Source organism: Haladaptatus sp. AB618, assembly GCF_024136965.1.
GTDB lineage: Archaea > Halobacteriota > Halobacteria > Halobacteriales > Haladaptataceae > Haladaptatus.
In genome coordinates this window covers 277,410-498,370 of sequence record NZ_JAMYJX010000003.1, presented here as the reverse complement: position 1 = coordinate 498,370, position 220,961 = coordinate 277,410, and the positions used below count along the sequence as shown (strand labels likewise).

At 59.6% G+C, this 220,961-nt stretch carries 242 protein-coding genes, 7 tRNA genes and 1 pseudogene (2 of these 250 cut by a window edge); 121 read left to right on the top strand and 129 right to left on the bottom strand.

What is annotated here, in order from left to right; genetic code table 11:
- On the bottom strand, window positions 1-156 hold the 5' portion of the coding sequence (locus NKF26_RS13050; protein WP_253228536.1) for a hypothetical protein. 258 nt of this gene lie to the left of the window's left edge; the window shows 156 of its 414 coding nt (coding positions 1-156); the start codon lies at window positions 154-156; its stop codon lies off the left edge, out of view.
- 177 nt (window positions 157-333) lie between these two features.
- Between NKF26_RS13050 and NKF26_RS13045 the strand changes: the two genes are divergently transcribed.
- The gene (locus tag NKF26_RS13045) at window positions 334-1,983 is read left to right on the top strand and encodes an acyl-CoA synthetase (protein WP_253228535.1); all 1,650 of its coding nucleotides are present in this window, start codon (window positions 334-336) and stop codon (window positions 1,981-1,983) included.
- Here the strand turns inward: NKF26_RS13045 and NKF26_RS13040 are convergent.
- Complete coding sequence (locus NKF26_RS13040; RefSeq protein ID WP_253228534.1) at window positions 1,980-3,188, bottom strand: PQQ-binding-like beta-propeller repeat protein; 1,209 nt, start codon at window positions 3,186-3,188, stop codon at window positions 1,980-1,982. The genes NKF26_RS13045 and NKF26_RS13040 overlap by 4 nt on opposite strands.
- Window positions 3,185-4,522, bottom strand: a complete 1,338-nt coding sequence (locus NKF26_RS13035) for a PQQ-binding-like beta-propeller repeat protein (RefSeq protein WP_253234418.1) — start codon at window positions 4,520-4,522, stop codon at window positions 3,185-3,187. Before NKF26_RS13035 ends, NKF26_RS13040 begins: the two co-directional genes overlap by 4 nt.
- Window positions 4,523-4,647: 125 nt before the next feature.
- Here NKF26_RS13035 and NKF26_RS13030 point away from each other — a divergent pair, with 125 nt between their 5' ends.
- Window positions 4,648-5,061, top strand: coding sequence for a hypothetical protein (locus NKF26_RS13030; protein ID WP_253228532.1), 414 nt, complete (start codon window positions 4,648-4,650; stop codon window positions 5,059-5,061).
- Window positions 5,062-5,173: 112 nt separating this feature from the next.
- A complete protein-coding gene (locus NKF26_RS13025; protein ID WP_253228531.1) occupies window positions 5,174-6,322 on the top strand; it encodes a mechanosensitive ion channel family protein in 1,149 nt (382 codons plus the stop codon).
- Window positions 6,323-6,325: 3 nt separating this feature from the next.
- Here NKF26_RS13025 and NKF26_RS13020 read toward each other — a convergent pair whose 3' ends face one another.
- Window positions 6,326-7,729, bottom strand: a complete 1,404-nt coding sequence (locus NKF26_RS13020) for a carotenoid oxygenase family protein (protein ID WP_253228530.1) — start codon at window positions 7,727-7,729, stop codon at window positions 6,326-6,328.
- 43 nt (window positions 7,730-7,772) lie between these two features.
- On the bottom strand, window positions 7,773-8,084 hold the full coding sequence (locus NKF26_RS13015; protein WP_253228529.1) for a hypothetical protein: 312 nt from the start codon (window positions 8,082-8,084) through the stop codon (window positions 7,773-7,775).
- A 125-nt stretch (window positions 8,085-8,209) separates the two neighbouring features.
- Between NKF26_RS13015 and NKF26_RS13010 the strand changes: the two are divergent.
- A pseudogene (locus NKF26_RS13010) lies at window positions 8,210-9,112 on the top strand (MFS transporter); the annotation flags it as partial.
- 100 nt (window positions 9,113-9,212) lie between these two features.
- Window positions 9,213-9,449 carry a hypothetical protein gene (locus tag NKF26_RS13005; RefSeq protein WP_253234437.1) on the top strand — a complete coding sequence of 79 codons (237 nt, stop codon included), beginning with the start codon at window positions 9,213-9,215 and terminating at the stop codon, window positions 9,447-9,449.
- A gap of 1 nt (window position 9,450) precedes the next feature.
- Here NKF26_RS13005 and NKF26_RS13000 read toward each other — a convergent pair whose 3' ends face one another.
- The 3 genes from NKF26_RS13000 to NKF26_RS12990 form a co-directional block, all read right to left on the bottom strand.
- Complete coding sequence (locus tag NKF26_RS13000; protein ID WP_253234417.1) at window positions 9,451-10,746, bottom strand: hypothetical protein; 1,296 nt, start codon at window positions 10,744-10,746, stop codon at window positions 9,451-9,453.
- A gap of 46 nt (window positions 10,747-10,792) precedes the next feature.
- The gene (locus NKF26_RS12995) at window positions 10,793-11,455 is read right to left on the bottom strand and encodes a hypothetical protein (RefSeq protein ID WP_253234416.1); all 663 of its coding nucleotides are present in this window, start codon (window positions 11,453-11,455) and stop codon (window positions 10,793-10,795) included.
- Window positions 11,456-11,590: 135 nt separating this feature from the next.
- Window positions 11,591-11,944, bottom strand: a complete 354-nt coding sequence (locus NKF26_RS12990; protein ID WP_253228525.1) for a hypothetical protein — start codon at window positions 11,942-11,944, stop codon at window positions 11,591-11,593.
- Window positions 11,945-12,248: 304 nt separating this feature from the next.
- Between NKF26_RS12990 and NKF26_RS12985 the strand changes: the two genes are divergently transcribed.
- From NKF26_RS12985 to NKF26_RS12955, 7 genes are all read left to right on the top strand, one after another.
- A complete protein-coding gene (locus NKF26_RS12985; RefSeq protein ID WP_253228524.1) occupies window positions 12,249-12,473 on the top strand; it encodes a hypothetical protein in 225 nt (74 codons plus the stop codon).
- Window positions 12,470-13,528 (top strand): isocitrate lyase, encoded by a 1,059-nt coding sequence (aceA, locus tag NKF26_RS12980; protein WP_253234415.1) that lies wholly within the window; start codon window positions 12,470-12,472, stop codon window positions 13,526-13,528. Before NKF26_RS12985 ends, aceA begins: the two co-directional genes overlap by 4 nt.
- A gap of 1 nt (window position 13,529) precedes the next feature.
- Window positions 13,530-14,831 (top strand): malate synthase AceB, encoded by a 1,302-nt coding sequence (aceB, locus tag NKF26_RS12975; protein WP_253228522.1) that lies wholly within the window; start codon window positions 13,530-13,532, stop codon window positions 14,829-14,831.
- Between the two features lie 220 nt (window positions 14,832-15,051).
- Window positions 15,052-15,657: a DUF6230 family protein gene (locus NKF26_RS12970; RefSeq protein ID WP_253228521.1), complete on the top strand. Its 606-nt coding sequence runs from the start codon at window positions 15,052-15,054 to the stop codon at window positions 15,655-15,657.
- A 24-nt stretch (window positions 15,658-15,681) separates the two neighbouring features.
- A complete protein-coding gene (locus NKF26_RS12965) occupies window positions 15,682-16,095 on the top strand; it encodes a DUF6114 domain-containing protein (RefSeq protein WP_253228520.1) in 414 nt (137 codons plus the stop codon).
- A gap of 88 nt (window positions 16,096-16,183) precedes the next feature.
- Window positions 16,184-16,864: a helix-turn-helix domain-containing protein gene (locus NKF26_RS12960; RefSeq protein ID WP_253228519.1), complete on the top strand. Its 681-nt coding sequence runs from the start codon at window positions 16,184-16,186 to the stop codon at window positions 16,862-16,864.
- Between the two features lie 245 nt (window positions 16,865-17,109).
- Window positions 17,110-18,618: a hypothetical protein gene (locus NKF26_RS12955; RefSeq protein WP_253234414.1), complete on the top strand. Its 1,509-nt coding sequence runs from the start codon at window positions 17,110-17,112 to the stop codon at window positions 18,616-18,618.
- A 21-nt stretch (window positions 18,619-18,639) separates the two neighbouring features.
- On the opposite strand, the gene NKF26_RS12950 is transcribed toward NKF26_RS12955, so the two are convergent.
- Window positions 18,640-19,629, bottom strand: a complete 990-nt coding sequence (locus tag NKF26_RS12950; protein WP_253228517.1) for a hypothetical protein — start codon at window positions 19,627-19,629, stop codon at window positions 18,640-18,642.
- Between the two features lie 205 nt (window positions 19,630-19,834).
- Here NKF26_RS12950 and NKF26_RS12945 point away from each other — a divergent pair, with 205 nt between their 5' ends.
- From NKF26_RS12945 to NKF26_RS12875, 15 genes are all read left to right on the top strand, one after another.
- Window positions 19,835-20,095, top strand: a complete 261-nt coding sequence (locus NKF26_RS12945; protein ID WP_253228516.1) for a hypothetical protein — start codon at window positions 19,835-19,837, stop codon at window positions 20,093-20,095.
- The gene (locus NKF26_RS12940) at window positions 20,092-20,310 is read left to right on the top strand and encodes a hypothetical protein (protein WP_253234413.1); all 219 of its coding nucleotides are present in this window, start codon (window positions 20,092-20,094) and stop codon (window positions 20,308-20,310) included. The genes NKF26_RS12945 and NKF26_RS12940 overlap by 4 nt, the downstream gene beginning before the upstream one ends.
- Window positions 20,310-20,561 (top strand): hypothetical protein, encoded by a 252-nt coding sequence (locus NKF26_RS12935; protein WP_253234412.1) that lies wholly within the window; start codon window positions 20,310-20,312, stop codon window positions 20,559-20,561. The genes NKF26_RS12940 and NKF26_RS12935 overlap by 1 nt, the downstream gene beginning before the upstream one ends.
- A gap of 103 nt (window positions 20,562-20,664) precedes the next feature.
- Window positions 20,665-22,083 carry an ATPase domain-containing protein gene (locus NKF26_RS12930; RefSeq protein ID WP_253234411.1) on the top strand — a complete coding sequence of 473 codons (1,419 nt, stop codon included), beginning with the start codon at window positions 20,665-20,667 and terminating at the stop codon, window positions 22,081-22,083.
- Between the two features lie 75 nt (window positions 22,084-22,158).
- Entirely contained in the window at window positions 22,159-22,362 is a 204-nt protein-coding gene (locus NKF26_RS12925) for a hypothetical protein (protein ID WP_253228512.1), read from the top strand.
- A gap of 88 nt (window positions 22,363-22,450) precedes the next feature.
- Window positions 22,451-22,633: a hypothetical protein gene (locus tag NKF26_RS12920; RefSeq protein WP_253234410.1), complete on the top strand. Its 183-nt coding sequence runs from the start codon at window positions 22,451-22,453 to the stop codon at window positions 22,631-22,633.
- A gap of 167 nt (window positions 22,634-22,800) precedes the next feature.
- Window positions 22,801-24,180 carry an APC family permease gene (locus NKF26_RS12915; protein ID WP_253234409.1) on the top strand — a complete coding sequence of 460 codons (1,380 nt, stop codon included), beginning with the start codon at window positions 22,801-22,803 and terminating at the stop codon, window positions 24,178-24,180.
- 305 nt (window positions 24,181-24,485) lie between these two features.
- Entirely contained in the window at window positions 24,486-25,754 is a 1,269-nt protein-coding gene (locus NKF26_RS12910; protein WP_253228509.1) for an ABC transporter substrate-binding protein, read from the top strand.
- Between the two features lie 12 nt (window positions 25,755-25,766).
- Complete coding sequence (locus NKF26_RS12905) at window positions 25,767-26,696, top strand: carbohydrate ABC transporter permease (RefSeq protein ID WP_253228508.1); 930 nt, start codon at window positions 25,767-25,769, stop codon at window positions 26,694-26,696.
- Complete coding sequence (locus tag NKF26_RS12900) at window positions 26,693-27,613, top strand: carbohydrate ABC transporter permease (protein ID WP_253228507.1); 921 nt, start codon at window positions 26,693-26,695, stop codon at window positions 27,611-27,613. The genes NKF26_RS12905 and NKF26_RS12900 overlap by 4 nt, the downstream gene beginning before the upstream one ends.
- Window positions 27,614-27,661: 48 nt before the next feature.
- Window positions 27,662-28,783 carry an ABC transporter ATP-binding protein gene (locus NKF26_RS12895; RefSeq protein ID WP_253228506.1) on the top strand — a complete coding sequence of 374 codons (1,122 nt, stop codon included), beginning with the start codon at window positions 27,662-27,664 and terminating at the stop codon, window positions 28,781-28,783.
- Window positions 28,784-28,786: 3 nt separating this feature from the next.
- Entirely contained in the window at window positions 28,787-28,960 is a 174-nt protein-coding gene (locus tag NKF26_RS12890) for a hypothetical protein (RefSeq protein WP_253228505.1), read from the top strand.
- Window positions 28,961-29,100: 140 nt separating this feature from the next.
- The gene (gene glpR / locus NKF26_RS12885) at window positions 29,101-29,868 is read left to right on the top strand and encodes an HTH-type transcriptional regulator GlpR (protein ID WP_253234408.1); all 768 of its coding nucleotides are present in this window, start codon (window positions 29,101-29,103) and stop codon (window positions 29,866-29,868) included.
- Complete coding sequence (pfkB, locus tag NKF26_RS12880; protein WP_253228503.1) at window positions 29,865-30,773, top strand: 1-phosphofructokinase; 909 nt, start codon at window positions 29,865-29,867, stop codon at window positions 30,771-30,773. Before glpR ends, pfkB begins: the two co-directional genes overlap by 4 nt.
- 190 nt (window positions 30,774-30,963) lie before the next feature.
- Window positions 30,964-31,200, top strand: coding sequence for a hypothetical protein (locus NKF26_RS12875; RefSeq protein ID WP_253228502.1), 237 nt, complete (start codon window positions 30,964-30,966; stop codon window positions 31,198-31,200).
- 73 nt (window positions 31,201-31,273) lie between these two features.
- Here NKF26_RS12875 and NKF26_RS12870 read toward each other — a convergent pair whose 3' ends face one another.
- Window positions 31,274-31,957 (bottom strand): DUF4352 domain-containing protein, encoded by a 684-nt coding sequence (locus tag NKF26_RS12870; RefSeq protein WP_253228501.1) that lies wholly within the window; start codon window positions 31,955-31,957, stop codon window positions 31,274-31,276.
- Window positions 31,958-32,076: 119 nt separating this feature from the next.
- Entirely contained in the window at window positions 32,077-33,225 is a 1,149-nt protein-coding gene (locus tag NKF26_RS12865; RefSeq protein ID WP_253228500.1) for a PKD domain-containing protein, read from the bottom strand.
- A 255-nt stretch (window positions 33,226-33,480) separates the two neighbouring features.
- On the opposite strand from NKF26_RS12865, the gene NKF26_RS12860 reads away from it, so the two are divergent.
- Window positions 33,481-34,548, top strand: coding sequence for a M42 family metallopeptidase (locus NKF26_RS12860; RefSeq protein WP_253234407.1), 1,068 nt, complete (start codon window positions 33,481-33,483; stop codon window positions 34,546-34,548).
- A 65-nt stretch (window positions 34,549-34,613) separates the two neighbouring features.
- Window positions 34,614-34,856 (top strand): hypothetical protein, encoded by a 243-nt coding sequence (locus NKF26_RS12855; RefSeq protein ID WP_253228498.1) that lies wholly within the window; start codon window positions 34,614-34,616, stop codon window positions 34,854-34,856.
- On the opposite strand, the gene NKF26_RS12850 is transcribed toward NKF26_RS12855, so the two are convergent.
- The 7 genes from NKF26_RS12850 to NKF26_RS12820 form a co-directional block, all read right to left on the bottom strand.
- Entirely contained in the window at window positions 34,857-35,321 is a 465-nt protein-coding gene (locus tag NKF26_RS12850; protein ID WP_253234406.1) for a hypothetical protein, read from the bottom strand. It lies immediately after the preceding gene.
- 95 nt (window positions 35,322-35,416) lie between these two features.
- Window positions 35,417-36,511 (bottom strand): ABC transporter ATP-binding protein, encoded by a 1,095-nt coding sequence (locus NKF26_RS12845; RefSeq protein ID WP_253234405.1) that lies wholly within the window; start codon window positions 36,509-36,511, stop codon window positions 35,417-35,419.
- Window positions 36,504-37,538, bottom strand: coding sequence for an ABC transporter ATP-binding protein (locus NKF26_RS12840; protein ID WP_253228496.1), 1,035 nt, complete (start codon window positions 37,536-37,538; stop codon window positions 36,504-36,506). The genes NKF26_RS12845 and NKF26_RS12840 overlap by 8 nt, the downstream gene beginning before the upstream one ends.
- 77 nt (window positions 37,539-37,615) lie before the next feature.
- Window positions 37,616-38,599 (bottom strand): ABC transporter permease, encoded by a 984-nt coding sequence (locus NKF26_RS12835; RefSeq protein WP_253234404.1) that lies wholly within the window; start codon window positions 38,597-38,599, stop codon window positions 37,616-37,618.
- Entirely contained in the window at window positions 38,592-39,569 is a 978-nt protein-coding gene (locus NKF26_RS12830) for an ABC transporter permease (RefSeq protein WP_253234403.1), read from the bottom strand. Before NKF26_RS12830 ends, NKF26_RS12835 begins: the two co-directional genes overlap by 8 nt.
- A gap of 33 nt (window positions 39,570-39,602) precedes the next feature.
- Window positions 39,603-41,261 carry an ABC transporter substrate-binding protein gene (locus NKF26_RS12825; protein ID WP_256487110.1) on the bottom strand — a complete coding sequence of 553 codons (1,659 nt, stop codon included), beginning with the start codon at window positions 41,259-41,261 and terminating at the stop codon, window positions 39,603-39,605.
- A gap of 141 nt (window positions 41,262-41,402) precedes the next feature.
- Window positions 41,403-42,905, bottom strand: a complete 1,503-nt coding sequence (locus NKF26_RS12820) for a metallopeptidase TldD-related protein (protein ID WP_253234402.1) — start codon at window positions 42,903-42,905, stop codon at window positions 41,403-41,405.
- A gap of 109 nt (window positions 42,906-43,014) precedes the next feature.
- Here NKF26_RS12820 and NKF26_RS12815 point away from each other — a divergent pair, with 109 nt between their 5' ends.
- A complete protein-coding gene (locus tag NKF26_RS12815) occupies window positions 43,015-44,394 on the top strand; it encodes a M28 family metallopeptidase (RefSeq protein WP_253228491.1) in 1,380 nt (459 codons plus the stop codon).
- Window positions 44,391-45,143 carry a creatininase family protein gene (locus NKF26_RS12810; protein WP_253228490.1) on the top strand — a complete coding sequence of 251 codons (753 nt, stop codon included), beginning with the start codon at window positions 44,391-44,393 and terminating at the stop codon, window positions 45,141-45,143. The genes NKF26_RS12815 and NKF26_RS12810 overlap by 4 nt, the downstream gene beginning before the upstream one ends.
- A gap of 89 nt (window positions 45,144-45,232) precedes the next feature.
- Here the strand turns inward: NKF26_RS12810 and NKF26_RS12805 are convergent, their stop codons facing one another.
- Together NKF26_RS12805 and NKF26_RS12800 are read right to left on the bottom strand one after the other, a co-directional pair.
- Window positions 45,233-45,775: a hypothetical protein gene (locus NKF26_RS12805; RefSeq protein ID WP_253234401.1), complete on the bottom strand. Its 543-nt coding sequence runs from the start codon at window positions 45,773-45,775 to the stop codon at window positions 45,233-45,235.
- A complete protein-coding gene (locus tag NKF26_RS12800) occupies window positions 45,772-46,545 on the bottom strand; it encodes an AAA family ATPase (protein ID WP_253228488.1) in 774 nt (257 codons plus the stop codon). Before NKF26_RS12800 ends, NKF26_RS12805 begins: the two co-directional genes overlap by 4 nt.
- Before the next feature lie 440 nt (window positions 46,546-46,985).
- On the opposite strand from NKF26_RS12800, the gene NKF26_RS12795 reads away from it, so the two are divergent.
- Both NKF26_RS12795 and NKF26_RS24120 read left to right on the top strand, forming a co-directional pair.
- The gene (locus NKF26_RS12795; protein ID WP_253228487.1) at window positions 46,986-47,336 is read left to right on the top strand and encodes a helix-turn-helix transcriptional regulator; all 351 of its coding nucleotides are present in this window, start codon (window positions 46,986-46,988) and stop codon (window positions 47,334-47,336) included.
- A gap of 108 nt (window positions 47,337-47,444) precedes the next feature.
- Complete coding sequence (locus NKF26_RS24120) at window positions 47,445-47,579, top strand: hypothetical protein (RefSeq protein ID WP_256487061.1); 135 nt, start codon at window positions 47,445-47,447, stop codon at window positions 47,577-47,579.
- Here NKF26_RS24120 and NKF26_RS12790 read toward each other — a convergent pair whose 3' ends face one another.
- Together NKF26_RS12790 and NKF26_RS12785 are read right to left on the bottom strand one after the other, a co-directional pair.
- Window positions 47,580-49,661 carry a hypothetical protein gene (locus NKF26_RS12790; protein ID WP_253234400.1) on the bottom strand — a complete coding sequence of 694 codons (2,082 nt, stop codon included), beginning with the start codon at window positions 49,659-49,661 and terminating at the stop codon, window positions 47,580-47,582. It lies immediately after the preceding gene.
- Between the two features lie 21 nt (window positions 49,662-49,682).
- Entirely contained in the window at window positions 49,683-50,372 is a 690-nt protein-coding gene (locus tag NKF26_RS12785) for a hypothetical protein (protein ID WP_253234399.1), read from the bottom strand.
- A gap of 65 nt (window positions 50,373-50,437) precedes the next feature.
- Here NKF26_RS12785 and NKF26_RS12780 point away from each other — a divergent pair, with 65 nt between their 5' ends.
- Both NKF26_RS12780 and NKF26_RS12775 read left to right on the top strand, forming a co-directional pair.
- On the top strand, window positions 50,438-51,394 hold the full coding sequence (locus NKF26_RS12780; RefSeq protein WP_253234398.1) for an ABC transporter ATP-binding protein: 957 nt from the start codon (window positions 50,438-50,440) through the stop codon (window positions 51,392-51,394).
- A 12-nt stretch (window positions 51,395-51,406) separates the two neighbouring features.
- Complete coding sequence (locus tag NKF26_RS12775) at window positions 51,407-52,201, top strand: ABC transporter permease subunit (protein ID WP_253228483.1); 795 nt, start codon at window positions 51,407-51,409, stop codon at window positions 52,199-52,201.
- Window positions 52,202-52,641: 440 nt separating this feature from the next.
- On the opposite strand, the gene NKF26_RS12770 is transcribed toward NKF26_RS12775, so the two are convergent.
- The 4 genes from NKF26_RS12770 to NKF26_RS12755 all read right to left on the bottom strand — a co-directional run bounded on the left by NKF26_RS12770 (window position 52,642) and on the right by NKF26_RS12755 (window position 55,582).
- Window positions 52,642-53,874, bottom strand: a complete 1,233-nt coding sequence (locus NKF26_RS12770) for a COG1361 S-layer family protein (RefSeq protein WP_253228482.1) — start codon at window positions 53,872-53,874, stop codon at window positions 52,642-52,644.
- Complete coding sequence (locus tag NKF26_RS12765) at window positions 53,831-54,166, bottom strand: hypothetical protein (RefSeq protein WP_253228481.1); 336 nt, start codon at window positions 54,164-54,166, stop codon at window positions 53,831-53,833. Before NKF26_RS12765 ends, NKF26_RS12770 begins: the two co-directional genes overlap by 44 nt.
- A gap of 156 nt (window positions 54,167-54,322) precedes the next feature.
- Window positions 54,323-55,270: a zinc-dependent metalloprotease gene (locus NKF26_RS12760; protein ID WP_253228480.1), complete on the bottom strand. Its 948-nt coding sequence runs from the start codon at window positions 55,268-55,270 to the stop codon at window positions 54,323-54,325.
- Window positions 55,271-55,312: 42 nt separating this feature from the next.
- Complete coding sequence (locus NKF26_RS12755; protein WP_253228479.1) at window positions 55,313-55,582, bottom strand: hypothetical protein; 270 nt, start codon at window positions 55,580-55,582, stop codon at window positions 55,313-55,315.
- A 111-nt stretch (window positions 55,583-55,693) separates the two neighbouring features.
- On the opposite strand from NKF26_RS12755, the gene NKF26_RS12750 reads away from it, so the two are divergent.
- The 5 genes from NKF26_RS12750 (at window position 55,694) to NKF26_RS12730 (ending at window position 59,413) form a co-directional block, all read left to right on the top strand.
- Window positions 55,694-56,761 carry a M20/M25/M40 family metallo-hydrolase gene (locus NKF26_RS12750; protein ID WP_253228478.1) on the top strand — a complete coding sequence of 356 codons (1,068 nt, stop codon included), beginning with the start codon at window positions 55,694-55,696 and terminating at the stop codon, window positions 56,759-56,761.
- Between the two features lie 60 nt (window positions 56,762-56,821).
- On the top strand, window positions 56,822-57,004 hold the full coding sequence (locus NKF26_RS12745) for an LSM domain-containing protein (protein WP_007977665.1): 183 nt from the start codon (window positions 56,822-56,824) through the stop codon (window positions 57,002-57,004).
- Complete coding sequence (locus tag NKF26_RS12740; protein ID WP_082837985.1) at window positions 57,001-57,177, top strand: 50S ribosomal protein L37e; 177 nt, start codon at window positions 57,001-57,003, stop codon at window positions 57,175-57,177. Before NKF26_RS12745 ends, NKF26_RS12740 begins: the two co-directional genes overlap by 4 nt.
- A 161-nt stretch (window positions 57,178-57,338) precedes the next feature.
- A complete protein-coding gene (gene purF, locus NKF26_RS12735; protein WP_253228477.1) occupies window positions 57,339-58,802 on the top strand; it encodes an amidophosphoribosyltransferase in 1,464 nt (487 codons plus the stop codon).
- 59 nt (window positions 58,803-58,861) lie between these two features.
- Window positions 58,862-59,413 carry a hypothetical protein gene (locus NKF26_RS12730; RefSeq protein ID WP_253228476.1) on the top strand — a complete coding sequence of 184 codons (552 nt, stop codon included), beginning with the start codon at window positions 58,862-58,864 and terminating at the stop codon, window positions 59,411-59,413.
- Between the two features lie 10 nt (window positions 59,414-59,423).
- On the opposite strand, the gene NKF26_RS12725 is transcribed toward NKF26_RS12730, so the two are convergent.
- The 3 genes from NKF26_RS12725 to NKF26_RS12715 form a co-directional block, all read right to left on the bottom strand.
- Complete coding sequence (locus NKF26_RS12725) at window positions 59,424-59,597, bottom strand: hypothetical protein (RefSeq protein WP_253228475.1); 174 nt, start codon at window positions 59,595-59,597, stop codon at window positions 59,424-59,426.
- 101 nt (window positions 59,598-59,698) lie between these two features.
- The gene (locus NKF26_RS12720) at window positions 59,699-60,286 is read right to left on the bottom strand and encodes a DUF420 domain-containing protein (RefSeq protein WP_253228474.1); all 588 of its coding nucleotides are present in this window, start codon (window positions 60,284-60,286) and stop codon (window positions 59,699-59,701) included.
- A gap of 82 nt (window positions 60,287-60,368) precedes the next feature.
- On the bottom strand, window positions 60,369-62,090 hold the full coding sequence (locus NKF26_RS12715; protein ID WP_253228473.1) for a hypothetical protein: 1,722 nt from the start codon (window positions 62,088-62,090) through the stop codon (window positions 60,369-60,371).
- A gap of 429 nt (window positions 62,091-62,519) precedes the next feature.
- Here NKF26_RS12715 and NKF26_RS12710 point away from each other — a divergent pair.
- Window positions 62,520-62,604: transfer RNA gene (locus NKF26_RS12710), tRNA-Leu, on the top strand.
- Between the two features lie 212 nt (window positions 62,605-62,816).
- On the opposite strand, the gene NKF26_RS12705 is transcribed toward NKF26_RS12710, so the two are convergent.
- From NKF26_RS12705 to fni, 3 genes are read right to left on the bottom strand one after another with little or no spacing between them, the layout of a single operon-like run.
- Complete coding sequence (locus NKF26_RS12705; RefSeq protein WP_253228472.1) at window positions 62,817-63,218, bottom strand: thioesterase family protein; 402 nt, start codon at window positions 63,216-63,218, stop codon at window positions 62,817-62,819.
- A gap of 51 nt (window positions 63,219-63,269) precedes the next feature.
- On the bottom strand, window positions 63,270-63,464 hold the full coding sequence (locus NKF26_RS12700) for an SH3 domain-containing protein (RefSeq protein ID WP_253228471.1): 195 nt from the start codon (window positions 63,462-63,464) through the stop codon (window positions 63,270-63,272).
- Between the two features lie 4 nt (window positions 63,465-63,468).
- The gene (gene fni, locus NKF26_RS12695) at window positions 63,469-64,545 is read right to left on the bottom strand and encodes a type 2 isopentenyl-diphosphate Delta-isomerase (RefSeq protein WP_253228470.1); all 1,077 of its coding nucleotides are present in this window, start codon (window positions 64,543-64,545) and stop codon (window positions 63,469-63,471) included.
- 157 nt (window positions 64,546-64,702) lie between these two features.
- On the opposite strand from fni, the gene NKF26_RS12690 reads away from it, so the two are divergent.
- Window positions 64,703-64,897: a hypothetical protein gene (locus tag NKF26_RS12690; RefSeq protein ID WP_253228469.1), complete on the top strand. Its 195-nt coding sequence runs from the start codon at window positions 64,703-64,705 to the stop codon at window positions 64,895-64,897.
- A 3-nt stretch (window positions 64,898-64,900) separates the two neighbouring features.
- Here NKF26_RS12690 and NKF26_RS12685 read toward each other — a convergent pair whose 3' ends face one another.
- A complete protein-coding gene (locus tag NKF26_RS12685; RefSeq protein ID WP_253228468.1) occupies window positions 64,901-65,104 on the bottom strand; it encodes a molybdopterin-binding protein in 204 nt (67 codons plus the stop codon).
- A gap of 108 nt (window positions 65,105-65,212) precedes the next feature.
- On the opposite strand from NKF26_RS12685, the gene NKF26_RS12680 reads away from it, so the two are divergent.
- Window positions 65,213-65,731 carry a multiprotein-bridging factor 1 family protein gene (locus NKF26_RS12680; protein WP_253228467.1) on the top strand — a complete coding sequence of 173 codons (519 nt, stop codon included), beginning with the start codon at window positions 65,213-65,215 and terminating at the stop codon, window positions 65,729-65,731.
- Window positions 65,732-65,763: 32 nt separating this feature from the next.
- Complete coding sequence (locus NKF26_RS12675) at window positions 65,764-66,954, top strand: DHHA1 domain-containing protein (protein ID WP_253228466.1); 1,191 nt, start codon at window positions 65,764-65,766, stop codon at window positions 66,952-66,954.
- 151 nt (window positions 66,955-67,105) lie between these two features.
- On the opposite strand, the gene rpl12p is transcribed toward NKF26_RS12675, so the two are convergent.
- From rpl12p to NKF26_RS12660, 3 genes are read right to left on the bottom strand one after another with little or no spacing between them, the layout of a single operon-like run.
- Window positions 67,106-67,432 (bottom strand): 50S ribosomal protein P1, encoded by a 327-nt coding sequence (rpl12p, locus tag NKF26_RS12670; RefSeq protein WP_253228465.1) that lies wholly within the window; start codon window positions 67,430-67,432, stop codon window positions 67,106-67,108.
- Window positions 67,433-67,441: 9 nt separating this feature from the next.
- Entirely contained in the window at window positions 67,442-68,476 is a 1,035-nt protein-coding gene (locus NKF26_RS12665) for a 50S ribosomal protein L10 (protein ID WP_253228464.1), read from the bottom strand.
- 1 nt (window position 68,477) lies between these two features.
- Window positions 68,478-69,116 carry a 50S ribosomal protein L1 gene (locus NKF26_RS12660; RefSeq protein ID WP_253228463.1) on the bottom strand — a complete coding sequence of 213 codons (639 nt, stop codon included), beginning with the start codon at window positions 69,114-69,116 and terminating at the stop codon, window positions 68,478-68,480.
- 172 nt (window positions 69,117-69,288) lie between these two features.
- On the opposite strand from NKF26_RS12660, the gene NKF26_RS12655 reads away from it, so the two are divergent.
- Entirely contained in the window at window positions 69,289-70,035 is a 747-nt protein-coding gene (locus tag NKF26_RS12655; RefSeq protein WP_253228462.1) for a hypothetical protein, read from the top strand.
- A gap of 13 nt (window positions 70,036-70,048) precedes the next feature.
- Here the strand turns inward: NKF26_RS12655 and NKF26_RS12650 are convergent, their stop codons facing one another.
- Both NKF26_RS12650 and NKF26_RS12645 read right to left on the bottom strand, forming a co-directional pair.
- A complete protein-coding gene (locus tag NKF26_RS12650) occupies window positions 70,049-70,525 on the bottom strand; it encodes a 50S ribosomal protein L11 (protein ID WP_253228461.1) in 477 nt (158 codons plus the stop codon).
- Window positions 70,526-70,655: 130 nt separating this feature from the next.
- Entirely contained in the window at window positions 70,656-70,868 is a 213-nt protein-coding gene (locus NKF26_RS12645; RefSeq protein WP_253228460.1) for a hypothetical protein, read from the bottom strand.
- A 113-nt stretch (window positions 70,869-70,981) separates the two neighbouring features.
- On the opposite strand from NKF26_RS12645, the gene NKF26_RS12640 reads away from it, so the two are divergent.
- Complete coding sequence (locus tag NKF26_RS12640; RefSeq protein ID WP_253228459.1) at window positions 70,982-72,091, top strand: GTP-binding protein; 1,110 nt, start codon at window positions 70,982-70,984, stop codon at window positions 72,089-72,091.
- Between the two features lie 284 nt (window positions 72,092-72,375).
- Here NKF26_RS12640 and sugE read toward each other — a convergent pair whose 3' ends face one another.
- A complete protein-coding gene (gene sugE / locus NKF26_RS12635; RefSeq protein WP_253228458.1) occupies window positions 72,376-72,693 on the bottom strand; it encodes a quaternary ammonium compound efflux SMR transporter SugE in 318 nt (105 codons plus the stop codon).
- A 96-nt stretch (window positions 72,694-72,789) separates the two neighbouring features.
- On the opposite strand from sugE, the gene NKF26_RS12630 reads away from it, so the two are divergent.
- Together NKF26_RS12630 and coaBC are read left to right on the top strand one after the other, a co-directional pair.
- Window positions 72,790-74,718 carry an ABC transporter ATP-binding protein gene (locus NKF26_RS12630; RefSeq protein ID WP_253234397.1) on the top strand — a complete coding sequence of 643 codons (1,929 nt, stop codon included), beginning with the start codon at window positions 72,790-72,792 and terminating at the stop codon, window positions 74,716-74,718.
- Between the two features lie 927 nt (window positions 74,719-75,645).
- Complete coding sequence (gene coaBC, locus NKF26_RS12625; RefSeq protein ID WP_253228995.1) at window positions 75,646-76,812, top strand: bifunctional phosphopantothenoylcysteine decarboxylase/phosphopantothenate--cysteine ligase CoaBC; 1,167 nt, start codon at window positions 75,646-75,648, stop codon at window positions 76,810-76,812.
- A 121-nt stretch (window positions 76,813-76,933) separates the two neighbouring features.
- On the opposite strand, the gene NKF26_RS12620 is transcribed toward coaBC, so the two are convergent.
- Entirely contained in the window at window positions 76,934-77,212 is a 279-nt protein-coding gene (locus tag NKF26_RS12620; RefSeq protein ID WP_253228996.1) for a helix-turn-helix transcriptional regulator, read from the bottom strand.
- A gap of 83 nt (window positions 77,213-77,295) precedes the next feature.
- Between NKF26_RS12620 and NKF26_RS12615 the strand changes: the two genes are divergently transcribed.
- The 5 genes from NKF26_RS12615 to NKF26_RS12595 all read left to right on the top strand — a co-directional run bounded on the left by NKF26_RS12615 (window position 77,296) and on the right by NKF26_RS12595 (window position 81,465).
- Complete coding sequence (locus NKF26_RS12615) at window positions 77,296-77,565, top strand: hypothetical protein (protein ID WP_253228997.1); 270 nt, start codon at window positions 77,296-77,298, stop codon at window positions 77,563-77,565.
- Between the two features lie 134 nt (window positions 77,566-77,699).
- On the top strand, window positions 77,700-78,512 hold the full coding sequence (gene dacZ, locus NKF26_RS12610) for a diadenylate cyclase DacZ (RefSeq protein ID WP_253228998.1): 813 nt from the start codon (window positions 77,700-77,702) through the stop codon (window positions 78,510-78,512).
- The gene (locus NKF26_RS12605) at window positions 78,513-79,289 is read left to right on the top strand and encodes a mechanosensitive ion channel family protein (RefSeq protein WP_253228999.1); all 777 of its coding nucleotides are present in this window, start codon (window positions 78,513-78,515) and stop codon (window positions 79,287-79,289) included.
- A gap of 125 nt (window positions 79,290-79,414) precedes the next feature.
- Window positions 79,415-79,861 (top strand): universal stress protein, encoded by a 447-nt coding sequence (locus NKF26_RS12600; protein WP_253229000.1) that lies wholly within the window; start codon window positions 79,415-79,417, stop codon window positions 79,859-79,861.
- A 287-nt stretch (window positions 79,862-80,148) separates the two neighbouring features.
- Complete coding sequence (locus NKF26_RS12595; protein WP_253229001.1) at window positions 80,149-81,465, top strand: ArsB/NhaD family transporter; 1,317 nt, start codon at window positions 80,149-80,151, stop codon at window positions 81,463-81,465.
- A 36-nt stretch (window positions 81,466-81,501) separates the two neighbouring features.
- On the opposite strand, the gene mnhG is transcribed toward NKF26_RS12595, so the two are convergent.
- From mnhG to mbhE, 7 genes are read right to left on the bottom strand one after another with little or no spacing between them, the layout of a single operon-like run.
- Entirely contained in the window at window positions 81,502-81,855 is a 354-nt protein-coding gene (gene mnhG, locus NKF26_RS12590) for a monovalent cation/H(+) antiporter subunit G (RefSeq protein WP_253229002.1), read from the bottom strand.
- Window positions 81,852-82,148 (bottom strand): monovalent cation/H+ antiporter complex subunit F, encoded by a 297-nt coding sequence (locus NKF26_RS12585; protein WP_066147959.1) that lies wholly within the window; start codon window positions 82,146-82,148, stop codon window positions 81,852-81,854. Before NKF26_RS12585 ends, mnhG begins: the two co-directional genes overlap by 4 nt.
- Window positions 82,141-82,698, bottom strand: coding sequence for a Na+/H+ antiporter subunit E (locus NKF26_RS12580; protein WP_253229003.1), 558 nt, complete (start codon window positions 82,696-82,698; stop codon window positions 82,141-82,143). The genes NKF26_RS12585 and NKF26_RS12580 overlap by 8 nt, the downstream gene beginning before the upstream one ends.
- The gene (locus NKF26_RS12575) at window positions 82,695-84,308 is read right to left on the bottom strand and encodes a complex I subunit 5 family protein (RefSeq protein ID WP_253229004.1); all 1,614 of its coding nucleotides are present in this window, start codon (window positions 84,306-84,308) and stop codon (window positions 82,695-82,697) included. The genes NKF26_RS12580 and NKF26_RS12575 overlap by 4 nt, the downstream gene beginning before the upstream one ends.
- Window positions 84,301-84,681 carry a sodium:proton antiporter gene (locus NKF26_RS12570; RefSeq protein ID WP_253229005.1) on the bottom strand — a complete coding sequence of 127 codons (381 nt, stop codon included), beginning with the start codon at window positions 84,679-84,681 and terminating at the stop codon, window positions 84,301-84,303. Before NKF26_RS12570 ends, NKF26_RS12575 begins: the two co-directional genes overlap by 8 nt.
- Entirely contained in the window at window positions 84,678-85,163 is a 486-nt protein-coding gene (locus tag NKF26_RS12565) for an MnhB domain-containing protein (protein WP_253234396.1), read from the bottom strand. The genes NKF26_RS12570 and NKF26_RS12565 overlap by 4 nt, the downstream gene beginning before the upstream one ends.
- Window positions 85,160-87,556 (bottom strand): hydrogen gas-evolving membrane-bound hydrogenase subunit E, encoded by a 2,397-nt coding sequence (gene mbhE / locus NKF26_RS12560; RefSeq protein WP_253234436.1) that lies wholly within the window; start codon window positions 87,554-87,556, stop codon window positions 85,160-85,162. The genes NKF26_RS12565 and mbhE overlap by 4 nt, the downstream gene beginning before the upstream one ends.
- 481 nt (window positions 87,557-88,037) lie before the next feature.
- On the opposite strand from mbhE, the gene NKF26_RS12555 reads away from it, so the two are divergent.
- From NKF26_RS12555 to NKF26_RS12530, 6 genes are all read left to right on the top strand, one after another.
- Window positions 88,038-88,442 carry a type IV pilin gene (locus tag NKF26_RS12555; protein ID WP_253234395.1) on the top strand — a complete coding sequence of 135 codons (405 nt, stop codon included), beginning with the start codon at window positions 88,038-88,040 and terminating at the stop codon, window positions 88,440-88,442.
- 403 nt (window positions 88,443-88,845) lie between these two features.
- Window positions 88,846-89,412, top strand: coding sequence for a hypoxanthine/guanine phosphoribosyltransferase (gene hpt, locus NKF26_RS12550; RefSeq protein WP_066147938.1), 567 nt, complete (start codon window positions 88,846-88,848; stop codon window positions 89,410-89,412).
- A complete protein-coding gene (locus tag NKF26_RS12545) occupies window positions 89,372-89,752 on the top strand; it encodes a hypothetical protein (protein WP_253229008.1) in 381 nt (126 codons plus the stop codon). The genes hpt and NKF26_RS12545 overlap by 41 nt, the downstream gene beginning before the upstream one ends.
- Before the next feature lie 44 nt (window positions 89,753-89,796).
- On the top strand, window positions 89,797-90,048 hold the full coding sequence (locus NKF26_RS12540) for a tetratricopeptide repeat protein (RefSeq protein WP_253229009.1): 252 nt from the start codon (window positions 89,797-89,799) through the stop codon (window positions 90,046-90,048).
- Window positions 90,049-90,051: 3 nt separating this feature from the next.
- On the top strand, window positions 90,052-90,579 hold the full coding sequence (locus NKF26_RS12535; RefSeq protein WP_253229010.1) for a hypothetical protein: 528 nt from the start codon (window positions 90,052-90,054) through the stop codon (window positions 90,577-90,579).
- A 6-nt stretch (window positions 90,580-90,585) separates the two neighbouring features.
- On the top strand, window positions 90,586-90,798 hold the full coding sequence (locus NKF26_RS12530) for a hypothetical protein (protein ID WP_253229011.1): 213 nt from the start codon (window positions 90,586-90,588) through the stop codon (window positions 90,796-90,798).
- Window positions 90,799-90,824: 26 nt separating this feature from the next.
- On the opposite strand, the gene NKF26_RS12525 is transcribed toward NKF26_RS12530, so the two are convergent.
- The 11 genes from NKF26_RS12525 to NKF26_RS12475 form a co-directional block, all read right to left on the bottom strand.
- Complete coding sequence (locus NKF26_RS12525; protein WP_253229012.1) at window positions 90,825-91,082, bottom strand: hypothetical protein; 258 nt, start codon at window positions 91,080-91,082, stop codon at window positions 90,825-90,827.
- A gap of 40 nt (window positions 91,083-91,122) precedes the next feature.
- Window positions 91,123-91,602: a hypothetical protein gene (locus NKF26_RS12520; protein WP_253229013.1), complete on the bottom strand. Its 480-nt coding sequence runs from the start codon at window positions 91,600-91,602 to the stop codon at window positions 91,123-91,125.
- A 3-nt stretch (window positions 91,603-91,605) separates the two neighbouring features.
- Entirely contained in the window at window positions 91,606-92,091 is a 486-nt protein-coding gene (locus tag NKF26_RS12515; RefSeq protein ID WP_253229014.1) for a hypothetical protein, read from the bottom strand.
- Window positions 92,092-92,163: 72 nt separating this feature from the next.
- A complete protein-coding gene (locus NKF26_RS12510; protein ID WP_253229015.1) occupies window positions 92,164-93,564 on the bottom strand; it encodes an ABC transporter ATP-binding protein in 1,401 nt (466 codons plus the stop codon).
- Window positions 93,534-94,685 (bottom strand): ABC transporter ATP-binding protein, encoded by a 1,152-nt coding sequence (locus tag NKF26_RS12505; protein WP_253229016.1) that lies wholly within the window; start codon window positions 94,683-94,685, stop codon window positions 93,534-93,536. The genes NKF26_RS12510 and NKF26_RS12505 overlap by 31 nt, the downstream gene beginning before the upstream one ends.
- A gap of 3 nt (window positions 94,686-94,688) precedes the next feature.
- A complete protein-coding gene (locus NKF26_RS12500) occupies window positions 94,689-95,645 on the bottom strand; it encodes an ABC transporter permease (RefSeq protein WP_253229017.1) in 957 nt (318 codons plus the stop codon).
- Between the two features lie 3 nt (window positions 95,646-95,648).
- Entirely contained in the window at window positions 95,649-96,635 is a 987-nt protein-coding gene (locus tag NKF26_RS12495) for an ABC transporter permease (protein ID WP_253229018.1), read from the bottom strand.
- Between the two features lie 183 nt (window positions 96,636-96,818).
- Window positions 96,819-98,876, bottom strand: a complete 2,058-nt coding sequence (locus tag NKF26_RS12490; RefSeq protein ID WP_253229019.1) for an ABC transporter substrate-binding protein — start codon at window positions 98,874-98,876, stop codon at window positions 96,819-96,821.
- Between the two features lie 460 nt (window positions 98,877-99,336).
- Entirely contained in the window at window positions 99,337-100,020 is a 684-nt protein-coding gene (locus NKF26_RS12485) for a type 1 glutamine amidotransferase domain-containing protein (RefSeq protein ID WP_253229020.1), read from the bottom strand.
- 233 nt (window positions 100,021-100,253) lie between these two features.
- Window positions 100,254-100,328 (bottom strand) — tRNA-Met (locus NKF26_RS12480).
- A 208-nt stretch (window positions 100,329-100,536) separates the two neighbouring features.
- Window positions 100,537-100,611: transfer RNA gene (locus tag NKF26_RS12475), tRNA-Met, on the bottom strand.
- Window positions 100,612-100,699: 88 nt separating this feature from the next.
- On the opposite strand from NKF26_RS12475, the gene NKF26_RS12470 reads away from it, so the two are divergent.
- Window positions 100,700-103,051, top strand: a complete 2,352-nt coding sequence (locus NKF26_RS12470; RefSeq protein ID WP_253229021.1) for a DUF2298 domain-containing protein — start codon at window positions 100,700-100,702, stop codon at window positions 103,049-103,051.
- On the opposite strand, the gene NKF26_RS12465 is transcribed toward NKF26_RS12470, so the two are convergent.
- From NKF26_RS12465 to NKF26_RS12435, 7 genes are all read right to left on the bottom strand, one after another.
- Window positions 103,048-103,866, bottom strand: coding sequence for a nucleoside phosphorylase (locus NKF26_RS12465; RefSeq protein ID WP_253229022.1), 819 nt, complete (start codon window positions 103,864-103,866; stop codon window positions 103,048-103,050). The two genes, NKF26_RS12470 and NKF26_RS12465, sit on opposite strands and share 4 nt — an antisense overlap.
- Before the next feature lie 59 nt (window positions 103,867-103,925).
- Window positions 103,926-104,453, bottom strand: coding sequence for a cytidine deaminase (gene cdd / locus NKF26_RS12460; RefSeq protein ID WP_342766360.1), 528 nt, complete (start codon window positions 104,451-104,453; stop codon window positions 103,926-103,928).
- Between the two features lie 196 nt (window positions 104,454-104,649).
- A complete protein-coding gene (locus tag NKF26_RS12455) occupies window positions 104,650-105,702 on the bottom strand; it encodes an ABC transporter permease (protein WP_253229024.1) in 1,053 nt (350 codons plus the stop codon).
- A complete protein-coding gene (locus tag NKF26_RS12450) occupies window positions 105,695-107,008 on the bottom strand; it encodes an ABC transporter permease (protein WP_253229025.1) in 1,314 nt (437 codons plus the stop codon). The genes NKF26_RS12455 and NKF26_RS12450 overlap by 8 nt, the downstream gene beginning before the upstream one ends.
- The gene (locus NKF26_RS12445; RefSeq protein ID WP_253229026.1) at window positions 107,005-108,552 is read right to left on the bottom strand and encodes an ABC transporter ATP-binding protein; all 1,548 of its coding nucleotides are present in this window, start codon (window positions 108,550-108,552) and stop codon (window positions 107,005-107,007) included. Before NKF26_RS12445 ends, NKF26_RS12450 begins: the two co-directional genes overlap by 4 nt.
- A 48-nt stretch (window positions 108,553-108,600) precedes the next feature.
- Window positions 108,601-109,779 (bottom strand): BMP family protein, encoded by a 1,179-nt coding sequence (locus NKF26_RS12440; protein ID WP_253229027.1) that lies wholly within the window; start codon window positions 109,777-109,779, stop codon window positions 108,601-108,603.
- Between the two features lie 87 nt (window positions 109,780-109,866).
- Window positions 109,867-111,228 (bottom strand): phosphomannomutase, encoded by a 1,362-nt coding sequence (locus NKF26_RS12435; RefSeq protein WP_253229028.1) that lies wholly within the window; start codon window positions 111,226-111,228, stop codon window positions 109,867-109,869.
- Between the two features lie 82 nt (window positions 111,229-111,310).
- Here NKF26_RS12435 and NKF26_RS24115 point away from each other — a divergent pair, with 82 nt between their 5' ends.
- Window positions 111,311-111,442 carry a hypothetical protein gene (locus tag NKF26_RS24115; RefSeq protein WP_255359158.1) on the top strand — a complete coding sequence of 44 codons (132 nt, stop codon included), beginning with the start codon at window positions 111,311-111,313 and terminating at the stop codon, window positions 111,440-111,442.
- Between the two features lie 18 nt (window positions 111,443-111,460).
- On the opposite strand, the gene NKF26_RS12430 is transcribed toward NKF26_RS24115, so the two are convergent.
- Complete coding sequence (locus NKF26_RS12430; RefSeq protein ID WP_253229029.1) at window positions 111,461-111,934, bottom strand: DUF5793 family protein; 474 nt, start codon at window positions 111,932-111,934, stop codon at window positions 111,461-111,463.
- A gap of 241 nt (window positions 111,935-112,175) precedes the next feature.
- Here NKF26_RS12430 and NKF26_RS12425 point away from each other — a divergent pair, with 241 nt between their 5' ends.
- The 5 genes from NKF26_RS12425 to NKF26_RS12405 all read left to right on the top strand — a co-directional run bounded on the left by NKF26_RS12425 (window position 112,176) and on the right by NKF26_RS12405 (window position 117,437).
- Entirely contained in the window at window positions 112,176-113,810 is a 1,635-nt protein-coding gene (locus NKF26_RS12425) for a type II/IV secretion system ATPase subunit (RefSeq protein ID WP_253229030.1), read from the top strand.
- Window positions 113,810-115,909 carry a type II secretion system F family protein gene (locus NKF26_RS12420; protein WP_253229031.1) on the top strand — a complete coding sequence of 700 codons (2,100 nt, stop codon included), beginning with the start codon at window positions 113,810-113,812 and terminating at the stop codon, window positions 115,907-115,909. The genes NKF26_RS12425 and NKF26_RS12420 overlap by 1 nt, the downstream gene beginning before the upstream one ends.
- A 31-nt stretch (window positions 115,910-115,940) precedes the next feature.
- A complete protein-coding gene (locus tag NKF26_RS12415) occupies window positions 115,941-116,582 on the top strand; it encodes a class I SAM-dependent methyltransferase (RefSeq protein ID WP_253229032.1) in 642 nt (213 codons plus the stop codon).
- Window positions 116,583-116,653: 71 nt separating this feature from the next.
- Window positions 116,654-116,724 (top strand) — tRNA-Gly (locus NKF26_RS12410).
- Window positions 116,725-116,831: 107 nt separating this feature from the next.
- Window positions 116,832-117,437 carry a class I SAM-dependent methyltransferase gene (locus NKF26_RS12405; protein WP_253229033.1) on the top strand — a complete coding sequence of 202 codons (606 nt, stop codon included), beginning with the start codon at window positions 116,832-116,834 and terminating at the stop codon, window positions 117,435-117,437.
- 15 nt (window positions 117,438-117,452) lie between these two features.
- Here NKF26_RS12405 and NKF26_RS12400 read toward each other — a convergent pair whose 3' ends face one another.
- The 4 genes from NKF26_RS12400 to NKF26_RS12385 all read right to left on the bottom strand — a co-directional run bounded on the left by NKF26_RS12400 (window position 117,453) and on the right by NKF26_RS12385 (window position 121,976).
- Window positions 117,453-117,782, bottom strand: coding sequence for a hypothetical protein (locus tag NKF26_RS12400; RefSeq protein ID WP_253229034.1), 330 nt, complete (start codon window positions 117,780-117,782; stop codon window positions 117,453-117,455).
- Entirely contained in the window at window positions 117,779-120,154 is a 2,376-nt protein-coding gene (locus NKF26_RS12395; protein WP_253234394.1) for a penicillin acylase family protein, read from the bottom strand. Before NKF26_RS12395 ends, NKF26_RS12400 begins: the two co-directional genes overlap by 4 nt.
- A 95-nt stretch (window positions 120,155-120,249) precedes the next feature.
- Complete coding sequence (locus tag NKF26_RS12390) at window positions 120,250-120,522, bottom strand: 2Fe-2S iron-sulfur cluster-binding protein (RefSeq protein WP_253229062.1); 273 nt, start codon at window positions 120,520-120,522, stop codon at window positions 120,250-120,252.
- A gap of 50 nt (window positions 120,523-120,572) precedes the next feature.
- Window positions 120,573-121,976, bottom strand: a complete 1,404-nt coding sequence (locus NKF26_RS12385) for a selenium-binding family protein (RefSeq protein ID WP_253234393.1) — start codon at window positions 121,974-121,976, stop codon at window positions 120,573-120,575.
- A gap of 326 nt (window positions 121,977-122,302) precedes the next feature.
- Here NKF26_RS12385 and NKF26_RS12380 point away from each other — a divergent pair, with 326 nt between their 5' ends.
- A complete protein-coding gene (locus NKF26_RS12380; protein ID WP_253229036.1) occupies window positions 122,303-123,004 on the top strand; it encodes a ZIP family metal transporter in 702 nt (233 codons plus the stop codon).
- Window positions 123,005-123,077: 73 nt separating this feature from the next.
- Here the strand turns inward: NKF26_RS12380 and ndk are convergent, their stop codons facing one another.
- The 5 genes from ndk to NKF26_RS12355 all read right to left on the bottom strand — a co-directional run bounded on the left by ndk (window position 123,078) and on the right by NKF26_RS12355 (window position 125,057).
- Entirely contained in the window at window positions 123,078-123,536 is a 459-nt protein-coding gene (ndk, locus tag NKF26_RS12375) for a nucleoside-diphosphate kinase (protein ID WP_066147870.1), read from the bottom strand.
- Window positions 123,533-123,724, bottom strand: coding sequence for a 50S ribosomal protein L24e (locus NKF26_RS12370; RefSeq protein ID WP_066147867.1), 192 nt, complete (start codon window positions 123,722-123,724; stop codon window positions 123,533-123,535). The genes ndk and NKF26_RS12370 overlap by 4 nt, the downstream gene beginning before the upstream one ends.
- Window positions 123,724-123,951, bottom strand: a complete 228-nt coding sequence (locus NKF26_RS12365) for a 30S ribosomal protein S28e (protein WP_007978744.1) — start codon at window positions 123,949-123,951, stop codon at window positions 123,724-123,726. Before NKF26_RS12365 ends, NKF26_RS12370 begins: the two co-directional genes overlap by 1 nt.
- 11 nt (window positions 123,952-123,962) lie before the next feature.
- Window positions 123,963-124,325, bottom strand: a complete 363-nt coding sequence (gene rpl7ae, locus NKF26_RS12360) for a 50S ribosomal protein L7Ae (protein WP_066147863.1) — start codon at window positions 124,323-124,325, stop codon at window positions 123,963-123,965.
- 186 nt (window positions 124,326-124,511) lie between these two features.
- Window positions 124,512-125,057 (bottom strand): GNAT family N-acetyltransferase, encoded by a 546-nt coding sequence (locus NKF26_RS12355; RefSeq protein WP_253234392.1) that lies wholly within the window; start codon window positions 125,055-125,057, stop codon window positions 124,512-124,514.
- 143 nt (window positions 125,058-125,200) lie between these two features.
- On the opposite strand from NKF26_RS12355, the gene NKF26_RS12350 reads away from it, so the two are divergent.
- Entirely contained in the window at window positions 125,201-126,052 is an 852-nt protein-coding gene (locus tag NKF26_RS12350; protein WP_253229038.1) for a heme-copper oxidase subunit III, read from the top strand.
- Between the two features lie 194 nt (window positions 126,053-126,246).
- Window positions 126,247-128,496, top strand: coding sequence for a tRNA(Met) cytidine acetyltransferase TmcA (tmcA, locus tag NKF26_RS12345; protein WP_253234391.1), 2,250 nt, complete (start codon window positions 126,247-126,249; stop codon window positions 128,494-128,496).
- Here the strand turns inward: tmcA and NKF26_RS12340 are convergent.
- On the bottom strand, window positions 128,493-129,170 hold the full coding sequence (locus tag NKF26_RS12340) for a helix-turn-helix domain-containing protein (RefSeq protein ID WP_253229040.1): 678 nt from the start codon (window positions 129,168-129,170) through the stop codon (window positions 128,493-128,495). The genes tmcA and NKF26_RS12340 overlap by 4 nt on opposite strands.
- 31 nt (window positions 129,171-129,201) lie before the next feature.
- A complete protein-coding gene (locus NKF26_RS12335; RefSeq protein WP_253229041.1) occupies window positions 129,202-129,489 on the bottom strand; it encodes a HalOD1 output domain-containing protein in 288 nt (95 codons plus the stop codon).
- Between the two features lie 128 nt (window positions 129,490-129,617).
- On the opposite strand from NKF26_RS12335, the gene NKF26_RS12330 reads away from it, so the two are divergent.
- Window positions 129,618-129,773: a hypothetical protein gene (locus tag NKF26_RS12330; RefSeq protein WP_253229042.1), complete on the top strand. Its 156-nt coding sequence runs from the start codon at window positions 129,618-129,620 to the stop codon at window positions 129,771-129,773.
- 31 nt (window positions 129,774-129,804) lie between these two features.
- Here the strand turns inward: NKF26_RS12330 and NKF26_RS12325 are convergent, their stop codons facing one another.
- Both NKF26_RS12325 and NKF26_RS12320 read right to left on the bottom strand, forming a co-directional pair.
- Window positions 129,805-130,164 (bottom strand): hypothetical protein, encoded by a 360-nt coding sequence (locus NKF26_RS12325; protein WP_253229043.1) that lies wholly within the window; start codon window positions 130,162-130,164, stop codon window positions 129,805-129,807.
- A gap of 123 nt (window positions 130,165-130,287) precedes the next feature.
- On the bottom strand, window positions 130,288-132,054 hold the full coding sequence (locus NKF26_RS12320; protein ID WP_253229044.1) for a glutamate--tRNA ligase: 1,767 nt from the start codon (window positions 132,052-132,054) through the stop codon (window positions 130,288-130,290).
- A 633-nt stretch (window positions 132,055-132,687) separates the two neighbouring features.
- Between NKF26_RS12320 and NKF26_RS12315 the strand changes: the two genes are divergently transcribed.
- Complete coding sequence (locus tag NKF26_RS12315; protein WP_066147844.1) at window positions 132,688-132,876, top strand: hypothetical protein; 189 nt, start codon at window positions 132,688-132,690, stop codon at window positions 132,874-132,876.
- A 123-nt stretch (window positions 132,877-132,999) separates the two neighbouring features.
- Here NKF26_RS12315 and NKF26_RS12310 read toward each other — a convergent pair whose 3' ends face one another.
- From NKF26_RS12310 to NKF26_RS12295, 4 genes are all read right to left on the bottom strand, one after another.
- The gene (locus tag NKF26_RS12310; protein ID WP_253229045.1) at window positions 133,000-134,055 is read right to left on the bottom strand and encodes a geranylfarnesyl diphosphate synthase; all 1,056 of its coding nucleotides are present in this window, start codon (window positions 134,053-134,055) and stop codon (window positions 133,000-133,002) included.
- 1 nt (window position 134,056) lies between these two features.
- Window positions 134,057-135,403 (bottom strand): ribonuclease J, encoded by a 1,347-nt coding sequence (locus NKF26_RS12305; RefSeq protein WP_253229046.1) that lies wholly within the window; start codon window positions 135,401-135,403, stop codon window positions 134,057-134,059.
- Between the two features lie 637 nt (window positions 135,404-136,040).
- Window positions 136,041-136,574 carry a peptide-methionine (S)-S-oxide reductase MsrA gene (msrA, locus tag NKF26_RS12300; RefSeq protein WP_253229047.1) on the bottom strand — a complete coding sequence of 178 codons (534 nt, stop codon included), beginning with the start codon at window positions 136,572-136,574 and terminating at the stop codon, window positions 136,041-136,043.
- A gap of 135 nt (window positions 136,575-136,709) precedes the next feature.
- The gene (locus NKF26_RS12295) at window positions 136,710-137,942 is read right to left on the bottom strand and encodes a polysaccharide deacetylase family protein (RefSeq protein WP_253229048.1); all 1,233 of its coding nucleotides are present in this window, start codon (window positions 137,940-137,942) and stop codon (window positions 136,710-136,712) included.
- A gap of 221 nt (window positions 137,943-138,163) precedes the next feature.
- On the opposite strand from NKF26_RS12295, the gene NKF26_RS12290 reads away from it, so the two are divergent.
- Complete coding sequence (locus NKF26_RS12290; protein WP_253229049.1) at window positions 138,164-139,216, top strand: transcription initiation factor IIB family protein; 1,053 nt, start codon at window positions 138,164-138,166, stop codon at window positions 139,214-139,216.
- A gap of 112 nt (window positions 139,217-139,328) precedes the next feature.
- Here NKF26_RS12290 and NKF26_RS12285 read toward each other — a convergent pair whose 3' ends face one another.
- Entirely contained in the window at window positions 139,329-140,801 is a 1,473-nt protein-coding gene (locus NKF26_RS12285) for an Hvo_1808 family surface protein (protein ID WP_253229050.1), read from the bottom strand.
- Window positions 140,802-140,903: 102 nt separating this feature from the next.
- Window positions 140,904-141,038 carry a hypothetical protein gene (locus NKF26_RS24110; protein WP_256487025.1) on the bottom strand — a complete coding sequence of 45 codons (135 nt, stop codon included), beginning with the start codon at window positions 141,036-141,038 and terminating at the stop codon, window positions 140,904-140,906.
- A gap of 127 nt (window positions 141,039-141,165) precedes the next feature.
- On the opposite strand from NKF26_RS24110, the gene NKF26_RS24375 reads away from it, so the two are divergent.
- The 4 genes from NKF26_RS24375 to NKF26_RS12265 are packed head-to-tail and all read left to right on the top strand — an operon-like array spanning window position 141,166 to window position 144,453.
- Window positions 141,166-142,107 (top strand): DUF4129 domain-containing protein, encoded by a 942-nt coding sequence (locus NKF26_RS24375; RefSeq protein ID WP_253229051.1) that lies wholly within the window; start codon window positions 141,166-141,168, stop codon window positions 142,105-142,107.
- Entirely contained in the window at window positions 142,104-142,673 is a 570-nt protein-coding gene (locus NKF26_RS12275; protein ID WP_253229052.1) for a hypothetical protein, read from the top strand. The genes NKF26_RS24375 and NKF26_RS12275 overlap by 4 nt, the downstream gene beginning before the upstream one ends.
- Entirely contained in the window at window positions 142,670-143,944 is a 1,275-nt protein-coding gene (locus tag NKF26_RS12270; RefSeq protein WP_253229053.1) for a DUF58 domain-containing protein, read from the top strand. The genes NKF26_RS12275 and NKF26_RS12270 overlap by 4 nt, the downstream gene beginning before the upstream one ends.
- Window positions 143,941-144,453, top strand: coding sequence for a hypothetical protein (locus NKF26_RS12265; RefSeq protein WP_253229054.1), 513 nt, complete (start codon window positions 143,941-143,943; stop codon window positions 144,451-144,453). Before NKF26_RS12270 ends, NKF26_RS12265 begins: the two co-directional genes overlap by 4 nt.
- A 19-nt stretch (window positions 144,454-144,472) precedes the next feature.
- On the opposite strand, the gene NKF26_RS12260 is transcribed toward NKF26_RS12265, so the two are convergent.
- On the bottom strand, window positions 144,473-145,423 hold the full coding sequence (locus tag NKF26_RS12260; protein ID WP_066147803.1) for a MoxR family ATPase: 951 nt from the start codon (window positions 145,421-145,423) through the stop codon (window positions 144,473-144,475).
- Window positions 145,424-145,525: 102 nt separating this feature from the next.
- On the opposite strand from NKF26_RS12260, the gene NKF26_RS12255 reads away from it, so the two are divergent.
- From NKF26_RS12255 to NKF26_RS12245, 3 genes are all read left to right on the top strand, one after another.
- Window positions 145,526-145,610 (top strand) — tRNA-Ser (locus tag NKF26_RS12255).
- Between the two features lie 223 nt (window positions 145,611-145,833).
- On the top strand, window positions 145,834-146,526 hold the full coding sequence (locus tag NKF26_RS12250; RefSeq protein ID WP_253229055.1) for an SDR family NAD(P)-dependent oxidoreductase: 693 nt from the start codon (window positions 145,834-145,836) through the stop codon (window positions 146,524-146,526).
- Between the two features lie 774 nt (window positions 146,527-147,300).
- Window positions 147,301-147,600: a hypothetical protein gene (locus NKF26_RS12245; protein ID WP_082837773.1), complete on the top strand. Its 300-nt coding sequence runs from the start codon at window positions 147,301-147,303 to the stop codon at window positions 147,598-147,600.
- A gap of 3 nt (window positions 147,601-147,603) precedes the next feature.
- On the opposite strand, the gene NKF26_RS12240 is transcribed toward NKF26_RS12245, so the two are convergent.
- On the bottom strand, window positions 147,604-147,906 hold the full coding sequence (locus NKF26_RS12240) for a HalOD1 output domain-containing protein (RefSeq protein WP_253229056.1): 303 nt from the start codon (window positions 147,904-147,906) through the stop codon (window positions 147,604-147,606).
- Window positions 147,907-148,080: 174 nt separating this feature from the next.
- Between NKF26_RS12240 and NKF26_RS12235 the strand changes: the two genes are divergently transcribed.
- On the top strand, window positions 148,081-148,221 hold the full coding sequence (locus tag NKF26_RS12235) for a hypothetical protein (RefSeq protein WP_190303734.1): 141 nt from the start codon (window positions 148,081-148,083) through the stop codon (window positions 148,219-148,221).
- 37 nt (window positions 148,222-148,258) lie between these two features.
- On the opposite strand, the gene NKF26_RS12230 is transcribed toward NKF26_RS12235, so the two are convergent.
- Window positions 148,259-149,149 (bottom strand): sulfurtransferase, encoded by an 891-nt coding sequence (locus NKF26_RS12230; RefSeq protein WP_253229057.1) that lies wholly within the window; start codon window positions 149,147-149,149, stop codon window positions 148,259-148,261.
- A 132-nt stretch (window positions 149,150-149,281) separates the two neighbouring features.
- Here NKF26_RS12230 and NKF26_RS12225 point away from each other — a divergent pair, with 132 nt between their 5' ends.
- The 3 genes from NKF26_RS12225 to NKF26_RS12215 all read left to right on the top strand — a co-directional run bounded on the left by NKF26_RS12225 (window position 149,282) and on the right by NKF26_RS12215 (window position 151,382).
- Window positions 149,282-149,716 carry a DUF393 domain-containing protein gene (locus NKF26_RS12225; protein WP_253229058.1) on the top strand — a complete coding sequence of 145 codons (435 nt, stop codon included), beginning with the start codon at window positions 149,282-149,284 and terminating at the stop codon, window positions 149,714-149,716.
- Window positions 149,717-149,782: 66 nt separating this feature from the next.
- Entirely contained in the window at window positions 149,783-150,904 is a 1,122-nt protein-coding gene (locus NKF26_RS12220; protein WP_253229059.1) for a pyridoxal phosphate-dependent aminotransferase, read from the top strand.
- Between the two features lie 181 nt (window positions 150,905-151,085).
- The gene (locus NKF26_RS12215; protein WP_253229063.1) at window positions 151,086-151,382 is read left to right on the top strand and encodes a PRC-barrel domain-containing protein; all 297 of its coding nucleotides are present in this window, start codon (window positions 151,086-151,088) and stop codon (window positions 151,380-151,382) included.
- A gap of 1 nt (window position 151,383) precedes the next feature.
- On the opposite strand, the gene NKF26_RS12210 is transcribed toward NKF26_RS12215, so the two are convergent.
- A complete protein-coding gene (locus tag NKF26_RS12210) occupies window positions 151,384-152,829 on the bottom strand; it encodes a DHH family phosphoesterase (RefSeq protein WP_253229060.1) in 1,446 nt (481 codons plus the stop codon).
- A gap of 468 nt (window positions 152,830-153,297) precedes the next feature.
- Here NKF26_RS12210 and NKF26_RS12205 point away from each other — a divergent pair.
- Window positions 153,298-153,371 (top strand) — tRNA-Lys (locus tag NKF26_RS12205).
- 427 nt (window positions 153,372-153,798) lie between these two features.
- On the opposite strand, the gene NKF26_RS12200 is transcribed toward NKF26_RS12205, so the two are convergent.
- Window positions 153,799-156,021, bottom strand: a complete 2,223-nt coding sequence (locus NKF26_RS12200) for a succinylglutamate desuccinylase/aspartoacylase family protein (protein ID WP_253234390.1) — start codon at window positions 156,019-156,021, stop codon at window positions 153,799-153,801.
- Between the two features lie 389 nt (window positions 156,022-156,410).
- Between NKF26_RS12200 and NKF26_RS12195 the strand changes: the two genes are divergently transcribed.
- Window positions 156,411-157,037 carry a LysE family translocator gene (locus NKF26_RS12195; protein ID WP_253227952.1) on the top strand — a complete coding sequence of 209 codons (627 nt, stop codon included), beginning with the start codon at window positions 156,411-156,413 and terminating at the stop codon, window positions 157,035-157,037.
- 3 nt (window positions 157,038-157,040) lie between these two features.
- Here the strand turns inward: NKF26_RS12195 and NKF26_RS12190 are convergent, their stop codons facing one another.
- Window positions 157,041-157,709, bottom strand: a complete 669-nt coding sequence (locus NKF26_RS12190; protein WP_253227953.1) for a DNA methyltransferase — start codon at window positions 157,707-157,709, stop codon at window positions 157,041-157,043.
- Window positions 157,710-157,765: 56 nt separating this feature from the next.
- On the bottom strand, window positions 157,766-159,259 hold the full coding sequence (gene guaB / locus NKF26_RS12185; RefSeq protein WP_253227954.1) for an IMP dehydrogenase: 1,494 nt from the start codon (window positions 159,257-159,259) through the stop codon (window positions 157,766-157,768).
- Between the two features lie 464 nt (window positions 159,260-159,723).
- On the opposite strand from guaB, the gene NKF26_RS12180 reads away from it, so the two are divergent.
- From NKF26_RS12180 to NKF26_RS12150, 7 genes are all read left to right on the top strand, one after another.
- Window positions 159,724-160,716, top strand: coding sequence for a DUF5794 domain-containing protein (locus NKF26_RS12180; RefSeq protein ID WP_253227955.1), 993 nt, complete (start codon window positions 159,724-159,726; stop codon window positions 160,714-160,716).
- Between the two features lie 82 nt (window positions 160,717-160,798).
- Window positions 160,799-161,023, top strand: a complete 225-nt coding sequence (locus NKF26_RS12175) for a DUF5795 family protein (RefSeq protein WP_066142630.1) — start codon at window positions 160,799-160,801, stop codon at window positions 161,021-161,023.
- Between the two features lie 42 nt (window positions 161,024-161,065).
- Window positions 161,066-161,240: transfer RNA gene (locus tag NKF26_RS12170), tRNA-Trp, on the top strand.
- Window positions 161,241-161,598: 358 nt separating this feature from the next.
- Window positions 161,599-162,354, top strand: a complete 756-nt coding sequence (locus NKF26_RS12165; RefSeq protein WP_253234389.1) for a DUF4326 domain-containing protein — start codon at window positions 161,599-161,601, stop codon at window positions 162,352-162,354.
- Window positions 162,351-164,015 (top strand): winged helix-turn-helix domain-containing protein, encoded by a 1,665-nt coding sequence (locus tag NKF26_RS12160; RefSeq protein ID WP_253234388.1) that lies wholly within the window; start codon window positions 162,351-162,353, stop codon window positions 164,013-164,015. Before NKF26_RS12165 ends, NKF26_RS12160 begins: the two co-directional genes overlap by 4 nt.
- Window positions 164,016-164,623: 608 nt before the next feature.
- Window positions 164,624-164,908, top strand: coding sequence for a DUF6516 family protein (locus NKF26_RS12155; RefSeq protein ID WP_231183485.1), 285 nt, complete (start codon window positions 164,624-164,626; stop codon window positions 164,906-164,908).
- A 24-nt stretch (window positions 164,909-164,932) separates the two neighbouring features.
- Window positions 164,933-165,301: a hypothetical protein gene (locus tag NKF26_RS12150; RefSeq protein WP_253234387.1), complete on the top strand. Its 369-nt coding sequence runs from the start codon at window positions 164,933-164,935 to the stop codon at window positions 165,299-165,301.
- A gap of 99 nt (window positions 165,302-165,400) precedes the next feature.
- Here the strand turns inward: NKF26_RS12150 and NKF26_RS12145 are convergent, their stop codons facing one another.
- The 13 genes from NKF26_RS12145 to NKF26_RS12085 form a co-directional block, all read right to left on the bottom strand.
- Window positions 165,401-165,691 (bottom strand): hypothetical protein, encoded by a 291-nt coding sequence (locus NKF26_RS12145; protein ID WP_253234386.1) that lies wholly within the window; start codon window positions 165,689-165,691, stop codon window positions 165,401-165,403.
- Window positions 165,688-167,091 carry a hypothetical protein gene (locus NKF26_RS12140; RefSeq protein ID WP_253234385.1) on the bottom strand — a complete coding sequence of 468 codons (1,404 nt, stop codon included), beginning with the start codon at window positions 167,089-167,091 and terminating at the stop codon, window positions 165,688-165,690. Before NKF26_RS12140 ends, NKF26_RS12145 begins: the two co-directional genes overlap by 4 nt.
- Window positions 167,092-168,235: 1,144 nt before the next feature.
- Window positions 168,236-168,457 (bottom strand): hypothetical protein, encoded by a 222-nt coding sequence (locus tag NKF26_RS12135; RefSeq protein ID WP_253234384.1) that lies wholly within the window; start codon window positions 168,455-168,457, stop codon window positions 168,236-168,238.
- Between the two features lie 54 nt (window positions 168,458-168,511).
- A complete protein-coding gene (locus NKF26_RS12130; protein ID WP_253234383.1) occupies window positions 168,512-169,675 on the bottom strand; it encodes an ATP-binding protein in 1,164 nt (387 codons plus the stop codon).
- Complete coding sequence (locus NKF26_RS12125) at window positions 169,672-170,577, bottom strand: hypothetical protein (RefSeq protein WP_253234382.1); 906 nt, start codon at window positions 170,575-170,577, stop codon at window positions 169,672-169,674. Before NKF26_RS12125 ends, NKF26_RS12130 begins: the two co-directional genes overlap by 4 nt.
- Window positions 170,570-172,231 (bottom strand): hypothetical protein, encoded by a 1,662-nt coding sequence (locus NKF26_RS12120; protein ID WP_253234381.1) that lies wholly within the window; start codon window positions 172,229-172,231, stop codon window positions 170,570-170,572. The genes NKF26_RS12125 and NKF26_RS12120 overlap by 8 nt, the downstream gene beginning before the upstream one ends.
- Window positions 172,232-172,651, bottom strand: a complete 420-nt coding sequence (locus tag NKF26_RS12115) for a DUF3575 domain-containing protein (RefSeq protein ID WP_253234380.1) — start codon at window positions 172,649-172,651, stop codon at window positions 172,232-172,234.
- Complete coding sequence (locus tag NKF26_RS12110) at window positions 172,648-173,085, bottom strand: hypothetical protein (protein WP_253234379.1); 438 nt, start codon at window positions 173,083-173,085, stop codon at window positions 172,648-172,650. The genes NKF26_RS12115 and NKF26_RS12110 overlap by 4 nt, the downstream gene beginning before the upstream one ends.
- A 100-nt stretch (window positions 173,086-173,185) precedes the next feature.
- Window positions 173,186-173,485 (bottom strand): hypothetical protein, encoded by a 300-nt coding sequence (locus NKF26_RS12105; protein ID WP_253234378.1) that lies wholly within the window; start codon window positions 173,483-173,485, stop codon window positions 173,186-173,188.
- Window positions 173,485-173,892: a hypothetical protein gene (locus NKF26_RS12100; RefSeq protein ID WP_253234377.1), complete on the bottom strand. Its 408-nt coding sequence runs from the start codon at window positions 173,890-173,892 to the stop codon at window positions 173,485-173,487. Before NKF26_RS12100 ends, NKF26_RS12105 begins: the two co-directional genes overlap by 1 nt.
- The gene (locus NKF26_RS12095; protein ID WP_253234376.1) at window positions 173,885-174,265 is read right to left on the bottom strand and encodes a hypothetical protein; all 381 of its coding nucleotides are present in this window, start codon (window positions 174,263-174,265) and stop codon (window positions 173,885-173,887) included. The genes NKF26_RS12100 and NKF26_RS12095 overlap by 8 nt, the downstream gene beginning before the upstream one ends.
- 60 nt (window positions 174,266-174,325) lie before the next feature.
- Window positions 174,326-174,754: a hypothetical protein gene (locus NKF26_RS12090; protein ID WP_253234375.1), complete on the bottom strand. Its 429-nt coding sequence runs from the start codon at window positions 174,752-174,754 to the stop codon at window positions 174,326-174,328.
- Window position 174,755: 1 nt separating this feature from the next.
- The gene (locus NKF26_RS12085) at window positions 174,756-176,147 is read right to left on the bottom strand and encodes a hypothetical protein (RefSeq protein ID WP_253234374.1); all 1,392 of its coding nucleotides are present in this window, start codon (window positions 176,145-176,147) and stop codon (window positions 174,756-174,758) included.
- A 299-nt stretch (window positions 176,148-176,446) separates the two neighbouring features.
- Between NKF26_RS12085 and NKF26_RS12080 the strand changes: the two genes are divergently transcribed.
- From NKF26_RS12080 to NKF26_RS12070, 3 genes are all read left to right on the top strand, one after another.
- The gene (locus tag NKF26_RS12080) at window positions 176,447-176,626 is read left to right on the top strand and encodes an AbrB/MazE/SpoVT family DNA-binding domain-containing protein (protein WP_253234373.1); all 180 of its coding nucleotides are present in this window, start codon (window positions 176,447-176,449) and stop codon (window positions 176,624-176,626) included.
- A gap of 222 nt (window positions 176,627-176,848) precedes the next feature.
- Window positions 176,849-179,137: a pentapeptide repeat-containing protein gene (locus tag NKF26_RS12075; protein WP_253234372.1), complete on the top strand. Its 2,289-nt coding sequence runs from the start codon at window positions 176,849-176,851 to the stop codon at window positions 179,135-179,137.
- A gap of 226 nt (window positions 179,138-179,363) precedes the next feature.
- The gene (locus NKF26_RS12070) at window positions 179,364-179,627 is read left to right on the top strand and encodes a hypothetical protein (RefSeq protein WP_253234371.1); all 264 of its coding nucleotides are present in this window, start codon (window positions 179,364-179,366) and stop codon (window positions 179,625-179,627) included.
- Here the strand turns inward: NKF26_RS12070 and NKF26_RS12065 are convergent.
- Window positions 179,619-180,953, bottom strand: coding sequence for a hypothetical protein (locus tag NKF26_RS12065; protein WP_253234370.1), 1,335 nt, complete (start codon window positions 180,951-180,953; stop codon window positions 179,619-179,621). The genes NKF26_RS12070 and NKF26_RS12065 overlap by 9 nt on opposite strands.
- Before the next feature lie 5 nt (window positions 180,954-180,958).
- On the bottom strand, window positions 180,959-182,989 hold the full coding sequence (locus NKF26_RS12060) for an AAA family ATPase (RefSeq protein WP_253234369.1): 2,031 nt from the start codon (window positions 182,987-182,989) through the stop codon (window positions 180,959-180,961).
- Between the two features lie 364 nt (window positions 182,990-183,353).
- Between NKF26_RS12060 and NKF26_RS12055 the strand changes: the two genes are divergently transcribed.
- From NKF26_RS12055 to NKF26_RS12035, 5 genes are all read left to right on the top strand, one after another.
- Window positions 183,354-183,563, top strand: a complete 210-nt coding sequence (locus NKF26_RS12055; RefSeq protein WP_253234368.1) for a hypothetical protein — start codon at window positions 183,354-183,356, stop codon at window positions 183,561-183,563.
- 155 nt (window positions 183,564-183,718) lie between these two features.
- Window positions 183,719-184,213 carry a DNA adenine methylase gene (locus tag NKF26_RS12050; RefSeq protein WP_253234367.1) on the top strand — a complete coding sequence of 165 codons (495 nt, stop codon included), beginning with the start codon at window positions 183,719-183,721 and terminating at the stop codon, window positions 184,211-184,213.
- A 40-nt stretch (window positions 184,214-184,253) separates the two neighbouring features.
- Window positions 184,254-184,499: a hypothetical protein gene (locus tag NKF26_RS12045; protein ID WP_253234366.1), complete on the top strand. Its 246-nt coding sequence runs from the start codon at window positions 184,254-184,256 to the stop codon at window positions 184,497-184,499.
- Window positions 184,500-184,836: 337 nt separating this feature from the next.
- Window positions 184,837-185,319, top strand: coding sequence for an ester cyclase (locus NKF26_RS12040; protein ID WP_253234365.1), 483 nt, complete (start codon window positions 184,837-184,839; stop codon window positions 185,317-185,319).
- 2 nt (window positions 185,320-185,321) lie between these two features.
- Complete coding sequence (locus NKF26_RS12035) at window positions 185,322-185,969, top strand: hypothetical protein (protein WP_253234364.1); 648 nt, start codon at window positions 185,322-185,324, stop codon at window positions 185,967-185,969.
- Window positions 185,970-186,023: 54 nt separating this feature from the next.
- On the opposite strand, the gene NKF26_RS12030 is transcribed toward NKF26_RS12035, so the two are convergent.
- Window positions 186,024-187,112, bottom strand: coding sequence for a hypothetical protein (locus tag NKF26_RS12030; protein ID WP_253234363.1), 1,089 nt, complete (start codon window positions 187,110-187,112; stop codon window positions 186,024-186,026).
- Between the two features lie 1,322 nt (window positions 187,113-188,434).
- On the opposite strand from NKF26_RS12030, the gene NKF26_RS12025 reads away from it, so the two are divergent.
- Window positions 188,435-189,205 carry a hypothetical protein gene (locus NKF26_RS12025; RefSeq protein ID WP_253234362.1) on the top strand — a complete coding sequence of 257 codons (771 nt, stop codon included), beginning with the start codon at window positions 188,435-188,437 and terminating at the stop codon, window positions 189,203-189,205.
- 3 nt (window positions 189,206-189,208) lie between these two features.
- On the opposite strand, the gene NKF26_RS12020 is transcribed toward NKF26_RS12025, so the two are convergent.
- Entirely contained in the window at window positions 189,209-190,882 is a 1,674-nt protein-coding gene (locus NKF26_RS12020) for a DUF87 domain-containing protein (protein WP_253234435.1), read from the bottom strand.
- Between the two features lie 171 nt (window positions 190,883-191,053).
- Here NKF26_RS12020 and NKF26_RS12015 point away from each other — a divergent pair, with 171 nt between their 5' ends.
- The 5 genes from NKF26_RS12015 to NKF26_RS11995 all read left to right on the top strand — a co-directional run bounded on the left by NKF26_RS12015 (window position 191,054) and on the right by NKF26_RS11995 (window position 193,619).
- The gene (locus NKF26_RS12015; RefSeq protein WP_253234361.1) at window positions 191,054-191,467 is read left to right on the top strand and encodes a hypothetical protein; all 414 of its coding nucleotides are present in this window, start codon (window positions 191,054-191,056) and stop codon (window positions 191,465-191,467) included.
- A 164-nt stretch (window positions 191,468-191,631) separates the two neighbouring features.
- Window positions 191,632-192,030, top strand: coding sequence for a hypothetical protein (locus NKF26_RS12010; protein ID WP_253234360.1), 399 nt, complete (start codon window positions 191,632-191,634; stop codon window positions 192,028-192,030).
- Complete coding sequence (locus NKF26_RS12005; protein ID WP_253234359.1) at window positions 192,027-192,425, top strand: hypothetical protein; 399 nt, start codon at window positions 192,027-192,029, stop codon at window positions 192,423-192,425. The genes NKF26_RS12010 and NKF26_RS12005 overlap by 4 nt, the downstream gene beginning before the upstream one ends.
- On the top strand, window positions 192,415-192,810 hold the full coding sequence (locus NKF26_RS12000) for a hypothetical protein (RefSeq protein ID WP_253234358.1): 396 nt from the start codon (window positions 192,415-192,417) through the stop codon (window positions 192,808-192,810). Before NKF26_RS12005 ends, NKF26_RS12000 begins: the two co-directional genes overlap by 11 nt.
- Window positions 192,807-193,619: a hypothetical protein gene (locus NKF26_RS11995; protein WP_253234357.1), complete on the top strand. Its 813-nt coding sequence runs from the start codon at window positions 192,807-192,809 to the stop codon at window positions 193,617-193,619. Before NKF26_RS12000 ends, NKF26_RS11995 begins: the two co-directional genes overlap by 4 nt.
- Before the next feature lie 12 nt (window positions 193,620-193,631).
- On the opposite strand, the gene NKF26_RS11990 is transcribed toward NKF26_RS11995, so the two are convergent.
- The 4 genes from NKF26_RS11990 to NKF26_RS11975 form a co-directional block, all read right to left on the bottom strand.
- Entirely contained in the window at window positions 193,632-194,528 is an 897-nt protein-coding gene (locus NKF26_RS11990; protein WP_253234356.1) for a hypothetical protein, read from the bottom strand.
- Window positions 194,525-194,932, bottom strand: a complete 408-nt coding sequence (locus NKF26_RS11985; protein WP_253234355.1) for a hypothetical protein — start codon at window positions 194,930-194,932, stop codon at window positions 194,525-194,527. Before NKF26_RS11985 ends, NKF26_RS11990 begins: the two co-directional genes overlap by 4 nt.
- A gap of 88 nt (window positions 194,933-195,020) precedes the next feature.
- On the bottom strand, window positions 195,021-195,416 hold the full coding sequence (locus tag NKF26_RS11980) for a hypothetical protein (RefSeq protein WP_253234354.1): 396 nt from the start codon (window positions 195,414-195,416) through the stop codon (window positions 195,021-195,023).
- Window positions 195,417-195,469: 53 nt separating this feature from the next.
- Window positions 195,470-196,222, bottom strand: coding sequence for a hypothetical protein (locus NKF26_RS11975; protein WP_253234353.1), 753 nt, complete (start codon window positions 196,220-196,222; stop codon window positions 195,470-195,472).
- A 519-nt stretch (window positions 196,223-196,741) separates the two neighbouring features.
- On the opposite strand from NKF26_RS11975, the gene NKF26_RS11970 reads away from it, so the two are divergent.
- On the top strand, window positions 196,742-197,251 hold the full coding sequence (locus tag NKF26_RS11970; RefSeq protein ID WP_253234352.1) for a hypothetical protein: 510 nt from the start codon (window positions 196,742-196,744) through the stop codon (window positions 197,249-197,251).
- A 303-nt stretch (window positions 197,252-197,554) separates the two neighbouring features.
- Here the strand turns inward: NKF26_RS11970 and NKF26_RS11965 are convergent, their stop codons facing one another.
- Entirely contained in the window at window positions 197,555-198,220 is a 666-nt protein-coding gene (locus NKF26_RS11965; RefSeq protein WP_253234351.1) for a hypothetical protein, read from the bottom strand.
- 987 nt (window positions 198,221-199,207) lie between these two features.
- On the opposite strand from NKF26_RS11965, the gene NKF26_RS11955 reads away from it, so the two are divergent.
- The gene (locus NKF26_RS11955) at window positions 199,208-199,894 is read left to right on the top strand and encodes a helix-turn-helix transcriptional regulator (RefSeq protein ID WP_253234349.1); all 687 of its coding nucleotides are present in this window, start codon (window positions 199,208-199,210) and stop codon (window positions 199,892-199,894) included.
- Window positions 199,895-200,126: 232 nt separating this feature from the next.
- Here NKF26_RS11955 and NKF26_RS11950 read toward each other — a convergent pair whose 3' ends face one another.
- Window positions 200,127-200,309, bottom strand: a complete 183-nt coding sequence (locus NKF26_RS11950; protein WP_253234348.1) for a hypothetical protein — start codon at window positions 200,307-200,309, stop codon at window positions 200,127-200,129.
- 41 nt (window positions 200,310-200,350) lie between these two features.
- On the opposite strand from NKF26_RS11950, the gene NKF26_RS11945 reads away from it, so the two are divergent.
- Together NKF26_RS11945 and NKF26_RS11940 are read left to right on the top strand one after the other, a co-directional pair.
- Window positions 200,351-200,947 carry a J domain-containing protein gene (locus tag NKF26_RS11945; protein ID WP_253234347.1) on the top strand — a complete coding sequence of 199 codons (597 nt, stop codon included), beginning with the start codon at window positions 200,351-200,353 and terminating at the stop codon, window positions 200,945-200,947.
- Entirely contained in the window at window positions 200,940-201,977 is a 1,038-nt protein-coding gene (locus NKF26_RS11940; protein ID WP_253234346.1) for a phage integrase SAM-like domain-containing protein, read from the top strand. The genes NKF26_RS11945 and NKF26_RS11940 overlap by 8 nt, the downstream gene beginning before the upstream one ends.
- 1,279 nt (window positions 201,978-203,256) lie before the next feature.
- On the opposite strand, the gene NKF26_RS11935 is transcribed toward NKF26_RS11940, so the two are convergent.
- The 4 genes from NKF26_RS11935 to NKF26_RS11920 all read right to left on the bottom strand — a co-directional run bounded on the left by NKF26_RS11935 (window position 203,257) and on the right by NKF26_RS11920 (window position 205,303).
- Window positions 203,257-203,463, bottom strand: a complete 207-nt coding sequence (locus NKF26_RS11935) for a hypothetical protein (RefSeq protein ID WP_253227956.1) — start codon at window positions 203,461-203,463, stop codon at window positions 203,257-203,259.
- A gap of 244 nt (window positions 203,464-203,707) precedes the next feature.
- The gene (locus NKF26_RS11930) at window positions 203,708-204,280 is read right to left on the bottom strand and encodes a metal-dependent hydrolase (protein ID WP_066142641.1); all 573 of its coding nucleotides are present in this window, start codon (window positions 204,278-204,280) and stop codon (window positions 203,708-203,710) included.
- Window positions 204,281-204,503: 223 nt separating this feature from the next.
- Entirely contained in the window at window positions 204,504-204,815 is a 312-nt protein-coding gene (locus tag NKF26_RS11925; RefSeq protein WP_253234345.1) for a HalOD1 output domain-containing protein, read from the bottom strand.
- A gap of 173 nt (window positions 204,816-204,988) precedes the next feature.
- Complete coding sequence (locus tag NKF26_RS11920; protein WP_253227958.1) at window positions 204,989-205,303, bottom strand: HalOD1 output domain-containing protein; 315 nt, start codon at window positions 205,301-205,303, stop codon at window positions 204,989-204,991.
- 181 nt (window positions 205,304-205,484) lie between these two features.
- Between NKF26_RS11920 and NKF26_RS11915 the strand changes: the two genes are divergently transcribed.
- Window positions 205,485-206,996 (top strand): helix-hairpin-helix domain-containing protein, encoded by a 1,512-nt coding sequence (locus NKF26_RS11915; protein ID WP_253227959.1) that lies wholly within the window; start codon window positions 205,485-205,487, stop codon window positions 206,994-206,996.
- A gap of 50 nt (window positions 206,997-207,046) precedes the next feature.
- Entirely contained in the window at window positions 207,047-207,322 is a 276-nt protein-coding gene (locus NKF26_RS11910; protein ID WP_253227960.1) for a hypothetical protein, read from the top strand.
- A 5-nt stretch (window positions 207,323-207,327) separates the two neighbouring features.
- Here the strand turns inward: NKF26_RS11910 and tpiA are convergent, their stop codons facing one another.
- Window positions 207,328-207,972, bottom strand: a complete 645-nt coding sequence (gene tpiA, locus NKF26_RS11905) for a triose-phosphate isomerase (protein WP_253227961.1) — start codon at window positions 207,970-207,972, stop codon at window positions 207,328-207,330.
- Window positions 207,973-208,099: 127 nt separating this feature from the next.
- Between tpiA and NKF26_RS11900 the strand changes: the two genes are divergently transcribed.
- Window positions 208,100-208,978 (top strand): DUF4349 domain-containing protein, encoded by an 879-nt coding sequence (locus tag NKF26_RS11900; protein ID WP_253227962.1) that lies wholly within the window; start codon window positions 208,100-208,102, stop codon window positions 208,976-208,978.
- Window positions 208,979-209,223: 245 nt separating this feature from the next.
- Here the strand turns inward: NKF26_RS11900 and NKF26_RS11895 are convergent, their stop codons facing one another.
- The 3 genes from NKF26_RS11895 to NKF26_RS11885 all read right to left on the bottom strand — a co-directional run bounded on the left by NKF26_RS11895 (window position 209,224) and on the right by NKF26_RS11885 (window position 210,752).
- On the bottom strand, window positions 209,224-210,177 hold the full coding sequence (locus tag NKF26_RS11895) for a TIGR03557 family F420-dependent LLM class oxidoreductase (RefSeq protein ID WP_253227963.1): 954 nt from the start codon (window positions 210,175-210,177) through the stop codon (window positions 209,224-209,226).
- A gap of 96 nt (window positions 210,178-210,273) precedes the next feature.
- Window positions 210,274-210,519 (bottom strand): hypothetical protein, encoded by a 246-nt coding sequence (locus NKF26_RS11890; RefSeq protein ID WP_253227964.1) that lies wholly within the window; start codon window positions 210,517-210,519, stop codon window positions 210,274-210,276.
- 5 nt (window positions 210,520-210,524) lie between these two features.
- Window positions 210,525-210,752, bottom strand: a complete 228-nt coding sequence (locus tag NKF26_RS11885; protein ID WP_253227965.1) for a hypothetical protein — start codon at window positions 210,750-210,752, stop codon at window positions 210,525-210,527.
- Between the two features lie 156 nt (window positions 210,753-210,908).
- On the opposite strand from NKF26_RS11885, the gene hisC reads away from it, so the two are divergent.
- Genes hisC through NKF26_RS11865 form a run of 4 tightly spaced genes read left to right on the top strand, consistent with a single transcriptional unit; the run spans window position 210,909 to window position 213,714 of the window.
- Entirely contained in the window at window positions 210,909-212,036 is a 1,128-nt protein-coding gene (gene hisC, locus NKF26_RS11880) for a histidinol-phosphate transaminase (RefSeq protein ID WP_253227966.1), read from the top strand.
- Window positions 212,033-212,542 (top strand): AAA family ATPase, encoded by a 510-nt coding sequence (locus NKF26_RS11875; protein ID WP_253227967.1) that lies wholly within the window; start codon window positions 212,033-212,035, stop codon window positions 212,540-212,542. Before hisC ends, NKF26_RS11875 begins: the two co-directional genes overlap by 4 nt.
- Window positions 212,542-213,144: a CDP-alcohol phosphatidyltransferase family protein gene (locus NKF26_RS11870; RefSeq protein WP_253227968.1), complete on the top strand. Its 603-nt coding sequence runs from the start codon at window positions 212,542-212,544 to the stop codon at window positions 213,142-213,144. Before NKF26_RS11875 ends, NKF26_RS11870 begins: the two co-directional genes overlap by 1 nt.
- 42 nt (window positions 213,145-213,186) lie before the next feature.
- Window positions 213,187-213,714: a multiprotein bridging factor aMBF1 gene (locus NKF26_RS11865; RefSeq protein WP_253227969.1), complete on the top strand. Its 528-nt coding sequence runs from the start codon at window positions 213,187-213,189 to the stop codon at window positions 213,712-213,714.
- Window positions 213,715-213,870: 156 nt separating this feature from the next.
- Here the strand turns inward: NKF26_RS11865 and NKF26_RS11860 are convergent, their stop codons facing one another.
- Window positions 213,871-214,608, bottom strand: coding sequence for an ATP-NAD kinase (locus tag NKF26_RS11860; RefSeq protein ID WP_253234344.1), 738 nt, complete (start codon window positions 214,606-214,608; stop codon window positions 213,871-213,873).
- A gap of 130 nt (window positions 214,609-214,738) precedes the next feature.
- Window positions 214,739-216,049, bottom strand: a complete 1,311-nt coding sequence (locus NKF26_RS11855) for a M20/M25/M40 family metallo-hydrolase (RefSeq protein ID WP_253227971.1) — start codon at window positions 216,047-216,049, stop codon at window positions 214,739-214,741.
- Window positions 216,050-216,260: 211 nt separating this feature from the next.
- Here NKF26_RS11855 and pdhA point away from each other — a divergent pair, with 211 nt between their 5' ends.
- Both pdhA and NKF26_RS11845 read left to right on the top strand, forming a co-directional pair.
- Window positions 216,261-217,322, top strand: a complete 1,062-nt coding sequence (gene pdhA / locus NKF26_RS11850; protein ID WP_253234343.1) for a pyruvate dehydrogenase (acetyl-transferring) E1 component subunit alpha — start codon at window positions 216,261-216,263, stop codon at window positions 217,320-217,322.
- Between the two features lie 76 nt (window positions 217,323-217,398).
- On the top strand, window positions 217,399-217,629 hold the full coding sequence (locus tag NKF26_RS11845) for a hypothetical protein (RefSeq protein ID WP_066142688.1): 231 nt from the start codon (window positions 217,399-217,401) through the stop codon (window positions 217,627-217,629).
- Here the strand turns inward: NKF26_RS11845 and NKF26_RS11840 are convergent, their stop codons facing one another.
- Entirely contained in the window at window positions 217,630-217,887 is a 258-nt protein-coding gene (locus tag NKF26_RS11840) for an MTH865 family protein (protein WP_253227973.1), read from the bottom strand.
- A gap of 112 nt (window positions 217,888-217,999) precedes the next feature.
- Here NKF26_RS11840 and NKF26_RS11835 point away from each other — a divergent pair, with 112 nt between their 5' ends.
- Entirely contained in the window at window positions 218,000-219,049 is a 1,050-nt protein-coding gene (locus NKF26_RS11835; protein WP_253227974.1) for a M42 family metallopeptidase, read from the top strand.
- 30 nt (window positions 219,050-219,079) lie between these two features.
- Here the strand turns inward: NKF26_RS11835 and NKF26_RS11830 are convergent, their stop codons facing one another.
- Together NKF26_RS11830 and NKF26_RS11825 are read right to left on the bottom strand one after the other, a co-directional pair.
- Window positions 219,080-219,637 (bottom strand): FAD-dependent oxidoreductase, encoded by a 558-nt coding sequence (locus NKF26_RS11830; RefSeq protein WP_253227975.1) that lies wholly within the window; start codon window positions 219,635-219,637, stop codon window positions 219,080-219,082.
- A 34-nt stretch (window positions 219,638-219,671) separates the two neighbouring features.
- Window positions 219,672-220,151 (bottom strand): SRPBCC family protein, encoded by a 480-nt coding sequence (locus tag NKF26_RS11825; protein ID WP_253227976.1) that lies wholly within the window; start codon window positions 220,149-220,151, stop codon window positions 219,672-219,674.
- Between the two features lie 105 nt (window positions 220,152-220,256).
- Between NKF26_RS11825 and NKF26_RS11820 the strand changes: the two genes are divergently transcribed.
- Window positions 220,257-220,862, top strand: a complete 606-nt coding sequence (locus NKF26_RS11820) for an arsinothricin resistance N-acetyltransferase ArsN1 family B (protein WP_253227977.1) — start codon at window positions 220,257-220,259, stop codon at window positions 220,860-220,862.
- Between the two features lie 15 nt (window positions 220,863-220,877).
- Here NKF26_RS11820 and lrpA1 read toward each other — a convergent pair whose 3' ends face one another.
- Window positions 220,878-220,961, bottom strand: partial view of an HTH-type transcriptional regulator LrpA1 gene (gene lrpA1 / locus NKF26_RS11815; RefSeq protein ID WP_066142702.1) — the final stretch only. The gene runs 345 nt beyond the window's last position; the window shows 84 of its 429 coding nt (coding positions 346-429); its start codon lies off the right edge, out of view — the gene reads right to left on this strand; it ends in the stop codon at window positions 220,878-220,880.

The following is a 220,961-nucleotide window of genomic DNA, read 5'->3' as shown; positions in this document are numbered from 1 at the left end:
GTAGATGATGAGACGCGATTCTTCGTTCGCGAGAACCGAAAAAAGCCGAGTGACGGAGTCCGTGGTATCGATGACGAGCGAGGAGGTTCGGTAGGACTCGTCGTCCTCGGTGGGTGGCGGTTCAGATGACAGGGGTGACGACTCGGAGGGATCCATTCACACGGATTACTATCAGTATCGGCATTCTTTCTCTGGTTTCGTTTTCACCCTCTTTTAGAGGGGGCGGCTCTCAACACACAACCCTCGGTGCGACGGGTGCCGAAAGGAAGCCGCCGCCGAAATGATTGCAAATGTGAATAACGATTATACGTGCAGTCTACGACATACGTCGTGATGACTGGTCACAATCTGCATGATTATGACAGCGAGCGGGAGACGTTCGAGTGGGACGACATCTATGCGGACGCCGACTGGAACGCGCCCGAACGGTTGAACATCGCGCACGAGGTTTGTGACCGCCACGCGAACGACCGGGGGAAGGTAGCACTGTACTATGCGGGCAAGAACGGCGAGCGCGAGACGCTCACGTTCTGGCAACTCGCGGAGCGATCGAACCGTTTCGCAAACGTCCTCTCGGAGCACATCGATTCGGGCGACCGCGTGTTCTCCTACTTGCCGCGGATTCCCGAGCACTACGTCGCGCTCATCGGGACGCTCAAGGCGGGCGGCGTCTGGGGCGGCATCAACGAACGGTTCGGTCCGGATGGCATCGCCTATCGACTGGACGACTGCGATGCGAAGGTGGTCATCACCACGCCGGAAAACAGGGAGACGATGGACAAGGCGCTCGAAGACGCCCCATCGGTCGAACACGTCATCGTCATCGGGGAGCAGCGAACCGGGACACAACGGGACGACATCGACTACCACTCCGAGATGGCGAACGCGAGCAAGGAGTTCGAGATGGCCGAGACGGGTGGCGAGGATAACGCGCTGCTCTACTACACGAGCGGCACGACGGGACTGGCGAAGGGCGTCCTCCACAAACACCGCTGGGTCGCGGGCGTCGCCGCGACCCAGAAGTTCGCCGTCGATTTGCAACCAGGGGACTGCTACTGGTCCACGGGCGATTTGGGGTGGTTGACCGGGCCCATCAACACACTCGGCGCGTGGTTCTGGGGGGCGACCCAGTTCACCTACGAGGGCGAGTTCGACCCCGAAACGTGGGCGGACCTGCTGGACGAGTTCCCCATCTCGGTGCTGTTCAGCGTCCCGACGGCCTACCGCATGCTCCGCGAGAACGAGTCCGTGCTGGAGGGCGTGGACCTCGACCTCCGTCACGCGCTCTCCATCGGCGAACCGCTGTCGGCGGGCGTGGTCGCGTGGGGCGAGGACACGCTCGGCGTCACCATCCACGACACCTACGGCCAGACCGAGACGGGCAACATGATCATCAACAACTACCCGACGATGGAGGTGCGGCCGGGAAGCATGGGTAAGCCGCTGCCGGGCATCGAGGCCGCCGTCGTGGACCCGGAGACCGGCGAACCGCTGGAACCCGGCGAGACGGGCGAAATCGCCGAACGCGGGAACTATCCGTGTTTCTTCGCTGAGTACTGGAACAAGCCCGAGAAGACCGCGGATTGCTTCGTGAACGACTGGTACCTCTCCGGCGACCTCGGTCATCTGGACGAGGACGGCTACTTCTGGTTCGAGGGGCGTGCCGACGACGTCATCCTGAGCGCGGGCTACCGCATCGGTCCCTTCGAGGTCGAGAGTTCGCTGGGCGAACACCCCGCCGTCGCGGAGGCCGCCGTGGTGCCGAAACCCCACCGCGAACGCGGCAACATCGTCAAGGCCTACGTCGTCCCGAGCGCGAGCGCGGACCCGTCGGACGAACTCGTCGAGGACATTCAGAACCACGTCAAACAGGAATTGTCCGCCCACGAGTATCCCAGGGAGGTCGAGTTCGTGGACGAACTGCCGAAAACGGTGACCGGAAAGATTCGCCGGACGGAACTGCGCGACCAAACCGAGGATTAGTTCTTCGGGACGAATCGGGCGACGACCAACACGTTGTCGTCGTCCCAACCGCCGATATACACTGCACCGTCGTCGACGGCCAGGCCGCCTTGGAACTTCATGCCGGATTCCTCGTCTCGCCACACGCATTCGCCCGTCTGCGGGTTCAGCACGCCGAGTGTCTCCCCGCCGCTGAAAAACTCGACCGGAAGATAGATCCTGTCGGAACTCGCGGCGATGACGCCCGTGTATCCCAATTTGTCCTCGTCCGAGGACCAGCACGCAGTCCCCTCTTCCGCTGTAAACGCGTGCAGTGTCGAGGTGTCACCCCGTCCTCCACCCGCGTACACGTGGCCACCGTCCACAGCGATGATTTCGACGTTTTTAGCCCGGCGTTTCCAGCGTTTCTCCCCCGTTTTCGCGTCGAGGGCGTGCACGTGCCCGTCTTCCGACCCGGCGTAGACGGTACCGGCAGCGACCGCGATGTCACAGGAAACGCGACCATCTGTTTTGTAGCGCCACCTCCGCTGCCCGGTCTTCGCATTCAGCGCGTAGACGTAGGTGTCGTCGCTCCCGACGTACACGACACCGTCGGAGATTGCCGGTGTGCTCTCGGTTTGGAGGCCGCTTGTGAACCGCCATCGTCGTTCCCCCGTCTTCGTGTCGAATGCGGAGAGGAACAGGCGTCCGAAGATGAACACCGTGTCCTCGGTCACCTGTATCCTTCCCGAGATTCTGCTGGATTCGGCGGTCAGTTCGGTCGTCCACACGCCATCGCCGGTTTCCGTGTCGAGCGCACGAAGCGACTCGTCGCTCACCATGAACAGCCGATTTCCGGCGACCGCCACCCGCGAATTCACCGGAATGGTTACTCGCCAGCGATGCTCCCCCGTCTCCGCGTCCACGGCGTGCACTTCGTCGTCGTAGTTGGTCGCGTAGACGGTTCCGTTCGCGACGATGGGGTCCGGGGCGGCCGCGTGCCCGCCCGTCGTAAACGTCCAGTCGAGTTGCAACGGCGGCCTCGGACCATCTGCGGACGGCACCGAGCGCGTGTTCTTCGAGCCACCCGACGCACTCGGCCATCCCGGTGTTCCGGGGGTTACGTCCGAATCGATGGCGCACTCCGCGGGTGGTTTCGGAGTCTTCTGCTTCGAGTGGCCCATCAGACCGGAGCACCCGGCACCGAGGGCGATTCCGCCCGTAACGAGGAACGCGCGGCGGTTCATGCGTCCCCATCCGCGAACCGGATGATGCTCCCGTACTCCGTCGCCACGAACACCGCGTCTCCCGCGATTGCGGGGCCTTCGAGCGTGGCGTTTTCGTTGGTATCGGAGAGGAAGAATTGACTGTCGTCCTGATTCCCGAGGTCGCCCCACAACTTTTCGCCGGACGACGAGTCGAGCGCGCCAGCACCGATGTACACCGTTTCGTCGGTGACGACTGGCGCGCTCTCCATCGGGACACGATGTTCCATCGTGGCCATTGAGGCCCGGTTCACGAACCGCCACTGTTCGGTACCATCCTCGGCGGAGATTGAGTAGACGTTTTTCGCGCCGATGTAGACGCTTCCGTCGTGGACTGCAGGCGCACTTACCGGTCGGCGGTAGCCGAACGCGAACTGCCACCGTTTCGTTCCATCTGACGGATCGACTGCGTGGAGCGAGGTATCGGAGACGAAGACGGTTCCGTCCGCGACGACCGGCGCGCGCGGCGGTTCGTAACTAAACCTGTCCTGTGAAAATTCGTACCGCCAGCGTTCTCCCCCGTCGTCGCGGGAGAGCGCGAGAAGGTTGCTGCTGGTCGTACGGCCGTTCTGTCCGATGCCGGTCGAGACGTACACCGCGTCGTCCGTAACGGCCGGTTTCGACCGAATCCACCACGTTTTCTCGGAAAAGAACGACCCGAGCGTTCGTTGTCCGTACCGCCATTCGAGCTTTCCGTCCGTCCGCCGAAACGCGTGAACCGACCCGTGTCGGTCGCCGACGTAAACGTTGCCTCCCGCGACGGTCGGGGTTCCCACGGGTGCGCTCGTCGTTGTTCTCCATCGAACCGCACCCGACGCGGCGTCGAACGCCGTCAGCGCGCGGTCGGCCGACCCCGCAAATACGAGTCCGTCGGCGACCGCTGGCGTTCCGGTTCCTCCCTTCGGAAGCGTTGCCGACCACTTCGTTTTTCCAGTCGTTGCGTCGAGGGCGTACAGTTTGCCGTCGGCATCGATGGTGAATCCGCTGGGAAGTCCAGTCGCGACGAATACCGTTCCGTTCGAAACGATGGGACTAGAGGTCGTCCCATGGAGTATGTTCTTTTTCTCGTCCTCCGATTCGACGCGTTCCCACAGTTTCCACACGTGCATCGGTGGGTTCGTTCGCGGTGCGCTCTTGGAGCGGGTGTAGCCCGTGTTCGTCGGCGTCCCGTGGGCGACCGGCCACTCGTCCGATGGCCAATCGAGCGCCGCGGTCGCGGGTGTCGAGCGGGAGGAAGCACACCCGGAAACGGCGGTCACGCCACCGGCACCGAGACCGGCGAGGAACCGCCGCCGAGTGGGACGCTGGAAGGGCATGTCAGTTGTGCCGATTATTACGGCCCCTATATGAGCTTTCTGTGCGCCACCTCGTCCCTCTGATAAATTGATCGCCGCCAGTAGCTTGATACTCCTATCAACCGATGACCCTTTTCATCCGACCCATGTCACAGAACAGACGCCCGATTTACATCGGCACGGAACCGGACGACGCGACGTGTGAACGCCACGGACAGATGGAACAACAAGCGCCGGTCGTCACCTTCGACGGCCACATTCACGCCCTCACGAAACCCGTCTCCGTCTGTAACTGTCCGGAGTGCTGTCTCGAAATCGCCCGCGAGAGCGGCGGTCCCAGCCAAACCGAACAGGACGCCTTCGAGTCGTGCTGGCGACAGTTGGTGGACGCGGAGTGGCGAAACGGTCTCCAACGGCTCTTCATCGACCTCGGACGCGGCGCGGTCGAGGACGACACCATCCACATCCACGAGAAACTGGACGCCGAGGAGATTCCGAACTACCTGCGCGATTCCGAGGAGTGGACCGTCCAGACGATGGGAAATTCGAGCGCGGAGTGAACGTCGCGGCGAAATCACCGATTCCACCCGATACACTGAAGCAGAGAGCGATTGTCCGGATTCTGTGGTTCGTTTTCGTGGTACGGAGAAAGCGACCACTCGGAGATTCGCCATGACACCGCTGTCCCTCGACTCGTTCCGACCCGTTCCGTTGCTTCCCATCCCGGGAGCCAGGGTCCTGCAATCGACGTTTCTACTGGTGGTTCTCGTCTTCGCCGTGTGGTTTCTCTGGCGGATCGCCCCCAGATTGAAGCGTCGAACCGACCCACGCGCGGTGGACGTCTTTCTCCTCGTCGTGAGCGGCATCGTCGCGCTCCTCATCGGCCAGTATGCGTTGTCGCTCTGGCCGAGCGCACAACCGAACGCGCCGAACGTCGACCTACGGTCCACCGGTATCCGCGTCCTCATCACGGTCGGCGTCGTCGCGGCGGCCTACATCGGATCGGGCATGCTCGTCCGGGCCGTGGATCGATTTACCACGGAAACCGGCCAACTCACGGGACATCAGGGTGAGGTGTTCTCCCGCCTCACCGAGGTCGGCGTGTACCTCCTCGCTGCGCTGTTGTTGCTGAGCGTCTGGCAGGTGGACATCCGTGCGTTCCTCATCGGCGCGGGATTCCTCGGCATCATCATCGGTCTCGCCGCGAACGAAACATTGAGTGCTCTCATCGCCGGGTTCACGCTCATGTTCTCGCGGCCGTTCGAGATCGGGGACTGGATTCAGGTGCCGCTGGAAGACGGGACGAGAACCGACGGCATCGTCACCGACATTACGCTGTTTTCCACGCGAATCGAGACGTTTTCGGGGAAGTACGTGATCCTCCCGAACGACCTCGTCGGGTCGAACACGCTCGTCAACTACAACCGAAAGGGACGGCTCAGGTTGGAGGTCGAAGTCGGCATCGACTACGGTTCGGACCCGAATCGCGCCATCGACATCGCGAAGGAGACGATGGAAAACTCCCGGGTGGTGTTGAACGTCCCGCAACCGGACGCCGTGCTGACGGGGTTCGGGGAGTCGGCGGTTCTGCTCGAACTCCGGTTCTGGATCGACCGACCCAGCAGTCGCCGCCGATGGCGCGCGACGACCGACGTCATCGCGTCGGTGAAGACGGCGTTCGACCGTGAAGGGATCAAAATCCCCGTCCCACAGCGGGAAATCGCCGGAAGAGAGGACACCGACGGGTTTCGAATCGCGAGCGAACGGCGCGACCGACGCGGCCGGTCGGAACGCTCGGAGCGCTCCGAGCGTTCCGAGTGACCGTTAGCCGGTCAGTTCGGGGAAAAATCGACCGTGGAAGTCGAACGGAATCGGGTGTGGGACCTCGGCCCGTGCGAGTTCGGCGAGCGACTCGCCGTCCACGACGATCAGCGACGACCGTTCGGTTGCGGGGTCGAGCGAGAGCGTCAGGATGACGCCGTCGTCCACACGCTCGCCGTCCGGGTTGGGAACGAAAATCGGTTCGCCCAGATAGTTGCCCTCGTCCGCGAACTCCACCGCCCGGTGCGTCTCGGTGTCTATCTTCGCAATCGCCTCGGGCCACGTCGTCATCTGTGGGTCGGGCGATTGCGCGTAGACGTATCGGTGCTTTCGACACCAGCGGTCGGGCGACGTCGTCGGGAGCGCCGTCCCGTCGTACATCCGCTCGCGCTCGACGGTTTCCGATTCGGGATCGACACGAAAGCGCTCCAATCGGCCGCTCAGCCCGCCGAAATTACCGTCTCGAAGGTTGTCAAGGTACAACACCTCGATGGCGGTCGCATCCGGCACGGTTTCGAGGTCGAGGACGATTTCGCCGTCGTCCTCGTAGGCGTTGGCGTGGTGGAAGCCGAAAAACGCCTCCGTCCGCAGTGCCGCGACGACGGTCCCGCGTCGGCGGTCGATGACGAAAAAGCGCGTCCCGCGTTCCGGTTTCCACGTGAAGTTCTCGATGAACGGGCCCTGTGAACCCGGTTTGATGAAGTCGAGCGGGTTCACCACGAACGGGAACTCGGTGAGGACGACGTAGTTCGGCGTCAGCGCGAAACTGTGCATGTACGCGGGTTCGTCCACGGGAATCGAGCAGATGTGTTCGCGGTCGGTCGCCGAGGGTATCGAGTGGACGTGATAGTGGCAGTTCCGCCCGAACGAGGTCTCGAAGTTCACGAGTTCGTCCGTCACCGGGTCGCGTTTCAGGTGGGCACAGGCGAGGTTTCCGGCGGGTTCCGGCCCGTCGTACTGGACGTGACCGAGCGTTTCGAGCGTGTCCGGGTCGAACGCGACCCAGCGCGGCAGTTCCGTCAATGCGAGATAGTCGTCGCCGATCCGTTCGGCGATGATGTTCGCGTTGTCGTACGGTTTCTCGAAGAAGAACGCCTTCAGGCGGTCGCGGAGCGTCGTGTTCCCCGTCGCGAACCCGCTCTCGAAGTTCCCCTCTCGGGCGGATCGGTAGGCGTCGCTGTGAACGAATCGGTTTCGGTAGGTGACGCCGTCGCCGAAGGTGAACGCGTGGAGCATCGCCAACCCGTCGAACCAGTGGTCCACCGACGAACCGGCCATCTCGAACGCGCCGGGACCGTTTCGAATCAGCGTGCCCGAGAGCCAGTCCGGCAGGGTTCCGGTGACGGAACAATCGTGGTCGATCTCGTCGGTCAACGAGCGAAAACCGATGGAGGACCGGGCAGTCATTTCGTGAGATGAGGCACCGACGAATCGTAACTGTTAGGCCCGATCACTTCAGTTCGTCCAGACAGTTTCCGCAGTAGTCGGCGTACTCGGGATTCACCGCACCGCACTGTCCACATCGTACTTGTCCTCCGGCCGTCGAACTGGTCGTTCGGGACCGTTGTACGCCACCGTATCCGAACATGGCGGCCGTTATCGGCGATTCGGGTATCGGTCCGAAATCGCCGTTCATCGTCCGGTTGACGAGGTCGCCGTCGCGGAGTGCCATCATCCCCCGCCACAGACCGAGAAACAGTACCGTCGGCGCGACGACGAGAACGCCAGCCACGAACACTCGGAACAGGGTTTCGAGGCTCATGAGACCTACTGGCACCGCATCGACTTAGCTCTGTATTCGACGATGTGCCGGGGACAGGACCCAGCGGAGACAGTTCAACCGCCGAGTATATTTTGTGTGGTGACGTATCGAGTAGCTACTCTGGGATGGTGGGTGGCCGTTTCCGCTCCGCACGGTGGTGGTACATCGTCGCCGCAGTCCTCGCCGTCGGAACCGCCGGAACGTATCAGTTCTCGTGGCCAGCGATTCGCGGCGCGTTAGGAGCACACGCCTCGGCCTCCGGAACGGAACTCGGGGCGATATTCTCGGTGTTGGTGGTCGCGGAGACGCTCACCGCGTTCCCCGCCGGATGGATCCGTGACCGCTACGGCCCCCGTCTCCCGTTTTTCGTGGCCGCGGCCCTGCTGTTCGGCGGGTTCGTCGGTGCCAGTTTCGTCCCGTCGCTCCCAGCGCTCTACCTCTGGTTCGCGCTCGGCGGGGCAGGTATGGGCATCGCCTACGACGTCGCGATAAACACCCCCTCGCGTTGGTTCGTCTCGCGCCGCGGGATGGCGACCGGTGCGGTGAGCATGGCGTTCAGCGGAACGAGCTTTCTGCTCATCCCGTTCATCAAGAGCGCCGTCGAAACCTCCTTCTCCCCGACCCTGTTCGTTTTGGGCGTCGCCGCGGGCGTCGCGGGTGTGGTCGCCGGTCTCATCATTCACGATCCCGAGGAAGAGTGGGACGACGAATCGGAAGACGACGGGTCTGACACGACCCCCGGTTCGAAAGACGATGATCCGGCGGCCGCCGATTCGACGGCCGCCGGATCGAACGTCACGTGGCGGACGATGATTCGGACGCGTCGGTTTTGGCTGTTGTACGTCCTCTTCGCCGTCGTCAACGGCGTCGGTCTCGTGCTCATCGAGAAGGTCATCGTGTATGCGACTCACCTCGGCCTCTCCGTGACGGCCGCGACGGCGGCGGCGTCCATGGTCGCTTTGGGGCAGGCAACCGGCGTCATCGTCATCGGAACCGCGTCCGACCGCTTGGGACGGGAACGGGCCCTCGCCGGTTCGGTGGTCTGTTGTGGTATCGCGCTCACGGCGCTGGTCGTCTCGGGGGGGGATGGGATTACAGTGGGTGTTCGTCGCGCTCGCGTGGCTGACGATGTTCTTCAGAGCCCCCTCGTTTTCCATCCTTCCGGGACTCGTCGGCGAGTACTATGGCGAGGAGTACTCCTCGGAAAACTATGCCGTGATGCTCACGGCGAAGTTGTGGGGCGGCATCTACGGCGGGGTGGTTGCCAGCCTCCTCGTGATTCGGATCGGTTGGTCACCGACCTTCCTGTTGAGCGCGGGATTGGCGTTCGTCGCGGGGGTCGCCGCGCTCGTGTTCCTCCGGTGAACTATCGCCGACTTCGCTCGACGACGGTTCCCTCCGAACCGACCGCGACGGCACGGGTCGACCCGACCCCGACACCGAGAAGGTCCCCGTCCGCTGGGACGACGGTACGCTCCCACTCGGTTCCGTTCCGCCGCTCGAAGACGACGCTCGCACCGCAGACGACTGCCAATTCGTCCGTCATCGAAATCGCCCGAAGTTCCGCATCCCCGAGACGGTTCGGCGTCCACGTCCCGTCGGCGTATCGACAGCAGACGCCGTCGTCGGCCGTCACGTACGGCCCGTCGGCGTCCTCGACCGCCGCCACGTCGGTCAGGGTGCCGTCCACGTTCTCGATGCCGATTCGACGGAAACTCCCGCCGCCGTCCGTCGTCTCGAACACGCCGTCGTTCGTGTCGCAGAGGTAGCCGACGGACGAATCGACCATCGTCGCGGCGCACAGACTCGACCCGCTTCCGGGTTTCGTGGGCGCATCCCACGCGAGGTTGCCGTCTCGGTATCGCCCGCGGAGCACCTGCCCGGAACCGTTGGCGAGCAGAATCGTCTCGTCGCCCGCCGTTCCGGCGGCCGCGACGGCCGTCCAATTGTCCGTGACTCCGTTCGGTGCCGAGTAGTCGGTGTGTCGGTCGGTTTCCGTCTCGATCCGACCGAGTGCGCCGCCATCCCCTGCGATCCAGACCGTAGCACCGTCGCTCGTCGAATCGATGCCGCGGAGGTCGGCCCTGTTCGCACCCGGTCCGTCTTCGAGTACGAAATCCCAGTCGTTCTTCGCGGTCGTACCGCGGAGAACGACGCCGCCTTCACCGGCGGCGTACGCGCCGTCTTCGGTAACGACGGCGTCGAACAACGTTCCGGTATCCGGCGTGGACGCGCGCGTCCACGCCGGGGAGTTCGAGGGGTCGGACCCTTTCAGTGGTCCGGATCCTCCCGTCGGTTCGGATTCCTTCGAAGAGTTGGATTCCCGCGGTTCGCGCTCGCGTTCGTCCTTCCCGTCATCCTCCCCCCTTTTGCCATCCACTTCCCCCTCGTCATCCTCGTCCGGGTCGATTTTCGTGGTCTCCCCGTCGCCGCGTTCCGGGGAAACGACGCCGCCTTCGACGCCGGGATTCGCGCCGCGAAGGTAGAGCACGACCGGCGGGAGGACGTAGATGGCGACGGCGACGAGCGCGAAGGCCTGGTCCACGAAGGTCAACGTGCCGAACGCGGTCAGTCCCGCTGTCGCCACCGCGTGAACCCACGTCTTCGTGTAGCGCCTGAAGAACGGGAGAAATCGACGCTCCGAAGCGGGAGAATTGGCCATCGCTTGCGTATCGAACTCGATGGATTTCAGGCTTTTCGCCGTTTTCCTACTTCACGCTGTGCATCAGTCGGATGAGTTCCGTCCGGTACGCGTTCGGATCGCGGTGGAACACGTCACGAAGCATTCGATTCGTCGGGCGAACACCCGACGTTATCAGGAGCGTCTCGCCCGGTTTCAACACCTCCAGATACAGGACCGTCTTCACGCGCCCGTCGGACGTGACGGACGGGAGGGCGTAGACGGGCGAGTTCGGTCGCGTGATGTATTTGCTCGCGTCGTAGTAGGCTTCGTACTCCGCGATGGCCTGTTCGTTCGTCGTCTCGCGTTCCGACGCGGAACGCTCGCGGATGTCGGAAAAACCGAGGCTACTCAACGTCTCCTCGAATCGCCGTTTTGCGATTCCGGCGACCAGCGATGGCTGGGCGAAGATTGCCACCGGGGAGTCGAACGTGACGCGTGTCGCCATGAACGCGCCAACGATACCGTCGAAATTCCCGCTGACGTACTTGTCGAGCACCGATGCGAGTTCCGCGTCTCTGTAAATGAGCGTGCTCGTGTAGGCATCACCGAGTGACGTACCCGCCTGCTGAATCGGCGTTTTGTCCGTCCGCTCGTCTTCGAGCGTCCATTCACGAATCAGCGATGACGTGATGACCGGTTTCCGGTACACGTCCGATTGCGCGCCGTCGGCCACCCCCCCCAACGACACCGATTCCGGCCACTACTCCCCCCAATCGTTCGAGAAACTGTCGTCTCTCCATGAGAATAGTGTATCGGGAGGGACGCGCATAATCCCAACGGCCCAACAACTCTCCGGCCGTTCGTATCCCTCCCAAAAATCCGGTTACCAGTCCTCGTTACCGACCGGGTCACGCGTTTCGCAGTAGGGACACCGGTTGCGGTACCGCTCCAAGTTCCGCCCGCAGTATCGACAGTTGTACCCGTCCTCCGGCGCGTCCGTTTCGGTTTCGGATGCCGAAGACGTTCCCGGCAGCGCTCCCGCTCGATACGCGAGGACGCCGCCGATGAGGACGACAGCGCCGACGAGCGCAACGAGCACGAGCGTGTTGTTCGTCCCGGGGACGTACGGCACGTCCTGCAGTTTTTTGCCGCCGAGAACTCCTCGACCCCCGGCGAGGAACGCGAACAGCAACAGCATCCGAAGGAGCCACCATCGGCGGGGAACCCTATTCCGCACGCTCCCACCTTCGTTTCATACGATAACTCGGGGACGAACGGAGATAAGCGCACGGGAAGCCGAAATCAGGGAGCAGGACGTCATGTGGTACCACGCGTCACTAATACGTCCTTGAACGGCCTTGGGGCGTTAAACCTCATTAATGAATATTATCATTATAAATCATAATGTTTATTGTCGGTACTGTCCTCGCCAGAACTGCAGTGAAACACATGTTCGTACACGCAGCACGCTCATCGGCACGCGACGGAACCGCTCGCAGAACGACTCGCCCCACGAAATTCAACCGAACGACACGACGTATATGACCGACCGAACACGCTACGACCGCACCGAAGAGGAAGCACCGCTCGTTCCGCTCATCCCCGAAACCGAGCGCCGACCAACCCCGTACCGACCGACGACCGGACGACGAACGGGCTATCGCACCGCCGAGCGAACGGAGACGCTGCCGGAACTCACGCGTGAACTCCGAACGCTCCGAGCACAACTCGACCGAATCGAAGCCACCCTACAGGACGACAGATGAAACCCGAAACACCGACAAGAGACATCGAGAACCGCGCCGGAAAGAAATTCCGAGAGATGCTGAACGACCAGAACTACGTCTTCGCACCCGGGCTCTATCACGCCCTCGACGCCCGACTGGCGGAGATGGCCGGACTCGACGCCGCGTACATGAGCGGCTATTCGACCGTGCTCGGCCAGTTTGGCTTCCCGGATTTGGAGATGGTGACGATGACCGAGATGGTCGAGAACGCGAAACGCATCGCGGAAGCCACCAACCTCCCCGTCATCGCCGACTGTGACACGGGCTACGGCGGCATCCACAACGTCCGGCGGGCCGTGCGCGAGTACGAGAAGGCCGGTGTCGCCGCCATCCACATCGAGGACCAGACGACGCCGAAACGCTGTGGCCACATCGCGGGCAAGCAAATCGTCTCCCGCGAGAAAGCCCGCGCCCGCTTCGAGGCCGCCGTCGATGCGAAGCAGTCCGAGGACACCGTCATCATCGCCCGAACCGACGCCTACGGGTCAGCGAACGGCGACTGGGAGGAACACCTCGAACGCGGCCGTATCTACGCCGACGCGGGCGTCGATATAGTCTGGCCCGAGATGCCCGACCCGAGTCGGGAGGACGCGGTCGAGTACGCCGAAACCATCCACGAGACCCATCCCGATCTGAAACTCGCGTTCAACTACTCCTCGTCGTTCGCGTGGTCGGAGGAGGACGACCCGCTCACCTTCGAGGAACTGGGAGACCTCGGCTACAAGTACATCTTCATCACGTTGTTCGCGCTCCACTCGGGTGCACACAGCGTCTACGAGGACTTCGAACGACTCGCTGAGGACGACGAGCAGGCGCAGTTCGACCTCGAAGGCAGATACCTCGACCACCCCACGGAATCGCACCACGAACTCTCGTTCGTCAGTCGGTATCAGGACATCGAGACGCAGTTCGACCCGGAGGCTCGCGAGCGAATCGAGGGATCCGAAGGGTTCAGCGAGGACGAATCGACCCCCATTACCTCTAACTCGGAGGATGACGAAGAGGTGGTCGCTTCCGAGCAGGGAGACGACTGATATGACCACGGAACGACGACACGAACGAGCGTTCGTGCGGACGTTCTTTACCTCGCCGACGGCGGTCGAGGGGGAGGACGACTCCGCCAAGATGCTACGGAGCGCGGCACAACTACGCGGGATGCAGGCCCCCGACGTTTGGGTCCCGGACAACGAGGACGCGACGGCCCCGTCGATGCGCGACGAGGGTGCCGAGAACATCGTCGAAGTGGTGGCCGAGCACGGGGAGGAGTTCCCGGGCGAAATCCACCCGCGCATCGTCTGGCACCGGGACGCCCCCGGAACCCGTTATCAGGGATTCCAGCACATCCTGCGAATCGCCGACCCCGAGCGGGGAGCTATCGAGCACATCGACGGGTTCGTGGTTCCCGAAGTCGGCGGCATCGACGACTGGAAGAAGGCTGACGAGTTCATAACCCTCGTCGAGAACGAACACGGCCTCGAAGAGGGGAGCCTCGCCATGTCCGTCATCATCGAGAGCGGAGCGGCGGAATTGGCGATGGGCGACCTCCGCGAGGAGATGGGAAAGCCGGACAACAACCTCGAACGCCTGTTCATGCTCGTGGACGGCGAAGTCGATTACACCAAGGACATGCGTGCGATGACGCCCACCGGTGGCCTCCCGGAGTGGGAGGAACTGCGCCACAACACGTCGCGCGGTGCGAGCGCCGCCGGACTCATCGCGGTCGACGGTCCGTACGACGACATCCGGGACGTGGACGGCTACCGAGAGCGCATGACCGCCAACCGGGCCAAGGGAATGATCGGCATCTGGTCGCTGACCCCCGGCCAAGTCGTGACGGCGAACGAGGCACCCTTGCCGCCGGAAACCGGCAGATGGCTGCTCGACGTTGACGGTCAACGAACCGACCTCGAACGGGAGGACGACACGCAGTTTTACGACGGAAATCGAGTCGGACTGTCGGAGACCGGCGACGGCTATCGCCTTCGGGTCGGCGACGACGAGCGGGAACTCGACGAGGACGAACTCCGCGAGGAACTGCTGGACATGACCGAATACGTCCCGAGCATGGACGACATCGTCGATTCGATGGAGGAGTTCGAAGCCGCGAAGGAAGCGGGGAGGGGTGCCATCGCCATGACGCAGGCGACGACCGTCGTCATCGACGGCGTCGAGGTCGACATCGAGAACGACCGAATGTGGGACGAAGCCACGTACCAAGCCGCGATGACGCCGATCGCCGTGTTCCAAGACGTGTACGAGAACCGGCCCGACCAACACGAGGCGTTGGCGGAACTGTACGGCGAGAACGTGGTCGAACGAGCGATGCAGGTCGGCTGACGAACGGTTCACCGGCACTCGTCGGCGACCGTTCGCCCATCGATTTGCAGTTCGATTTTCCCGTGCCACGACGAAGTCGATCGACCGGGGAGTAGTATCGATATATTTTTAATATCATATCTATTTCATAATAATATTTTTGAATTAAAATCCACCCCCTTGTATATCACCGTGTAAAACCGCGCCAATCCTTAATGTATTAAATTATCTTTGTACGGGTATGGCAATCAATACCAAAAAGTTCGCGATCGTGATCGGTGCAGCGTTGGTGCTACAAGCCGCCACTGTCGGCGCAATCGCGACTGGAGGAACAGCCATCGCAGTGCCCACGGCAGGTGTGGGTGGATTCACCGTCACTTTCGACCAACTAGAGGGTCAAGGGTTCACGCAGTACGCATCGCTCGAGAATTCGAGCGAGTGCGGAACGTACCCATCGGCGGTTGCAAAAATCAACCAAGGATCGATCAAGGGGTTAAAAATGTACAAGGACGTTGAAATTCCGAAGGGAATGCCCGGCGGTGGTACCACCGTCCGTCTCATGATCTCCTCTGATAAGACGGTGAAATTCAGGGGAATGACACAGAAGTTCACCTATCTCCAAGGGAACCTCAAGATGGAGAACCAAAAGACGCTGTCCGATCCCAACAGCATGAAGAGTTCGTTCTCGCTCTCGGCACCGACCATCGTCATCGATGACGGGAGGATCAAGGCACAAAGCCAATTCCTACAGAGCATCACGCTCTCCGGAGCACACGTGAAGACGGTCGTGAACCCGAAAAACACCACTAGCTTCCCGAAGAGCCAGTGTGCAGCGGGAGGAAACTGATCCGAGCGAACGGAGGATCACAATATGAGTTCAATTCACATAACGCAGTTCGCATCGTACCGGACGAGGTTCGCGTCGTGGCGCCACGACCGGCCGTTCTGGGGTGCACTCCTCGTCATCCTCGCCGGACTCGTCATCGGTATCATCCCCGCACAGCTGGCGATAACCTTCGCGCTCGTTCCGAGTACGTTCATGTTTGCGGGGTTGGTGTTCGCAGTCTTCGTCTTCTTGAGCGGTGTCTTCGCTCTACTGCGCCCGGAATTCGCCGAGTTCTTCGGTGCCGCTGGCATCCTGCTTTCGATCGCCTCGATCTTCGGGGCGCTCGGAGGGTTCGGCGTGGGGATGATACTCGGCACGCTCGGCGGTGCGCTCTGTGTCGCATGGGAACCATCTGAGACCACCGAGACCGACACCGAAGAAACAACACCGGCAGTGTGATCGTCGGAGGGTTCCATTTTGGGCGAATCGTATTGTCGAGTCTTCAGTTTAGACAACAAATAATTATGTACGTTTCGAGAATGAGTGCGTGATAGGATCGAAGATGATGAGATATCTAACCCTCAAATTAGTCCTGGACGGGAAGGGAATCCATCCAGTCGGCGACATTATCGCTGCACGACCCGACGTCCAACGGGATCAACTCCTCCACGTCAACTCCCTCTTCAGCGGTGGTGGTGTACTTCTCTATCGACTGCGTGGGAACTCGAACGGACTCGTCGAGGAGTTGGATGCACACGAGTCGGTCTTGGCTTACGATATACTCGACGTCCAAGACGATCTGTTTCACATCTACATACACGTCGAAGCGGGTGAGCCGGCGGGAACGCTCATGTACGTCGTCGAGAAGTATGCACTCATAATCAATACGCCGCTCACGTACACCGACTCCAACGACATTCTCGCCACCGTCGTCGGCAAGCAGGAGATGATACAACGGGCGTTCCGCGAGCTACCGAAACAAATCGATATCCGCGTGGAACAGACGGGGGAGTACGCACCGGATTCCGACCACCTCTTCTCGGGGCTGACCGATCGGCAACACGAGGTGCTCGAAACCGCCGTCAAACAAGGTCACTATCAGAGCCCACGAGGAGCGACACATGCGGACATCGCGGAACGACTCGGCTGTGCGCCGAGCACCGTGGACGAACACCTCCGAAAGGCGGAGTACCACCTCTTTTCGACCCTTTTCGGACACCAGGAGTGACGTCCAACGAAGATTCGACGGGATATAAATAACCGTGAATGAATGCGGGAATAAATATTCCTCTGCGGTCGTATGGTAGGAACAATCATAGAAGATAGTGATATTCGATGAAACACCGAACCATCCTCGTGGTTATCCTTTGTCTCGTGATCGCTTCGGTATCTCCGGCGGCGGGCACACACCGTGAAACGTCGGGTGCATCCGCCCAGCAGTCGTTATCGGACTCGAAACGCTGCTTCCAGAACGTGACGCTCCGGACCATGAACTTCCCTGCCTACCGGCAGAACGCCCACAGTCTCGACGTCGAGGGGGCGATGTCCGGAAATATCGGTGATGGTCCGCGGACGAACGATACAGCGCTCAGCGTTCAGGTCGAACGGATACACGCGGAGTCGGTCTGTCTAGAGGTGAAGCCGACTGGAGACGATGCGGGCATCAGAATGACGTTTCACGACGCGGTGTTGAAGAAGACGAAACTTCGGGGGGCGAACATGCGGTTCGAACGGGCGACGGCCGACGCGATAACGTTCGACGTCCCGAAGGGGATCGGCCGCCAATTCCGTTCCCTACTGATAGGGGGAGACCGAGCGAATGACGGGAACGACGACGCGGGCACTGGATCGAACTCGGGTGTAAACGAGAATCGAACGGTTGCACCCGGCGACACGACTCACCGAGTGGGGACCATCGTGAACGACTCCACTGAGGGAAGCGGTGAGGACAACAACCCAGCAAACGGGGTCAACGATACGAAGAAGAAAGTCGGAAACGGAGTCGACAACGTCACGGACGGGGTGAACGATACTCGCACCGATGTCGCTGACCGTGTACACGACACCACCGGGAACGTCACAGACGGCGTGGACGATACGACGAAAAAGGTCTCAGACGGCGTGAATAACACGACGGACGAGGTGGACGATACGACTGATAAAATCACGGACGGCGCGAACAATACGACGGACACGGTGGATGATACGGTGAACGAAGTCACGGACGGCGCGGACAACACGACTGATACAATAAGCGATACGACTGACAATGTCACGGACCGTGTCGATAACACCACGGACAGGGTTGACGACACGACGAAAAAAGTCTTAGACGGCGTGAATAACACGACGGACTCGGTCGACGATACGACGAAAAAAGTCACGGACGGCGTCGATGAGACGGCGGATGGGGTCGATAATACCACGAACGGACTCACTGGTGAGGTGGACGACACCACAAACAAAATCACGGACCGTGTGGACAAGACGGCGGACAAAGCGGACGGGAGTGCCGATACGATCACGGACGGGGTGGACAATACGACGGATACGGTCGATAAAACGACCGACAAGGCCACGGATGAAGTGGACGATACCACAGGGAAAGTCACGAACGGCGTCGATACGACGACGAACACGGTGGACGACACCACGAGTAAAACCACTGGGACGGTAGACGAGACGACCGAGACGGTCGGCGACGGTATCGAGAACACATCAGATGGGGTCGCAGATGGTGTCGAGAACACGTCGGATGAAGTCTCAGGTGGCGTGGGAAAGACGGTGGATGGTCTCACGACGACCGCTGACAGCACGACGGATGCCGTCCAAAATACGTCGACTGCCGGTGGGAACGCCAGCACCGGTACTGACGCGGGCGGTAACTCCACGATAGGAACGGCGGTGAAGAACGGAACCGGCGGAACGGACGACGGATCGCTGTTGGAACGGACAGCTAGTTCGTCGTTGACGAAATTCTGACTTCCCGTTGTCGACGACGGTTTAGCTGTTCTGCGGTTTGAAGATGTCGGCGAGACGGCCGACGAACGAGTTGTTCGGATGCGTCCCTTCTACGACCTCGTACTCGCGTTCCAGCGTCCCTTCCCTCGTCAACCGAAGGATCGTCAGGTCGCCGTCCGTGAGGAGCGTTCCGGCGTCGTTCCCGACGATGGTCCCGGACGTGGTGACGAGCGTCGCGCGTGCGCCAGCACCCGATGCGAGGCTTCTGAGGGCCGAAATGTCGTCCTTGTCGGGACGTTCGTAAACCGCGCCGATGACGTGGTCGTTCAGCAGGTCATCGCGTGCGTAGACGTGGACTGGGACCTCCTCGTCCGACGCGTCGGTGACGGTACTGTCGATCTCCGTTCGGAGTTTCCTGTCCTCGAACGCTTCGGCGAGGGCCTGCCGCGCGACGAGTTGCTCGTCTACCCATGTGGCTCCGTCTTCGCTCAAGAAGTACCGGTACAGCACCCGCTCGATGGTTTGGAGCGGATCGGCGACGTGATGGCAGTCACGGCATCGAAGGCGGTTGACGGGGTTTTCGAAGACGTCGCCACAGTCCTCACAGACGTGTGCCGCATCCGATTCGAGGTGTTTCAGCGAGTCGAGTTCGGTCTCGCAGTTCGGACAGACGACGGCGTTCTCGCCGACGAACTGCTCCCGCATCCCCTCGTAGCCACACTCGGGATGGCGATAGCTGTCCGTTCGGATCGTGTTCGGCGATTCACAGGACGGACACGCCGTCGTGTACTGCATTCCCTTCGCTTCACAGCGAGGACAGATGTACTGTTTCTCCTGAAACTCGCGGTGAAGGAGGTCGCGTTCGGACAGCGTTTCGAGCACCTCGAAGGTGTCCCCGTCGTAGTCGTCGAGATACTCGTCCGCGTCGGGGTAGGTGACCGTCCCCGTCTCGATGTCCAGTACCGGTCGAATTTCGTCGAGCGTCCCCTCTCGAAGGGCGCTCAGTAGTCGGACTGTACCCGGTGAACCCATGATCGATTACAACATGCCCATCTATTTAATCATCTCCCAAACTATAATTATTGTTTTGTAATTCTCGGTATGTTTCTCGGACGATATCGTGACCGACGTTTTGAGAAAGTGGTCAGAACCTCCTTTTCTATCCCGCACGCTGGTACGAAATAGGTCAGCGAATCGCACCCACGACCACAGACGGTCCAAACGGAGTCGAAAACAAATGAAATCTACAGTCCGGAACGACACGACCGAGAGGAGAACCCCCTCCATCGAGGAGACGCTCTACGGGCCGCCACAGCATTCGACGCGAAGGACCGACCCGGAGTTGACGTTCTATGGAGTCCCACAACACGAAACCGACGTCGTAGTCGACGCGGAACCGCGGGAATCGCCCGCGTACCGATATCGCTGGGAGATGGAAAGCCGTCGGGACCGCTTCCAGTTCGGCCCCGGGCCGGCGACGGGGGTGATTTTCCCATGACCGCGACGAAGTCCGATGACGGGTTCGTGACCGATATCGTCGAATCCTGTCCCGACTGTGGCCGGGACACGGTACATGAGGTCGAGATAGAGATTCGAACCGAGAACGAACACAGCGACAACGCGGCGTTCTCGCGCGAACCGTACCGAGTCAGTACGTGTACGGGATGTGGGAGAACGACCGCGGTTCGCATGAACAACGTGCGAGGGCTCTGATGGCGAACTTGGCCAGCAGCGAGAACGGAATCCGCGTCCGACCGCCGGACCGCAGGTCGTCATCGAGACGGTGCCTGAACTGCGGGGGGTTCGTGACGGCGCGCTTCGCCCGCGTGTTCGGGGACAACACCGACGAAGTCCACGGTTGCATCGCCTGTCTCGACAGGAGTGCTGTCCGTGCGGGGAACGCCTGTGCGACCGAGGACGACGAACTCCCTCGAAACGAAATCGTCCAGACGACACCCGACTGACCGCTCGTCAGTCGAATCGAGCGTGGAGTCGCGTGTCGATGTGCTGTTTCTGGTACTACCAGGATTCATAATTGTTTTCCGATAGCGCTTCAGGAGTACGATAATGGCTGTCGAACGACAATCGACCGGCGTTCGCGGATTCGACATCGTGTTGAACGGTGGACTGATTCCGAACCGGTCGTACGTCCTCCACGGTGAAGCAGGCACGGGAAAGACCGTGCTCGGATTGCGTTTTCTCGAAGCGGGAACCGAGCGGGACCAAACGGGGCTGTTCGTCCATTGCTCCGAGACGGCGGACGAGCTCCGCGAGAAGGCGAACGCAGTCGATATCGACGCGGACGCCCTTTCGTTTCTCGATTTACGCGCCGAACAGGCCGAAAGCGGCGGGGAACGAAACACGTTCGCTGGGAACGCCGACGACGACGAACTCGTCGGTCGCCTCGCCGACCGAATCGACTCGCTCTCGCCCGACAGAGTCGTCATCGATTCTTCGACTCGGCTTCGGGACCTCCTTTCGAGTCGGGAACGGTTTCGGGAGGAAGTCATCGGTCTCGCGCGATATCTAAAAGAGGACGGTACGACGGTGCTGTTTACCGGCCGTACCGCACTCAACGACGACCTGTCCGTCGTGGACGACGGTCGAATCGAACTCCAGCGCACCGACCGAACACGAACACTCCTCGTGCCGAAGTTCCCGAAAAACGTGCGAAAGGGGCGACACGGGATGCGAATTTCGGACGACGGCATCGCCGTGTTCCCCGCGCTCGACCCCACGGTTCACGACCGCGATTTCAACCCCGTTCAACTCTCGTCCGGGATCCCACAAGTGGATCAGCTCCTCGACGGTGGTATCGAGCGGGGGACGGTCACGGTCCTCAGCGGCCCGACCGGCGTCGGAAAGACGACGTTCGGGACGCAGTTCATGAAGGAAGCGGCGGGCCGCGGCAAGCGGTCGGTCATCTACATGTTCGAGGAGTCGACCGAAACGTTTCGTGAACGGAGCAGGGCCATCAACGTTCCCGTCGCCGAGATGCAAGACGAAGGGCGGCTTCATCTCGTGGAGGTCGAACCGGTCAAGCGCTCGGCCGTCGAGTTCGTCGATATGGTCCGCCGCGAGGTCGAAACCAACGAGACCGACATCGTGATGATCGACGGCATCGAGGGGTACACCCTCTCCCTGCGTGACGAGCGACAGAACCTCGTCGAGCGGTTACAAGCGCTCTGTCGATATCTCAAGAACAACGGTATCACAGTCATCCTCGTCTCGGAACACGACTCGATGACGGGTCAAGTCAAGGCGACCGGGAAGGGGATCAGCTACCTCGCGGACAACATTGTTCTCCTCCAACACCTCGAAGTCTCCGGCGAGATGCGAAAATCCATCAGCGTGTTGAAAAAGCGGACCAGCGACTACGAGCATCTCCTCCGCGAGTTCGAGATAACGGAAAACGGTGTCAGAGTCGGCGAACCGATGGAGGACCTTCAAGGGGTATTGACCGGTATGCCGCGACTCGACGACTGAATCCCGAATCACTATTTTGGATTAAAAATCGGTATCATTATACCATAGCAGTGTGAGCTATCAAGCGAGCGACGTATGGGAACAATACTCACGGTGTTGGGATTCTGGGAGGGAGTTCGATGGCTCGGTACGACCGTTCCATTTTTTACCGTCCTCCCCGCTTTCGTTGGCATGCTCGTCTTGATTTGGATGTTCATGCCTGACCTGCCGATGCAACCGAGGCCGACGGTACCCGACGGCGAGTATCGGTTCGATCCGGACGATTTCGAACCGCGGTGATTCGAGAGACCGGTCAGAACGCCTTTTTAACCCCCTCTCGAACGTCCGGATGAGGAGAATCGCCGAACGAGCGACCAAACCAACGACCATGACTAACGCAGTACCTGACGGACGGCACGTGGAACCGGATACGCCCGAAATCGTCTTCGCGATCGACGAGACCGCGGACGAGCGGTGTCCGAACCGGGCGATCATTGCCGACATCACGCGGGACGACGCGTGGGTCGCGGTAGACGAGATGGACACGATGCCGTTGGACGAGTGGCGATAGGTCCTCGAACGGATGACCTTTTCGCGAGTAGATTCGACGGAGAGCGGTCGCTCTCGATCCTTCGGACTGTGAGCGGCCATCCCCATCACAAATTCGTTACGCTAACCTGTTTTGAGAATGGTTAAATAGGATCTCTCTGTAGCATCGAACGACATGGTGCTATCACGATGAGCGAACGCGGCGAGGCGAGTTCGGGGGACGGCGGACTCACCCGCGAGTTGGGGTTGCTCGATTGCGTGCTGTTGAGCGTCGGCGGGATGGTCGGGTCCGCGATTTTCGTCTTCCCCGGTTCGACCGGACGGTTGGCCGGTCCCGCCTCGACGCTCGCGTGGTTGGTCGCTGGGCTGTTGATGATGGTAATCGCACTCTGCTACACGGAACTCGCGCTTGCGTTCCCGAAGGCTGGCGGTCCCGCCGTCTTTCCCGCCGAAACGTTCGGCCAGAACCCGTTCGTCCGTCTCTTCGCCAGTTACATCGAAGGGGTGTCCTACTGCATCGGGATGGTGTTCAGTATCACGATTTCGGCGCTCGCAATCGCCCAGTATTTGGGGATCGCGTTTCCCAGCATGAAGGGGTACGTCGTTCCGATAGCGCTCGTCGCGATCGTCTCGAGTTTCCTCGTCAACCTCGTCGGCGTGACGAGTACGAGTCGGACGAACCTCGTTCTATCTTCGCTACTGCTCACGGTTCTCCTCGTCTTCGTCGCCGCCGGACTGACGCAGTTCGAACCGACGAACTACGAGCCATTTTTCACGGGCGGACCGACGAAGTTCTTCGCGGCCGTTCAACTGGCGCTCACGGGATACGGCGCGTGGACGGCGATTCCGTCCGTCGCGGAGGAGGTGAAACGACCGGCCAAAACCGTCCCGCGGGCTATTTTACTCTCGCTTCTCGTGACGACGGGAGGCTACACGCTCGTCGTCGTCGTGCTCCACGGCGTCGTCCCGACGTCGGCGTTCCAAAGCGGTAACGCCGTGATCGAAGTTCCCCTCGGGGTTGCGGCGGCGAAACTCGGACTACCGGTGGTTCAACGATATCTCCTCCCGCTCGGCGCGATCGTCGCCATCTTCACGACCATGCTGGTCGGGACCATGAGCGCCAGTCGCATCGTCCTCGCACTGGGGCGGAACGACACGCTCCCCTCGTTCTTCGCGGCGGTCGATTCGCGCTTTCAGGTTCCGTGGGTCGGACTCGTGACGGTGTCCCTCGTCGCCGCCGCGCTGACGGCCTTTCCGGAATATTTCTACGAACTGCTCGTCATCGCGTCCGTGGTCGGAACGGGACTTCCGTACGCGCTCAACATCGTCTCGTTCGTCGGACTGCGCTACTACCGCCCCGACGTAACGCCGCCGTTTCGCGCCCCCGGCGGGTACGCGCTCCCCGTCGTCGCACTCGTCGCACTTAGTGTTGCGATGGTCGGACTGGGTTCGACCGAAGTGCTCTGGTCGCTGGTCACCGTCGTCCTCATCGCTGGTTCCTTCCTCGTCCGGTATCTCATTTGGCCCGAACTGTTCCGCCAGCACGACTTCGTAATATCGCGCAAATGAATAATCTCGCCGTGACGTTTCCAGTCGAAACGAACGATCGAAGCAATCCGTGCAGATTTGAACACGACTGGTCAGTCGTACGCACGGCATCGTGAATTACCACTCAATACGGTCTAATTCCGGCGGTTTCCCCGAATTCTCGCGGGGTGTTTCGTTCCGCAACTGTTCATTTTTGCGTATTCGACCGCTGAATGAGTGAACGAGTTTGAACGAGTTTGAACGTTTTTGCAGAACATTTATTATGGTCGTTTGTTTTGGTTATGGATGTCATGGGTGATGAACACAACCATACACGGCGTCGATTTATGCAAACGACAGGGGCACTCGGTATCGCAGGGTCCACTGCGCTCGCCGGTTGTACCTCTTCGAGTAAGAGCGACAACGGAGGCAAAAACGGAGGCAGCGGCGAGATGGCCGATAAGATCAAATTCTTCAACGCGGGGAGTCTCAAGGACGACCCCGGAACCAAGAAGAACATCGACCGGTTCGAGAAGAAAACCGGCATCGAAGTCGAGGTCAACGAGGTTCCATGGAGCAACCTGAAGACGACGCTCATTACGCAGTGGCGAAACGAGAGCAGCAAAGTGGACGCCTTCAACGGGCCGACGTGGTGGCTCGCCGACTTCGTCGCGGCCGATTGGGTAGAACCGCTTCCGCTCACGAAGAAACACCTGAACAAGTTCCCCGACAATCTCAAGGAACTCGTCATGTTCGACGGGAAGCCGTACATGGCCCCGCAACTGGGCAAATGGGGCAACTTCCTCTACGACAAGCAGTACTTCGAGAAGCAGGGAATCTCCTCGCCGCCGGACACGTGGGATGACGTTCTCAAACTCGGCGACAAGGTCGGCAACGACCGGTCGGCGTTCGGGTTCACGTGGGCGAACAAGGACGTTTTCATGTTCAAACAGTTCCTCTGGCAGGCGGGCGGCCAGGTGTTCAACGACAAACACGAACCCGTCTTCGCGGACAAAGGCGTGAAGGTCTTCGACGAGTTCCTGACGCCGCTTCGAAAGAAGGGGCTCCTCCCGAGCGGCGTCCAGAGCATGAACGAGGGGAACGTCGGCGACGCCTTCATCGGCGGCAAGTTCGCCACCGTCGAGGGATGGACGCCACTCGGTTCCCGTGCGCTCGACGAGGACTGGAAGAAGGACCGTCTCGGCATCGCCAAACCGCCGAAAGGGCCCGCGTCGCGTGCGACGTTCCAGGATTCGAACGCTGTCGGCGTCTCGGCGTTCTCGAAGCGCAAGAAGGCCGCGAAGAAGTTCGCGGAGTTCATGAGCGAGGAGGAATCGTGCAAGACCGACATGGTGGTCGAGGGGAACCCGGCGGTCATGCCGTCGGTGTACGACTCCGACGAGGTGAAAAAGAAGTATCCGAAGGAGTTGCGCGACAACATGAAGTACAACCTCAAGCACGCGACGAGCGAGATTTACCGCCTGCAACCGCAGGTCGACGACATCCTCTCGTCCAACATCACGCCCGTCTTCCTCGGCAAGAAGGACGCTCACGACGCGCTCACCTCTGCCCAACAGGACATCAAGTCGCTGTACAAGAAGAACAAGATTCTGTAGAGTCACGCATATATGGCAGAGAATACACGCTCGCTTCGGCGACGGCTCGATAGGCTGTTCATCCCGCTCACGGTGGGACCGACGGTCATCTGGATAGCCGGCATCATCCTCTATCCGACGCTCCAACTCCTGTGGTCGAGTCTGTTCTATACGAACCCGATCACACAGCAAAAACAGTTCGTCGGACTGGACAACTTCGCCTCGCTTCTGTTCGAGCACGGCCACTGGTTCGGGACGGTCAACCCCGACATCGTCCGGTTCACGAAACACACCGTCATCTACGTCGGCTTCAGCGTCACCATCTCGTTCCTGTTGGGACTCGGCATCGCGATGCTGCTCAACAAGGATCTGAAGGGACGTGGCTGGATCCGGACGGCAGTCATCGTGCCGTGGATCCTGCCGTACGTGATGAGCGGTCTGATGTGGCGTTGGATGTTCCAGACGCAGTACGGTGCGATTAACGGCGTCCTCGTCGGCGGCGGCGTCATATCGAAACAGATCCCGTTCCTCTCGGACGGAACCCTCGCGATGATCGCACTCATCATCGCCGACGTGTGGGTGTTCACGCCCTTCATCATCATCATCCTCCTCGCGGGACTCCAGAACGTTCCCGAGCAGTTGTACGATGCGGCCGAGGTGGACGGCGCGAGTCGATGGTCGCGGTTCCGGAACGTCACCTACCCGTTCCTCAAACCGTCGATCCTGGTCGCGCTCACCATCCGGATCATCTTCGACATCCGGGCGCTCGACCTCGTCTGGGTGATGACCCACGGCGGTCCCGGGAAGTCAACCGAAGTGTGGGCTTCGTGGCTCTACCGCACCGCGATGGTGTTCGGTGACACCGGCGAAGGTGCCGCCCTCGGCGTCGTCATGCTCGCTACGACGTTCGCCATCGTTGCGGTTCTCTATCAGGTCTTCGGAGGGACCCCCTACGAAACATGAGTACGAAAACAGACACGATGAGCCGACTGCGGCGCGGATTGAACTTGAACGCGGAAGACGAGTGGCCAAGCGTGATCCGCGAGCGACTGGTCGCCTACGGACTGCTCGGTCTCTACGTCGTGGTGGTGTGGTTCCCGATCTACTACATCCTCATCACGAGTTTGAAGGCACCGTCCGAGACGCTGTCGTTCCCCATCACGTTCTACCCGCACCACCCGACGATTTCGAACTACGTCGAAATCTTCCAGAACCGCCCGTTCGGCACGTACACGCTGAACAGCCTCATCGTCGCCGGAACAACGACGATAATCTGTGTCACGCTGGGAACGCTATCGGGATACACGTTCTCCCGATACGACTTCCTCGGCAACAAGGCGCTGTTGCTGTCCATCATCGCCGCGCGGATGATCCCGCCCATCGCGCTCATCGTTCCGTTCTTCGAGATCATGTCGCACCCGCCGCTCATCGGCGCGGTCACGGGAAGCCTGTACGACACGAAGATCGCGCTCATCCTGACGTACACGTTCTTCAACCTGCCCTTTGCGGTGTGGATCATGAAGAACTACTTCGACGGCGTCCCGAACTCGTTGGACGAGCAGGCTCAAGTCGACGGCTGTTCGACGTGGGAGGGCTTCTTCAAAATCATCCTCCCGGTGGCGAAACCGGGCATCGCGGCGACGGCCATTCTGGCCTTCATCTTCTCGTGGAACGAGTTCGTCTTCGCGCTCGTTCTCACGTCCTCGAACGTCGCACAGACGCTGCCAATCGGCGTCTCCCTGTTCGTCGCCGACGACTTCATCGACTGGGCACACCTCGCTGCCGGTGGCATGATTGCGGCTCTGCCGGGCATCCTGTTCGGCCTGTTCTTCCAGCGCTACATCGTCAGCGGTCTCACGCAAGGAGCAGTGAAAGAATGACGAAAACAGATCTACAAATGCGATTCAATCCAAACGACGGTGGTATCGATGGCTGAAGTAACGCTCGACACGCTCGAAAAACGGTTCGGCGAAGTGGTCGCGGTCGACGGAATCTCGCTCGACATCCCCGACGAGTCCTTCACGGTATTCGTCGGTCCGTCCGGGTGTGGGAAGACAACGACCCTTCGGCTCATCGCCGGACTCGAACGCGCGACCGACGGCGAGATTCACATCGGCGACACGATGGTCAACGACCACCGCGCCTACGAGCGGGACATCGCGATGGTGTTCCAGAACTACGCGCTCTACCCGCACAAGACGGTCGGCGAGAACATGCGATTCGGGCTGGAACAGCACGGCGTGGACGACGACATCATCGAAGAACGCGTGTCCGACGCCGCGGACCTCCTCCAGATCGACGACCTGCTCGACCGACGTCCGGCGGAGCTCTCCGGCGGGCAACAACAGCGCGTCGCGCTCGGCCGCGCCATCGTCCGGGAACCCGACGTGTTCCTGATGGACGAACCGCTGTCGAACCTGGACGCCAAACTGCGGGTGCAGATGCGCGCCGAACTCAACAAGCTGCACGAGCAGTTGTCCACGACGACGGTGTACGTCACCCACGACCAGATCGAGGCGATGACGCTCGCCGACCAGATCGCCGTGATGAACGACGGCGAGATTCAACAGGTGGGCGACCCGACGTACGTCTACACGCATCCACGGAACCAGTTCGTCGCCGACTTCCTCGGAAGCCCGTCGATGAACTTCGTGGAGGGGACGCTGACCAACCGCGACGGAACGCCCGTCGTGGACGTCGGACCGTTCCAACACGAGGTGCCCGAATCCTATCGAGACGCGCTCGACGACAAGTTCGGCGAGGAAATCGTCGTCGGTGTCCGCCCGGAGAACGTCACGCTCCGACCGGACGGCCTTCCCGCACTCGTGGAAGTCGTCGAACCGCAGGGTGAGAAGACCGTCCTCGAACTCGACCTCGGCGACGACATCACCATCAAGGCGTCCGTGGAACCGAGCGTTCCGGTCGAACTCAACGACCGCGTCAACGTCGAATTCGACCGACGGTCGCTCCACTACTTCGACGCCAGCAGCGGTGAATCACTGACGTACTCCCCGTCCAAGGAATCGAAGCGGGTGGAGGCGACGCACTGACCGATGGCACAAACGATCACGTCGTGGGTGCCCGAGCGGGACATCCTGCTGGTGTCCGCTTGCTGTCTGTTGGCCCTCATCGCGGCGTACAACTATCTCGTCGGCTCGTACGGCGGGACCATCGTCGCGACCGTGGGGGCGGGTATCGCGTTGCTGTTTCTCGTCTTCACCGGCTGAGATGATGCCGAACCGCCCCACTCCCCGCATTCGAACCGACCTCGCCCTCCCACACCAGAGACGTTATTGGGTAGAATTGCCTACAGGAGAGACGAACGAGACGCTCCCGGCTCACGGTCGAGTCGGTATGATACGAACATATGTTGCCTGACGAACGGAAACGAGAGATAGCCGAGATAGTCACCGAAGAGAACGGCAGTACCGTCGCCGACCTCGCGGGTCGGCTCGACGTTTCGGAGGCGACCATCCGACGAGACCTCCGCGACCTGGAGGACGACGGGCGCGTCGAGCGGTCACACGGCGGCGCGCTCCCCGTCAAAACCGTCGGCGAGGAGCGAACCTACGGACAGAAGCAGGTCCAAGGGCGGGACGCGAAACGGATCATCGGAGAACGCGCCGCCGAAACCCTCCAAGACGGGCAGGTCGTCTTCTTCGATTCGGGAACGACGACCATCGAAGTCGCCAAACACGTCCCCGACGACGTGACCATCACCGCCGCGACCAACTCGCCACTCGTGTCGATGCAACTCGCCGAGGCGGGTATCGAGGTGAAGGTCACCGGCGGGACGCTTCGGCGCTCCACGTGGTCGCTCGTCGGACCGACCGGCGAGAGCTTTCTCGACCGGACCAACTTCGACGTGCTGTTTCTGGGAACGAACGGGATTCACCCGGATGCCGGGTTGACGACGCCGAACGAGGACGAAGCGCGCATTAAATCCCGAATGTGTGAGAAGGCGAGTCGCGTCGTGCTCGTCGCGGACAACAGCAAGTTCGGCCGCCGAAGCTTCTTCCGCTTCGCCTCGTTCGAGGACGTGGATACGCTCGTCACCGACGCCCCCGTTCCGGCGGAGTACCGCGAACCGTTCGAGACGATGGGCGTCGAAATCATCGAGGAGGTGGGGGAATGATCCTGACCGTCACGCTCAACCCGGCCGTCGATTACACCGTTTCCGTCGATTCGGACGTCGAACCGGGTGGCGTCATGCGGTCGAGCATGACCCAGTACGACCCCGGCGGCAAGGGCATCAACGTCTCGAAATACCTCTCCAGGTTGGAGGTCGACACGCTCGCAACGGGCTTCGTCGGCGGCTTCCTCGGTCGCTACATCGAGGAGCAACTCACCCGTGGAAAGGTGCCGAACGACTTCGTGGAGATGGACGTGTGCACCCGGCTTAACACCACGATTCTGGGCGAGGACGGCGAGTACAAACTCAATCAGTCCGGCCAGGGAGTCAAGGACGAAACCGTCCGCGAACTTATCGCCAAGGTGCGCGAGTACGAACCCGAAATCGTCGTCATCGCCGGGAGCCTCCCGCCGAACCTCGGTCCGGCGACCATCGACCGTATCGCAGGGGCAGGGCCGTGGGAGACCGTCGTGGACGTGCAGGGCGACCTCCTGACCGGCGTTGCGGGCGACTACGCGCTCTGCAAACCTAACCGGAGCGAACTGGCGAGCGCGACCGGTATGCCGGTCCACAGTATCGAGGAGTGCGCCGAAGCCTCCCACGCGCTTCGGGAGAAGGGATTCGACCGCGTCATCACCTCGCTCGGGGACGACGGTGCGCTTCTCACCTCCGACGAGGGCGTCTTCCACGCGAAGCCACTCGACGTGGACGTGGTCGATTCGGTCGGTGCCGGGGACGGTCTGCTCGCTGGCGTCCTCTCGACGCTCGCTCGCGGCCAATCCGACCGTATCGCGCTCCGCGTCGGAATCACCGTCGCGTCCCGCGTCGTGACGGTCCCCGGAACCACCGTCCCCGACATGGACGAGGTTCGGACGGAAGCCACCGAGATACCGCTGCTCGTGGATTGAACGGCGGCCGACGGCGTATTTTCAGCCTCGTTGTCGTTTCGTTGTTTTTCTCGATACCGAAAGTAGAACCCCCTGACAACCCTACGCTTACCCAGTCGAACGTACCACCAAAGAGGAACGTTGGACTGGGAAAAAACAGATCTGTTGGTCTAAAATAACTTTAACACCCTCCTGTGAGTGGCGGGAAACGATGTCAGGAATCAGAAACTCACCGGAGATTCCCCAATCGGTCCCGAAACTAGAAGCCGAACTCATCCGTGACGCCTACGAGACGGCCCAGAGTGGCCGTTCCACGGATGACGCTTCCGGCACCGGGACATCTCTTGATCTCTCCGATACCGAGCGACGGGCTTTCTATCGGCGGATTCTCGATGCGGGTGTCTCCAAGGAAACTCTTCACGAACTCGGCTTTAGCTCGGACGAATAGCGATACGACCCCTTTCGATCTTCTCACTTTTCGGAGGACCCACCGACAGCGACGAGAAACGGAGCGTTCGGGGTTACTCCATGCTCCACCGGATCAGTTTCTTCGACCCGGAATCAGTGTACGACAGCGTGACCGTCACGCCGAGGGAAGCGAGGGCGTCCTTCGGTACGTCGAAGGCGACGGTCTTCGACGACGATCCGTTGCCGTTCACGTCGGACGAGACGTACTCCTTCCACGCGCTCTTCGCCGAGTCGGTCATGCTGTACTCGTTCCCGTTGGCGTGAAGCGAGAGCGATGCGTCGTCGGGGAGCGATTGAGACGACCCACCGGTGTTTTTCGTCTCGAAGGTGACAAGGAGGTAGGTCGAACCGTCGTCCGCCTCGTCGGTCGTTCCGTTATGCGAGTAGGAGTCGGACGTATCGGCTTCCGTCACGGCGACGCTGAGGTCGTCGGCGACGGTCGTGTGTTCGCCGAACGAGACGGTCTTCGATTCCGACGTCGTGGTTCCCGAGGAATCGGTCGTCGTCTCGTCGTCGGTCGTCGTCTCGGAGTCCGTGGTGGTTTCGCTCGTCGTTTCGTCCGCGTCGCTCGTCGTACTCGTCGACCCTGTACCACTCGTGGTCCCCCCTGTTCCGGTCGTCGTTTCGCCCGACGACGTTTCGGTGGAGGGTCCGGAGTCGTCCCCATTGGAGTTACACCCCGCGAGGAAGAGCGTGCTCGTGGTTCCGACACCGGCGATGAACGTGCGTCGTTTCATTGCGTCTCGCCGGTTACAACCCGGGGTATATCTCACTATTGGCCAAATATATACCAATCAACGTCGTTAGTGATGAAAAATTTGAAAATATCGGCAATACTGTCGTTCTCGCGGTCCGATTAGACCGTCGAGAGGACCACGGTGTCGGTGTCCGTCGAACCCTTGTCGTCGGTGACCTGGAGGGTGACTTGGTAGCGGCCACAGTTCGAGAGGGTCATCTGGATCGATTCGCCGCTCTTCTCGAACGTCCCGTCGCCGTCGATGTCCCACATGTACTCGCTGATGTCGCCGTCGTCGTCCGTGGAGGCGGACGCGTCGAGCGTGACCGTGGCACCCCGGCCGAGTCCGGTGGTGTCCGACGGCGTGGTTTCGATCCGTGCGACCGGTGGTTTGTTCTGTTCGTCGCCGTTGTTCCCGTCTCCACCGTCGCCGCCATCGTTACCGTCGCCGCCATCGTTACCGTCGCCGCCATCGCCGCCGCTACCGCCGGTGAGTATGTCGTCCTCGACGAGCTGCTGGACGACTTTGGTGTGCCATTGAACGCGTTTGTCGAGGGGCGTGTCCTCCGAAGTCGCTTCGACGAGATATGCGATAGCATCGGTGTCGCGTGCTGCCTTGTGCGTGAACAGACCCGTCGGCTCGTTGGAGGACGAGGAGAACACGTCGACGGTGAAGTCGTAGCCGTCACGCGAGACGTAGTTCTCGTTCACGTAATCGGCCGCCGCGGTGGCATCGTTCTCCGTTTTCTTGTCCCGCGAGCGGAAAATCACTTGGCCGACGCCGCCGACCATATCGCCGTCGTAGATTTCCTGCGATTCGTGGAGGTCGATGACGGTATCGGGCTCGTACTTCTCGACGACGTCCCAGATGGCGCGAGCGAGTTTCGTCTCCGGTTCGCTCCCTGTCGGGAACTGGCGGTTCAGATCGACGCCGCCGTCCGCGACACGCGAATCCTGCCTGTCGGCCGCGGCGTTCGCCCTCGGAATCGTCACGAGCCTACCGCGACTGATGTCCCAATCGGCGATTTTTCCGGCGGCCGTGTAGCCACCTTCCTCGTTGCCGTGCATTCCACCAGTGACCATCACCGTCGGTCCGGACTGGTTGGCGGTCGTTACGTACACTTTCGTCGCTTGGTCGGTCCCGCTCCGAATGGTGAACGAGTCACGCGAAACGTCCGCTTCGCTCTTTCCGCTCGTCCCGGCAACACCGAGTCCGAGGAGTCCCGCGCAACCTGCCGCTGTCAGAAACGTGCGTCGTGTTGAGGTCATACTACCCAATCGTGGGTCGTAGTGCGGGGTTATCGTTGTTTGGGTTTTGTTCAAAAATAGATGGTAGAGATTCATAATTATGGAATTATATACGGAAAATTACTCTTCATCCTCTTAGATTTGGGAAATGAACAGAGAATCATAAACAGAACATGTCGAGAAATGCGAGTGGTTTGCCGGAACCGAAACGGGACGACCGACGGTTCGGATTGCTTCGACCCGAACGGTTATCCTCCGTACACACCCGATACCAGCATGCACGTTTCGTTCGAGGACCTCGAAGCGCTGGTCGATGCCCCCGGTGCACCGGGGAACGAATACGCCGTCGCCGACCGTTTTGCCGAACTGATAGAACCGCACGTTGACACCGTTTCGTTCGACGCGATGGGGAACGTCGTCGCCACGAGCGAGGGAAGCGATTTCGAGATAATGCTCGCGGCCCACACCGACGAACTCGGCTTCCTGATCGACACGGTGGACGACGATGGCTTTCTCACCTTCCACATGCTGGGCGGTCACTACAAGGGCAACCTGTCGGGCCAACGCGTCCGCGTCGGCCCGGATGGAGTCCTCGGCGTCATCGGCCCGCGCTGTCGCCACTACATGAGCGACGAGGAGAAAGACTCCCTCCCGAACGACCTCCGAATCGACGTCGGTGCCATCTCCCCCGAAGAAGTCGCCGACCTGAACGTCGAACCCGGCGATTACGCGACGTGGGACGGCGACGTTTCCCGCCTCGCAAACGACCGCGTCGCCGGGCGGGCACTGGACGACAGGATAGCGCTCGCCATCCTGCTCGCACTCGCCCGCGAGGCGGACTTGGACGCGACGGTTCACTACGTCGCCACGGTACAGGAGGAAGTCGGTCTCCGCGGCGCGAGAACGGCGGGCTACGACCTCGACCCGGACGTCGGCATCGCGCTCGAAATCTTCCCGGTTGACGACTACCCCGCCGGGCGAACGGACGGCGCGGAGGCGACGCTGGACGGCGGTCCGGTCGTCGAGTTCGGGGACGGGTCTTCCGAGTACTTCTTCGGCGGCGTCATCGTGGACCGCCAGACGAGAACGTGGCTCTGCGAGGCGGCGGACGCGGTCGACGTGGACGTGCAACACGACGTGATGCTGACCGGCACGACCGACGCGACCGAACTCCAACAGGTCCGCGGCGGCCGCCACGCCGGGGCAATCGCGGTTCCCTGCCGCTACACTCACTCCCCAGTCGAGACAATCTCCATGCAGGACGCGGACGAAACCGCGGACGTGCTGTTGTCCGCGCTGGAGCGGGAGTTCCCGAGTCGGGACGAGATTCGCCGCCCGCGGTAACTCCATTCGCCGCCCGCCGCTCGGTTCCCGTAACGTTCACGTCCCTCCCATCCGACGGGGGGAGTATGCGCCGTTTCCGAGGGCCACAGCGCGGGTGGGCGAAGATAACCCTCGGTATCTCGATACTCTTCGCGGTCGTCGTCTTCGTGTTCCTCTGGATTCAAGGGTCGCCCGTACAGGGTGCAGCAGTAGGAATCGTCGTCATCGTGGCCGGAATCTGGGAGTGGCGACGGAAACGAACCGACCAGATTCGCGCCGAGCGGTTCGAAGCCGAGGCGGAGGAAAACCGGCGAAAGCGCCGCCAGTAGTTATTCCATCCCGTCGCGGTTCGTCACGCGTGCAAGCCGAGCGAGCAGTTCGCCGTCGAACTCCGCCGAGTCGTCCGTCGACCCCTCCGTTTCGGCTGATCTCCCTTCCGTGCCGTTCTTCCCTCGACGCGCTCGGAACCGATTCCACAGGACACGCACGCCGCGGTCGAGGATTCGCCCGAGGAACAACCCGATTTCGCGGCCGAGAAACGCCCCCAGTCGCGCGCCGTATCCCGCGTTCGACCGACCGGTCGAGCGCCGGTTCCGCCGCTCGTCCCGCTCCGAACTCCCATCCCCTGATTCGGCAGTCGAGGAATCCAGTTCTATCGGTTCCAGCCCGACCTTCGCCTCCTCGATGTCGGCTGACACCCCGGAGAGTTCGACCGTCAACCCGCCGAAATGAAACTGGCGCTCGTGTCGTCCGTCGTTCGATTCCGATTTCTCCCGTTCCCCATCCTCGGACATGCTGAATCACGTCGGTTCCCCGACCGTTCAGCACACGACGGCCGCCGTACTGTACGCTTCGGCCGGTTCGATGTGTAAAAGGATCCGACCCCGAATCAGTCGGCGGACGACTCCACCGGTTCGGCGGCGTCCTCGCGTTCGTCCTCTATCCCCGCGTACGGGTCGAAGCCTTCCGCGCTCTCGTAGAGGTGGCACGCGACTTCACGTTCGTCCTCGACGTCGGATTTCCGTTCGAGCGGCGGTTGTACCGCATCGCAAACGCCGCCGATGTACTTCTCACAACGATTCTTGAACCGGCAACCGGACGGGACGTTGATGGCGTCGCCGACCTCGCCCTGCAGTTCGACGCGCTCCCTGCCTGCCGTAGGGTCGGGGACCGGAACGGCGTCGATGAGCGCCCGCGTGTAGGGATGTTTGGGGTTCGTGATTATCTCCTCGGTGGGTCCCTGCTCCACGATTTTCCCCATGTACATGATGGCGAGTCGGTCGCACATGTGGCGCAGGAGCGAGAGGTCGTGGCTGATGTACACCACGGAGAGACCGAATTCGTCGGTCATGCGCTCCAGCAGGGAGAGCACGCCCGCTCGCAGGCTCACGTCGAGCATCGACACCGGTTCGTCCGCGACGATGAACTCCGGGTCGATGACCAGCGCCCGAGCGATGGCGAGACGTTGTCGTTGCCCGCCGGACAGTTCGTGCGGGTAGCGGTCGAAGAACGATTCGGCGGGTACCAGTTCCGCGAATTCGAGTGCCCGACGGACCCGAGCGCGCTGGTTCGGGATATCGTGAATCCGGAGCGGTTCGACCACCGTGTCGTACACCGTCATGCGCGGATTCAGGCTCTCGAACGGGTCCTGAAAGATCATCTGGGCGTTCTGCCGGAAGTTCGTGAGGTCCGACCCGCTCTTGTCCGCGATGTCCTCGCCGTCGTAGTAGATGCTCCCGCCCGTCGGTTCGTACAGCTTCGTCAGGCACATCCCGGTCGTAGTCTTCCCACAGCCGGATTCGCCCGCGATACCGAACGTCTCGCCCTCGCGGAGGTCGAAATCGATGCCGTCGATGGCGTGCACCGCATCGCCCTCTTCGCCGCGGATGGAGTTCAACAGGTCCGTCACGAGACCGCTCCCGACCGGGAACTCCTTTTCGAGCCCTTCGACGCGAACGAGCGTCTCCTGCTCGGTGTCAGTCATCGCCCACCTCCATCGACGCGTCGTTCTGCCACGTCCGTGCGCTGCTGGCGACGGAACGCAGTTCCGAGTCGATGCGGTCGGTGTGGTGACAGAACGATCGTAGTTCGCCGTGTTCGACCATCGGCGGATCCTGCTGGGTGCAGATTTCGGTCGCCAGCGGACAGCGCTCCGCGAACCGACAACCGCTCGGTGGGTTGCTCAAATCCGGTGGATGGCCGCCGATGCTCACGAGGTCCTGTTCCGACAGCCGAATGTCCGGAAACGCGCTCTTCAGTCCGAGCGTGTACGGGTGGTACGGTTCGCCGAAGATGAACTCGGCCGGGCCTTCCTCCGCGAGTTCGCCCGCGTACATGACGACGACGCGGTCGCAGGTCTCGGCGACGACGGCCACGTCGTGCGTGATGACCATCATCGCGGTGTCGCTCTCGCGCTGAATCCCGTTGATTCGCTTGAGGATCTGATCCTGCATTATCACGTCGAGCGCCGTCGTCGGTTCGTCCGCGAGGATGAGCGACGGTTGGAGCACGAGCGACATGGCGATCATCGCCCGCTGGCGCATCCCGCCCGAAAACTGATGCGGGTAGTCGGTCTGGCGTTCGCGGTCCAATCCGACGATGTCGAACGATTCGTCGATTATCTCCTGGGCCTCGGTCCGACCCATCTTCGGGTAGTGGGCGTCGATGGCTTCCAGAATCTGCTCGCGGATGGTGTAGACGGGGTCGAGCGCGTTCATCGCCGACTGGGCGATGAGCGAAATCTCGTCCCAGCGGAGTTCCCGACGTCGCTTTTCGGGCATATCGGTCAGGTCTTCACCCTTGAACAGGATTTTCCCGCCGTTGATGTAGCCGTTCTTCGGAAGGATTCCGATGAGCGCCTTCGCGAGCGTCGATTTGCCACAGCCGGATTCGCCGACGATGCCGACGGTCTCACCGGCTTCGATCTCGAAACTGACGCCGTCGACGGCTTTGACGGGACCGTCCTCGCTGTCGTAGTAGACTTCGAGGTCTTCGACTTCGAGCAGTGCCATTCAGCGGGCCTCCGTTTCGTCCGAGTACATGAATCCCATGTGCGTGAATCGTGCGTGCGTGAATCGTTCGAATACGTTCATCCTTCCACCTGTAGTTCCGGATTGACGATTTCTTCGTAGCCGCGGCCGATGAGGAAGCCGCTGATGACCACGAGGGCGATACAGACTCCTGGCGGCACGAACCACCACCACGTCCCTTCGGTCATGGCGCTGTAGACGCGGGCGCTCTGGAGCATCATGCCCCACGAGACGCTGTTCGGATCGCCGAGTCCCAAAAACGACACTCCGGCCTCGGTGAGGATGGCCCATGCGATGGCGAAGGCACCGTACAGGAACGCCATCGGGAGGACGTTCGGCGCGATGTGTCGCGAGATGATGCGCCAGTTGCTCGCGCCGGAGACCTTCGCCGCCTTGACGAACGAGCGTTCGCGGAGCGAGAGGACGAGCGCGCGGATGACGCGGGCTGACGTGCGCCACTGCAGGAGCACGAACGCGAGGACGATGTTCTCCAGTCCCGGCCCGAGCACCGTCACGAGGACGATGACCGTCGGGAGGAGCGGTAGCCCGTAGACGAAGTCCACGAGGCGCATGAGGAGGTCGTCGACGCGGCCGCCGTAGTAACCGCTGACCAGTCCGACGAGCGTTCCGAGACCGACCGTCATCACGGCGGCCACCAGACCGACCATGATGGCGGGACGTGCCCCGTACACCAGTTGGCTGAAGATGTCGTAGCCCTGTGCGGTCGTGCCGAGGATGTAGCCGCCCTGACCGCCGAGGAACGACGGTTTGATCCACTTGGCGAAGAGGGCGTTCGTCATCAGTCGGTCCTTCGGCCCGTACGGCGCGATGTACGGCGCGAAGACGGCGACGAGCGCGAAGAACGCCAGGATACACATCGCGACGACGACCAACGGGTCGTCGGTGAGCATGTCGAACTGCTCGGTTATCGTCCGCTTCCAGAGGCGGAGATTGCGCTGCCACGCGCTGAACTGCTCCTCGCTCTCCTCGTCGATATCCGCGAATATCGACGCCTCCCGCTCTTGGTTCATCGCTTCAGTCATAGGTCACCCGTGGGTCGAGAACGCCGTATAGCAGGTCGGCGACGAAGTTCATCACGATGACCGAGAGCGCGAGGACGAGGAACGTCCCCTGTGCGACCGGGTAGTCACGTCGGAGCACGGCCCGGATCATCTCGCGTCCGATGCCCGGCCAACCGAACACCGTCTCGATGAGGACGCTGCCGCCGACCGCGTAGCCGATGGCGATGGCCGCCGCGGTCAGGACGGGAAGCAGGGCGTTCCGGGCGGCGTGGTTGAACATGATCTTGCGCTCCGTCAATCCTTTCGCACGGCACAGGTCGATGAAGTCCTCCGAGAGCGTCTCCAGCATGCTGTTACGCATGATGAGCAGCGGGTAGCCCATGTAGTAGAACGCGAGCACGAGGACCGGTGCGACCATGTGCTTGAGGAAGTCGAGCGAGAACACCATCGTCCAGAAGTGCTTGGGGCCGGACCCGAAACTCGTCATTCCGCTCATGGGGATGATGCCCAACTTGGCGCCGAATATCCAGAGGACGAGGATACCCATCCAGAAACTGGGAACGCTCCGTCCGATGAGCGCGGTGACGACCGTCGTCTTCTCGAAACGGCTTCCACGATACCAACCGGTGAGCACTCCCAGCGAGATGCCGATGATGTACGCCACGACGAAGGCGGTCAGCATCAGGATGAGCGTGTTCGGGAGATACGTGACGAGCATGTTCACGACGCGCTCGTGCGTCTTGAACGAACGACCGAGGTTGAGCGTGGCGAGGTTCTGGATGTATCGAACGTACTGCATCCACATCGGGTCGTTCAACCCGTAACTCTGGATGAGTCGCCGTCTCACCTCCGGCGTCATCCCGGGCGAGATGATGTACGATGTCGGGTCGCCCGGCATGAGTCGAAACAGGAGGAACAGTGCGGTTGCGACTGCCCAGAGCGTTATCCCCAACTGCACCGTGCGTCTGACGAAGAAGTCTAATTTTCCCATTTATGTGAAGTGTTGTGGCTGTTGTGTCGTCGGTTACTCCGACTTCGATTTCGGGAAGTGAGCCATCCCGTCTCCGTCGAAGACGTAGCCAGCGTCTTTGAGGGTCTTCTTTCCTGCTTTCACGCCGTCCGCCGGTTGGTATTTCTTCACGTCCGGGTTGCTGAACTTGCCGAAGGATTCCCCGACGAGGTTCCACCCTTCCGTCGCGAAACCGTAGAGTATCTGCTGGTTGATGGCCTTCTTCGGAATCGCGTTGACGGCGGCCTGTCGGACGGCCTTGTCGTCGAGTCCCTTCTTTCGCGTGTTCTGGCTGAAGTGCCACCATCCGTCGCCGGGGGCGGATTTCACGCCGATGTTCGATTCGTCCTGGTTGTCGTTGAGCTGTTTGCCGATACGGGTGTACGGCAGGTAGTTCAGCGTCCCTTTCTTCAGCAGCGACCAGACGGTCGAACTCTCCGGGATGATTCGCCAGATACGGCGGTTGAACTTGACCGGGTGCCAGTGGGCGTCGAACTTCTTCAGGCTCAGTTCGCTCCCCTTGTCCCAGTAGTCGAACTGGAGCGGCCCGCTTCCGACCGGTTCCTTGATGGTCGCTTTGGCCGGTTTGCTCCGACTCTCCCACTTGTGCTTCGGAATGATGGGTATCTGGTTGGAGAACAGTTTGTGGACCGGGCCGACTGGGTCCTTGAACTTCACCGTCACCCACTGCCCGTCGACCGAAACCGTGTCGTACATCTCCCACTGCGTGGCGTAGAGCGGGATTTCGTGTTTCTTGATGTAGTCGAGCGTGAACTTCACGTCGTCCGGGGTCAGGCTCTTCCCGTCGTGCCATTTGTGCCCCTTCCGAATCTTGTACTTCACCGTCTTGGTATCCGGACGCTCCCACTCGGTCGCCAGACTGAGTTCCGGGTCGGCTTCCAGTTTCGAGTTGATACGCACGAGTTTGTCGTACAGCATCTCGAACTGGTGGATGAGTTTCGTCTCGTTGTTGTATCCGAGGACGCTCAAGGTGCCGAGGGTCTCGGCCCACGACCCGCGAAGCTCCTTCTTGCTGTTGTTCACCTCGACGCTCGTCATCGATTCGAAGTGGAAGTACCCGGCGATGTGGTCGGTCCAGCCGCTGACTTGGTCGGAGTTGTACGCCACGATGTTCGGCATCTGGACGATGGGATGCATCGGGACGTCCTCGTTGAGGGTCTCCTGGATGTCGAACAGCATGTCGATACGCTTCTGTTCGTCCTTGATCTGAAGCTGTTTCATCAGCTTCGGGTCGAGGTCCTTGTTGGTGTAGCCGGTGAAGTTGCCCTGGCCCTTCCCCGTGTTCGACGAGTGGAACTGCTCCGGCATCCGGCGACCGGGGTCGATTCCGAGACCACGCGACCACGTCGCAAAGGAGTAGTTGAACTCCTCCGTAATCTTCGTGTACAGCGTCCCCCATTCGAACACCTGCACGTTCGTGTTCAGCCCTACCTTTTTGAGTTGGTCGCCGACCAGGTTGATGGCGTCGTGGCGTGCCGGGTTGTAGTTCGCGGGGTTGTTGAGGTACGAGTACGTCGGTAATTTGTCCCCCGCATTATCGGACCCGCCACCACTTCCGTCGCTTTTCGAACCACTACAACCGGCGAGGGCAGCCATACCACCAGCACCGGCCGCGGTCGTCATTTTGAGAAAGTCTCGTCGGTTGACACCCATGTTATCAATTGGCATTTGACATAGATTCCCATGAAGCCCTACTATATAAGTAAAACTAACAATATATTACAAATCGTATAGTATTGCCGGAAAAAATTCTCTCAATATCGAATAATACTGTGGGACATCACACAATCGTCGCTATTCGTGCGAGAACCGTGCAGAAACCCGAACCGCCGGAGAAGTAACGGCATAGGGGAGCATCGACCGGTGTTTCGAACAGACGCCGGTCACCGTTTCACGCACGTTCCCGATGGCCGACATCGAGCGAACGTCCGACGGGGAAACGGTCACGAGTCCGTCCGTTATTCCTCTCGTACGTTCCCCATCGTCGATCGTGTAGCCGAACCGAACCGGAAACGACAGGGTCTGGCTCGTCGCTTCGTCTGCAAACTCGGACGGTGTCGTCGCCGCGATATCCTTGGCGTAGGGGACGCTCGGCGGCATGGAACTCGCCCGCTTCGTCCGCGTCGCCTCGTTGTCGATCCTCGGCGACTCGACCGCTTCGATGTACAGGTCCGCGCCATCGAGCAACGAGGCATCGGAATCGTTCCCCCGAGCGACATCCACGTGGCGAGCGTGGATTCGTGGCGGTCGCTCGTACCCGACGCTCGGGACGACCGACCCCATCGGGACGGTCCCTTCCTCAAGCGCGGACACCGTATCGTGGAGGTAGTTTCGGACGATACCGTCGGACACCAGCGGTACCGGCATCGCCGGTCTCCCCTCGATATCGTACGCCAGTGCCCCCCACGACCCGGCGTGGACACAGTCCTCGATGTCGAGCATCGACGGCCCGAATCGGTCGCCGATGGCGTACGGACTCGACCCGAAGTACACCGAATCCGCCTCCAAATAGTGGGTGAACCCGTGGAACAACTCCGCGGCCGCTCGCGGGGAGAACACCAGTTCGACGCGGTCTCCGATGGCCAAATCCCGATCGAGCATCGGCCACTCGGATCGTCGTCGGGCCGTCGACACGATGGTGTCGAATCGCTCGGGAAGCGAATCGAGGAACGTGGCTCCGGTGGTCGCGCCGAAATGGCGCTGTACCGGTTCCGCCCCGGCCGGAGTGATGACCGCTTCGACCGACGCTCGCTCGATGGACGTGCGGACCGTCGTCCCTGTCGTCGTCAGTAGCGTCGTCCGAAGCCGTTCGTCGCGGTACGAAGTCACCGCCCGGTCGAACGTCAAGCCGTCCAGTGACCCCGCAAAGGCGGACTGGACGGTAGCGAGTTTTTCATCGGCCGTTCGGTCGGAGAGCGACTCGCCGGTCGTCCATCCCGGATGGATCGCCCGATGCACCGTCCCGACGTCGTACTGTGCCGGATCGTTCTGGTCCAACACCCGTGCCGAGCGAATCGACCGTTCAACGAGGTCTTCGAGATGGGATTCGGAAAACGAGGTAGTAAATCGGTAGTCGGCGCTCCCTTCCGCGAACACGCGCCACCAGACGCCCACGTGCGAGAGGTCGTCCGCGAACCGAACCTCGGACGGGGTCGTCGATCCGGTCGTGTGGTCCCTGTCGAGGCACCCGACTTCCGCGAAGGCGACTTCGTCGTCGGATTCGAACCGAGAGAGCAGCCACTCGGCGGCATCGAGCCCGTCCGCCGGGGCGTTCGTCCCGTCCGTCGTCTCGTCCATGACGGTCCACTTGGTCGGAATCACCTAAAATATGTTCTACATATGCGCGGATTTCTTCGAACCAAACTTACATCGTTCGGCCCGCCAATCGTAAATCCTACCACGAACTATGACAACACTACACACGAATCTCGTCGGTGATGCGTACACGAGTACACACCACTGGGACTTGCTCTGTGATCTCGTCGATCTCGACAACCGAATGGCCGGACAGGAGGGTGAGGTCGAAGGAGCGGAGTTGGTAAAGGACGCGTTCGAAACGCACGGTCTCCGCGAAGTCGCCATCAACGAGTTCGGAATTCCCGGTTGGTGGCGCGAGTCGAGTTCGCTGACCGTCGAACACGACCGGACCCACGAGTTCGACGCACAGCACGAGACCGTCGCCCTCCCCGGGACGCCGAGCGGCGATGTGGACGCCGAACTGGTCGATGTCGGTTACGGCCTGCCCACGGATTTCGAGGAGGCGGACGTGGAGGGAAAACTCGTCATGGCTTCCAGCATGACGCCGGACGATTACGGGCGCTGGATTCACCGCGCCGAAAAATACGGGGCGGCGGCACGCGGCGGCGCGGTCGGGTTCCTCTTCCGAAACCATCTGGATGGCAACCTTCCCCCCACCGGAAGCATCGGCAAGGAGGACGGTCCCGGCGACATTCCGGCCGTCGGCGTCTCGAAGGAGGTCGGCGACCGACTCGTTCGATACTGCGGGAGCGGCGAGACGACCGCCAGACTGACCGTGAACTGCCGAAACGAACCGGCGACCTCCCGCAACATCGAGGCCGTCGTCGGACCGGATACCGACGAGGAAGTGCTCGTCACCGCGCACGTCGATGCCCACGACGTGGGCGAAGGTGCGAACGACAACGGTGTCGGAACGGTGCTCGTCGCCGAAATCGGTCGTCTACTGGTCGAGATGGAGGACGACCTGGAAACACGCGTTCGCTGTCTCGTCTTCGGATCCGAGGAGGTCGGCCTGTTCGGCGCGTACCACTGGGCGGAAACGCACGATATGGACGCCGTGAAATGCATCTTCAACATGGACGGCGCGGGCTACTCCCGTACCGCCGACGTGTACACCCACGGCTTCGACCCGATGGGCGAAGCGTTCGCGGAAGTGAGCGAGGAGTTCGACGTTCCGGTCGAGATTCACGACAAAATCCGGCCGCACAGCGACCACTGGCCGTTCGTACAGAAGGGCGTCGCTGGCATGCAAGGTCGGTCCATCGCGGGCGAAAGCGGCCGCGGGTGGGGTCACACGCACGGGGATACGCTGGACAAACTCGACGTGCGCGACCTCCGTGACCTCGCCGTCGTCTTCACCGCGGGGGTGTACAAACTCGCGGAAGCGGACCGGGAGATACCACACAAGTCCGTCGCAGAAATCCGTGAGGCGACGGTCGAACAGGGGTTCGAACCCGGAATGCGAAACTCCGGCACGTGGCCGTTCGACGGCGAGGGGCGGACGACGGCGGCGGAGGCCGACCGATGACGGTCCGACTCGATTACGAACCGTACGACCTCGGCGGGATGACGTGGGAGGACGCGGAGACGGCGATTCCCGACGCGGATTTCGTCGTCCTCCCGACCGGGAGCGTCGAACAGCATTCCCTCCATCTTCCCGTCACCGTCGATACACTCCGGGCGGAGTCGCTCTCGCGGGAAATCGTCGAGGCGGCACCCGACCACGACCTTTCGATGGTTCGACTCCCGACGCTTCCATATGGGTACTCCGAACACCACATGAACTACCCCGGGACGGTCACGCTGTCGGGCGACACCTACCAACGAGTCGTCGTGGAAATCGGCGAGTCGATGGCGAATCACGGTGCCGAGCGCCTCCTCGTGCTCAACTGCCACGGTGGCAACCGCGCGCCGCTCACCCTCGCGGCGGACAGGATCCAGCGCGACCACGGGGTGAAAACCTCGTTCGTCCACTGGACCGACTTCGCCCGCGACAGGCTGAAAGAGCGCTTCGGCGAGGAATGGGGACACGCGGGCGACCACGAAACCAGCGCCATCGAGTTGTTCTATCCCGACCTCGTCAGAACGGAGAAGAAGGAACCACAGGTCAGAAAGGCCGACTTCGAGGCCCGTCAGTACACGTACTTCGACGACATCACGGAACAGGGTGGACTCGGTGACCCGACGCAATCCGACCCGGAGTTCCTCGGAGAAGTCGTCGCGGAAACGAACGCGGACATCCTCGCCGCGCTGAAATCGGACATCGACCAGGAGTAACGGTCGTTAGCGTTCGGGAACCATCGACGTCGTCCGAACGTCGAAGCGTATCGTTTCTCCTTCGATAGGTGTGATTGTCGGACAAACCGTCACGAAAGTTGGTCGTCCAACCCCCACTCAGATGCCCGTCGTTCGGCTTCCTGTCGTGCCTGTTCACGGATCGCTGCGATCTTCTCCTCGTCCTCTAGAAACGCCTCCACGGCGCTGGTTGACGTCGTTTCCGGCCCCGCAGACGCCCGTTCCGGTGCGCGTTCTCGCGTTTTCTCTGCCAACGCCGGATCACCAGCCAACCGCTCGGCGGGCATTTCCGGCGGAATACGTCGTTCGTCCGTGCGGAAGTCCGTGTCACGCTCGTCCGGTGACTGCCGATAAAGTTCGACGCTGTACGGGCCTGGGACGGCGAGGTCGGCCACCGCCTCGGGACCTCCCCGCCCGGTGCCGGTATGGTGAGCTTGTATCGGAATCCCGTCTTCGAAGGTCAACACCCCGTATCCGTTCGCGTCGAGGAGGAGCGAATCCTGCGGCTCGAAGACGACATAGCCGGTGAGACGCTGTTCGAGCGCGGTGGTGAGCGCTGTTGCGGGGTTGCTGACGACGCGGGAATGAACGAGTTCGCCACGAGGAGACGTCATGGTGAGTCGGGAATGACCGCACTCCGGAAGCGTTCCGCGACCCGCTCCGATTCGCCAGCACGAACGTCAAGCGCCCCTGCGGCGTCGTGGTAGGCGTTCGCGGCCGCGCTATCGGGTGCGTGTGCGAGCAGCGGTTTTCCCGCGCGCCGTGCTGCACGTGCGGCCTCGTCGTCGGGGACGGCGGCGAGCGTTGGTCCGTCGAAGTAACGCTCGCTTTTCTCCGAAATTGGGTCCACGGTCTCGTCCTCGTGCACCTTGTTGAACAGCACGCCAGCCGTCCCGGTTCCGTAGGAACGAGCGTACTCTTGGACCTTCAGACCGTCGCTGAGGGACGGAATCGTCGGTTGGAGAACGACGACGATCCGATCGGCGAGGACGATCGGAAGGATCGCGCTCTTGCTACCGAGCGTGGCGGGCGAGTCGAGCAGGAGCACGTCCGTTTCAGCCGCCAACTCCGCCACGACCGCTTGTAACCGGTCGGGGTCGGCGCGCTCGAACGCCGAAAGGCTCGTCCCACAGGGTACGACCTTCATTCCGAATCGTTCGTAGACGGCGTCCTCGACGGACGCCTCACGGTCGCCGATGAGCAGATCGTGAAGCGTCGTCTCCGCGTCGGTCAGGCCGGTGTGAAACAGCAAGTTCGCCATTCCGGTGTCGGTATCCACGACCGTTACGTCGTACTCCTCGGCCAGCGCCATCCCGAGCGAGAGCGTACTCGTGGTCTTGCCGGTGCCTCCTTTGCCGCTCGCAACCGCAAACGCCTCGACCATCGTTCTAAACTCCAGTCTCCATCCTTTAAAAATACATTTGATTCGATGGACGAGAAATGGACTCCATATCGTTCGCTACCGGATAATCAGGATCCGGGTCCGGCGGGGAGGAACCGACGTACGAAATCGTCAGCGAGACCGATAAAGTGGAACCGATCAAGGGTGCAGAGGCCTGATCGGTTGGCAGCGACAGGATGCGTGCCGACACGACGGCCGACGATGTGTCGCAGTTCGCCGAACTCCCGAACAGGTTGAGTGGCGGTGACCGGTCCTGGAAGCCGTACGTTTGCATCGGCGATTCGTGTGAATTTCACGCATCCAGTCCGTGATTATTACCGCTGCCGTCTAAGATCTTCACTTTTGCTGACATTATGTTCAGTCCGTCCTTCTTCAAACGAACTCCAACACTGTCTTCAAACAAACATGTGATAACATACCATATGTGTCCCCGGAACAACGATCTCACGTCACCACCGCTCGCGCAGGTGTTCGTCTATCCCGCACGGATGAAATTTCTCGCCGTGCTCGCCGACGACCCGGACGGGAGTTTCAGCGCGACGGAGTTGGCGGACCACGCGGGAACCGCACCGAGTACGTGGACGAACCACCGCGACGAACTACTCGACCTCGAACTGGTCGAAACGGTCGATGCCGACGGTGCACACCCGGAGTATACGCTCGCCACGACGACACACGCGCGACTGTTACAGCGATTGTCCGACGAACTCGACGACGTTATTCACGAACTCAAAAATCCGATATCGGACGCTATTGGCGGTTTTACGCAGTGAGAACGCATTTTTGGAAATAATATTATTAATCAAACATAACCTCAATTGATGTTTTTCATGAACTATTAAAAAAATTATAATTCGTGATGGTGGAATTGTTCGTTCGCGATGTCGAAAAACAATGCACTACGCGCAAAGCTAACGGAGCATCCTCGACTGATCGGAGTACTGTTCGCCCTTATCCTGCTGGTAACGCAGTTCGGTGCCGTGCTCGCAGGTGGCGGATCGAACCCCGGACCGTAACTATTCCAAATCGGATACCTGTATTTCATCGCTCCAGACGAGTTCACCGTTCACCTCGACCGGAACGACTTGTTTCGAAAGTTCGGCTTGGAGCGACTCACCAGTCAGTGTCAGCGTCGTCACTGGCGCAGACCCCAAAAACCGTTTTTGTGACCAGTCGTGGTGGAAATTGACGTGAGTGCCGAGTCCGAACAGATAGGTCAAACACACGCTTATCTCGACCTCGAACCGGTCTTCGCCGACTCGCTTTATCTTCAGATACCGCGGATTCCCCTTCTCGTTCTGGACGAGTGACACACCTCCATCGCCCATGACCGTGTACTGGTAGCCGTGTACCGAATGGCGTTGGGCGATCGATAACGCGGTTCGAAGCGTGAATCCACGGTTCAGAAGACGAGCCAACGTCTGCCCGAGTTCCGTCGCCATCGGGTTGCCGACCGGGGAGAGCGTTACGACGCCACCCTGACTCCCCTTCTTGACGAGTTCGTGCCCCTGTTCGTAGGATTGGCAGGCGTTCAACAGAAATGCGGACACGCCGACCTCCGGAATCGACCGCACATCGAGCGACCCATCGGAACAGAGGAATCCGTTCTCATCTACGTGGCCGATGTAGTGGATGAAATCAGCTGGCTGGGCCAGCAGATCTGCGAGCTCGCCACGCGATAGATCGTAGTGTGCGATCACGTCGAAGTCGAGCATGTCCTGTAATCCGTATATCTCACGAACGACGTTCTCGTCCATCATCCCCTCGTCGTTACAGACGACGTGAATGGTGATGGTGTCCGAAGAAGGGCGACGATCGATACGCCCTCGAAGCGCGCTTACATCCAGTTTGTTGACCTTCAGTGGGTATCCCGGGCCTGCCCACGCCTGCTCGACTACGTTCGGCATCGCGTCCACCTGAAATATGTCGTGCTCGTCCACCGCTTCCCACCCGCTCGCCCCGCGAGTCAAGGCACCCGATACCGGTGATCGGAAGAACTCCGTCTGGGCGTTGGACATCGAATTGGCTGCTTTGGGGGTTGGTTCGTCCGGAATTCTGACGAGCGCGAGGTCACGGGCGAGGTACGGTACGTACTCGATACCGCTCGCCGTCGGGGCGAGATCGACCCCCAACTGCCAGTTCGGGACGAACGGTTCGAGCGTCTCGAACGGCACCGAAAGGTATGCCGCGAGTCGTTCCGGAAGCGGGGTAGTATAGAGTTCGGCGAAGTCGAAATCGACCAGCGGTTCGACTCGTTCTCGCTCGTGGAGTTCTATCCGGTAGTAGCCTTCCGTCCGGGTCAGACAGTCCAGCAGAAACGTTTGTCGGAGGACGCGGTTGACGGTTTCGCCGTACCCCTCGGAACCGACGAGGGGCTGCTCGAACGATCCGGCGACGAGACGTGGGTCGTCCCCTGGGATCACGGTCGCACCGAGATAGTACGCGAGCGGCGCTATCGGATAGACGTGTTCGCGGTCCGGTGGGACGACGAGTTCGACACCCGAATCGACGGGTTCGAGGGCGTCGGGCGCGGAAAATCCCTCACCGTACTCGATGAGCGGCGGATGTCCCCGTAACGTCGGATACGAGCGCTCGGGCGAGAGCGTCTTCAGTGCCGATCCAAACAGCGAGATGGCGCGCATCACGTCCCGGATATCGTCGGTGACGGTGATCGTCCCCGCTGGCTGGTCGTGAAACGAGCGCGCTCCGACGTAAACGGTGGTGTCGGGGTCGAACGAAAAGAAGGCCCCATCTCCCTCGTATTCGATTTGCACCGAGCTATCGAGTAGCAGATACAGCTTCATTGGTGTCGAACTCAGCTCGACCAGATACGCCCCGGGTTCGAAGGAACAGTCCGATTCGTCCGAGGTCTCCGCCACCATCGTGCCATCACCGTGGCGAATCGTGACCGGAACCGATTTCGGCACTTCGAGAGCGGTCGTCTCGATTTCGACGGCGGCATCGACCGGAAAGTAAAACATCGACGTGTCGGCAGGCGTCAAATCGACGGAACTCGACGTAAACAACGCAAACCTGACGTTTTCGATGGGGTCGTGGATATCGAGCCCATCACGCTCCGTGTGCCGTCGAAACTCCATTCTCCTTGTGTTTCCCGTTACCTACGATAGTTCTACCCAGTCCGTCGTCTCATCGAGCGTCGGCACGTGCCAGCGCTGTTCTGCTCGCCCCGGTCGTTTTCGTAGTTCGATACGAGCGTCGAACAGGGGCGATAGCTCGTCCACCATCGGGTCGTCGTCCGGGACGCGAAGGTGATAGTGTGCCATTCCGTTGACCCCACGAACGAGTGCGGTAATCCCCCGTAGGAACTGCGTGAGCGAAACGAGGTCGTCGTTCATCTCCAACACCTCGACCGAATCGAGGCCAAGCCGTAGTTCGGCAGGCTCGAATCCACCGTTTCGGTCGTTGTGAACCTCGATCGCCGAAACCAGCGCCGAGCGGAACGATTCACGATCGATGTCGGTCGGCCGAGCGGCAGTCGAATCGTCGGCCGTCGCCGCACGGTATTCCGGGCGCTGGTCGATCACCTGTGTCTCTGGCCGGTTCGGTGTACCCGGGAGATACGACTCCGCGTCCATCGTCGTCGGGTTGATGAGTCCGAGAATTCGCGTTCGTTCTCCCTGTCCAAACAGCGTCCGGCTGAACTCGGCACTCGTTTCCTTGGGAACCTCGCCCGTGACGAGAAGGTTACTGCCCCTGGCTTTCAAGCCGGAAAGCCACTCCATGAACGTCACGTGTTGGACGGTGGAACCCTCGCCCGACTCGTTCTGAAATTCGAGGCGAGAAGTCATTATACAGATGTACGTTGGATGATGAAATAAGGGTTCTGGGAACGCCGTCATTCCTCGGTACTGCGATGCCGAACGACGCCGAGTGTTTCGGCGAATCGTATAAGTCGTTCGCAAACGTTCACTTTCCGGTGTCCGCGCCGGAGCCGATCGCCATCGAGGAACTGACCAAGTATTACGGGGACGTTCGAGGAGTGGAAGACCTGACGTTTTCCATCGAACCGGGAGAAGTGTTCGGGTTTCTCGGACCGAACGGGGCGGGAAAATCGACCGCGATTCGAGTCCTGCTCGGCCTCTTGCGCCCGACGAGCGGAACCGCGCGGGTGCTCGGGCACACCGTCACCGAGCGGACGAGAAGCGTCGAACATCGGATCGGATACGTCCCCGGCGACGCGACGATCTACGGAAACGTCACCGGAGCGGAGCTACTCGATTACTTCGCGGCACTCTCCGGCGACGAGCGCCGCGAGGAGTTGCTCGACAGGTTCCCCGTCCCCATCGACCGAAACGTGAAGACCTACTCGCGGGGGAACCGCCAGAAGTTGGCTCTGGTACAAGCGTTCATGCACGACCCCGACCTCCTCATCATGGACGAACCGACGGCGGGACTCGACCCGCTCGCACAGAACGAACTGTACGAATTGCTGCTCGACGAGCGCGAACGGGGGGTCACGGTGTTGTTCTCGACCCACGTCCTGAGCGAAGTTCGGAAGGTGTGTGACCGCGTCGGTATCATCCGCGACGGTCGCCTCGTCGCGCTGGAGAACATCGGTGAACTGTTGCGAAAGAGCGGAAAGATCGTCCGCCTCGACCTCGTGGAAACGCCCGACTCGGACGAGTTGCTGTTCGACGGGGCCATCGACAGTAGCCGCGACGAAGACGGCTACTATCGACTGGTCGTTACGGGTAACTTCGACGGTCTCGTGGACGTTCTCGACGACTACTCGATCCGGGATTTGGAGGTCGAAGAGACGTCGCTCGAAGACGTGTTCATGCAGTTCTACGGCGGTGAACCGGAGTCGTAGGTGGGAGACAGGATGTTCGAGATAACGAATTTCGAGATGGGACGGCGCGTCCGTGGAACGCTGTTACTGTCGGCATCGCTCGTCGTCTTCATCGTCCTCATCGTCGCGCTGTTCCCATCGATTCAGCAGTCGGGGGCCGATTTCGACACCTACGTCCAGAACCTCCCGGAGGACGCCCGCCGCGCGTTCATCGGCAACGTCGAGAGCATCACGACCATCGACGGCTACCTCGCCTCGCAGTTCTACCAGATCGCGTGGCTCCTCGGCCTCGGCATCTACTACGCCTACGCCGCCGCGTCGAGCATCGCGGGCGAAGTCGAGAACGACACGCTCGATTTGGTTCTCGCCCATCCGGTCACCCGAACCCGCCTCGTCGTCGGGAAGTATCTCGCGCTCGTTCCGAGCATGTTCGTCGTCAACGCCATCAGCTTCCTCGCGGTCTACCTCGGCGTCCAGTTCATCGGCGAGTACCTCGACCCCGCCTACCTGTTCACCCTGCACGCCTACTCTATCGTGTATTTCCTCGCGTGTGCGAGCCTCGGCATGCTCGCCTCCGTCCGGTTCGACACGGCTCGCCGCGCCCGGACGGTCGCCGTCGGGGGGATATTCGCGATGTTCCTCGTGGACTCCACCACGTTCGATACCGACTACGACTGGATCGGGGATTTCGCCTTCACGCGCTACTTCGACGTCGGGAAGATTCTCACTGATGGAACGATTTCGCTCCACGATTTTGCCATCCTCGCCGTCGCCGCCATCGGTTTGTTGGTCCTCAGCGCCGAACTGTTCGAACGACGGGACGTGTGACGACGAGACGTGTTTCGTGATTTCGTGACAGTCGAAACTGTGATGACAGTTCAGTAGGTCCCCCACCCGTGCTCCGACGTTGTGAGGAGGGTAACTCTACGATTGCAACGACTGAGAAGACTACCTCGAAAGCCCCCCGTCCGTTCGAGTGGCGCGCGCTGCCGAGGTGACGCGGCCGAACCGCTGGCCGCGTCACCTCGGAAAATTCGTGCGAGGGATGACGAAGGGAGCGCTAGCGACCGGAGGAATCGGCTGGGGAGGGTGTGGCAGACGAGGGTGCGGAGCAACCTCGCAGGCGAGCGGTGTAACCGCGAGCGGGCGGGGGCTTTCGAAGTCATCATCGTAGTAGTTGCAACTCCACACCGACCAAACACTCGTGTTCGTAGCGAGTGGTGGAGACCTTCGATATCGATCTCCCCACGACTTTGTCCTCATCCTCGTCATCGCCGTCGGAGCCACCACAGTCCCCCGAGCACCAGCACACCGACTACGATCCCGACCGAGATCAGCGACGATCCGAAACCCGATTGACGCTGGACGTTCACCGGCACCGCGTACGGCCCGGCCTGGCGCTGATCGCCGTTCGGCGTCTCGTAGGAGATGGCGACCGCGACGGGGTGTCGGTCGGGAATCGCCTTCCCGCTCACGGTCAACTGGAACGAGGTGGACGACGAATTTCCGGGGCCGAGGACGCCGACGTAGGACTCGCTGTCGTCGCTCGACAACGGATCCGAAACCAGCAGTCGTGCCGTGACGTTCGAGAGACGCTTTCCGGCGTTGTTCTTCACCCGCACCCGGAGCGTTCCGCTCGAATCAACGGTGAAGTTGGCGTCCGTCGCGGTGACGACGAACGGTTCGCGTCGCGGTTTCACCCGGACCGGAACGGAAATCGGATCGGTCACGCGACGCACGCCGCTCCCGTCGCGGTAGGTGAGTCTGGCGGTGAAATCGCGTGGACCGGGGTTCGTGGCGTTCGTCGCGTCCAAGTCGAACCCGAACCGATGCGAACTGTTGTTCGGCAGGGTTCCGAGCGGGAACTGGGTTTCCGCGGGACGGAGGGCGGTCCCGTTCGACGGCGACAGGATCAGGGTCGCGTCGTCGAGCGTCCGGTTGCCGGTGTTCTCGACGCGGCCCGAAACGCGTCCCGTGTCGCCGACGCGGAGCGTGCTGGTGACGTCTCGAACCGCGAACGAGGGCTTCGTCTGGGGTCGAATCCCGATGTACAGCGGGTCCGAAAGCCGCCGTTCGCCGGTTCGGGTGTCGTACGCGACGCGGACCTGTGCGGTGACGTTGCGGGCGTCGGTGTCCGGCCCGACTTGGAGCGGGAACTGGACGTACTTCGTATCCGTGCGTAACCACTCGCCGACCGAGGTTTCGGCCGTCGTGGCGTTGTTCCCGAACCGAATACTGGGGTCAGTCGAGTTGACGACCACGCTCGCGTCGAACGCCCCGACCGTCCCCGCGTTCCGGATGGCGAGCGAGAGCGTTCCCGTCTCGCCCGCACTCCCGTTGACCGTCGTGTTCACCACGCGGAACCGGGGGCTTCGCTCTACCTGAACCGAGACGTATCGAAGAACTGTCCGTTCGCCGGAATCGGTCGTGTACGTCACTCGAACCGGCAGGACGTACTCACCCGCCGTCGCCCGCTCGCCGACTCGGATTCGAACGGGCACCGACTGTTGTGTTCCGGGGGGGGAGCGTCCCGACCGGGACGCGATTCGACAGCACCGTTATCGGCGTGTTCGCGTCCCCGACTTCGACCGTCGCGCCCGAGAGCGTCGAACCGCCGTTCGTACCGCTCCCGTCGTTGGCCACGACGAGTTGCAGTCGGGTCTCCTGTCCCGGAGCGACCCGGTTTTCCGGCGCGAAAACGCTGATTCCGGACCCGTTCTGACTCCCCTGTACCGTTACCCCTGCTCCCAACAGCGTGGTACAGACGAGAATCGTGACCACTACACCCCCCATGCGCATGGTGGGCGTACGACGTTATTTGACAAATCATTGACGGCGACGGCGAGGAGTCACGTCGGGCGCTTGCCGTGGAACTATCCAATGGAATCAGAAGTAGTCGAAAGAGTGTTCGAACCGGATCGACCTCTCACCCGCAGTAAAGAAGGAAGATCAGACTCGTGCCAGCCAGCGTTCGGGGTGTTCGAGTTCGTCGTCGGTCGGGAGGTTGTCCGGTTTCTCCCAGACGCGAGTCGCGACCTCGACGCTCCGCGCCGAGACGACGTGTTCGAAGAAGGCCTTCCCACGCTCGTACTGTCGGCGTTTCATGCCGAGGCCGAGCATGCGACGCATGAGCTTCGAGAGCGGGTTCATTCCCTTCCGTCGGGCTTCGATCTTCTCGCGGAGGTCCTCGTACTCGTCGTCGAAGGCCTCGTCCATGAGGAGTTCGGCGTAGCCCTCGACGGCGGTCATGGCGGTGTCGAGTTGCTGGAACGCATCGCGGTCCACTTCCCCGTGGGCGAGGGCCTCGATGCCGGATTCCATCTCCGATTCGAGATAATCCGAGAGCCACGGTGCCGCGCCGAATTCGGCGGCGTGCGTGACCTCGTGGAAGGCGATCCAACGGCGGAAGCGGTCGGCATCGACTTCCAACTCCTCCGCGGTACGGGCGATGTTGGGATGGACGAAGTAAAGCGCGTGGTCGTCACCTTCGGCGAGTAGGAGCGGGTCGTACTGGCCGAGGACGTTGTTGCCGAGGAGGGAGAGCATGAACGTCATGGTTCCCGTGTTGACGACGCGAGCGATCCCGGGAAGCACGTCGGGGCCGTACTCTTCGATGGGTTCCATCACGCGTTCGAATGTGGCGATGTTCGCGTCGATCCAGTGGTGACGGTTCTGAATTTCGACGGTGCTCGGAACGTCGAAGGAGACGCCGGAGACTTCACGGACGCGGTTTCGGGCGTCGCGCACGTCGGTCGCATAGCCGTCCTGCTCCGCAGGTGAGAGGTCTATCGAGCCGGGGTCCGTCGCCGCCTTCGCCGCGTCGGCCACCGCCGTCCAATCGATGGGGCCGGTTCCGGATGCGCCGGTGACGGCACGGACGCTACGGTAAAGATTCACACCACTACGTTGTATTCGAGCCGACAAAATCCTTCTGTCCAGTCACTCCCGTCGGTGTCGAAGCCGTCGTGCGACCGCAGCGGCCACGACGAGAAAGAGGATTGGTGCCAGTTTCTCCGTTACCGACGAACCCTCGTCGTGCGCTTCATGTTTGCCGTGTTTTCCGTGTTTGTGTTTGCCGTGCTTTCCGTGTTTGTGTTTGCCGTGCTTTCCGTGTTCGTGCTTTTTCCATCCGAACATGCCCGACGATTCCGCCTCGCCCGTGTTGAGTGTGAAGTTCGGTTCGTGAAGGTGTAGTTCTAGAAACCCCATGCACCACTCCTCAACGTTCATCCCCTTATTGATTCTGGGTCAACATATTTTTTCATACATTACCTCGTGGTATTCGGGGGGTTGAAGACGGACCATCGCCCGTTCACGGATATGGACGAAAAGCAACGCGGGTTTTTGGATTCTCTGTTGACGACACCCAGTCCGTCCGGATTCGAGGTGGAAGGCCAACGCGTGTGGGTCGAGTACGTTTCCGAGTTCGCGGACGAGGTTCGAACCGACGGGTATGGCAACGCCGTCGCCGTCGTCGAAGGGGACGGACCGGAAATCGCGTTTGCGGGCCACGCCGACCAGATCGGTCTCATCGTCGCCGGAGTCGACGAGGACGGCTTCCTCCGTATCGACCGGATCGGTGGCACCGACCGAACCGTGACGAAGGGCCAACACGTCGAAGTGCACACTGCTAACGGCGTGGTCAACGGCGTCGTCGGCCAACGCGCGATCCACCTGCGCGACCCCGAAGACGACGAGTTCGAGGACATCGTGGAACAACACGTCGATATCGGTGCCGAGAGCGAAGCGGAGGCCGAGGAACTGGTCGATGTGGGCGACCCGATCACGTTCGAGGCGACCATCAAGGACCTGCGTGGGACGCGAGTCGCCGGGCCGGGAATCGACAACCGCGTCGGAACGTGGGTCGCCGCCGAGGCGCTCCGCCGGGCGGCCGAACGCGACGTGGACGCGACGGTGTACGCCGTGAGCACGGTTCAAGAGGAACTCGGATTGCAGGGCGCGAAGATGGTCGGGTTCGATCTGAATCCGGACGCCATCGTCGCCATCGACGTGACACACGCGATGGACAGCCCCGACGTCGATGGGGAAGAGCAGTTCTCCGACCTCACCATCGACCTCGGCGGCGGGCCGGTCGTCGCACGCGGGAGCGCCAACCACCCCGAAGTCGTCGCCGCAGTGCGCACGGCGGCCGAGGACGCCGAAATCCCCGTTCAACTGCAAGCCGCCGGGATCCACACGGGAACGGACGCGGACGCCTTCTTCACCGCCCGTGGCGGCACCCCGTCGCTCAACCTCGGACTCCCGAACCGCTATATGCACACGCCCGTCGAAGTCATCGACACGGACGATTTGGACGCGTCGGCCGACCTGCTGGCAGAATTTGCGGTAGGGGCGAGCGGTCGAGACGGATTTTCGGTCGATATCTGACCGCAACCACGCGATTTCCGTTCCGGTACGTTTATCAACACAAACACTGGGATTGTTGATATGAGCGGACGACCACTCGACGTTCTCGAAGCGTCGTTGAACTCGGCAGTGACAGTACAGCTGAAAGGTGGAGAGGAGTACACTGGTACGCTTACGGGCTACGACCAGCACATGAACCTCGTCATCGAAGACGAAGACACAACCATTATACGCGGCGATAACGTCGTTTCGATTACTCCATGACTGGTGCAGGAACTCCAAGCCAGGGCAAGAAGAACAAAACGACGCACGTGAAATGCCGCCGTTGCGGTGAGAAATCGTATCACGTGAGAAAAGGTGTTTGCTCGTCGTGCGGCTTCGGTAAATCGAGCAAACGACGCGACTACGAGTGGCAGAGTCGAGCCGGCGACAACTAATCGCCTGCTGTTGATTTTCTCCCTCTTAAACCTCTCACCGACGAGCCGGCGGCTTCGTCTCCCGAATCGGTATTCACGGATGTGCATATTTCTCGCCTGCGGGCTGGGAAATACGGCACGATAACGAGGGTTTTTACTACTGTCCCCCGCTACAGGTAGCCATGTCAAGTGGCCGGGATGGAGACCTCGGCGGACCGACCGAGAAATGTGGCGTCGTCGGCGCGTCACTCGCCGGTCGGGACGCTGCTCGCCCCCTCTACTACTCGCTGTACGCCCTCCAGCATCGCGGGCAGGAGTCGGCAGGCATCGTCACACACGACGGCTTCCAACAACACGACCACGTCTCGATGGGCCTCGTCGGGGACGCCTTCACCGAGGAGGACATCGACGATCTGAAGGGAAGCGCCGGAATCGGTCACGTTCGCTATCCGACCGCCGGAAGCGTGGACAAGAGCTGTGCACAACCCTTCACCGTCTCGTTCAAGAGCGGATCGCTCGCGCTCTCGCACAACGGCAACCTCGTCAACTCCGAAGAGATCCGCGACGAACTCGCGGGGAAGGGCCACGCCTTTACGTCCGACGGTGACACGGAAGTCATCGCCCACGACCTCGCGCGCAACCTCCTCGAAGAGGACCTCGTTCGGGCCGTCAAGCGAACGATGAACCGGATTCACGGCTCCTACTCGCTCGCCATCATGCACGACGAGACGGTGCTCGGCGTTCGCGACCCGGAAGGTAATCGACCACTCGTCATCGGCAAGGTCGATGACGGCTACGTCGTCGCCTCCGAATCGGCGGCCATCGACACCATCGACGGCGAACTCGTCCGCGACGTGCGTCCCGGCGAACTCGTGGTGCTACAGCCGAACGGTGAGGGCTACGACACCTACCAACTCGTCGAACCGGAAGGAACCGCCCACTGCTTTTTCGAACACGTCTACTTCGCCCGTCCGGACAGCATCATCGACGACAACCTCGTGTACGAGGTGCGCCGCGAATTGGGGCGAAAGCTCTGGGACGAAAGCGGCATCGAGAGCGACGTGGTGATGCCCGTTCCCGACTCCGGGCGCGCGTTCGCCTCCGGATACGCCGAGGCCGCACAGGAGGACGGGTCGGGCGTCGAGTTCGCGGAGGGACTGATGAAAAATCGCTATGTGGGCCGGACGTTCATCATGCCCACACAGGACGAACGCGAACGCGCGGTCCGTCTGAAACTCAACCCCATCAAATCGACCGTCGAGGGGCGCACCGTCACCATCATCGACGACAGCATCGTCCGCGGGACCACTTCGACCCAACTCATCCAACTGCTCAAGGACTGCGGGGCCGAGGAAGTCCACATGCGAATCGGCGCGCCGCCCATCGTCGCGCCCTGCTACATGGGCATCAACATGGCCACCCGGGAGGAACTCATCGCCTCCGACAAGTCCGTCGAGGAGATACGGGAGACCATCGCCGCCGACAGCCTCGCCTACCTCTCGAAGGAAGCCATCGCCGACGCGCTTTCGGTCTCGCAGACCGACCTCTGTCTCGGCTGTGTCACCGGAAGCTATCCCTACGACATCGACGACGAGGAGACCGACCGCGACGTGAAGCGACCTGTTATCGAGGGTGCGAGCGACTGACGCCGCTCTAACGATGTAGTACGTACTTTTACCGTTCCCGCCGTGTAATTCGCGAATCTATGCCGTCTTCATCCGGCAGAAACGACCATCCGTGTCGTGCGACACGTCCCGCCCGTAGTCGCCGCCGCCGCGGTTGGTTCGGTCACGGGAAGACGAACACCAAGGAGAAGGGTAATTTCGGACGCTTTCTGGACGATATCGTCTACGCGTTCGCGGACGTTTCCGTTCCGCTCGTCCCGTTCCTCTGGTTCGTGATGGTCTCCATTCCCAACCGATTTTTCGGAGTAAAAACGTCGGCGTTGGTCGCGTGGACAACGATGGTCGTCGAAGTGGCCCTGATTCGTGGCGGGTGGCTCTCTCCGTTGGGGACCGAAACACCGGGTTGGGTGTCGTTGACGCCCTCCCTGTTGCTCCTTCGCCTTCTCTACTTCAACACGGTCCTCGCCGTCGTGGCTTACGGGGGCGGTTCGGTGGCGAAGACGATGGGATTGCCACTGGTATCCATCGTGGTTTCCGTGGTGGTTGCGGGCATTGGCGTCGGGGTGTTTCCACGATTAGCCGAGTTGTACTGTGACCGCTTTTTCGTTTCCGGAGTTCGTCCAAACGCGTGACACGACGGCGTTATTCCTCGTGCAGCAACCGCTCGATCTCCGATTCTGTCAGGACATCGAACAGGTTCGCTCCGTTCTCGTACTCGCGCCACTGTCGTGGCGTGAGGGAGGGACCACCGCGCGCTTCGAGTCGCTCCGCGAGCAGTTCGTCCAAATCGTCCGGGTCGTATCCCGGTATTGGCATGAACGAGATGTACGGGTCGGGAGTGGATATATCGTGTGGCTAGTTCGGTTTCGTGTGGTACGTTCGGCGCTAAAACCCACGAATTCGAGGGAATCTTCGAATCAGTACACCACGTACAACAATCCGTAAACGACCACGCCCAACGCGAAGGAGGTGAGCCACAACGACGCCGCGATCCGTCCCACGCGGGGGTGATTGGTGTTCGGGAGTTCGCTCACGGGATGGGATAGCGCGAGCAACAGTACGTAGTAGAGCAGCGGGATACAGACCATAGCGAGAACCATGTGTATCGCCAGTATCGGCAGGTAGACGAACTGTTTGACGGCCTTCGGCCCGGGGAACTCGGTCGGTCCTTCGAGCGACACCCGGTACAGGTAGAGACCGAGGAAGGCGACGAACAGGACGAGGCCGGTCATCATCCCGGTCCGGTGGCGCAGGAGGTGACCCTGTTGAATCGCGTGCCACGCCGCGCTGATGATGGCGATGGCCGCCACGCTGATTGCGGCGTTGAGGTGAGGAATCGCGGCGAGAAACGAGTTCGGCGCGCGCGGAATGGCGTGTTCGGGGACGACACCCAGTACCGCACCGAACACCAGCGCGAGCGAGACGATGCTCAGGAGCGCGGTCAGCGTCGGGACGTTGTTTCGGACAGTCGTATTCACACGCGCGGATTGAACCTCCGTCTGCATACCAGTTACCACTGACAGCAGGCGTTCGCGTATTTCTCGAAAAATCGTCTTTCAGTTGCTCTTCTCTGCTGCGAAGCCGTATCTACGCCGAATAGTTGTCCCGGACGAACTCCGTATCGGCGTGTTCGCCGAACGTGAGGTTGCCGTTCGAGAAGTCACAGTCCTTGACAACCGCGACTTTCGGGCCTTTAATGTTGAGGCGGCCGTTAACCTCACAGCCGACGATACGGGTATACATCTCCGCAGAGCTACGATTATCGACCGGCTGGAGCGTGTAGTTCTGCGCGTCGAAGTAGCAGTTCTCGGCGACGAATCGCTCGCTATCCCTGACGAGAATCCCTCGCCGGTTGGTGCTGTCTTTCGTCGTCGTATATTTGCAATCCCGCATCGTGACGCGAGCGTTGGGCGACTCTACTTGGGATGTCCAACTGCTCCCCGCTTTCTTCTCGAAGACGCAGTTTTCCATGACGATTTCGCCATCGTATACGAGTTCGAAAACGTCCCCGGTACCGCTATCCTCGACGTTGAGGTTCGAGCATCGCATGAACGCATCGGCGTCGGTTCCGTTGCGGATGAGTCGATTACCGCCGTTGTTCCGCACGATGGTAATGTTCTCGTAGACCGTGTTTCCGAGCTCTCCCCAAATCGCCTGTGCGGCGGGGTTAAAGTCGCTCGATGACGGGACGTTCGTGTTCGATTTCGCCGCTTCGTCATCGATTTCTATCAAGCAGTCACGTGCCGAATGACCGTCACCGAGTCGAATCGAAGTGAGGCCGCAGTTCTTGACGTGGCAGTTTTTGACATACACCTGCCCCGGGTGTGCTTTGAGGTACAAGCCGTTGTTGAGGAAGTTCGCGAGGTAACAGCCGTCGAAGACGAGTGTTCCGACGTTTCGACCGCCGCCCGCCGCGACGCCGATGAACTGGCTGGTTCTCGATTTGCCCGAGCGATACTCCCCACCATCGGGGAGTCGGATGTTCACGCGGCCGTAGCCGTCGGAAGCGGTCATCCCGAAGATGTTGCTGTCGATGTTGCCGACCCCATCCTGGCGTTTTCCGACGACTTCGACGTTTTCAACGAGCATGTTCTTCTCGGCCAAACAGAAGAGTGGTCGACAACCGGAGTTCGTGATATCGATGGTCAGGTTTTCCAAACGCAGCGTCTCGCGCGTTTTCGTGTCATCAGTGTACCCGAACCCGAGGAGTGGTGTCGTGATGTTCCCCGTCGCTTTTAGAATCGCGTCCCCTTTCCCGACCAACCCGAAGTTCGTGAACTGGTCGTGATTAAACGGTCCATCCATCTTGTACTCCCCGTCGGGGAGTACGATGAGCGTGTTGTCGCCCGCATACTGGTCGAGAAGGCTGTTGATGGACGTACCGCCACTCGGGTCAGCACCCTTTTCGACCAAATCGACTACGTTCCATCCGGAGATAGAGAGGTTGTCCACGTCAAGTCCGTCCTCGATGGACGAATTGACGTTGATCGGTCCAGCACTGCCGCTGCCGTCCTCCTGTGCACGTAAGAAATACGTTCCGGCGCTTTTGTCCCACAATTGAACTGCACCGCTTCCACTGCCGGACGACATCCACGAAGAGTAGGCCGTATTACTGGCTGCTTTGATGTCGTTAACGTTCAGTATTTGATACCCGTTCATGTCGAGGTCGCCCGACTGCGCCGCGCTCGCCATCCCGGTACTTGCGATTCCGAGACCCGCTAGCCCCGTGAGTGCCATCATTCCACGGCGTGTGAATTTGCTGTCGCCCGACGCGTCCGTCCTTTCTTCTCTGCTGATTTTATCAGACATCAAATTATAATTTAGATAATAAATACTTTATTATTTTCCACATAATACAGAATTCAAAAATTTAGAGAAATATTAACGGCTATCTCTCAATGGATTCACGAGCAAGGGACGAACTGCCACGAATAGCTATCGCATCGAGAAGCGATCGACGCTATTTCACTATTTTGTACAGTCGGTCACAGTCACAGGCGGGGCAGCGTTCGCAGGGAAGGTTGAACGCGCGGGCGCACTCCGGGCAAACGTAGTCCACACGTGTATTTCTCAGCCGGGAGATGAAGCCAATCGACATCAATTCAGAATCGTTCGGACCAATAATTAGCGTATTGGACGTACTCTGTCACATCTATGCGAACCTATGCCGTTGCTGAGTAAAATGAAAGGCCTTTTATTAGCCCACCATCTACCATTGAGTGCAGACAGACACAGCGGGCGTGGGTAGCCAAGCTAGGCCAACGGCGCAGCGTTGAGGGCGCTGTCCCGTAGGGGTCCGCCGGTTCAAATCCGGTCCCACGCATCGCATGCGCGGCTTTGCCGCGAACACGTGAGGCGGTGTAACCGCCGAACACGATGCAGGTGATCTCCTTCGAGGACATCACCCACGCACAATTCCTACCGAAAACAACTTCTCACCAGCCTCGGCTGGTTAGTTTTCTCTCGAAGTATCGTCCGGTAGCACCGGCTAGCTCGATTTTCGAAACGGAAACTCCCAAAACGTAGCGATAGCCGTCAGAGTCCTTCGTGCGTGGTGATCCTGTCGCGCCACTCGGATGGGATGGGTCGCGGTTCCTCCCCGTTCTCGTCGAACACGACCTGCACGATTTCGGCGGTGGCGGCCGGTTCGCCCCCCGCGCGAATCTCCTGTTCCATCGTGACGCTGGTGGTTCCCATGTCCGTGACGCGCATGGCGACGGTCACGTCGTCCTCGGCCGTTATCGACCGGAGATAATCGATTTCGAGATGGGCGATGACGCCGGAGATGTCGGTGGGTGAGATGCCGAGAACGTCCTCGAAGTAATCGACTCGCGACTGTTCGAGGAACGTCACGTAGATGGCGTTGTTGACGTGTCCCATCGTGTCGAGGTCACGATAGCGTACTTCGATGTCCGTCGTGTAGCCGAACTCGTCCATACTCCTCGTAGCGCCAAGCGGGTAAACCGTCTGTCGATTCCGGCCGAACTATCACGTTTTTCGAAGGTTCCGCGATGTGACCCACCCCGCCGTGCCCGCCGAATCGACACACCAGAGCCAACCGTCCCACTCGATATCCCGCTCACTCACTTCGATTTCGTTGCCCTTCGAAACCGTGATCGGGTCGGGGAACTCGGACTCGTGTGCCTCGGTCACTCGATACGTCCCGCTCTCGTCGGAGTTCACGGCTCTATTGTCCACCGTCTCGACGTTGGTCGATGAACTCCTTGGTCCGACCGAGGAGGACGTACTCCGTCTCCTGTAACTCCGCGACGGAATTCGCCCCCGAAACGAACATCGCGGTCGTCAGTTCCGCGCGGAGGTCGCCGATCAGGTCGATAACCGCTTCGGACCCGCGGCCCGCCGGTTGGAGGAACGGTTTCGCCAGGCCGCCCGCTTGTGCGCCCAACGCGATCGCTTTGGCGATATCGAGCCCGGACCTGACGCCGCCACTGGCGACGACACAGGAGTGTGCGTCCGCGGCTTCGACGGTGCTGACGGCGGTCGGAATCCCCCAACTCCGGAACAGGTTCCCGATCTTTGCGTGACGGTCCGCACCGACCGCACTCGCTCGATACGCCTCGACGCCGGACCACGTCGTTCCGCCCTTGCCTGCAACGTCGAGGACGTCGGCACCGGCGTCGGTAAGCCGCTGTGCGGTTGCGTTCGAAATCCCGCTCCCCGTTTCCTTGACGATGACGGGGACGCTCAACTCGGACGCGACCGTTTCGACCTGCTTGAGGCAATCCCGCGCGTCGATATCGCCTTCCGGCTGTGCGGCTTCCTGCAGGAAGTTGAGGTGAATCGCCATCGCGTCGGCGTCGATCATCTCTACCGCCCGTTCGACGCCCTCGACCCCGTACTCCGCGAGCTGTGCCGCACCGATGTTGCCGTAGAGGAACGCATCGGGCGCGACGTCCCGAACGACGGTGAACGACTCCATGAGTGCTTCATCCTCGGGTTTCTCCAACCCTGCACGTTGACTTCCGACACCCATCGCGATCCCGGTCTCCCCCGCGGCCCGTGCCAACGCTCGATTGATCTTCGTCGTGTTCGGATGGCCGCCGGTCATGCTCTCGATGACGATGGGGGCGGCGAGTTCGTGACCACAGAACTCGATGGACGTGTCGATGTCGTCACGATGAATCTCGGGGAGCGCCTCGTGAATCAACTGCACGTCGGAAAACCCGCTGCCGGGCGTCTCGACGTCCTCTTCGAGTATAATCTCGATGTGATCGTCCTTTCGGTCGGACGTTTCTGGTTCCATGATGTACTCCTACGGAGAGACCCCCATCAAATACCTGATTCGGATTCTCGTGGGGGCGTTCCAAACTTACCACGGACCGTTTCGACCCGAAGTCAGGATATCCGATAATCGTTCTCGCATCGGCATCTATATATCCGATTTGATATTCGACATAAATATGTCCGAGAATTTCGATGAACGGTACCTCATTTGGACGATTATCGGCGTCGCAATCCTCACCTTCCTATACAGCATTTTCATCAATCAGCGGTTCTTCGCGTGGTTCCGTATCGTTTTCCCGCTCATCGGATTGTACCTATTCTGGCGATTCGTTCGCGCCGTCGAACGAATCGCCGCGTCGATGGAGCGATGAGTTTCAGTCCGACCGGACCATGACGTCTGTCGCCTTGACCACGGCGGTCAGTTCCATCCCCTCCTCGATTTCGAGGTTCTCGGCCGATTCGCGGGTGATGACGGCGGCGACTTCGTCGTCACCGACGTCCAGAATCACTTCCGCGGTCACGTCGCCCGTTTCCACTGCCACCACTTTCCCATCGAGTCGATTTCGTGCGCTGAGCATCTTCGATACCCCGGAACGACCACGACGAGGCCGTGGATAAGCGTTCGGGCGCACTTTGCTCCGGAAATCAAACGCGATATTGAAATGTAGTCCCTTCCTAACGGGGGTATGGCAAAATACTCGACCGGGAATTCGTCCGGAAACGGTAGCGGCGGTTCCTGTGAACTCTGCGGGAAAGCCTCCGACTCGCTGAGCGAGGCGAGCGTCGCAGGCGCGACCCTGCAGGTCTGCAAGGACTGTGCGAGCCACAACGACGCCGCGGAACCGAAGGAAAAGCGGGAAACTGGCGGAAATCAGCTGAGCGAGCAGGACCGCAAGCGTCGCGCCGCCCAGCGCACGGCGCGCATGGACGACGCCCGCAAGGGAGATGCACGCCACTGGGAAGAGGAGGGGACGAGCTACGACAGCGACCCGCTCCCGTATCTCGTCTCCGACTACGGCGACCGCGTCGTCGAGGCGCGACAGGAGGCCGGACTGCAGTCCGGTGAACTCGCGGACGAACTCGGAATCGATGAAGACGACCTGCTCGCAGTCGAACAGAGCCGAGCCAACCGCGCGAGCGTCGGCGGGTCGGTCATCGAGGCGCTGGAGGAACGCCTCGACCTGACGTTGTCGGAGTCGGCGTAGCGTTTTTGTCCGCCCGTTTCGCACGAACGGGTATGACTCACGCGCCAGCAGAGCCGTATCGAACGAGCTTCGAGGCGACCGTTTCGGACGTCGATGGCACCGATATCATCCTTTCGGAGACGTATTTTTACGCCGAAAGCGGCGGCCAACCGGCCGATAGGGGTACGCTCGACGGGATTCCGGTCGTGGACGTACAGAAACGACACGGCGAAGTGGTTCACAGCCTCGAAACGACGCCCGACTTCACCGAGGGGGACGAAATCAGCGGCCAGATCGACGAGGAGTTTCGCACCTACTGCATGCGCTCGCACACGGCGAGCCACGTCCTGTACGGTGCGGGTCGACGAATCTTGGACGATCTCGGCTACGGTGGCTTCGACATCGGCGAGGAGAAAATCCGCGTCGATTTCCAGACCTCGACGGACATCGGCGACGGGGTTCTCGCGGAACTCGAACGCCTGACGAACCGCGCGGTATGGGACTCGATACCCGTTTCGTGGGAGGAAGTCCCGAAGGAGGAAGCGCTGGAGCGGGAGGAAATCGCGTTCAACACCAAAACGGAAGAGGGCGTGCTGAGCGGTTCGAACACGGTTCGCGTGGTCGATATCGACGGCTGGGACGTGGCGGCCTGTGGCGGCACGCACGTCGAGAACACCCGCGAAATCGGCCCGGTGACGATCCTCGACCGGTCGAACCCCGGCGAGGGCATGACGCGCGTGGAGTTCTCCGTCGGCCCGCCAGCCATCCGTACGCGGACGGAGGAAAAACTGAGCGCGCTGGATGCCGCACGAATCGCGGGAACCGGCGTTCGGGATTTGCCCGACGAAATCGCCCGACTTACCGACGAAATCGATGCGCTCGAAGCCGAGTTGGCCGACGCGAAATCACAACTCGTCGGGGCAACCATCGCGGAACTCGCGGAGGAGACCGTCGTCCGGAACGGTCACGAGTGGCTGGTCGGAACCATCGACGGCGTCGGACCGAACGAACTGAGCGACAGGGTGCGGGAACTCGCGGGTGAGACGGCCGACGTGGTCGCGCTTGCCGGAAAAGACGGCTCCACGTTCATCGTCGTCGGTACTGCGGGAGAAGTCGATGCTGGCGACGTGGTGGACGACGTAACAGCCGAGTTCGGCGGCGGCGGTGGCGGCAGTCCGACGTTCGCACAGGGCGGCGGTCTATCGGCGGACCCGGACGAAGTCGTGGCGTATCTGCGGGAATAGAATTCTACACCACCCCCAACTTTCGAAGACGAACGTCAACTCCCCAGCAATCACATCGAAACCGCAGAACCATCCCGACAGTCACGTCCGCGAACGCCGTCGCTCTCCACGCGGCGTCCGAAAGAAAGTGTTCGAGTTGAAGTCGTCGCGTTTAGCCGAAGAGTTCGCCGAGGCCCTCGCCACCGGCGTCCTCGTCCTCGTCGTCTTCTTCTTCTTCTTCAGCGGCTTCCTCTTCTTCGGCTTCGTCAGCAGCGCCTTCGTCGTCGCCACCGGCAGGTGCAGCGGCACCACCAGCGGGGACGGCGGCGGCCTGTTCGACGGCCTCCTCGATGTCCACGTCTTCGAGTGCGGCGACGAGCGCCTTGACGCGGGACTCTTCGACGTCGACGCCAGCAGCGTCGAGCACGTCCGTGAGGTTGTCTTCGTTGATCTCTTCGCCCGATTCGTTCAGGATGAGTGCTGCGTAGATGTATTCCATGGTTAGTAATTATCCGAACATCGCGCCGAGACCTGCGCCTGCGTCTTCGTCGTCATCATCGTCGTCGTCATCGTCTTCAGGCTCGGCTTCAGTTGCTTCTTCGTCAGTCGATTCTTCTTCCTCGGCCGCGTCGCCCGTTGCAGGTGCTTCGACACCGCGAAGCTCCTCAGGCAGCGCGTCCTCGTCGTCGATTTGTGCGGCAAGTCCGCGCAGTTGTGCGTCCGCTTTGCTCACGAGGTCCGGCACGACGTCCGGGCTCTCGATTTCGGCCTGCAGGCCGAGGCTCTTGGCCTCGCCCGTGGCCTTCGAAATGAGCAGCGGTGCGGTCTGCTCGGTCGGGTACACGGCGTTGACCGAGAGGTTGCGGGCAAAGGCCGCAGCCGTCTCGATGTCCGTGCGGTACTCGTCCACGTCGATGGCGAGTTCGTCCGACTCGAACATGACGCCGTCCGAATAGACGGCGCGCAGGTCGAGACCGACCTCTTTCGGCTCCATGCCGAGTTCGGCGAGGACGTTCGCGAGTTCTTGCGAAACCTCGTCGCCTTCCTCCGCGACGAGGCTGTCCTCGGTCACGTGGATGGAGCCATCCATGATCCGTGCGGATGCTCCGGCTTGCTGGAGTTCGCCGACGAACGGTCCGGGGTCGACACCCGTGTCACCCTCGGGAATGAGGATGTCGTTCGGGGAGATCTCGCCGGCCGAGATCGGTGCCGGACTCTTCGAGGCTTCCAGTTCCTTGTACAGGCCGAACGGGTTGTCGTTCGTCCCGATGAGGCCGATCTGGCCGGAGATGTACTCCTCCAGGTCGTCGAACCCATCGCCGACGGCGTCGAGCGCGCGCTGCACCAGCGTGTTACGGCTGACGCGAAGTTCCGCGCTTCCGTGAAGACCGCGGCGCATGTTCTGGAGCTGTTTGCTCGGAATGCCGGTGATGTTGACGACGCCGACACTGTTGTAGTTCTCGACGAAATCCGTCAGCTCAGCGACTTCCTCGCGCTTCCACTCCGGAATGTGCTCTGTCTTGTGTTCGGCTTCTGCGGACATTTTAGGCAACCTCCACCGACGGTCCCATCGTCGTTTTCACGTAGATAGTATCGACGTTGAGCGGTCCTTTCTCCAGATTGGAGTGAAGACGCCGAACGATAACGTCGATGTTCTCGGAGATGTCATCGGCGGACATGTCTTCGGCGCCGACGAGCGTGTGGAACGTTCGTCGGTCACCGCTCCGAAGCTGGACGGTGTTTTTCATCCGGTTGACCGTTTCGACGACGTCGTCGTCGGGTTGCAACGGCGTCGGCATCTTACCGCGCGGACCGAGAACGGTACCGAGGTATCGACCGATGTCTTGCATCATCGACGCCTCGGCGATGAAGAAGTCCGTTTCGTCCGCGAGGTCTTTTGCCGCGTCGTTGTCATCGCCCAAGTCTTCCAGTTCGTCGCCCGAGAGAACGTCGTCCGCGACGTCCTCTGCGCGAAGGGCTGTCTCACCCTCCGCGAAGACGACAATCTTGGTATCTTGGCCGGTTCCGGACGGGAGTACGATACTCTCGTCGACACGATTCGACGGATCGTTTAAATCGAGGTCGCGCAAGTTGATTGCGAGGTCCACCGTTTCGCGGAAATTCCGCTCGGGTGAGTCCTCGAGTGCGCGAGAGACTGCTTGCTCTATCTCATTATTTGCCATCGTTCACCTCCGTAGTACGCAGGAATGCTCCTACGGGTCAGTGAAACAGGCCATGCCTGTCTCACCCGAATTTGACGCATGCGGAACTTAAACCCGTCGAACCATTTCGGCGAAATACCCCGCCGAGCCACCATTGGTTTGCGGTTTGGGCACGAATCACGTGCAGACAGCGATGACGACATCGACGCTTCTCACCGGCCTCGTGGCCATCACGCTCGCGTCCGTGCACCTCGGCGCCGGGCAGGTACGCGCGTTTCGAGGGATACCGCGAAACTACTGGCTCTCGATCGCTGGCGGGGCATCCGTCGCCTACGTCTTCGTCCACGTCCTCCCCGACCTCAAGGGCGGGACGATACTCGAATCGGTTCCGCTCCTCGCCGGATTCTTCGAGCGCCACGTCTTCCTCGTCGCGCTCGGCGGATTCGCGCTGTTCTACGGATTGGAACGACTCGCGGAGGAATCGGGATACGAGAATCGTTCTATCGATCCGAAAAGGACCACCCGACCGGGGACGACCATGAGCGTCTTCTGGATTCACGTCGGCGCGTTCACGACGTACAACGCGCTCATCGGCTACCTGCTCGTGCATCGGGAGCAACCGGGAATCATCAGCCTCCTGCTGTACGCGACGGCCATGGCGCTTCACTTCATCGTCAACGACTACGGCTTTCGGGACCACCACCGGGACACCTACGACCGGGTCGGCCGCTGGGTGCTCGCCGCCGCCGTCGTCGTTGGCTGGGGGATCGGTATCGCCACGCACGTGGACGAAGCCGTCGTGAACACCCTCTTTGCGTTCCTCGCCGGTGGCGTCATCCTCAACGTAATCAAAGAAGAACTCCCGGAAGAACGGCGCAGTCGCTTCTGGGCGTTCGCACTCGGTGCCGGTGGCTACTCCGCGATACTGCTGTGGATATGAAGAAGAATCCAGTTTACGCCGCGAGCGCGTCGTCGTACTCGCCGGCGTCCACTTTGGCTTTGAACTCGCGTGCGTTGTCGCCCTCGATGGTGACACCGAGCGAGGCACACGTTCCGACGACTTCCTTCGCCGCGTTCTTCGTGTCGTAGGCGAGGAGGTCGGGTTTCTTCTGTTCGGCGATCTTTTTCACTTGGTCGATGGAGAGGTCGGCGACGAAATCCTTCTGGGGTTCACCGCTGCCAGTATCGAATCCGGCCTCGTCCTTGACGAGCGCCGCCGTCGGCGGGACACCGATTTCGAGGCTGAAGCCGCCGTCGTCCTCGACGAAGACGGTGACCGGCACTTCCGTGCCGTCGAACGCAGCCGTCTGCTCGTTGATCTCGTTGACGACTTCCTGAACGTTGACCGCCGTCGGGCCGAGTTCCGGGCCGAGTGGTGGGCCGGGGTTGGCCTGTCCACCGGGGACGAGTACTTCTATCGTATCTACCATACGTATCCGAAATCTCGCCGGAGTTTTAAGGATTTCTTTTCGGGTGCTGGAGAACGGTGGGATCGGCTCTCCGCGGGTACGAACGGTTCCCTAGGTCTGCGGGAGGAAACGAACGGCGTCTGTAGCTCGTTTACGGCAGGCTGACGCCGTGCCGTCCCAAAAATCGACTCGCGTTCTTGATCTCGACCGGACTGCCGATGAGACGGAGCCACTCGTCGCATTCGCCGCTCGCCGAAACGATCGTCAGCATGAAGTTGTGTTCGAGTTCGCAGCGGATCCCATCGAGCGTGTCGCGGTGGAGGACGATTTGCGTGCTATCGCGGAGACGGGCAGGATCCGGCATTTGACTTCACATCATGTGACAGGCCGAAACGTATTAACGTGTCGAATTAAGGGACAAAATCCCGCTGACGAGAAGGAACAAGTTTTTCGGCAGTCACGGCTGACGTGTTCCTAATGGGACTGGAGGAGGAAATCGAAGCACTCCGCGAGGAAATCTCGGACACGCCGTACAACAAGTCCACCGAGAGCCACATCGGTCGGCTGAAGGCGAAACTCGCGGAGAAAAAGGAGAAGCTACAGAACCAGTCCTCCGCCGGTGGCGGAGAGGGATACGCCGTCGAGAAGACGGGTGACGCAACCGTCGCATTCGTCGGTTTCCCCAGCGTCGGCAAATCGACGCTGTTGAACTCGCTCACCGCCGCGGAGAGCGAAGTCGGTTCGTACGATTTCACCACTCTCAACGTAAACCCCGGAATGTTGCAGTACAACGGCGCGAACATCCAACTCCTCGACGTGCCCGGACTCATCGAAGGTGCCGCCCACGGCCGCGGCGGCGGGCAGGAAGTCCTCTCCGTGGTTCGTGCGGCCGACCTCGTCGTCTTCGTCCTCTCCGTCTTCGAAATAGATCAGTACGAACGTTTGCAGGAGGAGCTCTACGAGAACAAGATCCGATTGGACTCCACGCCGCCCAGCATCTCCATCGCCAAGAAGGGCCGCGGTGGCATCCGTGTCACGTCCAGTGCGGACCAGGACATTTCCGAGAACGTGATCAAGGAAGTCCTCCGCGAGCGCGGGTACGTCAACGCGAACGTCACCCTGCGCGAAAAGGTGGACATCGACCGCCTCATCGACGGCATCATGGACAACCGCGTTTACCTCCCGTCGATGGTGACCGTGAACAAGGTGGACCTCATCGAGCACGACTACGCCGAAAAAGTCCGCGGGGAACTCCGCGACCACGACATCGACCCGGACGAAGCCGTGTTCATCAGCGCCGAGAAGGAGAAGGGACTCGACGCGCTCCGCGAAAAGATTTGGGAAGAGCTCGGCCTCATGCGGATCTACATGGACAAACCCGGACGCGGCGTCGATTACGAGGAGCCGCTCGTCCTCCCGAAGGGCAGTACCATCGAGGATGCCTGCAACCACCTCGGCGGCGAGTTGGGTCAGCGATTCCGCTTCGCCCGCGTCAGCGGTCCGAGCGCCAAGCACGACGAACAGCAGGTCGGCGTGGAACACGAACTCGCGGACGAGGACGTGCTTCGGTTGATTCTCCGAAAATAGGGACGGCTCGGGCGTGTCTGCTTGGGGAGTTTTGTGATTACAGTTGCCCAGTGATTGGTTTCGAGAACTTCTGACCGTTCGCTACAAACGGGATTTGGCTCTGTCGTGACTGCGATTTCCGAGCGGCAACGAAACCACCGCACCACCGCACCACCACCGCACCGCCCGCAACGACCACGCACCTCTCCAGCCGATTCGCTCCAACGTGTTCAAAAATCTCCGATTTTTCTAAGCCATGATCGAGGTTGCTAACAGCACTGCTCCGGACAAATCATCTCGTGGGGTTAGCCGGAGACGAGATTCAGGCCGACGATTCCCACCACGATCACCCCGATAAACAGTATCCGCAGAACGTCGGCGGATTCGTCGAAGAGGGCGATACCGAGCGTCGCGGTTCCGACCGCTCCGATACCGGTCCAGACGGCGTAGGCGGTGCCGACGGGGAGCGTCTGGAGGGACTTCGCCAGCAAGGCCATGCTGACGACGAGGGCGACGACGGTGAAGACGGAGGGCCAGAGTTTCGAGAAGCCCTCGGAGTATTCGAGGCCGATGGCCCACGCGACTTCGAACAGTCCGGCGACGACGAGCAGCTTCCACGACATGATTCGGATTTCGGGACGGGCGGGAGCTATGTCTTGCGTTTCCCAGCCTGCCGAGACCCATGACTCTTTATGAATTCCTTCTGAACCGTTCACGGAATGAGTGCCGACGAGGTCGACCCGGAGGAGTTGGGGGAGGAAGTGGAACGACCGATGGTTCGGTTGTTCACCGAATACGGGGAGGATCACTACCATTGGTTCATCATCGGATTGGTGACGAGCCTGCTGTCGCGGTTGCTGTCGCTCGTGCCGCCGCTCGTGCTCGGCGTCGCTATCGATTCGGTGTTCGCCAAGTCGTTCAATAGCAATGCGTACTCGCTCTATTTCGTCCCTCAGTCGTGGATTCCGACGACGCAGATGGGCCAGTTCTGGTTCTCGGCCGAAATCATGGGCGTGGGGATGGTGCTCGCGGCGTTCTGTAACTTCGCACGGTCGTCAAGTCTGAACCTGTTCTCCCATCGCGTCAAACACGAAGTGCGGACCTCGACCTACCAGTGGATGCAACGGTTGGATATGACCTTCTTCGACGACCACAAGACGGGCGAGTTGATGAGCGTCCTGAACAACGACGCGAACCGCCTCGAACTGTTCCTCGACAATATGATGGGGAGCGCCGTCCAGTTGTTCGTCCTCATCGTCGGCATCGGCGCGATTCTCTTCCTGACCAGTCCACAACTCGCGCTCGTCACGATGGCCGTTATTCCCGTCGCGGCGCTGTTCACGTGGTGGTTCATGAAGCGGATCGAGAAGTTCTACTCGGGGGTTCGGTCGTCGGTCGGGAACCTGAACACGCGACTGGAGAACAACCTCGCCGGAATCGAGGTCATCAAAACCAGCGGAACGGAGTCGTTCGAGGACGAGCGCGTTCGGAAGGTCTCCTACGACTACTTCCGCCGGGATTGGCAGGCGCTCCGGATGAATTTCATTTATCGACCGGGAATGCAGTTGCTCACCTCAATCGCGTTCGCCGCGACGTTCGTCGTCGGGGGACTGTGGCTCCTCTCCGGCCCGCCGCTCGGCTTTTCGGGCGGTACTCTCCGCATTGGCGACCTCGTCACCTTTCTCATCCTCACCCAGCGCATGGTCGAACCGCTCACGCAGATGAGCGAGGTGGTGGACCGCTACGAGGACGCCAAGGCCTCCGCACGACGCATCTTTGGTCTGCTCTCCATCGAACCGGCCATCACGAGCGACCCGGACGCCGTGGCGCTGGATGCCGACTCCGTGGACGGCCGCGTCGAATACGACCACGTCGACTTCGCGTACGAGGACGACCACGAGGTCCTCTCGGACGTGACGTTCACCGCCGACCCCGGCGAGACGGTCGGCCTCGTCGGCCCGACCGGTGCCGGGAAGTCCACCATCTGCAAACTCCTCCCGCGCCTCTACGACGTGACGGGCGGCGCGATTCGGGTGGACGGCCACGACGTGCGGGAACTCACAGTCGAGAGCCTACGCGGGCACATCGGCTACGTCGGGCAGGACACCTTCCTCTTCGACGGCACCGTGGAGGAGAACATTTCGTATGGGGCGTTCGACGCGACCCGCGACGACATCGTGGCCGCCGCGAAGGCCGCCGAGGCACACGATTTTATCACCAACCTCCCGGACGGCTACGACACGCGGGTCGGCGAGCGCGGCCTGAAACTCTCGGGCGGTCAGCGCCAGCGCATCTCGATTGCTCGGACGATTCTGGCAGACCCCGAACTGCTCGTGTTGGACGAGGCGACGAGCGCGGTGGACACGGAGACGGAGATGCTCATCCAGCGCAGTCTCGACCGACTCACCGAGAACCGAACCACGTTCATCATCGCCCACCGCCTCTCGACGGTGAAGGGCGCGGACACCATCCTCTCCGTGGAGGAAGGGGAAATCGTGGAGCGCGGCACGCACGAAGAGTTGCTCGACAACGACGGACTGTACGCCAACCTCTGGCGCGTGCAGGCCGGGGAAATCGATGCGCTGTCTGAAGAATTTGTGTTGGAAGCCTCCCGGCGAGCGAGTGCGAGTCAAGTGAGTCGGGAATAGGTTGGGAGAGACGGGTTGGGTTGTTTTGTGATTGCAGGTGCGAAACGGTAGCATTGAAAGTCCATGCTCGCTACGTAACCGATTTTCTGGTTCTGTTGTGATTTCAGTAGCCGAGCGGCAATGAAGACCGCAACCGCCACCGCCCACACACCTCCCCAGCCGATTCCTTTCGTCGCTGTCGCTCCCTTCGTCATCTCTCGCACGGTATCGGCAGCGACCTTCGGACGACCGCTGGTTCACGGTTTCACCGGACTCCGTCCGGTTGACCGCCAAGCAACGCTTGGCAATTTCGCCGGACTTCGTCCGGCTGACTGCCGAGCGTTGCTCGGCAATTACACTGTTCACCCAGAGGTTTCTTCGAAACCTCACTGTCCTCAGGACCGCTGCCAGCGCGCGCCACTCGGAAGGACAGGCTGGGCGCTATCGATCAACCGCACGGCGCGCGCGCGCCAGCAGTCCCGAAGCCAGCGGTCGGCTGAGGGCCTGCCTGGCGTTCCGTGCGAGGGATGAGTGAGGGAGCGCCAGCGACCGAGCAAATCGGTTGGGGAGGGTGTGGCTGTCGTGGTGCGGGGTTGTTCGGGTGGGATGAAAGGGGCCGGCCGTTCGCGCTTCTGTAGTCGTCTGCACGAGCCACTATCCGCACGGGCGTTGCTGAGCGTGCGGATATCTCGTGCAGCGGTCACGCGAGCGACGAAGGAGCGAGGGTGACCACGGAAGACGCAGCCCGCGAACGCAGGGAGCCGGAACGTCTTCAGACAACCGCGAACGGACGGGGGCTTTCCGAACCTTCTTCGTTGCTCCTGAGTTGGAGTCGTTTCGTACCGAACGAACAGATGTTTCTGAACTTTCATCGCAACGACTGCAACGAAACTCACGCAACCATCGAACCAGTGACTTTTTTCGGGGTACCCAACCCAGTAGCGAGTAATGCTGACCGGAGTCAACGTGGCGTTGGGGGTGACCGGAAGTATCGCGGCGGTGAAAGTGGTCGAACTGGCACACGAACTGCGCAGGCGCGGCGCGAACGTCCGGGCCGTGATGTCACCGAGCGCGAAGGGCATCATCAACCCGTGGGCCGTCGAGTTCGCCACAGACAACCCGGTCGTCACCGAGATAACGGGCAAAGTCGAACACGTCGAACTCTGTGGCCGTGAAGGGTGGGCCGACGTGTTCCTCGTCGCGCCCGCGACGGCGAACACCGTCGGGAAAATTGCCGGGGCCATCGACGACACGCCCGTCACGACGTGCGCGACCACGGCGCTCGGCGCGGACGTGCCCGTCGTCATCGCGCCCGCCATGCACGAACCCATGTACGATCACCCCGGCGTCCTCGATGCCATCGACCGCGTCGAATCGTGGGGCGTCGAGTTCGTCGACCCGAGAATCGAGGAAGGGAAGGCGAAGATCGCCACCGAGGACGCCATCGCGCTCGACGTCGCCCGCGCGACCACCCCCGATCTGTTCGACGGAAAGCGCGTCGTGATCACCAGCGGCGCGACCAGCGAGGCCATCGACCCCGTCCGAATCATCACGAGTCGCTCCTCCGGAAAGACGGGGCGGGCGGTCGCCCGCGCCTGCTACGTCTACGGTGCTTCCGTCACGCTGATTCACGACGGACCGACAGTCCCCTACGCCACCGTCGAGCAGGTCGAGACCAGCGCCGAGATGCTCGACGCCGTCCGCCAACACATCGAAGGACTCCCGGCCGACGTCCTCGTCTCCGTCGCTGCCATCAGCGACTACACCGCCGACGACGAGGACGAAAAGATTCGGTCGGGACGGGAACTCACCCTCGACTTGCATCCCACTCCTAAACTCATCGACACGGTTCGGGACGAACATCCCGACCTCCCCATCGTCGGGTTCAAGGCCGAAACGAGCGGCGACGACGACACGATGGTCGCCGCCGCCCGTGAAACCTTGGAACGGGTCGACCTCTCGTTCGTCGTCGCGAACGACGCGAGCGTCATGGGGAAGGAGGAAACGAGGACGCTGTTCGTCCGGCCGAACAGCGTCCGGGAGTACAGCGGGAGCAAGGACGAACTTGGACTCACCGTCGCCGAAGAACTCGCGGGCGAACTTGCAGGCGAGTAATCTCGGTGTTTACGAATTGCGGTCGGTTTTCGTGTGCTATTGTTCAGTCGGAAACGCTTCGGCACCGTCACCACCGGAGTCATGCCCACCAAAACTACCCCGTCTTCCGCACCTCGAATCCCTACTCCTCAACCTGTTCCCGCATCCACTCGAACTGCTCCCGTAACCGTTGTTCCCCGATTTCTGTCAGCGTGAACACGTCGTACAGCCCTTCGACCCGTCGCTCCACGTGCCCGCTTTCGACGAGGCGCTCCAGCGTCGCGTAGTATCGCTTGGGGTCGAGTTGTTTGTCGTAGTGTGATTCGAGTCTCGTCTTGAGTTTCTGGCCGCGGAGTTCCCCGGCCTCGGCGAGGAGGATGCACATGTCGCGGCGGGTGCCGCTCTGGTGCCAGCGTGTCATGTGGGACAATCGAGGGGCGAGGCTCACGTCGCTTTCGGGTTGGAACCGATAGCTTCGACTGCCCCCCCTTCTAACCGCCGACCATGACGACGCTCTCGGACGACGACATCACGGCCCGCTACTCCGAAACCGACAACGAGCGCATCCTCGAATTCTCGCGCGAGGGAAAAACCGCGGCGGTCGCACAGAACCGCGAAGGGTACGGGATGCTGAAAGTCAGGGAAACGGCCGACAGTCCTGAAATCGAACGTTACTACGGATTCGACATGGCGTTGGACCATGTGGCGGAACTGCTTGGCGTTCGACCGAACGACCTGCCAGTTCCCGACCCTGCCGCCGATATGGGTATGTAACGAATCGAACAGAGGACTCGGGGAAATGGACAAAACATCTCCAGTGAACGACGAGAGACACGTCCGTAAAAAGAGATTTCTGATGACATATACCCCCGCAAACCTTTTCTCCGGGGATTGAGTGGCATTCTGTAATGGCTAGCCTGAGCGAACTTCTGGAGGACCTCGTCGGGGGTGTCGACGCAGTGTTTCTCTTCTCTCCGAGCGGGTCGTACTACGAACGGTTCGCGGAACTCGACGACACGGACGTGGTCGTCGTCGCGCCGAGCAACAATGTCGGCGCGAGCAACTTCGTGGAACTGCCGCTCGAATTCACCAGTGTCAAAGACCGCATCCGGTTCGGTATCGAGGGGGCGATGGACAACGGATTCGCGGAGGACGGTGACGAACTGACCTGCGTGGCGAGCATGTTCAGTGACGGACTCGATACGGTCACCCAGACCAGGGCGGACGAGGACGTTCACTCGGGGATCTACGACCTGTTCGCCAACTCGCGGGCCGACCCCGGCGTCATCCGCGACGTGTTCGAAGTCGCCATCGAACTGGGGAAGAAGGGACAGAAAGGGAAACCCGTCGGTGCGCTGTTCATCGTCGGCGACGCGGGCAAAGTGATGAACAAGTCCCGCCCGCTGTCGTACAACCCGTTCGAGAAGAGCCACGTCCACGTCGGGGACCCCATCGTGAACGTCATGCTGAAGGAGTTCTCCCGACTCGACGGCGCGTTCGTCATCTCCGATTCGGGCAAAATCGTCTCGGCGTACCGCTACCTCGAACCGTCGGCGGAGGGCGTGGACATCCCGAAAGGACTCGGAGCACGCCACATGGCGGGCGGTGCGATCACGCGCGATACGAACGCAACGGCCATCGTCCTCTCGGAGAGTGATGGGCTCGTTCGGGCGTTCAAGGGCGGTGAGATAATTCTGGAACTCGACCCGGAGGCTTATTAGATGGCCGCGGAATGGCAGGTACTCCTCCAACAGGAGTATCGAATCGTCCTCGCCATCCTCATCCTCATCGTCGGTGGCATCGCCGGGTATCTGCTCGGTCGATTGAACATGCGTATCCTCCGTGCCGCAGGACTCCACGAAGTCGTGGAGGGGACGCCGTTCGAGCGCACCGCCCGAAGTCTCGGCACCACGACGGTTTCGCTCATCGCCCGTCTCACGTCGTGGTTCATCTACGGCGTCACGATCCTTCTCGCGCTCAACACGGCCGAACTACCGCTGAGCACGCAACTTTTCTGGCAGATAATCCTCTTCACACCGCAGTTGTTCGTCGCGGCACTCGTGTTCATCATCGGGTTCATCGTTGCGGACAAGGCCGAACTGCTCGTCAGCGAGCGACTCCGGAGCGTCAAACTCCCCGAAGTCAACGTCATCCCCCGAATCGTCAAGTACAGCATCGTCTACATCGCCTCGCTCATCGCACTGAGCCAGATCGGCATCGCGGTGATGACCTTGCTCGTCCTCTTCGGCGCGTACGTCGTCGCCGCCATCGTCTTCGGCGCGGTGGCGTTCTGGGATCTCCTCCGCTCCTCCGCGGCGGGAATCTATCTCCTGCTCAACCAGCCCTACGGCATCGGCGACGAGATCCGTGTCGCCGGAAATCAGGGCATCGTCCAGGAGGTAGATCTGTTCGTCACTCATATCGAAAACGACGGCGAGGAGTTCATCATTCCCAACCATCTCGTCTTCCGGAAGGGTGCGGTCCGACTTCGAAACTGATCCCCCGAGGGCGATTTTCGCTGTTTCGAGCGCTCGTCCGTCGTGCCGACGAGCCTCCCCGACTCGACCGACGTTGAGTCTCGTTCACCGATACTTCCTTCAACCAGCCGGTTTATTCTTCCAGTATGTACGACAACGTGTTGGTTCCGACGGACGGAAGCGACGTCTCCGAAAAAGCGGTCGAACACGCGATCCACCAGGCCAAACAGGACGGCGGGAAGCTCCACGTCCTCCACACCGTGGACGCGGACACGCTCCCGTCGTCGGTCAGTTCGATCAGCGTCGACGACGAGTTCAAGGAGATGGGGGAGGACATCGTCGATCGGGTCGTCAAGCAGGCCGAGGACGATGGAGTCGAGGCCGAGGGGACGGTCATCTCCGGTTCGTCGGCGGAGCAGATAGTCAAGTACGCCGACGAACACGACATCGACCTCATCGTCATGGGAACCCACGGGCGTACCGGAATCGGTCGCGTCATCTCGGGCAGCGTGACCGAACACGTTGTCCGGTCGGCCACCGTACCCGTCCTGGTGATCCATATCGAGGATCCGGCCGACTCCGACGACGACTGACGCTTTTGACCGACCGGAAGATCGCATCGGAACCTCTCATTTTCTCGGAAAAAGGACAGCTGTGGGACGACGCTCGAAGCAACGAATCGTAACGATTGTTCTCGAAAACGGGTTCGTATCGCGCTCCAGTGACTAAAATCGGTACATTTAGGGGATGAAAACCGAATCAAACACAGCATGATGGATAGTGCATACCGGGGCCGACGTGTATCCCGTTATTGTTCGAACACGTCGGCACCGTCTGTTGGAAGCGAAGTAGATGTGGTCGCCGATAGAGGTGACCGTTGATGGATTACGGTCTTATTGCGGCAGTAACCGTCTTCATACTCACGTACGCGCTCATTATCAGCGAACGTATCGACCGCTCCACCGTCGCGATGGCGGGTGCCGCCGCGATGGTGCTGTTGGGTATCATCTTCGACTACTTCTCGCAGGAGGAGGTCATCACCGCCATCGACTGGAACACCATCGGTCTCCTGCTCGGGATGATGCTTATCGTCGGAATTCTCGAAGAGACCGGCCTGTTCGAGGCGCTTGCGGTGTACGCCGCGAAGGTCTCTCGCGGGAACTACTACTACATGATCGTGCTGTTCAGCGTCCTCACCGCCATCGGGTCGATGACCATCGACAACGTCACCACGGTGCTCCTCGTCGCGCCGGTGTCGCTGCGAATCTGTGACGACCTCGGCGTGGACGCCAAACCGGTGTTGCTCATGGAGGCGACGTTCGCCAACATCGGCGGCGTCGGAACCCTCGTCGGCGACCCGCCGAACATCATCATCGGGAGCGCGGCAGGGCTCACCTACGTCAATTTCCTCTATAATCTGCTGCCCGTCGTCCTCCTGAGTATGGTGCTCACGCTCATCGCCTTCCGTTACTACCTCTCGGACAAAATCGAGGAGGCAAACGAGACCATCCGGGAACGTACCACCGAAAACAGCATCCTCGACCACGAACCGCGTGAGCAGGTCAAAAACTGGGGACTCCTCTACCGGAGCCTCGGAGTTCTGGTCCTCGTAACCGTCGGGTTCGCCCTGCAGGGTATCACGGGTCTCGAACCGGCGACCGTGGCGCTGGCTGGCGCTTCGTTGCTCTTACTCATCGCCAATCAGGACATGGAAGAGATGGTTTCCCGCGTCGAATGGACGACGCTCCTGTTCTTCGCGGGACTGTTCGTCGTCGTCGACGGGATCGCCAAAACTGGCGTCCTCACGACGGTTGCGAAGGCGATCGCGAGCCTGAGCACGAGCCACTACTCGGCCTCCATCGTCGTGCTGCTCCTCTCGGCCGTCGGTTCGGGTATCGTCGACAATATCCCGTTCACGGCGGCCATGATTCCGGTCATCAACTCGATGAACTCGCAACTCGGTCTCCACGGCAACGAACTCTGGTGGGCGCTCGCGATGGGTGCCGGATTCGGTGGGAACGCAACCTACATCGGTTCCTCCGCGACCGTCGTGGCCGTCAAAATCAGCGAGCGTCACGGCGACCCGATCACGTTCCGCTACTGGCTACGGTACGGAACGGTCATCATGCTCGTGACGGTCTTCACCGGGATTCTCGATCTCACGGTGCGATTCTTCCTCCTCCCGAAGTTTGCGTAGGCGTTCTTCCGTTCTCTCTCGCTCTTTCCGCTTTTCTCACCCGTCCCGTTCGTTCTCGCTCTTCCCGTTTTTCCCGTCCTCGACGTCGAAGAACGGCACGTCCATCTTTCGGGCCGACCGCGAAATCATGTGCGCGCCGGTCGGTGCCGTGATGAACAGGAAGACGATGCCGACGAGGGAGGGGATGTCCGGCCCGAACGGACCGAAGTGGACGGCACCGGCCAGGAAGATGGACGCCGCGCCGAGCGTCGTCGACTTCGTCGTGGCGTGCAGCCGATTGTACACGTCGGGGAGTCGGATGAGTCCGATGGTCCCGACCGTGAGGAAGAAACAGCCCACGGTGACGAGCACGATTTCCACCAGCCGTAGGGCGAACGCGAGCGAAGTCATCGGATGACGTCACCCCCGATGACGAACTTGGCGACGGCAATCGTGCTGACGAAGCCGACGATGGCCAGTTCGAGCGCGATCAGCACGTAGAACCCACGGTCGGCCAGGAGGGCGACGAGCACCGCGATGGCGACGACGTTCGTTGCCACGGTCTCCAATCCGACGACGCGGTCGGGGGCGGTCGGCCCGCGGATGACCCGGTAGCTACAGGCGAGCGTGAGCACGCTCGTGAGGATGAGCGCGATGGTGAGCACGGCGTCGTAGGCCTGTGCGATCATCGTGGGTTCAGTCATCGTCCTGTCCTCCTGCCCACTCGTTCCTGGACGGTATCGGTGTCGGCGTCTCGCCGAAGATGACGAACGCGTAGTCCTCCCACGTTCGGACGGATTCGACGAGCGACTCCCTGTCGCCGTCGATACTGTGAACGGAGAGGGAGTGGTCCTCCTCGTCGTAGTCGATGGTGAGCGTGCCGGGAGTGAGCGTGATGCTGTTGGCGATGGTCGTGATGGCGACGTCGCTGCGAACCCTGAGCGGGACCTCCACGACCGTCGGTTCAATGGGCATCGACGGCGAGAGGGTGAGTCGTGCGACGTCGAGGTTGGAGACGACCAGTTGTTTGACGAACGTCCACACGTAGCCGAGGACGTATCGAAGGGTTCGAGGACGCCAGACGAGCGGGCTTCTGGGAGCGTAAAATCGACGGAGCGAGTAGGAGATGACGAGACCGACCCCGAGTCCGAGCACGAACTCCGTCACGAATCCCGAAACCGTGAGCGTCGCACCGCGAACCAACATCCACAGGACGGCGAGCGCGACCGCTTGTAACATCCACCGACGCCTCATCGACTCACCTCCATCAACCCCACGCCGTTAACGTAGGCACCTGTATCGGTGGCCGCTTGAGCGGCCGCGTGGGCGGCGACGGATACCAGTTGGAAACCGAGGCCGAACGCGACCACCAGTGCCGCGAGACTCACGACGACGGTTAGCTGAATCGCGAGAGGCCGTCGGGAGATGACACCGGTCGTCGAACGCGTCTGGGTGCCCCAGAAGACGGCGTTCCATAGCCGAGTGGTGTACGCGATAGTGAGGACCGCGCCGACGAGCGTGACGGCGAGCACGAGTTGGCCGCCGACCGGATTCGTCGTGAGAACCCGCACGGCCACGTTGAACACGAACAGCTTCCCGAAGAACCCGAGAAGGGGTGGGATGCCGACGAGGGCGAGCATCCCGACGAACGCGCCGCCCGCGAGGGACGGCCGCCACGACGCCACTCCACCGAGCTGGTCGAGCGACGAGGTTCCGAACGACGCCGAGACGACGCCGCTGGTGAGGAAGAGCAGGCTCTTCGCCAGCGCGTGGGCCGCGGAGTAAACGAGCGCCGCGACGACGCCGAGCACTCGCAACTCGGGATCGGAAACTGCGGCCGCCACCGCGAGCGGCATGACGATGAAACCGACCTGCCCGATGGAGGAGTAGGCCAGCAACCGGTCGAGGTCGTCGCTGCCGACCGCCGCGAGGCCGCCGTAGATGATGCTCGCGGCCCCGGTGACGAACAGGACGGGGGCGAAGAACGAGAGCATCGACGTCCCGTGGAGGACGGACTCGAAGACCGGAAGCGACGCGGTCGAAAAGACGGTGAAGTAGAGTCTGATGATCGCGTAAATGCCGACCTTCTTCACGACGCCAGCGAGTACGGCGGTGATGGGCGTCGGTGCGACGGCGTATGCGTCGGGGACCCAGAAGTGAAGCGGCACCAACCCCGCCTTGAGCGCGAACACGACGAACAACAGGGCGGCGAGTCCCAGTACGGGAGCGACGTCGATGCCGTACGTGGCAGGATCGGACAGACGACGGGCGAGGTCGGCCATGTTGAGCGTCCCTGTCGTGGCGTACAGGCCGCCGATGCCGAGGAGCATGACCGCGCTCCCGACGAGGTTGAGGACGACGTAGGAGAGGGCCGCCCGCGTGTGCTCGGGTCCGCTGTAGAACAGCACGAAGACGTAGCTCGCCATGAGCATGACCTCGAACCAGACGAACAGGTTGAACACGTCGCCCGTCAGGAACGACCCTGTGACGCCCAGGACGAGGAAGTGATAGAGCGAGTGAAACGAGAGACGCTGGCCGTAGGGCTGGATGGAGACGACGGCGAAGACGAGCGCGGCGAGCGTGACGACCGCGGCGATGACGAGCATGAACGCCGACAGCGCGTCGGCGACGAGCGAGATACCGAACGGCGCGGGCCAGTTCGATACCTGGTAGACGAGGACGCGCGGCGTCGAACCGACTGGAAGGACGACGCGGGCGAACAGTACTGCGACGGCGACGAGGTAGGCCACGCTTCCGAGGAGGCTCACTCCCTGTTGCAAACGGAGGCGTCGACGGGCCAACAACGTGGCGATGGCCGTGAAGAGCGGTATCAAAAGCGGCGCTACGATGATCGTATCAGTCATTGTTTCCTCCTAGCATCGTGGTATCGATCGTTCCGTTCTCCTGGTAGGCGCGGTAGGTTAGCACGAGCGCCAGCGTCGTCGTGGCGAAGCTGATGACGATGGCGGTCAGGACGAGTGCCTGAACGAGCGGGTCGGTCACGCCGGACCCCCCGCCGTGACCTTCGAGGATGGGAGCGTGACCGGAGAACCCACCCATCGAGATGAGATAGACGTTCGTCGCCTGGCTGAAGACGGTGAGCCCCCAGACGACTCGAACGACGTCACGCCGGAGGATCAGGAACGTCCCGACGGCGAACAGGGTGCCCAAGACGAGCGCGACGAAGAACTGCGGTCGTTGGGGTTCGGCGGCCATGAGGAGTTCCGAAGCCATCATTCGGCCCCCACCACCGCGAGCACGGTCAGGAGCGCCCCGACGACGACGAGATAGACGCCGAAATCGAACACGAAGGCGCTGGTTAATTCGATGTCGTGAACGATCGGGAGATGCTCGATGAACACCACCGCTTGGGTCAAAAACGGTGCCTCGAACAGGATGGGAACGAGTCCGCCCCCCGCGGCTATCGCGAGGCCGAGCGCGAAGACTGTGAGGAACGCCGACACCTGTCGGGTCCCCACTTCGCGCGTCCCGTCCCGCCCGACGGCCGACCCCGCGATGATGTCCGTTTCGAGGAAGGCCTGACCGAAGACGACGTAGATGAGAGCGACCGCCGTGGCGGTCATGACTCCCGCGATGAATCCCCCTCCGGGGAGGTTGTGACCTTGGAGGAGGAAGGCGATGGCCGTCACGAGGATCAGCGGAACGACGGTCCGCGTCACGGTCCGGGTGATGACCGTCGTGTCGGCTTCGTCGCTCATTGCATCTCACCCCGTCCTCGCATGGCGATCAGCGTGAGGACTGCGAGTGCGGCCATCGCGATGACGCTGATCTCACCCATCGTGTCGAAGGCACGGAAGTCGACGAGAATGACGTTGACGATGTTCGAGCCACCGCCGTAATCGAAGAGGAACGTACCGTGTGATTTCGGGACGCCCGCACGTTCGACGAAGAAGGAAGCGATTCCCTCCTTCGGATTCGCCGCGGTCGTGAACAGAACCGTCAGGAAGACGGTGAATCCCACGGCTGCGGACACGATGGCGTCCCGCGTCGCCGTCCAGCGATCGATCCTCCCATAATACGCCGGGAGCTTCTCCAGTACAAGCAGGAAGATGACGAGGATGAGCGTCTCGGCGATCAGTTGCGTCAGCGCCAGATCAGGCGCGCGTCCGAGGATAAAGAATATCGCGACCATGAACCCCATCACCGAAAGCGTGAGCACTCCCGCGATGTGCGAGTCGGCGACGGTGACCGCCACCGCCGCGACCACGGCCACGAACAAAACGAAGATGGTCGGGAGCGTCACCACGGCCCCGGAAATCGCCGGGATCGACGACGATGCCGCGGCGTACGCGCCGAGCGTCAGAACGGCGATGGTCGCGAAGAGCCAGACGGCGTAGGTTCGGAGCGGCGCGCTTCGAGTGTGGAGCGTCGTCGCCACCCGCGGATCGCTCAGTCCGTCCACCGCGTTGTCGTACCACCAGTTCACGCGGAGCGGGTCGATGGTGAGCAGGCGATTCACCCCCTCGTGGAGGTCGTCGTAGTACGGGTACGTGACGAGGCCGAGACCGATGGTGACTGCGCTCATCACGGCGGCCGGCGTGACGGCGGTCGGAAGGTGGTAGCTGAAATGAACCGCTTCGACGTGTCCGCCCGGCCCCGGCGGAAGCACGCTTTCCACGACGGTCCCGACGAAGTGATCGAGCGCGGTCGGTGCGATACCGAACGTGTCGGTCACGCCGCCGAGGCCGATGAGCGCCGCAATGATACCGAGGATGACGGGCGGCACCAGCATGGCGAGCGGCGGACGATGGACGTGGCCCAATCCCGTCGGTTTCTCGCCGAAGAAGAGCATCATGAACCGCACCGAGTACAGAAACGTGAAGATGCTCCCGAAGACGGCGACGACGGGGAACAACCACGCGAGGCCGCCGTGAACGTGAGCCGCGTGGTAGGCCGATTCGAACAGCAGTTCCTTCGAGTAGAACCCGTTGAACGGCGGGACGCCAGCCATTCCGAGGGCGGCGATGACCGTGACGGCCGCCGTGATCGGAAGGTCACGCCACAGACCGCCGAGATGGTCGATCGTTCTGGTCCCCGCTTCGTGTGCGATAATACCCGCGACGAGGAACAGCGCCGCCTTGAACATCGCGTGGTTGAGGATGTGGAACGCGCCGGTTTCGGCCCCGAACTCGGAGGCGAAACCGAATCCGGCGATGATGAGTCCGAGATGGCTCGCCGTCGAGTAGGCCAACAGTTCCTTGATGTCGGTCGCGGCGACGGCGAGGATGGCCGTGACGGTCATCGTCACCAACCCCAGGATCGCAAAGAGCAACATCCAGTCCGGAATCGCGTGAACCTCCTCCGGGAGGAACAGCGGACGGAATCGCCCGACGAGGTAGACACCGGCCTTGACCATCGTCGCGGAGTGGAGGAACGCCGACACCGGCGTCGGCGCTTCCATCGCGTTCGGCAGCCAGATGTGGAGGGGTACCTGCGCGGATTTCGCCGCCGCACCGACCGCGATGAGCACGAGTGCGGGAACGAACAACCCGTTCGAGTGGAGTTGTTCGCTCGCGTTGGCGACGTTTGCAGGCGTGAGGATTCCGTTGGGTCCGAACATCGCGTACGTCCCGGTTACGTTGTGGATGAGGAGGAACCCTATCAGCATGAACAGCCCACCGGCGACCGTGATGAGCATCGACTTCCGCGCGGCGTACTGTGCCGACGGTCGGTCGGAGTAGTGGCCGATGAGGACGAACGACGTAAGACTCGTCAGTTCCCAGAAGACGAACAGGGAGATGAGGTCGGCGGCGAACGCCACGCCGAGCATCGACCCCATGAACGCCAGCAGTGTAGTGTAATACTTCGCCTTCCCCGGTTCGCCGTCCATGTATCGTCCGGAATACGTCAGGATGAGGACGCCGACGCCGCTGGCGAGGAATCCGATGAGAAGCGAGAGTCCGTCCACGTAGAAGCGAAGCGAGACTCCGAGCGAGGGAATCCACGGGAAAGAAACGGAGGCGTTCGTGCCGAGCAGGCTGGCGACCATCCCGAAGCACGCGAGCGCCACCGCCGCCGCGTAGTAGGCGGTTCGGTCGCGGAGAACGCGGTAGACGAGCGGCGTCACGGCCGCCGCCGCGAAGGGGAGCATCACCAACACAAGCACGACGAGGCCTGCCGAATTCGAGGGCGATTGCACGCTCGAAAGTGGCGATGGACGTACCTTAACAGTTCTCAAACCGGCCGTGATTTGTTCGGACACGACATCCGAGTAGATTAGTTTCGTGACATCACGGTGCTCCGCTTTCTTCTTTCAGCCTCGTGAACAAGTAGACAAATTTAGATGTCGAACGTTCGAGACGATTCGAAGGGATGTTCGTTTCAATATTTGAGTTCTAAAATACACCCATGATTTTGAGAACTATCATACATTGATAACTAAATATATACAGCCATATCTTTATTAGGTAGTAGTAGCTAATCCTGTTATAGCGCGCATACCATCCGGAGAAAGCAAATCCGAGTCAGGTTCGATATATCCTGTTCCAGGTATCTAATCGTAGCTGTCGGAAATTTTACCGACGAGGGAAAGTTCTGGTGGTGCGGCAGCGCGTCGAAGGAGAAATCGATATATGACACTCAAGGAAAAATTCAATTCGAAGCTGTCTAGCAGCAGAGGCGTGAGTCCCGTAATCGGCGTGATACTAATGGTTGCCATTACGGTCATCTTGGCGGCCGTGATCGGAACGTTCGTGATGGGTCTGGGGAACAACGTGGACAAGAATGCACAAGTGGGCGTATCGTTCGACCAAGTTAGTAGTAACTCGGTCGACGTTCAGTTGACCCAACTCGGGAACGTCCAGAGCGCCGAAAACGTATCCGTAACGTCGCAGGATTGTGAAGTCGACGGAGATGGGAAATTCAACGAAGTCGGGGGGATAATTTCCGTCTCCAAGTGTGAAAGTGGCGACAAGATCGTCGTCAAAGCGACTGTAAGCGGTAAACCAAGCGTCGTTTCCACCTATACGGTCAACTGATTTCCTCGACCCTACGCTATCGTTTCGGTATTTTGTCGTTAGAGGCACGGACTTCTTTTGGACAGGCGTCCTCTCTCGAAAGGATGGAAACAAATCGAACCCTGCTGGGTTAGTAGGGTAGGGGGTGTTGTTGGCAATCGATTTGTCGCGGGTTTTTCCAACCCGCATATTTTCGTAGGGGAGAGAGTGTAAAAGTGATGAGCCTTATCCGGACTGAAAGTGAAAGTGATGGAGGTGACGAATCCGGCGACCACCTCGCAACCGACGGGGACCGATTCCATCGCGTAACGATCTAACCTCTCGCACATCGAAATCTGTTCTCCCACCACATACCGCTCCGTAAACCTCGATTTGCGAGAATCCATATCCATCACCTTTTACTGATGGACGGAATACGACCAACATGGACCAGTTGAAGGAGTCCCTTCTGGACGCCCCGATCATCGAGAAAGACGGCTATCATTACTTCGTACACCCCATCAGCGACGGGATTCCGATGCTCGAACCGACGCTGCTTCGCGAAATCGTCATCAAGATCATCCGAAAGGCGGATCTGGAGAACGTCGATAAGATCGTCACCCCTGCGGCGATGGGAATCCACATCTCGACGGCCGTCTCGCTGATGACGGACATCCCGCTGGTGGTCATCCGAAAACGCCAGTACGGACTCGACGGGGAGGTTTCGCTCTCCCAGCAGACCGGCTACTCGGAGAACGAGATGTTCATCAACAACGTCGACGAGGGCGACCGCGTGCTCCTGTTGGACGACGTGCTCTCGACGGGCGGAACGATGAAGGCCGTCACGCAAGCGCTCGAATACATCGGCGCGGACGTGGTGGACGTGTGTGCCGTTATCAAGAAGGTCGGCGCGAACGAACTGGACGACACGGATTACACGGTGAAGACGCTCATCAACGTGGACGTCCAAGATGGCGAAGTCGTCATCGTCGACGAACACGGCGACGGATAAGATGGTCTCCCGCCAGTTCCTGTCGATGCTTTCGACGACGACGCTCGTCACTGGAGCGCTCCTCGTTGGCGATGCCATTCACGGTTCGATCGTGGTGGGTAGCTACGGAATCACATCGCCTGCGGCCGTTCTTCGGGTACTGCCGGGTATTATCCTCGTCTACGTTGGCTACTCCCTCCGTGAAAACCACGAACTGTTCATCTCCTCGTATTTTTCGGGACGGGAAGCGGCGGCGAAACCGGAGGGAAGTGAGGAGTTCGACGAACGAATGTCGCCGCTGTCGGGGGAGAGTATGGACAACCTCGAAAAAAGAGAGCGCGAGCGGAATAAAAGCGAGTGAACTCGTTGCAGAACGTTTATGATTGTGCACAATTAGCACAAACCATGGCGTTGAAGACTAGCGTCCCTAAACCGTTGCGTGGTCCGATTGGGCTACTGTCGATAATTACCGCCCTCCTTGGAATCGTTATCGGATACATCTACTTGTTGTTCGGCCTGTCGTTGTATTTCAATCTCATCCCTCAGATGGCGGACACGATGACGGGCGGCGAATCGCTCGTCGTCATCGTCACTGGTGTCGCCCTCTTCGTCGTCGGCTATGCTGGCTGGCGTGGCTTCAACTACTTTGCATACTGAGTAATGGATATCAGAAACCATCCGGACGCCCCGGACTTCGAGGAACTTCAGGACATCCTCATCGAACCCGTTGCACGGTCGGAAATCGAAGCACGTCGGGACGATGGTGCGCTCCTCATCGAGGACAACGTTCGTGAGCGGGAGGATTTGAACGTCGTCGCATACGTCAGCGACGATAGCGATGGATCTGACGCGACGGACATCGGGGTTCCACTGTACCGTCTCATTCAACTGTTCGGCACGCCACAACTGCCCGAGTTACAGGCTGGAGAGGACATCAGCGGCCGCCGGGACGCTACCTTCAAATATCTCTTTCGGGTGACGCATAAGGGGGACCCCGTCGAACTCCCATCGGAGTGGCTCATGACGATTCACGATTCACACGTCAGATTTGCTGCCAGCGTCGCCGAATGGCGGGACGGAAACACGGACTTCGTTGCCGATCCGAAACTCGCCTTGACGACCTACGCGCTTGCACTACAACTCGTCCTCGACCCCGTCGAGTGTGTGTACGAAGGAGTTCCGTTCTGAACCGCTATGGACGGCCTTGGGGATCGGGTGTTTTACTGGGTCAATGACGAGACCAATATCTCGATACTGTTGTTCGTCGCCGTCGCAGTGCTCGGCGGGGCGAGTCTCATCCTCTTCGTGGTTTCGAAGGAAAAGTCGGTTACCCAACTGGAGTTCCTGCTACTCATCTCTGCGATGATCATCATGTTCTACATGACGATTCGGAACAGCACGTTTTGATTCCCGCCGCTGGCAGTTCGTTCGGGTCAGCGGGTTCGGACGTGCATGATGACGAAAACGAGCGCGATCGCGACGAACAGAAGCCCTGCAAAGGCGGGAACGATGGCTCCGTACGGGTATAGTCCGTATGAATGACCCACGAACGCGACGAGGAGCAGCACCGGAACCGAGAGGAGGAAAAAGAGGGACGAGAGATAGCTCGCGACCGTCGGATCGTCCGCGTGTTTTGCGAAGGTCCCGCGCTCTCGGGCCGAGCGCTCCCGCGTTGGTAGGTCTTTTGACACGGGTACTGGTATCGACGGACGGATCAAAACTGTCACGGTTTCAGGCTGTCACGTAGGCATCGACCGTCAGCGTCAGGAGGTATGCGCCGAGGAATACCCCTGCGTAGACGAGAAGAACATCCCGGAGAGCGTTTCCGAGCAGCCTCGGTAGCAACAGGTCGCGTGCAGTTCCGGAGTATGGGAGCAACAAGAGCGGCGCGACCCACGACAGCGTCAGCGTGATCGTCCCGGAGAGGAACGCTACGATGCCGATACGAATGCTCTCATGCAAGTCGTATGCGAGGAGGTGTGCGAAAGCCCCCGTCGATGCGACCAACAGGAGGATATACTGCGGGTTTATCGTCCACGTGATCAGGCTCGACTGAGTGTAGGTGAACGCCGCCATCCCGCCGATGATACCGGTGAGTATTCCCTTGCCGACGGTCGAAAGCGTCCGAACCAGTGGGGAGTCGTTCCCCTCGTCGGTCGCCCATTCGGTCGTCCTTGGCTTCGCGCTCGTCTCAGTTTTTGGTTCCGTCATCGTTCAGTCATCGTTCCGTACGTACACCTGCACCTTTTTCCCCCCGATTCGGCCGCGAACAAATCCGGTGAACGAAATCGACCCGGATTTTACCGCTTGCCTCGTCCGAGAAATCCGACCGGGGTCGATGTCCAGTTTGATTCGAATCATCTCCGTTCCCTTCGCGGGGACGTTCGTCTCGTCGAAGGGTGTCGACGTCCCATCGGTTAACTGCGTTTCTCCGTCGTAAACGTGTATCAGACCGTCATAAAACACGATGTCCCGCTGTGTCGGATTGTGGATCGTCAGTGTCGTCACGAGGTTCGATCCGTCCGCGGTCACGCTGGTATCCGAGGTCGTCACGCTGGCCGATCGAACGTTCATCGCCGCGGTGTGTCCCTGTAAGGTCGGGACGAAGAACCAAGTAGTGATGGCCGCGACGAGGACGACAGCGGCGACGAGGAGGGGTTGGTTTGGTGTAAGCGCAGAACGGAGGTTCGAATTTGACATTCAGTGACATTTGCTATGGATGTGTCCGATGTAAAGTTTTCTAACAGGATGGCTTCGAGAAGAGGGACGGGATCAGTCGGAAGCGTCCGGTGCGATGGGTTCCGTGTTCGGTGTCGATGGATCGTACAGATGACACGCACTGACTTGGTCTCCGGACTCGTGGAGTTGTGGGACCTCCCGTTCACAGATGGTGTTGAACTGCCGGTCGAGTTGCTCCATCGCGTCTTCCTCGTTGCCGTCGAGGAGGTCCCGCGTGGCGGACCGAAGCGCGTTTTCGGCCTGTCGTGGCATGTCGAGAGCGCTGAGGGTCACCGCTCCAGCCTCTTCACCGGGTAGTTGGTGTTCCTCGGGCAGTTCGAGTGCAAGACCAACTTCGAGGATTCGGTCTACCGCGTCTCGCTGCTCCGCGTGTCGTTCGGCGATGTCCTCGACCGAGATGTCTCCCGTTTGAACTCGATGTTTGAAACTGAAACCACGCCGGAACGCCTCTTGACTTCCCGTCCAGTCCTCGGACGGGATGATCTTCGAGCAGCGGGGGTGGAATCGACAGCCAGTCGGTGGGTTTCTGGGGTTCGGAACCTCGCCGGTGACGTTCGCCCGCCGACGTTGTGTTTCGGGCTCGATCTCCGGCACCGCATCGAAGAGGGCTTCGGTGTACGGATGTTTGGGATCGTTCACCACCTCGTCGGTTGGTCCCTGTTCGACGATTCCACCGAGATACATGATCGCGGTTCGGTCACACATGTACCGAATCAGCGAGAGGTCGTGACTGATGAACACGTACGTCAACCCGTACTCTTCCTGTAGCTCCTTCATCAGGTTCAGCACACCCGCCCGGATGGAAACGTCGAGCATCGAGACGGGTTCGTCACAGACGATGAAATCGGGATTCACGACGAGCGCACGCGCGATAGCGACGCGCTGGCGCTCGCCACCGGACAGTTCCTTCGGGAACTCGTTCAGGTAGGCTTCCGCGGGCGAGAGCCCGACGTCGTTCAACACCTGAACGACCCGCTCGCGCCGGTCCTGGTAGCCGTCCCCGATATCGTTGATTTTGAGCGGTTCGACGACCGACTGAAACACAGTCATTCGGGGGTTCAAGCTCTCGAACGGGTCCTGGAAGATCATCTGGACGCGCTGGCGGAACACCTTCTGGTCCTCCCGAGCCAGTTCGCCCATATCCCGTCCGTCGAACATGATCCGTCCCTCGGTCGGGTCGTACAGCTTGACCAGTAGTTTCCCGAGCGTGGTCTTCCCACACCCGGATTCACCGGCGATACCCATGATATCGCCTTTGTTGATATTCAGATCGACGTTCTGCACTGCCCGAACGGGTTGGGCCTCTCGACCGAGCAGCTGGTCGATGACACCCTGTGAAAGGCCGAACAGTTTCGAGACGTTTTGAATCTCTACTAGTGCATCTCCGTCGTGGTCCGTTTCGGTTAGTGCGTTTGCGTCGTGATCTGTTGCCATTTTTCCTCCTTTCGTGCTTCAGTACGGATCGTTTCGAGTTCGTCAACCCGATAGCACGCCGATCGATGGACGTGGGGTGAACTCGCTTCGCTTCGCTTTCCGGATTCCGCTCGTTCGGCGTCGTACATCGGTGGGTGTGCCGAACGACATTCGTCCACGACGAACGGACACCGAGACGCGAACCGACAGCCGTCGGCCGGGTCGAGCAACGTTGGCGGCGACCCGGGAATGGAGACGAGGTCTTGATCCGCCTTTTCGACCGTCGGGAACGAATTCTTCAGTCCGAGCGTGTACGGGTTCGCGGATTCCGTTATTACCTCCTCCATCGGACCGCTTTCCATTATCTTTCCGCCGTACATCACCGCGAGCTGGTCACAGATTTCGGCCATGACGCTCACGTCGTGACTGACGACGAGGATGGCAACGTCGAACTCGTCTTGAAGCGTTTCCAACTCCTCCAAGATTCGGTCCTGGATAATGACGTCGAGCGCCGTCGTCGGCTCGTCTGCGATGAGCATGTCCGGGTTGCAGGCCATCGCCATCGCGATGACGGCACGTTGTTTCATGCCACCACTGTACTGGTGTGCGTAGTCGTCCGCACGCTCGGGGTCGATGCCGACCCGCTGAATGAGGTCGCGTGCTCGTTCGTGTGCTTGTTCCGCCGGTATATCCGGTTCGTGCCGCAGGATGGCCTCGACGATCTGGTCGCCGACTTTGTACACCGGATTGAGTGCGTTCATCGCACTCTGTGGAATCAGCGCGATGTTCCGCCACCGAACGTCACGGATTTGTTGGTTATCCAGTCGTGCGAGATCGGTCATCCCGTCCTCACGAACCGGGTATCGGTCGTCCTCGATTACCTCTCGTCGGACGTTTCCGTTCCCGTCCTCCCATTCGGGGAGGGTTCCGTCGAACCAAATCTCGCCGCGTTCGATGTACCCGTTCGAATCGAGCAGGTGCATCAGCGACTTCGACAGCGTGGTTTTCCCACACCCTGATTCACCGACGAGACCGTACGTCTCGCCGTGTTCGATGCTAAAGCTGACGCCATCGACGGCGTGGACCTGCTTGTCCCCGGCGTCGTAGCGAACCGATAGATCGTTGACTTCTAGCAGTGACATGAGTTACTCCTGTGGGTTGGCGAGGTCCTCCACCGAGAATCCGATGAAGTAGAACGCTGCTGCGAGGGACGTGATCGCTAGCCCCGGCGGGATGAGCCACCACGGTGCGTCGAAGATGTGGCTCGTCGCTTGGACGTTTTCGAGCATTATCCCCCACGAGTGTGTACCGGATGAGACGTACCCGAGGAATGCGAGCGATGCCTGTGCGAGGATCGCGCCCGCCGCGTCCTGGGCAAGGAACACGAACGCGAGTGGAATAACGTTCGGCAGGATGTGACGAAACACGATTCGCGTGTCGCTCGCCCCCGCGACGCGCGCCGACTCGATGTACGCCCGTTCCTTGAGCGACAACGTCTCACCGCGGATGAGGATGCAGTTGTTGAGCCACGAGGTGACCGCGATGCCGATGATGATGTTCGTCGTGTTGACGCCATTGACGGCGACGAGAACGATGAGGAACGGGAGGAACGGCAACCCGTACATCACGTCCACGATGCGCTGGATGGCTTCGTCGATCCACGTGTCACCGTAAAACCCGCTGATGAGACCGAGCGGGACGCCGACGAGACTGGAGAGCAATCCCGCGGCGAACCCGATGTACAGTGCAGTTTTCGTCGAGTAAATCAACAGTGTCAGAACACCTTCCCCCTCGTCGGTCGTTCCGAGCGGTGCGAAAAACGGATCACCGAACGCCGGGGGATGTGGTAGCTGGCTGATCTGCTGGGGGGTCATGCGGGCGGTCTGGTCCTCCCCGAGGTAGGCTACCCAGTTGAGGGAGTGGGGGGCGAATACCGACGGGAAGAGCGCCCACAGGATGTAGACGACGAGGATGATGAGCCCGATAACGCCCATCTTGTGCTGCGTATATCGGCTCCATCCCCGTCGGAATCGTTCGATCCGCGGTTTCCACTGCTCTTTGAGCGTACTTGTCGTTGAAGCGTTTTCGGATTGTGTTGACATTCGTTAGTCCCCTCCAAACTTGATTCGCGGGTCGAGGAAGGTGTATGCGACGTCCGTCAGCAGTCGCATGGAGATGATGAGTATCGCGGTCATGAAGAACGCTGCCTGTGCAATCGGGTAGTCCCTTCCTTGCACTGCACTCACCAGCAGCTTCCCGATACCGGGCCAGCTGAACACCTGCTCGATGATGACGCTCCCGTCCACGAGGAACGCGAGGCCGACGATAGCCTGTGTCGCGACCGGAATCAATGCGTTCCGCGCCGCGTGTTTCATCATCACGGTACGTTCGCTGAGCCCCTTCGCTCGCGCGAGGAATACGTAATCCTCCCCGGTGACGTTGTTCATCGACGGTCGCATGACGAGCATGGAACCGACCCATCCGACGAACGCGATGCTGAAGAGCGGTAACGCGATGTGAGAGAGGATGTTCGACATCGCCAAGAACGGCGTCCAATCCGGCACTCCGAATTGATCGACCATGTACGCGCTTTTTAGCAGTTTCAGTTTGTAGTTGAACACCCAGATGAACAGCCACGCGATCCAGAACGCGGGCATCGAGTACATGAAGAGACCGGACGTGTAGATGGTCTTGTCCTTGTTCGACCCTCGCCACCAGCCCAGATACATTCCGATGAGTGGGCCGATAGTGTACGCGATGATGAACCCAGCACCGAACAGGATGATCGTTCGCGGGAAGCGTCGGATGATGACGTCCCAGACAGCGACGTGCTTCGTCGGCGACCGACCGAAGTTGCCCGTCTGGTAGTTGACCATGTAGTGTAGGTACTGTTTCCACAGCGGTTGGTTCAGCCCCCACTGTTGTCTGATTCGCTCGATTTGCGCCGGTTTCATCTTCGGAGTGATCATACTCGAAATGATCGACCCGGGCATACTGTGAATGAGCAAGAATATGATCGTCATGATGACGAGTAGTGTCAGATATGAGACGACCAATCGCTTTGCGAGATAGCGGGTGCTGATCTTTGTCATACTCTACCGTCCGTTGATTTCGACATACTGTTTACCATATCGTTTATTTGTGTGTATCCATGTCATTCATGGAATACCTTCATTATCAATGTGATGATTTTCGTATCGATCACGTAGTAAATTCAACCACCGATTTCCCCTGCCATACCGCGAAAACCCACTCGGAAGGGCTCGAAGACGCGATTACTGCTTCAGGTTCTCTTTCAGGTAGATGCTGCTGTACTCCGCGTCCCAGTTCGCATAGCCCGGGTCGACGATGTTCTTCACGAACCCGCCGAACTTCTTCGAGTTGACCGGCCAGCGGTATTTGTCGTAGGACTGGACCATGTACGGCATGTCGAGATAGATCTTTTCCATCGCCTTCGCGTACTTCTTGGACCGCTTGTCGGGGTCGGTCTCCTTGTACGCCTTTTCGAGAAGCTTGTCTGCGCTTCCGCCCGCCACACCGTACCCGGTGGAATTGTAGGCGAACTTGTCGGTGTCGTCTCCCGAATTTCCGGAATAGAAGAACGAGTGAAGCGACGTTCCGTATGCGCTAGTTCCGCCCCAGCCCATCGGATACACGTCGAAGTCCTCCTTTTGGTACACCTTACCCGTCATGGTGTTGAACGAGATCGACTCGGTGTGGGCCGGGATACCGAGTTGATGCAAGTTGTTCTTCCAGCGGTTGATCCCTTTCGCGATCTTGGGCTGTTCCCCTGGCGGGTCGATGAGGAGGGTGATGCCACCGTCGCCCATCATCTCCGTGATGGTCTTGCCGTCGACCCGAATCTCCTTCGTCACGTCGGCATCCGATTTCTTGAGAACGTCCGATTTGACCGGACCGAACGTGTACTTGTACTTCGCCTTCGACTGGCTCGCTTTGACGCCCGAGAACGAGCCGGGGAACTTCTTCCCGACGAACGTGCCTTTCGATCCGTCGATGACTTTTCCGTCCGTCAGGTACTTGCGAACACCTTCGACATCCGGCTTCTTACCTTTCTCCGCACGGAAGTCGAATGCGTTGGTGCGGGGGTCTTCAAGCAGTTCGCCACCGTACACGGTCTCGGGACGCACACCTTTGTACCCCGGTGACTGGGCGTAATCGCCTTTGAGGACGTATCCGCCGTGCAGCTGGGTCGTCCAGTAGTAGTCGTCGAACATGAACGCCATCGCCTGCCGGAGGGCAACGTCGTCGAGCGGCGAGCGACGGCAGTTGAAACCACAGTACGAAAATCCGCTGTCGTACCCTTTGACGAGACCGGCGCCGTCCATCTTCTTGACCTTCGGAATCTTCGAGGACTCCAAGCTGCCGTAGTGCGTGTCGATTTCGTCGTGCAGGAAGGCCTGCGTCATCGCCGACGTTCCACCATACACCTTGAAGTTCACGCCGTCGAGGAACGGACCGCCGTGAATGAGCGTCTTGCTCTCCTTCTTCCAGTCGAGCTTATTGAGCGCGTACTCGTTCTCGATGTAATCGCGGCGGAACTTGATCTGCATCGACGTGTCCGCGTTCCATTTGACCAGCTTACCCGGCCCGGTTCCGACTGGACCCTCGTCGTTCGCCTTCGTCGGGTCGTAGTTCTTGTAATCGACACCCTCCCACTTGTGTTTGGGAATGATGGGAGCGCCGCCGACGACGTCCGAGTCCCACGTCCCAACCTGCTGGGACAGTTTGATGTGGAAGTCCCAGTCGTTTTTCGCTTCCTCGATCTTGTCGAAGTAGTTCCAGACGGACCACTGACCGGGCTTGTTGTCGAGCTGGAACTGGTAGGAGAACAGGATGTCCTCCATCTTGAATTCCTCACCGTCGTTCCATTTCAAGCCGTCTTTTCGGGCTTTGACGTAAACATCCGGTTTGTCCTTGTCCGCATTCTTCAGGGTCCAGTCGGTGAAGACCTCCGGTTTCATTTCGAACGTGACCGGGTCCTGTGCGACACCATAATCGTACACGGGGTCCAGCGCAACCGCAGAATACACGCTGCCCGCCAGCATAATGTTCGGACTGTCCGGTGCGGTATCCATCCCGTACCGGAGCGTTCCACCCGGTTTGATATCGTCCGGAGAAAGGGTATTCTGACTCGGTTCTTTCGTCGTTTCGGTTTCCCCATTCCCTGTCGACGTGTCGGAAGAAGTTCCTTTGCTGTCACCACTGTTACCGGAACAACCCGCAAGGGAGAGAGCAACAGCACCGGCCCCACTTGCCTTCAGAAACTTCCGTCGGCTATCATCTGCACCACTTCGGTTGCGTCGCCGTGGCATACCAAAGACTTGTAGAAGATGTATTTAAAGTTACTGGTTAGAATAAGCATTTAGTCTTTCAGGCTTCATAGAAGCAATTCACGTAATAAAACTAGTAAAGAGTTTCAATCGTATTCGACAATTAGAATAAGGAAATTAATGTTCAGCACTTACTTCCCTGGCAAGCATCCCATAATAGATCGTCCCAGCAACTGCGGTCGTCGCTAGCATAAAATACGATTGGAACGAAAGCATCCCGGAATGATTCCGGGTCCATGCGAGACTGAGAGCGGACCAGAGGGTGGCGATGGAAAATGCGATAGTCAGTAACCACAGCCCCGTTGACCGGCGTCCGGAGCGGAGAACGGGGATGGCAATTATCATGACTACCCCTGCCACCACCGCCAACACGCCGCGCGTCCCTAGCATCTCGTGTCAACTGGGAACGAATCAACTATAAATTACCCGCTTCGGATCCGGATCACTCGATCCCGAGCGCGGAGAGGAGCGTCGTCGCCGCGTCATGCGACGACCCCGGTCCGCGTGCGGTAAGTAGATCACCGTCGGTCCGAACACTGGTTTCGGCGTCGAGTTCGGCGTCCCACGTTCCACCCGCCGCTTTCACTTCGTCCTCGACCCAGTACGGTAGTTTCCGGCCGTCCGGCATGCAGTCGTCGTCATCGACGATTCCCTCCTCCCACTCGTTCGGGAACCCGGTGACGTTTCGTCCGTCCACGAGGAAGCCTCCGTCACTGTCACGAGTGAACGCCAGCAAGCCAACGGCGTGACAGACGACGAGTGCTTTCGTATCGCCCGTTTCGACCGCATCACGGAGCAGGTTTCGTGCGTGCTTGTCCTGGTTTACGTCCCACTCCGTCCCATGGCCACCGGGGAAGACGACGGCATCGTATTCCTCGACGCTCGTCGTCGCTAGCGGAACCGGATCCTGCAGTCGCGGGTCCGTTTCGTCGGCTTCCCGAACACGCTCTGCGGTTTCTTCGCCCACGTTCTCGGGGTCGATGGATCGCTCATCGACCACGGGTTTTCCCCCACTCGGCGTCGTGACCGTTATCTCGACACCCGCCTCATCCAGCGTTTGCAGCGGTTCGATACACTCCTCTCCCCAATATCCTTCTTCGCTCACCACGAACAGTGCGGATGGCATGTACGGTTCTACCGGTGCAAGGGGAATAAGTCGGATGGCACCGGCCGATTTTGAGGGAAAGGGAGAACCGACCGATGAAAGACGAATCGTGTGAAAACAGCGGGAGATAGATTCGAACCCCGGTCGTTTCGCTTGGCTCCACTCCCTGATCCAAATCTACTCCGCAGGATTATCCAGCTAAATAACCGCGACGAGGCTCAGCTCGTCGCTTGAGAGTTGAAGTAAAGGGAAAATAGCGGGAGGTAGATTTGAACTACCGATCTGCGGGTTATGAGCCCGCCGGAATCTCCTGGCTATCCCATCCCGCTATCAGTTCATACTGCCGTCCGGTAGTTAAGGGTTGTGATTAAGAAATAACTGGTCGGTGAAAGTCGTGTGTAAATAGCGGGAGGTAGATTCGAACCACGGCCGTTCCGCTTCGCTTCCTGATTCAAATCCACTCCGTGTAGGTTCATGCAATCCCGACGACAGCGGCAAGACTCTGCCCGTCATTCGGGAGTTGAGATCGAAGTAAAATAGCGGGAGGTAGATTTGAACTACCGATCTGCGGGTTATGAGCCCGCCGGAATCTCCTGGCTATCCCATCCCGCTATCAGTTCATACTGCCGTCCAGTGGTTAAGGGTTGTGATTCGGCCGCCGTGTGTGGGTTTGTGCCGCGATCGTATACGACAAAAAAATATGTCTATTGCAATACACAACCACAAGAAGTATATCACTGCGGTGCTCCGAATGACCCAGATGGAGTTCGTGCTCGTCGCGTTCTGGCTGGTAATATACTACGCACTCGCGCTCGCCGGACTTCCGATCACAGCCGCGCTCTTTCAGGGGTTCCCCGACCGTGGGGCGACGTTCGCCCTTCCGGCGAGTCTCGTCGTGGTGACGGTCGTCACCTATTGGCTCGGCCAGTTTACGTTTACGAGCGCTACCGTCGTCGTCGCAATCGTCGTTCTCGCCGCCCTCTCGATGGCGTTGACGCGGTACGACCTCGAACTCGATTTGGAGGGGTACACGGAAGCGATGGTCGTTTTCACGGTCGCGTTCTGCTTTCTCGTCGTGGTCCGGGCCATCGATCCGGCCATCATCGCGACCGGGGGCGAGAAGTTCCTCGATTTCGGCGTGCTGCAATCGCTCATGCGAACCCCGAAGCTCCCGCCCGAGGACATGTGGTTTGCAGGGAAATCGATTCAGTACTACTACGGCGGCCATCTCATCGCCGCGATTCTGACGAAACTCACGGGGACGCTCCCCCGCTACAGCTACAACCTCGCCCTCTCCGGCTTCTACGGTATGCTCATCACGTCCGCCTACGGTCTGGCGAGCGCGATCGCCGACAGGCAGGGGATACCTCGACGCTTCGCCGGTATCGCTGCCGGGTTCTTCGTCGGCTTCGCCGGGAACGTTTACACCCCCTTGCGCCTGCTCGCGGGAAGCTTCCCACAGTGGTTGCTGGAAGCGATCGCGAAACCGCTGGAGATGGACCCGTCGGCGATTCCCATCTCGCCGACCGATTTCCACTACTGGGACGCCAGCCGCGTCATGGTCGGGACGATAAACGAGTTCCCCTTCTTCGCGTATCTGAACGGGGACCTTCACGCCCACATGATGGGACAGCCGTTCCTGTTGTTCGTCGCGGCGCTCGGCTATGCCATATATCGTTCCGACACCAAGCGGCGACGTCTCCTCCTCTTCGTCGCGCTTCCACCCGTCGTCGGCTTTATCAGCACCGTCAGTTTCTGGAGCTTTCCGACCGCACTCGGTGTCGTCTGGCTTTCGCTCGTGTTCGCCGAAGGACATCCGGCAACGCTCGTTCCGCACGGCGAGCGACTGCTTCAAATCGGCGAACGATCGCGGTTGGCCGACGAACTCATCAGGATCGTACTTTCGCTGCTCATCGTCGTCGCCGTCGGCGGTCTCGCCTTCGTGTGGGCGGCCCCATTCATCCTCAACGTGCTGCTCGGGGCCGCAGGCGCACGTGGTCTCGGCTTTCTGCCCGACCGGAGCAACGCCGTCGAGTTGCTCATCGTCCACGGCATCTTCCTCTGTCTGTTCGTGCTGTATCTCGGGATGAATGCCCGATGGAAGGACAGGGATACGGCACTCGTGGTGATCTTCGGTCTCCTGTTGGGTCTCCTGAGTTGGAAAGCAGGGGCCGCGGCGCTGCTGTTGGTTGCCCCGCTTCTCGTCGGTGGATGGTTGCTCCTCCGTTCGGACGCCGACCTCGGGTTCGAGACGGTACTGTTGGTGGCCGGTGCGGGACTCGTCCTGCTCGTCGAATTCGTCTACGTGCGCGACAACGCCATTTCCGGACGGTTCAACACGGTGTTCAAGGTATACATGCAACTGTGGGTCCTCTGGGGTGTCGCCGCGGGCGTCGCACTGACACGGTTGGTAGCGGCCGCGATTCCAGCCGAGACGGCCACTCGGACCGAAACGACCACTCGAAGCCAAACATCACGATTAAGCAGGCAGGCGACTGCGGTCTGTGCGACGCTTCTCGTACTGGTCGCATCCGTGTACGGCGTGTTCTCCCTGGGGGAGCACGTGACGACGGACAACCCGATCCATCGAGCGGACGACCCGACGCTCGACGGGTTGGCGTTCGTCCAAACGTTCCACCCCGGCGAAGCCGGAGCGATCGAATGGCTCGACGCGAGAAAGGGACGACCGCACATCGTGTCCGCGCCCGGAAAGCCCTACGTCTGGGGGAGTCCTGCGTCGTCGCTCACCGGCGTTCCGACCATCGTCGGTTGGTATCAAGAGCAGATTTATCGCGGGAGCGATGCCTACCAGGCTCGAAAGAACGACGTCGCGGCGATTTTCTCACCGACCACGACGTGGAAAACCCGTGCGGAGCTACTGGAACGATACGACGTCGAATACATATACTATGGCCCGCGCGAGCGGGAGCGCTACGGTCAGACGTCGTTCGAACGCTTCCCCGGAATCCACCGAGTGTATCGCTCCGGGTCGGTGGCGATCTACCGCGTCAACGGGACTGTTATCGAACAGCAGGTCAGGAAAACGAGCTAGTCGAGGGAGAGACCCGGGTGCCAGCGGTCCACACCTGCCTCCGCTTTCACCTCGTCCATCCGTGCGAGTAGCTTCACCGCGAGGCTGGCCGTTTCGGCGGCCCGATGTTCGCCTTCGGTTCGGAACTCGCCGGTCTCGCGGTTCGCGTACACCGAACAGATCGCCCCCGCTCGGAGACCGTAGACGTTCGCAATCGTCAGAATCGCGCTCGCTTCCATCTCGATGTTTTTCACGTTCGCGTCCCGCAGATGGGACACGAGTTCGTCGCCTCCCTCCGCGAGGAAACCCTCGAATCCGGGACGGCCCTGCCCCGCGTAGAAGCTGTCGGCGCTCATCGTGATGCCGGTGTGGTAGTCATAATCCAGTCGTTCCGCCGCGGCGACCAGCGCCGCGACGACTTCGTAATCCGCGACCGCCGGATAATCCTCCCGAACGTACTCGTCGCTCGTCCCTTCCTGTCGAACCCCGCCGGTCGTGATGACGAGGTCGCCGACGCTCATCTCGGGTTGGATCGCTCCGCAGGACCCGACACGGATGAACGTGTCCGCACCGATTCGCGCCAGTTCCTCGACCGCAATCGCGGCCGACGGACTGCCGATGCCGGTCGAAGTGACGCTGATGGGCGCGTCGTCGTACGTTCCCGTCACGGTTCGGTACTCGCGGTGGAACGCCTTCTCGTCCGCCGAGTCCCAGAACTGCGTTATCTTCTCGACGCGCTCCGGATTGCCGGGCAGGAGAACCGCGTTCGCAACGTCGTCCTCGCCGACTTCGATGTGGTACTGTACCTCCGCGTTTGGGTCTTCGCTATCATCCATACCACTCACGTTCGCCGCCGCAGAAATAGGTGCTTCGCGTTTCGGGCGACGGGCGACGATCAGTCCAGCATCTCCTCGGTGATCGTGTCCGGCAGCAACTCACCGAGGGTGTACTCCTTCACCTCGTCGCCGTGGTCGCAGACGATCACGAGGTCGTCGTCGCAGAACTCGGCGAGCGTCTGGCGGCACATCCCGCACGGCGTCACGCCGTCACGGCGCGCGGAACTAACCGCGAGACGGTCGAACTCCCGGTGTCCCGACTTTATCGCCTCAGCGAACGCGACTTCCTCCGCGTGAAGCGAGTTGCTGAAGTTCGCGTTTTCGATGTTACAACCGACGTAGACGGTTCCATCCGCGGTTCTGAGCGCTGCCCCGACCGGGTACTCCGAGTACGGGACGTGCGCACGGTCCTGAATCTCGCGTGCCTGCTCGACGAGTTCGTCCATACGACGGATGCGTGACGACGGTTCAAATAAGACGCGAAAACACGAATTGTGAGAGAAGCGGAGGGAGCGGTCGGCGCGCGAAGATGCGGTGGACGCGCCGCGTCCGCGCGATTTTTCTCCCCTGTTTCCCCGAACGTTCATATACCATCACGGAACCAGAACCGCCGTGTTTCACGGACTGCTCGTTTCGCTCGCGCTCGTTCAAACCCTGTTATCCGCGACCTTCCGGAACTTCCCACAGCAACCGCTCCTCGCGTCGAACGAATCGGGAAAACGGACCGGGACCGAAATCGACCGAAAAACGATATCGGCGAACGACCGACCGCCGCCTTGCGCCTTACTCTTCGCCGGATTCGTAGTGCTCGCCTGCGGCGTCCGGGGTTCGCGTGTGTCCGACGAACACCAACACGATGATGACCGTCACGTACGGGATGATTCCGATGAGTTCGCGTGGCACGTTGAACCCGACCTGCTGAAGTCGCAACTGAAGCGCATCGAGGCTGGCGAAGAGGAACGACGCGCCGAACGCGCCGAACGGGTTGTAGTTCCCGAACAGGTAGGCGGTGATGCCGATCCAGCCACGGCCGTTGACCATCGTGGTGCCGCTGCCGTTGAACAGCCCTGCCTGCCCGAGCGAGAGTCCCGCACCCCCGATTCCGGCGAGGAGTCCCGAGATGAGGACGCTCGCGTAGCGGACGCGATGAACGTCCACCCCGACCGTGTCGAGTGCCATCGGGTTCTCCCCGCTGGCTTTCACCCACTGACCGAACGCCGTCTTGTTCAGGATTCCCCACGTCAGCGGAACGGCGATGAGGAGCATGTACACCGTCGGGTTCGCGTTGAAGAGCACCGGACCGATGACCGGAATCTTCGCGAGAAGCGGAATCCGCCAGTTCGTTATCGTGCCGACGCTCGGACTGTTGATGCCGCCCCACAGGATCTTGCTCGCGAACGGTGCGAGACCCAGCGCGATGAGCCACACCGCGAGTCCGGCGATGATCTGGTCGGCCTTGAACTCGATGCAGACGACGGCGAACAGGAGTGCGAGCAGTCCGCTCGCGATGACCGCGGCGAAGAAGCCGAGCCAGAGGGTCGTCTGTGTCGCGCCTGCCGGTCCGGCGAGCGCGTTGGCGACCGCGACACCGGTGAACGCCGAGATGATGAGGTGCCCTTCGAGTCCGATGTTGATGACGCCGCTTTTCTCGGCGAAGATACCACCGAGTGCGGCGAATCCGATCGGTACCGTCGCCCGGAGTGCGGCACTCGCATAGCTCCCGTTGATCGTGCCGACGATCTTGCCGACGACGCTGTTCGGGAACAGGAACCCGACGACGCCGATGATCGCCGCGACGACGATGGACCATATGGTTAGCCGAACGCGTCTATTCATCGTTCTCACCTCCTTCGACGGTCGTACCGCCATCCGCGGCGACGGCACCCGACGAACTCGGGGTCGTCACCCGTTTGCCGATCATCCGGAAGAACTCCGGCATGGCGACGAACAGGATGATGAGCCCGCGCAGGACGCCGACTAGCTGTTTCGGCACGCCGAGTCCGAAGTCGATGGCGAGGCTTCCGCTTTTCAGCATTCCGAAGAGGAGCGCTGCTAGCGGGATACCGAGCGGGTTGTTACCCGCCAGAATCGTCACCGTGATACCGTCAAAACCGTAGGATGGAACGCCTTGTTGCCACCGACCCAGAATCATCAGGACGTACACCGTCCCCGCGATTCCGGCGACGGCACCGGAGAGTGCCATGCTCGATACCATCGTTCGCTTCGCGTCCACGCCACCGTACTCCGCGGCTTCCGGTTGGACGCCGCTCGTCCTGAGGTCGTACCCGAACGCCGTTCGGTGGAGGAGCAGGTAGGCCCCGCCCGCGAGGGCGAGCGCGCCGATGAGGACGAGGATGGAGAAGGACGCCTGGCTCGGGAAGACGATGGGTGACAGCACCGCCGCCGACGGCATCGGACGCGTTTCGACTGTCTGACTCGCCGGATTCTTGAAGTACTCCGAGACGAGGACGAACGCGATACCCGTGGCGATGAAGTTGAGCATGATGGTCGTGATGACCTCGTTCGCATCCGCGTACGCCTTCATCGCTCCCGGTATCGCACCGTAGATACCACCGACGACCGCTCCGGCTAGCAATCCGAGCGGGATGAGGATGATGCTTCCCACGAGTCCGCCGGGGACGTGTGGGGCGACCCACAGCACCGACAACGCGGAGCCGAGCCCACCGAGGACGAGTTGTCCTTGCGTTCCGATGTTGAACATCCCCGCCCGGAACGCGATGGCGGCGGCCAGTCCGGCGAGCAGGAGGACGCTCGTCTGGCGCAGCGTCACCGCGAGGCTGAACTTGTCGAGGACGAAGTCCGGCGGGAACAGGGTGGACGTCTGTGGGTTGGCGAACGATCCCACGAAGAGGTACTTGTACACCTGGATCGGGTTGTAACAGAACGACCCCGGAATCGGGAACTGGACCCCCCAGCCGCCCGTTCCCGGAATCGTGATGAGGACTTGCTGTGCGAGGAACGGATCGGAACAGGTCGCGACCCACCCCGAGATGAGGATGACGAACCCGCCGACGATGATCGACATGACGAGCGCGGCGAGGCTGATGAGAATTCGTTCGACCGCCGACGTTTCCGTGAGTCGAGTGAGGCCCTTTTCGGCTTGGTCCCGCCACGAACTCACTGGACTTCACCTCGGAGACTGGGTGTGTCATCCGGATGCTCGCCCGCCATCAGCAGGCCGAGTTCCTCTTCGGTTACGTGGTCCGGGTCAACGACGTCCATGATGGTTCCTTCGTACATGACTGCGAGTCGGTCCGAGAGCTGCTGCACTTCGTCGAGTTTCGAGGAGATGAGGACGATGGCCTTCCCTTCCGCGCGCAAGTCGAGCAGTCGGTCGTGGATGAACTCGATACTGCCGACGTCCACACCACGCGTCGGATGCGCGGCGACGACGAGCGACGGGTCACGAGCGAACTCCCGACCGACGATGAACTTCTGTTGGTTCCCGCCCGAAAGCGACTCCGCCGACGCGTCGGCGTCGGGCGGTCGCACGTCGTACTCCTCGATGATGTCCTCAGCGTGTACCCGTGTCCCGTTCCAGTCGATTCGACCGTCGTGTGAGTACGGCTCCGAATGCTGACTTCCGAGGAGGCCGTTCTCCACGAGGTCGAACTCCATGACGAGACCGCGAACTTGCCGGTCTTCGGGAATGTAGGCCATTCCGGCGTCGATTCGCTCCCGGCGGGACAGTCCAGTAATGTCCCGACCGTCGAACGAAACCGCGCCTTCGTCCGGCGAGCGGAGGCCGGTGATTGCCTCGATGAGTTCGGATTGGCCGTTTCCGTCGACACCGGCGATGCCGAACACTTCCCCTTCACGGGCGACGACGTCGACGCCGGACACCTGTTCGACGCCACGTTCGTCCGTGATTCGAAGCCCGGAGACGTTGAGCATCACGTCGCCGGGGTCCGCGGGGTCCTTGTCCGTTTCGAGGAGCACTTCACGACCGACCATGAGTTCCGCGAGTTCCTCGCGGTTCGTGGTGTCGGTATCGACCGAACCGACGTTCTTTCCGTCCCGAAGGACGGTGATTTGGTCGGCGGCGTGCATCGCCTCGCCGAGTTTGTGGGTGATGAAGATGATGCTCTTTCCCTGTGCCGTGAGTTCGTCGAGAACCGAGAGCAACTCCTCGATTTCCTGTGGCGTGAGCACTGCGGTCGGCTCGTCGAGGATGAGGACGTCCGCGCCCCGATACAGTGCTTTCAGGATTTCGACGCGCTGTTGCACGCCGACGCTCACGTCTTCGACGAGCGCGTTCGGGTCCACGTCGAACCCGTACTGCTCGCTTAGTTCTCGCACCTCGCGTTCGGCGCGAGCTCGGTCCATTGCCAATCCACCCCACTTTCGAGGTTCGTTGCCGAGAACGATGTTTTCCGTAATCGTGAGGGTATCGACGAGCATGAAGTGCTGGTGAATCATGCCGATGCCGTTGTCGATAGCATCACGCGGCGAATCGAACTCGCGTGGTTGGCCGTCGATGACGACGTTCCCCTCGGTGGGTTCGTACAGTCCGTAGAGGACGTTCATCAGCGTCGTCTTCCCGGCACCGTTCTCCCCTAAAAGTGCGTGAATCGACCCCGGCTCTATCGTCAGATCGACGTTGTCGTTTGCGACGACACCCGGGAATCGCTTCGTAATGCCGTCGAGATGTACCGCCCGGCTCATTCTAATTCTGGATTTCCGTCCTACTTGTTTAAGCGCGCGGGTTTGCGCTTACTGCTTTGGTTTCGTCGGGACTTCGATGTCGCCGTTGACGATTGCTTTGCGCGATTCGTCCACTTTGTCCTTGACGTCCTGTGGAATCTTCGAACCGAGGTCCGCGCCGTACACGGCTTCGATACCGCCATCTTTCAGACCGAGCGTGTTGACTTGGCCGCCCTTGAACTCCCCGTTCATGACGTGCTTCGTGCAGCGGTAAACCGCCTCGTCCACTTTCTTCACCATGCTGGCGAGGATGACGGGGCTGAACTTCGCCGTCCCTTTCGCCTTCGATTGGTCGCTGTCGACACCGATGGCGAACCGACCCTTCTGGTTCGCGGCTTTGAACACACCGTTTCCGGTGCCACCCGCCGCGTGGTAGACGATGTCCGCACCGCTCTCGTACATCGAAATCGCCGCTTCCTTCCCCTTAACCGGGTCGCTGTACGTACCGGCGTACGCCGTTTTGACCTCGATGTCCTCGCTCGCGCGTGCGACACCGGCCTTGTAGCCTGCCTCGAACTTCTTGATGAGCGGAACTTCCTTCCCGCCGACGAAGCCGACGACTTTCTTGTCGGGGTTCGTCGAACCTTTTCCGGCGCTGAAGTCCATCTGAGTCAGCTGTCCGGCGAGGTTACCGACGAGGAACGAGCCCTGTTGTTCCTTGAAGGTGTAGTTCGCGACGTTCTTCACGAGGTCACCGTTGTCCTTCTCCGCCACGCTGTCCACGAGCATGAAGTCCTGGTCGGGGTACTGACTGGCGTTCTTGATCAGGGAGTTCGTCTGGACGTAGCCGATACAGCAGATGAGGTCGTAGTTCGGGCTGCTGGACTGGGCGAACTGCCGCTGGAGGTTCTCCACGTCGCTCGGCGAGTCGGGTTCCGCGTTCTGGAACTGAACGCCGAACTCCTGTTTCGCCTGTTTGATTCCCTTGTTCGCCATGTCGTTGAACGAGTTGTCCCCGAGACCGCCCGTCGCGTAGACCATCCCGACGTTGGTGTCCTTGCCGCTGTCGGAGCTCCCGTCGGTCCCCGTCGAGGAGGTGTCGTCCCCGCTCCCGCCGTCGCTGCTGGTGTCGCCGCCACCGTCCCCATTACTGTCACTGGGGCTACTGATACAACCAGCAAGTCCGGCGATGCCGACGGTACCGCCTACTTTCATCACCGTTCGACGCCGTTTGTCAATGTCCGTCATCTATGAGTAATCAGACGAGTGATTTGTGATAAACGCGTCGCTTTGCGCTCGAAATCCCGAAAAATAACTGAAACACGGCGTCGTCGGTTACTTTTTTACACTCGATACGGCGTTCGTTACGATATCCTTTGTTCGGGCGACGAGGTCGTCCACGTCCTCGCTTTCGGCGTAAATTCTGACGTATGGCTCGGTGCCGCTCGGTCGGACGAGGACCCACGATCCATCCGAAAGCTCCGCACGAACCCCGTACTCCGTCTCGACGGTGGCCTCGGGGAACTGTTCGGGGAGCGTCGTTTCGACCCGTTCCATCGTTCCCGTCTTCGCGTCGTCGGGACAATCGACGCTTACCTTTCGATACGGGCGCTCGGTCACGTCGGAACGGAGCGGTTCGATGCCCCCGGCGTCCGCGATGAGTCGCGAGAGCACCGCCGCGCTCACCACGCCGTCGATCCACCCGCCGAACTCCGTGTGAATGTGCTTCCACGGTTCGGCGGCGAACACGACTTCGGTATCCTCGTCGCCGTCTTCGAGTGCCGATGCGATTCCCTCGTGAAGCGACCCGAGTCGGACGCGTTCGACGCGCCCCCCGGCCTCACGAACGCGCTCATCGATTCGTGCCGAGGCGTTTGGCGTCGTCACGACCACCGGGTCCGCGGCCTCGCTGTCCCTCGTGTAATGTTCCGCGAGGATTGCGACGACGGTGTCCTCGTGGACGACATCGCCGTCCGCGTTGACGACGACGATTCGGTCCGAATCCCCGTCGTGGGCCAGTCCGAACTCGAAATCGTCGGCGGCGACGAACGAACGGAGGTCGGTCAGCGTCTCGGGTGTCGGCTTGCTCGGGCGGCCGGGGAAGTGCCCGTCCACGTTCGCGTTGAGCGAGATTACTTGTGCACCCAGCGCTCGGAGGACTTGGGGTGTCGCCACACTCGCCATCCCGTTGCCACAATCGACGGCGACGCGGACGCCGTTCAGCGGTGCACCGTACTCCCGCGCGTACTCCATCACCGCCTTCCGGTACGTGTGGAGAACGTCCTCCCGGGAACTCTCTCCCCACTCGTCCCAGGGGCGAGGCGGCAGGTCGTCTTCGACGCCGGTTTCGACGGCCCGCTCGGCGGTGCGGTCGTACTCCTGCCCGTCGTGAAAGAGTTTGATACCGTTGTCAGTCGGGGGGTTGTGGCTCGCCGTGAGCATGACGCCACGACGACCCTGCGACGCGAACGCGAGTGCGGGTGTCGGAAGCTGACCCGCACGGTAGACGGTTGCCCCGGCACTTTCCAACCCGGCTTCCATCGCGGCGGCCAGTGCCGCGCCGGTTTCCCGTCCGTCGCGGGCGACGACGAACGCCTCTCCCTGTTGTCCAGCGGCCCGTCCGACGGCGAGCGCGAGTTCGGGAGTTACCCGCTCGACGACATCACCGCGGATACCCGCAGTTCCGAACAAGTTCATACGAGAGGCTTCGTATCCTGGTACTTAGGTCCTCTCGATTTCCCCAACAACGATTATGGCACCGTCCGTCGTAGACGTTGACATGAACCTGCCAAGGCTGACGACGCCGAACGGATTGTTCGACTATCTGATCGGGACAATCATCCTCCTCGCGGCAATCGCGGGGATCTATATCGCGGCGGTGATGACCGGCGTCATCGCTCCGTGGTTCTGAAGGCGCGAAAAAGGAGGTTTACAGTTCGACGCCGCTCGGGATGAGACTGTGCTGGCGCAGTAGATTACCGGCGTCGTTGTACACGAGGAACGTACTCTTGTCGTATTCGACCACGTGGTCCCCGTTGATCGCGATATCGACGTGATAGCGGCCGTTCGACTCGTCAGTCTCGTCGCCGTACGCGCGGGCCGCGCGGATGAACCGAAGCACGTCGTCCGCGTCTTCGTTCAGTTCGAGGATGAAGTCACCCGTCGTTCGATTCGTCACGCTCACGACGCCCGTCGCCGACGGGTCGTCGAGACTGGCCTGTAGTCGAAAGGTAACGTCCGTCTCTCCCGCATCGAGAAGATCCCCGGATGGACCGGTAAGCCGCTCACGAAGCGTGGCGGACGGTCCCTCGAAATCGATGATTACCGTCGGTTTCTGGGGCGTCCCGCCTGTTTCGACCCAGTCGATATTTTCGACGTTCAATGTGAAATAATCGCGCCTCATTCCGTACCCGAACCTACGTTCTCGCGTCTCATGAACGTAACGCCATGTACCGAAACGTGAGCACTCCTCTCGAAAGGCAAATAATCATATTCCAATGTCATTTACCGTCTCGGTACCTGTCGAGCCATTGATTTAAGTATCCCCACTTCGATGAGCGTGACAAGATACGTCTCTCACGCGCTGGACAGGGGGAAACCGGAATCGGCCGTCCGGTCCGACGCGTGATGGACACTAGACAAACATGTCGGGGCTAACGTTCAATGAACTGACCGTCCGCGCGCGCGAATTGCGACACACGATTCGGCGCACCGCCGAGATGCTTCGGGGGTCGACCGTAGCGGTCGATGACTACGACCCGACGTCGCACGGCTCGCTCATTACGTTTACTGGTGTTTCGGGATACGAGGAAATCGAACGATACTGGTTGAACGCGCCGTTCGCGTTCGTCTCCATCAACTACGACTCGGGAGCGAACGAGTATCTGTATCACGTCGTCGAACCGGAATTGGACGATTTCGAGGTCGAACTGCTGGACCGGCTGTTTTCGGATCTGCGCGAATCGCTCATCTATCGTCGGGAGATGGGCGGTGAAACGGCCGAGGCCCTCCTCCGTGACGAACTGGGGGAACTGCTCGAAGTGTACGGCGTCGAGGTGGATCCGGCCACGTTTTTCCGGCTTCTCTACTACCTCTTCCGGTCGTTCCGGGGGTTCGGCAAACTCGATCCGCTCATCCACGACCCGCACATCGAGGACATCTCCTGTGACGGCTACGACCTCCCGATCTTCGTCTATCACGACGAGTACAACGACATCGGGACGAACGTCGTCTACTCCGAGGAGGAACTCGACAGCCTCGTCGTCCGCCTCGCCCAACAGTCGGGTCAACACGTCAGCGTCGGCGAACCCGTCGTGGAGGCGACTCTGCCAGACGGAAGCCGTGCGGAACTCGCGCTCGGCCAGGAGGTCACCCCGCGCGGATCGGCGTTCACCATCCGGAAGTATGCCGACGAGCCGTTCACCCCCGTCGATTTGATAAACTACGGTACCTTCGGCCTCGACCAGATGGCCTACCTCTGGTTGGCCATCGAGAACAACAGATCGCTCATCTTCGCGGGCGGGACGGCGTCCGGAAAGACCACCTCGATGAACGCGATTTCGATGTTCATCCCGCCGCGCTCGAAAGTGCTCAGCATCGAGGACACCCGCGAGTTGACGCTGTATCACGACAACTGGCTCTCCTCGGTCACCCGCGACCGGTTGGACGCCGGGAACGACATCACGATGTACGACCTGCTTCGCTCGGCGCTGCGCCATCGTCCCGAGTACATCGTCGTCGGTGAGGTTCGCGGGAACGAAGCGATGACGCTGTTTCAGGCGATGAACACCGGCCACACGACCTACTCCACGATGCACGCCGACAGCGTGCAGACGGTCATCAACCGCCTGGAAAACGAACCCATCAACGTCCCGCGCGCGATGATACAGTCACTCGACATTCTCTCCATCCAGTCGTTGACCTACGTCGGCGAGGAGCGCGTGCGACGGAATCAGGCACTCGCCGAGATCAACGGTATCGACCAACGAACCGGGGATTTGGACTACACGACCGCGTTCACGTGGGACGCGGCAGGCGATACGTTTCATAAACGCGACAGCGGCGTGCTGGATGGGATTCGACGCGACCACGGTTGGACGCAGTCGCAACTGCTCGCCGAACTTCGGGACAGAAAACTCGTCCTTCAGTATCTCCGCGAGAACGGTATCTCGGACTACCGTCGGTTCACCGCGATGGTCAACGAGTACTATGCCGACCCCGAAACCGTCGTCTCGAACGTCGAACGCACCATCGGCTCGCCCGTGGCGGAGTTCGACTGATGGGGTTGCTGAACTTCGTCCCGCTCGTCCTCGCACTCGTTCTCCTCGCACCCGTCGCACTCGCCCCGGTCAGCACGACGGCGTATCGAACCGTCACGCGAGTTTCCCTCCAAACTTTCGGCACCTACGTTCGTGATAGCGGGCGGCGACGGAACCGCCGGGAGGAGGTTCTTCGGGCGGCACACGTCGGTGAGACGTACCGACTGTACGCTTCGAAGACGTGGGTGTACGGCACGTTGGCCGCCATCTCCGGAAGCATCCTCGGGGTTTACGTCGCCGGACTCGTGTTGGCGACCCTCTCCGTGTCCCCTACCGTGCTCCGGAGCGAACTTCCGACGAAGTTGGATTTCCTCGCCGACCTCGTCGTCGTTCCCTCGTTGTCCATCGGTCATCTGTTCGTCCTCCTACTGTTCAGCAGCGCGACGGTCGGCCTTCTCGGTGGGAGGTTAACGTACTGGCTCAGATGGGAGCTACCAGCGTACGAAGGGAACACACGCGCGCGTAAGATCGACAGCAGCCTCTCACGAACGGTCGCGTTCACGTACGCACTCTCCCGAAGCGGGATGGGAATGCCGGACATCATGCGGATTCTGGCACGAAACCGCGACGTGTACGGTGAGGCGGCCGAGGAGATCGCCGTCGGGGTCAAAGCGATGGACCTGTTCGGCCTCGACGTTCTCACCGCCATCAGACAGATGTCGCGTCAATCCCCGAGCGAGAAGTTCGAGGATTTCGGCGAGAACTTGGCGAGCGTCCTCCAGAGCGGCCGGAGTCTCCCGTCGTATCTCAGCGAGCAGTACGAACGTTACCAACGCGACGCGAAAGCCGAGCAGGAGGCGTTCCTCGAACTGCTTTCGGTCCTCGCCGAGGGGTACGTGTCGCTGTTCGTCGTCGGTCCGCTCCTGCTCATCACGATCCTCGTCATCATGGGATTGATGGGTATCGCCGACACGCTTCGGTTCCTCTACCTGACGGCGTATCTGTTGATCCCGCTCGGCAACGTCGGGTTCGTCGTCTACCTCGACAGCATCACCGAATCGCTGCACATCAGCCGCGAGAACCGGACCGCACCGATGGCGACCGTCCCAACGGTTCGTCGCGTGAGCGACCCGGACGCGGGACGGACGGTGAGCGACGGCGGAACGACCGTCTCGAACGCCGAGCGATTGGCCGCCTACGACAAGTTCGAGAACGTTCGAACCGCGTTGACCGAACCGCTCCGAACCGTGCGGGAGAACCCGGACGCCCTGCTGTATCTGACGGTTCCTCTCGCGTTGCTTTCGATCGTCGTTCGAATCCTCCCGGACCTCGCGGCGGGGACGGCGACCATCCCGTCCGCGGACGACGTCGTGGTGCAGGCCGCCCTGTTCGTGTTGGGGACGTACGCCGTCGTCCAATGGAACAATCGCCGTCGGCTCAAAGCCATCGAGGCGGCCATCCCGGACATGCTCGACCGACTCGCCAGCGTCAACGAAGCCGGGATGACGGTCGTGGAGAGTTTTCGGCGGGTGACGAAGGGGGACCTCGGCGCGTTGAACGAGGAGTTGGCGCGCATGGAACGCGACATCGAATGGGGAACCGACACCGCGACCGCGCTTCGGCGGTTCGAAGACCGAATCGATACGCCCACCGTCACGCGTGTGGTGTCGCTGGTGACGAACGCGATGCGCGCGAGCGGCGACATCGGGCGCGTCCTCCGGATCGCGGCGGACGACGCACAGGAATCCAAACGCCTCCAACGCCAGCGCGAGGACGAGATGATGACCTACCTCATCATCATCTACCTCTCGTTTTTGATCTTCCTCGTCATCATCGGGACGCTCTCGGCCATCCTCGTTCCAGCGCTCCAGAACCTCCCATCCGGAAACGCCGCCGGAAGTCCCGTCACGATCGGCGGACTCGGCAACATCTCGACGGTGAACATCCACGCCTACACCGTGGTCTTCTTCCACACCGCGCTCGTCCAGGCCGTCTTTTCCGGCTTCGTCGCGGGCAAGATGGGCGAGGGGAAGGTCCGGGACGGCGCGAAACACGCGACGGCGATGCTCGCCATCGCGTACGTCGCGTTCCTCGTCATCGACTTCGTCGTCTTCTCGTAGGACATTTGAGTTCCCCGCTCGGAGTTCGGGTATGAAACCGACGAGCCACGACGTGCGGGCGACCTACGACCGCATCGCGGCCCACTTCGCGAAGACGCGGGAGTACGCGTGGCCCGAAGTCGAGTCGTTTCTCGACGACCGAGCGGGTGAAATCGGCCTCGACCTCGGCTGTGCCAACGGTCGTCACTCCGAACTGCTCGCCGACCACGCAAAGCGCGTCGTCGGCGCGGACGTGAGCGCGGGCCTGCTCGCGGAGGCCCGAGAGCGCGCGACCGAACGGGAGTTCGACCTCTACTTGGTGCAGTGTGACGCGGCACGGATTCCGTTCGCCGCCGACGCCTTCGACCTCGCGGTGTACGTTGCCACGCTTCACCATCTGCCGACCCGCGAGGCCCGTATCGGGAGTTTAGACGAACTCGCTCGCGTCCTCTCCCCGGATGGCACCGCGCTGGTCAGCGCGTGGAGCACGGCCCACGACAAGTTCGACCGCGAGGAGGGGTTCGACACGACCGTCGATTGGACGCTCCCCGGCGGCGAGACCGTTCCGCGCTTCTATCACATCTACTCGCCCGACGAGTTCCGGGAGGACCTCGAAAACAGCGCGTTGAAACCGGAAGACGTGGCGATTTCGAGCGGGAACTGCTACGCCGTCGTCCGCGGGCGAAAACAGTAACACCCTTAAGCCGGGGTGCACAATTCGAGAGTACACTCGGATGCACGCAACAGCGTGACCGGGTAATGCACGCACCGGTGGTCTAGTGGCAGGACCTGAGCCTTCCAAGCTCATGGCACGGGTTCAAATCCCGTCCGGTGCATTCTTCGATTATCAGGTTTCGAGCAGTGAGCACGTCGGTCGTCGGCGTCGCCTATTTTCGGCGGCAGTGACACCTATATCCCTCCCGTCCATCGTTCAGTTCACACGATGACCGACCCGGATACGATCGAAACCTATCAAGCGGTCGCCGACGAGTATCGAGACCGGAACGCCGACAGGACGGGAGTCGAGGAGTTGGTCGAACGATTTCTCGAAGCGGTTGAAGGGGCGACCGACGGTGACCACGCGCGAATCGCGGACGTCGGGTGTGGGCCGGGGTGGGAATCGGCGACGTTCAGCGATCACGGGCATTCGGTGGTCGGTATCGACCTCACGCCGAACTTCCTCCGGGCGGCGCGGGACGTCGCACCGACTGCGGAGTTCGCGCGGATGGACATGCGCAGTCTCTCCCTCGAATCGGACTCCTTCGACGGCCTCTGGTCGTGTGCGTCGTTTCTCCACGTCCCGCGGGAGGACGCGCCGCCGACGCTGGAGGAGTTCCATCGGGTGCTCGAATCCGGTGGAATCTTTCTCCTCTCGGTCAAACACGGCGAAGGGGAGGTCGACGGCGACGTGTACGAGACGGACGAACGGTCGTTCACGCTCTACCGCCCCGACGAACTGTCGAAGATGGCCGAGGAGGCAGGATTCACGGTGGATTCGGTCAGCGTCGATGCGACCCAGACGTGGCTGCAACTCCTGGCACGTGCGTGATTTTCTTCCTCCGTTTCACACCAGCGTCCGTGCCAGTCCGCCGACCGCGCCGAGGACCAACGGAATCGCGACGGCAAGGGCGGTGATTTGCCCCATTTCGACCCCTCGCCCGAGCGAACCGTGGAGTGCGAGCAGGCCGCCGAAGACGAGCAGTACGAGGACCCCGAACCCGATTCCGGCGAGGACGCCGCGTTTCCAGTTCATCGTCAGCAGACTCACCAGTGCCCCGCCGATCAGCAGGCCGATCCAGTGGAACCACGCGAGTGCGAGGCCGGCGAGTGCGCCGATGGCGATGAACGCCACGCGTTGGATCGGGTCGGCGCGGAGGGCGTCCAGTCGGCTCATCGGTCGCCTCCGAATTCGACGGCGACGTTCCCGCGAATCTCGTGGGTCAGGGGTTTGTACTTCGTGTCCGCCCACCGCTTCAGTTGGTCGTGATAGTGGTCGGAGAAGTAATCGCCCGAATTGCCGCCCGGCAGGATGGCCTCCGAATCTCCCTTCATCGGACAAATCATCCGCCAACTGCTGCCGACCGCCGATTCCTTGCGGTAGTTGTTGACGGTCTGGCTCGACCCGTCGGTCGGAATCACGGGGGAGTTCAGAAACGACTGGTCGAACGGGTGGGTGATGGCCTCCGTCGTGTTGTAGTCGCCGTACACTTCGGCGTCGGACGCATCGATGGCTTCCGTCGCCGTCTCAAGCGCGCGCACCATCGTGGCTTTGCGTCCGTCGCTACCGAACCAGCGACTTCCCCGAAGATGCGCCAACACCCAATCGCGCGGGTAGTAACTGTCGTCCAATCCGGCTTGTTCGAACGTCTTCCCGAAGACCTCCTCACGGAACGCGTCGAACCACTGGACGAACAGCAGGGCGGCCCGCGAGTCGCGTTCCATGCGGTAGTCCCAGTCGGACAGCGTTTTCACGGCCGATTCGAGTCCGTCCTCACCTTTCTCGCGCGCCGCCTCGACCAGCGTCGGAACCAGTGCCTCCGCCCGCTTGTCGAGCGTGTCGTCCTGTATTCCCTCCATCGTCGCCACGTCGATGTCTCCGGATTTCGCCTTCTCGTCCAGCAGTTCGTAGATGCGCTGGGCGCGGTAGGGGCTGGCGTACGCTTCCGACAGATACGGGTCGTTCGTGATCCGCTGATTCGCCGTTGCGATGAGGTCCGGGTCGGTGACGTGTGGCTTTTCGTCGAACGGGACGAACCCCTCCCACGTCGAGACGCCGAACGGTTCGAACCCTTTCCATTCGGCTTCCCCGGCCGACCCGTCGAAGATTCGGTCGCCGCGGACTTGCTTCCCGTCCACCATCCGGCGCGGAATCTTGCCGGTGGTGTAATACAGCGTGTTCCCGTCCCGGTCGGCGTAGACGAGGTTTTGGGTCGGTTCGTCGAACTTCTTCGTCGCCGCGCGCAGGTCGTCCACGCCGTCACTCGTGTTGTACTCGTGAATCGCCAGCGTCGTGTCCGTGGCAGAGTGGCCCGTCCACGCGACGCCGACCCGGTAGCCGTCGCGTTCGAGCACCGGACCGTGGACGGTCTTCCGAAGCGTGGTCGTCCTGTTTGTCCCGTCCGCGACCTCGATCTCCCGCTGTTGGGTTTCGAAATCGCGCCACTCGCCCTTGTAGCGGTATCGGTCGCCATCGATTTCGTATCGGTAAAAGTCGATGACGTCCGCACCCGCGTTGGTGAATCCCCACGCCCCGGCGTGGTTCTCACCGATGACGACGAACGGGACGCCGGGGAACGTGACGCCGCGGACTCGCGTGTCGCCCTGCTCCAGGTTCATCTCGTACCACACCGGCGGTGCCATCAGGCTCAGGTGAGGGTCGTTCGCCACGATGGGCTTGCCGTTCGCCGTGTGCTTCCCCGAGACGAGCCAACTGTTCGACCCGATGCCGTGATCGCGCTCGAAGTTTCCCAACCAGTCGAGTAGCGGCGTTCCGATACCATCGGGGTCGGTGGTATCGGGTGCGGGAATGCTGTTCGACGAGTTCGCCGACGTCGCCGACGTTCCTTCGTCCGTCCCGCGAATGACTGGCGAATCATGATCGAGCCGTTCCGGATACAGCTCCGTGGCCGCCTTTTGGCCGAGTTTCGAGGCCACCTTCGCCTTCCGGAGCGTGAGAAAGCTCCCCGTCAGCTCCCACGAGATCTGTTTTTCCATCAGCATCGTGTCCGCGGGCGTCCACTCCGCCGGTTCGTACTCCAACAGGCCGAACTCCAGCGGGAGCGGTTCGTTCTCGATGTGAGCGTTCACGCCCGCCGAAAACGCCCTCACGAGTTCGCCGGTGTCCGTGTCGGCGATGTGCTTCCACGTCGCTTCCGCCGCCCCCACGAAATCCATCTGAATGTGGAACTCGTCGGAATCGGCCGCCAACTCGCCGACGACGGCCGCCACCTGTCCGGACATTAGCCGACGTTGCAGGTCGAGTTGGAACAGTCGGTCCCGGGCTTGCGCGTACCCCACCGCGAAATACAGCGCCCGCTCGTTCTCCGCCGTGATGTTCGGCACGCCGTCCTCGTCGTACCGGAGCGCCGCCGTTCCGTACTCGCTCTCGACGCTCCCGTCCGTGTCGTCCGTGGCCGTCCCCCACGCCTCCCCGCTCAACGGCGCAAACCGCCGGAGGTAACTCCCGACCGGTGAGAGCGCGCCGCCGACCGCGGTCCCACCGATTATCGCCCCGACGAGCGCCCGTCGCGTGATTTCCCGGTCCATGTGCCGAACTGTTTCGTAGTAGATGTAAATAACGTTATCTTTCAATCATAGGAATTCCCGAACGGGACACGAAAACTACCACGCCGGATCCCCGACTACTTCCACGGATTCGTCACGAGGTCGGCGTGGACCGCGGTTCCGACTTCGATCCGGCAGTCGGTTTGCGGCCGGGCGATACAGAGCAGGACGTAACCGTCCGCCAACGAATCCGATTTCAACGCCCGCGGTTCGCGTTCGTGTTCGATTTCGCCGGACAGCAACCGGCCAGTGCAAGTGGCACACGCGCCGGTCCGACAGCCGAACGGAAGGCCGATTCCTTCTCGTTCAGCGGCATCGAGCACGGACTCCCCGCCGGTTGTGCGAATCACACGCTCCCCGCCATTCCGCCAGTCGAGTCGAACGCGATACTCGCGAGCACTCACTGCCACACGTCGCTCGTGCAGTCGCCGTCGGGCCACCGGATTTCGTGTGCCCGGGCGGGGCCGTTCGGCATCTCGCCGAAGTCCACGAGGAAGTCCTCGTCCAGCGTCATCGTTCCTTTTCGTGGGTTCACATCGGCTTTGAGCATCACCGATCCCTCCTCTTTCTCCTCCGGGTAGAACTGGTTGTCCCACGTGGAGAACAGCGAGGTCGTCCAGTAGAGACGCTCGCCGTCGATGCTGAGTTGGAGCATCTGCGGTCCGGCGACTACTTCCCTATCGTCCTCACCCGTCGGGTGTCGCGGACCGAACAGTCCACCGGCCCAGAGTTGATCGGACAACCGCGGGTTCGACGGGTCGCTCACGTCGTACATCCGCACGTCGCCGTGGAGCCAGTTCGAGAAGAACAGGTATCGATCATCCATCGAGACGACGAGGTCGGTGATGAGACCGGGAACCGGCATGTCCCAGTCGTCGTGTTCGCGCGATTCGACGTCGATGACCTTCTCCGCGAACCACTCCTTTTCGCGCTCGTAGAAGTGGAAGATGTTCGAGGATAGCGCCGCACCGACGTAGCCGTGGGCGGACTCCGGACTGTGCAGGAAGCGGACTTCCAGCGGAATCATACCCTCCTCGCCGAGGTCGATGGTCTGCTGGAGCTGTCGCTCCGTCCAGTCCCAGAAGTGGAGTTTGTGGCCGTACTTGCCCGCCTCGACGTCCTCCAAATCGAATCCCGGATAGTAGGTCTTCGGCGCGGCCCACTCCGAGGAGACCATCACGTTGTGGCGTGGCTGATACCAGAAGTCGTAGTTCATCTCCATCTCGCCCGGCGGGTCCCATCGCCCCTCGATTTCGAAGTCGTCGTTCAGTTCGAGAAAACCGCCCGGCAGGTCGCCGTCCTCGTTCCCCAGCATCGAAATGAGGATTTCCCCGTCCGGAATGCAGTGGACGGTGTGCGGTGCCGAGAGGTCGTACTCGTACACCTCCTCGGGTTCGATGACCTTGACGATTTCCGGGTTCTCCCGGTCCTTCGTGTCGATGATGTGCAGTCGGGACGAGCGCTGGCCCGGTACCACGAGGTGCCGTCGTTCCAGTCCCTCGACGTGACAGGACGACGAACAGGCGTTCCACCCGAAGTGGTGCAGTTCGTCGCCCTTGTTCGGCATCTCGACCCGGTCGATGACCTCGGTGTACGTGTCCGACTCCGGGTTCACGTCCACGACCGACAGGAAGTCCGGCGCGTCCACGTCCGTCCCGACGTACAGCGACGGCACGTACGCGATCTCCTCGCGCTCGGCCTCCTCGATGGCGGCCTGCGGCGTGGCATATCCCGGCCCCTCCACGTCGTGGTGGTGTTCGTGCTCTTCGTGCGCTCCGCTTTCCGATGTTTCGGTATCGCTCATCGTGATCCCCCCTCAATTATGGGCTTCGGTAGCAATCGTCGTGACGGGGTGCTTTGCGGCAAGTATTGCCGTAAAATGAGTGGTTAACACGACAATCTTCGTCACGCCCAGAATCGCACGGCACTCCGAACATTTCCAGACGGTTACGGTGCTAAGCTTCGCGTCCGTGTCGCTCTCCACGATTTCGATCAGGCCTCGCCACAGGCGATGCAGTGACCGATACCACGAAACTGCCGAATTCGGTCACCTACTTTGCGGCCTTCGGCGTCGCTTAACCAACCCGAACTGCCACAACTGCTAACAGTTATCCTCGCGAACCAGACGACGTGTTCTTTCCGACATCGCTCGTCGTCGGCGTGCTCGCTTCCAGCGCGCTGGTGATGGGTAGTTCACTCGGCACGTTCTGGACGCCGTCGGACGACGTGGTGGCGGCCGCGTTGGCCTTCTCCAGCGGCGCGCTCATCACCGCGTTGACCTTCGATTTGTTCGAAGAGGCGTTCAACATGGGCGGCCCGTGGTACGCCGGAGCGGGGTTGATGGCCGGTGCGGCGGTGTTCGTCGGTGCCGATATGCTCATCGACCGCTACGCGTCGAGCCAGTCCGGGTTCGCCCTGCTGGCCGGTGTCACCCTCGACGGCGTGCCCGAGAACACCGCCCTCGGCGTCACCATCGGCGGCGCGGGACACGTCCACTATCTCACCCTGCTGGTCGCCATCTTCGCCTCGAACTTTCCCGAATCGCTCAACGGTGCGACGGACATGCAGGGTCAGGACTATTCGAGGAAGGACATCATAGGCCTCTGGGTGCTCGTCGCCGGACTGCTGACCGCCGCCGTCGTTATCGGAAGCGTCGTCTCGGCCGGATTCGGGGACAAACTGCTCTCCTTCGTTCGGGCGTTCGCCGGAGGTGCGGTGCTCGCGTCGCTCGCCGTGACCGTCATCCCCGAGGCGTTCGACGAGGGCGGTCCGCTCGTCGCGATTGCAACGGCGGCCGGGTTCCTCCTGACGTTCGTTCTGACGAGCGGGTAGCGTCCGAGCGAAATGGCCGTCGCTCATCGACTAACTTCCAGAAAATGAATTCGTAATCTGCAACGTCAGTGGCTTATTCGTACAGCCACTCGGCGTCGACTTGCTCGTAATCGACCAGTTCCTCTTCGTCGAAGAACAGGCCGATTTCGCGCTCGTTTGCGCCCTCGTCCTCGTGGTCCGAACCGTGGATCACGTTTCGGCCGAGGTCGAGACCGAAGTCGCCACGGATGGTGCCCGGGGCGGATTCGGCTGGGTCGGTTTCGCCCATCATGCGGCGAACCTGTCGTGTTGCGTCTTGCCCTTCCCAGACCATCGCGAAGACCGGGCCGGACGTGATGAACTCGACGAGGCCGTCGAAGAACGGCTTGCCCTCGTGTTCACCGTAGTGGTCGTGGGCGAGTTCCTCGCTGATCTGCATGAACTTGCCGCCGACCATCTTCAGTCCGCGGTCCTCGAACCGGGAGACGATTTCCCCGATGAGACCGCGCTGAACGCCGTCGGGCTTGACCATCACGAAGGTTCGTTCGCTCATTCGTTACCACTCTCTGCTTGGCCGGCCTCGGTCCATTCGAGGTCGCGCGGTTCGCGCCCGAGGTCGGCGTTCTTCTCGCACTTCGCGGAGCAGTAGTGGATGGTCGTTCCGTCTACGCGGACGAACATCGTTCCCGTGCCGGGTTCGATGTCGTTTCCGCAGTAATCACACTCGCGTGTCTGTGGCATTATTGTCCTCCGATGGAGTCTGCCTCACGTGCGGTCTCTCGCAACTGGAGCACGTCGCCCTCTCGGACCGGCCCGAGACAGTTGCGAGTGATGATTCGCCCTTGGTTGCTACCTTCACGGATGCGGCACTTGACCTGCATGGCCTCGCCGTGCATCCCCGTCTTACCGACGATTTCGATGACCTCGGCGGAGGTGGAATCCTCCTGTCCGGTCTCTTCAGCACTCATCGTCTACCACCTCACCGAAGTTCCTCGACCTTCGAGGCGATGTCGTCCACGTCGTCGCTGGCTTCGCCAGCGTCAACGATGGCGGCGGCGGCGCTGCCGACTTCGAGTCCGGCCGCGTGACCGACATCGTCCTGCGTCTCGACGAAGATGAAGGAGATTCCCTTCTCGTCGGCGAGTTCGGGCAGGTGCATGACGATTTCCTCCGGCGTCACGTCTTCCGCGACGTAGATGAGGTCGGCGTTGCCGCGCTCGACTGCCTTGGTCGTCTCGTTCGTTCCTTTCTTTACACTTCCTGTGTCCCGTGCGACTTCGAGCGCGTCGAGCGCTCGGTCCTGCAAGTCAGCTGGGACGTCGTAATTGACGTATACTGGCATAGGTTGTTCACCTCTCCTACGCGCTGGCTCAGGCTCCCCTGCCGGATGAGTCCTGTACGGCTAGGAGCATCATCAACCCCGCGTAGGTTGTACCCTCCAGTAGAGTATGCCCCCATAAAAACGCTTTCAAATCCATGACGGGGTGCCACGGTGGCGCACACGCTCCTATCGGGCGATTTCGGAGGATTATTCATGGGACTCGAAACCGCCGTCCCACTCCTCGCGGAGCAGGCCGTAAACGAAGGTATCGTGGTACCCCCCACGCCAAAACGTGTGGTCACGAAGTCGGCCCTCCCGCTGGAATCCCAATCGCTCCACGAGTCCCTGTGACCCGTCGTTGAAATCCCCGATTCGAGCGAACACGCGATGGAGTCCTCTGGTGCCGAAGGCGTACCGGAGGAGCAGCGAAACGGCTTCCGTCGCGTAGCCCTCGCCCTGCCAGTCGGAATCGAGCCAGTAGGCAATCTCGCCGTGGTCGCGCTCGACGCGGAACAGGTTCGCCTCGCCGATCGGTTCACCGTCCACACAGACGAGGAAGTTCGAATCGCCGTTGTCCGCCGAAATCGTGTTCTCGAAGAACTCCTCGGTCTGCTCGTGGTTGTACGGTCGGACGAACCCGAGCGACGTTCGGATGGCCGGATCAGTTCGAGCGCGCTGGATGAAGTCGACGTCCTCCCGTTCGGTCGTCCTGAGTTCGACTCGTTCACCGGAGCAGAAGATGGGGCCAGGCATGCTCGTACCGAAACGGACGAATGACAAAAACGTTTCAATTCACCGTTCGACTGGGCAATTTCCCGGTCGAAACGTTTCCGACGAATCCGAACACCTGTTTTGTGCGTTCGACCCGTACGTCGGTTCATGAGTGGGGGCCGGTCATGAGCACCGAAACGGTGGCCGACGAGGAGGAACAGCACTTTTCAGCGCCCGAGGATTGGCCGAAGGATTTCGGCGAAGCCTCGTGGTGGCCGTTCATCGGCGCCCTGGGTATCGTCAGCCTGTACGTCGGCGCCGGGTTGTACGTCCTGAGCCACGGCGGAAACAGCTACGTTCCGACGTTCGTCAGCCCTGTCCTGTTCGTCTTGGGGACGATGGTCTTCCTCACCGGACTGTACGGGTGGTTGTATCACGGGTTCGTGGACCAGTACTGGAAACATGACGGTTCTGGGGGGACGAAACTCCGCTGGGGGATGACCCTGTTCCTCGGGACCGAAGTGGCGACGTTCGGCGCGGGATTCGTCTACTACTTCTTCATCCGCGTCGGGACGTGGCCGCCGGCCGGAGGCATTCCGGACGTACTGAGTGCACTCGTCCTCGTCAACACGGTCATCCTCGTCGCCAGCAGCGGGACGCTCCACTACGCGCATATGTCGCTACTCCGTGGGCATCGACAGCGATTCATCGCCTTCCTCGGGTTGACCGTTCTCCTGGGAGTGGTCTTCATCGGCGGGCAGATTTACGAGTACATGCTGTTCATCACGCACGAGGGATTCACCATCACGTCAGGCGTTTTCGGGAGCGCCTTCTTCGGCCTGACCGGCTTACACGGCCTCCACGTCACGCTGGGTATCGTCCTCATGAGCGTCCTGTTCATCCGCGCACTGTACGGCCAGTTCTCGGAGGAACGGGACACCTCGGTGACGACCGTCACGATGTACTGGCACTTCGTGGACGCCGTCTGGATCCTGCTCGTCGTTGCACTGTACGCCGGATCGTCGCTTGCAGGGTAGCCGACGGAAAGTAATTTTCAATGACATAACCCAGAAAGCATATACGTGAAGCCATGGACATTCTATCCGGCGAGGTCCCCGCGCACGAAATGCGAGCGGGTTGACGCCATCACGTAAACCCCACCTCGCCGCGACTCCTGTCTTTTCCTCCACCAAAGAGAAACATCCTTGCGGCGAACCGACCAAACACGGACGTGAACGTCTCGTCACTGGTGGCCGCGCTCCGCAACGAAGCCCGCGAGTCGAACGAGCGGCGACTCCTCGTCCTCGCCGGGGACCGCGAGGAGGGCTACGAAATCGCTCAGGATGCCCTCGCCGCCGCAAAAATCCCCGAGGGGAAAACCTCACAGGTCGCCCCTCGAAGCGTGCTCGACTGCGAACGAGTGAGCCAGAACCGGGCCGGGAACCTCCTCGGAACGACCCACGAGGCGGTCGTCTTCGACGCTCACGACGAACTTCGACCGAACGCGCTCGGGAGGGTCGTCGGCGCGGTGGACGGCGGCGGCCTCTTCGTGTTGCTCACACCGCCGCTGGACTCGTGGGCGACCCGCCGGGACGACTTCGACGCGACGCTCGCGGTCCCGCCGTACTCCGTCGATGACGTGAGCGGGAACTTCCGACGACGGTTCGTCTCCCTGCTTCGTGCCCACCGTGGAATCGCCATCGTGGACGTGGATTCCGAATCCGTCGAGGACGACGGACTGACGGATCCCGCGCCGCGATTGGCCGACCGTGAAACCGAACGGACGTTCTCGGGCGAGGACGAAATCTTCCCCGCGGCCGCCATCGAATCCTGTCTCACCGACGATCAAGCTTCGGCCGTCCACGCCTTCGACGCGCTTTCAGAACCCGACAACGCGGTCGTCGTCGAAGCCGACAGGGGCCGTGGAAAGTCGAGCGCCGCGGGAATCGCCGCCGGGTGCTTCGCCGCGGACGGCGAGGACGTGCTCGTGACGGCCCGAAGCTATCGGAGCGCCCGCGAGGTTTTCGTCCGCGCGGCCGCGCTGCTCGACACGGTAGGCGAACTCGCCGACACGGACCACGACCCGCCGACCAAAATCACGACGAAGGAGGGCGGAAGCGTTCGATTCGAAAAGCCGACGGAGGCGGTTTCGGTCGACGCCGATATCGTGTTCGTGGACGAGGCCGCCGCGCTCCCGGTACGGATGCTGGAGCGGTTCCTGTCGTTCCCGCGAGTTGCGTTCACGACGACGATTCACGGCTACGAGGGTGCCGGACGTGGCTTCTCGGTACGCTTCCGCACCCGACTCGAAGGGAGCGGCCACGACGTGACCGACGTGAGTCTGGTCGAACCGATCCGGTACGCGCCCGGCGATCCGATCGAGGTGTGGTCGTTTCGTGCGCTCGCGCTCGACGCACGACCCGCCGTGGACCCGCTCGTCATCGACGCGACCCCCGACACGGCGGAGTATCGAACGATCGATGCGGACGACCTGCTCGCCGACGAGAACCTGCTCCGGGAGACGTTCGGCCTGCTCGTGCTCGCCCATTATCGGACGGAACCCGCCGACCTCGCCCGACTGTTGGACGCGCCGAACGTCGCGGTTCGGGCGCTCTGCTGGAACGACCACGTCGTCAGCGTGGCGTTGTTGGCTCGCGAAGGGAACCTTCCGACGGACGTGCGCGAACACATGTACGACGGCGGTCGGGTGAAGGGCAACATGCTCCCCGACGTGCTGACGACGCAACTCCGCGACTTCGACGCCGGAATCCCCACCGGAATGCGAATCATGCGAATCGCAACCCACCACGCCGTGCGCTCGTCCGGATTGGGGTCCCGTCTGCTCGCCGAGGTTCGCCGGGAGTTCTCGGACCTCGATTGGCTCGGCACGGGGTTCGGCGCAACCCCCGAACTGCTGCGGTTCTGGCGCGAAAACGGCTATCGAACCGTCCAACTCTCGACCACGCGCAACGACGCCAGCGGCGAGTACTCCGCGCTCATGTTCGACCCGATCTCCTCCACGGGAAGGGACCTGTACGACCGTCACGCCCGTCGGTTCGCCGGACGGATCGCTTCGGTGCTTTCGGACGCCCTCGACGACATGGACCCCGACGTCGTCCGCGAATCGCTGCTGGCGACCGATACCGAAATTTCGCTCTCCTCGCTCACCGACTGGGAGTGGCGGCTGGTCGCCGCGAGCGCCTACGGCCCGGGGCAGTTCGACCACGGCCCCGCCCCGTTCCGGAAACTGGTCGTGAAACAGCTCGCCGACCCGGCGGCCCCGGACCTGCTTTCGCCGCGTCAGGAGCGGCTACTGGTTCGGAAGGTACTCCAAGCCCATCGCTGGTCCGCCGTTGCGGACGAACTCGGCTTTCACTCCCCCGGCGAAGCGATGCGGGCGCTGGGCGCGTCGTTCCAGCCGTTGGTCGATACCTACGGAAACGAGGCCGCACTGGCGGAGAAGGCGCGATATTCGGATTAATCGAGCCGGTCGTCCGCGATTTCGTTCGGTCCCGTCGTGAGGATGTGACGGCTCACGGTCCGGTGAGCGCGTCGGAGCCGTTTCGACAGGGCCTGTTGGCTGATGTCGAGTTCCTCGGCCAACTCGCTCAGGTTCGTTTCTCGTGGTACCTCGAAGTAACCCGAATCGAGCGCGGAGTTCAGCGCCGTCCGCTGTTTCGACGTGAGGAGGAACTGACCATCGACCGTCGGCGTCTCCGGCGTGTGTAACCGCTTCAACTCGACGCTGACGTCGTGATGGCTCAAGTCTGACTGGAGTTTCGAGATGTGGTCGCGGTGTTCGAACCGCATCTGGAAATCCCACCCTTGTTTTGCGGCGGTGCCGGTGAGGATGACGGGGTCGCTCTCCAGCACGTCCTCGACCGTTTCCCGGGTCTCGTCCGACCACTCGATACGGAAGAGTGACCCGTAGGGGATTTCGGTGAGCTTCGTCACCGAAACCGTCGTCGGATCGTCACGGAGTTCCCGCTCCACCGTGGTCGTCGTCCCCCCACACGCCCAGAGATAGGGGAGGAACCGACTCGCGGGGTGTGCGACCATCCGTTCGATTTCGACGGCCATGTTCGGGATCGCAGCGAAAGCCTGCGAGAGTGCGAACTCTTCGGTAGGAATCGTGAATTCTGCAATGACGCTCATTTTGTTCCAGTCCCCGTAGCGCATTCTGGCATCAAACGTCCGCCTCGATGATGATGATGCGAACGTTACTCAGCACGACCACTTCACACCCATGATAAGTAAACTTAACTCGCCCCGAAGTTCGCATCTTTCCCCGATGGCTGTCCGCGAACAACTCGTTGAGCGCGTCCGCGTTCACCGTCTCATACAGCGGCGGTAGACGATGTATCTCGGTGTTCGTCGTCGCCGCGACGGCGGTGACTACCCCCTCCGTGACGGTTTCACCGGCGTCGATTTCGTACACGAAATCGGCACCTTCCTCCAACTCAGCAGCGTCCATAGGGAATGGAGTTTCGCAGCGTCCCTGAAACGCGGGGTTATTCTTGAAACCCTTTTATATTAACTCCGCCGCCGTATCCACGGTTCGATCAGTACAGCCATGTGATTCCGATCCGTTGTATTCAGCCGATGAACTGTGCCGAAAACGACTGTGAAAACGAAGCGGCGGTCCGACTCCACATCCCGTGGGCTGACAACCGACTCGTCTGTACGAGTCACGCAAGGGTGCTGGCGCAGCAGGACGGTGTCGTCGCGGAACCGCTTGCGGACGTGGACTGGGAGTGAGACGCGAACTCGTCCCCGATCGATGTGCGGACTACGATGTGGTGGATCGATAGTAATCGCGCTGGCTGAACAGATACAGTACCAGTACGACGCCGACCAGTGCATTCGAGAGGTTTCCCGTTTCCCCTGCCACGACGAGCGAGAATCGCCACAGTGTACTTCCCCCCAGTACGACCATCGCAATCCATAACCCGGTCCGGTTCCCCGCGTATAGGAGGTACGCGAGTAACAGCAGTCCGACGATGATGGGGACCGCTATCACTTCCAGTACCGGACTCCCCCTCGAAAGCATCCACGCCAGCATCCAGAAGAACGCGTACAACAGCAACAACAGACAGAGAAGGCTGATTCCGAGCGGCGTCCGTTTTTCTTCCCCCGCCTCTTCTGTCACTATTCAACGATTTTTGTAGCAGACGATATAGTTGTCGGTGCCCGTAGTCGTCCGGGGACGACCGAAATCCGAGTACCGGTCGGAGTTCCTCGACAAACAGAGGAACGACGGGGTTCCGCCGAGTTACTCGTGCGCGAAGTAGGTCACCGTCTCGTCGCCGTCCTCACTGTCTCGCGGCTCTGCCGCTCGACTTTCCGTGGCGCTTCGCGCCACGCTGTCCACTCGCACGAACCCGACGCGCTCGAACTGGACGATGTCGTCCACGTCGGTTTCGGCGAAGTCGGGTTCCGCGACGCCTTCCACGTCGCCGTCCATCGTTCGCATGCGGACCGGGACGTTCGCCTCGGCGGGGACCCAGTGAATCACGTCCACGCCCTCATCGCGGACGGCGCTGATGTCGTCGCCCGTGTACTGGAACGCGTCGCGGGTGTGTTGGAAACAGCCTAATCCCTTCAGCCAGACACGCTCGCCGTGGTCAGGGATGTCGTCGGCTTCGATGAGAACGGCCTCGCCCGCCGGGATGTGGCGCGTTCCCCTGTCCTCGTGGTCGGGGTGAACCGCCGGTTCCGCGGCCTCGGGGTAGTCGCCGATGAGCGGGTATTCGACGCCCTCGCGGACGAAGAAGAAGCGCGGCGCGTCGTCGTCCACCAACTCGCGGTTGTTGGCGTAGATGGTGCTCATCGCCAAATCGACGTTGCTCGTGGAGGTGCCGAGTCCGACCATCGCCTCGCGGATGGCCTCGCCGCGGATGCCTCGGCGACGGACGCTCTGAAGGGTGGGGGCACGTGGGTCATCCCAGCCGTCGAGTTCTCCCTTCTCGATGAGTTCCTTGATGGTCGAGGTGGACATCTTCACGTCGTACTCGTCCACCTGCACGTGACCCCAGTGGATGGTTTCGGGGTACTCCCAGTCGAAGTAGTCGTAGACGAACTGCTGGCGTTTCGCCGAATCCTGCAGGTCGATACCGCGGATGATGTGGGTCATGCCCGTCAGATGGTCGTCGACGCCGGACTGGAAGTCGAGCATGGGCCAGCAGCGGTAGTCGGCGGCCTCGGGGCGGGGGTGCGGCGTATCGATGATGCGGAACGCCACCCAGTCGCGCAGGGCGGGGTTCTTGTGCTCGATGTCCGTCTTCACGCGGAGCACCATCTCGCCGGACGAATACTCGCCCGCGATCATGTCCTCGAATTCTGCCATCGTCGTCTCGATGTCCTTGTCGCGGTGCGGGCACGCCTCCGCGTCGTTCTTCAGGTTCGAGAACTCCTCGCCGGAACAGGAGCAGGTGTACGCGCCGCCCTTCTCGATGAGGTCGCGGGCGTGGTCGTAGTAGGTTTCGAGGCGGTCGCTGGCCTTGATGACCTCGTCCGGTTCGAAACCGAGGTAGTCGATGTCCGAAAGAATCGCGTCGTAGGCCGACAAGTCCGGGCGCTTCGTCTCCGGGTCGGTGTCGTCGAAACGCACCAACATCTCGCCGTCGTAGAGGTCCTTGTACGTCCCGATGACGGCGGGCATCCGTCCGTGACCGATGTGCCACGGGCCGTTCGGGTTCGGCGCACAGCGCATCCGAATTTCATCGTACTCCTCCGCGTTCGGCAGGTCGGAGAGCACTTGGTCGTCCTCCTCGTCCTCGGCGTCCAGTTCCTCGACGAGTTCGGCGTCCAGTTCTTCCAGTCGGTCGCGGCGCTCGTCGCCGTCCAGTTGGTTCACCTGTGCGACGACCTTCCCCGCGATGCCCGGCACTTCGCTCCCGTGCTCGCGGAAGTCCGGATTCTCCCCCATCAGCGACCCCATGATAGCACCGACATCCGCGTCGCTGTCGTGTTTCAGCGCGTTGAACAGCGCGTGCTTCTCCGCCTCCGTCTCGATCTCCGTCCGTAACTCATCGTCCATTATCCGACGATTTGAGGGTCAGGGTGAAAAACCTCGCTTTTCGGCACAGTGATGGATGCCTTCGAGTCAGGCGTTCGATGGATAGTAGCCTACCGAATCGGACATAACATGAACCCTGAGTTTGAAAAACGGTATTTCGGATTAATGACTTTGAAAACTAGTTAGAAATTCTAGATTCCATGGATAATGGCGAATATCCTTCCAAACGTTCAAAAATCCGCGCGAACAGCTAGTATTTCTTGCGTGTTTGTATCTCGCTACTACGCACAATGTCGATGAATACCGTTCGGTTCCGTTCGGCGTAAAATCGGAACAGAGCGGTCGGGTCTCATTTTTCGCGTCATAGATTGATTACAAACCTGACGGCAGTAGTGTGGAATGGATCGGAACGCAGGCGACCTAAACCGGGTCAACGGTCGGATGGCTTGAAATACAAACCGGCCGCAGCGAGTTTACGAGCGGTCGGACGCCGCTCGTGGAGAAAACATGAAACGGACACTACAGACGCTGTTGACGCTTGCTGTTGTCGCTACGATGGTCGCTAGTCTTGGAGTCGGTTCCGCCGCAGCGACCAGCAAGTTTCCAGGATGCAATAAGCACACGAAGCACAAAAATCCGCATTGCGGAAATCAGGTGACGAAGAAAACGACCGACAACAGCCAGAAGATAACTGACGGGGACGACAGCAACACAGTCTCTGACAGCCACGTCATCATCGCAGGCAACGGGAACGGTCCCGGCGACGACACCGTCTCGGACAACGGTATCGACCAGGACAACACGAACGCCAACGCTGGCGGTGATGTAAACGTCGATTCGTAAGAGACGCTGCTAGGCACCCACCAACACTCGAATTCACGGCTCTTTTTTGCGGTCTGAACGAGTAGTTCTCGGCCTTGGCTGTGTCGATGGGGACTGAAAAAATGGGAAGGTTGCTTCCAAACCTCAGTAGCCGCGTTCGATGAGGTAGTCGGCGATCTGTTCGAGCAGGAAGCGCGATTCGTTGTCCGGGAGCACGCCTAGGTGGTCCTTGCCGCGTTGGACGAGTTCCTGTGCCTTTTCCGTGGCGTAGTCGATACTTCCGGCGGCTTCGAGTCGCTTGACGGCGGCGTCGATTTCGGCTTCCGTCACGTCGCCGACCGTCTCGGTTTCGACCAACGAGTCCACGTCCACGCCCTGATTGCGGGCGTGGAGCGTGATGATGGTCTGTTTGTTCTCGACGAGGTCGCTTCCTCGTTGCTTGCCGAGTTTCTCGCTCGGGACGGTCAGGTCGAGGACGTCGTCCTGAATCTGGAACGCCCGTCCGACGTCGATACCGTACTGGTACAACGCTTCGGTGGTTTCCTCGTCCGCACCGAGAAGCACGGCGGGAACTTTCGCCGCCGCGCCGTAGAGGACGGCCGTCTTGTTTTCGATCATTTCGAGATACTCGTCCGGAAGGACGTCCGGCCGTTCCTCGAAGGACACGTCGAGTGCCTGCCCTTCGCAAATCTTCGTGCAGGTGGACGCGAGTACGTCGAGTGCGGTAACACAGCGCTCCGGTGTGGCTCCCGTCTCCAGCATGATTTCGAACGCCTTCGAATAGAGCGTATCACCGGCCAGAATCGCGGTCTCGGTGTCGTACGCGCGGTGAACCGATGGCACGCCGCGACGAAGGTCGTCGTCGTCCATGATGTCGTCGTGGATGAGCGTGAACGATTGGATGACCTCGATGCTTACCGCCGCGGCCATCACGTCCACCTCACTCCCGTCGAGTGCCGGGAACTTCCGATAGGCTTCCGACATGGGTTCGACGTCCGCCAGCGCGTCCGCGACGAGCAAGAGGACCGTCGGTCGGAGACGTTTCCCGCCCGCGTCGAGCAGGTACCGGGACGCCTCGTAGAGGCGCTCCGGTTCGATTATCGGAAGCTCCTCCTCGATCGCGGCGTTGACGAGTTCGCGGCGCTGCCCCACCGTCTCGGTGACGAGTTCTTCGCGTGATTCCGTACTCGCGTCTGTCATTTCACTCCACCAGCTGAATGAGGTTACCGTTCCGCGTTACGTGAAGGTCACGACCGAGACGGTAGCCTTGTGACTCACAGAGGTCCACGTACGGCGCGAAGCCTTTCATGTCCTGGTGAGCCGGGATGACGTGTTGTGGTTGCAGTGCGTCGAGCATCTGGTAGTGGCCTTCCTCTCGAAGGTGGCCGGAAACGTGGACGTCGTCGTAGATGCGTGCACCCTGCATCTTCAACAGACGCTCGGACTGGTAGCGCTGGCCTTCGTTCGTCGGCTCCGGAATGACGCGAGCCGAGAAGACGACTTTGTCGCCGTCTTCCAGCTGATACGGCGTCTCGCCGCGACCCATACGGGTCAACATCGCGCGTGGCTCGCCCTGGTGGCCGGTCACGATTGGGAGGTAGTTCTCCTTGCCCTCCTTCATGATGCGTTTGAACGTCCGGTCCACGGATTTCCGGTGGCCGAACATGCCGACTTCCTCGGGGAAGTCGACGAAGTTCAGGCGTTCCGCGGTGCCCGAATACTTCTCCATCGAGCGGCCGAGCAGGACCGGCGTCCGACCGATGTCCTGTGCGAACTCGACGAGGCTGGTCACGCGGGCGATGTGGCTGGAGAACGTCGTCGCCACGATACCGCCGTCGTAGTCCTCGATGCTGTACAGGACGTCTTTGAGGTGTCGGCGAGCGACGGATTCGCTCGGGGTTCGACCCTTACGTCCCGCGTTCGTACAGTCCTCGATGTACGCGAGGACGCCCGGCCCTTCGCGGCCGATCTCGCGGAAGCGCTTCATGTCGATGGGGTCGCCGAGAACCGGCGTGTGGTCCATGCGCTTGTCGAGGCCGTACACGATGGCACCCTCCGGGGTGTGAACCACGGGGTTGATCGCGTCGATGATGGAGTGAGTGACGTTGACGAATTCGAGTTCGACCTCGTCGCTCAACTGCATCGTCTCGCCCGCGCTCATCTTCATGAGGTCGTTTTCGACCCCGAACTTCTCCTCGCCCTGGATCTGCTGTTTCACCAGTTCGATGGTGAACGGGGAGGCGACGATGGGCGCGTTGTATCGGTGCGCCAGTTTGCTGATCGCGCCGATGTGGTCCAAGTGACCGTGTGTCGGAACGATGGCTTTCACGTCGCCTTCCAGATCGGACATGACGCGGTCGTCCGGGATCGCGCCCATGTCGATGAGGTCGAGGCTGTGGAGTTTCTCTGTTTCGACGTTATCGTGAAGCAGCACCTTCGACAGGTTCAGACCCATGTCGAAGATGACGACATCGTCGCCCGCGCGGACGGCAGTCATCTGCCGTCCGACTTCTTCGTAGCCGCCAATTGTTGCGATTTCGATTTCCATAGTTTGCTTTCCTCAAGCATTGAAACGTCACACGGCGTGACGGTTGCGTTGCTCACTGAAATCCTCGCGGGGCCGCGAGCGTCAGACCCCGGCGTCTTACAGCACGTCGGTCTGGCACTCGCGCGCAGCGGGATGCCGCACACCCGCGAGTTGCCCAGTCTGCTCCCACCTACGTCCCGGGGTAATAAAAACTGCCGGGATTGTGTCTCTCGCGGGGAGAGTTTCGGAGGGACGACAGTTGATTTCAAAAACGTACTCATTTCACGAAATATATTCTAGCTAGAACCTTCCCGCTGTGTTCGAGTTTCTACCTGACAGCAATCTAGTTTTAGTCCCACCTAAAAACCGGAATTGCTAAATAGTTTAGGTCGGGCTAAAATTATAGCCTTCGCGCTCCAGTAGCTCCTGGGATGACGACCGAAACGCGCCGTACTCCGGGACAACGGGCGTGGACTTTCGGAAGGTCCTCTCGGGAGGTTCTCTCGGGAGGTTCTCTCGGTGGGACGATGGCGGCAAAATCAACACGTCCGTTCGTAGCGAACGACGAACCTGAAGTCGGTAGCGAAGGTTTTCGCGGTCGGTATCGAAGACCGCATTCCTCGAAGAACGGATTCTCGGCCAACTTCTGACGCGGCGCTTACTGTTTCGCCTTCTCTGCGAACTTCTCCCGAACCTTGCGAATCTTGGGTTGGGCGTTCATCGTGCAGTAGGCGTCGTTGGGGTTGTTCTCGTAGTAGTCCTGATGGTAGCTATCCGCCTCGTAGAACGCGTCGAGGGGTTCGACCTCGGTGACGATGGGGTCGTCGAACGCGCCCTCGGATTCGAGTCCGTCGATGTACGCCTCGGCGACGTCCTTCTGTTCGTCGTCGTGATAGTAGATCGCGGAGCGATACTGGCTCCCCACGTCCGGACCCTGTCGGTTGAGCGTCGTGGGGTCGTGGATGGTGAAGAACACCTGCAGGAGTTCGTCGTAGCCGACCACGTCGGGGTCGTACTCCAGTTGGACGACCTCGGCGTGGCCGGTGTCGCCGGAGCAGACGGCTTCGTAGGTCGGGTTCTCGACGTGTCCGCCGGCGTAGCCCGACGTGACCGACTGCACGCCGTCGAGTTCCTTGTAGGCCGCTTCGAGACACCAGAAACAACCGCCTGCGAGTGTCGCTTTCTCGGTCATACCTCCAATTGGTGCGCGAGGCGTTAAGAGTCTGCGGTGGCGGTCAGCCTTTCGGGGAGATCGAGTTCGTACCGGACGGGACGAACCGACTCACGCGCTGTGATTTGAACGAAATGAACGAACGATTCGTCACGATTATCCGTCGAGCAGGTCGGAGGCGGTGATGACGTCCACGTCCTTTCCCTGGACGTATTGGGCCAGCGATTCGAGGTCGGACTCGCTGATTTCGCCGCCGTCGCCGATGGCGTGGAACAGCGGGACGACGAGTTGGCCGTACTCGGCGGCGTAGTCCACGTACCGCTTCGTCACGTCGAGGTCCTTACCGTTGACGCGCGAGACGATGGCGTCCCCGTTCTCGAACGGCATGGCGTTCGGACAACCGCCGAAGCTGTAGATGGAGTCGTAGTATTTTCGCGCGAGGTCGAACGTGTTCGGGCCGACCTGGTTCTTCGGGACGAGCAAGTGGCGTGCGCCGTCGTCGAACCCGTGTGATTGGAGGTACTCCTGCGTGCGCTTCAGCAACGCCGCCTGATCGTCCGGCGAGTATTCGGGGAAGGAATGAGCCTGCACGTCCGGGTGGGCGGCCATGTCCCATCCGCCGTCCGCCATCTCGGACAGTTGGTCCGTCGTCAGGCGGCCGTCGTGGCCGATGCTTTCGGGGATGACGGCCTCTACCCCGGCAAAGTCGTACTTCTGCAGGATTTCGAACGCGCGATAGTGGGTCGCGTGGCTGTCGTCGAACGTGAACATCACCGCCCCCTTGTCGGGTCGTGAGGCCGTTCGGAGGTCGTCAACGAACAGTTCGATGGGGTCTCGGGCGTTGGTGTCGACCGGCCGCCCGACGATTCGGAGTTCGGATACGGACGAGAGGTCCGGGGTCCCCGCCACGCCGGTGACACCGAAGTTGACGCGCACCCAGCGGTCGCTCGGGCCGACCAGCGTCCGCTTGAGTTGGACGGCGTTGTCGCCGTCGGGGGCGACCAGTTCGATGAGAATTTTGGCGAAGTCGTAGTTTTCGACCTTGACAGCCATCGAGAAATTCGTCCCGCGGAGGTCGGTCCCCGACAGCGTTCGGGAAATACAGCCCGCCTTCGTAGCGTCGCTTCCGACCATGTGGGCACATTGGGACCCACGGTACGGGTCGTCGGTCGATTTCGACAGGGTTCCCTGTCCGGAAACCGCCTGCCATCCGCTCAGTTTCTCGAAGTCGCTCGCGGCCGGAACCGGCGGTCCAGTAGCTGCTTTCGGTCGTGAATTCCGGCCGGTCCCGTTCATCGGGAGTTGTGATTTATCCACGATAGAAGAACAGCCAGCAAGACCGATGGCACCGGCGGTAGCCAAGAACGTCCGTCGCGTCTGTCGCGTCATCTCTATCTCCTCGAAAACGGGCGGTACATATTCTTATGATCAATTTAATCTGGATGTCAATTGTTGCCATATAAAACTGATTTTCGTACATGAATCTACGACTATATCCGAAGGCTTGCAATATAAAGCAACACATTTATATACTTTCGTCGCTTACATTGGGTTAGCGAGCCCTCCTCGCCAGCGATTTATTCCGAGGATCGGTTCCATTTCCTTCCACCATGACGAGTACGAAAATCAATCGGAACGACCAGCAGCCCGCAGCGAACATCGAACGAAAGCGGACGGGGAAACATAGGCCCGAACGAGAGGAACAGCGGACGGACGAGCAGACGCGAGAGCCGGAGGTGTGCCCCGAATGTGGCGGCAACCTCATTACCGACTCCGAGCACGCCGAGACCGTCTGTAGCGAGTGTGGCCTCGTCGTCCAGACCGACGGTATCGACCACGGTCCCGAGTGGCGGGCCTTCGACGCGAGCGAACGCGATTCGAAGTCCCGCGTCGGCATGCCGACGACGAAGATGATGCACGACAAGGGATTGTCGAGCAACATCGGGTGGCAGAACAAGGACGCCTACGGACGGTCACTGAGTCCACGCCAGCGCGAGAAGATGCAACGCCTTCGAACGTGGGACGAGCGCTTCCGCACCCGCGACAGCAAGGAGCGTAACCTCAAACAGGCGCTCGGCGAAATCGACCGGATGGCGAGCGCGCTCGGCCTCCCGGACAACGTCCGCGAGATGGCCAGCGTCATCTACCGCCGTGCGCTGAACGAGGACCTCCTCCCGGGACGCTCCATCGAAGGTGTCGCAACCGCGTCGCTGTACGCGGCGGCCCGCCAGAGCGGCATCCCGCGGACGATGGACGAATTAACGACCGTCAGCCGGATCGACGGCATGGAGTTCAAGCGCACCTACCGCTACATCGTTCGTGAACTCAACCTCGGCGTCCAACCCGCAGACCCCGAGCAGTACCTCTCGCGGTTCGAAAGCGAGTTCGATCTCACGCCCGCGACGAAGCGCCGCGCCCACGACCTGCTCAAGACGGCGAAAGAGACGGGTGCGACGAGCGGCAAATCGCCCGTCGGCCTCGCGGCCGCCGCGCTGTACGCCGCCGCGCTCCTCGAAGGTGAAAATCTCACGCAGGACGCGGTCAGTGAGGTGTCGGACGTGAGCACCGTTACGATTCGCAACCGCTACCACGACCTGTTGACCATGGCCGACGAGACGGACGCGCTCCCGACGAGCGTCTCCACCGACGAGGCGACCGCATAATCGTATTTTTCCTTCGGTGACCGACGACCGTGAGAGACATCTCTCCGTAGCACACGGCGAACCAGCGACAAAATCGGGGACGTTTCCCTCTCATCCATCTCCGAATAACTCGTCAACGAACCCGTGAGAGCCGCATCTTCCGTTTTGCTTTCGACTCCGGCCGAACGTCCGACAGCGCGCCGACCGTCGGGGCGTTGACTATCGTCACGGTTCGTCCGTGTCGGTCGATTCGGAAGGCGTCGGCGAACGGTCCCTTCGGAATTCGCCACGTGCTCGGGCCGACGCGTCTCGCGTTTTTCCCGCGGAGCAACTCGCGGTACGCCCGCACGAACTGGGTGGCGTCGCGCTCGGTTTCCCACTTCGTCCGCCAGACGTACCCGCGCTGTTTCCCCTTGTGGTACGGCCAGAGTCGGTCGTTCGCCCACCCATCCGAGGGGGGACTGGAGTAATCGAACAGGTCGTACTCCCCGTGATCCGCGTTCTGGAACCGCTGCCAGTGAATGATCGGATTGCCGTCGGCCCGACCCTGATACCAGAACATGGTGTAGATGCCCGCCTCGCCGACCGTCTGTGAGCCGTTTGTACCGTGTTTTCCGTACAGCTTCCACCCGTTTCGCGCCTGTTCGCCGAGGTGAAGCGGGGGCGGTGATCCGGTTCGTTTTCCCGGATGGATGACCGCCTTCGACGAGTTCGGCGGATGTCGATACTGCTCGTTCACCGCCGACCAACCGCCCGAATCGAACTTCGACGCGACGTACGCCGGACCGTCCGAGTAGGGTTGAATGAGCGCGACCTGCATGGCGAGGTTGTACGGCGGGAGTTTTCCGCCGCTGTACGGCGTCCGCTTTCGTGCGATGTGTACCTTTCCGACGCACTGCCACGACTTGTCACAGCGGTTCGCGTAGCGCTTTTCGACGTAGGTCGCTTCGCCCTCCGTCAGGCCATCGTGCCCGCGTCGCTCGTCCATCGAATTCGATTGGAGTTGTGGCGATGACAGCCTCTTGTGTTGATCCTGCATCGCGTGCGTGAGTTCGTGGATCAGCGTCGCGTTGTCGATCCTCCCCTTCCCGTTCGAGATGACGTAGACGCGGTTCTTCCCCGGGAGATAAAACCCGGCGACGCGGTCCTGCATGAGCGTGGTCTGCTGACGAGCGGCGTCGGCCTGCTCGCCCGTGACGAACAACCCCTCCCAGATCTGATTCTCCCACGCACGCTCCGACGGCGTGTTGCTGTTCGCCGCCTGCTGCCGGACGAGCGTTCGATACTCCTTCCGGGGCAACGCCTCGACCGTCACCGGATGGGTGAACTCCTCATTTCGGATGAACTCGACGCGGGCCATCGCCCGTGCGACGTACCGCTTTTTTTCGGCCTTCGACAACCCGTCCCGCTGGTTCACGTCGATGCTCTCGTTGTACCAGTAGCCGTGTTCCCAGCCGATAACGTCGGAACTCGGGTCCGGCGGGTGGTTTCCGGCGCGTTTCGCATGTCCACCCCCACCACTCCCGCTACCTCCACCGGCCAGCACGCCACTCACCGGCGCGATACAGACGAGCAGAACGACGACGACCACCCCCACAAATCGCATACCGATGACACGAGCGGGGGCGGCATAACGGTTGGCCGTTGTGTGTGAGTCCGTCTCCCGTCGATTTTGTCCGCGTCGTCGTGAACGATTAGCGAGGTCGGTTCAGGGATAGTCGAACTGCTGGCGGCCGACGCGAACTCGCCCGACGCGTTCGTGTGACCACTCGAACAACTCTTCGTCGCGGTGCCCCCGCTTCGTCACGGCACCGCCGGAGAAACGGGACGATGTCGTCGCCACGTTCACCCCGTAGAGGGTGTTTCAAGCGCATCCGAGCGGATCGGTGGCCATATTTCTTGTCTTCCACGGCGCTATTTCCCCGAGAGCAGACAGAAAACCTAAGTTATCAATCCAGCTACTTGGTACCGTGGAACGAGATACCGCCCGCGTCGTCGTCATCGCCCTCCTCTGTATTCTCGCCATCGCGTTCGCCGCCGCAACCCTGAACTCCGCCGTGGAGGACGGGTCCGGAACCGGTCTCGGCGGTGGCCCCGGCGGCATCGGAAGCAGTCAAACGAACGGATCGAGTCCACCGATGTCGAACGGTGGCGGGAAGATGGGAACACCGCTCAGGCTTCCGTGCTATCCCGTCCTCGATTCGACCGCGGCCATCCTCGCCATGATCGTCGCGTTCCTGCTACTCGCGGCGCTCGCCTACCGGAAGGCCGGCGGTCTCGGTGTCCTCGCGGTCGTCGGACCGGTCGGTGTTCCCTTCTTGTTCATCCACGCGTTGTTGACGGCGTGTGTCACACCCGACGGCGGCGGGATTCTCGGCGGGGCGATAAACACGAGCGACATCTCGTTGCCGAAGGGCGGCACCGGCGGACTCGGCAACGGTGCGAACGGCATGGCGACGCCGTCCCTCATCATGTTCGTCGTCCTCGGCGTCGCGCTCCTCGGAGCCGTCGTCCTGCTCGTTCGGAGTTCGAGCGGGAACGAGGATACGGGGCCGGACGCCGGAAACGTGGAGGAGAACCAACCCGACATCGCTGCGGTGGGTCGTGCGGCCGGTGAGGCTGCCGACCGGATCGAATCGGAATCGGGCGTCGAGAACGAGGTGTATCGGGCGTGGCGCGAGATGACCGAGTATCTGAACGTGCCATCGCCACACTCCAGCACGCCGGGCGAGTTCGCGTCGGCCGCCGTGGCCGCCGGGATGGACCCCGAGGACGTGGACGAACTGACGAGCGTCTTCGAGGAGGTTCGATACGGAGGGTACGACGCCAGTGAGGACCACGAACGGCGGGCGATAGATGCGCTCCGTCGTATCGAGCGAGCGTACGCGGACGACGAGGAGGGTGGCGAATGAAACGCAGAACGGTCGTCACCGTCGTCGGTCTCCTCGCCGTCGGCTGGGGGCTCGCGGTCGCCGTCGCGCCCGGGCTGGCGACGATGTTTCCCCTTCAGGAGGTGTTCGTGAAAGTCGTCGGAGTGCTGGCGTTCGTCCAAGGGCTTCGCGTGATCCAACAGCGGAGACGGACCGACGTGGAGGGCGCGGACACGGGTGACCCGGAGACGAACGTGACGTTGCCGACGCCCGGCCAGGAGTTCGACGAACTGCTCCGGACCGTCCACTCCGGCCACCGAAAACGTCTCATCCGGTCGCGAAAGGAACTCCGGCAACGCCTCGAACGTTCGCTCGTCGCAGCAATCACCAGGCGGGACGGTTGTTCGGTCGACGAGGCGCGGACCCAAATCGAGACGGGAAGGTGGACGGACGACCCGGAAGCCGCCGCGTTCCTCGGCGGACCGTCCGCTCCCCGCCGCTCGTGGCGTGAGTGGCTGCGTCGGTCGCTCGGCAGCGAGACCGCGTTCCAACACCGTGCGAGGAAGACGGCCGATGCCGTCGCCCGGTACGTGGAGGAAAGCCAATGAACGTCATCCGTGAGACCAACCGATGGCACGGCGTCAGCGCGATGGTGTTGCTCGCCGCCGGAGTCGGGATATTCACCGAGAGTCCGGTCACGCTCCTCATCGGCGTCGTCGGCGTCGCGTTCGCGGCGTACGCCCGGACCGCCACGCCGCCATCGACGGCGTTCGAACTGACCCGAGTCGTCCGCGACCCGACACCCGCGCCGGGCGACGAAACCGAGGTCGAAGTGACCGTGGAGAACGTCGGCGACAGGACCGCACCGGACCTCCGGGTCATCGACGGCGTTCCGGACGGACTTCGCGTGACGGGCGGGTCGCCCAGGATCGGAACCGCGCTTCGCCCCGGCAAGCGCGCGGTGTTCACCTACACCGTCGAGGCGGTCCGAGGCGACCACGAGTTCGACCCAGCACAGGCCCTCGCCCGGGACTTCAGCGGGGCGCTCGAACGGGAGTTCGAACTCGAAGACGAGACGAAGATTTCGTGTACGTCACAACTCGAATCGACCGCCGAGGACGTACCGTTACGTGAACAGACGATTCGCCACGTCGGTCAAGTGACGACCCGTGAAGGCGGCACTGGCATCGAATTCTTCGCCACGCGCGAGTATCGACCCGGTGACCCGCTCTCGCGCATCGACTGGAAGCGAAAGGCCCGCACGGGGGAACTGACGACCGTCGAGTTCCGCGAGGAGCGGACGGCGACCGTCGTCCTGCTCGTGGACGTGCGAAAACAGGCGTACCTGACGAGCGACCACGAGGACCCCGGCGCGGTCGAACACTCGATTCGTGCCGCGGGCGACGCGTTCAGCGCGCTCCTCGACAACGGCGACAGGGTCGGAATCGCCGCGCTCGGCCCGGAGGACGCGTGGCTCGCCCCCGCAACGGGGGAAACCCACCGCGTCGAAGCGCGGGAACTGCTCTCGCACGCCAGCGCGTTCGCTCGGACGCCGTCGGACGAGACGTTTTACTCGACGATGTCGCTGCGCTGGCTTCAGCGACGACTGCCGAGCGACGCACAGGTGGTGTTTTTCTCCCCGCTCTGTGACGACTTCGCGCCGAAAATCGCACGGCGACTCGACGCTATCGGCCACGCCGTCACCGTCGTCAGCCCGGACCCGACGACGGACGTGTCGGTCGGGGAACGACTCGCGCAGGTGGAACGAAGACAACGGCTCCAGTCGATCCGCGCCAGCGGCATCCGGGCCGTGGACTGGGACACGGACGAGTTGCTTGGCGTTACGCTGGCGAAGATGAACAGGCGGTGGGCACGATGAGCGGGAGCGCTTCGGAAACCATCGACCGCTCCCCGGCGCGGGTGAGTCAACTGCTTTCGGTCATCGCCGCGTCCGTCGCGCTCGGGGCGGGTGCGCTCTTCGGCGGCATCGGTGCACTCTTCGGCTTGTTCGGCCTGCTGTTCGTGGCCATCGGCGTCGTTCGCGGGTCGCGCCGCCTCGTCACGACCGGCGGGTTCGTCCTCCTCGCCGGAATTCTGGCCGGGAGCCTCGTTGCGGCACCGCCGGAACTCCTGATTCCCGGCGCGATAGCGACGGTCCTCGCGTGGGATTTCGGCGAACAGGCCATCAACGTCGGCGAGCAACTGGGCCGCGAGGCGGACACGCAGACGCTCGAAATCATGCACGCCGCATCGAGCACCATCGTCGGCGTCGCCGCCGGTGCGCTCGGCTACGGCGTGTATCTGGCTGGCGGTGGCGGCAAACCCGTGACAGCGCTGGTGTTCCTGCTGATCGCGATGCTGGCGCTCACGTCGGCGCTGCGGGCGTGAGAAAGAAGGGGCGATTTTCCTATTCCACCGTCGGCACGGGAACGCTGTCCAGCACGGATTCGATGATTTCGTCCTTTCGCACGTTGTTCACCTTCGCGTCCGGGGTCAGGACGACGCGGTGGGAGAGGAGGGGATAGGCGACGCGTTTGACGTCGTCGGGGGTGACGAAGTCGCGGCCCTTCATGGCGGCGCGGGCGCGGGTCGCTTCGAAGAGGCGCTGGGTCCCGCGGGGGGAGACGCCGACCTCGACGCGGCGGTCCTCCCGCGTCTCGCGGGCGATGGCGGCCATATATTCGAGCAGGTCCTCCTCGACGCGCACCGTTTCGGGGACGGATTGGAGGGCGGTGACGAGTTCGTTGTCGAGGACGCTCTCCATCGTCGGACTCTGGCTGTCGCGGCCCGCACGGCGGCGGAGGAGTTCGATCTCGCCGTCGAGTTCGGGGTAGCCGAGGCTGGTTTTGACGGCGAAGCGGTCCACCTGCGCTTCGGGGAGCGGGAAGGTCCCCTCCTGTTCGACGGGGTTCTGCGTGGCGATGACGAAGAACGGCTTCGGGAGTTCGCGGGTGTCGCCGTCCACGGTGACCTGTCCCTCCTCCATCGCTTCGAGGAGCGCGGATTGCGTCTTCGGCGGCGCGCGGTTGATCTCGTCGGCGAGGACGACGTTGGCGAAGATTGGCCCCTCGTTGAACTCGAACTGGCGGTCCTGTTCGTTGAACACGTGCGTCCCCGTCACGTCGGCCGGGAGCAGGTCGGGGGTGAACTGCACGCGACTGAAGGAGAGACCCAGCGCGGAGGCGAAGCTTCGCGCGGTGAGCGTCTTTCCGGTTCCGGGCACGTCTTCGAGGAGGACGTGGCCTCCTGCCATGACGCCGAGGAGGACTGTTTCGAGGAATTCGCGGTCGGCAATGACGGCAGTTCCGATCGCATCGAGGACGGATTCTGCCTTGGTATTCGCGTCTGTAACGTCCATGAAATATCACGCAACGGCCATCGATTTTAATGTGGTGGTCCGATAGGTTCCCGTGACCTAAATCGAAACCCATAAAGTGCAAAACGCAGTACTGGGAAGTGAGCCGAGATAGCCTAGCCCGGCCAAGGCGGCAGATTCGAAATCTGCTGTCCTCACGGACACGGGAGTTCAAATCTCCCTCTCGGCGTCATTCTCCGAACGTTACCGCCCGAGAGCTGTGGCTCTCGGGCACGTGTGAGGAAATGACGGTTGAGGGATTTGAATGACGGAAGAGGCAGTCTCGCCGAAGGCGAGGAAGCGTCTTCAGGTAGTTCAAATCTCCCTCTCGGCGCTTTTCCAAACACGACTCGACCAGTCGAGACGCTCGTGATCGACACAACCTGGAAGCACCTCGACGCCGTAGCCGTTCCATGAACGTTGACGTGTACGACTCGCTGGATGAACAGTGTGCACTCGTCACGGGGGCGAATCGGGGGATCGGTGCGGAGATCGCGGCGGAGTTGACTGCGCTCGGTGCGGGGGTGTACGCCGGAGCGCGGAATCCCGGCGAAGTCACGGCGACGGACCAGCGAGCAGTCGAACTCGACGTAACCGACGGGAACACGATTCGGGGAGCGGTGGAGACGATCACCGACGAGGAAGGACGGCTCGATATCGTGGTGAACAACGCCGCGACGTACGGGCCGACCGGGAAGTTGGAGTCGCTGTCGGACGGAACGATCGAAACGACGCTTCGGACGAACCTCCACGGGCCGATGCTCGTCACGAAACACGCGCTGTCGTTGCTGACTGAGCGCGAGGGCGGGCGCGTCGTGACCCTCTCCAGCGGGTCGGGGCAGTTCGACGGCGGCATCGATACCGGCCATCTCCCGTACGGCGTGTCGAAAGCCGGTGTGAACGCGTTCACCGACGCGCTGGCGGTGCAGTATCCCGACCTCCTCGTCAACGCCGTCTGCCCGGGGTGGGTGCGAACCGAAATGGGTGGGTCGAGTGCCCCGCGGAGCGTCGAGACGGGTGCCGAGACGCCGGTCTGGTTGGCGCGCTTCAAATCCGGCGGCCCGAGCGGGCGGCTCTGGCGGGACAAAACCCTCGTCGAGTGGTAGCCGTTCGAACGGATCGGACTCATTGCTAGACAATCTCACGGTTGCATAACGATTATTATGTTCGCCAAAATACGTGAAGATACACCCAACTGACCGAATCCGAGTGACCATCATGACCACCACCACCCAATCGCGTCCACTGCACGCCGTCCTCGTCGAGGCCGGAGTGTCCGCGTTTGGGATTTCCGCATGGATGGCTCTGTATGGAGCATCCAAGGCGAATCTACCATGCGGACGCGACGGGTGGTATGGTCTGACGGATGTTCACCGCATTCGGACTGCACCCACGCTCGTCGCGTAAGGCGGACGCCACTGCCACCGACGGCGGGTGCTTTCTTCGATTCTCCACGATCGAGGAGCCCCGACTCCGTGCGGGTCCGGGCCATCAGTTGGCTCTTTTCGACCCTACCGTCCGGCACCGGCGTTCGTCCTACCAGTGTGTAACTTCGGGTGTCGAGTGTCGTCGGCCGAATCCGCCGAACCGATTCGGCTGACGACCTCGATCCGCGGACAGCCGTGACCGGAACGGGTACGGCTCCGCAACCGTCCGACCGTCGGTGTGGTGTCCCCGTGACACCCACCGTGAGAGGCCTCGCTGGCGAACGCCCAGAGATATCTCTCGACCTCGTCGAGCGAATCTCGTCCCGTATCATCCCCGTTCGTCCCTCGATCCCGTTCCGTCGCTCCCGTCGGGTAGTGGTCTACCCCGTCCGCGTCGCTGGCCCCACCGGTCCAGCGATCGGATGCCGCGCGTTCGATTCGCGCGGGAGCAGTATGTCACAGGCACTCCATCCAGTGACGGTCACTGCTGAACTCACGGTGTTAGTTCCGCGTGGAACCGATGGCACGCTCACGACGGCGGCACGACGCGTGCTCACGAAAATAGAGTCGGTTCGAACCGTCCACGACGTCGCACACGCGGGATTCCGTCCCCGGGCGACGGATATCGCGGTCGACGTCGTCGCCGAACTGACCGTCGCCGAAGCGCGCGACCGGGAGGCTATCGCGGTCGCTCTCGGGAACGGATTCGGCGTCCGTGCGGTGACAGTCACCGCGGTCGAAGCGGACCGGTAAAATTCAGTGGAGTTCGACGATACCGGAGCCGCGGACGACGACCGTGTATCCGCCGTAATCGAACTCGACGCTGGTGACGGTTGGAATCCGGCCGTCGTAGTTGGGTTCGAAGAAGTCGTCCAACGCGTCGGGGTCGATCCGTTCGTAGAGCGGCGCGACGTTCTGAAGGTCGACGTTCTCCTGCTCGGAGACGGCGCGGATGACTGCCTCGCTCACCTGCTCGTCCTCCCGAACAGCAAACTGTCGCGGGGGGGATTTCGCCGGTATCGTCGGTTCTGGGGGTGTCAGTTGGCTTCCCGGAGACATGATTCGGCTACTATCTGTTGGCAACGACATTGTATAAAAAACCCCACCATCCGGACTGAGCGTCGGTAGATGGGATATATATCTCTGCTCAAATATAGATTGATGGTTTCCTTATAGTTCAGAAAACGCACTATTTTGCATAGATATATACCGTATAAAATCGCCACAATTAGTATGGAATCGGGATTAACCGACGAAGATTTCAGACAAATCAAACGCTTCGCAGAGACGCCGCGACACGAGCGAACGCCGGACCTCCTCCGTGCGATAGAGAGTCGGAAATCGAGAACCGAAACGGAAGACGAACAGGAATAAGAGACACGCACGACTCCTCCGCCCGAAACCGGGGGAGTTATCCTTTGCTCGCTCGGCTTGCTGGCTCGTCAGTTTCGGCTTCGATGGGTGACCGAATGAGGTTGCCCCACTCGGTCCACGACCCGTCGTAGTTACGCACGTCCTCGAAGCCGAGCAGTTCGTGGAGCGTAAACCACGTTATCGACGAGCGCTCGCCGATACGACAGTAGGTGACGACGCCGCTGTCGCCCGTGATGTCGTGGTCCTCGTACAGCGCTTCGAGTTCTTCGCGTTCCTTGAACGTCCCGTCGTCGTTCAGGTTCTCGCTCCACGTGATGTTCGTCGCGCCGGGAATGTGACCCGCGCGCTGTGCGGTTTCCGGACTCCCCTCCGGTGCGATTTTCTCGCCGCGGTATTCGGCCTCCGACCGGACGTCCACGAGTGGGAGGTCGAGCTCTATCGCGTCCTCAACGCCTTCGCGGTAGATCCGGAGATGATCGAACGGACCGCCCGCGTCGTACTCCGCCTCGGGATACGACGGCACCTCGTCGTCCGTCGGATAGTCGTTTTCGAGCCAGTACTCACGTCCGCCATCGAGGAGATACACGTCGTCGTGGCCGTAGTACTTGAACTGCCAGTAGGTGTAAGCCGCCCACTGGTTCGACTCGTCGCCGTAGAGGACGACGGTGCTATCGTCGGTGATGCCGTGTTCACCCATCATCTCGGCGAAGTCGTCCTTCTTCAGGATGTCCCGCTGGAACGAATCCTGGAGGTGCGGCCCCCAACGGAACCCGATGGCACCGGGGATATGCGTCTCGGCGTAGGACTCGTCGTACTCGATGTCCGCCTCCACGAGCCGGTACTCGGGGTCGTCGCTCCCGAACTCGTCGAGATGGTCGTCGACCCACTCGGCCGTGACGAGAACGTCGCTTCGATCGGTCTCTGACATACGCCTAGTTCGTCTCCTTATTTCCACTTAGGGGTGATGGGCACGTTACCGTTCTGTGGCACGATCGGCCGTTCTTCGGTTCCTTTCCGGCGCAACAATCCTTATCCGCGAAACTCCCGTAGCCGAAACGGCATGACCGAGTATCACGCGGTACTCGTTTTCGACGGGGACTGTCCGTTCTGTTCGGCGGCCGCGTCCGCGCTACGACGGGTGCGCGGCGTCGGTGCCATTCCGTGGGATGCGGAGGCGGCCCAGTCGTTTCTCGAAGCGCAGTTCGATGCGATACCGTTCGCGTTGGTGTTCGCCGATAGCGAAGAGGGTCGAGTGTACGTGGGGAGGGAAGCGGCCCGCGAACTCTGTGAGCGGGCGGGAGTACCGGTTCTGATCCGCGACGTCGTCGGCGACAACTACGAATCCATCGCGGACGCCATCCGAACGGTGACCGGGGTTGACGGTGACCCTGATCCGTACCACGGCGTCTATCCGATGGCTGTCGACGCCCGCGAACGCTTCGACGCGTTGGCGGCGAGCGCGGATTCGATGCCGATAGCGGTGCGGGACGACTAATCGTGCACCTTCGTGCGGTTTGCATCCTTCCCGAAGGTTAAGACTCACCTCTCCGTAGCCCCCGGCATGTTCCCGGATATCGACTATCTCGACTGGATCACCGGTCGCCCCGAAGCCGCCACGCACGACCTCGGGTCGAGCGACCTGCGGCGCGCGGTGCCGGAACCGGACGGCATCGTGCCGCCGAAACTCGCCGACTTGCCGTCGCCGCCGGACGACCTCGACCTCGAAACCATCATCGCCGACGCCTACGACGTCGGGACGGAGAACGTCCTCGTCACGGCCGGTGCCACGCACGCAAACTTCGTCGCCATGGCCGCCGCACTCGGCGGGAAGGGGGACGGAGCGGGCGAAACGGACGGTGGCGACGACCGTCCACCGCGCGCGTTGGTCGAGAAACCGGGCTACGAACCGCTGGTGGCGACGCCGGAGGGACTCGGTGCGACGGTGGACCGCTTCCGCAGACCGGCCGAGGACGACTACGGACTCGACCCCGGGCGAGTCGAAGCGGCGATGAGCGACGGAACGCGCTGTATCGTCGTCACGAACCGCCACAACCCGAGCGGGAGTCGGGCGAGTCGAGAGACGATGGCGGAAGCGAGTCGCGCCGCCGCGGACAACGACGCCACCTTGCTCGTGGACGAGGTGTACGCGCCGTTCTGTGCCGACGAGGCCAGCGTCTTCGGCGGCCCGACCGCCGCCATGCTCCCGAACACGGTCATCACGAACTCGATGACGAAGTACCTCGGGTTCGGCCCGATTCGCGTCGGATGGCTCGTCGCGGACGCCGACTTCGTCTCGCGCGCCCAGTCGGTCATGTTCCATGTCCCGGCGATATCGGCCCCAGGGATGGCGCTCACCCGCCGCGCGCTGTACGCCGAGACGGAACTCGCCGAGGGGTCGCGCGACCGAATCGAGGAGAATCGGGAACTGCTCGCGGAGTTCGTCGAGGAGCGCGACGACATCTCCGGGGCCGTCCCGTCCGGGTGTACCTACGGCTTTTTCTCCCACGAGTCGGCCGACGGGGACGAGGTATCGGAAGCCGCGTGGGAGGAGGGAATCCTCGTCGTTCCCGGGCGGTTCTTCGACGACGACGACAGCTTCCGATTGAGTTTGGGGCTGGACAACGAGACGGTCCGGACGGGATTGGACGCGTTCGGCGACGTGTTGGACGACATCGCGGAGTGAGACGCTCGCTGCGAGGATCGAGGTGTCAGTGAGACGTTCGAGACATCGGTTATCAAATACAAGCGATATGTTTCGTATGCGAAACGCGTCAGACGACTCTCATCGCCCCGATAGGTTCATTCCGTCGTGGTCTGCCAAGAGTTAAGACCCGCGCATACAATCTCATGTTCATATGGACGGTATGGATGGAAGCCCAGCGGAAATCACGACGCTCGTCGGCCGGGAGGTTTACTCCAACAACGGAGTCTTCGTCGGAGAGGTGGACGACGTTCGTCTCGATTTGAACGAAACGGCAGTAACAGGTCTCGCACTCGGTGGTATCAACGACGAACTGTTTGGCGACCGCATCACCCCCGGACGCGGCATCATCGTGCCGTACCGGTGGGTACGCGCGGTCGGTGACGTCATCCTCATCAACGATGTCGTGGAACGGTTGAAGCAACCGGAAGAGGGAGAAAGCGAAGAAGCGGTCGTCTAATTCAGTTCCCGTTCGATTCTCCATCGACGCCCATCGCGTCGAACAGTTTCTTCTTGACTGCTTCTTCGGTGAGCGAGAGCAAGGTGTCGCGGTTGTCCTCGTTGGTCTCGATGCCGGTGAAGATGCCGAGCGGAATCTCCGCGCTGGCCTGCGTCGAGTGGCCCGCCGCTTCGCCGATGGTGTCGAAGGCGTCCTGTAGCACGTTGCCGATGTTCATCCGGATGTCCTTCGACCGGGCGGCGAGGTAGATGGTGTCGTCGGCGATGCCGAAGACGGCGGACGTGGTGATGCCTTCGAGGTTGAGCAGGTGTTGGGCGGCCTGCGTGAGCGCGTCGCGGTCGCGGATGAAACCCGCGTTGCTGACGAGATGGCTACCCTGCACTTCCCGGTTCGTGATGGCTTCGGCGAGCACGTCCAGCGTCTCGGGCGACATCGACGGCGATTCGACCTGTTCGAGCGTGTCGTGGTTGGCAAACGGGTAGAGGTACGCCGCCGCGGTGAGGTCGGCGGGCGTCGTGTCGCGCTTGAAGTCGAGCGTCTCGGCCCGGATACCGTACAGGAGCGCCGTCGCAACCTCCTCGCTCAGGTTGATATCGAACTCCTGAACGTACTTCGTCATGATCGTCGAAGTCGAACTGACGTTCGGCCGCACGTCCGAGAACCCCGCTTCGTACTCCGATTCGGGTTCGTAGTGGTCGATGAGGATATCGACCGGGTGGTCGAGTTCGGGTTGTGTCGCCCGCATGTGGTCGACGAGGGCGAACGTGTCGTAGGAGTTCACGTTCACTTCGTCACGCTGGATCAGTTCGATACCGAGCAGGTTGACGAACGCTCGGTTCTCCTGGTGTCCGATCTCACCGTGATAGAGGATGTCCGCTTCGACGCCGAGGCTTTCGGCAATCGTCTGGAGTGCGGCCGCGCTGGCGATGGAATCCGGATCGGGATTGTCGTGCGTGAGAACCGCGAGTTTGCTCGACGTGTCCTCGATGACGGCGGACAACTGCCGTGCCTTGTACTCCAACTCGCCCGCTTCGAGCGAGCGAAGCGCGGAGTTGGCGATAACCGTCGACGGGTTGATCACCACGTCCGCGCCCATCTCGGTGAGTTCGTCGGCCGACACCGGGTCGCTCGCACGGACCACGGTGAACCGTTCGCCACCTCGATCCTGAAGGTTCGAGACGGCTTCCTTGTTGGCCGCGACATCGGACGAGAGGATGAGGACGACGTCGCGGTCGGCGACGTCTTTCGCGGCCGATTCGTCGCGGATGTCCCCGCCCTGCGCGTTCAAATCCTGGTCGCGGAGCGCCTCGACGCGATCGCTGTCCCGGTCAATGATGAGAACTTCTTTCCCCTGTGCAACAAGTTCCTCGGCGACGGCGTAGCCGACGCTCCCACAGCCCAAAATGGCGTACGAAGACATCGAGGAGATAGTTATCCCGGCGCTCATTACTACTGGGCCGTTGCCCCGGCCGGTACTTAATCCTCCCGGAGCGCCGTTGAAACCAGTCCACGCCTAGCTTTACTCATCCGTAAGGTGGATCGATCCATCATCGAGATAGTAAAAATGAATGTTACTAATCACTGTGATAATACTGAACACGCTCGATACGGGAACCGACCGTTTCGCTTCCCCGTCGGCGACTGACGGAAGTGAATCTGTGATGTCCGTCGAAGGGTTGACGAACGTGTACGCGACCCGAGATGGTGGAACATCACCGCCATCGACGACATCTCTTTTGCCGTCGACGACAGGGGCTTCTCCCTCTGTAATTCCGGGCGCAAAAGCTCGGTGTCTTCGACAGTTGCTGACCTCGTTTTCGGGCCGATTTTTCACATCGTTTTTCACCCCAAACCGGGACACTGCGATTCGAAAGGAAACGTATTTACGTCCCACCCGACTTTTTCAAAATGCATTGGGCCGGTAGCTCAGTTAGGCAGAGCGTCTGACTCTTAATCAGACGGTCGCGTGTTCAAATCGCGCCCGGCCCGCTTTTGCGAAGAATAAACGTGACGAGCAGAGCGGTCGCCGTGATTTTAATCGCAGGGAGGTCGCGCACAGCGAAGCGAGCACGCCCGACCGTGCGTTCAGAGATACCGATTTGAAGTAGACCAGTCGCACGCCCGGGAAACGAACGAACGTGAGTGACCCGGAACGTCTGGGCGTAGTTCAAATCGCGCCCGGCCCGTACTTCTTCGATGAATTGATTCGTGAGTCGTGGCTTTTCGGCTATTTCGAGGAGAACACCCGTTCACAGTTCTCGGATCAGCAATTGAAACAAGCCCTCGGGATACAACGGCCAATTGTCGTCCGGAAAATCGGAAAGCGGCTTCCAGAACGCCTCGAACGTCTCGTCCATAGCTTCGATCGATTCGTAAACGTCTCTAAAAAGGTACGGTCGTCCCGCTCCGGTGAATCTCAGGGACTGAGGGTGATGGTTCGCGATTTGCCGCTGCCGTTAACCGAGTATTCGATACCCACTTCGACCGTTTTGCCAGCCATGTCCACGGGTGACCCGCTCGCGCGGAACTGATAGAGGTTGATGGTCGCGGACGAGTCGGACGAGAGAACCGCCTCGACCGATGCACTGTTACTGAAGCCATCGGTATCGAGGTCGATGGAACCGGGAAGTGACATTCCGCCGTTGATGTCGGTGACGCCGTTCTGCACGTCGGCGTCGATGGCGAGTTCGCTGACCCACTTGCCCTCGCTGTAGGAGTGGTCGCGCAGTTCGTCGATGTCGCCGTCGGACGGCGTGATGCGCAGGCGTTCGATTATCAGGTTCGACGACGCGTCGTTCGTGACCTCGAACGAGAGTCCCGAGCGCTCGCCGTTGCTGTCTTCGGGGGTATCGACTGCGGCGACGGTTCCGTCGTAGCCGAGGGGGTGTGACGGGGCCAGCGAACCGGACGAGTCGTTTTCGGCCGTGAACGAGAGGGTTTTGCTCGTCCCGTCGCCGAGTTCGTAGTCCACCGTGAATTCGACCGCTTCACCCGCCATATCGACGGGGGTGCCGTTCGATTCGAACTGGTAGCAGTGGGCGGTTGCGGTGGATCCGGACGAGAGGACCGCCTCGGTCGAGGCACTGTCGCTGAACCCGTCCGAACCGAGGTCGATGGTCGTCGGTAGTGACGTGCCACCGTTGATGTCGGTGACGCCGTTCCGCACGTCGGCGTCGATGGCGAGTTCGCTGACCCACTTGCCCTCGCTGTAGGAGTGGTCGCGCAGTTCGTCGATGTCGTCGTTCTCCGGTTCGATACCGATGCTCCGAATCGTCGTGTTCGACCCGGATTTGTTCGTGAGGCTAAACGTGATTCCCGACCGTTCCTCGTTGTCGTCAGCAGGGGTATCGACCGCTCCGGCGTCCTTGTTGTAGGCGAGATAGCCATTCTGCGAAGAAGCACTCGAATCCCGTGAGGACGTGTTCGAACCGTGCGACGGAATGCTCGAATCCTGCGAAGGGGCGCTCGAACCGGACGAGGCGCTACTCCCCGTGAACGAGGACGACCCCATCGCTCCGCTGTCGAGTCCGTAGCTCACGGTGAAGTCGACCGATTCGCCCGTCATATCGACCGGGGAGCCGTCCGATTCGAACTGATAGAGATGGACGGTCGCGGAGGAACCGGACGAGAGGACCGCCTCGGTCGAGGCGCTGTCGCTGAAACCATCGGTATCGAGGTCGATGGTCGTCGGTAGCGACGTCCCACCGTTGAGGTCGGTGACGCCGTTCTGCACGTCCGCGTCGATGAACAGTTCGCTGACCCATTTGCCCTCGTCGTAGGAGTGGTCGCTGAGTCCGTCGATGTCGTCGTTCGCCGGTTCGATTTGCACGTCCTGAATCCACATGGACGAGTCGGCGTCGTTCGTGACCGTGAACGAGAGTCCGGACCGTTTCCCGTTGTCGTCCACTGACGCATCGACGGCGGCGGCGTCGTCGTGGTACAGGAGCGCGTTGTCCGCGGCCGCGTTGTGCGACTGCGTGATGAGGCCGTACTCCCGGAAGAATTCACGGACCACGGCGGTGGTGTTCTGGACCTGTGTGGCGATCGATCGATCGTACTCGTACGTCGATTCGATGATCATCGCGGGCGTGTTCAGATCCGCACCGACCTTGTGTTTGAGCATCGGCCGTGAACCGTCAGGACTCGTCGCTCCGCTGTACGCGAACGTCGAATCGGTGATGACGTTCTCGTTCATGTACGAGACGAGGCGCTTGCGGTAGGCAGTCGCGTTCCCCGCCGCCGTGGAGAAGATTCCCTGTCCGACACCGTCGCCGTTCTTGTAGATGCCGTGGGAACTGTGCATGTCGATGAGGAAGTCGATGTCCTCCGACACTGCCACGTTCCAAATCGCTCGGGCGAGTGGCGTCGTCGGCGTCTTTCCCGGCGGGAACTGTCGATTGAGGTCGATGTTGCGCTTGTCGTGGTTGTCGTACGTCCGCGAGTCCCGTTCGATTCCCCACTGGTTGCATCTGGGAATCACGACCATCCGTCCGGCGTCGATGTCCCAATTCATGATCACCTCGGCCGATTTGTACCCGTTCGCCTCGCTACCGTGTATTCCGCCGGTGAGCATCACCGTCGGGCCGGGGTTCCCGCTGTCGATTTCGTACACCGTCGTCTCTTCCGCCGTTCCTTCCATAATCGAATAGCTCGAACGAGAGTTGCCGCTCGAACCCGCGGAGACATCCCGCGAACTGGCGGCCAATCCCCCTACCGAACCGAGTGCAAAGATACCCGATTTGAGATATGTGCGTCGATCGACCTCGAAATCCGTCAGATCTGATGAAGGGCTATTTCGTGGCATGGTTTGATCGAATCTGAAATGATTCTTATCATATCATGTCTTCTTTATTGAGATACCTCCTTGGCTTTACATACAAATCTATTATAAGTCGTCTCGCTCACAGTTCGTGTTCACTGTTGTCACGGTAACGCGGTCCCATCGCCCCTTTGTCACGGTAACGCGGTTCCGTCGTCCCTTTCGTGCAAAGGTATTACTGGCGACCGCTCGTCCGCGTTAGCTGAACGATGGCTCTTTCACCCCTGCTGGTCTTTCTCGGCGCTTCGCTCGCGCTCATCGCCATGCCGGGCCCGGACACGATCTGCGTTCTCACCCGCGGTATCGAATACGGACGGCGGGCAGGCGTTCGGGCGGCGTCGGGCGTCAGCACCGGAGTTTTGGTTCACACGACTGCGGCAGTGTTGGGTCTCTCCGTCCTCCTCCGAACCTCCGCGGTCGCCTACTCCGCCGTCAAACTCGTCGGTGCCGTCTACCTCGTCTATCTCGGGATTCAGACGCTCCGGTCGGACGACGGACTGACGTTGGAGAGCGAAACGGATATCGAACGCACCGAAAACAGCTTTCGGCAGGGCGTCGCCGTGAACGTCCTCAACCCCAAAGTCGCGCTGTTCTTCCTCGCGTTCCTTCCACAGTTCGCCGGAACCGGGTCGAACACCGATGTTCGGATGGCGTTGCTCGGCCTGACCTACGCCGTGTTGACGCTCGTATACCTCTCGACTGTGGCAGTCGCCGCACAACGCGTGGGACGGGTCGTCCGTGAGAACGACCGCGTGAACCGCGGCCTCCAATGGCTCGCGGGGAGCGTCTTCGTCGGCCTCGGAATTCGATTGGCACTGCCCGAGCACGTCGGATGACGATCAGTCGTCGTTTCGAAACACGAGACAGTAGTTGTGATCGTAACCGTAGTCGTAGTTACCGTCCCGTTCCTCACTGTCGTCCGTTTCCCACCCCACCACGATTTCTCCCTCGAAGTGGAACTGTTCCGAGAGAATTCCGCCAGCGTCCCACACCAGGGTCGTCACGTTCCCGTCGTTTTTCAGGTTCGAGATATCCACGAGAACAGGGGCGTCGTCAACCAGGTACTGCTTGACGGTTGCGAATGCGCGCCGAAAATCCGCCAGGTACTCCTCGTAACTGCTCTCTCCAGTGTAGTTCTGAAACGGATTGGTTTCTCCCTCTTCGGCCATGTATGGCGGCGAGGTGAGACACAGATCGAACGTCGGCAACCCGTAATCGGGGAGGTCGAAGACGGTGCCGTTGACGACGTTGTCCTCGTGTTCAATGCGATCGCGGATAAACGTCACCCTGTCTTCCTCGTATTCGATTCCGTAAGGAACCCGACCCAACTCCTCGGCGACTTTCATCGTCGTTCCGAACCCGGCGAAGGGGTCGAGAACGGTGTCCCCCTCGTCGGAAAACTCCGTGATGAACTCCTCGACGAACGATTCGGGCGTTCGAATGTCGTGCCCGAATTCGGACGGGAATTCGTCGGATTTCTCGTACTGTAATCGAAGAAACGTCTGCAAGACTACAAATTTCGAACGGATGGGATAAAGATGGTGACGGCGTGTGAATGTCTCGATTACTCGCCGGGGCTGTAGTTCGGCGCTTCGTCGGTGATCATCACGTCGTGTGCGTGGCTCTCCTGCTGGCCGGCGGGCGAGATGCGGACGAACTCCGAGCGCTCCTTGAACGACGGAATCGTCTCCGCGCCGACGTAGCCCATGCCGGACTGCATGCCGCCGACGAGTTGGTGGAGTTCACTTTCGAGGGTCCCCTTGTACGGTTTGGCCGCCTCGACACCTTCGGGGACGTACTCGTCCTCGTCCTGCGGTTCGTCCTTGAGATAGCGGCTGCCGTCGCCGCTCTTCATCGCGCCGACGCTGCCCATGCCGCGGTACTGCTTGTACTTCTTGCCCTCGATGGTGATGACACGGCCCGGTGCCTCGTCGGTCCCCGCGAAGTACGACCCAAGCATGACGGCGTCGGCACCCGCCGCGATGGACTTGATGGCGTCGCCGGAGTACCGAATCCCACCGTCGGCGATGACGGGAACGTCGTGTTGAGTCGCGACGTCGGCCACCTGCGAGATGGCGGTTATCTGTGGCATACCCGACCCGCTGACGACGCGGGTGGTACAGATGCTTCCCGGTCCGATACCGACCTTCAGGCCGTCGGCGAAGTCCACGATGTCCTCCGCGGCTTCGCGCGTGCCGATGTTTCCGACGACGACGTCGGCATCGACCGATTCCTTGATCTCCCGTGCCCCGTCGATGACGTTCAGGTTGTGCGCGTGCGCACAATCAATGAAGAGCACGTCTGCACCCGCCTCGTCGGCGGCGACGGCGCGGTCGGTTTCGAACGGCCCGACGGCGGCACCGACGCGGAGATGGCCATCGTCGTCGCGGATCGCCTCACCGTACTCCCGGCGCTGGAGGACGCCCTGCATGGTGACGAGTCCGGTAAGGTGGTCCTCGTCGTCCACGATGGGAACGCGCTCGATCTTGTGTTCGTACATGAGTTCGAGTGCCTCGCGCGCGGTCACATCCTCCATGGCAGTGATGACCTCGTCGGTCATCGCTTCCTGCACTTCGTCCTTCTCGCCGACTTCGAGGTACGGGCGGATGTCGGTGCCGGAGATGATGCCGAGCACTTCGTCGTCGTCATCGATCACGGGTGCGCCGCTGACGCCCTCGTGTGCCATCATTCGGTCCACTTCGCGAACCGTCTGTTTCGGACTCGCCGTCACGACGTCACGGATGATGAGTTCGTCGGCGTGCTTGACGCGCTCGATCTCGGCGACCATATGATCGACGTCCATGTTTCGATGGAGGACGCCCAGTCCGCCCTGTCGTGCCATCTCGATCGCCATATCGCTCTCCGTGACGGTGTCCATCGCCGCGGACAGGACTGGAACGTTGAGTTCGACGTTCTTCGAGACACGGGATTTCACGTCGGCGTCGTCCGGTTCGACGCGGCTCTCCTTCGGGCGCAGGAGCACGTCGTCGAAGGTGAGCGCCTCCGGTACGCGGAGTTTCTCGGAATACGGCCCGTCGTTGGTAGAATCGTTCGCCATGTAATGCGAACGGAGCGGTTACTGAAAAACGTTGCGAGATTGTGCGTTCCTGTCGTCCTAAACGTTGAATGTTATACATGCATGTGAGTATTCGGGGGGCGGCGGCCGAACGTGTCATATATTGCCACTGAAGAACAGTTGGTGATCGGGGTTGTTTGACAAAAAAGCGCAAGCGAGACGGGCATTTTTGCGTCCATTTCGCGTTGCGTGGGGTCATTTGTCACGCAACACTTAAGCAATAATCGACAATAATTGTAAATATGGACTCTACCAGTCTCATGGCACAGCGCATTGCAGGTCGGACGAGCAGCGACTCTTTTGCTCCGATTGCAATTTTTGCTAAACTGTGCACAACACTGGTAGCGAAAGGATTTGCGGGGAATCTTCGACCGAATTCGCACGACCGGTCGCACCGCAGATACCATCACCCTTCGCCCACGGGTCAGGGTCATAGTCACTAGTCGATGAGTAGCTCACAACACCCGGTCGCCTATCGCTTAGAGCGACAAGTAGGCGGCGCGACGAAGTTGCTCGCGACGGTCATGGGGCTCCCCCTCGTGGACGGCATCTTCCCGGCGATGGTGCTCGCCGGCGCGTTGAGTTCCCCGGTCGGCATCATTCAGGTCGGCCTGCTCGTCTTCGGCGGCAGCGCGACCGTCGCGGTCATCCTCGCCGAGATGGATGGCACCCCGCGTGAACAGGCGATGACCGTCCTCGCGGTCGGTGTCGTCCTCATCGCTGTCGCTGGCATCGAGGCCGCATTCGCGCCGACCATCGCGAGCGCGTTGAAGATGGAAACCTTCGAGCGCTTCGCCGCGCTGGTCATCGCCGCCATCGCCGCGAAGACCGCGAGTGCACGCATCGGCGAATATTTGCCGAGCCCCGGAGTCATCGTCGGCTTCGGACTGCTCGCCAGCCTGCAACCCGCCGGCTTCCAAGTCAAGGCCATCGAAGCGACCCAAATCGTCCCCGCCGTCGCGGCGGCCGGGACGGGTGTCGCGTTCGCGCTCGCCATCGCACTCACCTCGCCGTGGCTGCGCGGCGTCGTGGACATCGATCGCTTCCGCTTCGGCAGCGCGGTCGCGCTGGGCGTCCTGCCCCTGTCGATACTCGGCTTCGCACCGGGTCGGGCCCCGCTGTTCGTCCTCGTGGTCACCAGCCTGTTGGCGCTCGACCCCGGCGAACACGTCGAGTCTGCCGTCGAAGCGGCCGAGGAGGCCGCCGGAAAGCCGGAACCGGTCGCCGCCGAACCGCAACCGGCCGTTGACGAGTCGCAGGCGGCCGTGACGGACGGCGGCGAGAACGCCGACGAATTCGACGACGGCGAACTCGCCGGAGAGGACTTCAGCGAAGAGAACCTCGCTGAAGGGAGTCCCGAGGGAGATGCGGACGGATCGTCCTCGGCCTACGGCTACCCCGGCGAGGAGGACGGCGGCCAACGCCGTCCGTGGCTGTAACCTCGCTCGACCGTTCCCTTTTCGGTGGTAGTATCGACCCGTAGCTGTAACGTTTTTCCCGCTCCGCCGCAGTGGTTTTCACATGCCGGATAATCGCGTCGTGCAGGGACGGATGGTGACGCCGAAGCGACTGGCCGAACTGGTAGAGGACGATTCCGTGATGGAAGCCGACCGCATCGAGGACGCCGAGCGGCAGTGCCCCGACTGCGGCGGCGACGTGCTCAAGGTCGGGTACATGCCGAGTGTCACGGCGTTCGTGACGGGATATAAATGCCAGGACTGCGATTGGGGGACGCGGGAGGAATAGAATCGAAACCCCTTTAGGCCTTTTCGACCAATCAAAATTCGCGGGGTCGTGGCCAAGCCAGGGATGGCGACTGACTCCAGAGGCTACGCGCCCGGGACGAAACTCCAGCTGATATACCGAGCGGGTGACTGATCATCGCTCGCGTTGACGACCCTCTGGAGTTCCGAGGCGCACCGGAGATATCAGTCGATCGGGGGTTCAAATCCCTCCGACCCCATGCTGTAAAAAAGCCTTACTAAGCTTTTTAGAACCACTAACTACAGGTAAACCCGTTAGCTACGGGTCCCGATATTCGGAGGTGACGACCGGATGGTAGTTCGTCTACCGTCAGCAGTTCCCTCCGAGCGGACTACTTGCGATTACTGTGACGCCCACGTAACCGCTGACTTCCGTCGAACCTACGGTACCGAAGAAAACCGGGCGAAGCGGTGCCCGAAGTGCGATTCGTGGGCCCGCATAATGCGCGGGTCTGCAAGTGGGAAGGATGTCGAACACCCCGACCCACAGGTCCACGCCGCACGGCGAGGTGGGAAGCAGCTCCGCGAAAGAGTCGCGGACAACGGGAGGGGGTCGATGTGACCTCCCTCGAAGACTTCGGAGTGCGTGGATGGCCGCCGCTCCGGGAGATCGCTCGCGACGAACACGGCTCCGTCATCTGTCCCGTCCATGGAACGCCCATCGACTATTCTTACGGGAGAATCGACGTTCCCGTCGTTCGACTCGCCGATGAAGAGCTTCGCGACGCGTTTGATGATGGCGTCATGACGGTTCGGTCGTTCGGCTACCGAAGCCCGTCGGACATTCTGATTCCCGAAACCACCGATGGACCCGACGCGTCGGACTATTCATCGCGATGGGTCGGAGTGCGTGCCGAGTACACCGTTGGCGAGCACTGGATTCCCGTCCGAACGGCGGATCTTCCGGAGTCAGAACGCGACCGCGCTGACGACACCGACGACGATCGGGAAACGGACGTCGCGAACTGGGTCGAAGACGAGTGTGACATCTACATCGGTCGTGCCGATGACGGCGACGGCAGCGAAGTCCATCTCCTGAATGCGGACGTCGACCAACGAGGTTGGCTCGGAAATCCGTATCCGGCCGAACAGTACGGACGGGACGAAGCCGTCGGGATGTTCACGAAGGCGCTGCTACGCGAATTGGAACAGCGGCCAGCGCTTCGGACCGCTCTCGTCGAGCGCTGTCGCGGGAAGACGTTGGGCTGTCTGTGTGGCTGTGCGAACTCCGACGACAAACGCTGTCACGGCGAGGTAATCGCCCGTGTCGTCGATGACCTCCTCGTTCGTCCTGAGGACGGTGGTCGCGAATGAGCGTCGACAACACTCGTCCGGACGACCCACGACACTCGCTCAACGCTGACTACGCCGAGTTGACGTGGCCCGCTCCCGTCGAACACGGCGGCGGGGGACAGTTCCTCCTGGACGACGTCGCGAACAGCGCCGTCGATACGTCGTTATACGACCGCCTGCGAAAGCTGTGGTACGACGTCGTCGATTCGCCGGAGGACGAACCCGTTCACGTCGGAACGATTCAGCAGGAGGATGGCCAGGACGACCTCGCCGTCCTCTTCCGCTCGTCCAAGTGGCGGGCGGGCGAAGGAACGGGCGACGACTACAAGCCCTTCTTCAAGTATCACCTGACGCTCCGCCCGATCGGGCCGACTGGCGAAATCGAACACGGTCGAACACCGTTGCGGGCGTGTTCGTTGACGATCATGCCCTATCTGAAGGGACTCGTCCAGCCGGACGGCGAGCCGCTACGACTCCAGTACGGCACCGGAACGATGATTCACGTCAACTCGACGTGGGTCGCGGACCACGGCCAGCTCGTCGATCGCTCGGCGGACGTCCTCGATGCAGCACTCGACGAGTATCGGTTCGATCGAGAACTGATCGTCGAGGAGAGCCAACGCGGCTGGAAAGTCGAGGATCACCACCGCTTTGACGAGCGGTACATCGAGGACGTCGTCGAAACGCTCCGGCGCAGCGAGGACCTGATCGCGTTGGAGAACGGCGAACTATCCGCGCTCGACGGCGAACGCGGGAAACACGGCTGGAGCGAGTACAAGTTCTCGACGAGCCGGTTCGACCTGCTCGGAGTGAAAGACGCGGCGGACGTTCTCCCGCCGAAGGCGGAGATACTGCTGAAGTGCTACCTACCGGATCACCCGGAGCGCCTCGAGCATCCGATGGACCAGCCCAAACTGGAGGCAGCGCTCATCACGAAACAGGGCGAGCGAAAGCCCCATTTCGACGAAATCCCGGTGATTCACCACGTGTTGAAATCGGTCGTCCTCTCCCACTTCATCTGGGCGGGCGTCCCGACTGACGCGATCCTCGCCGACGAGGTGTCGCTCGGACCTGACGCGGAACCCTACGAGTGGGAGCATCCGCAGAACCGTCGCGAACAGCTCCAGCAGTGGTACAAATCGAAAATCCCGGACCTGTACGCCGAAGCCACGCGGACCTATCGCGACCGTCCCGGCCTGACCTACGACATCCTTCAGATCCTCGTCGAAACGGCTGGCGCGACGTACGACGAACTCGTCGAACGAACCGGTGCTCGGTATTCCACCGTTCAGCGACAAGCACGACGACTGGAAGATCTGGGCCTGTGCGAACGACTCTCCGGACAGCAAACGCTGTTGACCTGGTCGGCTCCGACGATGGGCGAGCACGCGGCGGACGTCCTCGAGGACGTCAATTCCGGAGATACTCCGGCGGATCGACGTGAGCGAGCCGACGAGCGTCGCGAGGAACTCGAAGAGTGGCACGACGCCCACGAAGCGGATGAAGATGAAACTGGAGAGCCCGACGAAAGCAACGAGAGCCGTCGCGAGCAGCGGCGCTTTGCTGGACTCGACGAGTTGAGTCAGATCACCGTGGAACACCTTCCGCCACTCGTCGATGCCGATCGGTTAGGACTCGACGAGATACGAATCCACGTCGACGCGGATCCCGCGATCTCGTAGCGGAGATCACGTTCGGCGTTCTCCTTTCGATAGCGACCGCTGTGTCGAAATTTCCGTGTTTTCGTGCTTCTGTACACTGACTTATCCTATTTCCATACAGTATCACAAATTCTGTCACTAGATTCACTTTCATCTAGCTGTTGACGGCGAGCCAGTCGAAGAATTCCGCTCAAATCGCGCTGTTATCGTATGGATACCGATCGCGAAAGCGCCGTTTTCAGGCATCACCACCGTCACGAGAGCCGTTCTGCCGTTGGTTGGCCAGAAGGTAGGTTGCCAGACCCCCTCAGCGCTATGTGCCCCTAAGGGGGCAGGACAATAACGCGGCGCGCAGAACGCGCGCCGCTACCGCCACCGCAACAGAACACGCGAGAGAGCCGCCACGCTCGCCACACGCGGACAGTACACCGGTAGTAAAGAGTGGCAACGGTGGTTGCGAAAATCGCTTAGGAGAGTTCGAAACGAGCCACATCGACCATGCATGCGGTTCGTCAGCGAATCGTGCGAGCAACTTGGCGAGTGTGTCGATGAACAACGGCATGAGGAGAATGAATGTTGGCATTCACCCCAACATCTTATTATGATGGGCTGCATACCAACAAACGGAGATGGCAGATGATGACCTGGAAATGCGTCGGACACGAGAATTCGACGGCTACGTTGAATCCATCCTCATTCGAGACGCCCCGAACCACCCTCAATATCCCTGCGGGTGGAAATACCGACTCCACTTCGGGACGCTCGACGGCGAAACCATCGTCCGCTTCGACAACGCGCATGAAACATCAAAAGGCCACGAACGACATACGGGGGATGAAGTCGAAATCATCGACTTCCCGGGCATGGCCGACCTGTATCGACGGTTCGTCCGCGAAGTCAACGAGTACCGCTAATCAACACGCGACAAAGGCAAGGATATGAGCGCAACACTACACATACAGATCGAATCGACCGACGACTTCCACGAGGAGACGCTGGACGCAATCGAAGCGATGGAACGAGGAGAAGAGCCGGAACACCGCCACGTGTTGAGTCTCCAAGACGAGACGGACCTCCAGCGACTGTTCAGCGACAAGAACCTCGAACTCCTCCGCACGATTCGTCAGCAGGAACCCTCGAGTATGCGCGAAGCGGCGCGGCTGGTCGATCGAGATATCAAGGACGTCAGCCGGAACCTGAACGAGCTGGCAGAGCTCAATGTCATCGAGTTCGTGCAGGAAGGGAGATCGAAGCGGCCGGTCGTCAACTACGACGAGTTCGACATTCACGTGAAGTTGGCTGCCTGACTCCTCTCCGGGACTACTTTTCGAACGGATGTCGATCCCCGCGACTCGGCCATGAATACAGCAACCAATTCACGCCGAGCACCAGCGTCACGAGTATCATCACACCAGCGTGAGAGCGCTGACGAGCGATCGGATCCCGTCGACGAGCGTGACTGCCGCGTCGAAGTTGACGTCGACGACGTTGGTCGCGAGCAGCACGGCGATCACGACCGACGCGACCGACGCGATCCTGATCAAACTCCCAAAGAGCGCTCCCGCCGCGAGCGCGTGCCGACTGTAGTAGGCGACGCTGACGAGCGTCACGACGAGCGCGACAGGGACGCCCGCCGCGCCGATCGTGTCGAGGATGAATCGAACGACGTCGCCGATCAGCAGCGGTGCGAGACTCATTTCAGCTGTTTCCCTCCCGGCAGTTGCACGATCGTCGTGTAGCCCCGGATGTACTTGGTGTAGAACCAGTATGCGCCGGTTCCCGTGACGATCAGCAGCACGACCGGCATGACCTTCCCGACGTTGGTCGCGATCGGTTCCAGGATTACGCCCGGACTGAACGACTCTCCGGCGAGGACGATCACGACGAGCGCGATCGCGGCGGTCCCGCCCAACACGTAGATCTGCTTTTTGAATCGACGCGCGAGCAGCAGCGCCGCGCCACCGATCAAGAGCGCGCCCGCACCCATGATCACCGGAACGCTGTTCAGCAGGCTACTCGACGAGCTCGCGATCACGCCGCCACCACCGGCACCCGTCGAGCCACCGCTGACGGAGCCTGATCCGCCACTCGTATCCTGCATGATCTTCAGCGTCTCTTCGCCGTCGTCGTCGATCAGCGCGACCGGCCCGTCGCTGGCGATCTGATCGTCTCGGACGACGTCGTCGGACGTCGAATAGAGGACGTAGTCCTCGCCTGTCGTCGCGTCCAGCCAACGGAACGTGACGTCCTCGTTGGGCGTATCACCCGACCGAACGTGGAACGCGGGCGTTTCTGGATCCGCCACTTCGATTTGGACGTCACCTGTCGGCTCGACGCGCAGCGGGAGCGTCTTCACCCGGGCGGTCGATCCATCCCCGGCATTCGGCGTATAGATCCACTGCTCGCCGCTCGCGAGGTGTTCGGTGTACGGCGCCGCGCCCTGCCAGCTCTCGTTCGTGAGATAATGTAGGCGCTTTCCGTCCGCCGTTCCACCGACGTTGATCGCAAAGCCTGAATCGTGTTCGGTGATCTTGATTTTGCTGTCGAGCGCGTCGCCCGGTGCCGTCGGCTTTAGGACCTCGATCGCGCCGTTCTCGACCGCGACTTTCGAGCCGTTTACCCGGAGATCAATCGTCGTCTGCGCCGCCACGTCATCGGGATTGACATGCAGGCTCCCGTCGTGGAAATGCCACTCTGGTTGGCTCCATGTCGAGCCGTTGCGTCGGACCTCGACGTCACGGATCCGGACCACGTTCGACTGAAACGGGATCTCGATATCGAGATCCGAGCGGGCGCTGACGTAGGTATGCGAGATGTTGTAGCGTTCCGTCCACTTCTCGCTGGCGTACTCGGTCGTTTGCTGGTCCGTCGCTCGATGGTGATAGTCGAGGACGACTTGCCCGGTTGGGCCCGCTGCTGGCGAGGCTACCGAGACATTCACCCGGTTTGTCCCATTGATCAGCCAACTCGGATCCGCCGAGAGCGTCGCCGTTTCTCCGTCTGCGAGCACACCGGGATAGCTCGACGTGTGGCCGTTGACCTCCACAGCCGGATCTTGCGTCTCGGTATGCTCCTTTTTGTGGAATGTCCAATCCATCGATCCCCCCAACGAATCAAAAGAGAGTGACAACGTTGAACGCGAGACTGAGAAGTCTTTCGTCACCGTTTTTCCCTCCGAGAGATTGCCAAACGAAACCATCGTTCCCGTGTCGCTCGTCACGGAGAGATTTCGCACCTGATCGTTGAGGGAGATATTCCCGCGATAGTCCGATCCAGATCCGTCGTTGCTCCACGGTGGGGTGGAGTTTTTATATTCGGAGTCAATCGCTGTGGTACCGCTCCCACCTGTGCGCTTGAACCCAATCGACACAGACGACACGCCGGACGTGTCGAACGACTGGCCGAACCCAATCGTGTATGTCCCGGCAGTCGGCGCAGACCAGTCCTGCGCGACCAGGACTCCACTATGCTCGTTCGCGTCGGGATTTACCCCAACATCGACATAGACGTTCATCGTTCGGTTACTTCCGCTGGCGATTTGCACCGTGGCCGAATCAATCGACTCGGGAGGATTCTTCACCAACCATTCCGAGCCGGACACCGACGAACTGACGAGCGGACTTGATCCACTGCCGCCACCAAACGACGACGTTGAGTTTGTTTGGCCCGTGACTGACAGTGTCGTTTGTGTTGGTGATTGCGTCCCGCCGACCGAAATCGCTTTTGAGGAACCCGGTATCGCAGTTCCACTTTCGTTATCCCATTCATCGTGAGTATGCCCCGTCACCTGAACGGTGAAATTATCGACCGAATTGTTGTTCGCAATATCATAGCTATAGCTGCTCCCGTTACTCGCCGGATTCCCCGCGATCGTCACTTTCCCGGAGAACGTGATCGTATTCGTCGAGAAGTGAGGGACGTGAAACACCAGCAGCGAGCCCGCACGCCTGACCTTCGCGCTCCAGCGCTCGCCGCTGTCACGCCCGTAGACGCGCTCCGGGATCCGTCCGTATTCGCGCAAAATCATGCTACGCGGAATCGCGACGTCGCGACCGGCGTGGTGGACGTCGTCGCGGATCCGAATCACCATCTCGTCCTGATCGACGATTGGCTTACCGTTCCCATCTCGAACCTGCGAGCCGTCGTAAAGATCGACCTCCGTTGTCGACGCATACTGCGACGCCATGAACGACGAGCGATCGATCGCCGTGCTACTCACGTTAGCGCGCTGATCGACGACGTTACTCGACGGAAGTGTAACGAGCGTCCCGTCGCTCGACGTCGAGCTGCTCGCCGTCGCGATCGGCGCCAGGACGCTGCCGACGAGTAACAGGATCGCGACGAGTGCCGCCGTCGAACGTCGCCGCGATTTTCCGCCGCTCATGCTTGTCCTCCCGGGGGGACCCTACCGAGCCAATCCGATACGCGCGCGTGCGTAGTTCGCCGATCTTCGACGATTCCATCTGGACCGTCCCATCTCGATTTTCGCCGCTCTTTTTTGAAAAACTCGCAGAACGTCATCGTCCCACCTTGATCATCAGCTTGTAGTCGTGCGGCGTCGGCATGTCCCGCCACGCGAACGGCTCGAAGTTCGTTTCCGTGTACATCAGCGCCTCTCCCACCGACATCCGGCTCGTTATGTCCGTGTTCATCGGAACCGTCCGGAACCCGACGACGTCGCTCGCCTTCGTCGGATTCGCTTGGCCCGGCATCTGAATCCGCCAACGGAGTTTGTGCCGGATCATCTGGTGGATGTCCGTCTCGCCGTGCCCGAAGGCGTTGATCGTCAGCCCGAACTTGCGTGCGTCGACCCACACGTCTTTCAGGAGCTCGATCTTCTGGTACGTCGCGAAGGCGTCCTTCTGCGCTGACTGTGGCGCGATATCGCCGATCTCGTCGGCGGTCCACGTCGTCCAGTGGTGCGGGCCGTGCTCGACGCGAGCGAGCACCCACGCAAACCACCAGTGGCCCGCCGGATCCTCCGGCGCGAACAGGCCGCGATCGTTCGGCGTGTCGTACGTCTTCTCGTCGCTCTCCTCGTAGATCTCCTGACAGCCGCGCATCTTCGGATCCGGGTAGACGACGTTGATCTGCGCCGGTTTGAGGACATCCTGATTGAGTTCCAGCGGATCGCGATAGCGGACGACCTCGCGGACGATTTCCTCCAGATCAGCGACGTCGAGTTCGACCGCAGTCTGTGTCGGATCCTTGCTGACGAGCCGTGCCGTGATCGGGACGCCAGCTGGTAGACATAGCCGCGTCCAAGGCGCGAGCGCGAGCCATTCGCTTCGGCTCGACGAGCCACGCCAGACGACCGTGCTCCCGTTCGCTTCGATATCGCGAAGCGCGAGATAGCACGCGAGCGTCGATTTCCCCGTGCCGGGCTTGCCGGTCGCGAGGACGTCGGTTCCGCCCGCTTTCTCGTCCGATGGCGGATCCCACGACTTTTCCATGTAGTTCGGGATCACCGTCGGGAACGAGAACGCACTCCGATCCCATGGCGCGAGTCCGAAGTACCGCCGCATGCTGTCGGCATCGGTGTGGCGGCGGGTGTCGCCCGTCGCCTGTTGGGTGTTTCGACGAGGGTCGTCGAACTGTGCGAGTGCGCGCGATTTATCCCGCGCGTCCGTGCTCGTTCGGGTAGACTGAGATAGTCGCTCTTGGATATTCGTTGAACTCATAGCTGTGTCGGTGTCTGTCGTTCTCGTTCGGCGTCCGCGACCTCGCCAGCGCGTCCGGCGAGCACACGAACTCCACGATTCATGGCCGGGAGCAGATGGACTGCCGCAAAAAGTTCCCGTGCAGCGGCGCCGTCGTCACCGGCAAGCAGTAGCGCCCGCGTCGTCCGTTCGGTGACGCAGCGCTCGACGAGATCGCGTTCCGTCTTCGTCGAGGCCGCCGTCGAGCGCGCCACGCGGATCCACTCCGGCGGCTCGATCTCATCCAGCTCTCCCCACGTCGCCAACTCGACGTAGCGCCCCCACGCGAGGATCGCCTGCGTATCCGCAAAGCCGTCGAGAAGTTGTGCGAGCGCCGTCTGTTGCCACTGCTCCAGTTCTGCGAGCCCAGGCCGCATGGCAGGATGGCGCTGGCGAGCCGGAGCGTGGGCGTCGTCGTCATCCCCATCGTCGATGTACTCCGTCGCGTCCTTCCGGAGTTCGCGGAACGCCCGATGGTACGCCGGACGGAGTTGCGTCGCGACGAAGCGCTCGCGAAGCTCGTCGACGACGTCGTCATCCATCTCGCGTTCGCGAGCGACCGGCGTTAGCAGCGCTGCGAGCAGGACGCCCTGTCGTTGATCATCGCGGACGTCCAGCACGAACTGGCGTGCGAATTCCCAAAAGACGCGTTGTGGGAGCTCTCCTAACGTCCGAATTGCAAGGCGTTGGAGCCAGTCGAGGACGTCCTCGCGGGCGTCGAATCCGGCGTAGAGCTCGCCCTGGAGTTGCTCGATATCGTTGGTGAGTTTGATCAGCGCCGGGCGATAGCTATCCGGCTCCGCTGGAATGTCCTCGCCGTCGGCGCCAGTCGCGGCGTTGACGGCGTCGAGGACCTGACCCATGCCGTGGATTACTTCAGTCATCGGACGGCGCTCCCGAGCCCGTGGCGGGCCCGCTGTCGGCGCTGTCGTCTCCCTTGATCGCCGCACCGATATCCAGGCCGAGCATCTCCTTCAGCAGCGTGTCGTCCCGGAGTTCGACGACTTCCTCGACGTCTTTCGAGCTCTTTGCGCGCTCCTTGTACGTCTCCTTGCGAGCGTCGTCGAGCGTCGCCGCGTCGTCCATCTCCTTGCTGACGAGCATCGTCGTGACGTGGGCACTCCGTTGGTGGGCACTCGCGGGCTCGACTTTCGCGTGACCGCTCCGAACGCGGAAACACGACAGCCCGACGATCCCTAACCCGACCCACGCGAGCCACGATAACGGTCCGACGTGGAGCCAGCCGTGATTGACGATCAGCAATCCGAGTGCGACGCCGCCGACCTGGAGCATCGTCGAGGACGGTTTCCGGAGCGCGATCGATTCCGGCGCGTAGTCGACGATCTCCTCGACGTCCGGATCGACCCACACGACCCGATCGTGTTTCGTCGAGCCGTCCGCCCGGACCTCCGTCTTCGCCATATCGCGCGCACCTTGGAGTGGTGCGGAACCACCGAGAACCCGCGCTAGGAACTTGAGCGGCCCGGCTTTCACGATCGAGAGCGTCCCGTCGGCGAGCTCCGCGACCGTGTGTTCCGCCAATTCGAGGTAGACGGCGTCTTTCGCCGCGTCGCCCGACGCGCTGACGGCGTCCGTCACAACCGGACGCACAAACAGGATCTTCTGGAGCCGGTCCTCCTGGCTCTCGACCCACGGGATCGTCAGCAGCGCGACCGTGACGAGCGCGAGGATCTTCGGGCCTTTCACGAACAGCGACGCGACGCCGTTGTAGTTCCACATGACTGCCCCGAAGCTGACGAGTGCGATCAGGAACGCCCACGTACCGAGCCCTAAGCCCGGTCCGCGTCCGGCGCGTTTCACGGCCCACAGCGAGCCCGCTGCGCCGACGAGCCCGAAGAGAATGATCCAGATCGCGTAGTTCTTCACGAGCCACCACAGCCGTTCCCCGGCGGTCTGCGTCGTCACCGTCTGCGCCGTCGCGAGCGATTTGTGGGTGAACGTCCAGCGGGCCGTATCGCCGTGTCCCTGGACCCACATCGTCACATGGACCGGGTGGTCGTAGTGGCCGCGAAGGTCGACGCTCGCCGTGTCGAACCCGCTGGAAAAGGTGATCTCCTTGTGCTCGACGGTTTGATTGACGGCGGCGGGCTCCGTGACGGTCGTCCCGTTCTGTGCGACTTCGTGGGTTCCGGAGCGCCAGTAAACGACGACGAGCGTGTAGGTCCGTTCCGTAGCGCTGCGCTGGCCTTGGTAGTGGAGCCGGAGCTCGTTGGTATGCACAGTTTCGCCCGAACGGAGTAACTTCTCGACGCGCCAGTCTTCGTCTCCGGAGCTCTTGAGCGGATTCGAATACGGACGATCGACGTAGACGGCGGCGTCACTCCCGAGCCAACGGAGCGACGGCGCGGCGCCTGCGATGTTGGTCCCGCCAGAGCGTAATTCGTCAAGCCCGTAGTTCGTCGCGTTCTTCTGTGTGTCAGCAGCGCCGTCCGTCGCGACGACGACCGCGCTCCCACACAGGGACGACACGATCAGCAGGACCATGAGCGTCCGACAGACGCCGCTGCTGACCCGCATTTAGACGACCTCCCGCAGTGGATCGCCCGTGCTCGTCGCAGGCTCGTCCTCGTCGATAGCCGGGAGCGTCGGCGCCGTGTACCAGCGCTTCGATTCCTCGCGACACTTCGGACACTCGTAATCGTAATCCGTCGCACAGCGCAGCCGTGTCGCCCCATGATGGACGTAGCGGAGCAGTATCCCCACTCCCCCGAAGGCGAGCGCAACGCCGACGAGCTTGCCGTCGAGCGCCGATTGATAGCCGACCGCGCCGAATATCAGCACCATGAGCCCGCTAACGACGGTTGCGAGCAGCTCGCCCCGGAGTTGCTCGTCATCCAGGGTCGTCCGGAGCCGCTCGACGAGCGTGTCGTCGACGGCGTCGTGCGTCGTCCAGATCTTCTCGACGCGATCCGCTGGCGTGTCGGGCTCGATCTTCATGTTTGCACCCGCTCCCGCCAGATCGTGCCAGCGATCAGGAAGACGGCGACGATTCCGAGCAGTTGCACCGTCGAGAGCGACACGATCCCCGCGTTGTTGAAAACGCCGGTCAGGCCGGTCGCGACGCCGCCCGAGAGGACTGGATCCGTCGAGATCAACTCGACGATCCGCATGCCCGACTCGGTTAGCTGCGTGCCGATCGTCGAAACGAGCGCGATCAGGACGACCGTCAGCGAGCCCGCCGCACCGATCAGCCCGCCGGTGGCGCTCGTCGAGCGCTCGCCGACCCGTTCGATCGTGTCGCCCCACGTCTCGGTTTGATCTCGCTCGTCGAACGTCCAGTAGGCGAGCAGGAAGACGGCGAGAAAGCCGACGATGTAGGCGAGATACCCGCCGAGCATGCTCGCACCGATCGCGTTACCCAGGAAGCTCATGGCTCCCTCCGGCGTGTGCACGCCGTCCCGAAGGGACCGCGCTCGCGTGGTTTGTTCCGCGTCGATTCTCCGGTTTCCGTCGTTCTGTGGTGTCTGTGTGTCATTTTACGTCGTTGACGATGTTTTTCAGTGCGCGATACAGCTTCGAGCCGCCATACAGAGCCCCGAGGACGATCGCGACGGGCTGGAGCCACGTCGCAACCTGTGGATACGTCTCCGGCGCGATCGTGAACGCGAAGATCGAGACGCCGCCGAACAGCGTTCCCGACTGCGCGACGAGCGCCGTCCATAGCGACGCCACCAGCGGAAGATGGAGCAGTCCACCGGCGACGCCCGTGATGGTCGTCGCCAGCGTGAACGGGTGAGCAACGAGCTCGCGGAGTGAGAGTGAGCCCGCCATTATTTCCCATCCATGAAGGTTTGAATCGCCGAGAGGATCGGGACGTCCGCCATGAACGCGCGCCCGGCTCGCCAGATCAGCGCGGCGAGCACGACCGCCACGAAGACCAAAACCAGTGGCCCGAAGGGACCGACCAGTTTTGCCGTGTCTGAAACGACGTTGAAGGCCTGCGCGTTGAGGGTGAGTAGCGTCTGTCCAACGGTATCGAAGGCGTCCGTCGCTGACGTCCCGGTGTAGTCCAGAGCGCTCGTCACGGAATCGATCGAGCTGTTGAGCAGATCAGCGACGCCGACCGTCGTGCCGACTGCGGCGCCGATCACGAACTCGGTGATCCGACCGAAGACCCATTTCCGAGGCCCGCCCGCCTCTTTGATCTGGCTGGCGAGCTCGACGAGCCCGTCACCCACTCCAATCCCTCCCCTTGACGAGCAGGAACGCGATCGCGATCATGAGCAGCACCGCGACGAGATAGGCGAAGGGCCCGAAATTCGCGAGAAACGAGCGGTACGTCGTCCAGACGGTGGAGCTGACGGAGTTGAAGCCGACCCGTATCGACAGGAACACCGACGTGATGAAGTCCGCGACGCCCTCTATGGGCGAGATTAGGAACGCGTCGAACACGCCCTCGACGAAGTTCGCGACACCTTCGCCGAAGGCGGTCGCGATGATCCCCAAGAGCAACGCCGCGAGGCGATCGAGCCGGATCGACGTGCCATTGGAAGACGTCAGTGAGTCCATCAGCGTCCGGTCTGAACCCTGGTTGATGATCTTCGGCGGCATGTTACCCCCGTAACTGCTGCCACCGACGAGGATGCGCCGTGTGGTCGCTCCCGATCATGCTCAGTCGTCCTCGTCGTTGCCGATGATCGGGACGTCGAACGGAATCCCGGGAATCAGGTTGCCCGTCTCCTCTTCGGCGGTGTATCGTGCGACGATCAATGCTGAGCCGACGACGACCGCCACAGCGAGGACGTAAGTCAACGGCCCGAACTGCGCCCACACGCCATTTTGGAGGGTGTACGCGCTTTGTTGAGCGCCTGCGGTGAGGATCTTCCCGGGCGATTGCAAGAACCCGGAGATCAGCAGCTTCGCACTCTCCGAGAAGCCCTGGAAGATCGCGATCGGGACGTCGGCGAAGGCGCCGATCACGTCCGCGATGCTGTAGAACAGCGCGATCACCGGAAGCAGCAGCGCCTTCGGAACGACGTTTTCCAGCGTCCCGCCGTCGACCGCCGCGATGTTGTTCAACTTCTTGATCCAGCGACCCATCTTAGTTTCCTCGTGCTCTCAATTTGAAGAAGCCGAAGACGCTCGCGGCGATCGTCCCGATCCACGTCCAGATCGAGCTGAGGATCCCGCCCGACGAGCCGACCGGTCCGCCCGCCGCGTTCGAACTGCTGACGTCCTTCAACTTGCGGACGTCGTCGGACTGGAGCAAGATCGTCGCGTGGAAGACGTAGCCCGTCCCCGGCGAGATGGTCGCGTCGAGCTCGTGGGTTTCGCCGATCGCGTTGTACTTGCTCGTCACGTCCGAGAATTTGTTCTGTGAGACGTTCGAGAGCTTCGTGTCGTCAGAAACGCCTTCAACGAGTTTGACGCCCACGTAGCGCTGATTCACGTACTTCTGTTCGGCGTTCAGCGCCAGCCCGCTGTGCGTGAGATCGATCGCGACCGGGACTTTGAGTCGAACTCGATCGTCGAGTTTCGTCGGGTAGCTCGCGAAGTTATCCGCGTCGCTGAAGTTGGCGCTGACGTCGTCGCTCGCGACGTCTGCCGCCGCGTAGATCACGCCGTGGATCTCCAGATCGTGGATCATCGCGTCGTCCGTCCAGGCGCCCATGCTGTCGAGCGTGGTGAGATCGACCGCGCCGCCGTCGCTCTCGTAGCGCGTGACGGATTCCTTCGACCCATCGTCGTCCTCGTCCATCCACGTCGTGCCGAGAACGAGCTTGCTCTTGCGTTCGGCGTCGAGCCCGACGAGCGAGACGTCGGCGTCGCCGTTGACGGTCGCGACGACAATCTTCGTCACCGTGTCGAGTTGACCGTCGCCGGAGCCCTGGAGCGTCGCGTCGGCGAGCTTCTGCTGCGTGACGATCCCCGATCCGGTTTCGTTCCACGTCACGGCTTTATAGTCGCCGTCCGCGTCGACCGCGCGGATCTCCACGCTCGCGCCCGCGTCGATGGAGTTGATGGTACCGACGGCGAGCAGCACGCGCTTGTTGGCGTCGTCGAGATCGAGATCCGAGTACGTCGCCGTCCCGTTCGTCCCGGCGAAGTTGATCCCCTCGACGTCCGTGTTCGCTTCGCTGACGGTCAGCCCCGACGTGGTCCAGTCGCCCTGATCGAGGACGGCGGACTTGTTCGTGTCGCGGGGGAACTGCGTAAAGGCGTCGTCGCTGACTTTGTCGAAGCGAACGGAGAACTGGTTTTTCACGGAGCTGTTCAGGTGAGCCGGGAGCGTTGTGACCTCTCCATCGTCGTTGGAGTAGTCGAGGGGCCCCATCGTGCTCATGTTGTGCGTCGCGACGGTGAGCGTCTGCTCTTCGATGTACGGGTTGGGCCCGGCATCGTAGTTGATCGCCGCGTTGCCGGTCGCGCCAACGGCACCGATCAACGTCGACGTCGCGAGCAGGACGATCAGGAGAACGCTCAACCGTCTCATCGGCCATCTCCGTCAGTCGTTTGAGATGATTCCGAATGGCCGTCGTTCTGACCTTGGTAGTTTTTCCAGTCTGTCCACCGAGTCCGTTTCTCCGAAAAGGAGGTTACTGGGCGCTGGTGCCCGTTTTCCCGTGTCATGAGTTACTCACACGACCGGCGTATCCGGTCGATGTGGACCTTTCAAGTACCTCCGTGTTAAAAGATAATTTTCTTGGTATTATCTGATGGAATACCAGGGAGCTACTTCGTAGAGCCTCAATCTTTAAGCCAAAGACGGTTCGCAGGTGGAGCAGAGTTGCTATGGGAATTCAACGGCAGTTCGCAGACACGCGGAAAGCACAGCAGGGCGACGGTTGTATCCAGATCACGGTTCCTTCGGATGTCGTCGAGGAACTTGGGATCGAAGGAGGTGATGACGTCCTTTGGACGGGGAAGGAAGGAGAGGATACGGCTGTGATTCACTCGCCGCAGCGGAATTGAGAAGGCCAACACAGAATTAGCTTAGCGGAGATGCATTCAAACACGATGGGGATCATGATCGTTGGTTCCAAAAATGAGGGTCAAAGGGGGGCATAGAAATGCCAATACTACGGTCATTTGATTCGTTCCAACTGGTTGATGAATATTGTAAATGGGGAGCTCTACCCTCATGAATAATGAATATATAATAGCCTGAGTGTTGTGCATGGGTCAAGAACGAGTATGACAGAAAGACCTACATTCAGCAAATGTAACTACAAAATTGAATCTGAGAAACTCCCTGTCGGTCATGGAGGATGGTGTTGTTGGCGACCAACTTGGTCAAAAGGAGACACATCGTCAAGATGTATATGGCACGCGAAAGTAGATCAGAAACCAATCGAGCTTCTTCAAAAAGAATGGAGAAAAGAACAAAGTACCCATCCGATACGGCTTGATGGAGCTTATCTTCGCCATGTGGAACTTAAAGATGAGATTGATTTTAGAGATTGCAGTTTGATACATGCTGATTTTCAAGGTGCAGATTTAGAAGGGTTGGATATGCAAGGAACAAATATTTCATACGCTGATTTTCAAGGTGCTAATCTTTCCTCGGTGAATCTCCAAAACACACAATCACGAGAAACGAATTTCGATAATACACATTTTGAAAATATAAATGAAGAAGCTATCCGTGATATGACTGATTTAGTTAAGCAGCGTGTTCAAAACCGATGGATCTATCACATAATTCGAGGTTCAATTGCCTTAATATTTGGGATTGTCTTGGTTATATTCATTCTTTCTCCCATCAGTTCACTCAGATCAGCAATAAGTGTGTTTGCTATTGTCAAGCTTATTATTGGCATTTACCTACTTGTAGATTCGATCAATATATTGTATTCTGCGAGTGAAGGTGTTTCAATTCATGAGTGGTGGCTTGCAGCCGAGGGATTACTGGGGGGCATATTCGCAATTATTATCTTAGGCTATGCTATTGGAAACCCACCGCTAGTATTGTTGTCACCATACTTGGCGGCTTGGGCGATTTTGATTGGAGCTTCACGGATCGCTGCAGGATATGAACTCGGAAATGTGATATTGTCAACACGTGTTCCACTTACTGTCAGCGGTGTTATTTCCTTTGGATTTGCATTTGCGCTCCTTGCTGTTGCTCTTCGATTAATCTTTTTACCTATAGTCAACTCTAGTATTCAAATACAATTCTTTCAACTGTTCGCTATCTACCTGCTTTTCACTGGCTTTTCAATGATGGCCTTAGGGGTGAAAATGAGACCAAAATCTAGCAAGCACCAGTATGAGGCAGAGAAACTATTACAAATTAAGTCAGTACGCGATGATATTATGGGAGAAATTCAGCTCCAACAAGACGATTTTGATGCCTATGAGAGACAATTAAAAATAAAAAGAGAGGGAAATAGTTATAAAAGTGGGCCATTTTCGAAGAGTCGTATTTTTAGAGAGCAACTTGACGAAGTGAAGTCAACGATTAAAAGAGGTCAGTTTAGAGACAGTATGAAACACATTTTTGACTCAATCAGACAGCCGAGATATGAAGTAAATAAATCAGAATGGGAACAGAATCCTTTGGTAAGGGAGGAAATTCAATCTGGTAGAGAGAGCCTCAGTCTAGCAGAAACATCCGCAAAAAAAGGGCGATACAGTGAGGCTTTGCAACATTTTTATGCAGCTAATCGAGAAGTTATTGATATTGCACCTGCGCTTGATACTGCAGATAAAAGAGCCGGTGCATCTAAAGAGCGTAACCGATTAAAAGAGTTGGCTGATTTCTATTACGAATACTCTGATAACATTCAAAATGAGAACACGCGAAAACACGTCCGTTCTCTTCTCCGAGAAGAAGGATCTACAAAAGAAAATCTTAGCGTTAGCGATGTGAAATCGGCTGCTATAGCCGTTCACAACTCGTATGTATCAAACACGGAGGAAGTTGTCACACTATTGAGGCTTTATAAGAGGATCAACCGTCTATTAGTTATTGTTGTTTGTTTATTTTTTATTGTCCCTCTCTCAATTGTTTCTCTGTGTGGTCCAGTAAAATTCATACCCTCATTGTGTACTTGGATTGGTATTCTCCACATTCCAATTCCATATGCTCTGTTAATTCTTATTTCAGTTCCTCTCGGAATAGTTGGCTCAATTGTTAGTATTGCCTCTACTCTAGGAGCTTTCGAATTAGAGCTAAATATAACACCACAGATACAGAGTCAATATCTAGTTGATACAGTAATGGAGGCTCGCATCTTGTGGGGAGGGTTTGCGGCTCCACTTCTCCAATTGTTCATTCAATGGTCAAATATATTCAGAGGAAACATAGAGTTTGCCCTGCTTGCGGCATTCGCTGCTGGTTTTACTGATCGGCTACTACTCAAAGCAATTGAACAAGTCGTGGGAGATATTTCGCGGGAATCTTCACGTGAGAAAATCACTCGCCAGATAGAGGGAATGACAGAACAGATTGAGGATCTTCTGGAGAAGGTTGAAGATTGACAAAACAAGATTTCCCGTGGGGTTGTAGAAGGCGAGAAACGAATCCGCAAAATTGCACACGTTTACTCGGACTGCCGTGTGCAAAACGGGCTGGTCGCGATCGGAGCGAACTCGACTCGACGAGACGGATCAAGTGATTCTGGGACCTCTTTATAAACGATCACTGTTCCAATTACCCGATAAAACTAGGTTTCGGGAGGACGTGTGCAAAAATATGCGTCTCCGAATGACCGACACGCGGGAACGACGGATTGAGTATCTCCTCGAGGCGACCGGCGAGAAGACAAAGAGCAAGGCGCTCGATCGCGCCGCCGAGTTCTATCTCCAGATGCGAGGTGATACTGCTGCCGTCCCGAACGGTGCGTTCGTCGAGCTGATGGAGAAAGCCGAGCGGCAGGGGAGCGTGACGCCTGTGGAGATCGCGGAGATACTAGATACGGACGAGCTGCCAGTGGTTGCGAAGACGTCGTGGTCTGTGGGGTCAGAATAGTTCAGACAGATCTTCTGTCGTTAGATGGGTAACGGACTGACTGGATTGTGTCTCCGTAGAAACGCCGTCCGTACAGAGAAGGCCAGATATTCTACATTCTTGGGAGAGGTTGTTGAACAGGTATTGATCCGCTTCCCGAGCAAAATACAGATACTCCAGTACCTCACGTAGACCTTGAGAGAACGTCGTTTCCGATCTCGTATATTTTACTTCACCGATGATGACGTCGGTTAGAGACTCTTCGTCGTTCCCTGACTCCTCATTTGGTTTTTTGTACGCGAGGACTACGAAATCTGGACGACCACTGTAGAAGCTGTGTCGACTACTTTTTGAGAGAAAATCATCGATCGCTTGCTCTTGGGATTCAAGAGCCTTCGCGTGTCGTTTCATCATCATCGGGACGTCTCGTCCTTCAATCTCCTCCAACGTGGGATATGATTCGAAGAATTTCAGCGGCCCGTTCTGATCGTAGTATACCTCGATTCGATAATCCGGCCCTTCGAGTAGAGCGATCGTTTCCATACCCGGTTCGATCCGTCGAAGCTCTAAACTCGGATATCGCTTCTGTATCTGGCGAATTACACCAAATATACAGAACAACTCGAAGAGTTTGTGGTTCTTCGTCGGTGCGACAATCGTTTTAGAGAGTAGCTCTCGAACTGGATGGAGATCGAACCGGTCGTTCATGAGATCGACATAGAGCTGATAGAGGCGATGGCTTTCCGTATAGAGTTGGTGTCGAGATCGTCGAGCCGCAGTTAGATCACGGTCAGAAAGATGGATCTCCTCTGGAGAAGGCAACGCATCGAGGTAGATATTGTGCGCTAATATTTGCTGTAGCTCGATGATATCGCGATCGTCCCACATGTTTCGCCACTCCTGGTCGATCGCTTCGATGTCATTCGTGAGCGGCTCGGCGACCGCAGCGAGGAATTTCTTGACGACACGATTTTCTGGGATATCGTATTCTACTTCGGAGCTATTCACGACGAACAAACTAGGGTCGTTATATCCGGTCGACGCCCGCTGTTGAGTCGTCATTTTCCAGTTAACCGATCCCCTCACCTCTCCATAGACGGTCTCTTCCTGTTGGTTCGTGACTGTCTTGATACGGCGAAGGTGCTCGGGGATTTCCTCAATATATCGGACTACATCCTCATAGAGGACGAAATGCAACTTCTTTAGCTGGTCGAAATCTTGGATATTCAGCCCTGAATAGTCGATGGTCTCCGCATATTGATCGGTGTTCAACACGCCGGATCCGAGATAAGTGATCAACTCTTCGGTGACGTGCGACTTCAGAGTGGACCGGGACGATTTCGACATCTCACTCAGTCACCATCGTATACGTCGATATCCAGTCCATACAGGTCACGAGCCTTCTGGCGAAGGTATGGGAGATCTAGAGACAGATCGACGGTTTCTGTGCTCGAACCAGTCTGGACTTGGCCTCCTTCTTCGAGATCTTCGAGGAGGCTCTTCTGATCATCCTGTCGCATTCCTTCGAGTTGTGGGAAGACGAGGTTTATCATCGTAGAGGAGAGTGCTGCTTCACGACTGTCCCCTTCAAACACAGCGAGCTGTTCGATCATATCCAGAATGATGGCAGGACCGAGGGATCGATATTCGTTGATGATCGACCAGATGAGCGCCAGCTCCTCATGATAATCGTCGATCGTTTCCTGTAGATGCGGTCGCTGCTTCTGCCAGACGGTCGCATAGTTCCGAGCTTCGTCTGGATCAAGGAACTCGTTGGAGACGATCCCGTCAGCACCTTCGAGGATAGGAACACCAACATGGATGAAGCTGAACCTCCGCATAAACGCAAACGAGAGATCGTACAGTGACGTTTTGTCGAACGTGTTCATCGTTCCAATCATCCGCCATGCCGGTGTTACCGGGAAACGATCTCGATCACGAGCAATCGTCGGTAAGTCATCTGCGTCAGATTCGACCCAGTCGATTCGAACGCGACTGTCCCGTTCGAACGGGAGATCAACCGAATCTTGGGACAGAACAGAGAAGAGAGGGCCCAGTGCTTTGTCGATATTCGCTCTGTTCAGCTCGTCGATGATGAGCCACCGATTTCGGACCGTATCGTCCTCGTCTCGGAAGCATTGGAGAAACAATCGTGGATCAAATTCGAGTTCGCCGTCGGAGTTCGAGGGCGAATAGCCACCGATCGTATCGAAGGAACTCCACTCTGCTGTCGCCGTCGTGAACGTATAGCCGTCTACGGAGTCTTCGTTGTCAGCAACTCGAGCCACCTCCTTGGCAATTCGGCTCTTTCCCGTTCCAGGTGGTCCAGTAAAGATGATGTGTTTTCCAGCGTTGAGGGCTGCATTGATTTGATACCGAATCCGAGATCGCTCTTTCTCTTGGAAGTAGAGCGTATTAGGTAGTGAAACGCTGATTTGTGGGAGTTCAGTCCGTTGCTGAAGTCGATTTACGTTCGTCTTGTTGATTTCATTTTGGGTTCCTTTTTTTAGAAGGTAGTCTCCCGCTTTCTTACTCAAATTGAATAGATATTGCTGGTTGACACCAGCTCGATTGACTGGATAGTACTTATCCAGTCGGACATCTTCTCGCCATAGATATGGATACACATCGACGAACTGAATTGGATCGTCGAAACGCGTGACCTCAACGTCGACCCGGCGCTTCTCCTCGTTCTCCGCTTCCACCAGATATGCCGGTCGAGTTACTTCCGAATAGCCGATAATCATCCCCTCAGTATAGTTGAAGACGATATCGCCCTCATTGAGCTTCTGGAGATCGTAATTCGGGAAATCCGTACGGGAAGCTCTGAGATACCCTTCTTCGATTTCTTCTGGGTTATTACTCTGATTCACCCAATAGTATGGTGCCGTCGTTGTCGTCGACTCATCATCAAGTAGTTGTTTGATTTTGCCTCTTTCACCTCCGTCAGTTTGGTTATTTGGCGGTTGTATACTTGCACTCCTTTGTGAAGAAAGGTCTTGCTCCTCAAGTATATCTTCGAGCCGATTTCGTGCCTTTTCATCAATTCCCTCGTACTGGATCAGGTTTTCGAGATAATAGCTCGCCAAATCTTTGTCGACTCGAGTAACTGCTCCTTGAATCTTTCCGGTAGCCTTATTTACTGAACTAAGGCCGAGTAAGTCGGTGATTTTTTCCCAATCTTCTTCAAATGGATTTTCTAATTCACGCTGAATAGCGTCGCAGTAGAGAATCCACTGATACTCAGTATCTCCCCAGGGGGTCATATTAGGTTTGTTACTGATTTCAGCTCGATCCTGATACTCCCAGATACCTTTCACTCCTTTGGTTGTCCCCCCTGTTCGGCGAGCTAGTATAATATCTCCTGGCGCAAGTTGCGTCACCGCTACTTTGGAGTTGGGCCGAACCCCTTGACAAGGGTTTCCAACAAATCGAGGGTCGTGATAGTCTGAATTTTCTGGTCCATTAACACACCGATGCCAATTTGACCTCTTAATATTGAAAATCCAAATATTGGAAGAACCGCTCATAAGTATCCATCCCACTAGAGAACATAGTAGCTTACTATACTCTTATTCGCAGAATGAGGTCTGAAATGTGTCAATATGACTCATCATATACTGAAAATTTATCTGTAGGGAATTTCTCGCTCATCTTCTTTTCGAACCACTACATTTAAAGAATACTTTCACTTTCAGTACGCTGTCGGGGATCGTTCATTACTAGTCCAGTGGTACGACCACTTGCATGCCAGTTGTAAAAGTGAAGATCGCGAAGCAGTCCCAGAAGTGGCGGTATCGCTGTCCGAACGGCCACACGACCTGGGAACCGACGAATAATCACCTCTGGTGCCGTGCTTGTGCACGGCAGCTCGATGTCGATCCGGAGTTCTGGGCGGTCTACGATTCGAAGACCCAAGAGGAAATTCCACGGGAGCGACTCGTTCTCGACGTGTAACGAATCGAAGACAGACGGACTACTTTCACTTTCAGCCCGCTGTCGAAAACCACTGAAGTAGGGGACGGTCCGCTCGAGGAGTGGGATGCAACGACAACGCCCGAACGGACGATGTATTGAAGCTCGAACGCTCAGCGGTTCGACGGTGATTTTCAGTGGTTGATGCGGTGTTCCCGTACCCCGGCGGGAAGTCGCGGCTTGCCTCGTGGATCCTCGATTACGTCCCGGAGCATACGTGCTTCGTCGAAGTCTTCGGTGGAGCGGCTGGCGTGCTCGTGAACAAGGACCCGGACGTGAGTACCGTCGAGGTGTACAACGACCGCGACGGCGATCTCGTGCACTTCTTCGAAGTGCTGCGCGACCGCGCGGACGAGTTGGTCGAGTGGCTGGAGACGGTCCCGTACTCGCGAGCGGTTCACTCGAAGTGGGCCGACGCCTTCTACGGTGGCTATCGACCCGGCGACGAAATCGTTCGTGCTGGGCAGTTCTTCTATCTGCGCTACTCGCAGTGGGGTGGTGCGTACGATAGTTCGAGTGGCTTCGGGACGAGCAAGGTATCGAGCCGGGCGAAGAGCTACGCGAACAAGATCGAGCGGTTGCAGGAGTTCGGAGCGCGATTCGACGACGTCGTGCTGGAGAACCTCGATTAGCAGGAGGTGTTCGAGAAAGAAGTACGATGGCGAGGAGACAGTGTTCTACTGCGATCCGCCCTACGTCGGGAAGGAGTCGTACTACCCGGTGAGCGATATCGACCACTCGGCGTTCGTCGACGCGCTGCGGGAGTTGGAGGCGAAGTGGATCGTGTCGTACTCGGAGCTGCCCGACGGGCTGGAAGAGTTTCGAGTGATTGGGCGAGACGAGTCTAACTTTATGGGGAACGGGAAATCAGGGAGTGCGAAGAAAACGCGGGAGCGGCTGGTGACAAGTCACCAGTAAAGATGGAAAATTAAGGCTTTCTCTATCAGGTTAGTCTTTCAATATTGGCTACCAGAACCTGATTAGATGGTAATTTAAAAATTTGTTTCAAGGATAAGAAGAAGAGCCAATACGATCTTAGGGAATGAGAAGAATCAAGACAGTATCAATTTGAGACAGGAGATGGCCTTTTCGATCATCATTTCTCGTAGTTGACTATACTGGTCAAATGAATAAGTCCCTGTAAAGTCTGTTTTTTGTGAATTAAAAGAATTCTACCATCAAAAGATCAGTAATAATGATTTAGATTTCTATTTCTGTTCTGGCGTAGGAGGTTCACTGGGGAGGGAACAAAAACATGTATTCAGAGTTAGAATCGATAGTATTGGTTGAAAATTTTTTCGGAGACTTTGTTGAGGATGGAAATCTCGACGAAGTTGAAGATTTTGTTAGCGTAGATTACATCGGCCACGACTTTTCGGACTCTGGTGAGATCGAGGGAACAAAAGGAGTGAAAGATACAATTCAGGCAGTCAGAAATTCATTCGATGGGTTTGAAGTCGCGTTAGGGGACACCCATGTGAGTGATAATCGGGTTGTCTCAATGATTGGAATTAGAGGAGACCAAAATGAATCAGTACTAGGAATCGATCCATCGCCAGATGGTCAGACCGAGATTTTTGGGGTAGCAATATCGTTAATAGAGGATGGTAAAATCAGAGAGCAGTGGTTAGATCTAACGCCAAATTTAGTTTCTTTCAGATTCTGTGACATCCACGACCCCTGCCATATATATCCATCACTGTACAACAGCTGTCCTTACATGTCTCCGACCGACTGATCATGCCTATCACAGCTTCGGACTGGCCACTGATATTAATCGCCCCTTGTTTATTCCTACTCGAACTTTTCGCGCTTATTTTCCTAGCTCCTAATCTATTAACTAAGAGAATGTCTGGTAATATGGGGGCTGACTTAAGCGATGAGCGTTCTACGGCATTGGCACTTATCGGGTTAGGATTCACAGGTTTCTCTATAATTGTAGCCACTAAACAACCAATTATTTACTTAATTCCGCTCAATATATTCGCTGTTAGTATATTCTTCCTCTTACTTACGATGGGGCTCCAGCAGGTAGCTAGCCTATATGTCATGATTCCAATTATTCAGACATCCTCGTTAGAATTTGGAACACTAAGCCTCATTTTAGCATTGGTTGTTTTAGTAAATAATATTGTACCTGAAGCAACCATATTCTTTTCAATTGGTCTTATCGTATATTATATAATACACATCCTAAGCACCATTCTTAGTGTAATTGTATGGCGAAAGGTCGGGAAAGCAACGTCTATCGCTGGAAATCCAGCAGTAGCCACAACCAATGGTGGAGAATCGACTCCTCAACCCAAAACATCAACATCTTCAACTGATGAGGATGATTCGTTCACGTGGTCTCTGGCGTTCCGAGCATTCCGTCGTAATCGGAGGTAAGAGGTTAAGTGGTATTTTACAAATCAAGAAGATATAGATACAACCCTGCTAGCTCTACCAGTCGTCGCGCCGATCGTCGTAGTCCGCATCCTGGAAGGGCGGTGCGAAATCGTCTGAATCATCTTCGAACGCGTAACCAAGCCAGTAACCAACGTGCCAGCCGACTGCGTCCTCGTCGACTCCAGCGAGATTGATCTGAACTCGAGTGTGGAACTCGAACTCGTCATCCATATCGAGACTTATCCCCCAGAAAGAACCACACGAACCTTCGGAAGAATCCCCGCACTGTACTGAATCCGGGAAGTCGATAGCGATGTCCGCCGCGGATCTGTTCTCGGTCGTCTCGAAGGACACAGCTTCTGGAACCGTTCCATCCGCTCCGTCGTCGTAGTAGTCAAGGGCGTGCTGAATCTGCTCCTGGTAGTCATCTCGATCGAACTGTGAGACGTTGCTATAATCGACAAATACGGACAGCTGCTCGGACTGCCACGGAAGGTCGCGCTCGTCCACGTTTGGCATCGGGAGATGGTCAACGTCGTGGCTCTCGTTCATGAGTGGCATCGGTTCTTCACCGTGTTCGAGTCCGTGTGTGTGACCAAATTCGTGTTTCAACGTCTGGAGAGTCGATTCGTTGGTGTACCCGGTTTCGATACGGACCGTCTCCATACTGGAGACGCGATCAGTGCCGTTGATCATGGGTGCACAGCCGACGGCACGGGTAGTGTCGTTACACTTCGGAATATCCTGGACGAACTCGACCAGGATATCCGGATACCGACTATCGTTCGCGATCGTATAGTTGACCTCGTAGTCCCCGTAGCGACTATCGTTTTCCTCCCAGTAGTCGAGCGCCTCCCTGACGAGCGGTTTGAAGTTCCGATGGTTTACCGTGTTGTCGATCTCGACGACCAGTTCCTCTTTCTCCCACGGATTATCGGGAGTTGGTTCGGTGGTCGTGGTTGTGGTCGACTCTGTCGTCGAGAAAGTCGTCGTAGTTGTCGCTGGTGTCGAGGTCGTCGATGATGTCGACTCGACGATCTCCGTCGAACTCGTTTGTGTCGTCGTTTTCTCTTCGAGTTTTCCGGCGCATCCAGCAGTGAGGATGAGGAAAATGAGGACAAGAGATAGCTTTGACCGAGGCATACCAGTTGTCTACAAGTTTACCAAATAAATCTGTCTATTGAAGAGATGATCAATATGTGGTGTCCACGGGGCAACTTGGGTTCTATCTTGTCGATGGAGACGATCACGTCGAGCTCGTTCACGACCTGGAGACTCACGATCTCGTGGACGAACACACACCGGAGTTGGATCGAAGCAGACGTGAGAACACCTGATGATCGACGTGAGTAAAACCTAGTTAGTGACCTGATTCTCTCATCTAAACTTCGGCAGAGAGACACCGCTGGGTTCTCCTTTTACTACCTTAATAATTCAGCTACCAAGAAGAGCTTAGTTAATGGATTATTCGAATAAAGATCAGCCGCTTAATTTGCCTTCTGCGTATCCATACCGCCATCCTTCGTAACTGGTTCGCAGAATAATGTACCCGGCGACAAGAAGTCTAACTAGGAGAATAGTAGCACCAAGACCGATGATGACTCCGTTGAGATGAGCGCTTCCTACTTGAATAGAATCCGGAATTATTCCTCCGGCAAGTAGTAGTCCAAGTCCTAACCAAAATGCGCTGCTGCGTTGAGAAAGGGAAATAAAGGTTGATTCTTCCATAATATATGTTACTACGTAAGAATATATGAGCTTTCTGCTGATCAGCAGCTGGGCTGCTTCAGCAGGTTGTCTTTGGAAGTGTTATTGGGTTCTGTACGAACGTACTTTGTCGATCCGTGTTTGGCAGCCCTGAGATCCGTATGGGTCCCATTATTGTTCACGTAGTATGATTTCCCGTCGTTGATATCATCGTGGATTTTTGAAGGCGTACCTGAGTAGCTGGAGCTTCCAATTTTGTATCCAATTTGCTTGATGCAGCGGCAGTCGTCATAGGACGAACCAGTGTCTTTCGTTACGCATGTGACTTCTCGAGCATATCTCTATATGGTTCCCGAACACCTTAACCATTTGCTAGTTCAAGATTAAAATCAAATATATCTAAAAATTTGCCGTGAAGTCCTAACATTACGAGACGATCCACACGCTCAATCAAGCAGGGGGTTCTCCGCGCTCGACGGCGCGTTCGTTGGACTACTCATGGTCGCGGTCGCGGACTCCCTCAGAACGGCGAGTAGGCGTAACAGTTCGCTCCTACCGACTGTCGGGGTATTGTTCTGCATCGGGCTGGCGGATGCGTTCTGGAACGTGCTCCAGTACACGACGACTCCGCTGGTGTTCGTGCTGATCTTGGTGCCGGTCTGCTACGCGTCGTGGTTGCTGCGGAGCGTCGAGGCACTGCTGGATTATCTGTTCTATATCCAAAAAATATATACACAAAATGGCGATATACCTCAAACATGGATTTCGACACTTATCTAGAAAATACAGTCGAGAAACTCACAGGGAAGGAAACTGCTGGCTTGGCGGCTTATTATCTCCTCAAAGAGGAAGACTATGATAGTATTGAAACCAGTGACATTACAGAGACGGTCAAGTATTCGGGTGCGGATATACCCTCTAAGAACGTTTCTGCCTATCCCAGCCAACTAGCTAGAGATGGCTATCTGAAGAAGGTTGACTCCAAATATCGGGGTACACATGAGGGAAAAGACCACTTTTTGCAAATGGTCGATCTACCAGAGGTAAACGAACAACGCGACGGAGTGTTTTTGAATGTGAATCCGCCTGATGACGATTTCTTCTCACCTCTTGTGCACGATATTAATAGATCGTATCGTGCGGGAGTTGACGAAGGGACAAATATATTGACCCGAAAACTCCTAGAAAATCTCCTCGTTGAGATCATGAGAACTCACTTTGGCGTTGGTGATAGCCTTGATCTGTACTATAATACGGATGAACGGAAGTTCAAATCGTTCTCGACGATCATCGACAACTTCGAAGCAGAGATTGCTAAGTTCAAACCGTACTCCACGGAGTTAGATGACGAATTTGTCACCAAACTTAATCACTTCCGTGAAAATGCAAATGCTTCTGCCCATTCTATTGATGTTAATCTCTCAGAGGAAGAAATGCAACAACTCAGTGAAGACGGGACAGAACTAGTCACTCTATTGTTTAAAATTCGTGAGCAAGTACGGTTAGCTTCCAAGAATTGGGATGACTGAGGGTTAAATCTCTTCCATAATTTGTTTTGTTTTCTCTCGACGCTTGGCAGCAGCTCTAATTTCCTCTAGGTCTTCTATTCGTAAATCAACTATCGTCTCTCGTCCTCGTTTCGATTTTGAGACAATTCCCTGTTCGTGCAAGGCATTTACTGCAGTTGCAACGTGACTAGTAGTAGATATTTCCAAATGATCTGCGATCTCTTCGTAAGTTACGGGTTCTTGGCTCTGCAAGACACTTGCGACTACTCCCTTTACATAACGAGGTGACGATGCTTTCCCTTTCGCTACTTCTATTTCAGCTTGAACAGCTTCGTCCTCGATAAACTCTTCTGGTGTCGTTTCTACGGTGGTAGTTGATATTGTAGAGTCAATTTCGGCATTCGTACTGATAAGGGAATTCTCGGCAGCATCTTGCATCTCTTCGGTAGAGGATAGACCCAACGCGTCTCCTAACCTAGCATACGCTTCTACAGCCTCAGTGAAATTGTTCTGTAGCTCCTCAAATCGCTCGGTAGTATCTGCAAACTTCTCCAGTTCGTTAACTCGTTCTCTGAGAATGTCTTTTTCTTCTTTTAGTTCCCGATTTTCGGCTCTCAATTCACGGATTTCTTTGTTCTTTTCCTCTCGTATTTCTTCTACTGTTGCCTGCAAATCCTGTGAATCTCCATTTTCTGCTTGAGTAATCGCATCTGTGAATTGTTGAGCAAGCTCACTCATGTCTCTTGCTTGCTCCAGTTCTGATTCTAGCTTTTGGACCTGCGAGGTTTTTCTGTCAAGTTCTTCCTCAAGACGGTCAAGACGAGTCTCCTGCTCACGTTTTCGCTCAGAAATTTCCTTGAGCTCTTCTACAATATTAGTACTGACTGATTTCAACTCTGGACGTTCAAAATCATCGAGATCGGGTGTTGCTCCCGCGTCAAACGTCTCTTTTCGTCTAAATCTGACCTGCTGAATTTCGTCGTTCCAGTCGGTCATCAGGAACGCCTCACCATCATCAAGGTCTTGAATAACATCTGAATACTCAGTGCCCAAGACTCGACGTACAACGCCTGTATCATTCTTCCAAGTGAGTCGATGCCAGACGAGCCAATCGCACTGCGTGATGAAATCCTTCTTAACGTCAGCAGGTCGTTGAGATATGCCGCACAGACCTAGACCATGTTTTCGACCTCGTTTTGCCACTTTAATCAGCATCTGACCGCATTCGTCTAAGCCTACAGACTCAGGTATATACTCATGGACTTCTTCAATGATGATAAGAAACGGTTTCTTGAGCTTCTTCTCCTTGCTGAATAGATGGTGTGCGGTTTCCTTTATCAGACCCTTAGCCTCTTCCTCATCAAGGTACGCAGATACATCGAGAATAATTGGAATATTCTGTTCTAAAGCCAATTCGGCGATTCGTTCTGCGTGCTCGATTCCGACCTGAATATCACATTCTTCGTCCGCTCCGACATGGAGAATCTCGAACTGCTCCTTCAGTCCATAGTATTCGCCATCAGTGTCAATAATTAGTAGAGGAAAGTTATTCTTGAGTAATTCTTCAGCGACCACACTTGCGCTATTACTCTTCCCACTCCCACTTTTTCCAGTAATGAACCCTCTCCCAGTTAATAGTTCAACTGTGGGCAGTCCAACACCTCCTTCAGTTACTTCAATGGTCTTCCTTTCGTCCATGGGCGGTTCCTTACCACCATTTTCTGCTTCCGAACTCATAACAGGTTTGCTATTACATCATTCATTCTCAATTACTATAAAGTGCATGAAGCAATTCATGAGATGGACTCCTAAATGGGTTTCTTGTAGAAACAGGTATTTATTTAACATATGATTTCATAACTATCACCAATGTCCACAGATGACGAATCCACTGAGGAAGAGGATCCCTTGGAACGATTGTACGGAGACAGCGATTCTATCGATCGAGAGCGTCTTGCAAGTGCATTAGAGGGAATTATTCAGATTGATAGAGAGAGTGGTGATCCAATCTTTTTAGAAGGATATGATGACTTAGGAGGAAAGGAACAGTTCGCCGCTCAACTACTGTATCGGAGAGCAGTCGTTGCCTTAGGAGATCTTGAGAGCACTGATATGGGTCTTTCAACTGCTGAAATCGAGGAAAACGTGGAAGTCACAAAGAGTGCAATCCACAATTATGCTTCAGATCTTGGCTATGTGGATAATGACGACGAAAAAGGTGGGTACTACATACGTGACTTCGGTATTAACAAAGCAGTAGATCTTGTTTCAGGCGAGGATTGAAAATACGACGAATAGATATCTAATCTTCTACTTGGAACTTGTTTTGCCCTATAGAATTGGATCATCCCGTTCTCATACAAGTCACTTATATACCGAAACACCTTGGAAGAATTTCCATAGGACAAGGAAACTTTATAGTGATATGTCTACAAGTTACCACCAGGATGGCAGAAGAGAAACAAGCAAAATTTGAGGATCTCCTCGTCGACGAAGAGGAAATAAACGAGGATCTCCTCGTCAATACAGTTAGTACGTATACGAAAATCGGGAGCGAAAGTGGTGAATTGGTCCCACAAAAGGCATACCAAGCGCTGACTGCCAAAGAGAAGATTGCGGTTGTGTTATTGGCACAAAAGGCACGGTACGAACTCGAAATGGTTGATGAAGAGTGGCTTTCCCCAACTGAAATCGCTAATCTCAGTGGAATAAAGAGCGGTACAGTCTTCCCCGCTGTGAGAGGCCTAGAAGAGGACAACTATGCACAAAACGATGATGGTAGCTACCGTATTCCTACGGTCAACATAGAAAAAACAAAACAATTTCTGGAGGGGGATGATGAATGAGTAACAGTAATCTACGCGATGAGGTTGATGACCTGAAAGAGCGTGTTAGCACTCTCGAAAAAAGGCTTGAAGGGGGTGAAGGAACTCCAGAGGATTTCGTAGGGCTACGTGAATTCGTGAACAAAACCAACCCAAGTACTCATAATGAACGGGCACTCGTAATTGGCTATCACTTTGATCGCCAGCAGGGGAAAGAGAGTTTTAGTTCCGATGATATCGAAGGAGGCTATCGGACTGCTCGAGAACCACTTCCAGCCAATATTAGTGATGTATTATCCAAATGCGAAAATAAGGGCTGGTTGATGCGTGATGGGAAAGAAGGGCAGGCTCAACTCCGTGTTGTCACTTCTGATGGGCTAAAATACGTAGAGGAAATGTTCGAAGATGAATCTTAAGGAACGAATTGAAGATGAAATGGTAGTCAAGACAGAATCGATACTCGATGAGTACTTCGATACTGCCAAGGAACTGTTCAGAATTTTCGACAATGGTACAGTCGAAATTGCGCCAGCATACAAAGATAGCTCTTGGAAGGAACAATTGGTGATCTATACTATCGGCCATTACTATGCATTTGAAGCCGATCGAGTGGAAAAAGAATCCTTGCCATATGATTATTTCTATTCCAGATTTGATAGAGACAATAGTACAATTAGACGTTACGTAAATGAACTCCAGAAAGATGACCTCGTGAAAAAAGACGAAGAATCTGGCGAGTGGGTACTTGTCCCTCAAAGTCTATCGAATTCACTTAGTCGAATCGAGGGCGTCGATGTATGACTGTTGATACAATTAGAAATCAACTTCTTGAGACGGGGCTCCATGAAGAATCCGTGGACCGCATGCTCGATCACTATGAGGATATGCAATTCCACCTAGGTAACGGAAGTTATGTTGAGGCAGGAGCACATATCGGAAACTTCTGCGAAAATTTAGCCAACGTGATCCGGGCTGAAACAGACGTGGGTATTGACCCGCATATCAGTGTTGGAAATTTCATCGACAATATAACAAATGGTAATTACGACACAAACAGTTTGGAGCGAGAAATTTGGTTACTAATTCCTCGAGCGATGCGTCCAGCATATGCATTGCGAAACCAACGCGACTCTGTTCATGTCAACCTCGAAATTCCAGTTAATCATTCAGATACCCAAACTGCTGTTCGGCTATGTACATGGATGTTAGCAGAGATGGTTCGAGTATACGGGAATGAAGATGACGTTGATGAAATTGCCACTATGATCGATCAGCTAGCTTCCCCTAATACTCCATATATCGACAGCTACAATGGAAAACGGTTGATTATGACCCGTGAATTGGATCCGACAGAGGAAATCTTAGTACATTTGCAAGCACTTGGATCAGAGATTGATGCGGATACCCTGAGTGGATGGATAATGAATGCCGATGCACACTCTGTTAAAAGTAGACTCGGCAATCTCAAACAATCTCGAAAGGTACACTATGAGGATGGTGTTGCCAAAATCACACCGCTCGGTGTTGAAGAAGCGAGAGAAATTATTGAGGAGCACTTCGACTCTGACATTGATGATCTCTCGCGGCGAGATGAGCAATTGGCAGAATAGAACTATGTGTGTCTATGTTTCTTCAGTAAATTGTGACAGATTCCCATCTGGGTTCGTGCTTAATTCCTCGTTCTCCTCATCTTCAAGGTCCAGATTTTTCGTTGAACCTAAACTCTCTTCTGTACCTGTGTAGTCCAATTCTTGTTCGAGCCCTTTCCGTATAGAGAGAATAATATCTCGAATATTCTCAGGATCGTCTGTTCCCTCGACAGTAAGCTGTACATCCAGATTTACGGTTGACTGGCTACTAAACTCGTTAAGTAGCTCATCAAAACCAGTCTCTCCATTTAAATCAACTCTCTGTTGATCAGAATTCTGAGTTGAACCGGGTTCAAGAGGAGTTTCTTCGTCGTTAGTCGATTCATTAAGAATATCTGAAACCGATTCAAAGAACTCATCTGAAATTTCAATCCGAGTAGGCTTACTACCGCGTCCAATTATACGATTACCTAAGTTGGCTGCTTCTAAGGTTAGAAGAAATGTATCTGCAGACCTCCCTGCCTTGTAATCTGATATTTCTATACCCAAGGTTATGCGAAGATGTTTTTCAATCTCGGTACGAGGAATATATTCTTCTTCTTTAACTACTTGATCTTGATTATCCCGTACTGCCTTGAGAAGATCATGATATAATGGGTACTCTTGAATCGCTTCCCGGAAGAGCTCGACAAAATCAGTCGATGAATAACTTATCTGGACACCAGATTGGGTAGTCGAAATACCTTCGTCGATCTCTTGTAGAAATTTTAGTTCAAGACCGAAATGGACCACTTTATTGGAATTAGCAACATCTGTGTTTTCTTTGATTTCTTCTCTCGATTTTGGTTGATCCCTAACAAACTTACAAACTTCTGTGAGATAACCGATGTCGCTGACTTTATACGGTGGATCAGAATACTCTTGTTTCATTCTTTCTCTTCCGTCTCTTGAATGAATTCGATTGCCTCTGCTAAGCCATACGCAGGGATATGGTATCCACCATATTCTCCGTCATTTTCGACGAAGTCGATTGAACCATAGTCTTTAATTGTACTTCCTGTTACTGCCATTCGATCTTCAAATCCACTTGAAGAATCTCCTAAACTCTCATCATCGAGTAAATCTAATGCATGAGCGGCACGACGAGCAAGGAGTCGAGCTACGAACCTTTGCTTATTATTTAGGTTCTGATATCCTGAAAGTGGTGTTGGTTTTCCACTGGCTTCGTCTACTCCAATTATTCCTTTGATCCCGTCAGCGAGGCGTTGGCGATTAATTTCATCTTTATTGACTAGTACCTTTTCTAGGGGATCTTCTCCATCTAATTTGGACATAAAAAGAGACTACCACGTGACACTAAAAAGTTATTGGATAATATTTGAATAAGCTTGTTTATAGATTACCAATTATGTGTTGAAATTGTTATGATTGTTCTGGCATAAAATCACAGGCTCCACCAATCAAATGACCTGGGATATAGTAACCACCGTGTCTATCATCTGATTTTATGAAGCTCAAATCAAGAGCATAGTTTCGGACTGTACTTCCACTCACACCAATTTTCTCTGCAATTTGAGATGATCTCGCGCTTCGTTTTTCTTCTTCTAACTCACCAAGCGCGATACCAGCTCTTCGATAAAGTAAACATGCGACAAACCGCTCTTTCTTTGACAATTCTTCAAATCCAGATAGTGGAATCATTTCTCCAGTTTCTACATCAATCCCTAATATACCACTGAGTGCATTAGCAATCCGCTCTTTATTTATATCCTTTTTATCGACATATAAATCATTCAACTTCGAACTATCCTCTGGCATCTGTCTAAGTGATTCTTTGTGAGTCACCCATATAGTTCTGTAGGGTCAAAACATCATGGGTTATCGGGTGGGATATTAATATCTGTGCTAAGATTTTTGTATGATTTTTCTACCAATTGTTCAATAGTCATATTCTTTTCAAGAACTGATTTACCGTGCCATATCTTTAGCGTCTTGGTTTCTGTATTGATGTATTCATATTTTATCAAAATGGTACATTCTACTTGTTCGGAACCCAGTTCTACTAATTTTGTAGATATTTTTGAAAAAGAGCCACGCTCAATCTCTTTATCAGAAACCAAGTCTATCTCAGGAACGCAAGTACAAGTTATCGATTCGCTCTGGCCTGCTTCTAAGGATCTTGCATAGATGTCTTTCCTACGAAGTGGAGAACTTCCGCCAATATCGCTGATAGAATGTCTGAATTTCGAGATTCTGTCTACTTCTAGTTCAACAAGGAGCGACATATTTTTTGCAATTCCATTACCAAGGTTTACCATTTCAAATTTCACCTTATTAAGGTTGATAGACCACTTTTGGATTTCGATTTTTGGTGTATGATTTGCTTGCATCCATTTTTCTTGTCTTTCCTGTATCGATGTTTGCTCTAGGTATATCAATACTAATACAAATGTCAATAATAGTGACACAGCGGAACTGATGGCCTTAATAGCAGTTGGTAAGTGTATCGGATATGTGTTTATTTTTATTATGTTTATATAGGATTCATACTCTAGAATGGCCCATAGAGCAAAGATAAAGGAAACACAGAGTGTTATTAATAACCAAATCTGTTTCCGATTCATAGTCCGATCAATCCTCGCTAGGATGATATTTGTAATGAGATAATAAACCTGTCTAGACTGATTGGAAGAAATATCTCGGGATAGCAAGAAACAATCGGTTATCCTTTCTCCGATTTGCCTGCACCAACTTCACTAGATCGACAAACCTGGAATCTTTCTGATTCATGTATTACTGTCTTTGCTTTATTCACTCATCCGAGCAAACTGTTCTAGAAGAACAGCCGAATACGTTAAGAAATGTACCGACAACCGTAGTCAATACTCAATTTCTACGTATAGGTACTTACGGAAACGCCGAAGACAACCACAAGGGTTGCTTCGACGCTGAATCAAATGAATCGGTCGTCACCGACCATTGAATTCTGACAACTCCAGAAATATAAATGTTTGCCAACGAAAAGAGCGGCAAGATTGAGAGTACTACTCTTCGAGTTCGTCCTCATCAAACTCATCTCATATTTATGGGCTGTCCAATTTGAATAGTAAAAGATATTCAAAATTACGCACTATCTATATTAGATGGATATAATAAGCATCTTGTCTAGTGTGTTGAGGGAGTCGTGGGCACTGATAGGGACAGCCATTACGGGATTTGTAATCTACGAAAAGAAGGAATATGATCGAATTCAGAATCTACGTCGAGCTTTCTTAGCAGAGCTGAACTCCGTCGATCTTCCAACGAAAATCAAGCTCAATGATGGACGTAAAGTACCACCACCATATTCTGCAAAATTGGTCCCGACAACCATTTACGATACTAATGCCTCAAGAATAGGAAAATTGACATCCGAGGAAGTAGATTCACTAACGGAATATTACTCGAAATCTAAAAATATAAACTACCTTTCAGATGTGATGTTTGATATGGGTCATACTGATTCAGATGCGCCCTTTGAACATCTCAACACTAAAAGAACAACTGCAATAGAGACAGTCGAAAATGCGCTTAACCAGACCTTTGGACAATATTTGATACACAAACTGAATATTCCAATTAGTTATTCAGATAGCTCGAAGAAATCCGTGTAGGATGAGATTTTTGATTGTACTTATGATTCTTCACCCCCTTGTCTTCTAGTTCACTTTCACTCAGTTCGCCAGCAAGATCTGTTCTCCCTGCTTCGAAATGCTGTAAAACGGTTGTGTTCCTTCTTCAGATACAACGAGTAGAGTTCTATTAGTGAGCTCTTTGCATCGTTTTCGTGTGTATCCGTTGCTGTAGCCCATGTTGTGTGCGATATTGCTCGGAGTCAATTCCAAGCCAGACTCTAGCAGTAGCTGTAGAAAGGCAGTGTCTGCTTTTTTCATCCAATCGGCTTGGTCAACCATCGTTTAGTGGAAACAGTTTGTGGAGACTTGCTCATCATCCACGATCTCGGCGTACTCTTCCCAAACAGACCGTGGAGTTACTTTGCCATTGATACGGGCCATAAGTGAATCGAGTGAATATTCTTCGCCTTCACTCTCAACTATCTTTTTAATATGGCTTTCGAAGAGATTCCCTGCATCCTCGTGTATTCCACCTTTTCTGTGCGCTGTATGGCTGCAGTTATCATTCGAACATACCCAGATCCTTTTTGCCGGTCCTGAGCGCGAATATCCAGGACTTCTTCGACTCTGTTGTACTGGTGGCTCGAAAGTATCCTTCTTCAGCGGGGTCTGGCACTCCGGACAAATGGGGTGGAACGGAAGGTCAAAATCTACAATATGACCTTCAGAAATATCCGCGATTCCTTTCCAAGCGATATCATCTTTCTGAATACAACCCTCAATAGAATCTACTCGTTCAGCATCTGGCGTCTCAACAAAGCCTCGGAGAGACCATCCAAGGGTGAAAACAAGAGTAAGTATCCCGCCACGCATCATCCATGGAAGGATAAAGTCGAAGGGAACCCATCCAAGAATATTCTTGAATATCGGCAGGTAGAAGGTAACAATTGCGGGAATAACGGTGAACAATACAGCGAGAATTAGAGATATTTTCTCACCTCGTTTCATTAACAGAAGTTAACCAGTCTAGTATTATGTAATTACTGGTGAAACTCTTTAGGATCGCTTACAATCTGGGTCCTCTAAGCCAACGAATTCCTGCCATATCCAGAGTAGTTCCAAGGACTCCCACTGTCTACAGGATCTTCTACGAATTAGGGAATCTCGTCGAAAGGCTACTCTTCTAGTTCATGTGCATCAAGCTCGCCAGCAAGATACTGACGACCTTTCTCCGTAATCACGTAGTATCCCTCGTTGACCCGATTAACAAGTCCGTTTTCTAGCAATATAGCGACTCGTTTGTTGATGTAGTTTCGAGTATAATCAGTATTGATTGCGATTACAGAGGGGGATAGTATCAGCCCACTATCGGCGAGCGTCTCAAGAATTCGGTCATCACCTTGAGTCATCCAAGACACTCGCGGTCTGCGCATTTTCCGAACGATTTCGAAACACGAGTCATATCTCTACTGATAACACTTAGGTGGGAAACCAAATAATTGACTGTAGAACATCGTATGATGGATTAGATTTATTACCCCTCCCTGATTTGGCAGATAGTAGGAAGCAATTCGCGGACCCGTCGCTGTTGGGTCCACTGTCGAAAGTAAGCGGACCGATGCTGAGGACATCGGGTCCGCGGTAGCTTCCAAAACCACTGCAGGAAGCCATGTACGAAGAAAACTCGCGGGGTCTTGAAAGCCCCGACTGTCAGGACGAATCGACTGTCAACTGCCCCTACTGCGACGAACCGATCCTCGGACTCGTCACGCGCGGGCCATCCGCGCACATTCTTAGCCCGTGCGGCTGTCCGGTCGGCCCGATCACCGCACGCCAGCTCGCCTCAAACACGTCAAAATCGAGAGATGAAACGGCGAATTCGACCGACGGCAGTCCCACTTTCACTTTCACTCCGCTGTCGAAAACCCATTTAATAGGGGGTCCGAGTACACCCGAACCGATGACACAGACGACGATGCAGGAGGGTGACGACTAATGCCAACCGATGTGCTGACTATCGACCAACTCTGCGAAAAGCTCCGAGACGTACAGCAGACGATGCGCGACGACGGTGAGGAGCCGGTTGTTCTCCTTGGCGACATCATGGGCCGGTTCGACGTTGCGACCCCGCACGAACCCAACTACAGCAACATGCGAGTCGGTGACGCCGGATTTTCCCCTGACGTGTTCGCCAACACAATGGACAACGGAGCGCTCACATCTGCAAAAGATGCGTTCCTCCACACCATCATCGTCACTGAGGACGATCTCTCCGAAGTCGGTCTCGATCTACTTCCTGATGATCGGTACAACATCGAGAATGACGATGAAAGTGAGGTAGCCACGGACGGCGGCGTCACGTTCACCGACCTGCACGCGTTCAAGCGCGATCTTCTCTACGCGATCCGCGACCTCGAACGGGACGAACCACCGAAGGGCCTCACCGTGAAGCGCGTGCTGGAGGACGACTACGAGACGGAGATTAACCACTCGCGGCTCTACCAGAACCTCGACCACCTCGTCGAGTCCGGTCTGCTCGACAAAGGCCGGAAGAACGGTCGGACCAACGAGTACCGAACGACCGACGCCACGCGCTGCATGCTCGAAGCGTGGACAAAACGCCGCGTTCAGGAGTGCGGACTCGACGCGTCCGCATTCCCTTCGGGAGGTGAGCAGGCGTGAGCGACCACGAAGGCGACGCCCCCGCGAATGACGTACCGAGAACGGAAGCCGAACTGACGCAGCGTGTCACCCAAAACGGCGAGCTGTTCGCGCGCCCCCAACGCTGGACGTACCCGGATGGTCGTGAGATCCACGTTCTCCCCGATCTCCACAGCCACGGTATCTCGGACATTCTCGTCGCCAAGCGAACCGAGAACGGTTCGACGACGTTCCTCGCGACGAGGGCCGAAATTCACGCCGAAGACGAGATGACCAGCGAGTTCATCGACGTGGAGGAGTCGTGGTTCCACGGATTCCTCGACGACACCTGCTCGTCGCTCCCACACGAGGTGCAATCCGCACACGACATGCTGTTCCACGTCTCGATGATTGGAACGAGATACCGGACGCCGGGAAGGCCAACGCGTTGGGTCACATCATCGACGATTTGGAAATGGCCCGAAGGGAGGTGGCAGAATGACCGGCGCTACGCTCGACTGGCCCGCGACGTTCGAACAAACGAATCCCACCGAGCGAACGCGGAACAATCGCTACGAAGCGTCGCTCCGCACGTCCATCGACGACCTCGAAGCGGAACTCGAACGCGTCGGCGTGGACGACTGGCGGCTTTCGACTGCCGCACGCCATCAGAAACAGAATCCGAAGTACCCCTACGCGGACGCCTCGCCGAACGACCCGAGTGCAGTCGTCCGGTGGACGATGGACGGCGACCAGTACGCGGTCGCTTGCGACGCCTACTCGCGTCTCCGGGATAACGTCCGCACGCTGTACCTCTACCTCCGCGAGAAGCGCAAGATGGAACAGCGCCCCGTCGTGACCGGCGAGAGCGAGTTCGCCAACGCTCGCCTCCCGCCCGCCGACGAATCCGTTGTCGCGGCACCTGACCCGACTGACGAGCCCCACGAAGTGCTCGGTGTAGCGCCGGACGCTCCGGACGCTGTCGTTCAGGGTGCGTTTCGGGAACTCGTGAAGGAACACCACCCCGATCACGGCGGTAGCAAGCGCGAATTCACTCGTCTCATGCGAGCACGGGAGGTGATGCTCGATGACTGACTCAGCCAACCGAAAGCAGCGCGACCTCTCGCCGGTCAAGGCGGCCGAGCGGTTCGTCGCTCGTCGCGAGAACAGAAACAGCTACAAGACGGTTCGAAGCTACCGGAATCGGCTCACCACCTTCGTCAACTGGGCCGACGAGAACGACCTCGGGGTGATGCGAGAAATGGACGGCTGGTGGATCGACGAGTACCAGCGACATTTGGAGTCCCAGGACTACTCGCCCGTGACGGTTCAGGGGAAGATGTCCGCGCTCGACCAACTGCTCCAGTACTGCGTGACCATCGAGGTCGTTGACGAGAACCTCCCGAACAAGCTGGAGGTGCCGAAGCTCACGAAGGAAGAAGAGACGAGCGACAAACTGCTCGAACCCAGCGAAGCTGAGAAGTACCTCTCGTTCTTCCGGAATTCGGTGAAGCACCGCGGAACGATTCAGCACGTCCTGCTGGAACTCATATGGCACGTCGGTGGGCGTATCAGCTGTTTCCGCGCCCTCGACCTCGGCGATTGGGTTCCGGAAGAGCGGAAGTTGATGTTCCGGCATCGGCCACCGACCCGGCTGAAAGGCGAGAAGGACCACGAGCGCAACGTCCTCGTCTCGAAGGAAGTCGCGGACGTGCTGAACTTCTGGATCGAACGCGAACGTCCGAACAAACGTGACGACAACGGACGCACTCCGTTGCTGACCACGAACCACGGTCGAGCGTCGGAGAGTTCGGTTCGCTGTTGGGCGTATCAAGCCACTCAACCGTGTCTCTACACCGGCTGTCCGCACAACAAGCAGCGCGATTCCTGCAAGTTCACGAAACGCCAGTTCTCCAGTCGGTGCCCGTCGAGCCGCGGCCCGCACGCGATTCGAACCGGGAGCATCACGTGGCAACTCAACAGGGGTCTGTCGTACGTCAAGGTCGCGAAGCGTGTCGCCGCATCCCCCGAGACGATCCGGCGATACTACGACAAGCCGGACCTGGAGGACGAGCTCGAACGCCGACGTCCGGACACCGAGAACATGGACATTCTGAGCGAGTGATCACCGATGTGTGACGAAATTTATTCGAAAGGAAAATCGCAAGAGTGCGGTCGGTTCCTCGCCAGAATTGGTGCCCCTCCGACCCCATGCTGTAAAAAAGCCTTACTAAGCTTTTTAGAACCACTAACTACAGGTAAACCCGTTAGCGTTGGGTCTCGTTATTCGGAGGTGACGACCGGATGGTAGTCCGTTTACCGTCCGCAATCCCCTCCGAGCGGACTACCTGCGATTACTGTGACGCCCACGTAACCGCTGACTTCCGCCGAACCTACGGTACCGAAGCAAACCGGGCTTGGAAAGTACCGAGTTAGTGAGTGGCCGAAATTTGCTTCCTTGAGGGCGGTGGGCTGGGTAATCCGCTTCTGATTATAGTGACGCCAAGAGCGAATCAACGATGAAGACGTACAGGATGAGAGTGAGAAACCAGACGCCGAAGACTCCGACAATCCAAGTAGCCCCCTTGTGAAACGGTGATTTATACGAGTGCACTTCTTGAGGCGTCTCGGAAAACCACACGTCACGCTCTTCTGTTCCCTCGGTTACCCAACCAGTCATGAGTAACAATCGAAGACAGAGCAAACCAGCGAGTGGCGTAAGGAGTTGCCCAAGATAGAAGAACGCCTCGGCCAGCATATATCCACAGTAGTTTTTCACGAACAAATAATTTTCACCCATCGAGCAGCTTCTCGATTCCATTGGGGTTGTAGAACGCGACAAACGAATCCGCAAAATTGCATACGTGTTTTCATGGGGAACGGAAAACCAGGGAGTGCGAAGAAGATGAGAGAACGGCTAGTGGTGGACGTGGTGTGAAATAATCCGGGAATACAATTCTCCAAGGTAGCTCGAAATTACCACGTAGGAGAACCCTCACGCATATACGTTACAGGAGAAACAGATGAGTTGATACGATTCAGATGAACCGAGCGATTATGCGGCTTGTCGGTCACGTTTTTGTGTTTGTAGGTGTTCTCGGAACCGGTTTCGCAATCATGGTTGTCGCGATCAACCCAGACAAGTTACTATCCTGGTTTGCTGGCCTCGTGTGCTTCGTCATCTTCATCGTCGGATATCAACTCATCAAGGCCCTCAATACGGTACAGAAGCAAACGTGATGAAGGAACCACAACGGGAAACCCTGGCAGTAGCTCGGATGACGACGATGATCGTAACGAGGTTCCAGAGGACGAAGCCGAGGAAGTAGAACGCGTCGTGGTTACTTTGGGACGTCGAGATGGCCGACGAGCTTTGTGGGGATGGTGTGGGTACAGTGACTGGATTACGATGTCGTCACTTCCTCTCGTCCATATTCTTCGTAAGAATAGTACAAGAATGACACAGCGACTCCCAGTAGAATCGGTGCCCACGACGGCAGACCCGGAAGTGGGAAAAACATCACGAGGAGGAGCGCGACCAACGCAGTGATTATTCCGGTCCCAAGCATATTGACGAGAGTTTTCCACTGGACAAGCGTATCGTCGGTCATTATGTAGCTATTATCTCCATTTCATATGAGCTTTCCGCGAGTATCGGCGATCACGCTCACGGTATCGGCCTCGGCACGGAGTACTCCGACATCGACACCACCGAGACGCAACAGATCGTCAGTCGATTTTTCCACGCCGTCCTCGTCAAGTTCGACACGCTGGGGCAGCGAACCGGAGCGACTCGGGATCGTATCGGCAAAAATCAGTAAAAGACGGGCGTGGGGTCGTCCAAGCGAGTTCCTTCTATCGCCCGACGACTGCCTGTTTTAGCTCCGAAACGACCGGCGCGCCGTCCACGAGCCAGAGGATGAACACGCAGAAGTACGGTGCGAGGTAGATGCCGAGCACCATCAACTGCTGTTTCGCCGTGAGCGATTGAAAGAACGCGCCGATGATGTGGAAGGCGCGGTCGAACAGCGACACCGAGTGGTGATACGGCGGAAGAGTCACCACGGGCCACAACACGCGGTCGAACGGCGACGCGTGGTGTTCCATGAACGCGACGATGATGTCCCCGACGAGGTGCGACCAGTAGCCGACAGCGAACGCGGCACCGATGTCGGCCTTGTCGTAGTACACCCCGAGGGCGATGACGAGCAGGCCGATGGGGATGGCGACGAACACCGAGTGGGCGACGGAGTACCCCTGTGGGAAGAGGTGGAGTCCCCACGAGAGGGGTTTGTCCACGAGGTCCGGTAGTTGCGTTCCGAAGAGGGCGGCGAGCACCGCTTTTCCGGATGGCGGTGCGCGCGTCCACGCACGGTGCCCGAGTGAGTACAGGGCGTACCCGAACGCGGCGTGCCCCCACGGCATCATGGGACGCTCACCACCGAACGGGGACGGTTGCGACCGAGCGGGAGGAATCGGGTCGTTCGTATCGTGTCCCTGTGTGAATATCTCATCACTCAGTCGGTAGTAAGTCGAGGGTTAAAAAATGCGGAGAACTAGCTACACGTTGCCCGAAGTGTTCGATAATCCGTCGAACCGGTCGCTCCGTGGATGGCTGTAATCGCTCGAAACGAAGCCGGGATGGGAACGGTTACTCCTTCACGGCGACTTTGCCCTTCGCGTCGACGGTCACTTCGTAGACGTCGTAGTGGAAGGTGATCGACACGTTATCGCGGGCGTCCCCGTAGCGGCGGGTTCGGAACAGCGCGTCGAGGGCGTCGCAGTTGACGGCGGTGTGGAGCGGTTGCATTCGGCTCGGCTCCTCGTCCATGACGGTAGCGATGGCTCGGACGATACCGGCGCAAGTGTGTCCGTTCGCCATCTCTTTCTCGATGTCGAAGACGTACGTCGAGGACGTTTCCGCTGGGTTGTCGTCACTGACATCCTCTATCTCTATTCCCATCCGTTCATCACTTGGTGAATCGACCACAGGTATACGACTATCCATCAGAGACGAACCAGTGATATAGCTATCGGCGATTTCGATAGTTGACACGACCATCGGCAGTCGTCGGGGAGGATACGGTGAGTATAGAGAGGGGGTGGGTGGAGGTCGCTCACTCGAATAGTCGTCGTTTAGTTGTCTCCCGACGCCGTTTCGGAGGTGGAAGAGAGCGACCCGGAATCCCGGACGCGCTCGATTTCTATTCGACCATCGCTGTGGACCGTTACTCGATGGGGACCGTAGCGAAACTCGACGTTGCCGTCCGCTCGGGAGTCTCCCTGATGGGTCGCAGAAAAGAGGGAATCGAGCGCGTCGGGGTCGATGGTATCGTACAGTACCGGCCTGATTTCGGTCGGCGTCGTGCCTTCGTGCTCGGCAATCGCGTTGATGACTCGGATGCTGAGTCTTTCATCCTCGTTTGGGATTTCTTCGTCGGGAGCGACCATTGTATTCATCGGTACTACATATCCGCGCATAAACATAGCGAAAGAGCGCGTAGAAGACCAGAGATCTGTATTTACCGCTTGTGGCCGGACTGGGTGTCAAATATTCTTGATCAAGTGGCTCGTTTCACTTCCGATCCGGTTTGCACAGGTTAATTCCGGTCGCGAACCAACACATCCACGAATGTCGAACCGTGGCAGTTCACGCTTACCCGGTGTGGAGGACGAACACGAGGAGCGTATCGTCCTCCACGTCGACATGGACTGCTTTTATGCCTCCTGCGAACGGCTCCGTGACCCGTCGCTACGCGGCGAACCGGTCGTCGTCGGGATGGGCTACGAGGAGGGTGAATCTCACGGTGCCGTCGCCACGGCGAGCTACGAAGCCCGCGAGCACGGCGTCGAGAGCGCCCAAGCCATCGGAAAGGCGCTCGAACGACTACCGAAAAAATCGGAGAAGAACGACGAAGCGAGCGGTGATGAGGAGACAACCGACGACGGGGACGGCGATACGGACGACGGACATGACGACACGGACGACGAAGAGGGCGATACGGGCGGGGAGAGCAATACGGACGACGGAGATGACGATACGGGCGACGAAGTGCGGGGATACTACCGCCCCGTCGATATCGAGTTCTACAAATCGGTCAGTTCGGACGTGCGCGCTATCCTCCACGACTGTGCGGACACGGTGCGCGAGGTGAGCATCGACGAGGCCTACCTCGACGTCACCGACCGAACCGCCTGGAGGGTCGCGGAAGGGTTTGCCCGACACGTCAAGAACCGGATCCAGCGCGAGGTCGGCGTCACCGCGAGCGTCGGCGTCGCGCCGAACATGAGCGCGGCGAAAATCGCGAGCGACTTCGACAAGCCCGACGGGTTGACCGTGGTCGAACCGGGCACCGTCCGGGAGTTCCTCGCGCCGCTCGACGTTGCCGAGTTACACGGAATCGGCCCGGTGACGGCCCGCACGCTCCGTGAGATGGGTATCGAAACCGCTGCCGACCTCGCCGACGCCGACCCGCGGGTTCTCGCCGATCGGTTCGGCGAACGCGGCCGGGAACTGTACCACCGAGCGCGCGGCGACGACGACCGGACGGTGACCCCGACGGGCCGACCGAAGAGCCTCTCGCGCGAGTCGGCGTTCACCGACCCGACGACCGATACCGAGGAGAAACGAACTCGCGTCGCCAACCTCGCGGCGGCAGTCGCGGAGCGCGCCCGCGACAGGGACGCGATGTACCGCACCATCGGAGTGAAGGTCGTGACGCCGCCGTTCGACGTGCACACCCGCGCACGCTCGCTTCCGGGACCGGTGGACGAACCCGAACTCGTCGAGGAAGTCGCGCTCGATTTGCTGACCGAGTTCGACGACGACCGGGTTCGAAAGGTCGGCGTGCGCGTGTCGAACCTCCAGTTCACCGAGAGCGACCAGACCAGCCTCGACGGGTTCGAGACACCGGAATCGACAGGGAACGATCCGGATTCGGCTTCCGAACCGAACTCGTCGGCTGACGCCGACTCGTCCGATTCGTCGGACAGGTGGGACAAATGGAAGAACACGGAGAATTCGCCAGACACAACCGACTCGTCCGGGTCGTCTGACCCGGACGAGTCAACCGAGTCCAACGACAACTCCGACCGCTCGCGGTCGGGTGACCGCGACGGGCAGGTGTCGCTCTCGGATTTCTGATTTTCACTCGCTTCCGGACCGCTGATTACCCATGCCCCGCTAGTTCGGGTATGAACAAGTTGGCGGCGGTGGGCGAGGAGCAATGGCATCTCCCCCAACACGCCCACATCATCGTCTACGAGTCCGAGCAGGGTGATGAACTGCTCACCATCTACGACTGCGGTGCGGCACAGAAGCCGCCGTCGGCGCAGGTCATCGGCAACCTCGTCCGAGTTCGAGCGGAGCACGAACTCGAACGGACGGTCACGGGCTACGTCGTGAGTATGCGGGAGAAATCGGTGCTCGAAAAACAGGACGACGACCACTTCGTTATCGTTTCTGACTGACCCGCTTAGAGCGGTTCCACGAGATTTTCAAGCGCGGCTTTCGGGTCGTCGGCCTTTGCGACACCGCTTGCCAGGAGAACGCCTTCAGCGCCGAGTTCCCGCGCCGCGACGAGGTCCTCGCCGGTGCTGATTCCCGCGCCACAGTAGACGCTCACGTCGTCCGAGATGGCTTCCGCGGCGGCCACGGCGTCGGTGACGATGTCCGGGTCGGCCTTGCTGACGGGCGTGCCGGTACCGATGAGTTCCGGCGGTTCGACGGCCACGGCGTCCGGTCCAAGGGCGGCGGCCGCGCCGACCTGCTCGGGGTTGTTCGCACAGACCGTCGTGTCGAGACCGACGCGCTCGGCGGCGTCGAGTCCGGCGTCGATGTCCGCGAGTTTGAGCCTGCATTCGGAGTGGTTGAGCATCGTGCCTGTCGCACCCGCGTCGGCGACTGCCTCCGCGAGGGTGCTCCCGGTGTGGCTGCCGTGTTCGACCGGGCTGACGTGTTGTCCCCACGTTTCGACGCCGGTGTCGGCCACGCGGGAGAGGTGGGCCGCCTGCGGCGCCACGGCGATATCGACGCCGTAGTCCTCGGCGACGTCGCGAGCGGCTTCCGCGATTTCGATTGGGTCGCACGGATACGCCTTGAGATTGACGAGTACGAACATATCCGGAGCGACTGTCGGCGCACCCAAATAGGTTCCGTCATCCCGAAAGCTCGCGCGGCACGCCGGAGGGTGAAACGGTTCTTTCACTCTTCACAACCACTTTACTTATCATCTACAATTCACGAGTATGGCAGACAGTCACAGGCGGCTGGTCGCGCTCTCGTTGGTCGTCCTCGTCGTCCTCGCCGGATGCGCCGGAATGGGCGGCAACGACGCGGCGAAGGACAACGCCGCGCACGGAAACGGTGGCGGGTCGAACCACGCCAACCGCGGGAGTTCGAACGGACGGAGCGACTCGGCTCAGCAGTCCGCGCTGTCGGTCCAACAGCGGATGCTCATCCGGAACGGAAACGTCTCCCTGTCGGTCGAAGACTTCGAGGAGACGCGGACGACGCTGGCCCGACTCGCCGGAAAACGTGGTGGGTTCGTCAGCGATTCGAGCCAGCGCGTCCACCGGCGGGGTAACCGGACGTGGAAATCCGGCGAAGTCGTCTTCCGCGTCCCGAAGTCGAACTTCTCGGCGTTTTTCGATCGCGTTAAACGACAAGGCGAGGTCGGGGAATCGAACACCGGTACGGTGGATGTCACCGATCAACTGGTGGACTTGAAAGCGCGACTGACGAACCTCCGATCACAGCGCGACAAACTCAGATCGCTCTACGAGAACGCGAGCGATACCGACGCCGTGCTCTCCGTCCAGAAACGCCTCTCGGACGTGCAGTCCGAAATCGAGCGACTGGAGGCGAAGCAAAAATCGCTGAAGAATCGAGTCGCCTACTCGACGGTGACGGTGACGATGCGCGAGTCGGTACCCGCTTCCGACACGAAGGTCTCCCGCGAGAAGTCGTGGTACGACACGGGCGTCGTGGCGGCGTTCCTCGACTCGATCGACGGCGTCGCCGTCGTGCTCCGCGCTCTCGTCGTCGGCGCGGCGTACGCCCTCCCGTACCTCGCCGTCCTCGGAGTCCCGGTCGGCGCGATGGTCGTCTTCTGGCGACGGCAGTAACGGAAGCAGTGATCTTCGTTCTCTCCGGCTCTCGTTTGCTCCGGAAGAGCAAGCTCTTCCGTGCTCCCGTTCGCACGCTCACGGGAACTTCGTCACCGACGATTCGCGCCGGCTTCCAGCGGGACCTTCGGTCCCGCCCGGCTCACGCGAACCGCGTCAGAACACGTTCTGACTGGTTCTCACTCACTTCGTTCGTGAGACCACGGCAAGACAAACCGGGTCTTGCCTGGTCGCGTTCGCTCCGCTCACGCGACCTCGGGCAGAACTTCCTCCTCGTAAAACTGGAAGAACGATTCCTGATCGGGACCGATCTGGTGGACGTACACGTGATCGTACCCCGCGTCCGCGAACCCCTCCAGGTTCTCGATGTGCGTTTCGGGGTCCGGGTCGGTGACGATGCTCCCCTCCGCGATGTCCTCGCGGGTGACCATCTCGCAGGCCTGCTCGAAGTGGGTCGGCGTCGGCAGTTGCGAGTTGAGTTCGCCCGTGAGGGCGCTGTTGGGCCACCACTCGTGAGCCGTGTCGATGGCGTCCTCCTCGTCCTCGGCATAGCAGACCGTCATCTGGCTATATCGTGGCCCCTCGCCACCCGCGTCCTCCCACGTTTCGATCACGTCCTGCGGGCCGACGCTCCAGAACCCGTCCCCCAGTTCGGCGGCGGCCCGTGCCGCCGTGTCGCCGAACGCCGAAATCACGATGTCCGGCGACTCCTCGGGCAACGTGAAGAGGCGCGCGTTCTCGACGGTGAAGTGGTCGCCGTAGTAGCTCTGTTGTCCGCCCTGCCACAGTTTTCGGATGATCTCGATGGCCTCTTCGAGCATCTCCAATCGGACCGAATGTTCGGGCCAGTGCTCGCCCGTGACGTGCTCGTTCAGGCGTTCGCCCGTCCCGACGCCGAGGAAGAAGTCGCCCTCGAACATCGTCGCGGCGGTCGCAGCGGCGTGCGCGACGTTGACCGGATGGATTCGCATGATGGGACAGTTCACCCCGACGCCGACCGGCAGGTCGTCGGTCGCCTGTGCGATGCCGCCCAGCGTAGACCAGACGAACGGCGCGTTCCCCTGTTGGCCGACCCACGGGTGGAAGTGGTCGGAGATGGAGGCGAACTCGAAACCGACCTCCTCGGCCCGGACGGCGTGCTCGACCAACTCGTTCGGTCCGTGTTCCTCGCTCGAAACCGTGTAGCCGATTTCCGTCATACCGTTCCCCCGTCGACGGACGAATTGAATGTCATGCCACAGGCGCTACATCGCTCCTCCGCATGAGGTCTGTGGCTGAAAACGCAAGGACGGTTGTTAGCGTTGGAGACGCTCGAACCGCCTCGGACTGGGTTCGTGTGAGCGTTGTTGCTGTTCGCGTCGTTGTCCCTGTTGACGGTGCTGTTGCTGCCATCGCCGCTCTTGCTGGTATTCGTGCTGTTGTCGTTGCTGTTGCTGCTGGTCGCTGCGTTGCCGTCGTTTCCCATACCGTCGTTCGCGTTGCAGTCGCTCCTGGCGCAGTTTTCGCTGCTGTCGTCCCCCGCGAACTATCGTCCGTTCCACGTCGCTCAGTTGTTCCCCGGAGACACCCTCCTGCCGTCCTCGCCGACTATGACCGTATCGTCGTCCTTGTTGGTGACGCCCTTGCTGGTGAGGGTGGTGCCCTTGCTGGTGTCTTCCCCCTTGTTGACGGCGATGTTCTTGCCGTCGTTGGTGATGCTGTCCACCGTGTCGTCGTTCGTGTGATTTTCCCTGCGATTGGGCCCCTCGGTGTCCCTGCTCCGTTCGCGGGCCACCGTATCGTTTCATCCTCGACTCCTGTCCACGACGGCTTTGGCTCTCCCGGTGCTGATGATGTGTCATTTTTGCCCAAACAGGGAACGCCGGGAACTCGCTTAGTCGTACTGGCCGCGGGTGGCCATCCTTAAGGCCGGTCGGTGACACCTCTCGATATGGAACCACGAGACCTCTCCGCGCATATCGCGTATCAGGCCGGACGGGGCATCGAGGAAGTCGCACGGGAACTCGACATGGACCCCGACGACCTCGTGAAACTCGCATCGAACGAGAACCCGTTCGGCCCGAGTCCGGCGGCGGTCGAGGCCATTCGAAACGCGGCCGGGAACGCCAGTAGCTACCCGAAAGCGTCACACACCGACCTCACCGCTCGCCTCGCCGAGCGATGGAACGTCACGCCCGAACAGGTGTGGCTCGCCAACGGCGGCGACGGCGCGCTCGATTACCTCTCGCGCGCCATGCTCGACCCCGGCGATGCCGTCCTCGTCCCCAAACCCGGCTTCGCCTACTACGGGATGAGCGCCCGCTACCACCACGGCGAGGTGAACGAATACCACCTCTCGTCGGACGACGGCTTCGCGCTGACCGCCGAGACCGTCCTTTCGGACTACGACGGCGAGCGAATCGTCTACCTGACCAGTCCACACAACCCGTCCGGCGGGCGGTTCTCGTTGGACGCGGTGACGGAAATCGCAGAGGAAACAGGCGACGACACGCTCGTCCTCGTGGACGAGGCCTACGGCGAGTACGCCGATGCACCGAGCGCGATTTCCCTGCTGGGCGAGCGCGATGACAGCGACACATCTCCCGATGTGTCTGGCAATCGCGCGGAGCGCGATGATATTGCAGTCCTCCGCACCTTCTCGAAAGCCTACGGGCTGGCGGGCGTCCGGCTCGGATACGCCGTCGTTCCCGAGGAGTGGGCCGATGCGTACGCACGGGTGAACACGCCCTTCGCCGCCAGCGAACTCGCCTGTCGGGGCGGCCTCGCGGCGCTCACCGACGACGAACACGTCGAGAAATCCGTCGAGACGGCCCGCTGGGCGCGCGAGTACATCTACGAGAACCTCGACGCGCCGACGTGGGAGGCCCACGGCAACTTCGTCCTCGCGGACGTCGGCGACGGGGAGGCGAGCGCGGTGGCCGACGCGGTACAGGAACGCGGCGTCATCCTCCGCGACTGCACGAGTTTCGGACTCCCGAACTGCGTGCGCATCACCTGCGGAACGAAGGAGGAAACGCGCCGCGCCGTCCGCGAACTCAACGAGGTGCTCTCCTCGTGAGGGTCGCCGTCACCGGGACGCCCGGAACCGGGAAGACGACCGCGACGGAACTGGTCGAATCCGATCTCGACGTCGTCCACCTGAACGACGCGATCCGTGAGGAGGGGCTTCACGACGGCGAGGACGAGGAGCGCGGAAGCCTGTACGCGAACCTCGACGCGGTTCGTGAATGGTTGGCGTCCCGGGGCGACGACCTGATCGTCGATTCGCATTTGGCCCACCATTTCGATGCGGACCGAGTCGTCGTGCTGCGCTGTCATCCCGAGGAGCTGTCGAAGCGGCTGCGTGAGCGAGGCGAGTCGGACGCGAAAGCGGAGGAGAACGCCGAGAGCGAAGCACTGGACGTGATCCTCTCCGAAACGGTCGCGGAACACGGTCCCGATTCGACTTACGAAATCGACACGACCGACCGGACGCCCGAGGCCGTCGCGTCGGACATCGAAGCCGTCGTCCGAGGGGAGCGTGCGCCTTCGGCTGGAACCGTTGATTATCTGGAGTATCTCTAATGCTCGACCAACTTCGCCCCGTCGCAAACCGCGCGCTTCGACCGTTCGTCTCGGCCTCGACGAGTCTCGGATTGACGCCCAACGCGGTGAGCATCATCGCGTTCGTCCTCGCCGGTGGTGCCGGGGTGGCGTTCTACTTCGGCCCGGACGTGCCAATCTGGTACCTCGTCGGTGCCATCCTCGTCTTCCTGAACGGCTGGCTTGACATCCTCGACGGTGCGCTCGCCCGCGAACTCGGTACCGACTCGCCCGCGGGCGACCTGCTCGACCACGTTCTCGACCGCTACGCCGACATCATCCTCATCGTCGGATTCGCGGCTGGAATCGGGCAGTTCGCGCTCGGACTCGCCGCCGTGACGGGCGTGCTGATGACGTCGTACCTCGGCACGCAAGCCCAAGCGGTCGGATTGGATCGCGTGTACGGTGGACTGCTCGGCCGTGCGGATCGGTTGGCGCTCATCGGCGTCGTCGGTGCTGTCGCCGCGTTCGTCCAGTCCGTCGGCGGCTACTCGTTGGTCGCCCTGTTGCTCGGCTTGTTCGCCGTCGTGGGGCACTTGACGGCGCTCCAGCGCTTTTACTACTCCTGGCGTGCCTTGTCCTGACGTGGCGTGCCATTTATGAGTCGAGGCGGTAAAGGTCAACGTATGGTTCAGTGTGAGATGTGCGGTGCCGAAACGGCGTCTCCCAAGACTATCAAAGTCGAAGGTGCGGAACTGGACGTGTGCGACAACTGTTCCGACTTCGGAACGGAGGTCAAGACACAGCAGACGTCCACCACCTCGACCAAGTATTCGACGTCCTCGTCGTCCTCGGGTGATTCGAGCACCGGCACCGGTAGTACAGGGTCGTCCGGCGGACGCTCGCGCCGTCACGACATGTTCGACGACATGGAGGAGATCGCACAGGATTACGACGACAGAATCCGCAACGCGCGTGAATCCACCGGTCTGAGTCAGGAAGAACTCGCCAAGGAACTCAACGAGAAGGCGAGCCTCATCAGTAAGCTCGAACACGGTGACATACTCCCCAGCGACAGCGTGCAGAAGAAACTGGAGAAGAAACTCGACATCAGCCTCACGGCTGGCAGTTCCGGCGCGGACGACGAGGAGTGGAGCGGCGGCAGTTCCACCGGCAGCTACACCCTCGGCGACGTCGTCAAGCGCAAGGACTGAACTCCGAGTTCTATCGCTATTTTCGTTTTCCACCGCTCGTGAGCGATAGGTACAGTTGTGAGTCGGTGAGTCCCTGACGACAGGTGAGCCATTTTGACCGTCGAAGCCCTGCCGTGGAAACCCCGTGACGTCGATGTCGACCCGAAACCCGTATCGCTACCCTTGGAAAAACCGCCGACTCGATTCGACGCTGACGAGGTCGAGCACACCGTCGAACGTGATTTCGACCGATTGGTGAGGTTCGATCGGACCGACGGTGTGGTCGTCGGCGAGGAGTTCCACGCCGTCCTCGTCGCGTTCGACGGTCAGCGTGACCGGACCGCGGAGCACCCAGTTATCGACGTGGATGGCGAACGGCGCGACCGGAACGACGGAGAGGACGTCCGATCCCTGTTGGACGACCGGCCCGCCCGCGTCGTGTGCGTAGCCCTGACTGCCGACGGGGGTCGCGACGACCACGGCATCGGCCCTGAACTGGGACACCTGTTCGTCCTCGATTCGGACGCCGTATTCGGAGATTCGAACGGGCTCGCTCGTCACGAGCGTCGTATCGAACAGTGCCCGTGCGACGTGCTCGCCATCGACCGCAATCGAGAGCAAGGGTCGGTCCACCGTCGTCCACTGCTCCGCGAGAAGGTCGTCGATTGCACCCTCGGTATCTGACGGGTCGACGCTCTCCACACCCGCACCGGCATCGACGGGCAGAACGGGGGCCGACACGCCCGCACGGACGAGATCGGTGACGGCGTGCTCGCCGTCCGCGACGACGACCGTCGGCTCCGCGTCGAGGACGGATCGGACATCATCGTTCGCGGTTCGTTCCGGCTCGTTACCGAGCGCGTCGTCGATGCGGTCCGCGAACGAGTCTCGACCGGTGACGATTCCTACGTGCATTTCGGCCTCCCTCGGCCGTGGTCGCGTCGGAGATTCATTACCTAAAGAGTCTCACTCCGACCTGAAAAGGATACCGCGCTCGTCCCCCGAGAAAGGGGCAAAAACGAACGACGGGTCAGTCGTCGTACGATCAGTCGTCGTACGGCCAGTCGCCGATGATCTTCATCCCTGCGGCCTGATCTTCGGCTTCGAGTGCGTCGGCGATTTCCTCGGGGTCCTTGTGCTCGACTTCGTAGTCGTCGCTGGCGAGGTGTACCGCGAGGTCCGTGAGCAGGATGGCTTGCTCGCGGAGGTCGCGGACTTCGAGTTTGTCCAGCGTGTCCGCGAAGGTGTGACCCCAGCCACGGCCCTCGTCGCCCGTTTCGCTGCCGACGTGATAGCCCGGCACGCCCCACTGGACGAACGGCCAGTGGTCGCTGTGCGGTCCCTGGTGGGGAATCGTGCTGATGGGGTGACCGTACTCGTCCGCGACTTCGTGGGCGGCGTCGTCCAGCGCGTCGAACCCGTGGGTGGTGAACGTGAGCGTCCGACCGCGACCGACACCGTCGTTGTTCAGGATGGCTTTGATGCCGTCGAAATCAGTTTGGCTCGCCATGTGGGCCGACCCGTCGAGACCGACTTCCTCGGCACCGAAGGCGACGAAGTGGACCTTCGTGTCGAGTTCGTCCTCGCGCTCGGCGAGCGCGCGGGCTATCTCGACGACCATCGCGGTTCCCGCGCCGTTGTCCATCGCTCCCTCCGCGATGTCGTGAGCGTCGATGTGGCTGGTGACGAGCACTTCCTGTTCGGTGTCCGGGCCCAACTCGGCGTGGACGTTCTGGCTGGTCGCGTCGTAAATCTCGGCATCGACATCGACCGTCACCTCGTCACCGTCCCAACGCCGAGCGAGTCGCGTCCCGACCTCTTTCGAGACACCGACGGCGGGGATGTCTCCGATGGGGTCTTCCTCGGTGCCGACGCTGCCGGTCGGCGGGAGACAGCCCTCGACGTGATTTCGGAAGACGAAGGCGGCCGCCCCGCCGTCGACGGCGTAGTAGTACTTCTCCCGGCGGTGGATGAACCGGTCGAAATAACTCGGTACGTTCGAGGCGACCATGACGACCTTCCCCTCGATGTCGTGTTTCTCGAAGTCGGACGGGAGCCCGTATCCCAGATCGATCAGTTCACCGCTCGCGGATCCGGCGGGACTGCGCGGGAGGGCGATGCTCTCCTGTGTCGTGTCGCCCGCCGTAATCGAACTCGTCCCCCGTGTCCACCCCTGCACGTCGAACTCGGCCAACCGGGCGTTCCGTGCGCCGACGTCGGTGAGCGTATCGCGAGTCACTTCGGCGGCTTCCCGTTCGCCGTCGCTGCCGGTCATGCGGTCTCCGATATCGACTATCGTTTCGAGAAAATTCCATCCTGCATCGCTAGTGAACGTCCGTCCGATCCACTGTGACATACGCTTCCACATATCGTAGTGGTAGCCTAAATGTTTCGAAACGTAATATCCCAACGAATCGTTAGTTATCCGCGTAGAACCGGCAATATTTTCGGTGATTTATAATCATGGTACTTAAGGCGGCTGAATATCTTCTTTGATATTCCTTCTATGGCGATGTTTTATAACGAATGATGCCGATTGACCGATAGACAGTCGGTGATTCTACGATATGGCTTCACAAGTTCCGGATATGGCGCGCGTGGTTGGACTCGACGGCAACGTCGATGGGGACGTGAATCTCTCCTCGACGGATGTGGAGAAGATGTACCGATTACAGGTACTCGCCCGGACGTTCGACCAGAAAGCCGTCTCGCTCCACCGGCAGGGGCGGATCGGAACCTACGCGCCCTTGCAGGGACAGGAAGCGGCCCAAGTCGGTGCGGCATACGCGCTGTCACCGGACGATTACTGCTTCCCGACCTACCGCGACCACGGCATCTACATCACCCGTGGCCACGCGATGCGGGACATCCTCCTGCACCTTTCGGGGGCGGGGAACTACGTGGACCGCGAGGATGCCGAGGGACTGCGGACGTTCCCGCCGACGATTCCCATCGCCACCCAACTGCCCCACGCCGTCGGCGTCGGTATGGGCGCGAGCTACAAGGACGACGACTGTGCCATCCTGGCGAGTTTCGGGGACGGAGCGACGAGCGAAGGTGACTTCCACGAGGCGCTGAACTTCGCAGGTGTGTTCGAGACGCCCACCGTCTTCTTCTGCCAGAACAACCAGTGGGCGATTTCGGTGCCGCGCGAACGCCAGACCGCGAGCGCGACCATCGCCCAGAAGGCAGGGGCCTACGGCTTCGACGGCGTTCGCGTGGACGGCAACGACGTGCTCGCGGTCTATCGAACCGTCTCCGACGCGCTCGAACGCGCGAAGGAGGGCGAACCGATACTCGTCGAGGCCGTCACGTATCGACAGGGTGCCCACACGACGACGGACGATCCGACGAAGTACCGCGACGAGGCCGAGGTCGACGAGTGGGCAGAGAAGGACCCGCTCGTTCGTACCCGCGAGTATCTCGAAACCGAACACGGTTGGACGGACGAGGACGAGGAGTCGCTTCGGGCGGAGGCGAAGGCACAGGTCGCGGAGGCCGTCGAAGCGGCCGAATCACACGACGGCTACGACGTGGACGCCATCTTCGACCACGTCTACGCGAGCGAACACCCACGGCATCCGCGTCAGCGTGACGCCGTTCCCGAGAATCCCGACGTGGACCGATAACCTCCTTGCCGATTTTCGATCTCACTCGCCAGCAGCGTTATGTGTCGTGCTGTGGTAGCCGAGACGGGGATTTCCGATGGAACGTCACGAACGCGGACCGGGAGAGTACGGTGCCGAGACTGAGAAACTGGCCGATATCGCCGAGATGAAAATCACCGAGCCGACGCTGACGTGGCTCGAAGTTTCACATCCACAACAACCGATTCCGCTCGGGCAAAACGACCGGGTCATCGACAGCCGGTTCAACGAGCAACAGGACGTCTGGGAAGTGTTACTGATCGCACTTCCCGATGAAAACGAGGAGTAGTTACAGCATATCCTTCTGTTTCATCCCCTCGATGAGGTCATCGACGAGTTCGTCGACAGTATCGTAGGGGAAATCCTGCGTGTCGTTCATCTTCGTCGCCAGTTCCATCGCGGTCAGACTGGTATCACCCGCTTCGAAACGCGTACCGGGTCCGTTCGGGAGCGCCGGAACGAGTTCCATCGGGTTGCTGACCGGGTAATCCGCGCCTTCGAATGCGTCGTGAAACTGCTGTCGGAATTCCGCTTCTTTGTCGGCCATGTCACTCCTTGTGTGGGTAATCGGCAAAAACGTTCCGGAACCACAATACACAAGTTGTGAGTTTATTCACCGCTTCAGGGAGGTTTATACTCCGATACGCGAAAGATTCGATATGGAATTCGATTTTGATTTCGACTTGTTATGCGAACTGACGGAGACGAACGGGGCAGCGGGATACGAGGACCGGATTCGCGAAATCGTTCGACGGGAGATGGAACCCGAAGTGGACGAACTTCACACCGATGCGATGGGGAACGTCATCGGAACCATCGAGGGGACGGGGGACTACGAAGTCGCCGTCGCGGCGCACATGGACGAAATCGGGTTCATGGTTCGCTACGTGGACGACGACGGGTTCGTCTCCCTGGACGCGCTCGGCGGGTGGGACCCCCGTGTTCTGCGGGCACAGCGCGTCACCGTCCACACGGATGACGAGGACCTGACGGGCGTTATCGGGTCGGTACCGCCGCATCTCCTGGACGGCGACGAAGGCGAGGAGGACGTCGAGGATATCTACGTCGACCTCGGCCTCCCGGCCGACGAGGCGGACGAACGCGTCTCCGTGGGCGACATCGTCACGATGGAACAAACGACGACGAAAGTCGGTAACAACGTCTCCGGAAAGGCACTGGACGACCGCATCTGTCTGTTCTCCATGCTGGAGGCGGCGAAACGCATCGAGAACCCGGACGCGACCATCCACTTCTGTGCGACCGTTCAGGAGGAGGTCGGCCTTCGTGGTGCGACCGCGCTCGGTGTCGACGTCGACCCCGACCTCGCGGTTGCCCTCGACGTGACCGTCGCGAACGACTTCCCGGCGGTAAGTAAGAAGCGGGATTACGTGACTCGTCTCGGGGACGGCACCGCGATAAAGCTCAAGGACGGCAGCGTCGTCACGACGCCGAAAGTCCACAAGCGAATGCGCTCGGTGGCGGAAGCGGAGGACATCCCGTACCAACTCGAAGTACTCCCCTCGGGCGGGACGGACACCGCCGGGTTCCAGAACACCTACGGCGCGAAGCCCGTCGGCGCGATCTCGATTCCGACCCGATATCTCCACACCGTCACCGAGAGCGCCAACGGCGACGACGTGTCGGCGACCATCGACCTGCTCACGGCCTTCCTCGAAACCGAGGACGGCGAGCACGACTACTCGTTGTAGTCTCCCAACTACCGGCCGCCCCGAACGCCGTCACTCCGCGTCGTCCGGCGTATCGAAGTCGTGGAACGCACGACCCTTTTCGATGCTCAAGATGTCCAATCCTGCGGCCGCACCGCCGCCGACCGATATCGCCGCCTGAATTTTGTCCGAACGGGCGGTCCACCCGGCGGCATAGGTGTTTTCGACCGTCGTTGCGCTATCCGAATCGGTTTTCACCGTACCGTTGTCGTTCAACTCACAGCCGAGCGCCTCGGCCATGTCACGCGATTGTCCGGTCGTGAAGACGACGTAGGTCGCATCGTACTCGCCGTTCTCCGTCGTCACGGTGAACCCGTCGTCCGACTCCTCGACGTTCGTTACCTCCTCGCCCTGCTTTCGTTCGGCACCCTGTTCGTCCACCTGTTCCCGAGCGACCTCCAGAAACTCGTCCCCATCGATGCTCTTGATTCCGAGGTAGTTGAACAGGTGCGCCGCGTGCATCGCGGTGCCGTCCGTGTCGAACACGACCGTATCGAGTCCGTTCTTCGCGGTGAACAGCGCCGCGCTCAGTCCGGCAGGACCGCCGCCGATGACAGCTACGTCTGACATGAGATGTCACGTACCACGCTGACGTGCATAAACTTCATCGCTCCAGCAAGTGCTTCGTCTTCGCGTGCCGATACAGGAACATGGGTTCGAAGCCGACCTTTGCGAGCGGGCTTCCCGCCTCGCCGAGCGCTGGAAACCGATACTCCACCTTGTCACGGACGAGCGTCTGCTGCAGGTCACCCGCATAGAACTGGTGTGTGTGTTCCCACTCGGGGAACGGTCCGTCCGACATCTCGTCCCGAAACATCGCCGCGTAATTCTCCTCCTCGCGCTCGACGATGGTCGAAGTCCAGCGCTGACGCGGACCGACGCCGAAGGGACGAAGCGACATGCGGATTTGGGTTCCCGCCTCCAGGACGTCCGGGTTTGCCTCGCCGTCCGGACCACGAACCCTCTCCACTCGAAGGTTCATCCACTCCGGCGTGAGCGCCTCCAAACCGTCCGTGGTCGAGTAAAACCGCCATACGTCCTCGAACGGCGCATCGACCCACACTTCCCGCTGATAGATAGCCATTGCCGATAGTTCCTGCTCTCCGGTAAAAATGCTTGTGCGTAACCAGTAAGAGGGCGTTATCGCCGTCACAGGGATCTTTTTAATCGTGAGCGACGGCAACTGAGCATGGTCGATATTCGACTCGTCGAACCGGCCGACGCCGAGGCGATCACCGACATTTACGCACCCATCGTTCGGGAAACGGTCATCTCCTTCGAACGGACGCCACCCGACGAAGCGGAGATCGAAAATCGGATCGAAGCCACCCTTCCGACGTACCCGTGGTTGGTCTGTGTCCTCGACGACGAACTCCTCGGATACGCCTACGCGAGTCCCCATCGGTCTCGGGAGTCCTACCAGTGGTCGGTGGACGTTTCGGTGTACGTTCGTTCCGATCACCATCGGTCGGGTATCGGACGGGGACTCTACGAATCGCTGTTCGCACTCCTCCGGGAACAGGGATATTACAACGCCTACGCCGGAATCGCGCTCCCGAATCCGGGCAGCGTCGGCCTGCACGAGTCGCTGGGATTCGAGCAAATCGGGACGTATCGGGACGTCGGCTACAAGGACGGTGCGTGGCGGAGCGTCGGCTGGTGGCACTTACGAATCTCCGAGAAAACCGACGGAGACGAGGCTGAACCGACACCGCCGCGCTCGCTGTCCGCACTCGACGGGAGCGTCAGGGACGATGCAGTAGGACTCGGCCGCGGATCGATACGGCTCTCGTGAGATGCACTCGGATTACTACTTGAGACGTTCTTGAAGAAACGACGGATGGGCCGCGGTGACGCCGTCGATGGTGAGGATGTCGTCACTGATGACGGTGCC

Coding starts and splice junctions, on each gene's coding strand:
- NKF26_RS12910 (WP_253228509.1), top strand. CDS start 24,486: ATGCAAACGACAGGGGCACTCGGTATCGCAGGGTCCACTGCGCTCGCC.
- NKF26_RS13005 (WP_253234437.1), top strand. CDS start 9,213: ATGTTCTTCAGAGCCCCCTCGTTTTCCATCCTTCCGGGACTCGTCGGC.
- NKF26_RS12210 (WP_253229060.1), bottom strand. CDS start 152,829: ATGAGCGCCGGGATAACTATCTCCTCGATGTCTTCGTACGCCATTTTG.
- NKF26_RS11820 (WP_253227977.1), top strand. CDS start 220,257: ATGGTCGATATTCGACTCGTCGAACCGGCCGACGCCGAGGCGATCACC.
- NKF26_RS12095 (WP_253234376.1), bottom strand. CDS start 174,265: ATGCCGCCGAAGATCATCAACCAGGGTTCAGACCGGACGCTGATGGAC.
- NKF26_RS12740 (WP_082837985.1), top strand. CDS start 57,001: ATGACTGGTGCAGGAACTCCAAGCCAGGGCAAGAAGAACAAAACGACG.
- NKF26_RS12665 (WP_253228464.1), bottom strand. CDS start 68,476: ATGTCCGCAGAAGCCGAACACAAGACAGAGCACATTCCGGAGTGGAAG.
- NKF26_RS12765 (WP_253228481.1), bottom strand. CDS start 54,166: ATGGGGGGTGTAGTGGTCACGATTCTCGTCTGTACCACGCTGTTGGGA.
- NKF26_RS12555 (WP_253234395.1), top strand. CDS start 88,038: ATGACACTCAAGGAAAAATTCAATTCGAAGCTGTCTAGCAGCAGAGGC.
- NKF26_RS12835 (WP_253234404.1), bottom strand. CDS start 38,599: ATGACTGAAGCGATGAACCAAGAGCGGGAGGCGTCGATATTCGCGGAT.
- NKF26_RS12330 (WP_253229042.1), top strand. CDS start 129,618: ATGAACTGTGCCGAAAACGACTGTGAAAACGAAGCGGCGGTCCGACTC.
- NKF26_RS11915 (WP_253227959.1), top strand. CDS start 205,485: ATGTCGAACCGTGGCAGTTCACGCTTACCCGGTGTGGAGGACGAACAC.
- NKF26_RS12655 (WP_253228462.1), top strand. CDS start 69,289: ATGACGACATCGACGCTTCTCACCGGCCTCGTGGCCATCACGCTCGCG.
- NKF26_RS12240 (WP_253229056.1), bottom strand. CDS start 147,906: ATGTCTCCGGGAAGCCAACTGACACCCCCAGAACCGACGATACCGGCG.
- NKF26_RS12585 (WP_066147959.1), bottom strand. CDS start 82,148: ATGACTGAACCCACGATGATCGCACAGGCCTACGACGCCGTGCTCACC.
- NKF26_RS12455 (WP_253229024.1), bottom strand. CDS start 105,702: ATGAATAGACGCGTTCGGCTAACCATATGGTCCATCGTCGTCGCGGCG.
- NKF26_RS12915 (WP_253234409.1), top strand. CDS start 22,801: ATGAGCGAACGCGGCGAGGCGAGTTCGGGGGACGGCGGACTCACCCGC.
- cdd (WP_342766360.1), bottom strand. CDS start 104,453: ATGAACGTTCGGGGAAACAGGGGAGAAAAATCGCGCGGACGCGGCGCG.
- hisC (WP_253227966.1), top strand. CDS start 210,909: ATGGAACCACGAGACCTCTCCGCGCATATCGCGTATCAGGCCGGACGG.
- NKF26_RS12025 (WP_253234362.1), top strand. CDS start 188,435: ATGGATTTCGACACTTATCTAGAAAATACAGTCGAGAAACTCACAGGG.
- NKF26_RS12800 (WP_253228488.1), bottom strand. CDS start 46,545: ATGGTCGAGGCGTTTGCGGTTGCGAGCGGCAAAGGAGGCACCGGCAAG.
- NKF26_RS12435 (WP_253229028.1), bottom strand. CDS start 111,228: ATGAACTTGTTCGGAACTGCGGGTATCCGCGGTGATGTCGTCGAGCGG.
- NKF26_RS12425 (WP_253229030.1), top strand. CDS start 112,176: ATGTCGGGGCTAACGTTCAATGAACTGACCGTCCGCGCGCGCGAATTG.
- NKF26_RS11930 (WP_066142641.1), bottom strand. CDS start 204,280: ATGATGCCGTGGGGGCACGCCGCGTTCGGGTACGCCCTGTACTCACTC.
- NKF26_RS13025 (WP_253228531.1), top strand. CDS start 5,174: ATGACACCGCTGTCCCTCGACTCGTTCCGACCCGTTCCGTTGCTTCCC.
- NKF26_RS12515 (WP_253229014.1), bottom strand. CDS start 92,091: ATGTCAAATTCGAACCTCCGTTCTGCGCTTACACCAAACCAACCCCTC.
- NKF26_RS12470 (WP_253229021.1), top strand. CDS start 100,700: ATGTCTATTGCAATACACAACCACAAGAAGTATATCACTGCGGTGCTC.
- NKF26_RS12875 (WP_253228502.1), top strand. CDS start 30,964: ATGTCAGGAATCAGAAACTCACCGGAGATTCCCCAATCGGTCCCGAAA.
- NKF26_RS12465 (WP_253229022.1), bottom strand. CDS start 103,866: ATGGATGATAGCGAAGACCCAAACGCGGAGGTACAGTACCACATCGAA.
- NKF26_RS12500 (WP_253229017.1), bottom strand. CDS start 95,645: ATGTCAACACAATCCGAAAACGCTTCAACGACAAGTACGCTCAAAGAG.
- msrA (WP_253229047.1), bottom strand. CDS start 136,574: ATGACCGAGAAAGCGACACTCGCAGGCGGTTGTTTCTGGTGTCTCGAA.
- NKF26_RS12580 (WP_253229003.1), bottom strand. CDS start 82,698: ATGAGGCGTCGGTGGATGTTACAAGCGGTCGCGCTCGCCGTCCTGTGG.
- NKF26_RS12445 (WP_253229026.1), bottom strand. CDS start 108,552: ATGAGCCGGGCGGTACATCTCGACGGCATTACGAAGCGATTCCCGGGT.
- dacZ (WP_253228998.1), top strand. CDS start 77,700: ATGGCTAGCCTGAGCGAACTTCTGGAGGACCTCGTCGGGGGTGTCGAC.
- NKF26_RS12785 (WP_253234399.1), bottom strand. CDS start 50,372: ATGACTTCTCGCCTCGAATTTCAGAACGAGTCGGGCGAGGGTTCCACC.
- NKF26_RS11980 (WP_253234354.1), bottom strand. CDS start 195,416: ATGCCAGAGGATAGTTCGAAGTTGAATGATTTATATGTCGATAAAAAG.
- NKF26_RS11990 (WP_253234356.1), bottom strand. CDS start 194,528: ATGAAACAAGAGTATTCTGATCCACCGTATAAAGTCAGCGACATCGGT.
- NKF26_RS12485 (WP_253229020.1), bottom strand. CDS start 100,020: ATGCCATCCGCACTGTTCGTGGTGAGCGAAGAAGGATATTGGGGAGAG.
- NKF26_RS12660 (WP_253228463.1), bottom strand. CDS start 69,116: ATGGCAAATAATGAGATAGAGCAAGCAGTCTCTCGCGCACTCGAGGAC.
- NKF26_RS12520 (WP_253229013.1), bottom strand. CDS start 91,602: ATGACGGAACCAAAAACTGAGACGAGCGCGAAGCCAAGGACGACCGAA.
- NKF26_RS11855 (WP_253227971.1), bottom strand. CDS start 216,049: ATGTCACAGTGGATCGGACGGACGTTCACTAGCGATGCAGGATGGAAT.
- NKF26_RS12685 (WP_253228468.1), bottom strand. CDS start 65,104: ATGCTCAGCGCACGAAATCGACTCGATGGGAAAGTGGTGGCAGTGGAA.
- NKF26_RS12035 (WP_253234364.1), top strand. CDS start 185,322: ATGCCTATCACAGCTTCGGACTGGCCACTGATATTAATCGCCCCTTGT.
- NKF26_RS12015 (WP_253234361.1), top strand. CDS start 191,054: ATGTCCACAGATGACGAATCCACTGAGGAAGAGGATCCCTTGGAACGA.
- NKF26_RS12545 (WP_253229008.1), top strand. CDS start 89,372: ATGGCGAAGTCGTCATCGTCGACGAACACGGCGACGGATAAGATGGTC.
- NKF26_RS12855 (WP_253228498.1), top strand. CDS start 34,614: ATGCGCCGTTTCCGAGGGCCACAGCGCGGGTGGGCGAAGATAACCCTC.
- NKF26_RS12155 (WP_231183485.1), top strand. CDS start 164,624: ATGGCAGATGATGACCTGGAAATGCGTCGGACACGAGAATTCGACGGC.
- NKF26_RS12730 (WP_253228476.1), top strand. CDS start 58,862: ATGCCGTCTTCATCCGGCAGAAACGACCATCCGTGTCGTGCGACACGT.
- NKF26_RS11925 (WP_253234345.1), bottom strand. CDS start 204,815: ATGGGAATAGAGATAGAGGATGTCAGTGACGACAACCCAGCGGAAACG.
- guaB (WP_253227954.1), bottom strand. CDS start 159,259: ATGGCGAACGATTCTACCAACGACGGGCCGTATTCCGAGAAACTCCGC.
- purF (WP_253228477.1), top strand. CDS start 57,339: ATGTCAAGTGGCCGGGATGGAGACCTCGGCGGACCGACCGAGAAATGT.
- NKF26_RS12945 (WP_253228516.1), top strand. CDS start 19,835: ATGAAATCTACAGTCCGGAACGACACGACCGAGAGGAGAACCCCCTCC.
- NKF26_RS12245 (WP_082837773.1), top strand. CDS start 147,301: ATGTCACAGGCACTCCATCCAGTGACGGTCACTGCTGAACTCACGGTG.
- NKF26_RS13040 (WP_253228534.1), bottom strand. CDS start 3,188: ATGAACCGCCGCGCGTTCCTCGTTACGGGCGGAATCGCCCTCGGTGCC.
- NKF26_RS12145 (WP_253234386.1), bottom strand. CDS start 165,691: ATGAGTCTCGCACCGCTGCTGATCGGCGACGTCGTTCGATTCATCCTC.
- NKF26_RS12905 (WP_253228508.1), top strand. CDS start 25,767: ATGGCAGAGAATACACGCTCGCTTCGGCGACGGCTCGATAGGCTGTTC.
- NKF26_RS12195 (WP_253227952.1), top strand. CDS start 156,411: ATGGCTCTTTCACCCCTGCTGGTCTTTCTCGGCGCTTCGCTCGCGCTC.
- NKF26_RS12640 (WP_253228459.1), top strand. CDS start 70,982: ATGGGACTGGAGGAGGAAATCGAAGCACTCCGCGAGGAAATCTCGGAC.
- NKF26_RS12860 (WP_253234407.1), top strand. CDS start 33,481: ATGCACGTTTCGTTCGAGGACCTCGAAGCGCTGGTCGATGCCCCCGGT.
- NKF26_RS12220 (WP_253229059.1), top strand. CDS start 149,783: ATGTTCCCGGATATCGACTATCTCGACTGGATCACCGGTCGCCCCGAA.
- NKF26_RS13030 (WP_253228532.1), top strand. CDS start 4,648: ATGTCACAGAACAGACGCCCGATTTACATCGGCACGGAACCGGACGAC.
- NKF26_RS12970 (WP_253228521.1), top strand. CDS start 15,052: ATGGCAATCAATACCAAAAAGTTCGCGATCGTGATCGGTGCAGCGTTG.
- NKF26_RS12230 (WP_253229057.1), bottom strand. CDS start 149,149: ATGTCAGAGACCGATCGAAGCGACGTTCTCGTCACGGCCGAGTGGGTC.
- NKF26_RS12440 (WP_253229027.1), bottom strand. CDS start 109,779: ATGACGGACATTGACAAACGGCGTCGAACGGTGATGAAAGTAGGCGGT.
- NKF26_RS12930 (WP_253234411.1), top strand. CDS start 20,665: ATGGCTGTCGAACGACAATCGACCGGCGTTCGCGGATTCGACATCGTG.
- NKF26_RS12065 (WP_253234370.1), bottom strand. CDS start 180,953: ATGTCGAAATCGTCCCGGTCCACTCTGAAGTCGCACGTCACCGAAGAG.
- NKF26_RS12900 (WP_253228507.1), top strand. CDS start 26,693: ATGAGTACGAAAACAGACACGATGAGCCGACTGCGGCGCGGATTGAAC.
- NKF26_RS12490 (WP_253229019.1), bottom strand. CDS start 98,876: ATGCCACGGCGACGCAACCGAAGTGGTGCAGATGATAGCCGACGGAAG.
- NKF26_RS11910 (WP_253227960.1), top strand. CDS start 207,047: ATGAACAAGTTGGCGGCGGTGGGCGAGGAGCAATGGCATCTCCCCCAA.
- NKF26_RS12235 (WP_190303734.1), top strand. CDS start 148,081: ATGGAATCGGGATTAACCGACGAAGATTTCAGACAAATCAAACGCTTC.
- NKF26_RS12285 (WP_253229050.1), bottom strand. CDS start 140,801: ATGCGATTTGTGGGGGTGGTCGTCGTCGTTCTGCTCGTCTGTATCGCG.
- NKF26_RS11945 (WP_253234347.1), top strand. CDS start 200,351: ATGACCGGCGCTACGCTCGACTGGCCCGCGACGTTCGAACAAACGAAT.
- NKF26_RS12415 (WP_253229032.1), top strand. CDS start 115,941: ATGAAACCGACGAGCCACGACGTGCGGGCGACCTACGACCGCATCGCG.
- NKF26_RS12925 (WP_253228512.1), top strand. CDS start 22,159: ATGGGAACAATACTCACGGTGTTGGGATTCTGGGAGGGAGTTCGATGG.
- NKF26_RS12495 (WP_253229018.1), bottom strand. CDS start 96,635: ATGACAAAGATCAGCACCCGCTATCTCGCAAAGCGATTGGTCGTCTCA.
- NKF26_RS11920 (WP_253227958.1), bottom strand. CDS start 205,303: ATGGTCGCTCCCGACGAAGAAATCCCAAACGAGGATGAAAGACTCAGC.
- NKF26_RS12010 (WP_253234360.1), top strand. CDS start 191,632: ATGGCAGAAGAGAAACAAGCAAAATTTGAGGATCTCCTCGTCGACGAA.
- NKF26_RS12935 (WP_253234412.1), top strand. CDS start 20,310: ATGGCGAACTTGGCCAGCAGCGAGAACGGAATCCGCGTCCGACCGCCG.
- sugE (WP_253228458.1), bottom strand. CDS start 72,693: ATGTCGTGGAAGCTGCTCGTCGTCGCCGGACTGTTCGAAGTCGCGTGG.
- NKF26_RS12540 (WP_253229009.1), top strand. CDS start 89,797: ATGGCGTTGAAGACTAGCGTCCCTAAACCGTTGCGTGGTCCGATTGGG.
- fni (WP_253228470.1), bottom strand. CDS start 64,545: ATGGAACCAGAAACGTCCGACCGAAAGGACGATCACATCGAGATTATA.
- NKF26_RS12820 (WP_253234402.1), bottom strand. CDS start 42,905: ATGGACGAGACGACGGACGGGACGAACGCCCCGGCGGACGGGCTCGAT.
- NKF26_RS12840 (WP_253228496.1), bottom strand. CDS start 37,538: ATGGCACTGCTCGAAGTCGAAGACCTCGAAGTCTACTACGACAGCGAG.
- NKF26_RS24120 (WP_256487061.1), top strand. CDS start 47,445: ATGTCGAAAAACAATGCACTACGCGCAAAGCTAACGGAGCATCCTCGA.
- NKF26_RS12080 (WP_253234373.1), top strand. CDS start 176,447: ATGGGAATTCAACGGCAGTTCGCAGACACGCGGAAAGCACAGCAGGGC.
- NKF26_RS12810 (WP_253228490.1), top strand. CDS start 44,391: ATGACGGTCCGACTCGATTACGAACCGTACGACCTCGGCGGGATGACG.
- NKF26_RS12160 (WP_253234388.1), top strand. CDS start 162,351: ATGAGCGTCGACAACACTCGTCCGGACGACCCACGACACTCGCTCAAC.
- NKF26_RS12615 (WP_253228997.1), top strand. CDS start 77,296: ATGACGACGCTCTCGGACGACGACATCACGGCCCGCTACTCCGAAACC.
- NKF26_RS12405 (WP_253229033.1), top strand. CDS start 116,832: ATGACCGACCCGGATACGATCGAAACCTATCAAGCGGTCGCCGACGAG.
- NKF26_RS12350 (WP_253229038.1), top strand. CDS start 125,201: ATGAGCACCGAAACGGTGGCCGACGAGGAGGAACAGCACTTTTCAGCG.
- NKF26_RS12250 (WP_253229055.1), top strand. CDS start 145,834: ATGAACGTTGACGTGTACGACTCGCTGGATGAACAGTGTGCACTCGTC.
- NKF26_RS12305 (WP_253229046.1), bottom strand. CDS start 135,403: ATGGAAATCGAAATCGCAACAATTGGCGGCTACGAAGAAGTCGGACGG.
- NKF26_RS12850 (WP_253234406.1), bottom strand. CDS start 35,321: ATGTCCGAGGATGGGGAACGGGAGAAATCGGAATCGAACGACGGACGA.
- NKF26_RS12340 (WP_253229040.1), bottom strand. CDS start 129,170: ATGAGCGTCATTGCAGAATTCACGATTCCTACCGAAGAGTTCGCACTC.
- NKF26_RS13045 (WP_253228535.1), top strand. CDS start 334: ATGACTGGTCACAATCTGCATGATTATGACAGCGAGCGGGAGACGTTC.
- NKF26_RS12175 (WP_066142630.1), top strand. CDS start 160,799: ATGCCGGATAATCGCGTCGTGCAGGGACGGATGGTGACGCCGAAGCGA.
- NKF26_RS12395 (WP_253234394.1), bottom strand. CDS start 120,154: ATGGACCGGGAAATCACGCGACGGGCGCTCGTCGGGGCGATAATCGGT.
- NKF26_RS12940 (WP_253234413.1), top strand. CDS start 20,092: ATGACCGCGACGAAGTCCGATGACGGGTTCGTGACCGATATCGTCGAA.
- aceA (WP_253234415.1), top strand. CDS start 12,470: ATGAAACCCGAAACACCGACAAGAGACATCGAGAACCGCGCCGGAAAG.
- NKF26_RS12570 (WP_253229005.1), bottom strand. CDS start 84,681: ATGATGGCTTCGGAACTCCTCATGGCCGCCGAACCCCAACGACCGCAG.
- NKF26_RS11975 (WP_253234353.1), bottom strand. CDS start 196,222: ATGAATCGGAAACAGATTTGGTTATTAATAACACTCTGTGTTTCCTTT.
- pdhA (WP_253234343.1), top strand. CDS start 216,261: ATGGCTTCACAAGTTCCGGATATGGCGCGCGTGGTTGGACTCGACGGC.
- NKF26_RS12370 (WP_066147867.1), bottom strand. CDS start 123,724: ATGCCACAGACACGCGAGTGTGATTACTGCGGAAACGACATCGAACCC.
- NKF26_RS12745 (WP_007977665.1), top strand. CDS start 56,822: ATGAGCGGACGACCACTCGACGTTCTCGAAGCGTCGTTGAACTCGGCA.
- NKF26_RS13000 (WP_253234417.1), bottom strand. CDS start 10,746: ATGGCCAATTCTCCCGCTTCGGAGCGTCGATTTCTCCCGTTCTTCAGG.
- NKF26_RS11955 (WP_253234349.1), top strand. CDS start 199,208: ATGCCAACCGATGTGCTGACTATCGACCAACTCTGCGAAAAGCTCCGA.
- NKF26_RS12260 (WP_066147803.1), bottom strand. CDS start 145,423: ATGGACGTTACAGACGCGAATACCAAGGCAGAATCCGTCCTCGATGCG.
- NKF26_RS24115 (WP_255359158.1), top strand. CDS start 111,311: ATGAACCTGCCAAGGCTGACGACGCCGAACGGATTGTTCGACTATCTG.
- mbhE (WP_253234436.1), bottom strand. CDS start 87,556: ATGCTCCCCTTCGCGGCGGCGGCCGTGACGCCGCTCGTCTACCGCGTT.
- NKF26_RS12430 (WP_253229029.1), bottom strand. CDS start 111,934: ATGAGGCGCGATTATTTCACATTGAACGTCGAAAATATCGACTGGGTC.
- NKF26_RS12725 (WP_253228475.1), bottom strand. CDS start 59,597: ATGCCAATACCGGGATACGACCCGGACGATTTGGACGAACTGCTCGCG.
- NKF26_RS12040 (WP_253234365.1), top strand. CDS start 184,837: ATGTATTCAGAGTTAGAATCGATAGTATTGGTTGAAAATTTTTTCGGA.
- NKF26_RS12600 (WP_253229000.1), top strand. CDS start 79,415: ATGTACGACAACGTGTTGGTTCCGACGGACGGAAGCGACGTCTCCGAA.
- NKF26_RS12720 (WP_253228474.1), bottom strand. CDS start 60,286: ATGCAGACGGAGGTTCAATCCGCGCGTGTGAATACGACTGTCCGAAAC.
- NKF26_RS12605 (WP_253228999.1), top strand. CDS start 78,513: ATGGCCGCGGAATGGCAGGTACTCCTCCAACAGGAGTATCGAATCGTC.
- NKF26_RS12335 (WP_253229041.1), bottom strand. CDS start 129,489: ATGGACGCTGCTGAGTTGGAGGAAGGTGCCGATTTCGTGTACGAAATC.
- NKF26_RS12385 (WP_253234393.1), bottom strand. CDS start 121,976: ATGAGCGATACCGAAACATCGGAAAGCGGAGCGCACGAAGAGCACGAA.
- NKF26_RS12130 (WP_253234383.1), bottom strand. CDS start 169,675: ATGAGTTCAACGAATATCCAAGAGCGACTATCTCAGTCTACCCGAACG.
- NKF26_RS11830 (WP_253227975.1), bottom strand. CDS start 219,637: ATGTCAGACGTAGCTGTCATCGGCGGCGGTCCTGCCGGACTGAGCGCG.
- NKF26_RS12805 (WP_253234401.1), bottom strand. CDS start 45,775: ATGACGTCTCCTCGTGGCGAACTCGTTCATTCCCGCGTCGTCAGCAAC.
- tpiA (WP_253227961.1), bottom strand. CDS start 207,972: ATGTTCGTACTCGTCAATCTCAAGGCGTATCCGTGCGACCCAATCGAA.
- NKF26_RS11940 (WP_253234346.1), top strand. CDS start 200,940: ATGACTGACTCAGCCAACCGAAAGCAGCGCGACCTCTCGCCGGTCAAG.
- NKF26_RS12535 (WP_253229010.1), top strand. CDS start 90,052: ATGGATATCAGAAACCATCCGGACGCCCCGGACTTCGAGGAACTTCAG.
- NKF26_RS12310 (WP_253229045.1), bottom strand. CDS start 134,055: ATGACAGACGCGAGTACGGAATCACGCGAAGAACTCGTCACCGAGACG.
- NKF26_RS12595 (WP_253229001.1), top strand. CDS start 80,149: ATGGATTACGGTCTTATTGCGGCAGTAACCGTCTTCATACTCACGTAC.
- NKF26_RS11845 (WP_066142688.1), top strand. CDS start 217,399: ATGGAACGTCACGAACGCGGACCGGGAGAGTACGGTGCCGAGACTGAG.
- NKF26_RS12950 (WP_253228517.1), bottom strand. CDS start 19,629: ATGGGTTCACCGGGTACAGTCCGACTACTGAGCGCCCTTCGAGAGGGG.
- NKF26_RS12755 (WP_253228479.1), bottom strand. CDS start 55,582: ATGGGGTTTCTAGAACTACACCTTCACGAACCGAACTTCACACTCAAC.
- NKF26_RS12505 (WP_253229016.1), bottom strand. CDS start 94,685: ATGTCACTGCTAGAAGTCAACGATCTATCGGTTCGCTACGACGCCGGG.
- NKF26_RS12135 (WP_253234384.1), bottom strand. CDS start 168,457: ATGGAATCGTCGAAGATCGGCGAACTACGCACGCGCGCGTATCGGATT.
- NKF26_RS12815 (WP_253228491.1), top strand. CDS start 43,015: ATGACAACACTACACACGAATCTCGTCGGTGATGCGTACACGAGTACA.
- NKF26_RS11985 (WP_253234355.1), bottom strand. CDS start 194,932: ATGTCCAAATTAGATGGAGAAGATCCCCTAGAAAAGGTACTAGTCAAT.
- NKF26_RS11995 (WP_253234357.1), top strand. CDS start 192,807: ATGACTGTTGATACAATTAGAAATCAACTTCTTGAGACGGGGCTCCAT.
- NKF26_RS12090 (WP_253234375.1), bottom strand. CDS start 174,754: ATGGGTCGCTGGATCAAGAAGTTGAACAACATCGCGGCGGTCGACGGC.
- NKF26_RS12865 (WP_253228500.1), bottom strand. CDS start 33,225: ATGACCTCAACACGACGCACGTTTCTGACAGCGGCAGGTTGCGCGGGA.
- NKF26_RS12830 (WP_253234403.1), bottom strand. CDS start 39,569: ATGGGAAAATTAGACTTCTTCGTCAGACGCACGGTGCAGTTGGGGATA.
- NKF26_RS13015 (WP_253228529.1), bottom strand. CDS start 8,084: ATGAGCCTCGAAACCCTGTTCCGAGTGTTCGTGGCTGGCGTTCTCGTC.
- NKF26_RS12965 (WP_253228520.1), top strand. CDS start 15,682: ATGAGTTCAATTCACATAACGCAGTTCGCATCGTACCGGACGAGGTTC.
- NKF26_RS13035 (WP_253234418.1), bottom strand. CDS start 4,522: ATGCCCTTCCAGCGTCCCACTCGGCGGCGGTTCCTCGCCGGTCTCGGT.
- NKF26_RS11840 (WP_253227973.1), bottom strand. CDS start 217,887: ATGGCCGACAAAGAAGCGGAATTCCGACAGCAGTTTCACGACGCATTC.
- rpl12p (WP_253228465.1), bottom strand. CDS start 67,432: ATGGAATACATCTACGCAGCACTCATCCTGAACGAATCGGGCGAAGAG.
- NKF26_RS12705 (WP_253228472.1), bottom strand. CDS start 63,218: ATGGACGAGTTCGGCTACACGACGGACATCGAAGTACGCTATCGTGAC.
- NKF26_RS12180 (WP_253227955.1), top strand. CDS start 159,724: ATGAGTAGCTCACAACACCCGGTCGCCTATCGCTTAGAGCGACAAGTA.
- NKF26_RS12070 (WP_253234371.1), top strand. CDS start 179,364: ATGACCGACACGCGGGAACGACGGATTGAGTATCTCCTCGAGGCGACC.
- NKF26_RS12275 (WP_253229052.1), top strand. CDS start 142,104: ATGAAACGCAGAACGGTCGTCACCGTCGTCGGTCTCCTCGCCGTCGGC.
- NKF26_RS12215 (WP_253229063.1), top strand. CDS start 151,086: ATGGATGGAAGCCCAGCGGAAATCACGACGCTCGTCGGCCGGGAGGTT.
- NKF26_RS12110 (WP_253234379.1), bottom strand. CDS start 173,085: ATGAGCTTCCTGGGTAACGCGATCGGTGCGAGCATGCTCGGCGGGTAT.
- NKF26_RS12890 (WP_253228505.1), top strand. CDS start 28,787: ATGGCACAAACGATCACGTCGTGGGTGCCCGAGCGGGACATCCTGCTG.
- NKF26_RS12085 (WP_253234374.1), bottom strand. CDS start 176,147: ATGAGACGGTTGAGCGTTCTCCTGATCGTCCTGCTCGCGACGTCGACG.
- NKF26_RS12985 (WP_253228524.1), top strand. CDS start 12,249: ATGACCGACCGAACACGCTACGACCGCACCGAAGAGGAAGCACCGCTC.
- NKF26_RS12005 (WP_253234359.1), top strand. CDS start 192,027: ATGAGTAACAGTAATCTACGCGATGAGGTTGATGACCTGAAAGAGCGT.
- NKF26_RS12115 (WP_253234380.1), bottom strand. CDS start 172,651: ATGAAGATCGAGCCCGACACGCCAGCGGATCGCGTCGAGAAGATCTGG.
- NKF26_RS12895 (WP_253228506.1), top strand. CDS start 27,662: ATGGCTGAAGTAACGCTCGACACGCTCGAAAAACGGTTCGGCGAAGTG.
- glpR (WP_253234408.1), top strand. CDS start 29,101: ATGTTGCCTGACGAACGGAAACGAGAGATAGCCGAGATAGTCACCGAA.
- NKF26_RS12265 (WP_253229054.1), top strand. CDS start 143,941: ATGAGCGGGAGCGCTTCGGAAACCATCGACCGCTCCCCGGCGCGGGTG.
- NKF26_RS11965 (WP_253234351.1), bottom strand. CDS start 198,220: ATGAAACGAGGTGAGAAAATATCTCTAATTCTCGCTGTATTGTTCACC.
- NKF26_RS12775 (WP_253228483.1), top strand. CDS start 51,407: ATGTTCGAGATAACGAATTTCGAGATGGGACGGCGCGTCCGTGGAACG.
- NKF26_RS12225 (WP_253229058.1), top strand. CDS start 149,282: ATGACCGAGTATCACGCGGTACTCGTTTTCGACGGGGACTGTCCGTTC.
- NKF26_RS11900 (WP_253227962.1), top strand. CDS start 208,100: ATGGCAGACAGTCACAGGCGGCTGGTCGCGCTCTCGTTGGTCGTCCTC.
- NKF26_RS12290 (WP_253229049.1), top strand. CDS start 138,164: ATGACGAGTACGAAAATCAATCGGAACGACCAGCAGCCCGCAGCGAAC.
- NKF26_RS12020 (WP_253234435.1), bottom strand. CDS start 190,882: ATGGACGAAAGGAAGACCATTGAAGTAACTGAAGGAGGTGTTGGACTG.
- NKF26_RS12870 (WP_253228501.1), bottom strand. CDS start 31,957: ATGAAACGACGCACGTTCATCGCCGGTGTCGGAACCACGAGCACGCTC.
- NKF26_RS12420 (WP_253229031.1), top strand. CDS start 113,810: ATGGGGTTGCTGAACTTCGTCCCGCTCGTCCTCGCACTCGTTCTCCTC.
- NKF26_RS12030 (WP_253234363.1), bottom strand. CDS start 187,112: ATGCCTCGGTCAAAGCTATCTCTTGTCCTCATTTTCCTCATCCTCACT.
- NKF26_RS12565 (WP_253234396.1), bottom strand. CDS start 85,163: ATGAGCGACGAAGCCGACACGACGGTCATCACCCGGACCGTGACGCGG.
- NKF26_RS12575 (WP_253229004.1), bottom strand. CDS start 84,308: ATGACTGATACGATCATCGTAGCGCCGCTTTTGATACCGCTCTTCACG.
- NKF26_RS12150 (WP_253234387.1), top strand. CDS start 164,933: ATGAGCGCAACACTACACATACAGATCGAATCGACCGACGACTTCCAC.
- ndk (WP_066147870.1), bottom strand. CDS start 123,536: ATGAGCGAACGAACCTTCGTGATGGTCAAGCCCGACGGCGTTCAGCGC.
- NKF26_RS12715 (WP_253228473.1), bottom strand. CDS start 62,090: ATGTCTGATAAAATCAGCAGAGAAGAAAGGACGGACGCGTCGGGCGAC.
- NKF26_RS12920 (WP_253234410.1), top strand. CDS start 22,451: ATGACTAACGCAGTACCTGACGGACGGCACGTGGAACCGGATACGCCC.
- NKF26_RS12125 (WP_253234382.1), bottom strand. CDS start 170,577: ATGACTGAAGTAATCCACGGCATGGGTCAGGTCCTCGACGCCGTCAAC.
- NKF26_RS11970 (WP_253234352.1), top strand. CDS start 196,742: ATGGATATAATAAGCATCTTGTCTAGTGTGTTGAGGGAGTCGTGGGCA.
- coaBC (WP_253228995.1), top strand. CDS start 75,646: ATGCTGACCGGAGTCAACGTGGCGTTGGGGGTGACCGGAAGTATCGCG.
- NKF26_RS11825 (WP_253227976.1), bottom strand. CDS start 220,151: ATGGCTATCTATCAGCGGGAAGTGTGGGTCGATGCGCCGTTCGAGGAC.
- NKF26_RS12140 (WP_253234385.1), bottom strand. CDS start 167,091: ATGGATTGGACATTCCACAAAAAGGAGCATACCGAGACGCAAGATCCG.
- NKF26_RS12750 (WP_253228478.1), top strand. CDS start 55,694: ATGGACGAAAAGCAACGCGGGTTTTTGGATTCTCTGTTGACGACACCC.
- NKF26_RS12795 (WP_253228487.1), top strand. CDS start 46,986: ATGTGTCCCCGGAACAACGATCTCACGTCACCACCGCTCGCGCAGGTG.
- NKF26_RS12790 (WP_253234400.1), bottom strand. CDS start 49,661: ATGGAGTTTCGACGGCACACGGAGCGTGATGGGCTCGATATCCACGAC.
- NKF26_RS11865 (WP_253227969.1), top strand. CDS start 213,187: ATGGTTCAGTGTGAGATGTGCGGTGCCGAAACGGCGTCTCCCAAGACT.
- NKF26_RS11860 (WP_253234344.1), bottom strand. CDS start 214,608: ATGCACGTAGGAATCGTCACCGGTCGAGACTCGTTCGCGGACCGCATC.
- NKF26_RS12000 (WP_253234358.1), top strand. CDS start 192,415: ATGAATCTTAAGGAACGAATTGAAGATGAAATGGTAGTCAAGACAGAA.
- NKF26_RS12295 (WP_253229048.1), bottom strand. CDS start 137,942: ATGACGCGACAGACGCGACGGACGTTCTTGGCTACCGCCGGTGCCATC.
- NKF26_RS12055 (WP_253234368.1), top strand. CDS start 183,354: ATGCCAGTTGTAAAAGTGAAGATCGCGAAGCAGTCCCAGAAGTGGCGG.
- NKF26_RS12530 (WP_253229011.1), top strand. CDS start 90,586: ATGGACGGCCTTGGGGATCGGGTGTTTTACTGGGTCAATGACGAGACC.
- mnhG (WP_253229002.1), bottom strand. CDS start 81,855: ATGACTTCGCTCGCGTTCGCCCTACGGCTGGTGGAAATCGTGCTCGTC.
- NKF26_RS12680 (WP_253228467.1), top strand. CDS start 65,213: ATGGCAAAATACTCGACCGGGAATTCGTCCGGAAACGGTAGCGGCGGT.
- NKF26_RS12845 (WP_253234405.1), bottom strand. CDS start 36,511: ATGACTGACACCGAGCAGGAGACGCTCGTTCGCGTCGAAGGGCTCGAA.
- pfkB (WP_253228503.1), top strand. CDS start 29,865: ATGATCCTGACCGTCACGCTCAACCCGGCCGTCGATTACACCGTTTCC.
- NKF26_RS12690 (WP_253228469.1), top strand. CDS start 64,703: ATGTCCGAGAATTTCGATGAACGGTACCTCATTTGGACGATTATCGGC.
- NKF26_RS12620 (WP_253228996.1), bottom strand. CDS start 77,212: ATGACACGCTGGCACCAGAGCGGCACCCGCCGCGACATGTGCATCCTC.
- NKF26_RS12365 (WP_007978744.1), bottom strand. CDS start 123,951: ATGAGTGCTGAAGAGACCGGACAGGAGGATTCCACCTCCGCCGAGGTC.
- NKF26_RS13020 (WP_253228530.1), bottom strand. CDS start 7,729: ATGACTGCCCGGTCCTCCATCGGTTTTCGCTCGTTGACCGACGAGATC.
- NKF26_RS12650 (WP_253228461.1), bottom strand. CDS start 70,525: ATGGTAGATACGATAGAAGTACTCGTCCCCGGTGGACAGGCCAACCCC.
- NKF26_RS11895 (WP_253227963.1), bottom strand. CDS start 210,177: ATGACGGAAATCGGCTACACGGTTTCGAGCGAGGAACACGGACCGAAC.
- NKF26_RS12075 (WP_253234372.1), top strand. CDS start 176,849: ATGACAGAAAGACCTACATTCAGCAAATGTAACTACAAAATTGAATCT.
- NKF26_RS12200 (WP_253234390.1), bottom strand. CDS start 156,021: ATGGAAGGAACGGCGGAAGAGACGACGGTGTACGAAATCGACAGCGGG.
- NKF26_RS11935 (WP_253227956.1), bottom strand. CDS start 203,463: ATGACCGACGATACGCTTGTCCAGTGGAAAACTCTCGTCAATATGCTT.
- NKF26_RS12645 (WP_253228460.1), bottom strand. CDS start 70,868: ATGCCGGATCCTGCCCGTCTCCGCGATAGCACGCAAATCGTCCTCCAC.
- NKF26_RS12510 (WP_253229015.1), bottom strand. CDS start 93,564: ATGGCAACAGATCACGACGCAAACGCACTAACCGAAACGGACCACGAC.
- NKF26_RS12270 (WP_253229053.1), top strand. CDS start 142,670: ATGAACGTCATCCGTGAGACCAACCGATGGCACGGCGTCAGCGCGATG.
- NKF26_RS11870 (WP_253227968.1), top strand. CDS start 212,542: ATGCTCGACCAACTTCGCCCCGTCGCAAACCGCGCGCTTCGACCGTTC.
- hpt (WP_066147938.1), top strand. CDS start 88,846: ATGGACCAGTTGAAGGAGTCCCTTCTGGACGCCCCGATCATCGAGAAA.
- NKF26_RS12320 (WP_253229044.1), bottom strand. CDS start 132,054: ATGGACGATGAGTTACGGACGGAGATCGAGACGGAGGCGGAGAAGCAC.
- NKF26_RS11835 (WP_253227974.1), top strand. CDS start 218,000: ATGGAATTCGATTTTGATTTCGACTTGTTATGCGAACTGACGGAGACG.
- NKF26_RS12120 (WP_253234381.1), bottom strand. CDS start 172,231: ATGCGGGTCAGCAGCGGCGTCTGTCGGACGCTCATGGTCCTGCTGATC.
- NKF26_RS12780 (WP_253234398.1), top strand. CDS start 50,438: ATGCCGAACGACGCCGAGTGTTTCGGCGAATCGTATAAGTCGTTCGCA.
- NKF26_RS12630 (WP_253234397.1), top strand. CDS start 72,790: ATGAGTGCCGACGAGGTCGACCCGGAGGAGTTGGGGGAGGAAGTGGAA.
- NKF26_RS12355 (WP_253234392.1), bottom strand. CDS start 125,057: ATGCCTGGCCCCATCTTCTGCTCCGGTGAACGAGTCGAACTCAGGACG.
- NKF26_RS12675 (WP_253228466.1), top strand. CDS start 65,764: ATGACTCACGCGCCAGCAGAGCCGTATCGAACGAGCTTCGAGGCGACC.
- rpl7ae (WP_066147863.1), bottom strand. CDS start 124,325: ATGCCAGTATACGTCAATTACGACGTCCCAGCTGACTTGCAGGACCGA.
- NKF26_RS12105 (WP_253234378.1), bottom strand. CDS start 173,485: ATGGCGGGCTCACTCTCACTCCGCGAGCTCGTTGCTCACCCGTTCACG.
- NKF26_RS12825 (WP_256487110.1), bottom strand. CDS start 41,261: ATGGGTGTCAACCGACGAGACTTTCTCAAAATGACGACCGCGGCCGGT.
- NKF26_RS12400 (WP_253229034.1), bottom strand. CDS start 117,782: ATGAGCCGACTGGACGCCCTCCGCGCCGACCCGATCCAACGCGTGGCG.
- aceB (WP_253228522.1), top strand. CDS start 13,530: ATGACCACGGAACGACGACACGAACGAGCGTTCGTGCGGACGTTCTTT.